The organism is Emticicia sp. 17c (assembly GCF_037153985.1).
Lineage (GTDB): Bacteria > Bacteroidota > Bacteroidia > Cytophagales > Spirosomataceae > Emticicia.
The window spans coordinates 519,042-749,727 of record NZ_JBBAYI010000002.1 but is presented as its reverse complement, the minus strand read 5'-3'; the positions used below and the strand labels follow the sequence as shown (position 1 = coordinate 749,727).

General features: G+C 40.9%; 173 protein-coding genes (1 of these 173 running past the window's edge). 82 read left to right on the top strand and 91 right to left on the bottom strand.

Translation table 11 applies throughout. The features are described from left to right. The first annotated feature begins 354 nt into the window (after positions 1-354). The 5 genes from WAA15_RS07570 (at position 355) to WAA15_RS07550 (ending at position 5,833) form a co-directional block, all read left to right on the top strand. Positions 355-678 carry a hypothetical protein gene (locus WAA15_RS07570; RefSeq protein WP_337042108.1) on the top strand — a complete coding sequence of 108 codons (324 nt, stop codon included), beginning with the start codon at positions 355-357 and terminating at the stop codon, positions 676-678. A 405-nt stretch (positions 679-1,083) separates the two neighbouring features. Beyond that, the gene (locus WAA15_RS07565; RefSeq protein ID WP_337042107.1) at positions 1,084-2,580 is read left to right on the top strand and encodes a phytoene desaturase family protein; all 1,497 of its coding nucleotides are present in this window, start codon (positions 1,084-1,086) and stop codon (positions 2,578-2,580) included. Between the two features lie 37 nt (positions 2,581-2,617). Next, the gene (locus WAA15_RS07560; RefSeq protein ID WP_337042106.1) at positions 2,618-3,454 is read left to right on the top strand and encodes a phytoene/squalene synthase family protein; all 837 of its coding nucleotides are present in this window, start codon (positions 2,618-2,620) and stop codon (positions 3,452-3,454) included. A 185-nt stretch (positions 3,455-3,639) separates the two neighbouring features. Continuing rightward, positions 3,640-4,764: a DNA polymerase III subunit beta gene (dnaN, locus tag WAA15_RS07555; protein ID WP_337042105.1), complete on the top strand. Its 1,125-nt coding sequence runs from the start codon at positions 3,640-3,642 to the stop codon at positions 4,762-4,764. 76 nt (positions 4,765-4,840) lie between these two features. After that, positions 4,841-5,833 carry a bile acid:sodium symporter family protein gene (locus WAA15_RS07550; protein ID WP_337042104.1) on the top strand — a complete coding sequence of 331 codons (993 nt, stop codon included), beginning with the start codon at positions 4,841-4,843 and terminating at the stop codon, positions 5,831-5,833. 77 nt (positions 5,834-5,910) lie between these two features. Here WAA15_RS07550 and WAA15_RS07545 read toward each other — a convergent pair whose 3' ends face one another. Genes WAA15_RS07545 through WAA15_RS07535 form a run of 3 tightly spaced genes read right to left on the bottom strand, consistent with a single transcriptional unit; the run spans position 5,911 to position 9,525 of the window. Continuing rightward, positions 5,911-6,669 carry a succinate dehydrogenase/fumarate reductase iron-sulfur subunit gene (locus tag WAA15_RS07545; RefSeq protein WP_337042170.1) on the bottom strand — a complete coding sequence of 253 codons (759 nt, stop codon included), beginning with the start codon at positions 6,667-6,669 and terminating at the stop codon, positions 5,911-5,913. Positions 6,670-6,725: 56 nt separating this feature from the next. Beyond that, a complete protein-coding gene (locus tag WAA15_RS07540) occupies positions 6,726-8,708 on the bottom strand; it encodes a fumarate reductase/succinate dehydrogenase flavoprotein subunit (RefSeq protein ID WP_337042103.1) in 1,983 nt (660 codons plus the stop codon). A 25-nt stretch (positions 8,709-8,733) separates the two neighbouring features. Further along, positions 8,734-9,525, bottom strand: a complete 792-nt coding sequence (locus WAA15_RS07535) for a succinate dehydrogenase cytochrome b subunit (protein WP_337042102.1) — start codon at positions 9,523-9,525, stop codon at positions 8,734-8,736. 268 nt (positions 9,526-9,793) lie between these two features. Between WAA15_RS07535 and WAA15_RS07530 the strand changes: the two genes are divergently transcribed. From WAA15_RS07530 to WAA15_RS07500, 7 genes are all read left to right on the top strand, one after another. Further along, on the top strand, positions 9,794-12,679 hold the full coding sequence (locus WAA15_RS07530) for a gliding motility-associated C-terminal domain-containing protein (protein WP_337042101.1): 2,886 nt from the start codon (positions 9,794-9,796) through the stop codon (positions 12,677-12,679). 119 nt (positions 12,680-12,798) lie between these two features. Continuing rightward, on the top strand, positions 12,799-13,725 hold the full coding sequence (locus tag WAA15_RS07525) for a LytTR family DNA-binding domain-containing protein (protein WP_337042100.1): 927 nt from the start codon (positions 12,799-12,801) through the stop codon (positions 13,723-13,725). Positions 13,726-13,786: 61 nt separating this feature from the next. Next, a complete protein-coding gene (locus WAA15_RS07520) occupies positions 13,787-14,575 on the top strand; it encodes a helix-turn-helix domain-containing protein (RefSeq protein WP_337042099.1) in 789 nt (262 codons plus the stop codon). Positions 14,576-14,665: 90 nt separating this feature from the next. Then, a complete protein-coding gene (locus tag WAA15_RS07515; protein ID WP_337042098.1) occupies positions 14,666-15,181 on the top strand; it encodes a dihydrofolate reductase family protein in 516 nt (171 codons plus the stop codon). 144 nt (positions 15,182-15,325) lie between these two features. Further along, entirely contained in the window at positions 15,326-15,943 is a 618-nt protein-coding gene (locus tag WAA15_RS07510; protein ID WP_337042097.1) for an HPP family protein, read from the top strand. Positions 15,944-16,118: 175 nt separating this feature from the next. Next, complete coding sequence (locus WAA15_RS07505; RefSeq protein WP_337042096.1) at positions 16,119-17,345, top strand: hypothetical protein; 1,227 nt, start codon at positions 16,119-16,121, stop codon at positions 17,343-17,345. A 31-nt stretch (positions 17,346-17,376) separates the two neighbouring features. Continuing rightward, a complete protein-coding gene (locus WAA15_RS07500) occupies positions 17,377-19,005 on the top strand; it encodes a hypothetical protein (protein ID WP_337042095.1) in 1,629 nt (542 codons plus the stop codon). A 37-nt stretch (positions 19,006-19,042) separates the two neighbouring features. Here WAA15_RS07500 and WAA15_RS07495 read toward each other — a convergent pair whose 3' ends face one another. After that, entirely contained in the window at positions 19,043-19,963 is a 921-nt protein-coding gene (locus WAA15_RS07495) for an alpha/beta fold hydrolase (protein WP_337042094.1), read from the bottom strand. Positions 19,964-20,323: 360 nt separating this feature from the next. On the opposite strand from WAA15_RS07495, the gene WAA15_RS07490 reads away from it, so the two are divergent. Further along, positions 20,324-20,821 (top strand): hypothetical protein, encoded by a 498-nt coding sequence (locus tag WAA15_RS07490; protein WP_337042093.1) that lies wholly within the window; start codon positions 20,324-20,326, stop codon positions 20,819-20,821. 181 nt (positions 20,822-21,002) lie between these two features. On the opposite strand, the gene WAA15_RS07485 is transcribed toward WAA15_RS07490, so the two are convergent. The 5 genes from WAA15_RS07485 to rplK form a co-directional block, all read right to left on the bottom strand. Further along, positions 21,003-22,448, bottom strand: a complete 1,446-nt coding sequence (locus WAA15_RS07485) for a Gfo/Idh/MocA family oxidoreductase (protein WP_337042092.1) — start codon at positions 22,446-22,448, stop codon at positions 21,003-21,005. Positions 22,449-22,691: 243 nt separating this feature from the next. Beyond that, the gene (gene rplL / locus WAA15_RS07480; protein WP_337042169.1) at positions 22,692-23,075 is read right to left on the bottom strand and encodes a 50S ribosomal protein L7/L12; all 384 of its coding nucleotides are present in this window, start codon (positions 23,073-23,075) and stop codon (positions 22,692-22,694) included. 123 nt (positions 23,076-23,198) lie between these two features. Then, complete coding sequence (rplJ, locus tag WAA15_RS07475; protein ID WP_337042091.1) at positions 23,199-23,732, bottom strand: 50S ribosomal protein L10; 534 nt, start codon at positions 23,730-23,732, stop codon at positions 23,199-23,201. A 2-nt stretch (positions 23,733-23,734) separates the two neighbouring features. After that, on the bottom strand, positions 23,735-24,433 hold the full coding sequence (rplA, locus tag WAA15_RS07470; protein ID WP_337042090.1) for a 50S ribosomal protein L1: 699 nt from the start codon (positions 24,431-24,433) through the stop codon (positions 23,735-23,737). Positions 24,434-24,513: 80 nt separating this feature from the next. Further along, entirely contained in the window at positions 24,514-24,951 is a 438-nt protein-coding gene (gene rplK, locus WAA15_RS07465) for a 50S ribosomal protein L11 (protein WP_337042089.1), read from the bottom strand. A gap of 488 nt (positions 24,952-25,439) precedes the next feature. Between rplK and WAA15_RS07460 the strand changes: the two genes are divergently transcribed. Together WAA15_RS07460 and WAA15_RS07455 are read left to right on the top strand one after the other, a co-directional pair. Continuing rightward, a complete protein-coding gene (locus WAA15_RS07460; RefSeq protein ID WP_337042088.1) occupies positions 25,440-26,126 on the top strand; it encodes a response regulator transcription factor in 687 nt (228 codons plus the stop codon). A gap of 74 nt (positions 26,127-26,200) precedes the next feature. After that, entirely contained in the window at positions 26,201-27,250 is a 1,050-nt protein-coding gene (locus WAA15_RS07455) for a sensor histidine kinase (RefSeq protein WP_337042087.1), read from the top strand. Here the strand turns inward: WAA15_RS07455 and WAA15_RS07450 are convergent. After that, positions 27,240-30,029 (bottom strand): response regulator, encoded by a 2,790-nt coding sequence (locus WAA15_RS07450; RefSeq protein WP_337042086.1) that lies wholly within the window; start codon positions 30,027-30,029, stop codon positions 27,240-27,242. The genes WAA15_RS07455 and WAA15_RS07450 overlap by 11 nt on opposite strands. 320 nt (positions 30,030-30,349) lie before the next feature. On the opposite strand from WAA15_RS07450, the gene WAA15_RS07445 reads away from it, so the two are divergent. Continuing rightward, the gene (locus WAA15_RS07445) at positions 30,350-31,126 is read left to right on the top strand and encodes an RluA family pseudouridine synthase (protein ID WP_337042085.1); all 777 of its coding nucleotides are present in this window, start codon (positions 30,350-30,352) and stop codon (positions 31,124-31,126) included. Between the two features lies 1 nt (position 31,127). Here WAA15_RS07445 and WAA15_RS07440 read toward each other — a convergent pair whose 3' ends face one another. The 4 genes from WAA15_RS07440 to gldB all read right to left on the bottom strand — a co-directional run bounded on the left by WAA15_RS07440 (position 31,128) and on the right by gldB (position 35,574). Continuing rightward, the gene (locus WAA15_RS07440; RefSeq protein ID WP_337042084.1) at positions 31,128-32,048 is read right to left on the bottom strand and encodes an EamA family transporter; all 921 of its coding nucleotides are present in this window, start codon (positions 32,046-32,048) and stop codon (positions 31,128-31,130) included. A 48-nt stretch (positions 32,049-32,096) separates the two neighbouring features. Next, the gene (locus tag WAA15_RS07435; RefSeq protein ID WP_337042083.1) at positions 32,097-32,516 is read right to left on the bottom strand and encodes a Fur family transcriptional regulator; all 420 of its coding nucleotides are present in this window, start codon (positions 32,514-32,516) and stop codon (positions 32,097-32,099) included. 73 nt (positions 32,517-32,589) lie between these two features. Next, positions 32,590-34,491 (bottom strand): ABC transporter ATP-binding protein, encoded by a 1,902-nt coding sequence (locus WAA15_RS07430; protein WP_337042082.1) that lies wholly within the window; start codon positions 34,489-34,491, stop codon positions 32,590-32,592. 69 nt (positions 34,492-34,560) lie between these two features. After that, complete coding sequence (gene gldB, locus WAA15_RS07425; RefSeq protein WP_337042081.1) at positions 34,561-35,574, bottom strand: gliding motility lipoprotein GldB; 1,014 nt, start codon at positions 35,572-35,574, stop codon at positions 34,561-34,563. 585 nt (positions 35,575-36,159) lie between these two features. Here gldB and WAA15_RS07420 point away from each other — a divergent pair. The 3 genes from WAA15_RS07420 to WAA15_RS07410 all read left to right on the top strand — a co-directional run bounded on the left by WAA15_RS07420 (position 36,160) and on the right by WAA15_RS07410 (position 41,585). Continuing rightward, positions 36,160-38,301 carry a peptidylprolyl isomerase gene (locus WAA15_RS07420; RefSeq protein WP_337042080.1) on the top strand — a complete coding sequence of 714 codons (2,142 nt, stop codon included), beginning with the start codon at positions 36,160-36,162 and terminating at the stop codon, positions 38,299-38,301. Positions 38,302-38,507: 206 nt separating this feature from the next. Beyond that, positions 38,508-39,101 (top strand): HupE/UreJ family protein, encoded by a 594-nt coding sequence (locus tag WAA15_RS07415; RefSeq protein WP_337042079.1) that lies wholly within the window; start codon positions 38,508-38,510, stop codon positions 39,099-39,101. A 105-nt stretch (positions 39,102-39,206) separates the two neighbouring features. Beyond that, positions 39,207-41,585, top strand: coding sequence for a M1 family metallopeptidase (locus WAA15_RS07410; RefSeq protein ID WP_337042078.1), 2,379 nt, complete (start codon positions 39,207-39,209; stop codon positions 41,583-41,585). A 75-nt stretch (positions 41,586-41,660) separates the two neighbouring features. Here WAA15_RS07410 and WAA15_RS07405 read toward each other — a convergent pair whose 3' ends face one another. The 3 genes from WAA15_RS07405 to WAA15_RS07395 all read right to left on the bottom strand — a co-directional run bounded on the left by WAA15_RS07405 (position 41,661) and on the right by WAA15_RS07395 (position 44,649). Beyond that, positions 41,661-42,593 carry a TIM barrel protein gene (locus WAA15_RS07405; RefSeq protein ID WP_337042077.1) on the bottom strand — a complete coding sequence of 311 codons (933 nt, stop codon included), beginning with the start codon at positions 42,591-42,593 and terminating at the stop codon, positions 41,661-41,663. A gap of 85 nt (positions 42,594-42,678) precedes the next feature. Continuing rightward, a complete protein-coding gene (locus WAA15_RS07400; protein ID WP_337042076.1) occupies positions 42,679-43,404 on the bottom strand; it encodes an RluA family pseudouridine synthase in 726 nt (241 codons plus the stop codon). Between the two features lie 93 nt (positions 43,405-43,497). Next, the gene (locus WAA15_RS07395; RefSeq protein ID WP_337042075.1) at positions 43,498-44,649 is read right to left on the bottom strand and encodes a 1-deoxy-D-xylulose-5-phosphate reductoisomerase; all 1,152 of its coding nucleotides are present in this window, start codon (positions 44,647-44,649) and stop codon (positions 43,498-43,500) included. 344 nt (positions 44,650-44,993) lie between these two features. On the opposite strand from WAA15_RS07395, the gene WAA15_RS07390 reads away from it, so the two are divergent. Then, positions 44,994-45,875, top strand: coding sequence for a fructosamine kinase family protein (locus tag WAA15_RS07390; protein ID WP_337042074.1), 882 nt, complete (start codon positions 44,994-44,996; stop codon positions 45,873-45,875). 6 nt (positions 45,876-45,881) lie between these two features. Here the strand turns inward: WAA15_RS07390 and WAA15_RS07385 are convergent, their stop codons facing one another. Further along, positions 45,882-46,946: an acyl transferase gene (locus tag WAA15_RS07385; protein ID WP_337042073.1), complete on the bottom strand. Its 1,065-nt coding sequence runs from the start codon at positions 46,944-46,946 to the stop codon at positions 45,882-45,884. A 105-nt stretch (positions 46,947-47,051) separates the two neighbouring features. Here WAA15_RS07385 and WAA15_RS07380 point away from each other — a divergent pair, with 105 nt between their 5' ends. Then, the gene (locus WAA15_RS07380) at positions 47,052-47,561 is read left to right on the top strand and encodes a hypothetical protein (protein ID WP_337042072.1); all 510 of its coding nucleotides are present in this window, start codon (positions 47,052-47,054) and stop codon (positions 47,559-47,561) included. A 326-nt stretch (positions 47,562-47,887) separates the two neighbouring features. After that, complete coding sequence (typA, locus tag WAA15_RS07375; protein WP_337042071.1) at positions 47,888-49,708, top strand: translational GTPase TypA; 1,821 nt, start codon at positions 47,888-47,890, stop codon at positions 49,706-49,708. Between the two features lie 131 nt (positions 49,709-49,839). Here the strand turns inward: typA and WAA15_RS07370 are convergent, their stop codons facing one another. The 15 genes from WAA15_RS07370 to rsmH all read right to left on the bottom strand — a co-directional run bounded on the left by WAA15_RS07370 (position 49,840) and on the right by rsmH (position 66,169). Then, positions 49,840-50,646 (bottom strand): crotonase/enoyl-CoA hydratase family protein, encoded by an 807-nt coding sequence (locus WAA15_RS07370; RefSeq protein WP_337042070.1) that lies wholly within the window; start codon positions 50,644-50,646, stop codon positions 49,840-49,842. 87 nt (positions 50,647-50,733) lie between these two features. Then, positions 50,734-50,919, bottom strand: coding sequence for a hypothetical protein (locus WAA15_RS07365; protein WP_337042069.1), 186 nt, complete (start codon positions 50,917-50,919; stop codon positions 50,734-50,736). Positions 50,920-51,055: 136 nt separating this feature from the next. After that, positions 51,056-51,562: a GtrA family protein gene (locus WAA15_RS07360; protein WP_337042068.1), complete on the bottom strand. Its 507-nt coding sequence runs from the start codon at positions 51,560-51,562 to the stop codon at positions 51,056-51,058. 30 nt (positions 51,563-51,592) lie between these two features. Then, a complete protein-coding gene (locus WAA15_RS07355) occupies positions 51,593-52,996 on the bottom strand; it encodes an NADH-quinone oxidoreductase subunit N (RefSeq protein WP_337042067.1) in 1,404 nt (467 codons plus the stop codon). Between the two features lie 64 nt (positions 52,997-53,060). Further along, the gene (locus WAA15_RS07350) at positions 53,061-54,509 is read right to left on the bottom strand and encodes a complex I subunit 4 family protein (protein WP_337042066.1); all 1,449 of its coding nucleotides are present in this window, start codon (positions 54,507-54,509) and stop codon (positions 53,061-53,063) included. A gap of 50 nt (positions 54,510-54,559) precedes the next feature. Continuing rightward, entirely contained in the window at positions 54,560-56,503 is a 1,944-nt protein-coding gene (nuoL, locus tag WAA15_RS07345; RefSeq protein ID WP_337042065.1) for an NADH-quinone oxidoreductase subunit L, read from the bottom strand. Between the two features lie 98 nt (positions 56,504-56,601). Then, positions 56,602-56,934 (bottom strand): NADH-quinone oxidoreductase subunit NuoK, encoded by a 333-nt coding sequence (gene nuoK / locus WAA15_RS07340; RefSeq protein ID WP_337042064.1) that lies wholly within the window; start codon positions 56,932-56,934, stop codon positions 56,602-56,604. A gap of 151 nt (positions 56,935-57,085) precedes the next feature. Continuing rightward, a complete protein-coding gene (locus tag WAA15_RS07335; RefSeq protein ID WP_337042063.1) occupies positions 57,086-57,901 on the bottom strand; it encodes a 3'-5' exonuclease in 816 nt (271 codons plus the stop codon). Between the two features lie 186 nt (positions 57,902-58,087). Further along, positions 58,088-59,032: a glycosyltransferase family 2 protein gene (locus tag WAA15_RS07330; protein ID WP_337042062.1), complete on the bottom strand. Its 945-nt coding sequence runs from the start codon at positions 59,030-59,032 to the stop codon at positions 58,088-58,090. 189 nt (positions 59,033-59,221) lie between these two features. Then, the gene (locus WAA15_RS07325; RefSeq protein ID WP_337042061.1) at positions 59,222-60,565 is read right to left on the bottom strand and encodes an NAD(P)/FAD-dependent oxidoreductase; all 1,344 of its coding nucleotides are present in this window, start codon (positions 60,563-60,565) and stop codon (positions 59,222-59,224) included. Between the two features lie 19 nt (positions 60,566-60,584). After that, on the bottom strand, positions 60,585-62,396 hold the full coding sequence (locus WAA15_RS07320; RefSeq protein WP_337042060.1) for a hypothetical protein: 1,812 nt from the start codon (positions 62,394-62,396) through the stop codon (positions 60,585-60,587). A 42-nt stretch (positions 62,397-62,438) separates the two neighbouring features. Further along, positions 62,439-63,356, bottom strand: a complete 918-nt coding sequence (locus WAA15_RS07315; protein ID WP_337042059.1) for a glycosyltransferase — start codon at positions 63,354-63,356, stop codon at positions 62,439-62,441. Between the two features lie 61 nt (positions 63,357-63,417). Continuing rightward, positions 63,418-64,257: a glycosyltransferase family 2 protein gene (locus WAA15_RS07310; RefSeq protein WP_337042058.1), complete on the bottom strand. Its 840-nt coding sequence runs from the start codon at positions 64,255-64,257 to the stop codon at positions 63,418-63,420. 10 nt (positions 64,258-64,267) lie between these two features. Continuing rightward, positions 64,268-65,251, bottom strand: a complete 984-nt coding sequence (locus WAA15_RS07305; RefSeq protein ID WP_337042057.1) for a glycosyltransferase family 2 protein — start codon at positions 65,249-65,251, stop codon at positions 64,268-64,270. A gap of 9 nt (positions 65,252-65,260) precedes the next feature. Continuing rightward, the gene (gene rsmH, locus WAA15_RS07300) at positions 65,261-66,169 is read right to left on the bottom strand and encodes a 16S rRNA (cytosine(1402)-N(4))-methyltransferase RsmH (protein WP_337042056.1); all 909 of its coding nucleotides are present in this window, start codon (positions 66,167-66,169) and stop codon (positions 65,261-65,263) included. 207 nt (positions 66,170-66,376) lie between these two features. Between rsmH and WAA15_RS07295 the strand changes: the two genes are divergently transcribed. Further along, positions 66,377-67,594, top strand: a complete 1,218-nt coding sequence (locus WAA15_RS07295) for a sensor histidine kinase (RefSeq protein WP_337042055.1) — start codon at positions 66,377-66,379, stop codon at positions 67,592-67,594. A 13-nt stretch (positions 67,595-67,607) separates the two neighbouring features. Here WAA15_RS07295 and WAA15_RS07290 read toward each other — a convergent pair whose 3' ends face one another. Both WAA15_RS07290 and WAA15_RS07285 read right to left on the bottom strand, forming a co-directional pair. Next, positions 67,608-68,405 (bottom strand): alpha/beta fold hydrolase, encoded by a 798-nt coding sequence (locus WAA15_RS07290; protein ID WP_337042054.1) that lies wholly within the window; start codon positions 68,403-68,405, stop codon positions 67,608-67,610. Between the two features lie 18 nt (positions 68,406-68,423). Beyond that, complete coding sequence (locus tag WAA15_RS07285; RefSeq protein WP_337042053.1) at positions 68,424-69,644, bottom strand: acyl-CoA dehydrogenase family protein; 1,221 nt, start codon at positions 69,642-69,644, stop codon at positions 68,424-68,426. A gap of 171 nt (positions 69,645-69,815) precedes the next feature. Here WAA15_RS07285 and WAA15_RS07280 point away from each other — a divergent pair, with 171 nt between their 5' ends. From WAA15_RS07280 to WAA15_RS07245, 8 genes are all read left to right on the top strand, one after another. Next, the gene (locus tag WAA15_RS07280; protein WP_337042052.1) at positions 69,816-71,210 is read left to right on the top strand and encodes a BamA/TamA family outer membrane protein; all 1,395 of its coding nucleotides are present in this window, start codon (positions 69,816-69,818) and stop codon (positions 71,208-71,210) included. A 42-nt stretch (positions 71,211-71,252) separates the two neighbouring features. Further along, a complete protein-coding gene (locus WAA15_RS07275; RefSeq protein ID WP_337042051.1) occupies positions 71,253-71,798 on the top strand; it encodes a hypothetical protein in 546 nt (181 codons plus the stop codon). A 216-nt stretch (positions 71,799-72,014) separates the two neighbouring features. Beyond that, entirely contained in the window at positions 72,015-72,674 is a 660-nt protein-coding gene (locus WAA15_RS07270; RefSeq protein ID WP_337042050.1) for a hypothetical protein, read from the top strand. Between the two features lie 173 nt (positions 72,675-72,847). Further along, the gene (locus WAA15_RS07265; RefSeq protein ID WP_337042049.1) at positions 72,848-73,576 is read left to right on the top strand and encodes an SOS response-associated peptidase; all 729 of its coding nucleotides are present in this window, start codon (positions 72,848-72,850) and stop codon (positions 73,574-73,576) included. A 4-nt stretch (positions 73,577-73,580) separates the two neighbouring features. Next, entirely contained in the window at positions 73,581-74,489 is a 909-nt protein-coding gene (locus WAA15_RS07260; RefSeq protein ID WP_337042048.1) for a tetratricopeptide repeat protein, read from the top strand. A 241-nt stretch (positions 74,490-74,730) separates the two neighbouring features. Beyond that, positions 74,731-75,162, top strand: coding sequence for an Hsp20/alpha crystallin family protein (locus tag WAA15_RS07255; RefSeq protein ID WP_337042047.1), 432 nt, complete (start codon positions 74,731-74,733; stop codon positions 75,160-75,162). A 267-nt stretch (positions 75,163-75,429) separates the two neighbouring features. Further along, on the top strand, positions 75,430-76,965 hold the full coding sequence (locus WAA15_RS07250) for a Do family serine endopeptidase (protein ID WP_337042046.1): 1,536 nt from the start codon (positions 75,430-75,432) through the stop codon (positions 76,963-76,965). Between the two features lie 226 nt (positions 76,966-77,191). Then, entirely contained in the window at positions 77,192-78,478 is a 1,287-nt protein-coding gene (locus WAA15_RS07245; RefSeq protein ID WP_337042045.1) for an aminotransferase class V-fold PLP-dependent enzyme, read from the top strand. 76 nt (positions 78,479-78,554) lie between these two features. Here the strand turns inward: WAA15_RS07245 and ileS are convergent, their stop codons facing one another. Next, positions 78,555-81,995, bottom strand: a complete 3,441-nt coding sequence (gene ileS / locus WAA15_RS07240) for an isoleucine--tRNA ligase (RefSeq protein WP_337042044.1) — start codon at positions 81,993-81,995, stop codon at positions 78,555-78,557. 224 nt (positions 81,996-82,219) lie between these two features. On the opposite strand from ileS, the gene WAA15_RS07235 reads away from it, so the two are divergent. The 5 genes from WAA15_RS07235 (at position 82,220) to WAA15_RS07215 (ending at position 90,056) form a co-directional block, all read left to right on the top strand. After that, positions 82,220-83,656, top strand: a complete 1,437-nt coding sequence (locus WAA15_RS07235; protein WP_337042043.1) for a DUF1800 domain-containing protein — start codon at positions 82,220-82,222, stop codon at positions 83,654-83,656. 37 nt (positions 83,657-83,693) lie between these two features. Then, positions 83,694-84,896 (top strand): DUF1501 domain-containing protein, encoded by a 1,203-nt coding sequence (locus WAA15_RS07230; protein WP_337042042.1) that lies wholly within the window; start codon positions 83,694-83,696, stop codon positions 84,894-84,896. Positions 84,897-85,032: 136 nt separating this feature from the next. Continuing rightward, the gene (locus WAA15_RS07225; protein WP_337042041.1) at positions 85,033-87,060 is read left to right on the top strand and encodes a gliding motility-associated C-terminal domain-containing protein; all 2,028 of its coding nucleotides are present in this window, start codon (positions 85,033-85,035) and stop codon (positions 87,058-87,060) included. An 11-nt stretch (positions 87,061-87,071) separates the two neighbouring features. Then, complete coding sequence (locus WAA15_RS07220; RefSeq protein ID WP_337042040.1) at positions 87,072-88,553, top strand: capsule assembly Wzi family protein; 1,482 nt, start codon at positions 87,072-87,074, stop codon at positions 88,551-88,553. Between the two features lie 27 nt (positions 88,554-88,580). Beyond that, positions 88,581-90,056, top strand: coding sequence for a capsule assembly Wzi family protein (locus tag WAA15_RS07215; RefSeq protein WP_337042039.1), 1,476 nt, complete (start codon positions 88,581-88,583; stop codon positions 90,054-90,056). Here WAA15_RS07215 and WAA15_RS07210 read toward each other — a convergent pair. The 34 genes from WAA15_RS07210 to WAA15_RS07045 form a co-directional block, all read right to left on the bottom strand. Next, positions 90,033-91,979 carry a polysaccharide biosynthesis protein gene (locus WAA15_RS07210; protein ID WP_337042038.1) on the bottom strand — a complete coding sequence of 649 codons (1,947 nt, stop codon included), beginning with the start codon at positions 91,977-91,979 and terminating at the stop codon, positions 90,033-90,035. The genes WAA15_RS07215 and WAA15_RS07210 overlap by 24 nt on opposite strands. Positions 91,980-92,187: 208 nt before the next feature. Further along, complete coding sequence (locus WAA15_RS07205; RefSeq protein WP_337042037.1) at positions 92,188-93,576, bottom strand: hypothetical protein; 1,389 nt, start codon at positions 93,574-93,576, stop codon at positions 92,188-92,190. A gap of 88 nt (positions 93,577-93,664) precedes the next feature. Then, complete coding sequence (locus WAA15_RS07200) at positions 93,665-94,792, bottom strand: DegT/DnrJ/EryC1/StrS family aminotransferase (RefSeq protein WP_337042036.1); 1,128 nt, start codon at positions 94,790-94,792, stop codon at positions 93,665-93,667. A gap of 6 nt (positions 94,793-94,798) precedes the next feature. Beyond that, complete coding sequence (locus WAA15_RS07195; protein ID WP_337042035.1) at positions 94,799-95,389, bottom strand: acetyltransferase; 591 nt, start codon at positions 95,387-95,389, stop codon at positions 94,799-94,801. Then, positions 95,389-95,994, bottom strand: a complete 606-nt coding sequence (locus WAA15_RS07190; RefSeq protein ID WP_337042034.1) for a sugar transferase — start codon at positions 95,992-95,994, stop codon at positions 95,389-95,391. Before WAA15_RS07190 ends, WAA15_RS07195 begins: the two co-directional genes overlap by 1 nt. Continuing rightward, entirely contained in the window at positions 95,987-97,198 is a 1,212-nt protein-coding gene (locus WAA15_RS07185; RefSeq protein ID WP_337042033.1) for a glycosyltransferase family 4 protein, read from the bottom strand. The genes WAA15_RS07190 and WAA15_RS07185 overlap by 8 nt, the downstream gene beginning before the upstream one ends. Positions 97,199-97,200: 2 nt before the next feature. Continuing rightward, positions 97,201-98,337 (bottom strand): non-hydrolyzing UDP-N-acetylglucosamine 2-epimerase, encoded by a 1,137-nt coding sequence (gene wecB, locus WAA15_RS07180; RefSeq protein WP_337042032.1) that lies wholly within the window; start codon positions 98,335-98,337, stop codon positions 97,201-97,203. 127 nt (positions 98,338-98,464) lie between these two features. Then, a complete protein-coding gene (locus WAA15_RS07175) occupies positions 98,465-99,583 on the bottom strand; it encodes a polysaccharide biosynthesis C-terminal domain-containing protein (RefSeq protein WP_337042031.1) in 1,119 nt (372 codons plus the stop codon). Positions 99,584-99,590: 7 nt separating this feature from the next. Then, positions 99,591-100,016 (bottom strand): WxcM-like domain-containing protein, encoded by a 426-nt coding sequence (locus tag WAA15_RS07170; RefSeq protein ID WP_337042030.1) that lies wholly within the window; start codon positions 100,014-100,016, stop codon positions 99,591-99,593. 1 nt (position 100,017) lies between these two features. Beyond that, positions 100,018-101,058, bottom strand: a complete 1,041-nt coding sequence (locus WAA15_RS07165; RefSeq protein WP_337042029.1) for a polysaccharide biosynthesis protein — start codon at positions 101,056-101,058, stop codon at positions 100,018-100,020. A gap of 414 nt (positions 101,059-101,472) precedes the next feature. Further along, complete coding sequence (locus WAA15_RS07160) at positions 101,473-102,459, bottom strand: SDR family oxidoreductase (protein WP_337042028.1); 987 nt, start codon at positions 102,457-102,459, stop codon at positions 101,473-101,475. Beyond that, positions 102,459-103,739: a nucleotide sugar dehydrogenase gene (locus WAA15_RS07155; protein ID WP_337042027.1), complete on the bottom strand. Its 1,281-nt coding sequence runs from the start codon at positions 103,737-103,739 to the stop codon at positions 102,459-102,461. Before WAA15_RS07155 ends, WAA15_RS07160 begins: the two co-directional genes overlap by 1 nt. A gap of 236 nt (positions 103,740-103,975) precedes the next feature. Continuing rightward, complete coding sequence (locus WAA15_RS07150; RefSeq protein ID WP_337042026.1) at positions 103,976-104,533, bottom strand: acyltransferase; 558 nt, start codon at positions 104,531-104,533, stop codon at positions 103,976-103,978. 90 nt (positions 104,534-104,623) lie between these two features. Next, positions 104,624-105,814, bottom strand: coding sequence for a glycosyltransferase family 4 protein (locus WAA15_RS07145; protein WP_337042025.1), 1,191 nt, complete (start codon positions 105,812-105,814; stop codon positions 104,624-104,626). A 5-nt stretch (positions 105,815-105,819) separates the two neighbouring features. Beyond that, on the bottom strand, positions 105,820-106,884 hold the full coding sequence (locus WAA15_RS07140) for a glycosyltransferase (protein WP_337042024.1): 1,065 nt from the start codon (positions 106,882-106,884) through the stop codon (positions 105,820-105,822). Between the two features lie 57 nt (positions 106,885-106,941). Beyond that, a complete protein-coding gene (locus tag WAA15_RS07135; RefSeq protein WP_337042023.1) occupies positions 106,942-108,114 on the bottom strand; it encodes a glycosyltransferase in 1,173 nt (390 codons plus the stop codon). Between the two features lie 56 nt (positions 108,115-108,170). Beyond that, positions 108,171-109,463, bottom strand: a complete 1,293-nt coding sequence (locus WAA15_RS07130) for a glycosyltransferase (RefSeq protein ID WP_337042022.1) — start codon at positions 109,461-109,463, stop codon at positions 108,171-108,173. A 102-nt stretch (positions 109,464-109,565) separates the two neighbouring features. Then, a complete protein-coding gene (locus WAA15_RS07125) occupies positions 109,566-110,486 on the bottom strand; it encodes an O-antigen ligase family protein (protein WP_337042021.1) in 921 nt (306 codons plus the stop codon). 287 nt (positions 110,487-110,773) lie between these two features. Further along, the gene (locus WAA15_RS07120; protein ID WP_337042020.1) at positions 110,774-112,123 is read right to left on the bottom strand and encodes an oligosaccharide flippase family protein; all 1,350 of its coding nucleotides are present in this window, start codon (positions 112,121-112,123) and stop codon (positions 110,774-110,776) included. A 104-nt stretch (positions 112,124-112,227) separates the two neighbouring features. Beyond that, positions 112,228-113,265 (bottom strand): Wzz/FepE/Etk N-terminal domain-containing protein, encoded by a 1,038-nt coding sequence (locus WAA15_RS07115; RefSeq protein ID WP_337042019.1) that lies wholly within the window; start codon positions 113,263-113,265, stop codon positions 112,228-112,230. 178 nt (positions 113,266-113,443) lie between these two features. Then, positions 113,444-113,935 (bottom strand): UpxY family transcription antiterminator, encoded by a 492-nt coding sequence (locus WAA15_RS07110; RefSeq protein WP_337042018.1) that lies wholly within the window; start codon positions 113,933-113,935, stop codon positions 113,444-113,446. A 32-nt stretch (positions 113,936-113,967) separates the two neighbouring features. Next, complete coding sequence (locus WAA15_RS07105) at positions 113,968-116,301, bottom strand: SLBB domain-containing protein (RefSeq protein ID WP_337042017.1); 2,334 nt, start codon at positions 116,299-116,301, stop codon at positions 113,968-113,970. A 124-nt stretch (positions 116,302-116,425) separates the two neighbouring features. Beyond that, positions 116,426-117,283 (bottom strand): glucose-1-phosphate thymidylyltransferase RfbA, encoded by an 858-nt coding sequence (gene rfbA / locus WAA15_RS07100; RefSeq protein ID WP_337042016.1) that lies wholly within the window; start codon positions 117,281-117,283, stop codon positions 116,426-116,428. A gap of 292 nt (positions 117,284-117,575) precedes the next feature. After that, positions 117,576-118,607 carry a pseudaminic acid synthase gene (gene pseI / locus WAA15_RS07095; protein WP_337042015.1) on the bottom strand — a complete coding sequence of 344 codons (1,032 nt, stop codon included), beginning with the start codon at positions 118,605-118,607 and terminating at the stop codon, positions 117,576-117,578. Further along, positions 118,604-119,623, bottom strand: coding sequence for a GNAT family N-acetyltransferase (locus WAA15_RS07090; RefSeq protein ID WP_337042014.1), 1,020 nt, complete (start codon positions 119,621-119,623; stop codon positions 118,604-118,606). Before WAA15_RS07090 ends, pseI begins: the two co-directional genes overlap by 4 nt. Continuing rightward, positions 119,620-120,306, bottom strand: a complete 687-nt coding sequence (gene pseF / locus WAA15_RS07085; protein WP_337042013.1) for a pseudaminic acid cytidylyltransferase — start codon at positions 120,304-120,306, stop codon at positions 119,620-119,622. The genes WAA15_RS07090 and pseF overlap by 4 nt, the downstream gene beginning before the upstream one ends. A 7-nt stretch (positions 120,307-120,313) precedes the next feature. After that, positions 120,314-120,946 (bottom strand): pseudaminic acid biosynthesis-associated methylase, encoded by a 633-nt coding sequence (locus WAA15_RS07080; protein ID WP_337042012.1) that lies wholly within the window; start codon positions 120,944-120,946, stop codon positions 120,314-120,316. Then, complete coding sequence (gene pseC, locus WAA15_RS07075) at positions 120,946-122,127, bottom strand: UDP-4-amino-4,6-dideoxy-N-acetyl-beta-L-altrosamine transaminase (protein ID WP_337042011.1); 1,182 nt, start codon at positions 122,125-122,127, stop codon at positions 120,946-120,948. The genes WAA15_RS07080 and pseC overlap by 1 nt, the downstream gene beginning before the upstream one ends. Before the next feature lie 519 nt (positions 122,128-122,646). After that, positions 122,647-123,273, bottom strand: coding sequence for a superoxide dismutase (locus WAA15_RS07070; protein ID WP_337042010.1), 627 nt, complete (start codon positions 123,271-123,273; stop codon positions 122,647-122,649). A gap of 92 nt (positions 123,274-123,365) precedes the next feature. Further along, complete coding sequence (locus tag WAA15_RS07065; RefSeq protein WP_337042009.1) at positions 123,366-123,824, bottom strand: nucleoside deaminase; 459 nt, start codon at positions 123,822-123,824, stop codon at positions 123,366-123,368. Between the two features lie 93 nt (positions 123,825-123,917). Continuing rightward, entirely contained in the window at positions 123,918-124,877 is a 960-nt protein-coding gene (gene nadA / locus WAA15_RS07060; RefSeq protein WP_337042008.1) for a quinolinate synthase NadA, read from the bottom strand. Between the two features lie 55 nt (positions 124,878-124,932). Beyond that, positions 124,933-125,898 (bottom strand): hypothetical protein, encoded by a 966-nt coding sequence (locus WAA15_RS07055; protein WP_337042007.1) that lies wholly within the window; start codon positions 125,896-125,898, stop codon positions 124,933-124,935. 279 nt (positions 125,899-126,177) lie between these two features. After that, positions 126,178-127,890, bottom strand: a complete 1,713-nt coding sequence (porG, locus tag WAA15_RS07050) for a type IX secretion system protein PorG (RefSeq protein WP_337042006.1) — start codon at positions 127,888-127,890, stop codon at positions 126,178-126,180. 230 nt (positions 127,891-128,120) lie between these two features. Further along, a complete protein-coding gene (locus tag WAA15_RS07045; RefSeq protein WP_337042005.1) occupies positions 128,121-130,208 on the bottom strand; it encodes a S9 family peptidase in 2,088 nt (695 codons plus the stop codon). A gap of 229 nt (positions 130,209-130,437) precedes the next feature. On the opposite strand from WAA15_RS07045, the gene WAA15_RS07040 reads away from it, so the two are divergent. Beyond that, a complete protein-coding gene (locus WAA15_RS07040; protein WP_337042004.1) occupies positions 130,438-131,919 on the top strand; it encodes a M20/M25/M40 family metallo-hydrolase in 1,482 nt (493 codons plus the stop codon). Between the two features lie 35 nt (positions 131,920-131,954). Here the strand turns inward: WAA15_RS07040 and WAA15_RS07035 are convergent, their stop codons facing one another. From WAA15_RS07035 to WAA15_RS07020, 4 genes are read right to left on the bottom strand one after another with little or no spacing between them, the layout of a single operon-like run. Continuing rightward, entirely contained in the window at positions 131,955-132,650 is a 696-nt protein-coding gene (locus WAA15_RS07035; RefSeq protein ID WP_337042003.1) for a hypothetical protein, read from the bottom strand. Beyond that, a complete protein-coding gene (locus tag WAA15_RS07030) occupies positions 132,647-133,042 on the bottom strand; it encodes a GntR family transcriptional regulator (protein WP_337042002.1) in 396 nt (131 codons plus the stop codon). Before WAA15_RS07030 ends, WAA15_RS07035 begins: the two co-directional genes overlap by 4 nt. 4 nt (positions 133,043-133,046) lie before the next feature. Next, the gene (locus tag WAA15_RS07025) at positions 133,047-133,862 is read right to left on the bottom strand and encodes a hypothetical protein (protein WP_337042001.1); all 816 of its coding nucleotides are present in this window, start codon (positions 133,860-133,862) and stop codon (positions 133,047-133,049) included. Between the two features lie 11 nt (positions 133,863-133,873). Further along, complete coding sequence (locus WAA15_RS07020; RefSeq protein ID WP_337042000.1) at positions 133,874-134,734, bottom strand: ABC transporter ATP-binding protein; 861 nt, start codon at positions 134,732-134,734, stop codon at positions 133,874-133,876. A 534-nt stretch (positions 134,735-135,268) separates the two neighbouring features. Here WAA15_RS07020 and WAA15_RS07015 point away from each other — a divergent pair. Both WAA15_RS07015 and WAA15_RS07010 read left to right on the top strand, forming a co-directional pair. After that, on the top strand, positions 135,269-135,928 hold the full coding sequence (locus WAA15_RS07015) for a hypothetical protein (protein ID WP_337041999.1): 660 nt from the start codon (positions 135,269-135,271) through the stop codon (positions 135,926-135,928). Between the two features lie 140 nt (positions 135,929-136,068). Then, positions 136,069-137,109, top strand: coding sequence for a hypothetical protein (locus tag WAA15_RS07010; RefSeq protein WP_337041998.1), 1,041 nt, complete (start codon positions 136,069-136,071; stop codon positions 137,107-137,109). A 117-nt stretch (positions 137,110-137,226) separates the two neighbouring features. Here WAA15_RS07010 and WAA15_RS07005 read toward each other — a convergent pair whose 3' ends face one another. Next, positions 137,227-137,505 (bottom strand): PAAR domain-containing protein, encoded by a 279-nt coding sequence (locus WAA15_RS07005; protein ID WP_337041997.1) that lies wholly within the window; start codon positions 137,503-137,505, stop codon positions 137,227-137,229. Between the two features lie 388 nt (positions 137,506-137,893). Here WAA15_RS07005 and WAA15_RS07000 point away from each other — a divergent pair, with 388 nt between their 5' ends. The 18 genes from WAA15_RS07000 (at position 137,894) to WAA15_RS06915 (ending at position 165,411) form a co-directional block, all read left to right on the top strand. Continuing rightward, positions 137,894-138,511 (top strand): DUF4255 domain-containing protein, encoded by a 618-nt coding sequence (locus WAA15_RS07000; RefSeq protein ID WP_337041996.1) that lies wholly within the window; start codon positions 137,894-137,896, stop codon positions 138,509-138,511. A 34-nt stretch (positions 138,512-138,545) separates the two neighbouring features. Beyond that, a complete protein-coding gene (locus WAA15_RS06995; RefSeq protein ID WP_337041995.1) occupies positions 138,546-139,571 on the top strand; it encodes a hypothetical protein in 1,026 nt (341 codons plus the stop codon). Positions 139,572-139,590: 19 nt separating this feature from the next. After that, positions 139,591-141,669, top strand: a complete 2,079-nt coding sequence (locus WAA15_RS06990) for a phage tail sheath family protein (RefSeq protein ID WP_337041994.1) — start codon at positions 139,591-139,593, stop codon at positions 141,667-141,669. Between the two features lie 89 nt (positions 141,670-141,758). After that, positions 141,759-142,190, top strand: a complete 432-nt coding sequence (locus tag WAA15_RS06985; protein WP_337041993.1) for a phage tail protein — start codon at positions 141,759-141,761, stop codon at positions 142,188-142,190. Between the two features lie 28 nt (positions 142,191-142,218). Next, complete coding sequence (locus WAA15_RS06980; RefSeq protein ID WP_337041992.1) at positions 142,219-142,686, top strand: phage tail protein; 468 nt, start codon at positions 142,219-142,221, stop codon at positions 142,684-142,686. A gap of 76 nt (positions 142,687-142,762) precedes the next feature. Then, positions 142,763-142,942 (top strand): DUF5908 family protein, encoded by a 180-nt coding sequence (locus tag WAA15_RS06975; protein WP_337041991.1) that lies wholly within the window; start codon positions 142,763-142,765, stop codon positions 142,940-142,942. A gap of 4 nt (positions 142,943-142,946) precedes the next feature. Continuing rightward, the gene (locus WAA15_RS06970; protein WP_337041990.1) at positions 142,947-143,639 is read left to right on the top strand and encodes a CIS tube protein; all 693 of its coding nucleotides are present in this window, start codon (positions 142,947-142,949) and stop codon (positions 143,637-143,639) included. 2 nt (positions 143,640-143,641) lie between these two features. Then, on the top strand, positions 143,642-145,369 hold the full coding sequence (gene vgrG / locus WAA15_RS06965) for a type VI secretion system tip protein VgrG (protein ID WP_337041989.1): 1,728 nt from the start codon (positions 143,642-143,644) through the stop codon (positions 145,367-145,369). Between the two features lie 37 nt (positions 145,370-145,406). Beyond that, positions 145,407-145,811, top strand: coding sequence for a GPW/gp25 family protein (locus WAA15_RS06960; RefSeq protein WP_337041988.1), 405 nt, complete (start codon positions 145,407-145,409; stop codon positions 145,809-145,811). A gap of 49 nt (positions 145,812-145,860) precedes the next feature. Further along, a complete protein-coding gene (locus WAA15_RS06955; protein ID WP_337041987.1) occupies positions 145,861-149,586 on the top strand; it encodes a hypothetical protein in 3,726 nt (1,241 codons plus the stop codon). After that, entirely contained in the window at positions 149,573-152,659 is a 3,087-nt protein-coding gene (locus WAA15_RS06950) for a hypothetical protein (RefSeq protein ID WP_337041986.1), read from the top strand. The genes WAA15_RS06955 and WAA15_RS06950 overlap by 14 nt, the downstream gene beginning before the upstream one ends. Positions 152,660-152,685: 26 nt before the next feature. After that, a complete protein-coding gene (locus WAA15_RS06945; RefSeq protein ID WP_337041985.1) occupies positions 152,686-155,997 on the top strand; it encodes a carboxypeptidase-like regulatory domain-containing protein in 3,312 nt (1,103 codons plus the stop codon). A 1-nt stretch (position 155,998) separates the two neighbouring features. Continuing rightward, complete coding sequence (locus WAA15_RS06940) at positions 155,999-157,495, top strand: contractile injection system tape measure protein (RefSeq protein ID WP_337041984.1); 1,497 nt, start codon at positions 155,999-156,001, stop codon at positions 157,493-157,495. Next, positions 157,480-158,841: an ATP-binding protein gene (locus WAA15_RS06935; RefSeq protein ID WP_337041983.1), complete on the top strand. Its 1,362-nt coding sequence runs from the start codon at positions 157,480-157,482 to the stop codon at positions 158,839-158,841. Before WAA15_RS06940 ends, WAA15_RS06935 begins: the two co-directional genes overlap by 16 nt. 119 nt (positions 158,842-158,960) lie before the next feature. After that, positions 158,961-162,806, top strand: coding sequence for an eCIS core domain-containing protein (locus WAA15_RS06930; RefSeq protein ID WP_337041982.1), 3,846 nt, complete (start codon positions 158,961-158,963; stop codon positions 162,804-162,806). 26 nt (positions 162,807-162,832) lie between these two features. Further along, the gene (locus WAA15_RS06925; protein ID WP_337041981.1) at positions 162,833-163,726 is read left to right on the top strand and encodes a tetratricopeptide repeat protein; all 894 of its coding nucleotides are present in this window, start codon (positions 162,833-162,835) and stop codon (positions 163,724-163,726) included. A 161-nt stretch (positions 163,727-163,887) separates the two neighbouring features. Continuing rightward, on the top strand, positions 163,888-164,484 hold the full coding sequence (locus WAA15_RS06920; protein ID WP_337041980.1) for a Crp/Fnr family transcriptional regulator: 597 nt from the start codon (positions 163,888-163,890) through the stop codon (positions 164,482-164,484). A 90-nt stretch (positions 164,485-164,574) separates the two neighbouring features. Next, the gene (locus WAA15_RS06915) at positions 164,575-165,411 is read left to right on the top strand and encodes a DUF2306 domain-containing protein (RefSeq protein ID WP_337041979.1); all 837 of its coding nucleotides are present in this window, start codon (positions 164,575-164,577) and stop codon (positions 165,409-165,411) included. A gap of 124 nt (positions 165,412-165,535) precedes the next feature. Here the strand turns inward: WAA15_RS06915 and WAA15_RS06910 are convergent, their stop codons facing one another. Continuing rightward, positions 165,536-166,063, bottom strand: a complete 528-nt coding sequence (locus WAA15_RS06910; protein WP_337041978.1) for a hypothetical protein — start codon at positions 166,061-166,063, stop codon at positions 165,536-165,538. Positions 166,064-166,333: 270 nt separating this feature from the next. Here WAA15_RS06910 and WAA15_RS06905 point away from each other — a divergent pair, with 270 nt between their 5' ends. After that, complete coding sequence (locus tag WAA15_RS06905; protein WP_337041977.1) at positions 166,334-167,551, top strand: anhydro-N-acetylmuramic acid kinase; 1,218 nt, start codon at positions 166,334-166,336, stop codon at positions 167,549-167,551. 95 nt (positions 167,552-167,646) lie between these two features. After that, the gene (locus WAA15_RS06900; protein WP_337041976.1) at positions 167,647-169,554 is read left to right on the top strand and encodes a 3-coathanger stack domain-containing protein; all 1,908 of its coding nucleotides are present in this window, start codon (positions 167,647-167,649) and stop codon (positions 169,552-169,554) included. 140 nt (positions 169,555-169,694) lie between these two features. Here the strand turns inward: WAA15_RS06900 and WAA15_RS06895 are convergent, their stop codons facing one another. Further along, a complete protein-coding gene (locus tag WAA15_RS06895) occupies positions 169,695-172,250 on the bottom strand; it encodes a phosphoenolpyruvate carboxylase (protein ID WP_337041975.1) in 2,556 nt (851 codons plus the stop codon). Between the two features lie 273 nt (positions 172,251-172,523). Here WAA15_RS06895 and WAA15_RS06890 point away from each other — a divergent pair, with 273 nt between their 5' ends. The 4 genes from WAA15_RS06890 (at position 172,524) to WAA15_RS06875 (ending at position 176,483) form a co-directional block, all read left to right on the top strand. Further along, positions 172,524-173,663, top strand: coding sequence for a cysteine desulfurase family protein (locus WAA15_RS06890; RefSeq protein WP_337042168.1), 1,140 nt, complete (start codon positions 172,524-172,526; stop codon positions 173,661-173,663). 271 nt (positions 173,664-173,934) lie between these two features. Then, positions 173,935-174,414 (top strand): nucleoside deaminase, encoded by a 480-nt coding sequence (locus WAA15_RS06885; protein ID WP_337041974.1) that lies wholly within the window; start codon positions 173,935-173,937, stop codon positions 174,412-174,414. 27 nt (positions 174,415-174,441) lie between these two features. Next, complete coding sequence (locus WAA15_RS06880) at positions 174,442-175,554, top strand: XdhC family protein (RefSeq protein ID WP_337041973.1); 1,113 nt, start codon at positions 174,442-174,444, stop codon at positions 175,552-175,554. Between the two features lie 152 nt (positions 175,555-175,706). Further along, entirely contained in the window at positions 175,707-176,483 is a 777-nt protein-coding gene (locus WAA15_RS06875) for a hypothetical protein (protein ID WP_337041972.1), read from the top strand. A 74-nt stretch (positions 176,484-176,557) separates the two neighbouring features. Here WAA15_RS06875 and ettA read toward each other — a convergent pair whose 3' ends face one another. Further along, entirely contained in the window at positions 176,558-178,222 is a 1,665-nt protein-coding gene (ettA, locus tag WAA15_RS06870) for an energy-dependent translational throttle protein EttA (RefSeq protein ID WP_337041971.1), read from the bottom strand. Positions 178,223-178,423: 201 nt separating this feature from the next. Between ettA and WAA15_RS06865 the strand changes: the two genes are divergently transcribed. Beyond that, entirely contained in the window at positions 178,424-179,698 is a 1,275-nt protein-coding gene (locus WAA15_RS06865) for a DUF349 domain-containing protein (protein WP_337041970.1), read from the top strand. 159 nt (positions 179,699-179,857) lie between these two features. Here WAA15_RS06865 and WAA15_RS06860 read toward each other — a convergent pair whose 3' ends face one another. The 7 genes from WAA15_RS06860 to WAA15_RS06830 all read right to left on the bottom strand — a co-directional run bounded on the left by WAA15_RS06860 (position 179,858) and on the right by WAA15_RS06830 (position 191,197). After that, positions 179,858-180,247, bottom strand: coding sequence for a hypothetical protein (locus tag WAA15_RS06860; RefSeq protein WP_337041969.1), 390 nt, complete (start codon positions 180,245-180,247; stop codon positions 179,858-179,860). A 121-nt stretch (positions 180,248-180,368) separates the two neighbouring features. Continuing rightward, positions 180,369-180,743, bottom strand: a complete 375-nt coding sequence (locus WAA15_RS06855; RefSeq protein WP_337041968.1) for a T9SS type A sorting domain-containing protein — start codon at positions 180,741-180,743, stop codon at positions 180,369-180,371. A gap of 1,280 nt (positions 180,744-182,023) precedes the next feature. Continuing rightward, positions 182,024-185,584, bottom strand: a complete 3,561-nt coding sequence (locus tag WAA15_RS06850) for a hypothetical protein (RefSeq protein WP_337041967.1) — start codon at positions 185,582-185,584, stop codon at positions 182,024-182,026. Between the two features lie 36 nt (positions 185,585-185,620). Then, positions 185,621-187,426 (bottom strand): hypothetical protein, encoded by a 1,806-nt coding sequence (locus tag WAA15_RS06845; RefSeq protein WP_337041966.1) that lies wholly within the window; start codon positions 187,424-187,426, stop codon positions 185,621-185,623. Between the two features lie 469 nt (positions 187,427-187,895). Next, positions 187,896-188,213, bottom strand: a complete 318-nt coding sequence (locus WAA15_RS06840; RefSeq protein WP_337041965.1) for a hypothetical protein — start codon at positions 188,211-188,213, stop codon at positions 187,896-187,898. A 689-nt stretch (positions 188,214-188,902) separates the two neighbouring features. Further along, on the bottom strand, positions 188,903-189,661 hold the full coding sequence (locus WAA15_RS06835; RefSeq protein WP_337041964.1) for a copper chaperone: 759 nt from the start codon (positions 189,659-189,661) through the stop codon (positions 188,903-188,905). A gap of 3 nt (positions 189,662-189,664) precedes the next feature. Further along, the gene (locus tag WAA15_RS06830) at positions 189,665-191,197 is read right to left on the bottom strand and encodes a tyrosinase family protein (RefSeq protein WP_337041963.1); all 1,533 of its coding nucleotides are present in this window, start codon (positions 191,195-191,197) and stop codon (positions 189,665-189,667) included. Between the two features lie 646 nt (positions 191,198-191,843). Here WAA15_RS06830 and WAA15_RS06825 point away from each other — a divergent pair. The 16 genes from WAA15_RS06825 to WAA15_RS06750 all read left to right on the top strand — a co-directional run bounded on the left by WAA15_RS06825 (position 191,844) and on the right by WAA15_RS06750 (position 219,138). Continuing rightward, positions 191,844-193,385, top strand: coding sequence for a YifB family Mg chelatase-like AAA ATPase (locus WAA15_RS06825; protein ID WP_337041962.1), 1,542 nt, complete (start codon positions 191,844-191,846; stop codon positions 193,383-193,385). 423 nt (positions 193,386-193,808) lie between these two features. Next, complete coding sequence (locus WAA15_RS06820) at positions 193,809-194,006, top strand: hypothetical protein (protein WP_337041961.1); 198 nt, start codon at positions 193,809-193,811, stop codon at positions 194,004-194,006. Positions 194,007-194,133: 127 nt separating this feature from the next. Next, positions 194,134-194,676, top strand: coding sequence for a hypothetical protein (locus WAA15_RS06815; protein WP_337041960.1), 543 nt, complete (start codon positions 194,134-194,136; stop codon positions 194,674-194,676). Positions 194,677-195,414: 738 nt separating this feature from the next. After that, positions 195,415-196,029: an RNA polymerase sigma factor gene (locus tag WAA15_RS06810; RefSeq protein ID WP_337041959.1), complete on the top strand. Its 615-nt coding sequence runs from the start codon at positions 195,415-195,417 to the stop codon at positions 196,027-196,029. A gap of 70 nt (positions 196,030-196,099) precedes the next feature. Continuing rightward, the gene (locus tag WAA15_RS06805) at positions 196,100-197,182 is read left to right on the top strand and encodes a FecR family protein (protein WP_337041958.1); all 1,083 of its coding nucleotides are present in this window, start codon (positions 196,100-196,102) and stop codon (positions 197,180-197,182) included. Positions 197,183-197,491: 309 nt separating this feature from the next. After that, positions 197,492-200,797: a TonB-dependent receptor gene (locus WAA15_RS06800; protein WP_337041957.1), complete on the top strand. Its 3,306-nt coding sequence runs from the start codon at positions 197,492-197,494 to the stop codon at positions 200,795-200,797. A 20-nt stretch (positions 200,798-200,817) separates the two neighbouring features. Next, on the top strand, positions 200,818-202,674 hold the full coding sequence (locus WAA15_RS06795) for a RagB/SusD family nutrient uptake outer membrane protein (RefSeq protein WP_337041956.1): 1,857 nt from the start codon (positions 200,818-200,820) through the stop codon (positions 202,672-202,674). 83 nt (positions 202,675-202,757) lie between these two features. Next, positions 202,758-204,128: a 3-keto-disaccharide hydrolase gene (locus WAA15_RS06790; RefSeq protein WP_337041955.1), complete on the top strand. Its 1,371-nt coding sequence runs from the start codon at positions 202,758-202,760 to the stop codon at positions 204,126-204,128. A gap of 50 nt (positions 204,129-204,178) precedes the next feature. Continuing rightward, entirely contained in the window at positions 204,179-205,879 is a 1,701-nt protein-coding gene (locus WAA15_RS06785; protein ID WP_337041954.1) for a hypothetical protein, read from the top strand. 26 nt (positions 205,880-205,905) lie between these two features. Next, positions 205,906-207,906, top strand: a complete 2,001-nt coding sequence (locus WAA15_RS06780) for an NPCBM/NEW2 domain-containing protein (protein WP_337041953.1) — start codon at positions 205,906-205,908, stop codon at positions 207,904-207,906. Positions 207,907-207,921: 15 nt separating this feature from the next. Continuing rightward, positions 207,922-209,940: an NPCBM/NEW2 domain-containing protein gene (locus WAA15_RS06775; RefSeq protein ID WP_337041952.1), complete on the top strand. Its 2,019-nt coding sequence runs from the start codon at positions 207,922-207,924 to the stop codon at positions 209,938-209,940. Positions 209,941-209,970: 30 nt separating this feature from the next. Continuing rightward, positions 209,971-211,524 (top strand): hypothetical protein, encoded by a 1,554-nt coding sequence (locus WAA15_RS06770; RefSeq protein ID WP_337041951.1) that lies wholly within the window; start codon positions 209,971-209,973, stop codon positions 211,522-211,524. Positions 211,525-211,550: 26 nt separating this feature from the next. Then, on the top strand, positions 211,551-212,879 hold the full coding sequence (locus tag WAA15_RS06765) for a Gfo/Idh/MocA family protein (protein WP_337041950.1): 1,329 nt from the start codon (positions 211,551-211,553) through the stop codon (positions 212,877-212,879). Positions 212,880-212,930: 51 nt separating this feature from the next. Then, entirely contained in the window at positions 212,931-215,198 is a 2,268-nt protein-coding gene (locus WAA15_RS06760; RefSeq protein ID WP_337041949.1) for an alpha-L-rhamnosidase-related protein, read from the top strand. A 28-nt stretch (positions 215,199-215,226) separates the two neighbouring features. Continuing rightward, positions 215,227-216,738 carry a sulfatase family protein gene (locus WAA15_RS06755; protein WP_337041948.1) on the top strand — a complete coding sequence of 504 codons (1,512 nt, stop codon included), beginning with the start codon at positions 215,227-215,229 and terminating at the stop codon, positions 216,736-216,738. Positions 216,739-216,765: 27 nt separating this feature from the next. Beyond that, positions 216,766-219,138: a GH92 family glycosyl hydrolase gene (locus WAA15_RS06750; protein ID WP_337041947.1), complete on the top strand. Its 2,373-nt coding sequence runs from the start codon at positions 216,766-216,768 to the stop codon at positions 219,136-219,138. 79 nt (positions 219,139-219,217) lie between these two features. Here the strand turns inward: WAA15_RS06750 and WAA15_RS06745 are convergent, their stop codons facing one another. From WAA15_RS06745 to WAA15_RS06720, 6 genes are all read right to left on the bottom strand, one after another. Continuing rightward, on the bottom strand, positions 219,218-220,750 hold the full coding sequence (locus WAA15_RS06745) for an alpha/beta hydrolase family protein (protein ID WP_337041945.1): 1,533 nt from the start codon (positions 220,748-220,750) through the stop codon (positions 219,218-219,220). A gap of 254 nt (positions 220,751-221,004) precedes the next feature. After that, complete coding sequence (locus WAA15_RS06740; RefSeq protein WP_337041943.1) at positions 221,005-222,348, bottom strand: TolC family protein; 1,344 nt, start codon at positions 222,346-222,348, stop codon at positions 221,005-221,007. Beyond that, positions 222,348-223,436 carry an efflux RND transporter periplasmic adaptor subunit gene (locus tag WAA15_RS06735; protein ID WP_337041941.1) on the bottom strand — a complete coding sequence of 363 codons (1,089 nt, stop codon included), beginning with the start codon at positions 223,434-223,436 and terminating at the stop codon, positions 222,348-222,350. Before WAA15_RS06735 ends, WAA15_RS06740 begins: the two co-directional genes overlap by 1 nt. A gap of 49 nt (positions 223,437-223,485) precedes the next feature. Next, positions 223,486-226,701 (bottom strand): efflux RND transporter permease subunit, encoded by a 3,216-nt coding sequence (locus WAA15_RS06730; protein ID WP_337041939.1) that lies wholly within the window; start codon positions 226,699-226,701, stop codon positions 223,486-223,488. 30 nt (positions 226,702-226,731) lie between these two features. Continuing rightward, complete coding sequence (locus WAA15_RS06725) at positions 226,732-227,571, bottom strand: aldo/keto reductase (RefSeq protein ID WP_337041937.1); 840 nt, start codon at positions 227,569-227,571, stop codon at positions 226,732-226,734. A 186-nt stretch (positions 227,572-227,757) separates the two neighbouring features. Continuing rightward, positions 227,758-228,675 carry a helix-turn-helix domain-containing protein gene (locus tag WAA15_RS06720; RefSeq protein ID WP_337041935.1) on the bottom strand — a complete coding sequence of 306 codons (918 nt, stop codon included), beginning with the start codon at positions 228,673-228,675 and terminating at the stop codon, positions 227,758-227,760. 238 nt (positions 228,676-228,913) lie between these two features. Between WAA15_RS06720 and WAA15_RS06715 the strand changes: the two genes are divergently transcribed. After that, the gene (locus WAA15_RS06715) at positions 228,914-229,249 is read left to right on the top strand and encodes a PadR family transcriptional regulator (RefSeq protein ID WP_337041933.1); all 336 of its coding nucleotides are present in this window, start codon (positions 228,914-228,916) and stop codon (positions 229,247-229,249) included. 78 nt (positions 229,250-229,327) lie between these two features. Continuing rightward, positions 229,328-230,686, top strand: the 5' portion of a protein-coding gene (locus WAA15_RS06710; protein ID WP_337041931.1) for a PspC domain-containing protein. It continues 1,155 nt past the right edge of the window; the window shows 1,359 of its 2,514 coding nt (coding positions 1-1,359); it begins with the start codon at positions 229,328-229,330; its stop codon lies off the right edge, out of view.

Genomic DNA, 230,686 nt, shown 5'->3' with positions numbered 1-230,686 from the left:
AAAACTTCAAAAAACTTAAAGATTATGTAACACTAACCAATTGTGGAAAAGGTAAAATACGAATGTGGATAACTTTGTGAATATGTGGATATGTCTGTCAGAGAAGAAAAAAAGCGTCAGTAAAGAGCTTCATATTTCAGGCTAAACCTGAGTCTGCTATTTATAAAAAGAAAAAGCCCTACAAAAAAATGTTCGGGCTTTTTCTCTATAACTAAATGAAATACAAATACATAACGCCTTGTGTGGCTGAATATTGTTGTAAAGAAAAATTATCCGATAATTTTTCATAAAAAGCGTTTTCTTACGTAAGTTTAAAATCCAAACCCTTTATTTAAGCATAAAATTACGGTTTTCATGAGGCAGTCTATTATTTACGAAGTAACCATTCAGTATGTAGGTGCATTAAACGATTTGCGCAAAAGAGAACCTTTTACGGTGTATTTCTCGAACCTGAAAAGGGCTATTGAATGCGTTCAGACGAATCTGGCAATTAATGGGTGGGAACAGAAAAAAGTGAATTATACGGCGGTGTATCGTGCCTTGAAAATCAGAAATAAGTTTGTCTGTGATTTTGATGCCATGAAAACAAAGTTCTTTCAGGTTATTATTGTTCCACGCACACTTAACCCCAAATTAACCACTTTAGGCATAGACGAGCACCCAACCAGTAAACAATAAGCCCCAAAGTTAGTTTATCTAATAGAAGCAACTTTTATCAGGGCAAACATCTATCTGGTTCAGGAAGCCCTTATTTACCTAAACACAATCAATGCTATGACAACCAATTCATGCCTGAGGGTTACACCCGCTTTGTTATCGTTCGCCATTTTCCCAATTCCTTACAGCCATTTATTGTAGCTGCTATAAAGTAGTTACATGCCAATTCTGCGGTATTTTTATTAAAAGGCCTACTGGATAATAGCTTTCAATAGTTTTTTTATTGTTCGGGCTAGTATTTAAGCCAAATGTTTACTAAATAAATAGGAAGTGTAAAAAAATATCATTAATTTGTTTAACTTTTTTTGAACAATATTAAACAGTCATAGTTTATAAATAAAAATAGCAAGTTACTATCAGTATTATATGAAAAAAGCTATTGTAATAGGGGCAGGTTTTGCGGGTTTATCGGCAGCTACAAAGTTGGCCGATGCTGGCTATGAAGTAACCATTCTGGAAAAAAACAGTATGGCTGGCGGCAGAGCAAGGGTCTTTGAAGAAGAAGGCTTCGTGTTCGATATGGGGCCAAGCTGGTACTGGATGCCCGATGTTTTTGAAAGATACTTTGCTGAGTTTGGCAAGCGGGTGTCAGACTATTACGAGCTTGTAAGGCTTAACCCATCCTACAAAGTTATTTTCAGCAATACAGAAGCCATAGAGCTACCCGCCAGTCTGGAAGGTTTGAAATCGCTCTTTGAAAGTATCGAGGCGGGAAGCAGCAAAAAACTAGAGGCTTTTCTGAAAGAATCGAAATATAAATATGAAGTGGGGGTCGGAGAATTTGTCTGGAAACCTAGTTTATCCATAACCGAGTTTTTCGATTACCGTATATTGTCGAAAGCTATCAGTCTGGATTTATTTGCCTCGTTCGGAAAACATATCCGTAAATTCTTTTCAAACCCTAAACTTATTCAGTTAATGGAGTTCCCGATTTTGTTCTTAGGGGCTACTCCACAGAATACCCCCGCGCTATATAGCCTGATGAACTACGCCGAAATAGCACTAGGCACATGGTACCCGATGGGCGGTATGCACGAAATTGTAAAGGCCATGTGTAGTCTGGCAGAAGAGAAAGGGGTAAGCATCCGGCTGAACGAAAACGTCAGACATATATTAGTCGATAATAAAATAGCCCGAAAAGTTATCACAGAGAACAACGAGTACGAAGCCGATATAATTATTGGCGGAGCCGACTACGAACATATAGAGAGCAAACTTCTGGATAAACCATACAGAAATTATAGCGAAAGCTACTGGCAAAGCCGCACAATGGCGCCATCGTCTTTGTTGTTTTATCTGGGTGTTGACCGCAAGGTAGATAACCTGATACACCATAACCTGTTTTTTGACGAAGATTTCAACAAACACGCCGAAGAAATCTATACACACCCTCAATGGCCTTCAAAACCACTATTTTATGTATCGGCTCCTTCAAAAACTGATGCTAGCGTAGCACCCGAAGGGGCCGAAAACCTTTTCATTCTGATTCCTATTGCCCCTGATTTAGAAGATACAGAGGCCGTCAGAGAAAAATATTATAACATAGTGATGGAGCGGCTCGAAAAATACGTGGGGCATACCATCCGTGACCACGTAGTATATAAAAGAAGTTTTGCCGTAAGTGACTTTAAAAATGATTATAACTCTTTCCGTGGAAATGCGTATGGCTTGGCTAATACGCTTTTACAAACTGCCTTTTTAAAACCCGGACTGAAAAACAAAAAAGTTAAAAACCTGTTTTATACAGGCCAGCTTACAGTACCCGGGCCGGGTGTACCTCCTTCGCTTATTTCAGGACTGGTAGTTGCTGGTCAGGTCGTAAAAGAATACGGAAGTATTGAAAAAGAAGTAACAATTGCGTAGATAAAAATTTGCCCCAACCATTTAAAAACTAAAACGCATGTTTCAATTGTTTGAAAAAACTACGTTCGGTTGTAGTAAACTTATTACAGAATATTACAGCACCTCATTTACGCTAGGCATAAAAACCCTCGACCGTAAGTTTCATGACCCTATTTTTGGAATTTATGGTTTCGTAAGATATGCCGACGAAATTGTGGATACTTTTCATGATTTTGATAAAAAAACTTTGCTTGACCGCTACCGCGAAGAAACTTACAGAGCCATAGAGGAGGGTATCAGCCTGAATCCGGTGTTACATTCATTCCAAAAAATAGTAAGACAATACAAGATAGAAAACGAACTGATAGAGGCTTTTCTGGATAGCATGGAAATGGATTTGTATAACATAGCCTACGACCGCAATGGTTACCACAAATACATTTATGGGTCGGCCGAAGTAGTAGGGCTGATGTGCTTGCGGGTATTTTGTGAGGGCGATGAGCAACTCTATGAAAAACTGAAAGCCGATGCCCAAAGTCTGGGAGCAGCTTTTCAGAAGGTAAACTTTCTGCGTGATATTCAAAGCGATTTCTCGGAGAGAGGAAGGGTTTATTTCCCAAACGTCGATTTCAACGATTTTAGCGTTAGCAGCAAGAAACAAATAGAAGACGATATTCAAAAGGACTTTGACAACGCATACAGAGGAATTATGGGGCTGCCAAGCGGAGCCAGAAAAGGCGTTTATTTGGCCTATTGCTATTATCTGAAACTTTTTGAACGAATCAAAAGGCTTTCGGCCAACCGTATCCAACAGGAACGTATACGTGTACCAGACAGAATTAAACTGGCTTTGCTGGCAAAAACACTCGTACAAAGCAGGCTGAATGTAATCTGAATTTAAGCAGCAAACAACAGCTTACGTAACCCTGCGTATGCGTAAGCTATTTGTTGAAATACCACTTGGGTAGTAAGAGATTTTTCACTATTTTTGCTGACTTATTCTGCACTGTTTGGTTTGGCATGGTTTTGGAGGATAAGACTTTGATAATCAGACAATTAATTGAAAAATCGCATATACTCATGAAGTTTGTTGTTTCGTCATCCGCTCTACTTAAACACCTTTCTACCATTAACGGTGTAATTGCCAGCAACCCGATAGTTCCGATTCTTGAAAACTTTTTATTTCAACTCGACAAAGGTAGCTTAACTGTAACAGCTTCAGATATGCAAACAGTCATGATTACCGAATTTGATGTTGAATCTCGCGATACTGGTGCTTTTGCTGTACCTGCCCGTTTATTGCTCGATACCCTTCGTAGCTTGCCTGAACAGCCAATTCAAATCAATGTTGACGAAGAAACTTTCGGAACGGAACTCGTAACAGCTAATGGCCGTTACAAACTGGCCGGCGAAAATCCAACCGATTTTCCGCGTGTGCCACCTGTGAACCGTAACTTTAGTATCGAAATGGATTCGGATACGCTAGGTTCGGCTATTGCCAATACTATATTTGCTACCAGCACCGACGACTTACGCCCAGCCATGACAGGGGTGTTTGTGCAGGCGTCAGACAAAGCCATTACCTTTGTTGCCACTGATGGCCACCGCCTGATTCGTTATCGCCGTGAAGATGTAAAATCGCCTAGTAGTACCTCAATGATTTTACCTCGTAAGGCTTTGAACTTATTGAAATCATCACTTCCGGGCGAGGTTCTGCCAGTAAAAGCAGAGTTTAGTAATTCAAATGCCTTTTTCAGTTTTGGCCATATCAAAATGATTTGCCGATTGATTGATGAGCGTTTCCCTGATTACGAAAACGTTATTCCACAGAATAACCCGAATAAGCTGAAAATCGAACGTACAGAATTATTAAGCTCTCTGAAACGTATTTCGATTTACTCGAATAAAACCACACACCAGATTCGTCTGAAAATTTCAGCTAATGAACTGGTAATTTCAGCCGAAGACTTAGATTACTCAAACGAAGCTACCGAGAAACTTGTGTGCGAGTATGACGGCGAAGAAATGGAAATCGGCTTTAATGCTAAATTCCTGATTGAAATGCTTAATAACCTGAGTGTGAAAACGGTTTCTCTCGAAATGTCTCAGCCGAACCGTGCAGGCTTAATTATTCCTGTCGAAAAAACAGAAAACGAAGATACCCTCATGCTCGTAATGCCTGTAATGCTTAATACATACGCATAAGCGCGCATTTATATACCTTTAAGCCCTATAAATCAAGCCTGATTTATGGGGCTTTTTATTTCATCTTACAATCAATATGTTAAAAAAGATACAAACTTCTTTGAGCCGGATAGGGCTTGACTGGTTTCTGGGGGCTATTATTCTGATGGTACTGGCTGCATATTATTTTCCTGCGCCCGGTCTGATGCAGGAACCTATTTCGCTGGAAGAATTAGCCAATTATGGTGTTTCGGGGATATTCTTCTTCTATGGGCTTAAACTCAGCACCGATAAGCTAAAACAAGGCTTATCGAACTGGAAAATGCACATTGTCATTCAGGCTACAACCTTTGTGCTTTTTCCGTTGCTGGTGCTGCTGATAAAACCCCTTTTTACAAGTGCCGAAGGGGAGACCTTGTGGTTAGGTATTTTTTATTTAGCTGCCTTGCCTTCAACGGTTTCGTCGTCGGTTGTGATGGTTTCTATGGCTAACGGAAATATACCGGCAGCTATTTTTAACGCAAGTATTTCGAGCTTGATAGGCTTGTTTATGACTCCGCTCTGGGTAGGTTTTTTTATGGTAGCCGACACCGAAAGTTTCGATTCCCTCAGCATCATTATCAAGCTATGTGTTCAGGTGCTACTGCCCCTAGTTTTAGGTATGTTGCTAAACAGGCGGCTGGGCTGGTTTGCCGATAAATATAAAAATGCCTTGAAGATTTTCGACCAGTCGGTCATTCTGGTTATTATTTATACATCATTCTGTAAGTCATTCGCCTTAAATCTGTTCAAGGGTTTATCGTTACAGGAACTTGTGCTGTTAATGGTAGGCTTACTGGCTTTGTTTTTTATTGTAATTGCGCTTACAAATGCCATTGGCAAGCTATTGGGTTTTAATAGGGCCGATAACATTACAGTTATGTTTTGTGGGTCGAAGAAATCGTTGGTGCATGGTACAGTAATGTCGAAGGTATTATTTACACAAAATGCCATGGTTGGCATTATACTACTGCCACTCATGATTTACCACGCCTTACAATTAATAGCTGCCAGTATTATGGCACAAAAATTTGCCAGAAAAACCGATTAGCTCTAAGCTATTTCAATAAAAAACAAAAAGCCTGTTATGGAAACATAACAGGCTTTTGTATATATCTGTTTTACAGATTATGCTTCTATTTCTGTTGAAGTAAGGCTTGCACCCAGATACTCGCGGTTAAGGCGGGCAATGTTTTCTAAAGAAATTTCTTTAGGGCATTCGGCTGCACAAGCACCAGTATTGCTACAAGCACCAAAACCTTCTGAGTCCATCTGCGCAACCATCTTAAGGGCTCTTTCTTGGCGTTCTGGCTGTCCTTGAGGCAATAAAGCCAATTGCGATACCTTCGCCGAAACAAACAGCATAGCAGAGGCGTTTTTACAAGCAGCTACACAAGCACCACAACCAATACAAGCAGCTGCGGCAAATGCTTTGTCGGCATCTTCTTTCGGAATCGGCAGAGCATTACCATCTTGTGCATTACCTGTATTTACTGAAATATAACCACCAGAAGCAATAATACGGTCGAAAGCGGTTCTGTCAACAACAAGGTCTTTAATAACCGGAAACGCCGTTGCTCTCCAGGGTTCAACTACAATGGTATCACCATCTTTGAAGCTACGCATGTGTAGCTGGCAGGTAGTAACACCTTCAAGCGGGCCATGGGGGCGGCCATTAATATACATTGAGCACATACCACAGATACCCTCGCGGCAATCGTGGTCGAAAGCGATAGGTTCCTTTCCTTCTGAAACAAGGCGTTCGTTCAGAACGTCAAACATTTCAAGGAAAGACATATCTTCTGAGATACCATTTACCTGATAGGTTTCAAGGTTACCTTTTGTTTTTTTATTTTTTTGTCTCCACACTTTTAGTGTGAGGTTCATATTACCTTCTGACATAATTGTAAATTTTTATAATTACCCCTGCTGGGGCAAAGGGGTTATTTATAACTACGCTGTGCAATTTTGATATTTTCGTAAACCAAAGGTTCTTTGTTTAAGGCCCATTGGCTTTCGTTTTCATATTCCCATGCTGCTACGTACATGTAGTTTTCGTCGTCACGAAGGGCCTCACCTTCTTCGGTTTGGTATTCTTCGCGGAAGTGTCCACCACACGATTCGTTTCTGTTAAGGGCATCAATACACATTAGTTCTCCGAGTTCAATAAAATCGGCAACACGGCCTGCTTTATCTAGTTCAGGGTTAAATTCATCTGCATCACCCATCACGCGTAGGTCAGACCAGAACTCTTTTTTCAAGGCACGAATTTCTTCGATAGCTTCTTTCAGGCCTTGCTCGTTACGGGCCATACCGCATTTATCCCACATGATTTTACCTAAACGTTTGTGGAACGACTCCGGCGATTGCTCACCCTTGATACTCAATAATTTATTGATTCTTTCTCTAACAGCATTTTCGGCTTCAACAAAGGCAGGGTGGTCGGTAGGAATTGCTTTCGTACGGATTTCGCCCGACAAATAAGAACCAATGGTATACGGAATTACAAAGTAGCCATCGGCCAGCCCTTGCATCAAGGCAGAAGCCCCCAGACGGTTGGCTCCGTGGTCAGAGAAATTAGCTTCTCCTAGTGCATACAAGCCCGGTACGGTAGTCATGAGGTTGTAGTCAACCCATAAACCACCCATTGTATAGTGAACCGCCGGATAAATACGCATAGGTACTTCGTATGGGTCTTCACCGGTAATTTGCTTGTACATATCAAAAAGGTTACCGTATTTTTCTTTCACCACAGCCTTACCCATAGCGGTAATTTCTTCTTTCGATGGGTTGTGCATACCCTTTTTATTGGCTTCAATCTTGCCGTAACGTTCAATAGCCGAAGCGTAGTCAAGATAAACAGCCATTTTAGAAGTTCCTACGCCATAACCTGCATCGCAACGTTCTTTAGCGGCACGAGAAGCAATATCACGCGGAACAAGGTTTCCGAATGCCGGATAACGACGTTCCAGATAATAATCTCTTTCTTCTTCAGGTATATCGTTAGCGGCGCGTTTATCATCTTTACTTTTAGGAACCCAAATACGGCCATCGTTACGTAATGACTCAGACATTAGCGTAAGTTTCGACTGGTGGTCGCCCGATACAGGAATACAAGTCGGGTGAATCTGAGTAAAACAAGGGTTTCCGAAGAAAGCACCTTTTTTATGAGCTTTCCAAGCAGCGGTTACGTTACTACCCATCGCGTTAGTCGATAAGTAAAATACGTTACCATACCCACCTGTACATAATAAAACTGCGTGTCCGAAATGGCGTTCAAGTTCGCCGGTTACCAGATTTTTAGCAATAATACCACGAGCCTTGCCGTCAATTACTACTACGTCGAGCATTTCATGGCGCGAGTACATCGTTACAGTACCGATTCCTATCTGGCGTTCCAGTCCTGAATATGCTCCTAAAAGCAACTGTTGGCCTGTTTGTCCGGCGGCATAAAAAGTACGTTGAACCTGAGTACCACCAAACGAGCGGTTCGATAACAACCCACCATACTCACGGGCAAAAGGTACACCTTGCGCCACACATTGGTCAATAATATTACCAGATACTTCAGCCAGACGGTGTACGTTGGCTTCTCTTGCACGGTAATCGCCACCTTTAATAGTATCATAGAACAAGCGATAAACCGAGTCACCGTCGTTCTGATAGTTTTTTGCTGCATTAATACCTCCTTGAGCGGCAATAGAGTGCGCTCTGCGGGGTGAGTCCTGAAAACAAAAAGCCTTAACTTTATAACCAAGCTCAGCTAGCGTAGCTGCTGCCGATGCTCCGGCCAAGCCAGTACCTACCACAATTATTTCTATACTGCGTTTATTGGCGGGGTTCACCAATGGTACAGTAGAACGATACTTTTTCCATTTTTCCGCTAAAGGGCTTTCAGGAATTTTGGCATCTAATTTTTTAGACATATCTATATATCAGTTAGTCTGAGAATCAATTACCCATTAAATGTTTTACATAAAAGAAAATTGGCATTGCTGCAAAACCAACAGGAATGGCAATAGCAAAAACCCACGTGCTAATAAACTTAACCAGCGGCGTATATTTCGGGTGATTCCAGCCTAAAGTCTGGAAGGCACTCTGAAACCCGTGGTACAAGTGAAACCCAACAGCAAACATACCTATTATGTAAAGAAATACCCATAAAGGATTCTGAAAAACAACCGAAACCTGTTTGTATAAGTCTTTTACAACCACAATGCGCATTCCTGCCTCAGGGCTGGTTATATCAATCTTCTTAACAGTCTGGGTATATTCTTTTGGCATCTGTTCTGATACTACCTGCCCAGTAACTACATTTTCCATGTACTTTACGTAAGGTAGTGGCTCATTATGGTACTTATACCAGAAATCACCCATGTGAACAACAATGTAAACCAGTAGAATTGTTCCTAAAATAGCCATATTACGGCTCGACCAAGAAGAGGCGTTTTTGAAAACTGCGTACCTTACCGAACGTGCTTTGCGGTTCTGATACTCCAGATACAAACCCCAGAAGGCATGAAACAGAATAAAAAAGTAGTTAAAATACGAAATTGCTTTTATGAGAGGAAACGAGGTCATGAAAACCGCATAAGTATTAAATGAATACCCTCCATCATCTTTAAAAAGTTGTAAATTACCCGTAAGATGTACTACTAGAAAAGTACAAAGAAAAAGCCCTGTGAGCGACATCAGAACCTTTTTTCCTATCGAGCTTGATAGTGTTTTTGTAAGCCAAGACATACTTTATTCCAGTTTGAAAACTAAAAATTCAATTATTTGAAAACTAGATAAAAATACTTAGAAAAGTACAATTAGTTTCGCGGGTCAAAAGTAAGCCACAAACTATTTAGAATCAATAAAAATAATGTCCTTTTTTATTAAATAATTATATACTAAAAAAACAAAGGACTTGTTTTGTAAGAATGTTTTCAAATTCTAATCAGAATATACACAACGAAAGCGATTTTTTTTCGTTTATATTTACGGACAATCCTAATTCAAGAAGCTTATGAAGGCGTTGAAATTTACTTTATTTTCCTTTATTTTCAGTTTTTTTGCAATAATACAGGCGCAGGCCACCCACTTGCGTGCCGGTGAAATTACAGCTAAAAGAATTTCATCAGGCAACAATAATGCCCTTACGTATCGTATTACTTTAACTACATATACCGACCAGATTAACGGCGTGCAGGCCAATGAAGGGGCTAACTTTGTAAAATTCTCGTTCGGCATTGCCGGTGCTCCTTTATATGATGTAAAGCGTAAGAAGAAATTCCTGATAAACTCAGGTACTATGTGCAATGTATATGATACTACATTTACATTTCCGGCACAAGGGCGATATACTATTTCCTGTGGTATCTCGAACAGAAACGCCAATACTGTTAACCTGCAAGGGCCTACCGACCAGATTAGCTTTTTTGTAGAAACAACCATTGTTGTAAATGCTGCGCTGGGACTGAACCAAACACCAGTTTTATTGAATATTCCTGTTGATACGGCCGGTGTTGGTAAAAAGTTTATTCATAATCCGGGTGCTTTCGATGCTGACGGCGACAGTCTGGCGTATCGGCTCACGGCTCCCAAGCGAGACTTTGGCGATGGCACAGGCGTAGGAGATTTTGCAGCCGGTTATAAAGACCCCGCTACCTTAGGACAACCCAACCTGAGCGAGACAGGCGGCCCCTCTACCTTTAAAATAGACCCCATAACCGGAGACCTCATCTGGGATGCCCCCGGCAGGTTGTCTGTTAACCAATATCAGGTTAATGTGGCATTTATTGTAGAAGAATGGCGGAAAGGAAGCAATGGCGTGTATACAAAAATTGGGGAGATTACCCGCGATATGCAAATTATTGTGGTTGAGACACCTAATAAACGACCCATTCTGACCGTGCCCTCACCGATATGCGTAGAAGCAGGGCAAAAAATAGAATTTAAAGTAACGGCCGTAGATGCCGATAACAATAATATTAAAATCTCTACCAACAGTGGTGTTTATAACCGTGATGCCAGTGGTGCCGTTGATTTTGTGGCTCCGAAAGAAGCCACGTTTACCCCACTGAATGCTACACAGAAAAGCCCCGCCGAAGGTACTTTCACTTGGGAAACCAACTGTAAACATGTACGGGAGCAACCTTATGATGTTGTATTTAAGGTAGAGGACTTCCCCGGCCGAACGGCCGTGCAGCTTACCGACCTCAAGACGGTCAGGATAAGAGTTATTCCTCCACGACCAAGAGGGTTGGTAGCTAAAAATACCGAAAGAGGTGTTGAACTTAGCTGGCAACAATACCCAAACTGTAATATTCCTGATGAAAACGCCGAAATTGTTATTTACAGAAAACAGGGTTGTTCAAACTATATCCCTGCGCAATGTCAGGTAGGTTTACCCGCTAGTTTAGGCTTTGTTGAGGTAGCCAGAGTTTCGGTAAAAGATACTTTTTTCCTCGATACCAAAGCACAGAATGGGGTTATTTATAGTTATAGTCTGGTGGCAAATCTTGCTATGTCTGACTTCGTTTCGATGCCGAGTGTGCCTTCAAACGAGGCTTGTATCGGCAGCGAGATTCCGCAGAGAGCTCCGGTAATAACCAATGTTACTGTTGACAAAACCGATGCTCAGACCGGACAAATCACTGTAAAATGGACACGTCCTTTAAACTTTGACTCGACCGATACACAAGGGCCTTATGCGTATAAACTTTACAGAGCCACAGGCATAAGCGGCGGAACATTTCAGCTAATAGCTACCATTGCAACAAAAGTAAATAAAGCAGCCGATACCGTTTTTGTAGATACAAACCTGAACACCGTACAAAATGGGTATACCTACAAAGTAGGTTTTGTTTACGCTAATGACAGACCACTGGCCGAAAGCCAAGTGGCTAGTAGCGTAAGGTTAACAACTGCCTCGGATGCCCAAAAAGTACGTTTATCGTGGCAGGCGAATGTGCCGTGGAGCAACGATAACCGCAAACACAGAATTTACAGAGAAGATAAAAACAAACCAGGCACGTTCTATATAATAGCCGAAGTAGCTGTGCAAGCCGTAAATACATTTACTTATGTAGATGACGGCATTGACAGGTTTGCCGACGATGGCATAAATACAATAACGTTAAAAATAGATAGTACTTACTGTTATAAAGTAGAAACCGTTGGTGCGTATGCACGTTTGCCTCAGTTTGGTATACTAATGAATATGTCGCAGGTGGCTTGTGGAGTACCCATTGATAACACACCGCCTTGCCCGCCAGTACTGACAATTGATGACCTGAATTGCGAAACCCTCGACCGTGAAGCTATCTGTGAGTCGAGCAGTTTAAGCAATAAACTTCAATGGACAACGCCTGTGAGTTCGGGTAATGTGGTTTGTCGGAAAGACATAATCAAGTACAATGTTTATTATGCCCGCTATAAAGAAGAAACACCGCGTTTACTGGCAGCCATTGATAAGCCAACGCCACCCGAAACCTCTTTTACTCATAACCGCACCTTGCAGGAAGGCTTTGCCGGATGCTATTATGTAACGGCTGTAAATAGCCTGAACATTGAAAGTGGGCCAAGTAATGTAGTGTGTAAAGATAACTGTGCCACCGTTGTGCTGCCAAACGTATTTACCCCGAACGGCGACGGAAGAAACGATACATTTACGCCAATGACCTGCTCGGCATTTATTCAGCAGATAGATATTGAGATATACAACAGATACGGGCTGAAAGTATACGAAAGCTCAAATACCAATATTTTAAGCTGGGATGGCAAAAGCAACGCGGGCGTTGAGCTTCCTTCGGGTACTTATTTTTATGTGGCGAGGGTAACTTTACAACGCCTTGATAAAAAAGATGAAAACTCAACAACCGTTAAAGGTTGGATTGAACTCATAAGATAAATCCGATATTCTATTTATCTTTGCTATGAAACTTCGTGTTTAATCAAAACGGATGGTATAATTTTTGCCTTTTCATCCTGAAAACCTGATTAAACACGAAGCCAATACTGAATATTGCAATGAATATTTTACGTGTCCTTTCTACTACGAGTAGCCATGTTCTAAATTTTGTCAGAGAACAACTCATTGCCTTGAATGAGGCCTTCAGGTTGCCTATGGCCACTTCAATCCGTACTATGCGCGGCCTGCTCATTTGTTTGTTAGTAGGGCTATTTGTAGCCGTTGTAGCGGTAGGAGTACAGCCCTTTGGCCTTGACCTCTTTAACCATGACCAAAAAACATGGTTTTTACTAGGTTTTGGTGTAGTAGCCACTTTTGCTATGCTGATAGCTAAATTTGTGCTGCCGATTGTGTTTCCGAAGTTCTATAATCAACAACAATGGACAATCGCCAGGCAGTCGCTTCATTTTTTAGTTATTGTGCTACTGCTTACATCTTCTTTAGTAGCCTACGCTAATTTTTTTGAGATTGTATCTTACAAGGTAATTGATATCCTGAAAGTTTTTGTGTTAAGCACTATTCCTGTAATTGTTACAACCTTTATTCAGCAAAGAGTATTTCAAAATAAGTTTATGGCCTGTGCCGAAATCATCAATCAGCATTTGCATAGCCATGCAGATAAAAACACCTCACACACGCCACTGGTTTTGGTATTAGGAAAAAAAGGTGAGCAATTGAGTCTGGTGCCTAACCAACTCATTTATATAGAAAACACAGAGAATACCTCAGATATTTACTGGCAGAACTTCATGGGTGTTGAGAAAACAACCCTTCATACAGCAATTAAAGAAATCGAAAAAGAATTATCGGTTTTTCCACAGTTTGTTAGGCTACATAAAAACTTTATCATCAATATAAAGGGTATTCACCAAGTAGAAGGCGATGCCAGAGGATACCACCTCAGAATAGCCCGCAGCAGTAAAGTAATTCCTGTTTCGTGGAAGTTTCATAAAAAGCTGGAACAACTGGCCCGCCCGAATCAATAAATCATCGGGCGAAAGACTAATTACGCCCAACCAACGTGTAAATACCTCTACCACTCAGGTTATGATACTTCGGCTTTATCCTGTTATGCCAGCCCTCCAACCTTATGTGAAGGTCATTTGCACCATGGAAGGTTCATCGTCCGATAATTCATCTATCAGGGTTTTGCCCGATACCTGTGTCGAATTATTTATAAATTACAGCAGTGCGTCGTTGGCAAAGGTTACAGGCAAAAAGGTTTTTAGCCCTAGCCGTAATTTTATTGTTTCCCGCATGAATAACTTCATGGACGTAGAAATGCCGGGTAATACAGCGTTTATTTCTGTTTGTTTTTATACCGAAACCGCCTGTATGTTTTTTCCGTTACCTATGAACGAAGTGGCTAATACATTAACCAACCTGCATGATTTATGGGGTCAAGAAGCTACCGACATGGAAGAACAGGTAAACACTGTACCTCATAATGACCAGAAAGTGGCCATAGTACAGCAATACCTTCTTAAACAGCTACAAAAAAACAGAGCAGAAGATATAGTGGTAAACTACTGCTTACAGAAAATAAGGCGTGTGAAGTCGGTAAGCGAACTAGCCAATAAGGTAGGCATGAGCCAAAGACAACTAAGCAGGCGTTTCAATAATCGGTTGGGTCTTTCAACCAAAGAGTTTATGGCAGTAAACCGTTTTGTTTATTCGTTAACCCACTTAAAGCAATACCCTGCCATGAGCCTGACCGATATAGCTTATGCCAGCGGTTACTATGACCAAGCTCATTTTATTCATGACTACCATACTTTTGCAGGGCTTAGCCCCAAAGCTATCCTGACAACCCCTAATCTAATTTACTGCGAGTAATTACAGATAACGGGCTTCCGATGTCTGGTTTTTACAATTTTTTATCTTCTGAAATTCTCATTTTTGCTGTATAAAATAAACCAATTCAATATGCGTAAGTTAATATTAGGAGTAGCCGTGAGCCTTGATAGTTATATCGAAGGGCCTAATGGCGAGTATGACTGGTGTTTTACAGACCAAGACTACGGGCTGAACGAGTTCTATACAAGAATCGATACAGTATTTGTTGGCCGTAAAAGCTATGAGATGTCGTTTGGAATAGAAGGCGGTGCAGATGCTTTTCCGAAAATGAAAGAATACGTTTTTTCAAATACCCTGACATCAGTAAAAGAAGGAACTATGCTGATTTCGGGTGACATCAAGACTGCCGTAGAGAAAATAAAGCAAGAAGAAGGTAAAGACATCTGGCTTTTTGGCGGCGCAAGCCTCACCAGCACGCTGATGCAACTACACCTCGTCGACGAACTGTGGTTATCGGTACACCCGATTATTCTGGGGCAAGGCAAACCGCTTTTTCAGGATATCAAAGAAAGAACAAACCTGCAATTAGTAGAGAGTAAGGTTTATGACACGGGGCTGGTGTCGTTAAAGTATATATTTGTTTAGGGTTATAAAAGCAGGGTTTCTTTTCCTGATTGAAACCCTGTTTTTATACTAATATACTAAATCGATAGAAAAACTTTATGTTTCTTTCAGGTGTAAATGATAATGTTGTACCTTTGCCCTATAAATACGGAGTTACAACATTAGATGGTAAAGAATAAAATCAAGCGTGGGCTTAGGGTATCTCGTTATATCATTTATAAAGAGACTCTTGTCGATTTCAGAGAACACTTCTGGTCTTTCATAGGAGCTTTTGTGGGTATCGGCCTGATTGCGTTTTTCCAGAGTAAGCTACTCACACAGTTTGAAAATATATTTCTGATAGGCTCTTTCGGGGCTTCAAGTGTACTCATCTACGGAGCTATTCAAAGCCCGTTGGCTCAACCTCGCAACCTTATTGGTGGCCATGTAATTTCAGCTTTTATTGGGGTGTCTGTTTACCATTTACTGCCCGATATTCTATGGTTGTCGGCACCATTGGCTGTATCCCTTTCTATTGTTATGATGCAAATTACCAAAACCCTGCATCCGCCGGGTGGAGCCACAGCTTTAATTGCCGTGGTAGGCTCCGAAAAAATAAAGGCTTTGGGCTACTTATACGTTGTTTCTCCGGTACTGACAGGCTCACTGATACTGCTGATAGTTGCGCTCGTTTTCAATAACATGACCTCGCATCGAAAATACCCTACAAATCGGAATTTTACCCGTTATTTCATAAAAATGCTAAGAAAAACCCACAAGCGTACCCGACAAGTAGCGCAATAATACTGGTAGGTTTTCTGTATTGTTTTACCAAATATTTTCTTTGCGTGCCCGCTTATTCCGCCTGTGGTAATAGCTGCACTATTTTCAAATATTCTCTCCGCATTAATCTATTTTTTTGCCTAACTTAGGGGAATTATTGAACTTACCTGTCTTTTCTAAAAACACATCTTATTCAATGGAAACAACCGTTAATCGTTCTCTTGCTGACAAGAAAACGCTTTCCTCTACACAAGAATTTCTACTAGGCATTCCGCTTTATGTTTATGTGAGTGTAATTGCCTCCAAAATGGTTATTTTAGGTATCTTATGGGACATCGCCTGGCACATGAGCATCGGGCGAGATGGCCTTTTTTCGGCTCCCCATGTAGTTGTCTATATAGGAGCCGCCACAGCAGGTATTTTCTCTGGCTATCAGGTTCTGAAAACCTCTTTCTGGGGTAAACAGGCCGAAAAAAACAAAATGGTTAATTTCTGGGGAATTTTTTATAGTTCGCTCGGAGGGCTTTTCTGTATCTGGGGCGGCATTGCTGCGCTTACTTCTGCCCCTTTCGACGACTGGTGGCATAGTGCCTATGGGCTTGATGTACAGATTTTTTCTCCACCGCATACAGTGCTTTTATTAGGGCTAATGGGCGTACAGATTGGAGCCATGATGTCGGTGCTGGCTATTCTGAACAGAAAAGAGCAAATAGCCTCTTTCACGGCTGAACAAAACAAGGCAAGAAATAAACGTTTACAATGGATGTTCGTTCTGACGGCCGGATTTTTTATAACTACTATTTTTACTACGCTTTCGGAGTTTCTGGGGCGGTGGGATATGCACAATGTTTCTTTCTATCAGATTGGTAGTGTTGCTTTTCCGTTTTGTTTGTTAGCTACTGCGCGGGGGGCGGGCATGAAGTGGGGCGCTACCTATATTGCTATAACTTTTATGGTGTTTCACTGGGCGGTTAATGCCACGTTACGGTTGTTTCCGGCCGAACCCCTGCTAGGGCCTATCCATAATAAAATTACTACTTACCAAACGCTTGGGTTTCCGTTATTAATGGTTTTTCCGGCTTTTGTTATAGACTGGCTCAGACATAAACTACAAGCCACCAACGACTGGTGGTTGTCGGTAATACTTGGGCTGGCATATCTTCTTACTTTCTTTGCTATTCATTATCCTTTCGGATATTTCATTCTTGAGTCGCCGTTGGCGCGTAACTGGTTCTGGGGAAGCTACTCATGGACCTTTCAGAACGACCCTGATTGGGAGTTCAGGTATAAGTTTGTCGATTGGAACACTACCGTAGGGTTGGCTAACTGGGTTATGGGCTTAGGTATAGCCCTGTTGCTCAGTATATTTTCAACACGGATTGGCCTCGCATGGGGTAAATGGATGAAACAAGTACAACGCTAAACTTATCAATCATACTTTTATTTTGAAACCAATGTTTTTAAGAAAAATAACAGCTTTTCTGCTGCTTACCTGTGGGTTGGTAGGTCAGGCAAAGGCACATATAGGTAGTGCAGGTATCGTACAGGAAGGTAAAGCCGGAAATTATCATATACAAGTATATGTTGAACCCCCTGACGTGATTCCGGGCATTGCCAAAGTTTCGGTTTCGGTTGATGGAACTGATATTGAAAATGTAAGAATCAGCCCGATTTATTACTGGACAGGCGACGAAGGCTCACCCCGATTTGATGAAGCCCTGCCTGTGGCTGGCGAAACAGGCCGCTATGAAGGTCAGATATGGCTCATGGAGAGCGGTGCCGCCAGTGTAAAGGTTATTATTGAAGGAAAACGCGGAACAGGCGAAACCCTGATTCCGATTGCTGCCATTGCAACGGCCAAGCGCGATTTACCACCCTCGCTAGGGTGGATTCTTGCTGGGTTAGCGGTGCTTCTGGTGGGTATCCTGACTACTATTATCGGGGCTAGCACCAGTGATAGCCTCCTGAAACCCGGTGAACAAAGCAATAAAAACTTCAAGCGTCGGCGTGCAGTTGGGTCAACGGTTGGGTTGAGTTTCTGCGGGCTTTTGCTTTTTGTAGGAAATAACTGGTGGAGTAATTTATCGAGAGATTACAAAGATAGTTTCATGTATAAGCCCTATACGGCTACCTCTGCTATAAAAATAGAAAATGCGCAAAGGGTATTAACTTTTAAAATTGATTCAAGTTCTGTTCAGGAGCGGTGGACAAGCTATGTGATTCCTGACCACGGCAAACTTATGCACCTATTTCTGGTAAGGCAAGGCACTATGGATGCTTTCGCCCACTTGCATCCGTCAAGAAAAGATACCCTTACCTTTGAAGCACCTTTGCCCAATTTACCTGCCGGCAAATACCTCGTTTTTGCTGATATTCTACGTTTTCATGGCTTGCAGTACACCATTGCTGACACCGTTGATATTCCGGCCTTAAAAATTACGCAGGAAAGTGCCGAAAAACATACCGGAGATTCGGACGATACGTATATCGTCACTAATCCGATTAACAAAAAGTTGCCAGCCGTACAAGATGCCAGTATTACTATTTGCGGGCAGCCCGGCATAAAAACACCAGTGCAGGATGGTTCGAGTATCATCTGGGAAGAAAAACCAAATCAGGTGCTGAAAGCAGGGCAGGTATATGATTTAAAGTTTTCGGTGATAGCCCCTGACGGAAAACCTGCCGAATTGCAGCCGTATCTAGGTATGATGGGGCACGCAGCCATTTTAAAAGAAGATGGTTCAGTTTACATACATCTGCACCCGAACGGTACGTTCTCGGCTACCTCGCAGCAGGTAATGGAAAAACGTGTAAAGGAAACCGTAAATCCAAGCCGCAGGTTAAGTAACGCTAAAAAATTCAGAGATAGCGTAGACCATGTTTTAGCGCAGTTACAGACCATGACCGAAGAAGAACGCGACAAATGGTTGATGGGCAACATGAAGCATGAATCGGGCGGGCATCATGGTGGAAGCGTAACCCTGCCGTATGTTTTTCCGAGCGCAGGTAATTACCGAATCTGGTTGCAAGTTAAACGAAATGGCAAGATTCTGACAGGAGCCTTTGATGCCAAAGTAATATAAAACTAATAAGGTGGAGCTTAGCTCCACCTTATTAGTTTTATTTAGGTTTGTTTATATTTTTAATAACCTGTGCCAGTAAAGAATTAAACTTATCGGGTTTTTCGAGCATCGGGTAATGGCCTGTTTTACCTACATCCATTAAATAACACCTGATACCATTATTCTTAAAAGCCATGGTGTCGGTTTTATTGGCAGAGCTATTAATTAAGTATAGCGGAATATCAAGCCTTCTGAGTTTAGTATTGATGGGATAATTGCCGTTTTGCTCCAGACAAGTCAACGAAATGGTCGAATCAGCACCGGCAATATCATCCAATACCTTTTTGCGGATTTCTTTTGGTGTTGAAGCCACAAACAAAGCCTGATTGGCAAACGATGTAACCATTTTTTTGTAATGGGCATGGGCAGCCTGAAAAAATGCTTCTGTTTCTTTCTTCGACTCAGGTGTTTCTTCTGCCCCGAAATTGTTAAAATTATCAATACCTACAATACCAATTACACGTGCCGGATTATTCAATGCCGTTTCCAGCACAATAGCCCCACTCATAGAATGGCCTATTAATACAACTCTTTTCAGGTCGAGCGTATTTAGCACCGCCGAAACATCTTTTGCATAGTCTTCTACTGTCCAGCTTGTTCTGTTTTTACCCGACTCGCCAAAACCCGGTAAATCAAGCGCAACAACACGATATTTTTTAGCGAAAAAAGGCGTTTGTTTCTCCCAGTAAGTGCGGTTAATACCCCAGCCATGTACAAAAACCAGCGTAGTGTCTCCTTTTTTGCTGTCGTCGTATTTGATAACGACACCTTTGTTTTCGACCTTGATGTTCTCAAGCACCGTCGTTTTTTTAGTAGTGTCAGTAGAGAATGAGAGTGTGTTAGAACTTGTAGTAGTATTACCACAAGAAAGTTGTAAACCTGCTAAAAGGCCTATAAATATTTTATGGAAGGTCTTCATGCGTGTGTTTAAATAGAAATTAGACAATGTACTTTATGGGTTAGTGTAAAAATTTATGCCATACCGAATGTAGCGCTGCAATGGTTGAGCAATATTACAGTAAGTTTCAAAAAAATAACTGAGTAAATTTCTTGAGGCAAGACCCTTCATCCGATAGGCTGGTTTCAAAGAAACGCTAATTCTGCTGTTTATGTTCAATAAACGTATATAGGTTTATTAAAATTTAAATTATTTTTAATCCTTCTAGGCTCTCGGAGAGTTAAAGCAAGCAAAATGGGCTTCAGAAAAATATAAAGCCATTGTCTATTTATGCGTTGGTGTTTGTTTCAACAAAACAATAATTATTAAATAATAAAAATTATGGGACTAAATGTTCGAGGAGTTGCAACGAGTATTAAAACTGACAACATTATAGAATTAATAACTTTAATGGGGCTTGACACACCCATTAAGGTTGAAACAACCTATTTTGAAAATGCTATTTCAAACGAAATAGAGAGAAATGAGATATTTTTGACTGTTACTAAAAACGGGACAATCTTGCTATTTGGAGATGAAATGTCAACAGAAGAAACCTCACTAGATGCGTTTTCTGAAAACGGAAAAGCATTGAGTTTTATGATTTCTGAAACAGGTATGTTTTTTGGATTCGACTATTATGAAAATGGTGAACTACTGCGAAGCGTCGTAAATTTGGAAGGTGAAAATGTACAAGAAGAAGGAGAATCTTTGGAAATTGAGGAAAATAAAGACGATTATACCGAAATTATTTGTAGTATAATGGAAGATGTTTGTGGTGGAAGTATTTATTCCGTTGAACCTAATCAGAAGGCAGTGAGGTACAAAATAGTCAGATAGATAACAAACTGCTACCGTTTCAACAACAACATTTAGCACTGATAAGCTCTAAAAATAAGCTAAAGGTATAATAAAACAAGGCTTATTACCAGACAAATAAACCCCCTCGTATTGTAACAAACGAGGGGGAATAGTTATAGGCTTTCGTTTTTTTGAAAGCCTTTTTATATAAATGCAAGGCTTATATCCAACCTCCGGCACGATACTCTCTTCTTACAAAAGCATTGGCAGGGTCAAAGTTGGTAATTTTCATATTGGCTCCATCCCACAAGAGTTTTTTACGACCAATAAATTTATTTTTGGCATCACGAAGCAGGAACGAACGAACAGCCAGATTTCCCATCAGAACGGTTTCTGTTAGTGGGCCTGCCTGATCGAACGACGAACTCGTGTAGGTACCATAACCAGCTTTGCAGGCTTTTACCCATTGTTGTTGATGTCCTTCGGTATCACCTTCAACCAAAGGGCGTTTAGGGGCCGGAAGTTTCACGTTCAGGAACTTCGACTCAGGGAAGAATTTAGGGTTATTGCCAAACAATTCAGTTGCCAGAATCCCTTTACTGCCGATAAACAATATTCCACCATCTATGTTGGCAAATACTTTGTCATAATCGCAGCCATCGGGTAATTGTGGACGAATGCCGCCGTCGTACCACGATAAGCTGATTTCTTTAAACTGTTTACCCTTAGGATTCGGGAATTTAAGGTGGATGGAAGCCGACGGAGGGCAAACATCATCATAGAATGCCTCTTTGAAGAAATCGGCATATACCTGCCCAACCGAACACTCTACCGAAGTAGGGTAGCTTAGTTTTAAGGCACGGAAAGGTACATCAATAAAATGGCAACCCATATCGCCTAGCGCACCAGTGCCAAAATCCCAGTATCCACGCCAGCGGAAAGGCATATAGGCTTCGTGGTAGTCACGCATAGGGGCTGTGCCAAGCCATAGATTCCAGTCTACTTCGCTCGGAATCGGCTGTTTTTCGCCTCTGTCTTTAGGCGACTGTACCCCTTGCGGCCATACGGGGCGGTTTGTCCATACTTCTACACTTTGCACGTCTCCAATGAGGCCATCCTGAATAATAGCTTCCGTAATGCGGGTTCCTTTTCCGCTACTGCCCTGATTCCCCATTTGTGTAACCAGTTTATATTTTTTGGCTGCTTCTGTTAACTGGCGTGCCTCCCAGATGTCGTGGGTTAAAGGTTTTTCCACGTACACATGTTTTCCTAGCTGCATGGCTGTCATGGCTACGGGGTAGTGCATGTGGTCGGGAGTACTTACAATAACGGCATCAATGTTTTTGGCCTCTTTTTCAAGCATCTGGCGGTAATCTTTGTAATAAGGTGCATTCGGGAACTGAGCGCGGTATTTTTTCGACATACGGTCATCAACATCGCACAGGGCCACAAAGTTGTCAGTACCATTATTATAAGCGAGGCGAATATTCACATCGGCTTTGCCGCCACAACCTACGGCCGCAATATTCAGTTTATCGCTTGGAGCAATAAAGCCTTTGCCCAGCACGTGGCGTGGTACAATCATAAACCCTGCTGAGGCTAAACTGGCACTTTTAATGAAATTACGCCTTGAGGAAGGGTTTTGTTGTTTTTTTGAGTTTTTCATAGGTAAATAGAGGTTTGAAAGAGGTTTATCTGCTAATACGCCTGAAATGAGAAATCGGGTAGAAAAGTACAAAATATTATTTAAAATCGTAAGCAAAAAGCAGACGTATTTTGGTTGGGTAAGTATCAGAAAACGATTGATGTAGGCAGTAGTTGTAAAGAATGAGTGGGGTGTTTTAGCTTAATAAAAACACAAAAGCCCGAAAGGTTACTTTCGGGCTTTGTTTGGTATGTGTCAGTAAAATTATTTTACTTCTACTTCTGCACCAGCTTCTTCTAGAGATTTTTTCAAACCTTCAGCTTCGTCTTTAGCAACACCTTCTTTCAATGGTTTCGGAGCAGCATCAACTAAATCTTTAGCTTCTTTCAAGCCAAGGCCAGTAAGGTCTTTAACTAATTTCACAACTTGAAGTTTGTTAGGACCAGCAGCTTTCAAGATTACGTCGAAAGATGTTTTTTCAACAGGAGCTTCAGCAGCTTCGCCACCACCAACAGCACCAGCTACCATAACTGGAGCAGCAGCTGCAGGCTCGATACCATACTCATCTTTCAATATTTGTGCTAATTCGTTTACTTCTTTTACAGTCAAATTTACTAATTGTTCTGCAAATGCTTTCAAATCTGCCATTTTTGTATAGAATTTAAAAGTTAATACTTGTTTTTGATAAATGATTTTGAATTTAATATCAGCCAGTATAGCTGATGTGTGTTTACTGTATATAGCCATTGCTGGCTAAAGCCTGTAAACGAATTAGGCTGCTTCTTTCTCTGACAAAGTCTTGAGAATACCAGCCAATTTGTTGCCACCGCTTTGCAAGCCAGAAATAACATTTTTGGCAGGTGATTGCAACAAACCGATAATTTCGCCAATCAATTCTTGCTTTGACTTCAAGTTCAACAACGTATCCAGTTGGTCGTGGCCGATGAACAAAGCTGAATCAACCGATGCACCTTTTAATTTGATGCTATCTTTGTTTGCTTTAAGGAAATCCTTAATCAATTTTGCAGCTACTTTGCCCGACTCATCGTGGAACATTACACCTGAAAAACCTTTAAGAACAGTTCCATCAAACGACGAATAATCGGTATCTGATTTTTCCAGAGCCTTGCTGATAAGTGTATTTTTCACTACACGATACTCAATACCACGCTCGAAACACAAACGACGTAATTCATTGGTTTTAGCAACGTTCAGTCCGCTTGCATCGGTGATATAGAAGTAAGGGGTAGCTGCAAATTTCTCTGCAAGCTCTTCAATTATTGCTCCTTTTTCTTCTTTTGTCATGATTACAATCCATTAATGGTGGTTTTGTCGACTTGAATACCAGGCCCCATTGTGCTTGCAAGAGCTATGCTTTTCACATAAGTTCCTTTAGCAGAAGATGGTTTCAATTTCAACAAAGTTTGAATCAATTCTGTAGCGTTGTCAGCTAATTTCTCAGGTGAGAAAGAAACTTTACCGATGGAAGCGTGAATGATACCAGTTTTATCAACTTTGAAGTCGATTTTACCAGCTTTCACCTCTTTTACTGCAGTTGCTACGTCGAGCGTTACAGTACCAGACTTAGGGTTTGGCATTAATCCGCGAGGACCGAGGATTTTACCTAATTTACCAAGTTTGGCCATAACAGTTGGCATCGTGATAATCACGTCGATGTCAGTCCAGCCTTGTTCGATTTTCTGAATGTACTCGTCTAGACCTACATAGTCAGCTCCGGCAGCTTTTGCGTCAGCTTCTTTATCAGGTGTACACAATACCAATACACGAACAGTTTTACCAGTTCCGTGTGGTAATGCAACTACACCACGCACCATTTGGTCAGCTTTACGAGGGTCAACGCCCAAACGAACGTGAACGTCTACCGAAGAATCGAATTTAGTGTATGAAATTTGCTTCAAGATATCAGCCGCATCTTTAAGAGAGTAGGCTTTTGAAGCATCATACTTCGACATCGCTTCTTTTCTTTTTTTGGTCAGTTTTGCCATTTTTTTGGTTGGTTATAGCGTTATGCCTGTGCATAACTCCCATGAATAAATAATGAATGATATTGTATCATTCGGTTGTTTTAAAACGGTGCGTTGCCTGTAATGGTAATACCCATGTTTTTGGCAGTACCGGCAATCATCTTCATTGCTGACTCAACAGTAAAGCAATTCAGGTCTGGCATTTTGGTTTCGGCAATAGTTTTTACCTGATCCCAAGAAACCGAACCTACTTTTTTACGGTTAGGCTGGTCAGAACCTGTTTTGATTTTAGCTGCTTCTAACAGCATGATAGCAGCGGGTGGAGTTTTGATAGCAAACTCAAACGACTTGTCAGTAAAGTAAGTAATTACTACTGGCAACACCATACCCATTTTGTCTTGAGTACGGGCGTTGAATTGTTTACAAAATTCCATGATGTTCAAGCCTTTAGAACCCAATGCCGGACCAATTGGTGGTGAAGGGTTAGCCTGACCGCCTTTTACCTGAAGTTTCACATATCCTGCGATGTCTTTCGCCATTGTCTTTCAGATTTTAAGGAATTTTACAAAAAGATTTGAGTTGAATCATGAAGAAAGGCTCACATTCCTGCCTCATAATCAATCATTTCAGTTGATTTTGGTTCAGAAACTTCGCCTTTTATCAGGGGAAGCGACACCGTGTGAATAGGTATCAAGATAAAGACTGATTTCTGCCGATAAGATATGTATTAACACACCTTTTGAAAATCGGACTGCAAAATTAGAGGTTTCATTTTTCTTTTACAAAAAAAACAACAAGTATTTTCAAAAAAATGTGCAAATAAACCAATATGGCCTTCCGGCAACAAATACCTTGATAATAAACAGCTTAGCCCCTTGCCAGCCTTTTAATTATACCGCAGGTTTTCGGGTAAAAATGCTATAAAACAGGGCTGTAAGCTACCTTTCAATAAGATTTAACATTGGCTTAACACACCTAACGATTTTTTAATCATAACTTTGCAGCACACTAATTGAAAAACGCCTTTATGAGTTTTGCTCACCGTGTTTTAGTAGTTGATGATGAAGCTGATATTGTGGAGTTATTAAGCTATAACCTTGAAAAAGAAGGTTATAAAGTTGCTACCGCCCCTGACGGCAAAAAAGCTATTGAAGTTGCCCGCGAGTTTCTGCCAGATTTAGTTATTCTTGATATTATGATGCCGTATCTGGATGGTATCGAAGTAGGGCGAACTCTACGCTCAATGCCCGAAATGAAGAATATCTATATTCTTTACCTGACTGCCCGCTCTGAAGAATATTCCGAAATTGCGGCCTTTGAAGTAGGTGCCGACGACTACATTACCAAGCCAATAAAGCCACGTGCTTTAATGAGCCGGATTAACGCTTTCTTCCGCCGCGAAGCACAGAAAACAGACACAAGCGATACCCTCGAAGTAGCAGGGCTGCACATTAACCGCCAGAATTATACAGTTACCAAGTCAGACGGTAGTACGGTTGTACTGCCCAAAAAAGAATTTGAACTGCTTTTCTTCCTTGCGCAATATCCGAACAAAGTATTTAGCCGTGATGAAATCCTTCAGAAAATCTGGGGAGTTGATATTTTCGTGGTTGAACGTACCATTGACGTGCATATCCGTAAAGTACGTGAAAAAGTTGGCGAAAACTATATCAAAACGCTGAAAGGTGTAGGATATATGTTTACAGATGAATAATAAATCTGTGAGATAAGAAATAATTATCGGTTAACTTTGCCAGAAGTAACTGATAATTTAACCATTCATTCAGAATGTCGTTTAGTCCTCGTACGATTGCCTTTTTTCTAGCCGTATTAATTACGACAATCACCGTAGTATTTTTGAGCTTTGTGCCGGGTGTTACTGCCGCCATGTTGTTTGTGGTGGGGGTATCTTGCCTTTTTGGCTCTTTCTTCTTTGTATTTTATACCATTGATATTCTGGTGTTTCGGGAGGTTGAACAGATTTACAAAACCATCCAGAAAATGAAAATACGGGACTTTGACATCTCCCGTAAATCATTAATCAGAAGTGTGAACCCTATTAAAAGGCTTAATTCTGAAATTTCGACCTATGTAACCCGCAAGCAGCAGGAAATTGATGAGCTGAAAAAAATGGAGCAATTCAGAAGGGAGTTTCTGGCCGATGTATCGCACGAGCTTAAGACCCCCATTTTTGCCGCTCAGGGGTTTATCCATACCCTGCTCGACGGAGCCAAAGAAGACCCTAAAGTGCTTGACCGATTTTTGAATAAAGCAGCCAAAAGCCTTGATGGCCTCGATGCGCTGGTGAGAGACCTTGTGACCTTATCGCAGGTAGAAAAAGGAGACCTGAAAATGCACTTTGAAAACATTGACATCAAACATATTACAGAAGATATCTTTGAACAGTTGGAGTCGAAAGCACAAAGCAGGGGTGTAACACTGAAAATTAAGCCGAAAGATATGCAGTCGGCGTGGGTACTGGCCGATAAACAACGGATTTCGCAGGTAATAACGAATCTGGTTGATAACGCCATCAAATACGGTAAAGAAAATGGCAAAATAATAGTAGAAATTGAAGAAGAGAAAAAATACTATCAGATTTCGGTAGAAGACGACGGCCCCGGAATAGCCCCCGAGCATCTGGCGCGTATTTTTGAGCGGTTCTACCGGATTGATAAAAGCCGCTCGCGCGAAACAGGTGGCACAGGGCTTGGGTTAGCTATTGTAAAGCATATACTGAACGCCCACCATTCAAAAATAAGCGTTACCAGTAAAATCGATAAAGGCACAAGATTTACCTTTAAATTGCCTTTTGCCAGTCAGGAGCTTAGTCGTTAACTGCGTATTCGGATGGATTCACACCGAATTCTTCCTGAAAAGTTCTGGTAAAGTAAGATAAACTCTCGAACCCTACCTGATAGGCAATGTCAGACACATTACCTGCTTTTTGTTGAAGCAAGCTGGCGGCTCTCTGCAAACGATACTTCCGAATAAATTCTATTACGTTCTGGTTGGTTAAGGCTTTCAGCTTGCGGCGCAACTGAACCGTACTCATCGACATTGCTTCGGCAAACTGGCTTAAATCAAACTGACTATTCGCCAGATTCTTCTCAATTACAGCTTTGGCATTGATAATAAAAGTTTCGTCGAGCGATTTTACTTTAACTTCGCCGGGTTTTAACTCAACGATTTCTTTTCCGAACGATTTTTTAAGTTTTTCACGAAGTAAAATCAGATTCTTCACCCTGACCGTAATTTCCTCGGCATTGAAGGGTTTAATCAGGTAGTCGTCGGCTCCCAGTTCCAGCCCTTCGAGTTTACTTTCCATATTAGCTTTTGCCGTAAGCATAATAATGGGTATGTGGCTTGTTTTTTCGTCTGATTTTAGTTCTCGGCAAAACTCAAAACCATCCATTTCGGGCATCATCAGGTCGCTGATAATAAGGTTTGGTATTTTTTCGGTTGCCTTACTGATACCATCCTTACCATTAACGGCCTCAACAATCTGGTAGTCTCTCTCAAAAATACTTCTGATATAAGTTCTTATATCTTCGTTATCGTCTACAATTAACAAGATGTTCTCCTGTTCGTTATTGGCTGGGTCGGCTATTGCGTTTTCAACGCTGTTGGTTATCGTCGGAGTAAAGCTGGCAGTTATATCGTTATCAGGCTCTACTATTGAATCCTTCCAAGTAGTTTGGTCAATCGGTAATTCTACTTTAAAAGTTGTACCAACGTTTTCTTCGCTTTCGACCTTAATGGTTCCTTTCAGCGCGCTAACAAGTTCTTTTACTAAGGCCAGGCCAATACCAGTACCTTCAAACCTCCGGTTTTGTGAGCCGTCAACCTGATAAAACCTGTCAAAAATTTTATTGAGTTTATCTTTTTTAATGCCAATTCCTGTATCGCTAACCGTAATAACGATAGATTTATGTTTGTTGGCGTAATTTAGCTGAGCCGTAACTTTACCGTAGGTTTCAGTGAATTTAAAAGCGTTTGAGAGTAAATTAGTAATAATTTTATCCAGTTTGTCTTTGTCTATATACCCCCAGACCTCTTCCTGAGGTATATTAATTTCAAAAGTTATTTTCTGGCTTTCAGCGAGAGAAGTAAACGAGCTTGTAAGCGTTCTGAAATACTTCGAAATATCCTGTTTGCTGGCTTCTACTTTCATTTGTCCGGCTTCAAGTTTGCTTATATCTAGCAACTGATTTATCAGCGTAAGTAACCTTTGCGTATTGCGCTGCATAAGTGGTAACAGGCTTTCGGCAGGATATTTTTTCAGAAGTTCCTGAATAGGCCCCAAAATCAGGGTTAAAGGTGTACGTAGCTCGTGCGAGATATTAGCAAAAAAGCTGGTTTTCAGGTTGTCCAGTTCTTTCAGGCGGGCATTCTGTTCAAGATTAAACGAAAGCTGTTGTTCTGCCAGAATTTTGTTGCGCTCGGCACTTCTGAAAATCTGCCCAAGAAAGAAAATAAACACAAAGTGTTCGGCCACAAAAATCATGGAGGCAATCCCGAACAGCGGCTTGTATTCAATCCAGCCAAGCAAACGCAACCAGATGGCCAGATAGCTAGTCGTACTCAGCGCAAACGGAATGGAATAATACTGATATGTAGGGAATTTTTTAAATGTACTGTAAAAATATAAAGCCAGAAAATAGAGCGATGAAAATATAATCAGATAAGCTCCGGCTTTGAGCCAATACCACTTATAATCAACTAAGGCCATGATATCGACAAGCACCGTAGCGAAGATAAAAAAATAGGTGAGTTTCGGGTGCCATTTCGGGAACTTGCTAGTCGGGAAGGCTATCAGAACAAAAAGCCCGCAAGTAATAGGAACAGAGTTATAGGCAAGAAAATCTATCTTTTTGGCAATATCGGGGTTCGCACTGAGCAGTGGCCCCGGAATATTCATTAGCCCCCAATAAGTGAGTGTCTTCAGAACAATATGTAAGGAGTAAGTTCTGAAAATAGGCATTTTAATAATAAAAATAGCCAGTATGATTACCATCAGAAAACGAAAAACCAATAGCCCATTGGTAAAACTTTGCTCAATGTAGGCATTCAGGGTTTTTTTTGTTATTGATTGGGGCGAGTGAATCATAATAGTGCCATATTGCCCCCTCTGTGACGATACCTTTATGTAAAGAATTTTGGAAGAATTCGGGCCTAATTCAAACCTGAATTCTGGCTCAAATTCGAGTAATTTATGTTCTTTTTTGGTAATAAGGCTGTATTCGGTATGTGTAAAATGGTTTTGTGTGGTGTCGGAAATATAAAAATCGAGCCTTTCTGCCAAAGGGTTAATCCATTGTAAAATCCATTGCGTATTTTTGTTATCGGTATTTTTAAGGTTTATTCTGAACCAGAAAACCGAATTGCTGTAAGGAAGAAGAAAATAGCTCTGAGCCAGTGGTTTAAAAGGTTGCGCTGCAATTTTTGTAAAAGGCACACTGGCTGATGAATCTCTGAAAATTTCGGCAAAGGTAGTTGCGTTAATAGGCGCGCTATTGCTCGAAGAAAAAATTACAGAGTTTTGTGTATATCCATTGGTCAGGCAAACGAACGTAGCTGCAATACTTAGAATAGTAATGAGGGTTCTTCTTTTCATAAAAAAGTTCTACTGAAAATACAATAAGCTTGTTTTTACTTTAGATTATAATAGTTGCATAGGTGGATTCTTTGTCTTGTAGGATAGTTCTGAACTATAACAGCAGAGAAAAGAACAAGTATTTAATGCAAATATATTAAAATAAGATGTGCAAAAACAAATGGCTATAAGCGAGCCATCTAAAATAACAATCTCAAAAAAGCTATTTTGTTATGGTAATATACCCCGAACAGGTAGCTATTATTAGCTTGAACTCATAAATGGCTGATTTTAAAATATAAAAGCCTAACTTTGCAGAAATTTTATACCAGTTTAGTGATATGGATTACGAGTTTGATTTTCAGGAAACACCAAAAATAAAGACTACCCCCAAAAACGTGGTTTTTGAAGATTTGATTATTTTCGAAAACAACGATTATATAGTTATTAACAAGCCTCCGTTTTTGTCAAGTCTTGATGAGCGTACACAAGACAAACACCAGAGTATTTTGCGTTTGGCAAAGCAATATTCGAGCGATGCGCAATTATGCCACCGGCTCGATAAAGAAACATCGGGAGTGCTGGCTATTGCGAAAAATCCGGCCGCTTACCGAAATCTGGCCATGCAGTTTGAAAACCGCGAGGTAACCAAGCGTTACCATGCCGTAGTAAACGGCGTGCATGATTTCGACAGTGTTTCGGTGTTTTTACCTATTGCACAACTGAAAGATGGCACAGCCGTAAGAATTGACCGCGAAAAAGGAAAACTGGCCGAGACCGTCTTCTTCACTTTAAAAGCGTATCGTTACCATACGTTGGTTGAGTGTATTCCGATTACGGGGCGTATGCACCAGATTCGTGTACACTTACAATGCCTGAAAGCACCTATTGTTTGTGACCCTACTTATGGCGGAGACGACATTCTGTTGTCACAGTTGAAAAGCAAAAAATTCAACCTGAAAAAAGGAACAGAAGAACTGCCTTTAATTAAACGTGTGGCATTACATGCCCATTCGCTTACATTCCGCCTGTTAAATGGCGAAGTAGTAAAAATAGAAGCCCCATACCCTAAGGACTTTGATGTGCTAGTAAAACAATTAGATAAGTTTACAGCCTAGCTTATTCGGGGGTTACATTTGCTGAGGTCTTTCTGCGTCGTCCGATGGTCATAAGAATAACACCTGCCAGCACAATAGAAGAAGCAATGAAAGAACGCGTGGTGAGGCGTTCGTTGATAAAAATCCAGCCCAGAAAAATAGCAACTACCGGATTAACGTAGGCATAAGTGGCCGTAAGCTGAGGGGGAGCATTGTTAATCAGCCACAGGTAAGCACTATACCCTATATAAGAACCTACTATGATTAAATAAAGCATAGCCAGATAGGTCTCCTGCGTCATGTTTTGTAAGGCCTGTAAGTGGTTATCCTCAAAAATGATACTCATCAGCAACGAGAAACATCCGCCGGCTATCATCTGAATAGCGGTTGATTGTATAGGTTTTGGTAAAGATAAATAAGGCGATTTTAAAGACCCGAAAGCCCATGCTACTGAACCTGCAAAAACCAGTAGTGCCGGAAAAACAGCTACTTCTCTTTCCTGCGTATTAACCGGATTCATGGGGTCGAGTAGGTAAACCATTCCGAATAAGCCTACTACTAAACCTATTGAGCCAATAAGTGTGGGTTTGGTTTTACTAAAAAGCCAGAAATCGAGCATAATCATCCATGCAGGCAGTGTTGCCACCAACAGTGCCACCAAGCCAGAGGGCATAAAACGAAGGGCATAAGCTACGGCACAATTGCCAACTCCGCTCAGGAGCATACCTACAAAAGCTGCATTACGAATTTTGGTGAAATCGGGTATGCCATAACCTTTCCAGAGGGTAAACAGAAAAAGCAGAATCCCGCCAGTAAGAAACCGCAAACAGGAAACCATCATGGGTGGTAATACCTGAATGGCATATTTCATGCCTAAAAAAGTAGAACCCCAAACCACATAAACCAGCCCAAGTGCTATAATAAGCTTTGTTTTGTAAGACATTTATAAATAATAGTGGAAGGAACCCGTGGCAGGTATTAACAGGGCTAATCAGGCGTTGCAATTAGGGCAAGTACCTTGCATGAGCATATTAATATCGGTCAGTTTATAGCCTTCGGGTAAATTTATTTTCGGAATATGCACACTTTCGATACAGGTTGTATTGCCACAGTTAAGGCACTTGAAATGTACGTGGTCGTGGTGGTGTTCGTCATGTTTACACTCGGTTGCGCGGCAAAGAGCATATTTTGTGCCGCCTTCGTCGTCAAGCACTTTATGAATGATACCCTTTTCGACAAAGGTTTTCAACGTTCGATAAATAGTAACTCTATCGAATCGTTCTCCGAACTGATTTTCCAAATCGCCATGTGAAAGTGCATGGTTGTTGGCTTGGAACGATTGCAGTATGTCTTCCCGACAGCCGGTGTGGCGTAGGTCATATTCTTTCAGTGTATTTCTAGAGAGACTCATAACTATTTGTCTTTAATCAAGTAATGGCCAGAAAGAAACTGCATTTATCAGTATCAGCATAAATGGCAGGTGTCTATTCTACCAGCAAATTTACATTATCAAACTGTAATTTGACCAAATTTGCATAAATTCCTTCTTCTTTCAAAATCAACTCATCGTGTGAGCCTGACTCCGCAATGGCTCCGTCTTTTAATACATAAATGGTATCGACGTGGCGGATAGTTGCCAGCCTGTGGGCAATAATGATGGTTGTACGGTTTTTCATTAGCTCGTCGAGCGCGTCTTGCACCAGTTTTTCCGACTCGGAGTCCAAAGCACTCGTGGCTTCGTCCAGAATCAGAATCGATGGGTCTTTTAAAATGGCCCGTGCAATGGCTACCCGTTGCCTTTGCCCACCTGAGAGTTTAACGCCTCTTTCGCCCACAATTGTTTCAAACTTCTCAGGAAACGAACTGATAAAGTCATAAGCATTTGCCTTACGCGCAGCTTCGGTTACTTCTTCGGCAGTAGCACCGGGCTTGCCGTAGGCTATATTGTCGAATATGGTTCCTCCAAAAAGCATTACTTCTTGTGGCACAATGGCAATATTGCTTCTAAGCTCGGTTACATCCTGTTGGGCTATATCTTTCCCATCAATTAGTATTTTTCCTTTTGAAAGTGGGTAAAGGCGCATCAATAACTGTACGAGTGTCGATTTTCCGGCACCACTTTGCCCTACCAACGCCACTTTTTCGCCAGCCTTTATATGGAGCGATATATCTTTCAATACAGTAATATCTGTTCTTGACGGATACACGAACCCTACGTTTTCAAAAGAAACGTTGCCTTGTGTTTTCTTGAACTCAATCGGTTTTTCCACATTTACTTCTGACTCCTCTTCCAGAATTTCCAGCACTCGCTCGGAAGCTCCGATGGTTTTTTGTATCTGGGCATACATATCACCCAAACCACCAACCGAACCCCCAATAAAACCTGTATAAATTATAAAAGTAAATAGGTTTTTGAAGTCTAGCTCACCGCTTAGTACAAGGTTACCGCCATACCACACAACCCCCACAACACCGCCAAACAAAACAAAAATGATAAAAGAAATAAACCCTCCTCTAAAAGTAGCAGCTTTTAAAGCATAGTTAACCACTTTCTGAATAGAGGTGGTATATCGGCCTACTTCCAGACGCTCGTTTGTAAAGGCTTTTACTACATTAACCGACTGGAGTGTTTCTTCAACAATAATATTGGTTTTGGCCAGTTCGTCCTGTACTTTTTTCGAGTTTCTTCTGATAAACCTTCCGAATACCATTGCTGCTACTACCAGAAAAGGAAAAGTAGAAAGCATAAATAAAGTAAGTTTGCCTGATATAACCGAAATAAGCAGCACTCCGCCCACCAGCGTAAATACCTGACGGAAAAGCTCAGCCAGAGTAATAGAGAGTACATCCTGTAACTGTGAAACGTCGGAGGTAATCCGGCTCATAAGCTCACCAACGCGGCTTTTTTCAAAAAAGGTAATTGGCAAAGTAATTATCTTTGTATAAAGTTCTTTACGCAAGTCACGCATTGATTGCTCCGAAACGCGCGTAAACGTATAAACCCTCAGAAACGAAAAGGCGGCTTGTAATATCAGTAAAAAAACAAAAAGAGCCGTTACTTCATTGAGTGTAAAATTGGGGGATGTATGAAAGATATTCTGCAATTTATCGCCCAGCATATTCATATTGCCCATAGGATTGTTGGCAGCAGGCTGTATCGCCTTGTCTGGCGAAACAATAGCACCAACCATTTGCCCTAACAAGAGCGGGATACTCATGGAAGTTATTTGTGAAAGTACCAGAAAAATGAAGCCTATCGCAAATGTCCACTTATAAGGTAACGTAAATCTGAAAACTTTCAGTGCTTTTTTAAAGCCCTCTTTACTGATTTTTTTCTTGTCTTTTTCTGAAGCCTCTTCGCCAAAGCCTCTGGTTCTTTTTGCCATAATATTTTTAACTCCTCTTGTTTAGGAAAGAGAACATTACAAATGAAACTAAAGTGTGCCGGGCAAGCATTAGTCGTCTTTTTGCCCTTTATATTTTGCCTGCTCAAATATTTCACGAGCATTGGCGTTTTTCATCAATTCTACTAACGTAACAGAAGGGTTTTCGGTTCGATAACGGCTCACTATTCGCCAGCCTAACCATTGGCCAATACGCCCGGGGCAATCTGTACCTATTTCAGTTACGTAGGGTCTTTCTCCGATATACTTATCTTTTATTCTGTCGTTTGTTTCGTACAGTAATTGGTTGTCAATAAAATGTGCCCAAACATAGGCTTGTGCATTCCAGCTTTTTACGAGATTCGAGTCGGCATAAGCAATTACCACCGAGTCGGGCAAATTAGGAATCATGGCTCTTGTAAACTCAAAGCCTTTACCATAAAAAACCATATCGGCTAGCAAAGTGCGGTCGTTTATGTCAATATGGTTATATTTTTTTGATAATAACGTAACTACTGTCGGAACAATGTAGGGTTTATCGTACCGTCGGAGCATATAATTAGGGTGCTGCGGGCGATACTTGGCCTTAGGGCCTATAAACGATTCGAGCGGAATAATCACAAGGCTGTCAGTCACTACCAGTTCGTTATCCAGCCCTGCAAAAGTAGTAATGATTCGAGGTTCCTTAAAGTCGGGATAATAAAATTTAATATGCTTGAAAGCGGTTTCAAATTCCTGTTTTAAGTCTTTCAGGTCGCCGAATTTCTGTTGTGTTTGCTGATACAATTCGTGTATGGCAGGGTGATGAATGAGCATATCGAGCCGTGCAATCAGTGCCGTGTCGTTTACCGGTGTCTGGTAGAATGTTTCAACAAATACCTTATGTCTGGCCAGAAAGTCTTTGAGTTGTGTCGGGTTTTCGAGTTTCATTAAAGAGTCTTCCAACCTTTCGATGTTCACTTTTACCTGAATGCCTGATACATCTACGTCATCAGCTTCATTTCCAGCAGATTCTGAAGCTGAATTCTGACAGGCATAAAAACATGAAGCAACAAGAAAGAAGATACCTAGAATATGATATTTCATAAATTAAAGAGTAGTTTTTCTCAAAAACGCACAAAATTAGCTATTTATTTGTGTCTTGTAGCGTAGTTGGTTAAATTATAAGAAGTTTTTAATATATTGCTCGGCTTAACACTACTTGTACTATGAAAAAGCCTTACGGTTTACTTACATTGCGTATTACCTTTATGGTACTCAACTATTTTGTATAAAGGGTATATGCGCAGCCTTCGGTTTACAGTCAGGATGTGTAGCAGAGAAATTGTACAGCAAATTATCGGGAGTGTGGTAGAAGTATATCGTCACAAAGCCCCAACCAAGTAATGCCTTTAAAAGGTATGGCAAATATTTGACTATAAATGTCTTAAAGCGGGCATATAAGCAGTATTGTTTAGAGAAATAAAAAGAATATTTAGCCAAAAACAGCCATTAAGACACTAAAAAACCATAAAAACCATAAAACTTTTTAAAAAACATATATTCCTAATTGGATTTCTTTGATAATATGTATGAATCTATGTATTTTTGCGGTTCGTTTTTTTAGGGGTTTAATTTATTCAAACACATCTTATAAAATACCGAGTAAAATTTAGTATAAAATAAAAAATAATGGCTTTAATTAACAAAATTCGGGAGCGTTCGGGGATAGCAGTTGCAGTCATAGCAGTTGCCCTTATTCTATTTATCGTTGGAGGAGATTTATTCTACGGAAGTGGTGGTAGAGGAGGTTTATTTAGCGGTAATAAAAATAAAATTGGTGAAATAGCAGGAACCAATATTGATGCTCAGGCATTTCAGGCAAAACTAGATGCTGCCCGCGCCAATTATGAGCAACAAGCAGGGAGGTCTCTGCAAGACCAAGAGTTGCAACAATTGCGCAATCAGGTTTGGGAGCAAATGGTTTTTGACATCGCTTACAAAGAAGAATTTGAAAAATTAGGCTTGAAAGTTTCTAATGAAGAGCTTAGCGAGATGATTCAGGGAACTAAAAACCTTAGCCCGTTAATTAAGCAACAGTTTTCTGACCCACAAACGGGGCAGTATGACCGTAATCGCCACATGGAGTTTATTAATGCCGTAGTTGCTAACCAATTGCCAGAACCACAAAAACTGATGTGGGAGCAAATTAAGTCACAGGTGCTTCAACAACGCATGATAGAAAAATACAATGCTTTGCTTACTTCTTCGACGTATGTAACTACTGCCGAAGCAAAGAAAGACTACGAAGCACAAGTAACAAAAGCAGATGCACACTATTTATATGTGCCTTATTTCAGTATCAACGACAGCACTATTAAAGTAACTGATAGCCAGTTGTCAGACTACCTGAGCAAACACAAAAATGAATATAAAGGTTATGACAGCCGCTCTTTTGACTACGTAGTGTATCAGGTAGTACCAACAAAAGAAGACAGCGCAGCCCTTTATGAAGATATCAAAGCCTTTGCAAAAGGTTTAGGGGCTGCAAAAGACCCACAAGCCTATGCAACAGCTAACTCTGAAATCCGTGCGCCATTTGAACGTATGGCCAGCGATTTGAGCGGTGACTTAAAAGCGGCTATCGGTACGGCTATTCCGGGTGCGGTTATCGGGCCTTTCAAAGACGGAAGCGTGTATTCGGTTCATAAATATGAAGGCACAACCACCGACTCGCTTTATACCGTACGTGCCAGCCATATTCTGATTAGTGCGCCAAAAGCTGCGCCTGACTCAGTAAAAGCAAACGCACGTAAAAAAGCAGAAGAATTACTTGACCAATTACAAAAAGGTGCTGACTTCGCAACGTTAGCCCGTACAAACAGTCAGGATGGTTCGGCACAACAAGGTGGTGACTTGGGTTATTTCAAAAATAACAATACAATGGTAAAACCTTTTCAGGATGCAGCTTTTAGCCTGAGCGGAACAGGTTTAGTGCCAAGGGTCGTAGAAACAGATTTTGGCTACCACATTATTAAAGTTACTGAGGCTAAGTCTAATATTAAATATAAAATTGCCAGCATCAGCCGTGAGTTACAAGCCAGCGAAGCTACACGCAACGCTATGTATCAGAAAGCCGAAACTTTACGTGCAAGCGTAAGCTCAGACAAAGAGTTTGAAGAAGCCGTGAAAAAAGATGGAAAAACAGTAATGCTGAAAGCTGAGAAGGTTCTTCCTGAAGCTACTTCATTCAATACAATCCAGAATGCGCGTGAAGTAGTATTATGGGCCTTTAACGATGATACTAAAGTAGGTGCCGTTACAAGTAAAGTTTTTGAAGTAGGCGATAATTTCATTGTAGCTGCGGTTACAGCCAAAACAGATAAAGATAGCCCTAAAGTTGATGACTTTAGAGACGAACTGACCGTGAAAGTACGTAATGAAATAAAATCTGAACAGATTATTAAAAAACTGTCAGGTGCAACGGGTAGCCTTGAGCAAATTGCTCAGAAATACGGTGCCGGTGCCATTATTGAGTCGGCTAACGGTATAAGTCTTGCTACGGGAATCCTGACAACTCCGGGTGTTGACCCAATTGCAGTTGGTAGAATTTTCAGCTTGCAGGCTGGTAAACGTTCAAAACCATTCGTAGGCGAAAACGGTGTATTTATTGTTGAAACTACCAGCGTAGTAAATGCTCCTGCCATTGCAGACTACACGCAATACAAAACACAGGCATTGCAACGCAGTAATATGTTTGGGGCCTCATATCTGGCTAATCAGGCCATCCGTGAGAACGCCAACATCAAAGATTATCGCGCTAAATTCTTCTGATAAAAAGCCAGTCGAAGAATATAAAAAACAAAAAGCATCTGAAAAGATGCTTTTTGTTTTTTATACAGGTTCTAGCACGAATAATACCCGATTAGGTGTTAATAAACAGTATTTTGAAAAAATAGTAGGGGCTTTACTATCAAGGTTTTACAAAACTTGTATTTTTGTTGCTATTATATCCTGAAACTCACCTACACCCCTAAAACATGACAGAATTTTTTATTTTCTTACAGTTAGGTTATCAGCACATAACCGATCTGAATGGTTACGACCACATCCTTTTTGTTGTTGCGCTTTGTGCTATTTACAGAGTTACCGATTGGAAGAAAATACTGGTTCTGGTTACAGCTTTTACAATTGGCCATTCGGTTACGCTGGCTTTGGCCGCTCTTAGGGTAATTAATTATAGTACCGAGCTTATCGAATTCCTGATTCCGGTTACTATTATTTTTACCTGTATCTCTAATCTGTTTCATAAAAGTAGTGAAAGCGTGCTTGATACTGAATCTTTCTCACCACTCAGATACATACTTGCTTTGGGCTTCGGGCTGATTCACGGCATGGGTTTTTCTAATTATCTGCGTAGTTTATTGGGTAAAGACCAGAACATTATTCCACAATTATTGGCCTTTAATATAGGGCTCGAGTTCGGGCAGTTAATGATAGTAGGCGTTTCTATGGTGTTATCGTTTGTAATACTCGAAGGTTTTCATGTAAAAAAACATACTTGGAACACCATCTTGTCGAGCTTTGTGGCGGGCGTAGCTTTTAAATTAATGACCGAAAAATGGTTTTTCTAAAGATAAATATCCTTCCGAATGGGTGTTCAGGAATAAATAAATTTTTATAAATTCGCATCTGTTATTTCCTTGATTATAAACTATTACATTAATCTTCATCCAAACATGAGAAAATTCTCCATTCTTATTGGGGCAGTTTTGTTTGCAGGCTTGTCGGTAAATGCACAGCAGGCACCTACAACGCAATACAATGCCAATACAAAGTTTGAGCAAATGGGTACGGGCTTGCCTACGCCTAATACCTTCCGTACTGCCGCAGGTGCACCAGGGAGAGACTACTGGCAACAAAAAGCTGACTACGACATTAAGGCCGAATTGGATGACACCAACCAAAGCATTACAGGTACCGAAAAAATTACCTACACAAACAACGCTCCTGAGGAATTACGGTATCTCTGGATGCAACTAGACCAGAACGTATTTTCAAAAAACTCAGATGGTAACATTACCCGCCAGAGCGGTATTAACCCAACTAGTGGGTCTAGCTTTACGGCATTAGGTAACCTTACCGGAGCTAACGATAAAGACTATGGCTATAAGATTATGGCCGTAAAAGATGCCGCAGGTAAAGATTTGAGATACACCATTAACGGAACCATGATGCGCATTGATATGCCGGCTCCGTTGGCAAAAGGTATGTCGTTTGTTTTTCAGGTTGACTGGAAATTCAATATCATTGATTTAAAATCGGTAGGTGGCCGTAGTGGTTATGAGCTTTTTCCTAAAGACGGAAACGTATTATACGAAATAGCGCAGTGGTTTCCACGTATGGCTGTGTATGACGACGTAAACGGCTGGCAGCACAAACAATTTTTGGGTCAGGGTGAGTTTACACTTCCTTTCGGCGATTACAAAGTAGCCCTTACTGTACCTAACGATATGGTACTAGGTGCTACCGGCGAACTTCAAAACCCGAAAGAAGTATTAACCGCTACACAACTGAAACGCCTCGAACAAGCAAAAACTTCAAAAACGCCTGTGGTAATTGTTACACAAGCCGAAGCAGAAGCAGCCGAAAAAGGTAAACCAACCGGCAAGAAAACATGGGTTTACGCAGCTAAAAATGTACGCGATTTTGCCTTTGCTACTTCACGTAAGTTTATCTGGGATGCCATGCAGGTTGATGTAGAAGGCAAAAAGGTCTGGGCTATGTCGCTTTATCCGAAAGAGGCTAATCCACTTTGGGGGCAATACTCTACACGTGTAGTGGCGCATACGCTGGTAAATTACTCGAAACGTACCATTGCATATCCGTATCCGGTGGCTTATTCGGTACATGGTTCAGTAGGAGGAATGGAATACCCGATGATGAGCTTCAATGGTGCGCGTCCTGAAGCAGACGGTACTTATTCAGAAGGGACTAAAAACTTCCTGATTCTCGTAATTATTCATGAAGTTGGTCATAACTTCTTCCCGATGATTGTGAACTCTGACGAACGCCAGTGGTCATGGATGGACGAAGGGCTGAATTCGTTCCTTGAAGGGCTAACCTGCCTCGAGTGGGACAGAAACTTTCCGGCTACGGGTATTGAACCACAATACATAACCAGTTATATGAAGATTGATGCCGATAAGCAGAATCCGATTATGAGTAGCTCAGATAACATTATTCCGAGTACTTTCGGGCCAAATGCCTACTCAAAACCTGCTACCGGCCTTAATATCCTGCGCGAAACCATTATGGGCCGCGAGTTGTTCGACTACGCCTTTAAAGAATATGCACGCCGTTGGGCGTTTAAACACCCTACACCAGCCGATTTCTTCCGTACGATGGAAGATGCCTCAGGCGTTGATTTGGACTGGTTCTGGAAGGGCTGGTTCTATGGTGTAGAACCTGCCGACCAAGCCATTGCTAATGTAGAATGGTATACCATTGACACCCAAGACCCAACCAAAATAAAAGCTCAGGCAAAAACAGAAGCCGACGCCAAAAGAGAAACCTTGAGTAATATCAGAAATAAAACAGATATTAAACAAACAGTAGTAGAAGCTGACTCGACCATGAGAGACTTCTATAACTCTTATGACAAGTTTGCTGTAACCGATGCCGATAAAAAGAAATACGAACAATACCTTTCAACGTTGAGTGCTGATGAGCGTAAAATGGTTGACGAAGGCAAAAACTTTTATGTATTGAGCCTTAAAAACAAAGGCGGTTTGGTAATGCCTGTTATTATAAGAATGGAGTTTGAAGACGGTACTTTTGAAGATGTGAGAATTCCGGTTGAGCTTTGGCGTTTGAACGACAAAGAGGTAAAGAAGACTTTGGTAACTACCAAACGTGTAGCGAAGTTCAAACTAGACCCTTATCATGAAATCCCTGATATTGATACCTCTGACAATACCTTCCCGAAAGAACCTGAAAAACCAACGCGTTTTCAGGCATTCAAACAAAGAGGTTTTGGTGGTGGAGGCTCAAATCCGATGCAGGAAGCCAGAAAAAATCAGCCGTCGGGTATTCAAACCAGCGGAGAAAAGAAATAAGCCTTTAGGCAGAGCAACAAAAAAGGTATCAGCAATGATACCTTTTTTGTTGCTGGAAGTTTATCTCCGAACGGTTCAGAAATTATCTGACCATCTGTATGCTTCTATTAATTTCTTTTCGCCTTCAATGCCTTTATAATAGTTGCCGTGTTCCATACCCAGAATAAACTCCTGATTTTTTTCTTTTGATTTCTCATAGATATGCTTAAACAGGCTTTTGTAGTTTACTTCACCTGTGGTTGGCTCATTACGGCCAGGCTCGTCGCCAATCTGGAAATACGCTATTTCATCCCAGCACCAATCCATATTTTGGGTCATACGGCCTTCGTTGCGTTGCATGTGCCACATATCAAACAATATCTTGCACGACGGGCTGTTAACAGCCTTACAAATCATGTAGGTTTGGTCCGAATTACGCAAAAACAATTCTGGCGTATCGCTTAGTGGCTCAAGTACCATTGTCAGGTTATGTGGCTCCAGAATATCACAGGCGCGTCGTAGCGCATCTATCACATTGGCCGTCTGGATACCGAGAGGTAATCTTCTTTCAAAAAAACCGGGTACTACCGTAGCCCATCTGGCATTTACACGTTTGGCTACTTCAACCGATGCCCGACAGGTTTTCAGGAAATTCTCCAGAAACTCTTTTTTACCAGTAGCTAACGAAACCTTCCAGTTATCTCCTCCATCAATTACAAAAACACCCATTTTCATATTCAGTTTGGCTAAGGTTTCACCAATTTTTTTCTGAACATCCACAGGGCGGCCTAGCATACCGTTATCTTCCAGAGCCATAAAGCCATTATCGGCCATAAATTTTAACTGGTCGATTAGGTCTTTTCCGGCTGAGTTTTCAAACATACCGAAATGAGGCGCATACAGCAGCTTGAACTTCTCGGCTGCGTTGTTTTTCAACTCCGGTGTTGCCGAGGCCAGAGCAGCCCCAACAGGCAAAGCAGAGGCTCCGGCTGCCAAAGCAGTTTTTGAAAGAAAATTTCTACGGTTCATTTTTAATAGATTAAGAGGTTTTTTTGATAAGGTCAAATTCCAAAATTATAGCAAAGTAGTGCGTAGCTCACCTGTCGATTCAAGACTAATAAAGAAAGTCGAGATTTTCGGTTTTAATGTCTTCAGAATCAAGCTCAAGAAACTCTTCCCAGAATGGGTTCTCAGGCAATGGTGCTTTACAGATAATAGGTTCTTTCTTGACAGGGTGTACAAAGTATAAACGGCGAGCATGGAGGTTGATATTCCCCTCTGGATTAGCCCGCGGGTAGCCATATTTTACGTCACCCCTGATAGGGCAACCCATAGATGCTAACTGCACCCTTATCTGATGAGGCCGGCCCGTAATAGGGTTTACTTCCAGTAAATGAAAATGGTTTAATTCACCCATGTACCGATACGTTAGTTCGGCTTTTTGCGAGCCTTTTACTTCGGTATCATAAGCGGTTACAATGTTTTTTTCTTCATTTTTAACCAGCCAGTTGGTAAGTTTTCCAGTTTTCTTTTCTGGTTTTTTACCAACAACGGCCCAATATGTTTTCTGGATGTCGCGCTTACGGAAAAGCTCATTCATGCGTTCAAGGGCCTTAGAAGTACGTGCAAATACAACTAAGCCACTCACGGGGCGGTCAAGCCGATGCACCGTGCCTAAGAATACATCGCCGGGCTTATTATATTTTTTCTTAATATATTCTTTTACGTAGTCTGATAAGGTTTTATCACCGGTGGCATCGCCTTGTACTAAAATACCTGCTGCTTTATTGACAATAATAATGTGATTGTCTTCATAAAGCACATAAAAAGGCTGTTTCATATCTTTATAATTTCTTGCAAAGATACTTAGTTTTTCTAAGTTAAACTATAAAACTGCCTCCGATACCCCATAAGTAGCAATATTATTGCCTTTTCAGAAAGAAAACTCCATAGCTATTCGTCGGGTTTCTTCATCGGTTTTGATGTAGTCTTCCAGTGTTGGGGATTTTATGAAGCTAACCCGATTCATGCAATCTTCGATAAGGTCCGACATCTCCAGAAAACCTATTTCGTCACGCAGAAAGGCCGCCACGGCAACTTCATTGGCAGCATTTACAATGCAAGCCATATTGCCGGCTTTATTAAGTGCCTCAAAAGCGAAGCCCAGATTCCTGAAAGTTTCGTAGTCGGGCTGTTGAAAAGTAAGCGAAGGATATTTGGTAAAGTCAAAACGAGGGAAATCAGATTTCAAACGGTTCGGATACGCCATTGCAAACTGAATCGGAATACGCATATCAGGCAAGCCCATTTGTGCTTTAATGCTGCCGTCTTCAAACTGAACCATTGAGTGAATAATACTTTGCGGGTGTACGACCACCTCTATTTGTTGTGGGGTCAGGTCAAATAACCATTTAGCTTCAATAACCTCAAGCCCTTTGTTCATGAGCGAAGCCGAATCAATGGTAATTTTAGCACCCATACTCCAGTTGGGGTGCTTCAATGCCTGTAATTTTGTAACTGTTTTTAAAAAATCTCTGTCTTTTCCGAGAAAAGGACCTCCTGAGGCTGTCAGAATGATTTTCTCGATTGGGTTATGAAACTCTCCGACCAGACATTGAAAAATAGCCGAATGTTCGGAGTCTACGGGCAGAATATCAACTTTATGTTCCATAGCTAGCTGTGTTACCAGTTCGCCTGCTACTACCAGCGTTTCTTTATTGGCTAGTGCAATGTGTTTGCCTGCTTTAATGGCGGCAATGGTAGGTATCAGGCCCACATAGCCTACTAAAGCTGTTAAAACCATATTTACAGACTCCATCTGCACCACCGAAGACAACGATTTTTCTCCGGCATATACTTTAATATCAAGTGGGTCGAGAGCCGAAAAAACCTTGTCGTATAAATCTTCGTTCGTGATAACCACTACATTCGGCCGAAACTTTGCTGCTTGCTCAATCAGTAAATCAGCATTATTCTGCGCCGTAAGTACTTCTATTTCAAAAATATCAGGATTGGCAGCTACCACTTCTAATGCCTGTGTTCCTATCGAACCTGTTGAGCCAAGAATGGCTAAATTTCTTTTCATGTAATTGCTTAAGAATAAAACTCGTGAGCGCTACGTTATTATTTTCCTTAAATATCAGGCTTTTCATTTTTTATCCCAACAAAAACTACAAATACTGGTTATAAACCTAAAAAGTTTAAATAAACAATAGGGTAAAACTTGTAGTGCAGGTTTTTACCGAATTGGCCCAATCAGCGTTTCCGACAAGATGTTTGAAGGGCCAGAACCCAAATGAAAAACTGATTAATTTCTGCGGTAAAGTTCGGAAAATTTAATGAGAAAGTTTTTATTTTGCCAATCGTATTAATGAAACCGTATGTGAGAGCATCGTTTCAGTTAAAATTTCCTTTGGAGGGCCAGCAATTATGCAAACAGCAGAAGACCAATTTCAATTTTTTGAGGGTGTCTTTTTCGAGACATTAGGGCGTGATGTGCAGGTAAACGAGTATCGGCTGCTACAAGGAGGTAACATTAATATAACTGTACAGGTATTTACCAACGAAGGAAAATATTTTGTCAAATATAACACCCGAAACCATGAGGGGATGTTCGAGGCCGAAGCAAAAGGGCTTGGTTTGCTCCGCGAAGCAGATGTTATCAGGGTACCTGAGGTAATGAACTGGGGGCGGAGAGACGGACAGGATTATCTGGTGCTGGAAAACATTGAGTACTCGAAACCCCGATTTGACTATTGGGAGGTACTAGGGCAGAATCTGGCCGATTTACATAGGCAAAGCAACGATTCTTACGGCTTACAGTTCAATAATTATATTGGGTCGCTTCAGCAGTTTAATGAGCCGAATAGCAAATGGCTCGATTTCTTCATCGAAAAGCGGTTAAATATGCAGGCAGGGCTTGCTTATTACAATGACCTCATAACCAAAGAATTATACGATAAATTTCAGCGATTCTACAAAGTTTTGCCCGAATTGCTGCCTAACGAAGAACCCGCGCTACTGCATGGCGATTTATGGTCGGGAAACGTCATAACTGACGATAGGGGTAATCCTTGCCTGATTGACCCCGCTGTTTATTATGGAAACCGTGAGGTCGAACTGGCATTCACTACGCTTTTCGGCGGATTCGAGAATCGTTTTTATGAGGCTTACCATGAGAGTTTTCCGTTACAGCCTCGTTTCGACCAACGCATAGCCATTTATAATATTTATCCGCTTATGGTTCATGTCAATATTTTTGGCACCAGCTACCTGCCACCAGTATTACGAACACTCAATAAATATCTGTAAGTAGTATTACAATACTAACAGGTTGCAACCTCTGATGTCAGAATTATCAAACCTGCCAATCACGCTAAACTTTTGTCTTTCGGGTTGGTAAGCACCCAAGTCTTGTGTTTCAATGAAACTACAAGAATCTATATTGGCCAAATCAACCACATTAATGCCACCGCGTACGAGCTTTTCGTTAGAGGTGTCAGTACGGAACTGAGACGAGAGTATCTTGAAAGGGTCGTTTATTTCACGTAACAGAATTTTCATGGTATTGGGTAGCTCGAATATCCCCTCACCTTTCGAATACCCCTGCGAGAGCAACTCGGTCATGCCGTATTCTGAATGGATATGATTAACAGGTAAGCGTTCGGTCAGTATTTCGTGTACTTCTTCTCTGAGTAGTTCTTTTCTGCGGCCTTTCATGCCTCCGGTTTCCATTACGATGAATTTCTCTTTGAAGGATTCAATAAACGACAAGTCGGCTTCGTTCTCAACTAAGTCAAGTAAGGCAAAAGTTACGCCTATTAACAAAACTTTTCGGTGTGTTTGTAAGTTTTCTGAAAGATATTGCAGCTTCTGAATGAGTTCCTGCGTATTGTTGAGGTAGAAGCCCGATTCTTTTGAATAGCTGCGATAAATAAAACTTTGCACCATATACACCAACGAAGAGTTATTTCGTTCAAGGTAAGAGGGTAGCAACGCCAGTATATGATAATCGGTAATAGGACCATAAAATTGCTCGAAAATCTTCTGGCTCACGTGTTCATAAAAGGGCAGGTCACTTACATAGTGTTTACTGGTATTTTGCTGTGTTGTGCCGCTACTTTCAAAAACAATTTGTGTAGGAGCGTTGTCGGTTATAACCTTATGATGCTTAAAAAACTGAATAGGTAGAAAAGGAATTTTTTCAAGGCGGTCAATTTTTTGAGGATTTACCCTTAAAAACCCCAGATACTCCTTATAAACGGGGTTGCTTACTGCCTGAAAACGAAAAACTTCTAATGCTAATTCTTCAAAATTATGTCGATTTTGAGAATTATCATTTACTTGCAGAACCGCAGATTTTAGTTCGTCACGAATACCCATGAAAATATTAATTAATAGTTTACCGAGGTATAAATAAAAAATAGCATTTCACCTTCTAAACTATCTTTTTTATACTAATTTAGCTTATAAAATTACAGATAAGAAATGAAAAAGGTTTCAGTATTGATTGTTTTTAGTGTAATGTGTCTGGTAATGGGGTGCTTTAAAGAGATTTCGTTTGATACAAAACCCTTTATTGAGTTTCAGAGCATACGCAAAGAAATCAGGTTAGACCAGTTTGCAGGCACTAAAAAAGATTCTGTTATTATGACTATTCATTTTCAGGATGGCGACGGCGACTTGGGTCTTAATGAAGCAGAAAAGGCTAAAGCCACAGAAACAAATGATTATAATTACATAGTTAGGGTGTTTCGTCAGAAAAAAGGTGTTTTTCAGGAATACATACCACCACTACCTTACTCGGGCTTTTTTCAACGCCTTAAAAGTGATGGTAAAGTAGGCCCGATAGAAGGAACCCTCGATTACTCAATAGATTTTCCGCAGCCTTTTACACTTCCGAAAGACTCGCTCAAGTTTCAGATAACCATCAAAGACCGCGCTGGTAATATCAGTAATACCGTCGAGTCGAAAGTGATTGTACTGAACGAGTTCTAAGGTAATTTTCCTAGAGAAATCTTTCGTTGAAAATCTCTCCTAAATGATGTTCGTGGCTGGCCTCTCCAAGAACCCAACTACGAACATCATTTGATTTTTTGGGCTTTCGTATATTCTTTCCTTGTTATTAACCCTTTCAAAAGTATCGGCATTTTTGTACTATTCTTATTAACAATTTAATAATGATAGGATTATCCAAGAAAAATAAGGTTTTCTCATTGTATTTTTCTAATTTTGCGGTTTATTTTAAAAAGGTGTAGTTCGTTAGTCGTTTATCCGTGATGCGTTGGGGTAAAGATTGACGCATTACGATAACTTTAGACTTCATGCAAAATATTAGAAACATTGCCATTATTGCTCACGTTGACCACGGTAAAACCACTTTGGTTGACAAAATTATTCATGCTTCAAAAATTTTCAGAGAAAATCAGGAATTTGGTGATTTAATTCTTGATAACAATGACCTTGAACGTGAACGCGGAATCACCATTGTATCAAAAAACGTATCTGTACGTTATAATGATGTTAAAATCAATATTATTGATACCCCAGGCCACGCCGATTTCGGAGGTGAGGTAGAACGAGTACTAAAACTTGCCGATGGTGTTATTTTATTGGTTGATGCTTTTGAAGGCCCAATGCCTCAAACCCGTTTCGTATTGAGTAAAGCATTACAATTAGGCTTAAAACCAATTGTAGTTGTAAATAAGGTGGATAAAGAAAACTGCCGCCCTGAAGAGGTACACGAGCAGGTTTTTGACTTGATGTTTAACCTTGATGCTACCGAAGACCAACTCGACTTCCCGTGCTTGTATGGGTCGTCGAAACAAGGTTGGATGAGCACCGACTGGAAAAAACCAACCACAGATATTATTCCGTTGCTTGATGCCATCGTAGAAAACATTCCGGCTTCTCCGGTTGTAGACGGTACGCCTCAAATGCAAATTACCTCTCTTGATTACTCGTCGTTCGTAGGTCGTATTGCTATCGGCCGTGTAGCTCGCGGAACTTTGAAAGAAGGTATGCAGATAGCTCTTTGTAAAGCTGGTGGCGTTATTAAGAAAATGAAAATCAAAGAACTTCATGTTTTTGAAGGCTTAGGCAAATCAAGAGTAGCGGAAGTTTCTTCTGGTGAAATATGTGCCGTAACTGGTATTGAAGACTTTGAAATTGGTGATACCATTGCCGACGTAGAAAACCCCGAACCACTACCACGTATTGCTATTGATGAGCCAACCATGAACATGTTGTTCACCATCAATAACTCGCCATTCTTTGGTAAAGAAGGTAAATTTGTGACCTCGCGCCACCTACGTGACCGCCTCATGAAGGAAACAGAGAAAAACCTTGCCTTACGCGTTGAAACCGGTGACACTGAAGATAAATTTATAGTATATGGCCGTGGGATTCTTCACTTGTCAGTATTGATTGAAACCATGCGTCGTGAAGGATACGAGTTACAGGTAGGGCAGCCACAAGTATTGTACAAAGAAGGAGAAAACGGCGAAAGACTTGAGCCAATTGAAACCCTTGTAGTTGATGTTCCTGACGAAACTTCTGGTAAAGTAATTGAGTTGGTAACCCAACGCAAAGGTGAACTCTTAATTATGGAACCTAAAGGTGATTTACAACACCTTGAATTTAATATTCCTTCACGTGGGTTAATAGGTTTGCGTTCAAACGTATTAACAGCAACCTACGGTGAGGCAATCATGAACCACCGTTTTAAAGCGTATGAGCCATTTAAAGGCGCAATTCCGGGGCGTATCAATGGTTCGTTGATTTCGATGGGTAATGGCCCTGCAACGCCTTATTCAATCGATAAATTGCAAGATAGAGGCGTGTTCTTTATTGACCCTAACGAAGAAATTTATATGGGTATGGTAGTAGGAGAACACAACCGCCAGAACGACCTTGTAATTAACCTGCAAACAGCAAAAAAACTTACCAATATGCGTGCGTCAGGTTCTGACGACAACGTGCGTATTGCACCGAAAATCAATTTCTCTTTAGAGGATGCGATGGAGTATATCCAGAAAGATGAATATTTGGAAATTACACCGAAGTCGATTCGTATGCGTAAAATTTACCTCGACGAAAACGAGCGTAAACGCTACGAAAACAAAGGTGCCTTTGCTATGGCTTAATAATAGCATCGGATATATCAAAGAAAAGTCCCTGTTATTGGTTTAGCAGGGACTTTTCTGTTCTTAGGTAAAATCATCAATCACATAAACCATTATTGCCTTGAGAGGTTGGTTGCATAAAGGCAGAGAAACTAGTCTTCAAAATTAGCGTCACGCTTCTGCATCTTAGCCATAAAGGCTTCCTGTAAATCGTTTGAAAGCAACATGGCGGCGTTCCAAGTAGTCATGTAATTCAGGCCATCAGCCACAGAGTGGTCGCGGGTATGTAGTAAAATATGTTTGGTTCCTCTAATCGAAACAGGCGATTTTGCCGCAATCATAGCTGCCAGTTTCATAACCTCTTCCATCATGGTTTGTTTATCCGTAAAACTGCGGTTTACGATGCCGATTTTTTCAGCCTCTCTGCCATCAACATTTCTGCCAGTGTAGGCCATTTCACGCACCAGCCCATCGCCGATGAGCTTAGGCAGGCGTTGTAAAGTGCCTAAATCGGCCACCATGCCCATATCAATCTCCTTAATGGTAAAATACGCATCCTCGGTGCAATAGCGCATATCACAGGCGCAAATTACATCTACTCCGCCACCTATACAACCGCCATGAACAGCAGCCAGTACGGGTTTGCTACAATTTTCAATGGCATTGATAGGGGCTTGCAGGCGAAGCACATCTTTTCTGATTTTTTCTCTTCTACGGCCTTCGCAGTTGCTGTCAGTTTGCGAAACCGACATCAGTAAACTTAAATCGATACCTGCACAGAAATGCTTGCTCTCGCCGCCTTCCAACACAATTACCCTAACATCGGGGTTGTCGTCCAGATTCTCAAAAACATCCTTTATTTCGTTCCATGCGGCCTCATTCAGGGCATTGGCTTTTTCGGGGCGGTTTAGTACTACACGCGCAATATGATTTTCGATGAAGAGTTTTAAGGTTTGCATAGCAGGAGAAGTTGATGTAATGGAGTAAAATAAAAAAGCCTTATCTATGATTTCACAGATAAGGCCCTTTTAATATCTTACTAGCAATTATTTTTTTGCAGTAGTGTCTTTTTTCGCAGTGTCACCAGCAGCAGTTGCGCTATCAGCTTGAACTGGAGCAGTCATAACTGAATCTTTTGAAGTTGAATCTTCAGATGTAGTTTCAGTTTTAGAAGTACAAGCTGCTAGAGATGCCATACCAGCTACGAATAAAATTGCAAATACTTTTTTCATTTCTTTATGATGTTTTTAAGGTTTGAAACGCAATGCAAATTTAAGGCAATTTTAAGATATGATGCAAGCGTTTCTTAATTTTTTTTTAAAACATCCTTAAATATGGCTTAAAAAATCAAAAACATCTTGATTTCGTTCAATTTTCACGGGTATTACGGGTTTTAATTTTATCATAAATTCCGGTACTTCTGAAAGTAAGAAATTTATGCCCGAAATAATTAGCCAGAAAGCTAAAGCCCATTCCTGTTACGTGTGAACCTTTCTCACGAAGAAAAAGTGAGTACTCTGAAAAGAAAGGATTCGCGATGAAATCGAATGTAAGCGACGAAACCCCAACCTGAATACCCCAAGCCACTAGCGCAATAATTAAAAACTTGACCGATTCGCGGCGGGTATTGCCTGATTCTTTGGCAGAAAAAGCAAAGACTTTTGCCGGTATAAAACTCACAACGGTGGCCGTTAAATAACCAGCAGAAACACTCAGATTAAATGCTGGCTTATCGGCAAAACCCAAATTCAGAAATAAAGTTTTATAGGGAATTTGTGTGATAAAATTAGTGCCTGCACCTAAAATAGCTGTTAAGAAGAAAGAAATAAAACTCTTTAGCTCCTTATTTTTTATTTTATCTAATAGTTTTAACAAGGTTTTATGGATTAACTAATAGAATTACAATCACATTAAGCTACGCACTAAGTCGGGGAAGAGACCCAGAATGATTGACCCAAATGTTGTAATTCCAAGAATTATCTTATAGAAGGGTTTCAGATTGATTCTCTCGCCTTCGCTTTCTTTCATGTAAGCGGCAATAATTGGTTTAAAATAATAATAGATACCAACTGCCGACATTACAATGGCAACAACCAGTAGCCAGATATGCCCACGATAGGCGGCATCTGAAAATACATAGAATTTGCCCCAAAAACCAGCCGTTAAAGGTATTCCGGCTAAAGACAACATCGAAACCGCCAATGTAAAGGCAAGGAACGGATTTCGTTTGGCTAGGCCATTCAATACCGAAATACTTTCGTCAGGTCTGCCGTCAACCAGTTTTTCGCGTGCTACAACCATTAATACTCCAAAGGCACTGATGGTAGCCAGCGAGTAAGCAAGTGAGTAAAATACGATAGAATCGTCTGATTTATTGCTCAGCCCTACTATTGCTAATAACATATAGCCTGCATGTGAAATACTCGAGAAAGCCAGCATACGCTTGAAGCTGCTTTGAGCCACCGCCGTAATATTACTGATTAGCAAGCTCAGAACGGTCATGATAACAAGCATTACCCACCAGAAATGGTAAAGAGGCGAGAACGAAACTTCAAGCACACGATAAATAGCAGCAAAACCAGCCGTTTTTACAATTGTTGACATGAACGTTGTAAAAATGGTTGGAGCTCCCTCGTACACGTCTGGAGTCCAGAAATGGAAAGGGGCCGCCGATACCTTAAACAATAAACCAATTAGTAAGAATGTAATACCAACATATAAATAAACTGGCCCAACCGGATTGGCCGATAATGGCAATTGAGTTAATAATGCCCTTGTGCTACTGATATTGAAAGAGTAGTTAGCACCGTATAACATAGCCATACCGAAGAGCATAATACCCGTAGCAAAGGCTCCCATTAAGAAATATTTAAGGGCGGCTTCGTTTCCTCTCAGGTTGCGTTTATCACTTCCTGTAAGGACGTACATCGACACAGAAAGAATCTCAACCCCAATGAAAAGCATAATCAGGTTCTGAAAGCCAGTCATCATGATAGCACCTACCAACGAAAATTGCAGAATCGCAAAATATTCGGCTGGTTGTGCGTGGTCATCGTCTATAAACCCTCTTGACAAAGCAATAATTAAAAAAGCCGACAAAAGAAGGATAGCCGTGAACATAATAGAGAGGTTATTCACCTGCAACATATTATTGAAATACAAGCCCGAGGCATTCCAGTCGTAGAAATTGGCTGCAAAGGCAATGATAATAAAAAATAAGGTTGCAGGAAGTAATACTTTCTTAGATTTAAGGAAACCTAAGAACAGGGTGATAATTCCGGTAATAGAAAGTACGAGTATTGGATACATAAGGTCTATTTATCATTATCAGTTCAATATACAGTTGGCATAACTGTTAATAACGAACTGTGCATTAAGGATGAATCAGTTGTAATAAACTATTTACCGCAGGTTCTGTAATTTTCAGAAAAATATTCGGGAAAATACCCATCAATAAAACCATTACTGACAGCGGTAATAAAACAGCTACTTCTGTTCCTTTTACATCGCTGAATTTCTCGGTAGTTTTATTGCTTTCTCCAAACATAGCGCGCTGCATCAGACGTAGCATATATACTGCCCCCAGAATAATGGTTAGTCCGGCAATAGCTCCTAACCACGCATTTTTATCAAAAACTCCTTTTAACAATAAAAATTCTCCTACAAAGCCATTGGTTAATGGCAAAGCCACACTGCCTAACATAATAATCATGAAATAGATGCTTAGAGCAGGGGTTTTCTGTGTAATGCCGCCCAACGAGTGTAAATCTCTTGTGTGGGTGCGGTCATAAATAACTTTTACAATGAAGAACAAACCTACGGCATTAATTCCGTGCGCTACCATCTGTAACAAGGCTCCCTGAATACCACTTAAAGTACCCGAAAGCACACCCGCAGCCATAAGCCCCATGTGTGCAAACGATGAGTAAGCAATCAGGCGTTTGATATTGTCTTGCTGAATAGCAATGATTGACCCATAAATAAGCCCGATAACTGATAGAATCATGCCTATTAAACCCCAGTTCGATACCCCAACAGGTGCTAATGGTAACAAAATACGAATTAAACCGTATACTCCCATTTTTGACAGCAGCCCCGACAACAACATGGTTGCTGGTGTTGGTGACTCCGAATAGGTATCGGGTTGCCATGTATGGAACGGTAATACAGGCATTTTAATGGCAAAGGCAATAAAGAAAGCCCAGAACAGAAGATTCTGGCTGGTGGGCGATATAAATTTGGCGGCAGTGTATAGTTCCTGAATGTTGGCTGTTGAGGCTTTTATGTATAAATACACAATAGCTACCAACATAAACAAACTTCCGAAGATAGTGTAAACAAACATCTTGAAAGTGATTCTCGGAGCGTTTTCGCCACCCCAGAGAGCCGCCAGAAAATAAACCGGAATAAGTGCCGCTTCAAAGAAGAAATAAAACAGAAAAATATCTTTTGCCATAAAAACACCCATCAGGGCTGCTTCGGCCAGTAGAATAAGCGCGTAAAACGAAGCGTGTTTTTTATAACTATACTTAAAGGTAGAAAGAACAATTAAAGGAACCAGAAAGCCTGTAAGGGCAATCATTAAAAGACTGATTCCATCAATACCCAAGTGGAAATTGATTTTGAGGTCTTTCATCCAAGCATAATTAACTTCTACGATTGTCTGAGAATCAAAAGAGAAAAAACTATATGCAGCTATAAGAAATTCTGCTAAAGTTGTAAGCAACGCCACATTTTTTGATACTCCAGCATTACTACCTCTTAATGAAAACAGTAAAAGACTGCCAATAAGCGGGATTAGTATAAGGATTAGTGCTAACATCCGTAATTATTTTTAATTTTTAAGTCGTAATGTTCAGTGAGAACGCTATATTATTTTATCCCAACAAATGCTTTAATAGTTTCAAGAACCTGATAGCCCATATTAATAGCTACAATTACAGCAATACTGATAACCATCGCAAACAAATAGAATCCGGCTCCGCCAGCCTGTAATCGGCGGGCAAAGTTACTGAAGCTATTCACAAAATTACCTATACCATTTACGATGCCATCAAAACCTTTAGGTTCAACAATATTTGCGAAAAGGTTAGACAAGTGTTTTACCGGATTCACAAAAATAGCCCAGTAGGTTTCGTCAATATAGTATTTGTTATAAATAACCTTCTGTGCGCCAGTAATTTCGCTGTCTTCAACAGGTACGTTTTTGCTGTTACCAAAGCGGGTGTAAGCTACAAAAATAGAAATGGCTGCCGCTGCTACCGAAATCCCCATTAACATCCATTCGGTTGAGTGGTCCATCGGGTGTGCGCCAAACTCAGGATTCACCGTTCTTGAGCCGTCATAAATCGGATTAAGGAAATCGGCCAAAGCATGAGGGAAATGAAAAATTTCAGGCATACCAATAAAACCACCAATAACTGATAACGCAGCCAGTACCATTAACGGTACGGTCATGCTGGCTGGCGACTCATGTAAATGATGCTCCTGCTCATGTGTACCTCTGAAAGCCCCCGTGAATGTCAGGAAGAACAAACGGAACATATAGAAGGCGGTCATCATTGAGCCTAAAACAGCCAATACCCACATAATTTTGTTATGCTCGTATACATGAGCCAGAATTTCGTCTTTTGAGAAGAAACCTGCAAATGGCGGAATCCCCGAAATGGCAATAGTACCTATCAGGAAGGTGATAGCCGTAATTTTGATTTTACTCCATAAGCCACCCATACGGCGGATGTCCTGCTCGCCACTCATGGCATGGATAACACTACCAGCACCCAAGAACAACAAGGCTTTGAAGAAAGCATGGGTAATTACGTGGAAAAAGCCTGATGTATAGGCCATTACACCTAAAGCCATGAACATGTATCCTAACTGACTCACGGTTGAGTAAGCCAGCACTTTTTTAATATCGTTCTGGAAAATACCAATTGTTGCCGCTAAAACAGCCGTAGCTACGCCAATCCATGCTACAAACTCGAGTGTTTGCGGAGAAAGCGTGTACAGTATATTTGAACGGACAATCATATAAATACCTGACGTTACCATCGTTGCAGCGTGTATCAGGGCTGACACCGGAGTAGGGCCGGCCATGGCATCGGGTAGCCATGTATATAACGGAATCTGTGCCGATTTACCCATTGCCCCTATAAACAGAAAGAACGTAATAAGCATAACTGTGTTATCACCTACGGTTAACGCCTTGGCTTTGTCAAAAACCTGTGCGTATTCGACAGTACCAAAGTTGGCAATTATCAGGAAAATACCAATCAGAAAGCCCAAGTCACCGATACGGTTCATGATAAAGGCTTTTCGGGCGGCATTGCCATATTCGGTGTTTTTATTCCAGAAACCAATAAGCAGGTAAGAGCATAAACCAACGCCTTCCCAACCTATAAACATAATAATGTAGTTTGAACCCATCACGAGCAGTAGCATCGAAAAAAGGAACAGGTTTAGGAATGCCATAAACTTACCATAGCCTTCGTCGTCGTGCATATAACCCATCGAATACATGTGAATGAGTGTTCCTACGCCCGTAATAACGAATAGCATAATGATAGATAGCTGGTCTATCTGGAATGAGAAATTAATTTGTAATGTACCGACGGTAATCCAGTCGAAAACATTAATGTTGATTAGGCCATTATTCGCCTGAAGTTGCGAATAAGCCACCACAGTGCCAACAAATGATAGCAAAGCAGCACCAACACCCACAGGCCCGGCTATACTCTTAGGAATTTTACGAAAGCCAAGACCGTTGATTAAAAAACCAATGAGCGGAAATAAAGGTATTAGAGTAATGATTGACATATATTAATAGCCTTAGCCTCAAAGGCATGTTAAATAAGGTTAAAAATCTGTTATATCTTTTGTATTTCCTAGATTATTGAGGCCAGGAAATGAAGAATTTACCACTTCAATTTATCTAGTAAACCAACGTCGATAGAGCGGATGTTTCTGTAAATCATAACGATGATTGCCAGACCAACGGCTACTTCTGCTGCTGCTACTGCCATAATAAAAAATACAAAAACCTGCCCCGAGGGGTCAGCCCTGTAAGAAGAAAATGCTATCAGTAAAAGGTTAACAGCATTGAGCATTAATTCAATCGACATGAATATAATGATTGCATTACGGCGTATTAGCACGCCTACAATACCAATGATGAATAAAATACTTGCCAATAAGACATAATTTATCAAAGGAACTTTCTGGATAATGTCTGGTATTTGACTTTGCATTTGCAGATTTTTGATTGTTTCTGAAAAGATTTTCGCAAAAATAGTGAACAATTGTCAATAAACAATTATCAATTTGAATTTTAACTTTGTACTAATTTTTAATAAAACGCTGGCGTTTTCAGAAAGAAATTTGCCTTTGCTGTTCAAAAAATTATTTTTCGAGCATCATTTTTAGTTTTATCTCGGTTAGTTTTCTTTTTGTATCAAGCGGGAAGTCACCATTAATAATCCAGTCATAATACTGTGGTTCTTGTTTTAACACATATTTAACAGGCTTGCCGTTGTGTTTTCCGAAATTAAATAATACTTCACCTTTGTTGTTGAGTGTCATGCGTTGGGCAAAATCAACAATGTTGGCAGATGTAAGCTGGTGCAACACATCCATATCATTTTTTACTGGTTCGTATTCTATGCCCTGGTCGTTTTTTACTTTTACACCGTCATATTTTTCTACCTGCGAGCAAAGCACCTCAAGAGTGGCTAGTGTATCTACTTCGGCACTATGAGCGCCGTCGAGTTGTTTATGGCAATAAAACTTATAAGCAGCCGAAAGCGTGCGCGGCTCCATTAAATGGAATATTCGTTGGGCATCAATCAGTTTACGGTTTTTGGTATCAAAATCTACGTCTATCCGTAAAAACTCTTCTACCAGCATAGGCACATCGAAACGGTTGCTATTGAAACCGGCTAAATCGCAGCCTTCAAGGAATTGTGCCAATGACCTGCCGATTTGCTTAAAAGAAGGGGCATCCTTTACATCTTCATCATAAATTCCGTGAATCATACTTGTTTCAACCGGAATCGGTATACCAGGATTAATCAATTTAGTTTTTACCTCAACAGTTCCGTCAACTTTTGCTTTGGCAATACACAATTCTACAATTCTGTCTTTGGTAATATTAACTCCGGTCGTTTCGAGGTCAATTACTGCAAGGGGTTTGCGGAGTTTTAGGGAATGAGTGAGCATTATTGGTTATTTAAATCAAAGATACAAAGTTAGGAAATAATCATACGGATTGAATATTTTGGAATTAAATTATATTCATTTTGAGTATATAAGGCATTAAAAGTGTTACTTGAATTGGTTCTTATAAAACAAAATATGCCATATCGTATAACGTATGGCATAGCAAAAGGTTGTATAGAAAAATCTTTATTTCTTTTCAATGATTTCGTCAATAACAAAGAATGGGCGTTTTTTTACTTCGATGTAAATCCGGCCTATGTATTCGCCTAAAATACCCAGAATAATCAGAATTACGCCACCCAGAAAATATAAACCTACGGCCAGCGAGGCTGTTCCGGGGGTTTCTTCGGGGGCATGGCCAAATACCTTGAAGCCTATTACGCGATGTAACACAAAAAATATGCCCAGAAAAAACGAAGGAATCGAAATCAGAAAGCCCATATAAGTAGCCAGCCGCAACGGAAAACTAGAAAACCCAAAAAGACCATCAAGTGCCAGTTGAAGCAGTTTCTTGAATGTATACTTTACTTCTCCGGCAGCTCGTTCGGCTCGTTCGTAAGTAATACCTACCTGACTGAAACCCGCATAGGCGCGCATACCGCGCACAAAGCGAATCTGCTCCGGCATTTCGTGTACCAGTACGTTTACTACTTTTCTGTCCATCACACAAAAATCGCCCGAATCAAGCGGAATCTCAATGTCTGAAATCCAAGCCAATAACCTGTAAAAAGTTGAATAGGCCATTTTCTTGAAAAAGTTCTCTTTCCGTTTGGTTCTGATGGCATAGACTACGTCGTAGCCTTCGCGCCATTTGCTCAGAAACCGATGCAGTTCTTCGGGTGGGTCTTGCAGGTCACCGTCCATGATTACTATGGCATCTCCTTTGGCCGATTTTATCCCTGCCGAGATAGCGGGCTGATGGCCGAAATTCCGAGAAAGTTTTACAACCCTGACGTGGCTATCTTTTTCTGCCATTACGCGCATCATGGTCAGAGAGCGGTCGCGGGAGCCATCATCTACCAGTACAATTTCGTAGTCTTCGCCCCACGAAGGAGCCGCAGCGGTTAGTCTATTATAAAGATTGGGGAGGTTTTCTTCTTCGTTAAAAATAGGAATTACAATAGAAATCATTAGAACAAGAGCTTAGTGCGAATGTTTGAAGCGCAAAGATAGCTTATTTGCTGAACAAAAGATAAAGAAGAAACAGATACAAATAAAAAAGTCCTGCTTTTTTTTGAAGCAGGACTCTCTCTGAAAAACGTGTATGATGTATAAACGCCAACAGATATAAAAAAGTTTTATGGTTGAAAAATTATCGTATTATTTTTCAAATTTGTTTTTAAATCCAATCTTTCCTGACAGAGAGGCACCATAAGGCACAAAATCAGCTTTAATATCCATCACCTCGCAAGCCTCGGCCGCTACCCTGATTGAGTTATTGGTGCTTCGTTCGTCGGGGTAAATATGCGCCATATTGGCAATATAAAGATTTTGGGTTGAGGTCTGGCAGGCAGGTACTTTGTCTGAAAAATTCAAATCACAAACCGTTGCAGCCGTGTTTGTCTTGAAAATATAAACCTTCTTAATCCAGTCTTCCGAAAACTCAGGGTTAATTCGTTTCAATGGCGGAATCATCACGGCTTTTATTTCTTCTTCGCTCATGTTGGCCAGTGGCTCACTCATGGCAAAATAGCGCGACAAATACACAATGTGCGAATTGTTATATTGTTCTTTCGGAATAAAGTTGGTGTGTTCAATAACACCGCCAAACGGGAAACCCTCATCGGCTACGTTCATCCAGTAAATATGACTGAACGACCTCTTCATTTCAAGAATAGTACAAACTGCCCCGAAGTATTCAATACCATTGGCATCGAGCGGAGAGTTTTTGATTTTATCGAAGTAGATAGACGGTATCGTTAGCAGAAACTTATCGCCATCAATACTCAGATTTTTGGTTTTTATGGCTTTTATCTGATTATTGTTAATAACAAACTCTTCTACCGGCTCATTTTTAATGAGTTCAACACCCATTTCTTCAAGTTTTTTTACGAGGGCATCGAGCAGGGTTTTCCAGCTACCCTGAATATACCCCAGACTTTCGTCGCCATCATTACGGGAGTTCAGGCGTTGTGCCATGCGCCCAATCATCCACGACAAAGGCACCTGACTGGCATACGGCCCAAACTTGATATTGAGCATAGGTTTCCAGAGGGCATCTGTTATACCTTTACCGGCCCATTTATAAAACCAATTCAGGGTCGAAATCCCCTCGTTTTTGGTCCAGTTAGCAAATTTGCCAAGAAAAATACTAGTTAGCCCGAACCTTACTTTGCCAATTAAGCCTACGGGTTTAAACTTTAGTAAATCTATGGGCGAGTTGAAATTATATATTTTACCATTTCGGAAAACACCCATACTGGTTTTCTTGTAAAAGGCTTTGTCGGCAATGCCGAGGTCGTTCAATAACCAACGGAGTTCGGCATCTTGCGTAAAAAAGTGGTGGTAATAATGCTCCAGTTGGTTACCGCCTATTTCAAAAGTATTAAGTAAGCCCCCGAACTTGTCGCTACCTTCTACTACGGTTACTTTAATACCTTGTTTAGCGGCAATATAAGCAGCCGCCAGCCCGGTCATTCCTCCGCCTATTATAGTTAATTTCATGTCAGAAAGCTTTGTCTGTTTATGGAATGGTAATAGTTTGTTCTTGAATAATTCTGAAGCGGCCGTTATCGAGTTTGCCAATTTTCATGGCAAATTGCCCGCTTGGTAAATCTGGTTTTGCTACGATGGCATCAATATGGTTATTATAAAACCTTTGTGAACTCAGGAAATGTGTAAACTTATTGGCCTGAGTTTCGAGCGGAAAAGCCAGTTTGTTTTTCTCGTTTGTAAAAATGGCATAGTAGCCATCATATCTGGTTCCGAAAGGCACAAAGGCATTGGCTATTTCAATATGAACCGTATTTGAGCCGTCGGTAAGTTTTGCAATTTCTTCGCCCGTTTGTGTTACCTGATTTTGGTATAAAGCCTTGTTAAGGGTATCAATTTCGGCTGGAGGCGTATAATTTTTGAAGTGTACGCGGCTAATCCAGAGAATATCATTTACGTATTTCATAACACCTGGCACAAAGCCTGCATAGTTATAGGGCGGAATTGGCAGGCGTTGGTATTGAGTTATAGGGGCGTGGTCGTCGGGTGTTCGTGAGTTTTCAAAGGCATAGTAATAATAACGCCCGTTATTTTTCCAGTTCAGAATGGTTGTTCCGAAAAAACGTCGTCGGTTCTCAACGTCGTCCCAACTTTCGTAGTACGAAAACAAATTAAACAATAAACCTAGCACAATAGATACCTTAAGGTATTTTTTCCATTGGCTGGCAGGTAAAATATTAAAAGAACTCAAGTAGAGAATAATAAACAAAATAAGCGAAACTGTTTTATAGCGGCTTGCAAAGGCTTGTTCAAGCCCCTGACTAGCCCTTGACACCGAAAACGCCGCCCCGCTTAGCCCTACAAACAACAGTGCCGCCAGCAGGTAAAGATTAAATTTAGGAAACTGTACAAGGCGTGTATATAGCCTGAAAAACCAGTTATTGGTTTGTTTGTTGGCTTTGGGGTAAAAACGATAAAATAAAAAAGTAAATAGAATTACAGCCAGCCAGCCCAACATGGCTATACCTGCTATAATTGCTACTACATATTTAACGCTGATGTTATAGAACTGAACGGTACTGTCGATGGGTGAACCAAAAAACGCAAAAAAATCGCCCAGAATAATATGTGGATACTGGGTAATATTAACCATGACGTCGGGGCGGATACCCGGTTTTTTAAAATCATGGAAATACAGCCAGAAACTAAACACCAGAATAACAAAATACTGAATTTTTTGGCTTTTGCTACGGGCATACAGCACCAGCGGAATGGCTGCCAGAAAAGAGAACATTCCGTTTCCGTTGGTGAACATAGCCAGAAAAAACAATACATTGGCCAGATAAAAAGCCCACGGTTTCGGATAAAACAGTAATAAGCCAAAGCCCCATAACCCAAAAATGATAACGGTGTTGGGCTGGAGAGAGGTAATGGCCCAGAAAATGTTCTCGATAGGCTGTGTATTAAAAATAATGAAAATAATAGGCACCAGATAAGCCAGCCCAAGATTGATTTCGCGCAGGAGGCGGTAAAATACAAACGGCAGAATGAGCAGGTAAGACACCCCCATAAGCATGAGTATCTTATAATTTACCTCACCAAACAAATGGTAACACAACAAAGTGCTTAGGCGTACATAAACAATGCGGTGTTCGCACATTTGCGAGAACAGCAGCGATATTTTTTCGCCAAAAGTGTTTTGTTGCATCCAGCTTGCCAGAAAACCCTCTATCCCGTGCCAGTCGTCGTTCCAGCCAATGTTAAATGCGTTTTTATAAACAAAAACATAAAAAGCAATAATAGGGGCCAGAATCAGAAAATAGATACCTGCTTTATTTTTCATTCAAAAGAATCATGATTTGTGGTAATATCCTGCTTTGCAGCGTTAAAATTTCTCAACAGACTCTACGTAGTCCTGAAAGTGCGCTGCCGGAAGAAAATTAAAATTTACCCGATAGGAAAGTACCGTAAACACTAAAATTAAGGAACTTAAAAAGGCTTGCATGAGTATTCCGAAGAATAACAGCACAGCCCACAAAGGAAAATGAGTGGTATAAAAAAATACCAGAATGCTACCCAGCACAGCCGTTAAAACAAGGGCTGAGATGGCTACCAGTAGCCTCACAGAAACGGTGTCGATATAAACAGCTACGGCACTTAACCCGTGAATAACCAGCGAGGTATAATTCATTTTTGATTTGCCTGTGTAACGCTCGCCTCGTTCCAGACCTACCGATTTATATAACAGCCTTGAACGGATAATACCGCCCGGGTAATGATTCCAGATGTCCGAAACGTGTGTAACTTTATCGAGCAGTTTTTTGGGTATAACCGAAAAATTACCAAAGTTGATTACTTTGCCGGTTAGGCCAATAAATATGTATTTATAAACCTTGTAAAAAATCTTGAAGAAGAAACTTTCTTTGCGTTTGGTACGGCGAGCAAAAACAATTTCTTTCTGAGACCCTTTCGATACCTCATCAAGTAAAATAGGCAGGTGTTCGGGTTTGTCTTCACCGTCTACGTCCATCACCACAAACAAATCATCTTCCGAGTGTACATTCAGGTACGAAAGCCCTATGGCAATGGCTTTCTGATGACCCAGATTTTTATTGAGGTGCAAAACCTCAACCGGATGCCCCGCTAATTTGGTTTTATCTACCTCCAGACTTGAGCAGTCGTCTACCACTAAAACCTTATAGTTATGGTATTGGGTAGGGGTTAGTACCACTCGAATCTCTTCAATAAGCTGATATAAACAGTCCCAGTCGTTAAAAAGTGGAGTAATGATAGTTATTTTCATAAAGATAAACCTCTGTTACTTTAAGAGGTGACCAAATTATAAATCGGGTAGTGTCACAAAATTAGAAAAAATTACCTTCGTATGCTTGAATTTGTTCGTCGTATCTCTTTAAAGTTTGCTGAACAGTAGCATCATATTTAAAATCAAGCCATTTATTCACATCGGCAAACATCTGTTTGCGGTTCTTCAGAAACCCAACGTTTGTGGTCGACTGCACATTGCTTAATCCGCCACGGTGTTTTCTGTAAACGCCCATAGTTTCAGGAATATAATGAATATGGCCACGTGCTGCGAGTTGAATCACCAAAGCCCAGTCGCCAGCGGCTGCGCGGCTATGCCATTCGGCAAAATCATGGTTCAGGAAATAATTCCGGTAAAATGTACTGGCTGTGGCAATAAACCAGCGGTCTTCCAGAATATCGTTAATTGTCGAATGTGTTTTCTGGTCAGGGATATTAAAAAAATGCTCGGGCGAGTTATCTTCATAAATCACTTTCATGTTATGGTGGCAAATCATGTAATCGGGGTTGGCCTCCATAAAATCAAATTGTTTTTGTAGTTTCAAAGGGTCTGTCCAGTAGTCGTCGCCTTCACATAGTGCTACGTAGTCGCCCTTGCAAGCCTTCAGAAGCATAAGCACGTTATTGCGCCCGGCAAACTCTTTTGGCTCTTTCGGCCCCTGATTCTGTTGATGCAAAAAAGCCCTGAAAAGGTCAGGATGTTGCTTTTCGTATGCCGCAATAATCTGCGGGGCATTGTCGGTTGAGGCATCGTCACCAATCACAATTTCAATATCAAAGTTGGTTTTCTGCATCAGTACTCCGTCGAGGGTCTGGCCGATAAACTTTTCGTGGTTGTAGGTGGGTATACAAACACTCACTTTGGGGCGGTTGGTTTTCATACGTGTGGCGTTAGCTATTATTTTTTAAACGATGAGGTAGCAGCGCAAAAAAGCTGTATGTTTTGCTTAGCCACTTCGGAAGAATATATTCACGGATAATCTCTTTAGAAACCGCACGAGGTGGCTGTCCCAGACGCAAGTACTGAATGGCTGCAAAAACTTTGCGGAAGTATTTGTCTGCATATTGTTTGCTGTCGAGCATCATGCGATAATAGCGTGCAATGTTTCGGTTGAGGGTTTTATGAAACCGGTAGTCGAGTTCCTTGTCAATGCCCTGATACATTCCTATGCGGTTCTGTAAAAAATCAATATCGTTATAGCCGTCGGTGAAACTCATGCCTGTATGCCTGTTTTTTCTATAAACCGACATCACCTCGTTTATGTACTTGAATTTACCGCCATTTTTGCCCAACAGGATATACCGCGGAATATCGCCACTTTTTGAGTCATGAAACCATTGCGGATATTCTTTAATAATGCCGTGCCTGAAAACAATAGCAGATGTTGCAATAAACCAGACTTCGTCTTCACCAATAAAATCTTCGATGGTAACAATCTCTTTCTGGTCGGGTGGATTTACAAACTGATTCGGGTGAGAATCATCATCAAAAATAATTTCAGCGTTATGAAAACAGGCTACGTAGTCGGGGTGAGTATCCAGAAAATCGACCATCTTTTGTAGTTTATGCTCGTTGGTCCAGTAATCATCTCCATCCATTGGTGCAATATATTGCCCTCTGGCTACTGCTAAAGCTGCCAGTGTATTGTTTTTGCCAAAACCACCGAGGTTTTTTTCATGAAGCAACGGAACAATCACATCGGGGTATTTTTCATGATACTCTTTAATGATAGCGGCCGTGCTGTCGGGTGAGGCATCGTCTCCTACCAGTATTTCAAAGGGAAAATTTACTTGCTGGCTAAGAATGGAATCTAACGTTTTACGAATAAAGTTTTCGTGTTTGTAAGTCAGAACCATTACACTTACTTTTATCATCTGGCTGGCTTATTTTAAACTTTCGGCTATTCTTAACTTGGCACTTCTGGCTCTTGGGTTTTGTTGCACTTCTGCTTCGCTGGCCTCTATGGCTTTTCTGTTAACGGCTTCGAGTGGTTTTAAGTCGTTTCCGAATAAATCTTTCTCTACTTCGCCACTGAATTTCCCGCTTCGGATAAAGTTTTTTACCAGACGGTCTTCGAGCGAGTGATACGACATCACCACCAAACGGCCACCATGAGCCAGCACTTCGGGCGTTTGTTGCAAAAATTCTTCCAGCACTGCCATTTCTTCATTTACTTCAATTCTGAGTGCCTGAAAAACCTGTGCAAAATATTTGTTTTCTTTGCCCCGCGGCGCAAATTTCTGTAAAACTGTTTTCAGGTCATTAATGGTATCAATACTTTTATTGAGGCGGGCTGTATAAATAGCTTGTGCGGCCGTGCGGGCATTCTGGATTTCGCCGTACATACCCAGTATTTTATGCAGTTGGTCAACCGAATACTCATTTACGATGTCTCGGGCACTTACCTGCGCCGACTGATTCATGCGCATATCCAGCTCGGCATCGAAACGGGTCGAGAAACCGCGTTCGGGTGTATCAATCTGATGCGACGAAATACCGAGGTCGGCCAGAATACCATCAACTTTTTTTACTCCGAACAAACGTAAGTATTGCTTGATGTTTCGGAAGTTGGCATCAATAAAGGTAAAATTCTTAGAATCTATCAGTTTTGATTCGGCTTTGGCATCGGCATCTTGGTCAAAACCATATAACTTTCCGGTGCTTAGTCGTTCAAGAATGGCTCTCGAATGCCCGCCACCGCCAAAAGTTACATCTACATATATGCCATCGGGCTTTATATTCAGGCCGTCGAGGCATTCTTTGAGCATAACAGGAACGTGATACGCAGACATAAAAAGTGCTTTAATTATCAATAATAGTTGCAAAAATAGTGAAAAATGAAACACTATGTGTAAGCGAATGTTTTATCTGTTGGCTTGGCTTGGCAAAAAGCAAAAACTAAAGTCATATAGTTTTTCGTTGAAATATGTGGCAGGTGATGGCTATATTCAAAAATAAATGACACCTTTACCCTAAAACAAGTCAAATTTTTCTTTTTCATGGCAAGACGAGAGGTTTTTGTTAATATTTATGAACAGATTACAGGTTGGCGATTTGTTCTTATTTTTCTTTTATTAATAATCGGAGCAGCAGTATTATATTATTTTAATCAGCTAGGGCAACAGGTTGAAGAGCGCGAAAAAAAATATGCAGCCTTATATGCCTCAGGTATTAGCTTTACAATTGAGCAGTATGGAAAAGACTGTGAGTATACCTACGTACAGGAAATGCTGGAAGCCAACCAGACCGTGCCGATGATTATCGTCATGAATGGTATTCCGTCCGATTATTCGCAGAATATACCGGAATTAGAAGACAAGAAAAGAAAATGGACACCCAAAGAAAAACTGGATTTTAAATATAATGTAGTAGCCGAAATGGCTCAGGAGCATCCACCAATTGAATTTGTAGTAGGCAAAGACAAAGGCTATGTATATTACAGCAATTCTGTGGTAGTAAAACAACTCAGGTATTTTCCGTATATTTTACTTGGCACATTTCTGATTTTTGGAATACTGGCTTACATCGCGTATAGTTCGTCACGCAAGGCAGAACAAAACAGGGTATGGGTAGGTTTGGCTAAAGAAACAGCTCACCAGTTAGGTACGCCAATTTCGGCATTAATGGCTTGGGTGGAAGTGCTACGGGCAAACCCTGATTTTGATGCAACCATCGGCGACGAAATGGAAAAAGATGTAAAACGGCTTGAAACCATCACCACGCGTTTCTCGAATATAGGCTCTATTCCACAAATGAGTCAGGAAAAGGTATCAGAAATGGTTGAACAGACCCTTAAATATCTCGAAAGACGCATTTCGACCAAAGTAAAGGTACATTTTGCAAGCCAGATACCCGCCGACGTAACAGTAGAAGTAAACCGCCATTTGTTTGAATGGGTAGTTGAAAACCTCTGCAAAAACGCCGTTGATGCCATGAGCGGTAAAGGCGAACTGTCGGTGAATTTGCTTCCCCTCTCGAAAAACCGTATCGCCATTGATGTAACAGATACAGGCAAAGGTATTTCTCCGGCCAACTTGCGTAAAATATTCAAGCCGGGTTTTAGTACCAAAAAGCGCGGCTGGGGTTTAGGCTTAACACTTGCCAAACGTATTATTGAAAACTACCATGACGGTAAGCTATTTGTGAAGGAAACCCAACTGGATAAAGGAACTACTTTCAGAATTATACTCGATATAGCCGAAAATACAGCAGCCTAAAAAAATATCAGTATTATTGTTCTTTCAGAAAAGCTACTATGGCTTTGGCAAAGGCTTCTGACTGAGAGGTATTGCCATGATTCCCCGGAACGGTTTTCAGGGTTGATTTGGGTATTAATTTGGCTAAAGCCGGAACATCTCCGTTGTCGCTGTCTTGGTCGCCCGAAATTACCAGCACAGGTTTCTTTACTTTTTTTAGTTCAGCCGGAAGCGTGGTAGGCTGAACTTTCTGTAAATAACCCATCACCAGCGTATCTACGCCATTTCTTCTGGCACTCTCAATGGCTCCTTTGGTTTCAGGATAAAGATGTGCTTTACCAGAAAACGCCTCGGCAAACATTTTGCGCCTTTCCCAGTTAGGGTTGGTGAAGTCAACACCCGCACCACCAATAACGGCTTTCATGAGGTGCTTATCAAAAGTGAGTTGCTTGGCTACCAGAATAGCCCCTCTCGAATACCCTACCACATGGTATTTCTTAAAACCCAAGTATTTCATTAAAGCCATAATATCTTTTATTTCGGCGTTGTTTTGGTAGGCTTCCAACTTATGAGGCTTGTCCGAAAGGCCATTTCCTCTTAAATCGAGATTAATAACCTTGAAACCAGCATTGTTTAATTCCTGAATCAGCACCCCTCTTTTCCATGATTTACTGTTGCTCATAAAGCCATGCACCAGTACTACGGGCGTGCCTTCGCCACTTACTTCGTAGTGGATTTTTGTGCCGTCGGAGGCGGTAAAAAGAGGTTCCCTGTCGTTTTGTGCAAACGTTACAGCCGAACAAAGAAGAAACAAGAATAACAGAGGTTTCATAGGTATAGACATAAAGTATCAGGCTTTATTTTTTCGGACATCGAGGCCATAGCCTTTCAGAATACTACGCGACAACGCCGTTTTATGCACTTCGTCGGCACCATCATAAATACGGGCAGCACGTTCGTGCGAGTACCAGTGGGCCAACAGAATATCGTTGGTCATGCCTAGAGCACCATGCGTCTGAATGGCGCGGTCAATTACTCTTAGCATCATGTTTGCCGTAAAGAACTTAATCATTGATATTTCGTCGCGTACGGCTGCGGCTCCTTGCTCGTCAATGTTTTTGGCTGTTCGTAAAACCAAAAGCCTTGCTGCATCAATTTCTGCCCTGCTTTCGGCAATAAAACCCTGAATAAACTGTTTCTCGCCTAGCATTACGCCTTCTTCTATTTCTCTTGTGGCAGCATACTGGCACATTAATTCAAAGCTACGCTCGGCAATGCCAATAAAGCGCATACAATGATGAATCCGGCCAGGCCCGAGGCGTTCTTGCGCCAGTAAAAAACCGGCTCCTTCGGGGCCAATCAAATTGGCTTGGGGTACTCTCACGTTTTCATAAGTTACTTCGGCATGGCTTGCCCAGCTATCGCCTGCATGGCCCATAACCGGAATATTCCTGACCAGTTTAAAGCCCGGTGCATCGGTCGGAACCAATATCTGGCTGGCTCTTTTGTGTGGAGCCGCTTGTGGGTCGGTTACGGCCATTACTACCGCAAAGGCCGCGCCGTCGGCCGACGAAGTAAACCATTTATGCCCGTTTATTACGTAATCGTCTCCATCTTTTATAGCAGTTGTACCCATGCGTGTAGGGTTTGACCCCGCAAATTCAGGTTCGGTCATCGAAAAACAACTTCTTATAGCACCATCCATCAAAGGTTTCAGGTATTTTTCTTTCAGGTGTGCCGGCGCATATTTGTGCATTAGCTCGGTATTGCCTATATCGGGGGCTTGTGTGTTAAAAACAAAATGCCCGAATGGTGTCATGGCCAATATTTCGCTTATCTGCCCAAACTCGCACAGCGTTAATGCAAGCCCTCCGTCTTGTTCGGGTAGGTGCAGGCCCCACAGTCCGGCTTTTTTTACTAAAGCTCTTTTTTGTTGAAGAACAGGCTCAATCTGAGAGAAATTATGAGTAAGGTTTTCGGTGGTTTCAAGTGGGTATAATTCGTTAACAACGAAGTCTTTGATTTTAGGCAATAAGCCACTGATTTTCTCAGTTATAAACAAACGCTCCATAACTCTGGTTTTTAGGTTGAATACGTAAATATGAGAATAATTTATATTTCCTGTATTGATTTCTGAAATTTTAAGTTTTTTCGCAGAAAAGCCTTAATTTTGAGTTTTCAAGCACGAGTAACCTTTCACCTTTTGGTTTCGGCAATAAAACTTTCCTATTTACTCCCCTGAATGAAAAAACTCCTATTTTTTTCAATAATTTGTTTGTTACAGGTTTGTTCATGGCAGGCTATGGCCAACGATTCCTTGTTTGTGGGGCATATTTACATTAAAGGTAATTACCGTACAAAAAATAAAATTATTTTAAGGGAAGTAGGCGTGAAAGAAGGCGATAGCCTAAATAAAGCCACGCTTCGGGAGGTATTGGAAACCGACCGCAGAAAAATTGTTAACACCAATTTGTTTATTACCGTAAGCATAAGCCCCATAAATATTTCGGAAACCGTGATTGACATCGAAATCGAAGTAAAAGAAAGGCTGTATATGGTTGGGTTTCCGGTTTTTTATCTGGCCGACCGTAACTTTAACGAATGGTGGTATGAACGAAAACGAGATTTGACACGAACCATTTATGGCGTTTATGCCCGACACGCCAACCTGACGGGTAATAACGACCAGCTAAAGCTCAGGGCCGAGTTTGGGTTTGTGCCTAATTTTGAAATAGCTTACTCAACGCCCTATCTGGATAAGGATTTACGGAAAAGAATTTCGCTCGGGGTGTTGTATGTCATGAATAAAACAATGGCTTACCGAACATGGCATGATAAATTGCAGTTTCTGGAAAGTGAAAAAAAACAACGCGAAAGGCTCTATATATATTCGGTATTTAGCCACCGCACAGGCTTTTATCAGAACCAGTTATTTGAATTAAGTTACACAAAAACCCAGATAGCAGACACCATTGCTGTACTAAACCCTTATTATTTTCTGAAAGGGCAGCAAGAACAAAAGTATTTTCTGGCTAGTTATGCTTATGTATACGATAAACGCGATAACCGGCAATATGCCCTTGATGGGCATTATGTGAGTTTTCAGGCAACAAAATATGGACTATTGCCCAGCGACAACGTGAACGTATTCAGTCTGACGGCGGGCTATACACAGTATTTTCCCTTAGGGAAGAAATTCTATGCCAATTATAGCCTGCGGGCCAGAGCGTCGTTCCCGAAAAGACAGCCGTTTTTCCAGACAATAGGGCTAGGGTACAGAAATGACCTTGTGCGGGGCTATGAACTTTATGTGATTGATGGGCAGTACTATGGCCTCCTGAAAACAAACCTGAAATACCAGCTTTTTAACCGCACATTCGACCTGAAAAAATACTTGAAAATAAGGCAGTTTAATACTTTTCCGATAGCGGCATACTTAAATTCATTTATTGACGTTGGGTACGTGAAGAATTACTATCAGGAGTTAAATAACAGCCGTCTGGCCAATAAACCAATAGTCGGTGCAGGGCTTGGGCTTGATGTAGTAACGTGGTATAACATTGTGGGAAGAATAAATTACTCAGTAAACAGGTTAAAAGAAGGTAGAGTGTTTTTTGCAGTAACCAGAGATTTCTAAATTAAATATATATTAAATACAGACACAATTCGTCCGAAAATCATGAAAATCTACATTTTTATTTTAATTTTGTTTGTCTTTGCTTGTAGTAACCCAAAAGAAAGCCCCAAAGTGGAAGTAAGTGTCCCTGCCCCCCAAAAAGCTGTTGCTTCTAGCAATGTGCAAACGCTTTTCCGTTCCATTATGGGTAACGGAGAAGGACTGTTAAGAGGTGTGAAGTTCGGTGACTCCATAGAAGAAGTTAAAAAAGTGGAAACAAGCGACCTCTTTGAAGAAGAAGACTCGCACGTGGGTTATTCTTTTGATACCGAAAACCTTGAAACAGTTGATATTCTTTACCAGAGAAACAGCCAGAACCGCGTTACAGGTATTGAACTGGATATTTATATGAATACCGACGAAACGAACGACGGTTTAAAACAAGAATTAATTCAGTTATTCAATGTGCGTTACGGAAAACCTGTTTCTGAAAACCCGCTACTGGTCTGGAAAATTAAGCCAAACGGGCAGGTAAGTATGAAAGTAATCAAGAATAAACTCGATAGAGGGCTGGAGGTGAAGTTTTCTCAGCAGCCGCCAGCTATGTAAGATAAACCAACAAAACCCTCCCAGAATCACAATCTTGGAGGGTTTTTTATTGGTTGGTTTCAATTAATTTATGTTCCTCTTTGGTTTTGTTTGCTTAACATAAACAATACCAGATTATCATACATAAAGAAACCACATAAACAAAACCCCGAATAATATCGGCTGAAATTCAGTAACACTAAAAACCAGCTTATAACTGACTTACACAGTATGAACATGAAAACAAAACTACTACCATGTATAATTATCAGCCTTTTTGTGGTTATAGCCTGTGAAGGTCCGCAAGGACCCGACGGAGCCGTTGGCCCACAAGGAGCCAAAGGAGTAACAGGTGCCACCGGCCCAACCGGAGCAACGGGCGCTACGGGCATAACAGGCGCAACTGGTGCTAAAGGAGACAAAGGTGACCCGGGTGCTGCCGGCGCGAATGGTACAAATGGTAGCCAAGGGGCTAAAGGAGACAAAGGCGATACTGGTACGGCAAATGTGATTTACTCAGATTGGGTTATTCCGACCTCGAGCAACTGGCAAAAGGTTTCTGACATTAACTATACTTATACCATAGCCGAGTCCAGAATAACTCAGGATATGGTCGATACGGGCGTTGTATTGGCCTACGTGCGGCAGAACAGTGCCAGTCCAGCCTATTTGTTACCTTTTAGTTTAACTACACCCACAAGCATTAGCAACTATAACGTGGGTATGTATATGGGCAATATTGTTATAAATTTCCTTGAATTGTTAGAGCCATCGGGCAAACCAGCCAATAATTTGCAGTTTCGTTACGTTATTATACCCGGAGGCGTTAAAGCAAGGGTAAATATAGATTATACTAATTTTGATACTGTTGCAACTGCTTTCGGAATCCCGAAATGAGTTTGGAAAATTTGTCAGGATAATGGGATGGTAAAGACACTCTTCGGGGTGTCTTTGCTTTTTACAGGCTTTCCGAACAAACACCCCGTAAATAGGGTTTTACTATAAAATTCTTGTTGTTTAGGCTATAAATACGTATATTTAAGTATAATTCCACCAGATACTTGCCAGAAATGTGTTACCATAATTCTCAGAAAGCCAAAACCGAACAGCTAGCCGAACGCTATAAGGTTAAGAAAATAAAAGACCCCGAAAAAATTAAACCAGTCTACCATGCCAATGCGTTTGGTTTCAGGCCGTGGCCTGTTATTACAGATGCCGAACCTGATACGCTTCAGGCCATGCAATGGGGGCTGATACCCGCTTGGGCGCGCAGCCATGAAGAAGCAATGAAACTACGTACCAATACGCTCAATGCACGCATAGAAACTATTTTTGAGAAACCATCTTTCAGAGAAGCCAGCCAGACAAGGCATTGCCTTGTGCCATCGACTGGTTTTTTTGAGTGGCAAACCCTGAATGGTAAAAAGTATCCGTACTTTATTTATCTAAAAAATGAAGAGATTTTCAGTATGGCTGGTATCTGGGAAACATGGACAGACAAACAAAGTGGCGAACCACAGCATACATTCTCTATCCTGACAACAGAAGCAAACCCATTAATGGCACGCATACACAATTCAAAGCAGCGTATGCCCGTTATATTACCTAAAGAAGCCGAGTCAGAATGGCTACATAAAGGTTTTTCAGAAACTACTATTGATGCCTTTACCAAGCCTTTCGATGAGAAAAAAATGGTAGCTTATACCGTAAGCCGCCTAATTTCTGAAAAAAATTCGGATACACCTGAGGTGCAGAAACCTTATAATTACCCTGAGTTTATGCAAACCAGTCTTTTTTAATTGTATGATTAAACAAGTATGTAATATTTCGTTCCGAAAGAAATTCCTCTCTTTCGGGTTTTTGTCGTTAACCGCTATTCCGCTAGCAGGCTTTAGCCAGAAGTGCAACCATTCAAGCGAGGTGCAGGCCCTTTTTACTCATTTAAAAAATAATGGCTTTGATGAGTCAAAACCCGTCGACTACCATTATTTCTTTATTGATACCGACCCTAAGGATATTGTACAACTGAAAGATGCCCTCGTAAAACAAGATTACCAATATGTAGGTATCGCTAAATTAGGTGGCAGGTATCAGTTAGAGGTAAGTAAAAAAGAGGCACATACAGCCGATTCGGCTATTCAGAAAGGTAAAGAACTGAAAGAGTTGGCTAATAGCAATAATGTAGAAATTTTTGACGGTTTCGAGTTGAAAATCGATACTGGTGAAGAAAAACCGACCGATGTCAGACAAGCAATCTATAAAATTCCGAATAACCAGTTGTTCAGGAAAGCCATGGAGTTTTATAACAGAAATGAAACCGAAAAAGCCCTGATTGCTTTTGACCGCTGCATTAGTCTGGGTATTAATCTTGAAGCCAGTTACTATAAACGCGGCAATTGTAAAACAAGCCTCGGTAAAGTAAATGAGGCAATAGCCGACCTCGAAGATGTAGTGCGCCTGAACCCCAAGCACTATGAGGCCAATTTTAATCTGGGAGGGTTGTATCTGGACAAAGAAAACTACGACCGAGCCATTAGTTACTACCAGACAGCCGTAACTGTAAACCCCAAAAGCGACAACGGTTTGTACAGGCTGGCGGAGGCTTATCAGAAAAAAGGCATGAAAGAAATGGCCTTACGGTACTGTGAAAAATCGTTGGAGGTAAATCCTGATAATGCTTATGCACAAAAATTACGTGAGAAACTGAATTAATTCTGATATAACCCCAACAGAGGGAGTTGGCCTTGTGCTGATTCCCTCTGTTTTTGTATGACTATTTTGCGGTGGGTAAAAATATGAAAATGACAATTTGTCATTTTGTTTTTATCGAATAAAACATTTTAATGTCATTTTGTCTTGTTTTTTGAGGTGGTATACAAATTGATAACTAAGAGGTGTCGCCACAACGACGTGGCAAATCAAAAGTTAAAAACATTAAAATCGATAAATAACCATGGCAACATTAGTAAGAAGTTTCGCTCCATCATTCCCTTCATTATTAGAAAACTTTTTTAACGATTTCGAGCGTGTAGCACCTGCACATCAACATTCTTTTCCGGCTGTAAATATTCTTGAAGATGAAAACGCCTATAAACTTGAGTTAGCTGCTCCGGGCTTGAAAAAAGAAGATTTTAAAATTAATGTTCATGACAATGTGCTTACTGTTTCGGCCGAACAAAAAACCGAAACCGAAGAAACCAAACAAAACGGTAAGTACACACGCAAAGAATTTAACTATTCTTCTTTCAAACGTTCGTTTACTTTACCTAAAACCGTCGATAGCGATAAAATTCTGGCATCTTACAACGATGGTGTTTTAGGTTTGGAATTACCTAAAAAAGAAGAAGCAAAACCAAGAGAACCACGTCTGATCGAAATTGCATAAGCAAAACATATATTCCTCAGAGGCAAGATTCCGAAAGGTTTCTTGCCTTTTGTTTGAAGCCCAGAAGCACCCTAGTTAAAATTTGTTAAAAATCCACAAACACCCGAATTTTCATAAATACTTTTGCGTTAAATTTGTAACAAACAACAAGGTACTATTTTTTGTTACCCTAAAAGAGAAACTTGCATTTGAGAATACTTTACTAATGATTGGGTTTTCCAGTCAGTGTAATCAGAATAATTCAGTTTTAAATCAGCAGTAAGAACTATGAACAGCACATTAAAAACAATCGGTATTGCTATTGCCAGCAGTATTGTAACAATAGGTGGTTATCGTATGCTGGGTATTGAAGGAAAAGACGTAATCTTTAGTGAAGCCTCAAGCCCGTCGCTCAATCGTTTAGCTAACTATACAGGTGGCGGAGCAGTGCCAGGTGACTTCACTTATGCCGCCGAACTATCAACCCCCTCGGTAGTGCATATCAAAGCCAAATCATCTCGCATGGTGCGCCAGCAACGCTCTATTTTTGATGATTTCTTTGGTGACGACTCACCTTTTGGCTCACCCCGTAACCAGCAACAGGAATCATCAGGCTCTGGGGTAATTATCTCAAACGATGGTTACATAGCCACTAACAATCACGTGGTAGAAGGTGCCGACGAGCTCGAAGTAGTTACGTCTGACCACAAATCTTATAAAGCCAAAGTATTAGGAACCGACCCTTCGACCGACATCGCTGTTGTTAAAATCGAAGGAAGCAGTTTCCCTGCCATGACCTTCGCTAACTCGGACAACGTAAAAGTAGGTGAGTGGGTGTTGGCCGTAGGTAACCCTTTCAACCTTGAGTCGACTGTTACTGCGGGTATTGTAAGTGCCAAAGGCCGTAGCATTGGTATTCTGGCAGAAAAACAACAACAACAAATGTTCAGACGCTACGGCGAAAACAGCCGCGAAGCCAGAACAAGCGATGCCATTGAGTCGTTTATTCAGACTGATGCAGCCGTAAATCCGGGTAATAGTGGTGGTGCTTTAGTAAATCTTAAAGGCGAATTAATTGGTATTAACACAGCAATTGCAAGCCCTAATGGTGCCTATGCCGGATATGCCTTTGCAGTGCCATCGAGCATTGTTAAAAAAGTTACAGCCGATATTATCAAATATGGTAACGTACAACGTGGTTATTTGGGAATCAATCTGGTAGAACTGGATGGCAAAAAAGCTGAAGAACTTGGTTCAAAAGTGTCAGAAGGTATTTATGTAGCAGACGTAATTGAAAACGGTGCCGCTAAAGCAGCAGGTATTCAGAAAGGCGACGTAATTGTAAAAGTAGATGGCGTTGAAACAAAAAGCGGCCCAAGATTACAGGAATTAATTGGCCGTAAACGTCCGGGCGAGTCAGCTATTGTTACAGTAACACGTGACGGCAAATTAAAAGATTTTGATGTAACACTTCGTAATCGTGATGGTGGTAAAGATATTGTAAAGAAAGAAGTGGAAAACACCAACAAAACCTTTGAAAAACTAGGTGTTGAATTAGGCGAGTTATCATCGTCAGACAAACAAAAACTAGGTATTTCGGGTGGTGTAGTTGTAAAGAAAATCTATGATGGTGACATTGCAGATTATACCCAAATGCGCGAAGGCTTTGTAGTAATGAAAGTAGGTGAAAGAAAAATAAATTCTGTAAACGATTTCAAAGCTGCTATTAAAGAAGCCAAAGAAAACGGAGACGATGGTGTAATGATTTGCGGTACTTATCAGAGTGCGTCTCGTACGACATGTTATGGTTTGAGTTTGGAATAGTGGCGCAGTGTAGCGTAGACAAGAATCCCAGCCAAGTGGTTGGGATTTTTTGTTGATAAGTATTCGTGAAAACCCATAATTTGACTGTTTTGATAGGATTTAACAAAGGTTTTACTAGATATTCGGCAGATTGTTGCCAGTCAAAACAAGAAATGTAGTGTGGGCATTTGTATCGGGCTGGCTTTTCGTTATATTCGCGAACACTCATTAACCTACACTCAAACTAATGAACTCTCGCCGACACTTTATTCAGAAATTATCTGCCTTTACGGGTGCGTCACTTATTCCGTCGTTAAAAGCCATTTCAGCCGACGACCTGCTGAGTATCAGCACACTAAAGCCTGAAAAAACACCGGAACAACTAGCCACCGACGAAGATTTCTGGTATCAGATTCAACAAGCCTATACGGTTTCACCACAGATTATCAACCTCAATAACGGCGGGGTAAGCCCTGCGCCACTGGTTGTACAAAATGCGGTTGAGCGTTATGGCAAATTTGCCAACGAAGCCCCAAGCTATTTTATGTGGCGTATATTAGACCAGGGACGCGAACCACTCAGAGAGAATCTGGCTAAATTTGCTGGGGTGTCAGCAGAAGAAATAGCTATTAACCGAAATGCCACCGAAGCCCTCGACACTGTGATTCTGGGTTTGCCTTTACAGAAAGGTGACGAAATAGTGATGACCCGCTACGATTACCCCAATATGTTACACGCATGGCGGCAACGTGAACTTCGGGATGGATTGAAGATTAATTATGTAGACTTGGAACTACCTGCGGAAGATAACGACTTGATAGTGAAAAAATTTGTGGAGCAAATGACACCCCGCACCAAAGTAGTACATATTACACATATTATTAACTGGAATGGACAGATTTTACCCTCGAAGCGCATAGCCGATGAGGCCCATAAAAGAGGAATTGAAGTACTGATTGACGGAGCCCACTCTTTTGCGCATCTGGAATACAAAATTCCTGATTTGGGAGGAGATTATTTCGGAACCAGCCTGCATAAATGGCTTTCGGCACCGATAGGTTCTGGAATGCTCTGGATTAAAAAGGAAAAAATAAGTAAGGTATTCCCGCTGATTCCGAACGATAAGCCTAATTCTGATAATATCAGAAAATTTGAGAACCTCGGCACGCGCCCATTCATGATTGAGCAGGCTATTGGGCAGGCACTTAATTTTCAGTTAGCCATTGGCAATGCACGTAAAGAGGCACGTTTAAGGTATTTAAAAAATTACTGGGCGCAAGAGGCCATTAAACTGCCTAAAGTGAAAATGAATACTTCCTTGAAAAAAGAATTTTCGGGAGCGTTGGCACATTTTGGAGTTGAAGGCATGGAAGGCGGTAAAATAGAAGGCGAATTGCTAGGCAAATATAAAATACATACATCGCCCGTTAAATGGGAAAAACTCGATGGCGTGCGTGTAACCCCTCATGTATACACCACCCTGAACGACCTCGACAGGCTCATAGATGCCATCAATCATATTGCAAAAGCATAAGGTAAGGCGTAGGCTACACTTAATATAAAAATAGGCTGCCTTTTTGAGACAGCCTATTTTTTATGATTGAAAACTTTTATTTAGCAACGTCAACTTTTACTACAAGCATAAACTCATCCATCTCTATTTGCGCGGCACCTTCTGGCGATTCCGCTACAATAGTAAGCGAAAGAGCTTGTACCTCTTGGCAAATATATTCCTTATTGGCCTGAATAGCTTTTACAAGTGTCTCGTCGTTGTTTTGCAGCGTAATATTAATTTTGTCGGTTACATCAAAGCCATTGTCTTTTCTGAAATTCTGAATCCGGTTAACAAAATCACGGGCAATACCTTCCTGACGCAACTCTTCCGAGATGCTCATGTCAAGAGCTACCGTAATACCTGCTTCACTAGCCACTAACCAGCCGGGTACGTCTTCGGTCAGGATTTCTACATCTTCCAGTTTTAGAGAAATAAACGTAGCTAGCGCAGAATTTGTGGCAATTTCGCCGTTCTTTTCCAGTTCTTTTAATTGCTCGACCGAAAGCCCATTAATAAAGTTTCCTACTTCTTTCATGTCTTTGCCGTATTTTGGCCCCAGAACCTTGAAATTAGGCTTAACTTTTTTCTTCAAAATGCCCGAATCATCGTCAAGATATTCAACTGCTTTGATATTTACTTCTGACTTGATGATTTCTTCTACATGGCGAATTTTCTCGCGGGTGCTTTCAGAAAGTACCGGAATCAGGATTCTTTGCAGCGGTTGGCGTACTTTAATTTTATGTATTTTACGCAACGAGTGTACTAGCGAAGAAATTCTCTGTGCCAAATCCATCGACTCTTCCAACGTAGCATCAACCCAGTTTTCGTTGTAGGTTGTCCAGTCTGTAAAGTGTACCGACTCATAACGAAGCGCAGAGTTATTTTCTTTGGCTTCGTCACGTACCGAGTTAGTCATGTTTCTGTATAGCCACTCACCGTAGAAAGGGGCAATCGGTGACATCAACTGCGACACCACCACCAAGCATTGATGAAGTGTTTCGTAAGCAGCCTTTTTGTTTTCTGTGATTTCGCCTTGCCAGAAACGGCGGCGGCACAAGCGCACATACCAGTTCGATAACTGGTCGCAAACAAAATCCTGAACCAGACGACCCGCCTTCGTTGGGTTATAGGTTTCGTATTGTTCGGCAACCTCTTTTACCAAAGTGTTCAGTTTCGATAAAATCCAGCGGTCCATTTCAGGCAGGCGGTCATAAGGCACACGCCCTGCCTCCGTAACCTTGAAGTTGTCGAGGTTGGCATATAAGGCAAAGAAATTATACGTATTGGTGAGTGTACCAAAAAACTTACGTTGCACTTCTGTAATGCCATCAAGGTTAAACTTGAGGTTATCCCACGGCTCGGCGTTGGTAATCATATACCAGCGGGTAGGGTCGGCTCCATATTGGCTTAAGGTCTCGAACGGGTTAATGGCATTGCCCAAACGTTTCGACATCTTGTTGCCGTTTTTATCAAGCACAAGCCCCGTAGAAACCACGTTTTTGAAAGCGATGGAATCGTACAACATACCCGAAATGGCATGTAGTGTAAAGAACCACCCACGGGTTTGGTCTACCCCTTCCGAAATGAAGTCGGCCGGATAGCTATTATCAAAAATATCTTTATTCTCGAACGGATAATGCCATTGTGCAAAAGGCATGGCTCCCGAATCGAACCATACGTCTATCAGGTCAGACTCGCGTTGCATTACCTTCCCACTCGTCGAAACCAGGTATACCTCATCTACAAACGGGCGGTGTAAATCTTCCTTGTTTTCTGCTAAAAGCGTAAGGAAATAGTCATTTTTTTGTTTTTGTTCAGCACTAAGTGCATCGTCTTTCTGGGCGTGCAGAATACCGTTTTTCAGTTCTTCCAACGACCCTATACAAACTTCTTCTCCATCTTCGCTTCTCCAGATAGGTAGTGGAGTACCCCAGTAACGGCTACGCGACAAGTTCCAGTCAACGGCGTTTTCAAGCCAGTTGCCAAAACGTCCGGTGCCTGTGCTTTCGGGTTGCCAGTTAATGGTTTTGTTCAAGGCCACGAGGCGGTCTTTCATGGCCGTAGTACGAATAAACCAGCTATCCAGCGGATAATACAAAACAGGTTTATCTGTACGCCAGCAATGCGGGTACGGGTGGTCGAATTTCTGTACATTAAAAGCCTTATTTTCGGTTTTCAGCTTGATACCGATGCGCTCATCAACCGACAGGTATTTATCACGCCCTTGTTTCAGGCGTTCTGTTTCTTTTTCTTGCTCGGTCAGGTAAGCCTCTTTTACATATTCTAGCGCAAAGTCTGTAATTTCTTTAACAAAGCGGCCGCGTTTATCAACAATTGGTACATCTTTGCCTGTTTCATCTTTTACCATGATGGGCGGGATACCGTTTTGCTGAGCCACACGGAAGTCGTCGGCACCAAAAGTTGGTGATGTATGCACAACCCCTGTGCCATCTTCGGTCGTAACAAAATCTCCGATAATTACCCTGAAAGCCGCTACTTCGGGCTGTACATAAGGTAGGAGTTGTTCGTATTCGATACCTTCGAGTTCAGCACCTTTAAACTCGGTCAGGATGCTCCACGGAATTATTTTTTTGTCTGACGTCTCAAAGCCTTCAAAATCACCGTCGTGTCCTTTTTCTGAAAAATACTTGTTTACCAGAACCTTCGCCAACACCACATTTACAGGCAGGTAAGTATAAGGGTTAAAAGTTTTAACCAGTACGTAATCAATGTTTTTACCTACCGTAAGCGCAGAGTTAGCCGGCAATGTCCACGGGGTGGTTGTCCAAGCCAATATATATACGCCGTCAGTTTGGGCGGCCTTAAATAAAAACGCCGATTTTTCTGACTCCTTCACCTTAAACTGGGCTGTTAGTGAAGTATCCTTCACTTCTTTGTAGGTTCCGGGCATATTCAGTTCATGCGACGAAAGCCCTGTTCCGGCAGCCGGCGAATAAGGCTGAATAGTATAGCCTTTATAGAGTAAGCCTTTGTTGTAAAATTCTTTCAGCAAGAACCAGATACTCTCGATATACTCGTTTTTATAAGTAATATAAGGGTCGTCAAGGTCTACCCAGTAACCCATTTTCTCGGTCAGGTCATTCCATTGGTCGGTAAAGCGCATAACTGTTTCACGACACTTCTGGTTATAATCTTCTACCGAAATCTTAACACCAATATCTTCTTTGGTAATACCTAGCTCCTTTTCAACCTGTAATTCAACGGGTAGGCCGTGGGTATCCCAGCCCCCTTTACGTTTAACCTGATAGCCACGAAGGGTTTTATAACGACAGAAAATATCTTTAATCGTACGAGCCATTACGTGATGAATCCCCGGAGTACCATTAGCCGAGGGTGGTCCTTCATAGAAAGTAAAAGTAGGAGAACCCTCTCTTACTTCGACTGATTGCTCGAATATTTTATTCTCTTTCCAGAACTGAAGAATCTCGTCGGCAATCGCTGCGTAGTTAATCGATTTATACTCTTTGTAATTCATAATGATAAGCGGATGCGGGTGGCATTCGGAGCCATTCCCGAAATAGTTTGCAAAGATAAGGATTTTTAGCCCATAGAAATAATTGATTACAGAGATTTAGCAAATTGTAGCAGCTAACTTGCCCCGAAACCCCCACAGATTAAATCTCTGGCAACAAGTAAGTTACCGTTAAACCCTAACGAGGTTTCAGACATCTAAGCTACTGTACTTTAAAATTAGATGCCATGTTACAAAAGCATATCCAGCATTTATGCTGGCGAGCCGGTTTTGGCGAACCTATTGCCCTTGTAAAAGAACATGAAAAACACAACGCCAGACAATTGTTCAGGAAGATGCGTGAGGCATCGGAAACATTTGTGCCGATTGATGTAGTAGAAGCGGCTGATTTAGCTGGCGATTTCAGGAAATTACGCGAAATGCGTATCGAGAAACAAGAAAACGGCACAGCCTTTGACCGCAACAAACTGAAAGATTTACAAAAAGAACGGCGCGAAGAACAAGCCAGACTCAATACTGCATGGCTCGATAAAATGAGCAAAGATGCTGGCGCATTGCGCGAAAAAATGGCCTTTTTCTGGCATGGACATCTGGTTTCCCGTAGTATCAATGCCGCCTTTTCGCAAAGCTATGTAAATACCCTGAGAAAGTACGCGCTCGGTAAGTTCGGCGATTTGTTGCTGGCCGTTTCCAAAGAGCCTTCAATGTTACAGTTTTTAAATAATAAGCAAAACCGAAAACGAAACCCCAACGAGAATTTTGCCCGTGAGCTAATGGAGTTATTTACATTGGGGCGGGGCTTTTATACAGAAAAAGATATTAAAGAAGTAGCTAGGGCTTTTACAGGTTGGGATTTTGATTTGCACGGAAACTTTGTTTTCAGGGAACGGCAACATGATGAAGGAGAAAAAACAATTTTTGGTAAAAGTGGCTATTTCAAAGGCGAAGATGTCATTCGGATGATTCTGGAAAACAAGCAAACGGCTCTGTTTATTACCACAAAAATCTATCAGAATTTTGTCAATGAAAATACAAATGATGTGTGGCATCAGGAAAAAATAGCTTTTCTGGCAAAGAAATTCTATCAAACAGATTATGACATAAGCCATTTGCTCGAGCATATTTATACTTCTGATTGGTTTTACGACCCGCGCAATATAGGCACACACATAAAATCGCCTATTGAATTGCTGGTAGGTATAAAACGAACTTTAAATCTTGACTTTGCCGAAGACCAAACCAGCTTGTTTGTGCAGCGGGTTCTGGGGCAGGTGCTTTTATACCCGCCTAACGTAGCAGGATGGCCAGGCGATAAAAACTGGATAGATAGCTCAAGTCTGTTGTTCCGAATGCAGTTGCCTGCCCTGATTTTTACAGATAAAACGCCAGAAATTGCCGCCAAAAGTGATGGCGACATTAACACGGAATACCAAACCCAGAAACGGAGCTTCAAGGCAATTATTGACTGGAATAAATTTGCGGCCGGTTTCTCTGATAACGAACAACAACTAGTAACAGAGCTAAGTAACTTTCTTTTGCAACTTCCGGTGCAACAAGAGGTAATACAGGGCCTCAGAAATCAGCTAAAAGAAACCGATAAGCCCGAAACAGTTAAAAAACTAACGGGAGCTTTATTGATGCTACCCGAATATCAGCTTTGTTGATAGATTTTATATTACCGCCCAATTAATACTTACGATTATGGCATCACGCAGAGAATTTATTAAACAATCGGCTTTGGCAACTGTTGGGGGTATGCTTGTACCCAATTTTTTAAAAGCCTACGAACGTGAAACCGCGGGCTTCGGCCAGTTTACTGATAAAAAACTAGTAATAGTACAGCTATCGGGTGGCAACGATGGGCTTAATACCGTAGTTCCGTACAGAAATGACCTTTATTATCAGGCACGCCCGACTATTAGCATTGCTCCTGATAAAGTGCTGAAACTCAACGATGAGTTAGGTTTGAATCCGGCTCTCGACGGGCTGCGTCGCTTATACGACGATGGCCTCGTGAGTATTATCAATAATGTGGGGTACCCTAACCCCGACCGCTCGCATTTCCGTTCGATGGATATCTGGCAAACAGCGAGCGAGTCGACCGAGTACCTGAAAACTGGCTGGATAGGGCGTTATCTTGATGCCAACTGCCAAGGCGAATGCGTGCCTTATCGTGCTTTGGAAATAGACGATACCCTGAGCCTTTCGATGAAAGGCGAAAAAGTAAAGGCTTTAGCCGTAAAAGACCCCGAAAAACTATATAAACAGGTAAGCCGCGAATTTGTCAAGAAGATTTCAGCGGTTACACCGCCTGCTCAGAACGAAAATCTGGCATATATGTATAAGACATTAGCCGAAACGTCGTCGTCGGCCGAGTTCTTACATGCCAAATCGAAGACCTACAAAAGCCAGAGCCAGTATCCGGCGGGTGAACTGGGGCAGAGACTAAAAACTATTGCCGAACTGATAATCTCTGAAATGCCTACAAACGTATACTATGTGAGTATTTCAGGTTTTGATACACATTTTAATCAGGTAAACCAGCAGGAAAGACTGTTAAAAAACTACGCCGATTCGATAAACGTATTTGTAGATGATTTGAAAAAGAATAACAAAATGAACGAGGTTGTGGTAATGACTTTTTCGGAGTTTGGCCGTAGGGTAAAGCAGAATGCCAGCGCAGGAACTGACCACGGAACAGCCAATAACGTTTTTCTGATAGGCGGTAACCTGAAACGCCCGAAAGTGCTGAACGAAGCCCCGAATCTGACAGATTTAGACGAGGGTGATTTGAAGTTTTCGGTCGATTTTCGGCAAATTTATGCCTCTTTATTACAGGATTGGCTCGGAGTGTCCGAAAAAACAATACTTGGTAAACCTTTTGAAACCCTGAAACTGGTATAAAAATACTCAAATGCACACACCAGAAAATAATTGACCACTAAATAAAAAACAGTAGAAAAACAGAATTATTGTTCCAAAAATACGTTATTAATTAGCAACTTTGTGGGTTGTTCTTGGTTAATTCTTGTACTATTCAATGAGAAAATTCTTGAAAATAATTCTACTTTTTTTTATTTCAATATCTGTCTTTTCGCAAGGTGTTTGTGACTTAACAGCTGGGGTTGAAAAGGGTGGTTTTGACTTTGATGGACCCTCAGCAGTATGTATTGGCGAGAAGGTAAAAATAAAAAATACCTCAGGAGTAACCGATGTAAAGTATATTTATGGCTACAAAGGAGAGGCGGCTTCGCGCTTGCCTTCTATTCCTGCAACTACTGACACCGAATGGCCTTTTCTGGCTGCCGGCGAATACCTCATTCTTCAATACGGTAAGAAAAACGGCAAGGATATGTACTTTTGTAGGGTTGCCACTGTCAGAAAAAACACCGAACCCGTTTTTAGTTACAGCGACTGCAACAATAACCAGATAGAAATAGCTATTTCGAATGTTCCGGCTAATAACTTTGATTATTATACCATTGACTGGGGCGATGGCAGTGCGCTTGAAAAAGTAAATCCAACGCAATTGCCCTACAAAAAAACCAAAGGCTTAACTACACCACGAACCATTACAGTTAATGGGGTTTTTGCAACGGCAAGTAGTTGCCAGAGTAGTTCTTCCAAAACAATTCCTTATCGTGACCCTCGCGTGCCTGGTTTTACGGGTTATGATACGCCAAATGCCCCTAATATTAAACAGGTAATTTTAAAAGAAGCCGACGAAGCCATTTTAACCATTAACGGAAGCTATGACCCTGCTGGTTACAACCTCTTCATGACCGAGCGTGGTACGCCTTACAGTAAGGTTCCTACCAAAAGAAATGTGTTACCGGGCGATATTTCCATTCCGATACCAGATACCACTAAATCATATTGTTTTTATTTAACCAGAAACAATACTTGCGGATACGAGGAGTCGGCCGAGATATGTACAGTTATATTGTCAGACGTACAACCCTCTGATAGTTACTCACAGAAAATTATATGGGAAGAATACCCCAAAGAGATGTCGCACGAGACTGCCAGCCCTAACTATGGTTTGTTCATGAATAGTACCACTAAACTCATGAAAGAAGAGGACGACGTACCGGCTGCCGAAAAGGTCATTTCTGGAGGGGTATACGTAGATAATGTCAATTGTAGAAATAAATATTGTTACCGAATCAAGACCGAGACTTCGGGGCAAATGTACTACTACAAGTTTTCAGGTACTAGCATTTCAAAACAAATGTGCCTCGATAGAGAGGATTTTCATCCGCCAGCCATTACTGATGCCCTCGTAAGTGTAAATGCCGCAAATGCTTCTGAAATAACCTTTACTGATAATAGTTCGTGGCAACTAAAAAAAGACAAGTTCATTCTTTACAGAAATAACGGCACTGCGTTTACCGAAGTAAAAACCAGTCCTACAATAAGTACAATTACCGATACAGGCGTTGATAATTCTCAGCAATCGAACTGTTATAAAATTGCTTACCTTGACGAATGCGGGAGTACTTCGGCTTTATCTCCTCCATTTTGTACAGTTTTACTTACTGAAGGTAATAAAAATGAATTAGTCTGGACGGCCCCTTCGCCCTTTGCCGATACAGGTGTGCAAGTGTATGAAGTTGAAAGCCTTGACGAAAATACAGGTGCTCCGTCAAGGGAAGTATCCCTGTCAGGTACACAGTTAAACTACTCGCCAGACTTGAGTAAGTTTCAAGAAGAAGCCAGATACAGAATAAAAATTATTGCTCCTGATAAAAACGAGAGCTACTCAAATATTTATGTGATTCCGTTAAGCATAAAAATATTACTTCCTGATATTTTCACACCTAATAACGATAATTTTAATGATAATCTGGAAGTAAAAGGAACTTTCAGACGTATTGCTAATTTTGAACTGCAAATATATAACAGATGGGGAAATCCGGTATTTACTTCTGATGACCCTCTGAAAACATGGGATGGTAACTTTCAGGGTAGCAACGCACCCGTAGATACCTACACCTATAAGATTTATGCTAAATTAACAGATGGTACAGAAGTCAACAAAACTGGTAAGTTCTTGTTAATGCGCTAACACAATCTTTTATGATAAAAATTCTCCACATTACTATCTTCATAGTATGTTCTGGCGGTATTGGCTTTAGTGCCTATGCTCAGAGTATATTATCTGGCATTAGGTATCAGGTTGGTGCTGGTGCCTATGTGTCTGACAAAACACCTTTCTGGCTGCGCGCTAATCAATATGGGCTTGTTCCGCTAAACGGCCCTTTCCTAACCTTGCAAGGGGCAGCGTATAAAGATTACGATTCAACCATGACGGCTCAGGGAAGAAAAAAAATGTTTGATATAGGCTATGGTGCCCAGGCTGTAATTAATATGGGCAAGCAAGCACAATTCTTATTGCCGGAAGCCTACCTCAAAATGCGTTATGGTGCGTTTGAATTCTACGCAGGCCGACGAAAAGAAATAATAGGGTTAATAGATACAACGCTAAGCGCAGGCTCTTATATATGGTCAGGTAATGCCCTGCCTATTCCTAAAATTCAGTTGGCTATTCCTAACTATGTTTCTATTTTGGGTAAAGGCCTGATTTCCATTAAAGGTGCTTTTAGTCATGGCTGGTTTGGAAAACAACCTTACACCGAAGGCTATTATTTACATCAGAAATGGCTATATGGCAAAATAGGTCGGGATTCATGGATGTTTAATTTTTATGGTGGCATAAACCATCAGGTTCAATGGGGTGGATACTCAGAAAGCTTTAAAAATAATGATATTCTCACTAAAAACGGCTTCTTTTCTGCCGACCCTTTTGTTTTCCTTAATGTAGTGGTACCTGTGTACTGGAAAATACCCGCCAGTAAAGAGTATACCCAATATGAAACCCTGAACAGATTTGGTAATCACTTAGGTAGTATTGATATTGGTTTCAGTATCAAGACAAAATTTGCTGATATTTACTTTTATCGCCAAAGCCCTTATGAAGATGGGCAAATGCCTGAGGTAATTTTGTCGATGGATGGTAATTATTCGTTAAGCCTTGATTTGAAGAATAAGCGGTATATCAGTAAAATTAATTTTGGGTATCTGGATACCCGTCGGCAGGCAGGCGAACTTACACAATTTGCAAAATGGCTGGGTAAAAAAGAAACTCATTACGGAGAGGTACAAAATTATCTGAATCATGGGCAATATTCGGAAGGCTGGAGCTATCAGAACAATGGTATTGGTACACCACTTATTATAGCAAATCAGGATTTAACAAAAGATGTGCAGGCAAGCGATAGCCAGATTTTTACTATCGATAATTTTGTGCAGGCTTATTATGCAGCCGCTACCGGAAAAATAGGAAAATATAATTATCTTCTGAAATCTTCTTTCACCTCGAGTACCGGTATTTTTTATTTGCCTAGAGCCAGCAGGTTGAGCCAGTTTTCGAGCCAGTTTTCTTTGGGTATACCTTTTGCCAAATACAATATTGAATCAAAAGCTAATATAGGTTTCGACTCCGGTAATCTCTATGGCAATAATATAGGCATTAGTTTTTTTATTCTTAAAAAATGGTAGTAATTTGCACAAAAACGCCACCTGTCTATGCAGTTTCTCTATAAAACAACCCTTCTACTAGTTTGTGCGGTCTCTTGTACTTTTGGGCAAGGTGTATTCAAAGATATAAAGTATAGGGTTGAGGGTGGAGCATACCTGTCAAACTCAGGCCAGACACCATTCCTGATTCGTTCAAACCAGTATGGAACAGTGCCTTTAGACAATCCCATTTTTAGTGTAAAAGCAGGTCTCTACAAAGAATATGATTCGACATATAACAAACAGAAACTTTTAAATAAATTCGGGATTGGGTATGGTATAAATGCAGTAGTAAATGCTGGTAAAACCAATCAGGTACTTTTACCCGAAGGGTATTTCAAAGTCCGTTATGGTGCTTTTGAGTTTTATGCGGGCCGTAGAAGAGAGGTTGTAGGTATAGTAGATTCGACACTTACTTCGGGGTCATATATATGGTCGGGAAATGCTCTTCCAATCCCTAAAATTCAGATTTCAATTCCTAATTTTACGTCTATTCTTGGCAAAGGGCTTTTGTCAATTAAAGGGGCTTATAGCCACGGCTGGTTTGATAATGGCTTGGTAGAAAACTTTTACCTGCATCAAAAATACCTATATGCCCGTATTGGAAGGCCAAATTGGAAGGTTAAAATAATGGCTGGGTTTAATCATCAGGTGCAATGGGGAGGTAAGCCTGTTAAGCCTTACACGGATTTAACAACCGGTATGGTTATTTCTCATTTTCTTTCAGATTTTTCTACTTATTTAAAAGTGGTATCGGGGGTGAGTCTGAATGTAACCGATGATGGTTCTCAAATTCTGAACCCGGGTAACGAAGCCATGAACAGGGCAGGGAACCATTTGGGTACAATTGATATTGCTACTGAAATAAATTTTAAAAAGTTCAACCTTTTAATATACCGCCAAAGTATTTACGATGATGGCTCGTTGTATTATATGAATAATATTACTGATGGCCTGTTTGGTGTGTCTGTAAAACGAAAAGCAGTAAAAGATGGTATAACAGGTATTTGCTTTGAATATCTTGACACAAGAAGCCAAGGCGGGGCTACCGGAAGTGAAAACACCATTCCACAATTAAGGGGGCAAGACAATTATTTTAATAATGAAGTATATGCCGATAGCTGGACATATAAGGGGGTAGTAATAGGAACACCATTTTTTTTGCAGAGAAATGTAATAGATAGCCGTCTTATTAAAAGAAATCTGGAGAAATTCTCGCCTAATTATATAATTAATAACAGGGTTCAGGCATTTCTGATTGCCTTGGAAGGAAAAACTAAAAATGTAGAATTTGCTACAAAATTAGTTTATTCCCATAATCTCGGCTCATTTGTAGTACCTTTCGATGCCATGCAATTTTCTTTTCTTTCCAGAATCAAATACAATCTTCCTAAGTTTTCTTTAGTATCGAATATCTCTTTCGATGAAGGCAAGGTGCTGCAAACTACTTTGGGGGCTTACTTAGGGGTTCAGAAAACCTTCTAGTTCGTTTTCCAAGTCTAGTTCTTCATAAATAGAATTGTTACTTATATATTCTGGAATTAATTTTTTTAGTTCTGAAACAATTCCGTTGCTATCCATTTTGTTCAGATTTACTTCCATGTGTTTGATTGCTAAATTGAGTAAATCATAGTCTTCAGGCACAACCCTTGCAATCATTATTTTATGATGATGCGTAGGTTGGGTGTTTTCATTGCTAGTCAGCAATTCTTCATATAGTTTCTCGCCGGGTCTCAGACCAGTAAATTTAATAGAAATATCTTTGTCCAGTTCCAAGCCGGAAAGTAGTATCATTTTCTTGGCTAAATCGACAATCTTCACAGGATTCCCCATATCAAATACGTATACTTCACCCCCTTTACCCATTGTTCCTGCTTCCAGCACTAACTGGCAGGCTTCAGGAATAGTCATGAAATATCTGATAATATTAGGGTGTGTTACTGTAATAGGCCCACCACTCTCTATCTGTTTTTTAAATAACGGTATAACAGAGCCATTTGAGCCTAAAACATTACCGAAGCGCGTAATAATAAACCTTGTGCTGTTGTCATGGTGGCTATCAAGTCCTTGTACATACATTTCGGCCAGTCTCTTAGAAGCACCCATTACGTTTGTAGGGTTTACTGCTTTGTCGGTCGAAATCATTACAAACTTTTCAATTCCGTATTTCGATGCCAGATTAGCTACAATTTTGGTTCCTAAAACATTTACTTTCACAGCCTGATAAGGATTTTTTTCCATTAAAGGCACATGTTTATAAGCTGCGGCATGAAAAATTATTTGAGGGAGTTCTTCTTGAAAAAGATTTTCCATCAACTTTTCATTGGTTACATCGTATACTTCAACTCTTATATTAGGTAGGGTGTTTTTCCCTGATGCAGATGTACGCAATAGCTCACTCTCTAGATCGTATAACGCCGACTCGGCCTGATCAATCAGAATAATTTTGTTTGGTGAGAATTTTATTAATTGTCTTACCAGCTCACTTCCGATTGAGCCTGCTGCGCCCGTTACCAGAATTTTCTTGTTATTAATAAAACGTTCAACAAGGCGATTATTAATGGAAATAGGGTCTCTTTCCAACAAATCATTAATTTCAATTCTCTGAATTTGCTTGGTAGTAAGCTCTCCTTTTATCCATTTATTAACAGGTGGAATCGATTTCAGAATAATACCTTTTGAAAGAAAGTATTCAGCAATTTTAGCTTTCGATAAAGGGCTTATATTCTGTATGGCAAAGATAACCTCAACGTCATCTTCCTTATTGGCGTTAATAATATATTTATTGATAGCTTCATCGCGTGATAAGACTCTTATACCTTCTACTGTTTTGTGAATTTTTTGCGGGTTATCATCAATAAAGCATAAAACTTTGTAGGTTTTCACTTTATCGTTTATAAGGCTGTTTTTGGTAATTAGACCCATATAACCTGCGCCATAAATAATTACAGAGTTTGCAGATTTTATATTTCTGAAGAATGAATCGTATAGACCTTTTACCAGAAAACGGCTAAAAATTAATGCAAAAAGGGTAATAAAATAACTTATAATAGTGATTCTGGAAGGAATACACACATATTTTATATGATGATAGCAACCAAGATTAGAAAGTAAAAAAATAAAAACGCTACTGATGGTTATTACTTTAAACAACAGTGTGGCATCTTCCATGCTGGTGTGCCTTACAATGCCTTCATAAGATTTAAAAGTTATAAAAAAAGTAGCTCTTACTGAAAGAATAAACAGGAGATGATACTTGAAAAGATATGGTTCAACGTATGTTAATTCAAAGTTAAAGTGGACGAATACGGCAAGAGTAAACGTAATGGAGCAAATAAGTAAATCAACAAAAAGTATCAGCCATTTGGAGGCGAACTTTTCAGTGTATCTGCGTAAAAAATCGGCCATGATAGCTGTTGTGTTTTATGGATGGCTAAATTTAAAACAAATATAAACACTCTTTATTTAGCAGCAAGTTTTTGAGATGAGATGGCAGAATAAATTTATTAATCGGCAAAATGATGCGAATAAATTTTATATATATAGTTTTAGCTTACTAAAAGAACCTTTGGCTCACTTAACCAAAGGTTCTTTTAGTTAATATTATCAGGCCTGATTATTTCTTTTCAATTTCTTTTTTCAGGTTAGCATTTTCAGCTTTTAGAGCCTTGATTTCTTTATTCATTTCAATCATATAAAGAGTTAGCTCTTCAATTTTCTCCATTAATTTAGCACTTGTCTGAGTTACATCTAAACCATTTTTTGACATTTCTTCCGCAGAAGGAACGTTTGGTAAGTGTTTGTTTTCTTTTACGAAAGACTCAACTTTTTCAAGTGGTAATAGTTGGTAAGATGGCTCAAAAACGTAGTCAGCCCAATCAGCAGTACCTTTTAAAGCAACTTTTACTTTTTCAGTAATGATACCATCCTGTACAATTAAACGATAGGCATTGTTAGTTGGCATGGCAAATGATGCATCGAAGTTACCAACTGCCAAGAAACCAACAGTAGTTGATTTTGTAGCACCTAAGTTAATTTTAAGGTTTTTATTGTCAAACTCTCCTTTAATTAGCGGGTTAGCAGTATTAGAGTTAGCAATATAAAGCTTATTTGAAGTTGTTTCAAGCTGACCAGACTGGTATCCTAGGAATATATTACCACTGCCTGTAGTATTCAAACCAGCTTGATAACCAAGAGCTGTATTATTATTTCCACCTGTTAGTAGTACCAGTGAAGAAGCACCAATAGCAGTATTACCTGTACCATTGCTGTTATATAAGGCATCTTTACCAATTGCAATGTTATTTCCACCAGTAGTATTGGTAAATAAAGTAGCGTGACCTAAACCTACGTTACCAGTACCAGTTGTATTTGCTGTTAATGAAGAACCACCAATAGCCAAGTTGAACTGGCCAGTGGTTGTTTTTGATATTGCTGAATAACCAATCGCTGTATTAGCAGAACCAGTAGTTAAAGACTTAAGGGTCATATAGCCAACACCTAAATTAGTAGTACCAGTGCCCCCTCCAGTATTACCTGCTTGGTAACCAAGAAAGAAGTTAGATGTATTTGAGATTTTACCTGCAGTAACACCACCTAATTTAAAGTTAATTGGAATATCTGTTGAAGTTCCAATGGGTGTTCCTATGAAACTGTCGCTAGTAGCGTTAGAGTTACCATTTAACGACCAGTCGTTAGGGTCACCAGCAATAGCATTGTCTTTGGTATTAGTCAGTGGCTTCCAGTCATTGCCATCATAAAAATAGAATCCTGAAAGAAAATCTGTTTGATAAACAATCAGACCTTTTGCAGGGCTTTGAATAGCATTACGTTGTTGTAGACTCATGCGGGGCATCAATAAACCCTTTGATGAAGAGTTAAGATCTAGAATCGCAGATTGGTCAGGCTTAGTAGTACCAATACCCACGTTGTCTTTTTGTGCAAAGGCAGATATACTCATTCCCAACCCAAGAGTAATTGCCATTAAACGTACATTGTTTTTCATTTCTTATCTAGAATTTTATAATTTCTTATTTTGCGATATAAAAGTATAACAACTATACTGTAAATTCAAAAGAAAATTATATATTTTATTAAATGGTTAAGTGTTCTTTTAAAATATCTGTGACTTTTTGCAAATCAGTTTCTTCTAGATTTGAGCCTGAAGGTAAACACAAACCGCGTTCAAATAGTGTTTCGGATACGTCAGTACCATAGAAGGGAGCTTCTTGAAAAATTGGCTGGAGGTGCATAGGTTTCCATAACGGACGTGACTCTATATTTCTTTTTTCAAGGGCAAGTCTTATTCTTTCGCGTTCGTGATAATTTTTTAAAAGAATACAGCTAAGCCATCTGTTTGAGAAGTAGTCGGCCGAAGGTTCCGGCAGAAAACTAACATTTGTGTTGTTTTCTAAGGAAGTTACATAATGATGATAATTTGCTCTTCTTTGTTTTATGCGTTTATCCAGAACCATCATTTGCCCTCTGCCGATACCTGCCGATATATTACTCATTCGGTAATTATATCCAATTGCCGAATGCTGATAGTGCGGAGCGGCATCTCTTGCCTGAGTGGCCAGAAAGCGCGTTCTGTCAATTAAGGCTTTTTCAGCCGAAACCAATGCCCCTCCGCCTGAAGTAGTAATAATTTTATTGCCATTAAATGAATATATACCGAATTTACCAAATACCCCCAAACTTTTTCCCCGATAGGTTGAGCCTAAGGCTTCTGCAGCGTCTTCAATAAGCGGAATGTCATAATTATTAGCAATAGTTATTATTTTATCCAATTGAGCAGGCATCCCGTAAAGATGTACCAGTATAATAGCTTTAGGCTTTTTTCCTTTTAAAAGCCGATCTTTAATGGCGGCTTCCAGCACATCGGGGTTCATATTCCAGGTTTTTTCTTCCGAATCAATAAACACTGGTGTTGCTCCCTGATACACAATAGGATTACAGGTAGCCGAAAACGTGAAACTTGAGCAAAGTACTTCGTCTCCTGCCTGTACATTTAGCAGTATCAGAGCTAAATGAATAGCAGCAGTACCTGAGCTTAAAGCGGCAGTATATGGCGCACCTGTGTAGTTGCAAATGTCTTGTTCAAAACCATCTACATTGGGGCCGAGCGGAGCTATCCAGTTTGTGTCGAAAGCTTCCTTTACAAATTCAAACTCCTGGCTACCCATGTGTGGTGATGAAAGCCATATTTTTTTTTCGTTCATAGTTTTTTATTTTATTTTTTTTGCGGGATTCCCAACAAAAGTTGAATGATCGGGGATATCTCTTATTACGACTGAACCTGCTCCAATAATAGCTCCTTTTCCTATACGGATTCCTTGAATGATTACTGCTCCTGCACCTATATGTGTGCCTTCGCCTACACTTACATTGCCACAAAGAGTGGCATTTGGAGAAATATGTGCAAAATCTTCTAGTATGCAATCGTGGTCAATGGTCGCACCTGTGTTAATAATTACATGCCTACCTATTTTTGAACCACGTTGAATAATAGCCCCATGAAAAATTACTGTACCTTCTCCAACACTTACTCGGCTGTCTAGTACAACTGACGGGTGTATAACACTACCAATTTGATGAGAAATGGATTCGCTTATACGTTTTCGTATGTTATTATTACCAATAGAGATGATAAGAGGATTATCTGAATAAAGTTCTGGCTTATACTTTCCCAGAACTGGATATCCGTCTAATGTTAATAAGTCAGGGTTATCGTCAAATAATCCGTTAACTATCTGGCCATTAGCTTCCAGACAGCTACAAATGACTTTTGCATGCCCGCTTGCTCCGTATAATAGCATTAGTTATGACCGTTAAATTTTTCCATTGTAACTGATGTGGCCGACGAGATACCTTCAGATTTTAAAACCTTTTTTATAGTTAATAAAATTATCTTTATATCTAATGCTAAAGATATGTTGTCGATATACCAGACATCATATTCAAGTTTTTGTTTCCAAGCTATGGCATTTCGCCCGTTTATTTGCGCCCAGCCGGTAATACCCGGGCGTACCTCATGGCGTCTCTTTTGAATATTATCGTAAAGAGGTAAATACTCGACCAGTAAAGGTCTGGGGCCTATCAGGCTCATATCTCCCTTTATTACGTTAATTAATTGCGGTATCTCGTCTAACGATGTTTTCCTCACAAATTTACCTACACTCGTTAAGCGTTCAGCATCTGATAGTAGGCTTCCTTGCTTATCACGCTTATCATTCATGGTTTTAAACTTAATTACCTTGAAGATACGTTCGTTCTTACCGGGGCGTTCCTGTAGGAAGAAAGGCTTTCCCTGATTAAAAAAAGTTAATAAAGCGGTAATTATTATAAATACCGGAAGCAATACTACAAAGCCTATAAAAGCGATTATGAAATCGAGAAAACGTTTGAAAAAATTACTATACATTTTTGAAGTGGCTCATAATAATTTCATAGGATTTATTAACATGGAAATGCGAAAGCATATAGCTGTACCCCCTTTCACCATAATTGTTTCTGGTCGCCGAATCACAGAAGAAATCTATACATTCTTGCATTTTTTGTATATCTCCGCTTTTACTCCATTTGCCTATATGGTTGGTTTCAAGTATCGGGCCTAGGTCAGTATGGACATCAGTAGCCGCAATTACAGGCATCCTGTTTTCCAGATAAGACAAAAGTCTTGATGGGAAATTGGGAATAGTAAACCGGGGATCTAGAAAGATTAATCCTACATCACCAATCAAAATAAGCTCGTCATATTCTTGCTTTGGTAGTTCTTTCTCCAGAATAGCATTGGCAGGATTATTTTGTTCAAACCATTCGGCTAGTTTGCTGTATTCAGTACCATTACCAATAATTAGAAAAAAAACACGTTTATTGTTTATGTTTTTTCTGAGTACGTCCAGTAAAAAGCCAATCCCCTGTGGTTTCCCCAGATTACCACCGTATAAAAATACAGTTGCGTCGGCCGAAATATTATATTTCTTTTTAATGCTACCTTTTTTTGCTATATCGGGTGCTGGTTTGTTTACAGGCTCAATGCTATTAGGATTTACTTCTAACTTATGGTCGGGCACCGTTTTATTATGAGTTTTAATATACTCAACATTGGCCTCTGACATACAACCAATATGGTCTGAAAACTGATATAACTGTTGCTCTTTCCTTTTAAAGTATTTATATATCAAGCTATTTTTCTTGAAAAAACCTAAATCTACGGCATTTTGTGGGAAAATATCTTTTAACAATAAATATGACTTAGCACTATTGGTTTTTTTTATGAAACGAATAATGCTGGTAAAAGTAATGGGTGGTGTAGAGTAAAGAACAAGGTCAAACTTTATATGTCCAAAATTTTTTTTAATAGCCAACATATATTGTTTTTCAATCATGAGTGTTCCCAGACCCTTTTCAACAAGATTGGTTTTTTGCAGGTTAAGTGTTTTTACTTTAAGTATATGGCTTTTGTTTTCGGTGGTTAGATTCGTCTTTTGTCCGTATCGTCGCTCATTTGGAGTCACTACATAAACATTATGACCTTTTTGACAGAACTTTCTTAATAAATCATTGTATATTCCTCTTTCGGAAATAGTGTTGATACGAACAATTGTCAAAAAAAGTATATTCATAATTATCTCTCGCTCCAGACAACACGCTTGATATAATCTACATAAGAAATAATGATTCTTACTACTTTTTCAGAAACATTTGGCATTGAATAGTCAGATACGGGTCTGAAATTACGGTCGCTGCCTAGTTTCTGGTACTGCAACTGGGTTAGACCCTGTAAAATGCGTTCTGAGTTCATGCCCACCATCATTACCGAGGCTTCTTCCATTGCTTCGGGGCGTTCGTGCGCGTCACGGATGTTTAAGGCACGGAAATTCAGAATTGATGATTCTTCCGAAATAGTACCGCTGTCTGAAAGTACGGCATACGATTTCATTTGCAAGGCATTGTAATCGTTAAAACCGAGTGGTTTTAAGAACTGTACTTCTGGTCTTACCTCTACGCCTTTGGCCTGAATCATGTTGCGTGTGCGTGGGTGAGTACTTACAATGATAGGATACCCGAATTTTTCGGCTATCAGGTTCAGGCTGTCAATCAAGCCTTTAAAGTTTTTCTCACTATTGATGTTCTCTTCGCGGTGCGACGATACCACAAAGTATTTTCCTTCTTCCAGATTAAGGCGGGTGAGTACATCTGACTGCCGGATACTTGGTAAATAATGATTCAGAACCTCGAACATTGGCGAGCCTGTCTTGATAATTCTATCGGCAGGTAGCCCTTCTCTTAACAAATACTCACGGGCTATGTCGCTATAAGTCAGGTTAATGTCTGATATATGGTCAACTATTTTTCTGTTGGTTTCTTCTGGTACGCGTTGGTCGAAACAACGGTTACCTGCTTCCATGTGAAAAATAGGAATATGGCGTTTTTTGGCAGGAATAGCGCAAAGACAACTGTTTGTGTCTCCTAAAACCAGAAAGGCTTCCGGTTTTATTTCCTCCAGTAGCGAATCGATTTTAATTAAAATATTACCGACAGTCTCGGTAGCGGTTTTACCAGCAGCATCCAGAAAGTGGTCTGGTTTACGTATACCTAAATCATCAAAGAAAATCTGATTTAATTCGTAATCATAATTTTGTCCGGTATGAACCAGAATATGGTCGATGGTTTCAGAGTTGTCTAATGCCGCCATTACTCTGGATAAACGGATGATTTCTGGCCGAGTACCAACTACGGTCATTACTTTCAGTTTTTTCATTTATGTAATCGTATTGTTTTATGGAGATAAAAACTTTGGCTTGTACCCCATATTAATTTGCCAGAAAGCAAGCCAGCGTTTTTGCCCTTTTTGAGATAAAATATAAATAGATAGATATTTTTTCAGACTATACATTTTCGAAATAGGTATCGGGGTCTTCAGGATTATAAAATTCATTAATCCAGAAAACTGTATACAGTTCTGTATCGCCAATGTTTTTGATATTGTGCGTATACCAGATAGGCATATCTACATAGGCAGGTTCCTCGCCTGACAAATAAAAATCAAGTACCTTGTCGGTGCCAATTCGTCTTAACTGAATAAGGGCTTCGCCTTTAATGACCGAAAAGCGTTCGATTTTGCGTGTATGAAAATGATTACCACGGGTAATATCACAGGCAGTGGTAGAGAAAGATACCTGCCCGCCACTTTCCAGACGAATAACCTCAACAAAATTGCCTCTATTGTCGCTATGCTTTACATATTTCACGGGGAAGTGTTGAGGAATATCCATGTAGCAACGAAAAGTATTAAACAGATTTACCTCAAAGCGTGATTTAAGCGTAGGTATTATACCAGCCTTAAAGTATTTTGCTTTAAAGTCTTCGAGTAAAGCTAATACCTCAGTTACTTTGTACTCGTCGGTATGCGGAATCTGAAACAGGTAATTACTGGCTTTGTTTTCAATCTGTTCAATGATAATTTTTACTAAATCACCTACGTAGATTAACTTAACCGAGCCATCCACCTCAACCGTTGGTTGCTCACCGTGGGTGAGTTTATGGCTAAAAGTGGCAATAAAAGAATTATAATTTGGGTGGCCAAATGGCCCGAAAACGTTGGGAATAACCAAACCCGTAAACTTACCGCCCGAGCGTTCGGCCCAATTGCTTAATAGCTGGCGGCCTTCTTTTTTGCTTCTGCCATACAGGTTATCTCTTTCTTCCTGCGATGAAGACGAAAACAGCACGTGCGCTTGTGAATTGGTTTTCTCTAGAGCCTTAATAAGTTTTGAAACTAACTCAATATTGGTTTTATAAAGTACTTCAGGGTCGTTGTGTCTGTTCATAGCTGCCAGATGGACAATTACGTCACATTGGCTAACGAAGTTTTCCAGTTTGGAGTCATCCTGAAAAAAGTCGATATGATAGGGGACACGCTCAAATTTTTCAGGATACAAGCCTAAGGTATTGTATAAATGCTGGCCTATGAATCCTTCTTTCCCTGTGATGCCTACTTTTAACATAGCTTATTTAAAGTATAAAATAGTCTGTTGGATATAGATAATTATCATTATTTGCATGGTCAATGCCAAAATCGGCAAATACCAGAAGTCTGGACCCTTCTTCGAGTGCTTTAAGGCAAGTAGCATAGCCTGCCGGAATATGTAATACTTCTTTGGTAGCTTCAGTTAATATCTGCTCCTTTAAGGGCAGGTTCCTACTTGGAGAGTTCCAGTTATCGATTTTAACCAGTTGTACCCGAAAGCCCCCGTTCAGTACATAAAACCAGCGTTGTTCAATGCGATGAGCCCGCCAGCCACGTAAGGTTTCAACATCGTTGTGCTTTATTATATAGAAGCGTTTCACCTGAGCCATGTCAAATTCGTTTACAAACTCGATGGCACCTCTGGTGTCATGGTGGATTCCGCCTGCAATAAGGTTGATTGTGTCTGTCATCTTAAGCCGGATATTCTACGGCGTCTAAATCACCGAAGAGTTCTCTTTTTACCAATGGTAGTTTTGATAAAAGGCGTTTCATGCCTTCAACACCTTGCTGTTGTGTATTATGTGAGTTGTAGTCTTCAATTTTGGCAATGTCGGTTTCTCCTTCAAAAAAATACTGGTTGTAATTCAGGTTTCTGTTATCGGCCGGAATTCTGTAAAACTCGCCCATATCTTCGGCTTTTATCATTTCTTCACGCGTGCAAAGCGTTTCGTAGAGTTTCTCACCGTGGCGTGTACCAATAATTTTAACGGGGTTGTCGGCATTGGCCAATTCTTTCAGAGCCTGAGCCAAGTCGCCGATAGTACCTGCCGGAGCTTTATTTACGAATAGGTCTCCCTGATTCCCATGTTCAAAAGCAAAGAGTACTAATTCAACGGCTTCTTCAAGCGACATCAGAAAACGAGTCATTGCGGGGTCTGTGATGGTGAGGTTTTCGCCTGCTTTAATTTGTTTCAGGAATAAAGGAATAACCGACCCACGCGAGCCCATCACGTTTCCGTAGCGTGTGAGGCACACAGTTGTTTTATTATCAGGAATATTTCTTGAAGCAGCTATGGCTACTTTTTCCATTAATGCTTTTGAAATACCCATGGCATTGATTGGATAAGCAGCTTTGTCGGTACTGAGGCAGATAATTTTTTTAACGCCGTTTTTTACGGCAGCATCAATGGTATTCTGTGTACCGAAAACATTGGTTTTGGTGGCTTCCAAAGGGAAAAACTCACAAGAGGGTACTTGTTTTAATGCAGCTGCATGAAAAATGTAGTCTACGCCTCTGGTAGCGTGTTCGATACTATTGTAGTCACGAACGTCACCGATATAGAATTTAAGTTTTTCATTTTTAAGTTTATTCCGCATATCATCCTGTTTTTTCTCATCGCGAGAAAAAATACGGATTTCCTTAAAATGGTCGGTATGTAAAAAGCGGTGTAGAACGGCATTCCCGAAGGAGCCGGTACCTCCAGTAATCAGAAGGGTTTTATCGTGAAGCATATTTTAAAATCTATTATTTAATGAAAATAATACTTTATGTTTATGAATAGTTTTTATGGTTTATAGGTATACTATTTGGGAGTTTCGGTTTTTTTGTGCAAAACTATGGCTTTTTTTTGTAATGAGCTATCAAAGTTTTTAATCTTCCGGTAATTAGCTAATATTCTGTTTATCAATCAATAAGCTAACAGATAGTTTGCATTAGTTGCAAGCAGCAGGGTTTTGTTTTATACAGCAGTTTGAGGCAGATAACTTGGGAGGCTCTCCAGCGTATTGTTATAACAGAGAGCAGCATACATTTGCTCCGCTATTATTCAGTAAGCTCATGGTTGCAGGCTGATTGTTTGGCCACAACCATGAGTTGGGCCAATACCACAGAAACCAAGCCAATAGCTAAAGATGTAAGGCCATTAACTATTGATTACTTCTGTACCAGTCGTAAGTAATTTTAATGCCGTCAAAAACCGAAAAGAGAGGTTTGTAACCAATTAGCTCATTAGCTTTACCAATATTAGCCAGACTATGTTTAATATCACCTACTCTTTCGTGCTGATAATTAGGTTTAATCTCTATTTGAGCTACATTGGTAATGTATTCCCAGAGCATATTCAGGGTTGTACGTTCGCCAAAAGCAATATTGCAAACTTCATGTTTTTCAATTTTAGGAGCTAACATGGCTTTGATATTGGCTTGAACGGCGTTTTCGATAAAGGTAAAATCACGGCTTGTTTCTCCGTCACCATTAATGGTCGGAGCATTATTTTTCAAGGCCGACTCAATAAACAAAGGGATTACGGCGGCATAAGGCCCTTTGACATTCTGGCGAGGCCCGAAAACATTAAAATATCTTAGTCCGATAATTTCCATGCCGTAGGTTTTACTGAAAACATCGGCATATAATTCGTTTACGTACTTTGTAACAGCATAAGGCGATAATGGCCTGCCAATACGTTCTTCTACTTTTGGAAGTTCTTTACTATCACCGTAGGTTGACGAAGAAGCCGCATATACCATGCGTTTTACAGAAGAACTGTTTTTAACAGCCATGAGCATATTAAGAAAACCTGTGATATTTACATCGTTCGAGGTAATGGGGTCAAGTATTGAGCGGGGCACAGAGCCTAATGCTGCCTGATGAAGCACAAAGTCGATGCCTTCACAGGCTTGTTCGCATATTTTTAGGTCACGGATGTCGCCCTGAATAAATTCTACATTCGGAAGGCTCAGGTATTTTTCTATATTGGCCAAGTAGCCAGTAGACAGGTTATCCAGAATTCTAACTTTCCCGATACCATATTTTATGAGGTATTCAACAATATTAGAGCCGATGAATCCGGCTCCGCCTGTAACCAGTACAGATAAACCACTTAAATCTTCGTTGTGATATTTAGCTTCGTACATTATAATCTTTTTGATATGAGGTTTGTGCCGAGTTGACCTTTTACGTCAAATACTATGCCTTTGAATGTAGCCAGAGAATCAATAAAGAAAGATTCAGAGAACTGGTGGTGATTAACTGCCATAACAACCCCTACGTAGTCATCAAAATTGATGCTTTCTTTGGTTTCAATTCCGTACTCTTCTTTTACTTCTTCTGCTGATGCCCAGGGGTCAAAAACATCAACCGCAATGCCATAATCTTGTAGCTCGCAAATAATGTCAATAACCCGTGAATTCCTGATGTCGGGGCAGTTTTCTTTGAATGTAATACCCAGCACCAGAATACGGGCATTGCTTACAATTATGTTGTTTTTTATTAATAACTTCACTGTTTCAACGGCTACGTGTTTGCCCATGTTGTCGTTGATTCGTCGGCCGGCAAGTATTACCTGCGGGTGATACCCCAACGATTCTGCCTTGTAAGTAAGGTAGTAGGGGTCAACACCTATGCAATGCCCACCTACCAGACCGGGCCTGAACGGCAGGAAATTCCACTTTGTTCCGGCTGCTTCCAGTACCGATAGAGTATCGATACCCATACGGTCGAATATAAGAGCCAGTTCGTTAACAAAAGCAATGTTAATGTCACGCTGGCAGTTTTCAATTACTTTGGCTGCTTCGGCAACTTTAATAGACGAGGCTTTAAAAGTGCCGGCTTCAATAATTGAAGCATACAGGGTATTAATGAAATCGGCTATGTCTTCGGTACTGCCCGAGGTTACCTTTTTTATTTTTGTAACAGTGTGTAGTTTATCGCCGGGATTGATGCGCTCTGGCGAATAACCGCAGTAAAAATCAATATTAAACTTCAGGCTACTATATTGCTCTAGTACCGGAACACAATCTTCTTCGGTACAGCCGGGGTAGACTGTACTTTCATAAATAACAATATCACCTTTTTTCAGTACTTGCCCGACCGACTTAGAGGCAGATAACAAAGGTTTTAAATCGGGTTTTTTGAATTGGTCGATTGGTGTAGGAACCGTTACGATATAAATATTTGTCTGACCCGACGTTGTTGAATCAGAAGCAAGTTTGGTTGTAAAAGTGAGTTGAGTGGCTTCTCTTAGCTTTTCCTGTGTGAGTTCTCGGGTTCTGTCGTATCCTTCCTTTAGCTCATCAATGCGATGTTGATTAATATCAAAACCGATAGTAGGATATTTTTTGCCAAACTCTACGGCAAGTGGTAGCCCAACGTATCCAAGCCCGATGATAGTAATTTGTATATTGTTTAAAGTCATTATTGTTAGATTAATATGAGTTCAGGATTACTTTTTAATAAAAATAGTCAGATTTGATTTTATATAAGTAAAAACTGCTTTTGATAAAGTTATTCTGGCTCTATCTCAATTTCTAATTTTATACGAAAGAAGTCGGAATATTTTATAAAACTTTTTCGTTCTACCTCATAATTAAACCAATCAGGAAAAGTGTGTTAAAAAGTAAGGCTATTATTTTATAAGCATTATTGCTAATTTTATAATGCAGCCCTTTTTTCTATAAGGCTGATGTGCTGCGCAAGTTCTTCTTTATTGAATCTGTGCTTTATAACCTTTGCAGGAACTCCTCCTACAATTGTATAAGGTGGTACATCTTTTGTTACAACAGCACCAGCGGCAATTATTGCACCAGTACCTACACGTACACCTTTTAATATTATTGCACCAGTGCCTACCCATACATCATCTTCTATTATTACTGGTTCATCATCTTCAGGTAACTTATCTGCGTCAGTATAATCAAATAAATATTTCCCAATAATATGCGAAGCATGGTTTCCCCCTCTTATGGTAACATTAGGCCCAAACATAACCTTATTACCAATTGAAATATAAGTCCTTGTAGCTATAAAGGAAGCTCCCGGACCTATAAAAACGTCATTTCCTGCGGAGATTGTTTTATAATAAATATCTGATTTTGAGTGAGAAAATCTGACGTTTCTTCCACAACTCTTGAAAGCATGTTTAAATATGAGCATCATAACTTTATTATGTGCTCTATTCCACGTCTCAATTAAGTAAATTAATAATTTCATAGTCTGAAAATTATAAATAATTCTGAAAGCAATTTAGGTGTGAATATAGTATTTACATTAACTATTAGGCATTTTGCTTACTAAGCAAGATTATTGATTTAATAAATGATAGATTTTCTGACCCTGTATTGTACAGTTCTTGCTCGACTTTACAAATTCATACGCTTTCTGGCCTATCTGTTTTAGTTCTTCGTCTGGCATATTACACACCTCCTGCATTTTGGCCGCTAGTAATTCATGCGAGTTCCCGTCAATTACAAAACAATAATTGTAATATTCATTGGGTATTCCATCCAGTTTATTAATAATGCAAGGTGTACCAGAAGCAAAATACTCCATAATTTTTGATGGAAAAGAGTACTTTGTATATTCACCATCGTTCGACCTCGGATTAACTAAAACTTTTGCCTCAGTTTGGAGTTCGAGTACTTTATTACGAGGTAGTTTGCCTTTATAAATAATGCGCTTGTCGTGCTGGCATATCTCTTCTATTGCTTCGCGTGAGTCGCCATCGCCACATATCCATAATTCATAATCTTTTTGCTTAATTAGGCCAAAGGCATGTACTAGGTCCATAACCCCATATCTTTTATCAAGCGTACCACTGTATAATATGGCTTTCTTTTTCTTTTTTTCTACTACTGGGAAGTGAGAAAAACTCTGGTCGAAAATACTTTCAATGACCAGATTGTTTTTCTTTTCCAGATGCAACGCTTCAATCATGTATTCGGTAAGAACAATGCTTGAATCAATCTGTTGTAAATATTTTTTTATCAGCGTAAAGCTACGATTTTTCAGAAACCGATAAATAGCATTTGTTTTTCCGCTCATATATTGAGGCAGGTCTGGTATTACCACGCATACTTTAATGCTAGGGTCGGCCGCCTTTGCTTCAATGGCTGCTTTTAAATGAGGTATTATGAGAGAGTAAACAATTATATATTTTTCTCCACTTTCTTTGGCAGCCCATCGGGTAATAAATTTTTTCGATTGAATGTATCGGCTAATAAAGTTTATACCTACTATGTTGTTAAAGCCAACAACATAGTGGTTTGGCTCAATTTGCTGTGAGCTAATAATGGCTTTGGTGTATCTGAATGGGTAGTTCCCGACAAAGGGGAGAGAAACGATGGAGATTTCCTGAAAATATAAGCGTAAAGATTTAATAATAGATTTTTGTAAAACATCGGCTGCTGCCTGAATATACCTTTTACTATTAGGTATTATCTGCTCAATCATTTCATCAGGGAAATGTCCGCCTAGAAATAAAATCTTGGTCATGGGATTTAAATAGAATCGTAAAATTTTTCTAATGCCTGCATAATTTTTTGCTTAGAGAAATTTTCTTTAATATAAGACTGAGCATTTGTTGCGAAGGCCTTTCGTTTTTGTTCTGAGTCAATCAAATTCTGCAATTTATTAACCAAGTCTTGCTTATTGTTTGATTCAAAGAGGTAACCTGTTTGCTCATTAATAATTACTTCAGGATTACCCCCTACGTTTGAAGCAACACAAGCTAGCCCCGAAGCACAGGCTTCTAGTAATGCATTAGATAAGTTTTCATGCTGTGTTGGAAATACAAATATATCGGAGGCAAATAAAACAGGAAATACATCTTTTGTATCGCCCAGACAAATAACCTGTTTTGAATCAATTTCATTTTTTAGCTCCTGTTGTAAAGAGTCAAGATAAGGCCCGCCGCCCGCTATTACAAATCGAACATCTCGGTTAATATTCTTAATTGCTTGTGCCAATAGAGGAAAGCCTTTATCGACTGTTACTCTTGACACCGCACATATAACAACTTCGTGGTCTGCAATATTAAATTTTTTCCGAAAACTATCACGGTAAGATTGCTTAACGCTGAGGTCAACATCAGGGGCTGCATTATGTATATAGCCACGTAGGTTTTTGGCGTTTCTCTGAATAATAGGGCGTTTAGTGGCGTACTCGCACACACAGTAAATACCCGAGGCCATTCTTAAAGTAAGTGGCTCAATTATATACCTGAATACCCATTTCTTTGAATTAGACAGGCCAATAACGTCACTATAAAAGCCATGAACACTCAAGGCTATTTTTTTACAACCGGCTAATCTTCCGGCCAATACCCCATAAAAACCTTCAGACTGAAGCCCTCTGATATGAAGAATATCAGGTTTGGTAGCTTTAATTTGTTTATACAGGCTCCAAAGTAATTTAAAATTTATTCCATTCGCAGCAATTCTTTGTTCTAATGCAACAAAATCGAATTTATCTTTCAGCGTAGACTGCATCAGTAGCCTGAACCCTGTAACGGGTCCTCCAACTCCTGTTACATTTACCACGTGTTGCATAATTACTTTTTTCATTCAGAATAAAATTAATAATAAATTGGATTGATGAACTATGAGTATTGATGTTTAAGTTTAAAGCGATAGAAAAAACGTCTTAACAGGTTCAATAAAGATTCTATAATCGAAAGATTGTTCTGCTACGTTTCTTGCGTGTACTCTCATTTGTTTTTTTTCGTCTTCCGATAACTGGCTTGCTTTTTTTACACAAGCAATAAAGCTTTCGGCTGAGGTATCGGCCATGATAAACCCGTTTTCTCCGTTCTTCACATACATTCCTAGGTCGCTTGTCAGGTTGCAGATAATTGGTAAACCGGCATTCATACTTTCAACAAACTTAGTCGGAAAACCAGCATGAGCATACCGCATATCTGGGCGTATAAGGAACGAAAAGTCTGCACTGGCTAGCAAATCAGGTACTTTATCCTGAGCTACTTTACCGTGAAGAACAATAGCATCTTGTAATTTATCTAGCAGATAGCCTTTATCTCCAAGAATTTTGGTTAAAGATTGTTTAGAAGGCCCAACCAGATGTACTTTAACCTTTATTCCTTCATTTATGAGGGAGTCAAGCCCAGCTATTACTACGTCTATTATATCTTTTCGGCCGGGGTCCCCGGCATAAATTAGATGTAAATAGTTGGGATCAAAGGTTTTTTTGGGTTGTGTCTGGTTATTACTCTCTTCTTTATTAATTAAAATCGGGATACGTATAACTTTTTTGTTCGCATTTGAATAATATCTTTCAAGAAAAGAGCTTATTGTAATAACACCGTCACTTTTTTTTATTAGCTTGGTTAAAGCCAGATGCGTATCTAAAGCCAGAGGCCCAAATTTACCACCCGGCAAATGCGAGTAATCATACCATTCCCAGATATCAACAATGAGCCTTATATTATGTTTGCGTGTGTATCTAAGTAAAGGTATGAGGTATCTGGAGTATCCTCCTCCTAAAATAATATAATCTGGTTTTAAAGATTCAAATAACTTTATAGACCGGAATCCTCCTGATACAAGATCGTATAAAGTTGCCATGATATCCCCGCTTTTGAGAACAAGATTAGAATAATAAAAATTTTCAAACATCCCACTGGCCTGTCCTGATTGCTCTATATCAGAAACTACTCCATGAAAAGAAACATCATAGCCACAATCGGCAAGTATTCGTCCTATGCCTAATACTCTTATGCTAGAGGCCGCTCCTTTTGGAAATCTGAAGTCTCCGACGTAAGCAATTTTTTTCGACATTTATTCAATAGTTATTTATAGGTCAATACTTGTTTGGAATGCCTAAGTTATAAGAATTAATGGCTATTAGCATACTCCTGAGCAACCTTTTGAAGCGTTTTAAGTGTCTTTGATTGCGAGTGATTTGCTTTGGCAAACTGATAACCATTGTTAGCACAGCTAAAACGTAATTCTGGATTTGCTGACAGAGTTAATATTTTCTTTTTTAGCTCAGCTTTATCTTTCGAAGTTACGGCATAACCCGCATGAGCATTTACTACATGCTGAACAGACGCAAGCTCACCCGGGCCGTAGGCTAGTATTGGCTTACCCGCAGCCATATATTGAGGTATTTTGGTAGATATTGAATATTTGGTAAATAATACTACGTTTTCTTCAAAAGACTCTACATGAATCAGCACTGAGGCTTGGCTTAGAACTTCTGGCACTTGTGTACTTGAAACCGACCCCTTGAAAGACACAGATTTATTATTATTGAATTTATCGGCAAATTGATTTCGGTCTTTTTCAGGGCAATAAATGTGTAATTGTACTTGCTGCCCTTCTTGGTTAATTTCATCAATTGCTTCGGCTATTTCAAGGAGTGACATCCACCTGTTCAGGTGCAAGCCACCAACATATAGAAAAACAGTAGGTTGTTTGGCTGATGTACGCTCTTCTGGCTGAATAAAAAATTCTTCTTCAACACAGTTCAGGATAGTAGCAAACGGAATTTTATAACGTTTAATGTACTCTTCTGTCATTTGGTCAGAGATACATAAACCGCCTTTAGAGTAAGCAATTACTTGTTTAAACATTTTATCGAACATTTTTCTGGCGTATCCACCCCATTCGTTCTGGATATAAATGCACTCTGGCCAATCGTCCATGAAGTGTGGTAATACAGGTTTCTTGGTTCGTGCAGCAATAGAGTTGCTAAACTTTATCATACGTCCGTTGCCAAGCATAGAATAAATAATATCAGGGTCATATTCTTGTACCCATTTCCAGAAACTTTTCGAAACGAACATAGGACTGAGGTCGAAACCTGCTTTGAAATTAAGAAACATTATATTTTTAAATGTTCTCTCAGATTTTTTCAGAGGTACTGTGGTTTGAACAATTTTGACTTTTCTTAACTGGAAAAGAACCATTAACCATTTAAGACAGTAATTGAAGAAAAAAGCCCATTTGCTTAATCGATAGTATTTATCACATACTTCGTCTGAACGAGGTACATCATGAATATACACGTTAGCAATACGGTCTTTATCCCAACCTTTAAATATATTAGAAATAGTGATTCCGGTACCACTGGTTCTATTGAAGGGGTCTGCGCTTACTACTAATATTTTCGGGAAACCAGCCATTAAATTTTAGCTTGTGAGGGAATTAGTTTATATAATATTATTGATGTGTAAAATTAGTTGAGTCAGGAGTTATACTTTGATTAGAAAAATCAGAACAAAAAGTTATTGATTTTGCTCTTTTAGCTTTAGTTTTAATTTTTCTCGTTCGAAATCTCCGATTGATAAACCAAAAAACAGAAGAACTGTCGAAAAATAAATAGGGGTAGTAATAAAACAGTTCAGTAATCCTAAAAATAAAAAAGCAACCAAGCCTGCTATAAATACTGATAAATTAGTATCAACCAAGTTTCGGTATTGATATATTTTTCGGGTGTATCCTAACAGTCGAAAGAAGAACACCACGTAGGCTATCAAAGCTATCAAACCAAAGTCGAATATTATTTCCAGAAAATCATTATGAGCGAGTATTTCCAGTTCAGTATATTTAGCAGTAGCCAAATAACCGTGTCCGAAAAGCATTTCTCCAATGTTTGATGCCGCAAAACTTTGCAAAAGTTCAATGTATATATCAACCCTCTTGCTTCCACGGTCTTCCTGAATACTACTTAATCTTGAAAGAATATAACCTCCTGATTCTTGTTCAATAAAATTAAAGGCCCTATATAATACAATGCCCCCAATAATTAATAAAAGGGAAAAAACTACTTTTTGCCAACGCAAAAACTTGGTTTTAGTAAGTATACTGTAATAATAAATAGAAGCCATCATAACTACCCCCAGAATAATGGTTCGTTTAAAGGATAACATGGCAATTAATCCGATAAAACTAATGGCCAGAATTTTTAGGGCTTCGTTTTTAAGCCTGAGTGTAAGCGGAAAAATAGCTAATAAAATTAAGGCCACATCGGCCGTTTTGATGTTAGCTACTAATAAATTGACTGATAGGTAGAGATAAATGGAATAACCAATCATTGGTAGCGCAAAAAGCAATAACAGATTGTTTAATAATAAACCATTTTCTTTTTTGCTGTAAGCCACCACATAACCTATCATGAAGCAGTAAATCCACATCCAGATATCCATTATTGTTTTGATAAGCTCAAGCAATAATCCATTATGATAAAAAACTACTGGAAAAAAAATTATAAATCCGAAGATGAATGCGTTTCTGAATATTTTCGGAGATTTTAAACATATTTTATAATGACTTAATATGAAAAAAAAGCAACAGAACATAAACAATAATTGTATGTAGAAGTTAGCACTGCCAGCAGTACCATTACCAGTAAGGTTTATAGAAATCATGTTTTGCACAAAAGATACAATCATGAAACTCAGGAAACCAACAATAAATAAAATATAGCCTTTCATTATTTATTCCAAATTCCTTTGGCACTTTTTGTTATAATTAAGCGAAATTGTATAGGTTCCCATATTATATTCATAATTGCCCATAGAAGCATTACAGCAATGATACCGTAAATTCCCCAGATTTTTCCCATATAGTAAGCTAAAGGAATATGCAAAAATGACTGAATAGTGGATACATAAAACTGAAGTGTTATTTTTCCAACCCCGTTCATGAAACTTCTATAAATTAATGTGCGGCACAGGCAAACAGTGTATAGCAGTAATAGCCATAACAAAATCATGTTAGGCCTTACAATACTTTTGAACCATATCTGATAGATAAAAGAAGATGTCAGTATTAAGAAAATTCCTGTGGCAATAAAAATCAACAATAAATAATTTAACTGTTTTATACTTTTCTTTATCCAGTCTATTTCATTTTTTACATAAGCCTCTGTTGAGGCAGACCACAAAGGAGTTACACTTGCACTAAAAACAATATATATCATATTGATATATTTATAGGCAATGTTAAATTCGGCAACTTCGTTTAAGCCACAGGTATGTGCAATAATAAAATTATTAGTCTGGAATAATATCATTGCTGTGAGTTGTATAAAAAAGAAACGAAGCCCTAATGAAAAAATACTTTTGATGTGGTGTCTGGAAAAGTATTTCAGACTGGGTAGTATTGGTTTATAACGGGTGCCAAAGTAATAAAAAAATGCAATAACTAATGGGAATATCTGTGAGACCGTTAGCGCAATACCAATGTACAAAAGCGAAGGGGGGAGAAAAACTGTAATTAAATATATTGAGCAGGCGGCTAACAAACCTCCATAAAAACCAATAAGTGCAGGTATGGCAGGTTCTTGGTCTGCGGTAAGAAGCACACAAACAATATTAACTATAAGTTTTAAACAAAATGACCCGATAACAAATAGTGCCAGAACTGTTAAGTCGGACTTTAGCCTTTGTGGAGCATTTAACACAACGGCCCAATCCATAAAAAAGGAGGCAATTAAAAAAAACAGAAAGATAGAAGAGCTAATAATTACTAAGCCTATAAATGCAGTACTTACATATTGCCTTACGTCGGTAGTATCTCCTTGCGCTTTAGCTACTGCGTATTTATTTCGCAGGCCATTTCCTAAGCCAAAATCAAAGAAAGAAAACCAGCTTACAATTCCTGTAAGGGTAATCCAGACGCCGTATTCTTCAAGTCCGAGTCGTGTCAGGCTTAAAGGAATTAATAGCAGGCTAAGCAAAACATTCAATAATGGAATGATAGCAAGCAGAATTACATTCTTTTTATATTTAGAACTTCTCGTGTCGTTATTGAAAAAACTTTTTATTGTTTTTACTATCATGGTTTGTTTTACTCTTATATAGAATTTTGAAGCATACACCAGCTTTCGGATTCTATTTTAATAGGTTTGAAGGCTATAATAATGCCTGCTTTCACATTGCAGACCTAACTTTGAATAACTTTTTTATAATTATTATTTTTAAACATAACAATTATAAGTGCAAGTGTACCGCCTAATATGAGAGCTATCAATAAAATAAGTGATCTGAAAGGTTCACTTTTTTGAGTAGGTACTATTGGTGGTTCAAGCACTTGAAAAACAGGCGTGTCTTGCTGTACTTTTATTTTAGCTTCTTCATATTTTTTCAGAAGTTCGTTATAAAAAGTAGATGATATTCTATAATCGGCCTCAATTCTTTCTCTTTGTACGTCGGCCGATTGTAGCCTTATCGTAGGTAGCTGAAACTGGTCGCTGTACTGAGCCCTTTTCTCCTGATTAGAATAAAACTTCCCTTTTGCTGCATTAACTTTTTCAGCCAGAAAGTCCATATCTCTTTTGGCTTTATCGATTCTGTATCTGGTAACATAGTCGGTGAGGTATACCATCGAGAATCGAGCCACCTGCGCAGCTACAACGGGGTCTGGCATTTTGACTGTGATAGTAATAATTCCACTTTTTTTATCAATATCAACCAGAATGCGCAGTTTAAGATTTTTGATTCTTTTTTCGTACTGGTGGCTAATAAGCAAGAAGCCATTTTCCTTAACCGGAAATAACTTGGTATCTTTCTCAGGAAGTGGGGCGCCACCTTCTACGTTCTGGTGGTAGAAATCTTCAAAAGAAACAGTTTTGTTATCTCGGGTAGTAAATTTCTCTTTGAATAGCTGCATGAAAAAAGGGGTGCTTCTGAGAATATCAGGGTAGAGGTCTGGTCTGATAGCTTCGGAAGATTCGAGGTTGGAGAGGTCAACCCCCGCAAGATTGGCCAAGCCGGCTAAGCCTCCGATTTTAGTAGATTTTCCTTGCAGTTCGGGCAGAATTTTACCCTGAGACGTAAATTGTTCTTTGCTCGTTGCTCCATACCAGAAGCCGAGGCCCCCAGCAATAATAACCATAGCCAGAATTAAAAATTTTTCTTTCCAGATAATCTGGAAGAAGGCTTTAACATTAATGCTTGTACTGTCTTTTTTTATTTCGTCCATGTTAATAAGTAAACTCTTGTATTAACAACTCATCTTAATGAAAAATGAATAAGAATGTGTTTTAATTAGTCAAAATTTTAAGTTCTGGTACGGCTTCGCCCTCCTCAGTCCCATTTTAAGGTACTAGGTACTATAACTTAATTTCAATGAGCCCATCGTTTTATAAAATCCATGATTCTTAACAGATGGTCTGCATCAATATATCTGTTTGTGAAATAGAAAGGGTAAACCCGAGGTTTTCTAATTGTAAAATCAATTGATTTCTGTTTTGCCTTAGAACAACCGCTTTTTTATCAATCAAAATCCCTGATTTTATAATTAGATGGTCGTTATGATGAAAAACTCGAGTTTCAATCAAGTCATGGTCATAATCATTAAGCCATCGCTTAATTTCTTCTATTTCTTCTTTTCTTACAACAGCAGGTTTTTTTAACCAGAATAAGTATTTTACTACGCCTGATACCTGAAAAACTTTATTTCGCTCCTGTTCTTCTATATTGACGAAACAGTATGAGGTAAATAGAGGAACTTCGATTTTCTTCTTTCTGTCAGACCATTGCCTTTCTGTTATTTTGGTTGGGCAGTAAGCCTCTATCCCAATTTTTTGCAGTTCATTGGCAACTTTTTTTTCTTGTCTCGGTTTTGTATAAACCACAAACCAGTTTTTCATAGGTCCTTGTATCTTTTAAGAAGAAAATGACACTAGAGCAGCCTAATAAGCGTCAGTAAAACGGCAGATAAAGAAACAAAACCTGTACTGAGTGCAATTCTTTCTGCTGGGCTCATGCGTATTCTGTTTCTTGGCGGAACATGGATTGTCATACCGGGTTGAATTTTAGGGAAGATTTTTATTCCTAAAAAACTACGGGTTCTGTCTGTACTACCATTGGCATATTGCACAAAAGTTTTCTTGACAAAAGCACTATCAGTAAATCCACCTGCCTGAGCAATATATTCGTTAAACGAGAAGCTAGGCTGGTAAGCAACACTAGTAGGGTTAAGTACTTGCCCTGTAACTGTAACGGTTTGTCGTTCTTTAGGTATTTCTATCCGGTCGCCGTTTTCAAGCAGTAGGTTCGAAGGTGTGTTTTTATTTTTAAGAGCTTTATCGAAATCAACAAAAACAATATGGTTGTTTCGGTATAATTTAGCTCCGCCAATGAAGGCTTCTTTCCGAAGCCCGCCGGCTCTGTCTATAAGGTCAGATAACCTCTCGCCTTTATTTTCGATAGCATACTGGCCCGGGTAGTTCACTTCACCAACAATCTGCACTAATTGCTGCACATCATAGTTAGGTAGGTTACGGATAAAAACCCTGTCAAAGGCCTTTAACTTTGGAATATTCTCGGTCGGGTTTAAATCTTTATTAATGTTGAGGATTATTATTTCGGTCGATTTATCGTTCGATTCATCGTTATAGAGTCTTCTGGCAATTTCTACCCTTTTTGAAGTAGCACCATCCGTAAAACCACCTGCTAACAGAATCAGGTCACGCACGCCCATATTTTCGGCAAAGGCAAAAGTGCCAGGGTTATTAACGGCTCCTTCAATATCTACTTTGCGCTCCTGACGTACTTCAGTAATAGACTTTACAACTAGTTGGTCTTCTCTCTGAAGCTCTATGTCTGCTATTTCGCCTTTCATTAACTTACCTAAGTCAATCGAAATATAAGAATCATCAAGGTTTTCATGTTTTCTTATCAATATTCCTCGGTTAAGGTAAGCATCTTCTCTAAGGCCGTCGGCGTGTTGTATTAATTGTTTAATGGTTTGTATATTTTCTCCTAGTGCAAACTCTCCCGGGCGAAACACCGCTCCCATAACCTCAACTTTGTTTTCAAAACGGTCTAAGATGGTTCCAACAAAAAAGTGGTCGCCATTCTGGACCTGAAAATTAGGGTTAATTTCGGGCTTAAAAGTTATAATTTTACGCTCTTTAGTAGTATTTCTGTTTACATTAATGCTAGCCGTATAGGCTTGTTCGGTGTAACCACCTGCATATTTTAATAAGTCTCCAAAAGTATCTTTGTCTTTTAATTCGAATATCCCTTTTCTTTTAACTTCACCGTCAATTTCAACTTTTCTGGTAAAAACAGGAACCAGTATTACGTCTTGGTCGTTCAGGATAATGTTATCAACGAGTGTTCCTTTCAGAAGAAAGTCATATACATCGATGGTTTTTATGAGGGTATTATTGCGTAAAACCTGAATATTTCTGAAAGAACCATTCGTACTGGGGCCGCCAGAGAGGTACAGGGCATTAAACGCACTGGATAGTGAGGAAACACTGTATGTACCGGGGTTTACAACTTCGCCAACAATGGTTACTTTAATGCTTCTTACATCGCCTAGTGTTACGTCTGCATTCAGGGTTCCGTTTTTTAAGCCTACAAAAAGTGTTTTCAGTCTTTCTATGATTTTTGTTTTTGCCTGCTCAATGGTGTTACCATTGACGTAAATAGGGGCAAGGCTTTCGATTTTTATGGTTCCTTCCGGCGAAACTCTTGTGTCATAATGTTGATACGCATACCCTGTTATATCAATCTTGAGTTCGTCGTCGGGGCCTAACAAATAATTTTTAGGTGTAGGCAGGCGTAAATTAGGTTCAAAAGTGAGGTTTTTATTATTAAATACCTTACTACCAAAAGTTTCAAGTTTTTTTCCGACTTCCTGTTTATCTGATACCGCAATGCTGGTTCGCTCTGCAACCTCGCCAATCTGCTCACGAGCTACTTTGTCAGGTGCGGTCGAATTAGGTACATTAGCTGAACCCGATTTTATTTCGGCCGTGTTGGTTTTTAATCGATTAATTCTTTCTCTTATTTTAGCAATATCAGTTGATGAATAACCATTAGCTAACGCTGCCGCTTCCATTTGAGCTTCTGAAAAACCTTTCGATTGAGCCTCTTTTAAAAAGGCTTCTATCTGTTTATCGGTAATGGTGTCAACGTTGGGTCGAATTTGCGAATAAGATACCTGAACAATGCCAAAGATTAAAATAAGAGAAAGTATGTAGATATATTTTGAGGAAATCATGACTTGGTTTTGAATACTCGCTACATTGATAAATAGCTGCAAATTTAAAGAAATATGAATAAAGAGACAAACGCTAATACTAAAACGTATTTTTTGTTCTTTGGCTTGGTATTAAAAGGTATATTTAAACAAGATTCAACAGGTATTGCCCATAACCGCTTTTTACTAGAGGTTCGGCTATTTTTCGGAGTTGAGCTTCGTCTATAAAGCCCATGCGGAATGCTACTTCTTCAATACAACCTATTTTAAGACCTTGTCTTTCCTCTATTACCTGCACAAATTGCGCTGCCTGCATCAAAGAAGCAAAGGTTCCGGTATCTAACCAAGCTGTACCTCTGTTCATAATACCAACGCTTAGTTTCCCATCTTCAAGGTATTTACGGTTAATATCGGTTATCTCTAATTCGCCACGGGGCGACGGTTTAATGTTCTTTGCAATTTCAACGACATTATTGTCATAAAAGTATAAACCCGGAACCGCAAAGTTTGATTTTGGCTTTTCTGGCTTCTCTTCAATTGAAATTGCTTTGCGGTTTTCGTCAAATTCAATAACACCGTATCGCTCAGGGTCATGAACCTGATACGCAAATACAACCCCACCTTCTGGATTTGTACTGCTTTGAAGTAATTTACTTAAACCACTACCGTAAAATATGTTGTCGCCAAGTACAAGTGCAACGCTATCGTTGCCAATGAAGTCGGCACCTATGATAAACGCCTGTGCTAGTCCGTCAGGGCTAGGTTGTTCGGCATAGCTAAAGTTACATCCTATTCTGCTGCCATCTCCTAACAGTTTTTTAAAATGAGGTAGGTCATGAGGGGTTGAAATAATCAGAATTTCTCTGATACCAGCTAACATTAATATTGAAAGCGGATAATAAATCATGGGTTTGTCATACACTGGCATTAATTGTTTACTAACGGCAAGCGTAAGTGGATGTAAACGAGTACCAGAACCCCCAGCAAGAATAATTCCTTTCATTAGATTAAACGGAAAACGAAGTAAATAAATAGTTAAAATCAATAATAAACTAATCTACACGGAATATATAACAATTAGTTTATTTTCTTTATATAAGAAAATTTTAAGCAAAAGGGTAGTTTTTTATGCAAGTTATATCATTTACAGCTAATGTTATAGCAAATGATAATAAAATTTACAATTATTTATTTACGGGTAAATTGTATTATTCCAATAATACCTTAAGTTTTTAAGCATCATAGAGTAGCTTTTGAGTCTATTCCATGATGCCTGTTTAACTTTATATTAGCTGCTAAAGATTTAACGGTGTTCCTTTTTTAAAGTCTGAGTGGGCTTGTTTACCCAGTAAGGTTTCATAGTATTTTGGGTGCATACCGTCTCCAGGGCGTATTACACGCAGGTTTGTTTCAGAAAAAACATCGCCAGCTTTGATATCTTCTACTACATAGATAGACCGCTTGAATAAAAGGCTTTTTTTCTCAGATTCCTGTACGCCGTATTGTATTCCTCCTAATGATTGCCACGCTCTTTCGGTTTCAATAACCAGCATTTTAAGTTCGTCCGGCTCAAGCGAAAAGGCCGAGTCAACACCGCCCTCTGCCCGGCTCAGGCAAAAATGTTTTTCTACCACAGTAGCCCCCAGCGTAACGGCTGCGCAAGGTACGCCAATGCCCATGGTGTGGTCGCTTAGGCCGACTTCACATTGAAATAAATCACGCAGGTGAGGAATTGTGCGCACGTTGGAGTTTTCGGGGCTTGCCGGATAATTGCTTGTACATTTCAACAGTACCAAATCTTTACAGCCATTGGCGCGTAGTACTGCTACGGCTTCGTCCAGATTGGCTAATGTACTTGCGCCCGTCGACATAATAACTGGTTTGCCTGTGCGGGCTACCTTTTTTAATAGAGGGTAATGATTGTTTTCAAACGACGCTATTTTATGAGCAGGCGTGCCGAGGTTTTCGAGAAAATCAACGGCGGTATCATCGAACGGCGTAGAAAAACAGAGAATGTTGTTATCGGCTGCACACTTAAACATGGCTTCGTGCCATTCCCACGGGGTGTGTGCCTCCTGATACAATTCGTAAAGATTTCTGTTTTTCCATAACGAAGTATCATCTTTAATATCAAAAAGCCCACCTGTCTGGTTAATCGTAATGGTGTCAGCCGTATAGGTCTGGAGTTTAATGGCATCGGCTCCACATTTGGCTGCAGTTTCGATAATCTTTAAAGCTCTTTCTAATGAATGATTGTGGTTTCCACTCATTTCGGCAATAATAAAAGGTTTATGATTTGCTCCTATGGGGTAGTTTCCTATGTTCATGGGTTATTTTTTGTATATAATACTGTTTCGGTGCCTTCGTACATTAAATGTTTACTAAATGTAAACCCCGTCTTACTAAAGGCATTTATTGAACCTTTGTTGGTTGTTTTGATATAAGCGTGTAGTGTATAAGTGGGGTTTTCCCTGAAAAAATAGCGAGTAGCCATTTCCAGTATTCGGGCGGCAAGTTTTTTGCCACGCTGCTGCTGGTCGAGCGATACGCCTACAGTGCTTATAGCTTGTGCTGGGTCTTTTTCGAACCGAACTTGCCCAATGGGTAGTTGCGCGGCATCTTCAAAAACAAGCATCAGGCAGTTTGCATCTGCTATTTTTTTGTAAAACCATTTTTGATGGTTTTCAAAAGGAATAACCGCCGTATTGAACGATTGGTTTCTTACTTCGTTATCGTTAGCCCAATCGAAATAAAGCATAAGGTCGTGCTCGTTAGCTAACCTGATATTAACAGGATTAAACTTTGAATGAATGAGTACATCAATAAACTTACCCTGAAACAGGCAATGCCCTGAAAGCCTTGCTTCTAACTGATAATTGTTTTTCTCGATAGCAGTATATAGATGTGGCCTCAGGTTAAAGGCATAAGTATATATTTTATGAAAATTCAGTTCTTCAAAAGCCACTTGTTCAATAAGTGAGAGGTATGTGCGCCAATGAAACTCGAAGAAATCATGCTCAAGCGCAGTATTCATAATGAACGAAATCTCGGCGTGTTTGTCAATCCAGTTAATGTGTACCAGCCCTCCGTAACCAATGCACCTGCCATTTTCCAGATACGAAAAAAGTAGTTGTTTAGGATATTGTTCGTCGAACAGCTTGGCAACAACATGACTAAAATAAGACTCCTGTTGGTCGGTGGTAAGAGGTGCTGCCTGCCTTAAGTGATAAATCTGTTCGTTTCGCCATTGCATAATATCATATTTGTCTTCGTCTCTGATAGGAACGATGGCATAATGGCCCGAACTATATATTTGCTTACTTAAACAAAGGTAGTTTCTCATGGATTCATTAATCTAAATTTCATTTCGGCCAGCTTCCAGTCTGTTTCATTGTCAATATCCTGTGCTTCCAGTTCATTTACTTCGATGGCCCCTGAGTTAGCAGTAATAAGTTGTTTGCTGGTCAGGAAATTACCTGCATTGAAGAAGTAAAATTGCCCTACATCATGAAACGTCTTGGGTAAATCCTGTGACCTCGTCAGGGCATATTCGGGTGCAACCCATTTAACGGTATCTTGTTCTTTGTAAAAAGCCCGTTGAATCGGAAAAGAAAAAGGCTGAATGGTTAAAACAGAATCGAAGTTTCGGTTTTTTAATAACGCATAAGCATCTTTCAGTTTTTGTGCCGTTACAAAAGGGGCTGTGGGGTAAATGCAGCAGGCATATTGGTAGGTTTTGCCCGCAGCACTATAATTTTCGAGTACTTCGGTTAATACCGCGGCTGTTGTGGCAAAATCGTTTGCGTTTTCGGCCGAGCGTAAAAAAGGCACGGTGGCTCCATACTGAACGCTTATTGCTGCAATTTCGGGGTCGTCGGTTGACACCATTATATCGTCAAAAATCCCACTGGCAATAGCTGCTTTAATTGAATAGGCAATAATTGGTTGCCCGCAAAAATCTTTAATGTTTTTTCGGGGTATTCGTTTACTGCCTCCACGCGCCGGAATAATAGCTAAATTGCCCATGAGTTAATTATCCGATTTTTTGCATCAGAAACCACGTAATGTCGTCCTGTGGGAATGCTGGGTCTCTTTTATAAACAAAGCCGTAGTCAACCAGTTTCAGGTCGGTATATTTTTCGAGCATTTCGCCGGCAAAATCACGTTTAAACAGGCGGTCGCTGTGGCCGCGGTAGCTAATTGTTACCGGAGCCGGATTATAGTATTCACAAACAAGAATATATTTGTTTGAGGCTTCGTAAAGTTTTTGATAAATAACAGGAAGCATATCGGGGTTGATATGAATCAGCACCCCTTTAATTAAGGATACCTCAAATTGTGCTGTAACGTTGTAGTCGAAAATAGAGCCATGAAATACATTTTCAGCATCTATTACGTAGGCTAATTCTTTGGCGGCTTCTTCATTGATTTCGATACCTCCTAGTTTAATACCCGGATACAAGGCTTTAATGGCTTTCAGGTTCATGCCGATATTAGCACCAAACTCGATTAATGATTGCGGCCTGCCTGCCTGATGTAACGCTTTTACAAAAAAATTCAGGTTAGAAGCAAGGTATTCGGCACTTTGGTTACGGTTAATGTATTCGTTGCCGAAACTACCCGCCCAAAACTCTTCCTGAGGGGTTATATATTTTTTCTCTCCCATTATTTATTCAAAAAATTAAGTATTGAGTTAATAACAAATTCCTGTTCGTCGGCTGTTAAAGTAGGGTAAACAGGCAAGCTGATACAGCGTTTATAGTACTGCTCGGCCAAAGGTCTGTCGCCGGGTTTCCAGCCGAGGTCACGGTAATAAGGCATAATATGGGCAGGTATGTAATGAATCTGAGCCAGAATCTTGAGCGATTGCAGGTAATTATAAAGCCCAAGCCTGTCGTCAACTTCAATTACATATAAATGGTAGGCGTGCCCTTCCACAATGCCCGACTGCCCCTTAATGGCTGCTATATCTTTAAATACTTCATAGTAACGTGCCGCAATTTCTTTTCTGCGGGTCAGGTTTTCATCTATTCTTTTCAGTTGGCTATTGCCTAAAGCTGCCTGAATGTCAGTAATTCTGTAATTATACCCCAGCATCTGCATTTCCATATACCAACCAGGGTAGGCGTCTAGGCCGCCAGCTAGTTCTATGCTGTTTTTATAGAGTTCGTCTACTTTTACAATGCCGTGGGTTCGTAGGCGCATTAGCCGATAATACATGGCTTCATCGTTGGTGGTTATCATGCCACCTTCGCCGCAGGCAATGTGTTTAACCGGATGAAACGAAAAAATAGCTAAATCAGCAAACTGATTATTACCACAGTTCTGGCGGTTGCCTGCCGAGTCAATGAAGTATCCACCGGGGGCATGGCAGGCATCTTCAATAATCCAGAGGTTGTACTCATTGGCTAATTGCCTGAACTCTTCCAGATTAACGGCTCTTCCGGCAAAATCGACCGGAATAATGCCTTTGTATGTGCCTTTTGGAGCTTCTTCGAGCAGTTTTCTTACAGAGTTAATGTCGAGCAGATATGTTTCGGGGTCAATTTCACCAAAAACTACTTCACCGCCACAATAGCGTACACAATTGGCCGATGCCACAAAAGTAATTGGGGTGGTAATTACTTTGTCGCCTTTTTGTACACCTAAAGCCAATGCACATAAATGCAAAGCGGCCGTACCGTTAGCTACTGCAACGGCATATTTAGCCCCGATATAACGCGCAAAGTTATCTTCAAATTCTTTGATTTTGGGGCCTTGTGTTAAGTTCGGACTTTTAAGGGTTTCTATAATAGCCGCTATGTCATCCTCAGTAATGTTATGTTTTCCGTATGGAATGGCGTTCATTTAATTGAGCTTTAAAGTTTTTATTAATACACTGGCAGGCAATAAAAGCCTGATAGTCATGATAATTAGTTGTGTGTCTGGCAGATTTGTCAAGAACCTCTGATTCAGAAGCTAAAATTGGTCGATTTTTTATTTAAATCATAATTTATTTAAGGAGCCCTTTTCTTATGAACACAAATAGTATGTACGTATCAGCGAAGCTTAAAATTGTTGTATCGGCAAATAAGTTGGTTTAAATGAAAACCAGCCCAACGCTGTTTTTAGCTTGATGATGCCTGTTTGGTTTTACTTGAATGGCTAATTTAGCATTAACGATAAAATACCCAAAGTCTGATAAATGCTGAGCTAAAATTCATTCAAATTAGTTTTGGGTGGGCAAATTTAGATATAGCAATGAGTTTTTTATTCATTTAATTCCTGAAATTTATTTCAACAGGTATAGGTAGGCTTTGTATAGAGGCAGAAATAAAAAAGAGGAACCGCTATGATTCCTCTTTTAGATAAAAGCCAATATGATTATTATTCGTTAGGAATAACTCTTTTTGCATTAGAATAACGTTTTTGTACGGCATCCCAGTCAACAACGTTCCAGAAAGTATCAATGTAGTCGGGGCGTTTGTTTTGGAACTTCAGATAATAAGCGTGTTCCCAAACGTCAAGACCTAGAACCGGAATACCTTTTTTGTCGGCTACATCCATCAATGGGTTATCCTGATTAGGAGTAGAGGTGATGAAAAGTTTTTCTTGGTCATCAACACATAACCAAGCCCATCCTGAACCAAAACGACCAATGGCAGCCTTTTTGAACTCATCTTTGAAGGCATCGAAAGAACCCCAGGTTTCGTCAATTGCTTTACCTAAAGTGCTTGAAGGAGTACCACCACCATTTGGTGAAAGAATGTTCCAGAATAAATCGTGGTTAAAATGCCCGCCGCCGTTGTTTCTTACTGGTGCAGGGTATTTGCTGATATTTGCCAGAAGGTCTTTCAACGCCAAACCTTCCATTTCTGTTCCTGCAATAGCATTATTGAGGTTAGTTACATAAGCTTGGTGATGACGGTCATGGTGGATTTCCATCGTTGCTTTGTCAAAATGAGGCTCCAGTGCGTCACTTGCGTAAGGGAGCGGATCGAGTGTGTATGCCATATCTTAAAGTAAGTTTTAATTGTTGAATGTCAAGATGGATTCGCGGTGAATCTCACACTAATAGTATAAAGGCTTAACGCGAACAAGAAAAATTATGTTCGCAAATTCCTGAAAAAATTCTTTAAAATAATTTCACAGTCTTTTTCCAAAATGCCTTTTACGAGCGTTGTCTTCGGATGAAGAACGTTTGGTGTTACCCTTGAGAAACCTCGTTTGGGGTCAGAGGCCCCGTAAACAATCCGGTCAATCTGTGACCAGTTTAAGGCACCAGCGCACATAATGCAGGGTTCGAGGGTAACATACAAAGTGCAGTCTTTCAGGTATTTAGCACCCAAAAACTGCGCTGCTGCCGTAATAGCAATAATTTCGGCATGGGCTGTTACGTCGTTTAGCTGTTCGGTCTGGTTGGTGCCTTTGCCAATAATTTTGCTACCACCCGCTACTACAAGCGCACCTACCGGAATTTCTCCGGCTTCGCCCGATTGTACGGCTAGCTCGAGTGCTTTTGACATAAAATACTCATGCGAGTAAAGAGGATAACTAAGGCTCAAAGTATAATAAATAGTAAAAAGTAAAGAATAAAACTTACAAGAAAGGTTCGCTTTTGGGCGAACCTTACAAAGTTATTAAAGAAGCTAGTTTGTTTATAAACCAAACTTCGCCGATAATTCGAGCATTCTTTCAATGGGTTTTCTGGCTGCTTCTATTACATCCATCGGAAGGGTTATCTCGGGTGTTTCGTCTCTTAAACACAAGTAGAGTTTTTCCATGGTGTTGAGTTTCATGTGAGGGCAGTCAGAACAAGCTTGGCAAGCGTGGCCATTTTTTGAAGTAGGGGCCACAATGAATTTCTTATCTGGGGCTGCTTTCCGCATCTGGTGTAGAATGCCTGATTCGGTAGCCACAATAAATTCAGTATCGGAGCTACTGATTACGTGTTTCAATAGGCCCGTAGTAGAGCCAATGTAGTCGGCTAAAGCCAGAACGGGCTGTTCGCTTTCGGGGTGTGCTACTACTTTGGCATTGGGGTGTTTGGCTTTCAGGTCTTCAATCATTTTGCCTGAGAAAGTCTCATGCACCATACAGGCACCATCCCAAAGTACCATGTTGCGGCCAGTTACACGATTAATATAACTACCCAGATTTTTATCGGGAGCAAAAATAATTTTCTGTTCTTTCGGGAAACTCTCTACAATTTTTACAGCATTGCTACTGGTACAAACCACATCGGTTAAGGTTTTTAATGCGGCCGAGCAGTTTACGTAAGAAATAACGATGTGGTCGGGGTATTGGGCTTTAAACGCAGCGAACTCTGGTGCCGGAGCCGATTCTTCCAGCGAGCAGCCGGCGTTAATATCGGGTAATACCACTTTCTTTTGCGGCGATAATATTTTGGCTGTTTCGGCCATAAATTTTACACCTGCAAAAACAATCATGTCGGCATCTGTTTTGGCTGCCTGTTGAGAAAGCCCTAGGCTATCGCCAATATAATCGGCAATATCCTGAATTTCGGCAATCTGGTAGTAGTGCGCCAGAATAACAGCGTTTTTTTCTTTTTTTAATCGGGCAATTTCTGCTACAAAATCAATATTTTCTTTTACCATCTCGGTTAATTTTCTAATATAACTGTCATAAAAAACTGTAATCGATGCAAATATATCATTTACAAAGATATTCCCATTGTTTTACTGTTTTTACAAGTCCCTTTGTGTCTTCGTAAGTTTCTTTCGTGGTATTTCCTTTTGGGTCATAGTCAAAATACCTTACACTTTGTATCTGGTTGTTGTAAAAGTAATTTTCTTTGGCTAGCAACCCCTTATTGTTGTATTCATAAGTAAAGAAATAATCTACTTTATTGTTCCCGTTCAGGCGGGTTTTTTTCTCGAGTTGCCCTTGTGCGTTGTAAGTATTAAGGGTTTCTGCAAAAAGTACATCGTTCCGTAAGGTGGTTTCTTTGGTCAGATTATCTTTTGCGTCATATTCGTAATTGGTTGTAACGGTAACTTTATCAACAGCATCAAAATGAACAAAGCGGTTTACATAGCCCGAAGAAGTATAAGTATATTTATCTGAAAAGGCTAGTTTGCCGGCCGCAGAAAAAACCTCTTTGGTAATTATTTTCCCTGTTAAGTCGAAGGTGGTTTTTTCTTTAACAGATTCCGTCTGACCATCGCTATTGAAAAATATGTCTTCGGTGCTACCGTTAGCAAACAGCGATTTCTTGATAGGGGTGGTTCCGTTCGCTGATACGGTTTCCTGCAATAGTGTCCCGTTGGCGTTGTAGGCTCGCTGAGTTACTTTTTTTACAGCATTGTTATGGCTGTAAGTAATTTTGGTGTTGTTGCCTTGTGCATCATATTCATAAACGAACTCTTCTGAGTAATTGCCTGTGAAATTACTTGTGAATGTTTTTGTCTGTTTCTGAATCAGACCTTTGTTATCAAATGTATTTACAAATAACTGCTCTACTTTTCCTTGTCTGCTGAACGAATACTGGGTTTCAAGACAGTTGTTTTGATTAGGCGTAATGTTAATCTGAGCAACTGAGGAAAAAGAAGCGAGTAAGAGCGTACCCAGAATACTACGGTTAATGTAATTCTTGCTATGTTGAAGATTTAGTTTCATTCTATTTTTTAAATCAATGTTATACATATTTATTGGGTTACGAATGCAGTAATTTCGTAGCATAAAGGTACGACTTTTCTATAAAATGCTGCACCTGATTTTATTTAATGGCGAATTTTGTTCTGAATATGATTTTTATAAGTGTATGTATATCAGTAGTTTGTAAAACCGAAGCCTGATTTTATGTCTGCTTAAAAACGTTTAACAGCAGGGCATAAGTATAAAAAAAGAGAGCAGAATTTAAGGTTCTGCTCTCTTGCTATATTCAGATAAGAGTTATTATCTCAACTGGAACTCAACACGGGTGTTGGTTTTCTTGCCATCTGGTGTTGTGTAAGGGGTCGATGGGTCTTCATCTCCTTTACCTTCGTAGCTCATACGGGCTTTGCTGATACATTTTTTCTTCAAGAAATAAGCGTAAATAGCGCAGGCACGTAATTTGGCCGAACGTAGATTTGAAGCATTGTTTGAGCCATCATTGTAAGCAACGATATTCAGAATGCTATCTGGGCATCTTTGTAACAATGAACAAACGCGGTCAAGTTTTTTGTATGAACTTGGTTTCAATTTGTTGGTTCCGTTATAGAACTCAATTCCTTGTGCAGCAAAGCTTAGTTCGTCAAGCTCTGCTTTAGAAATCATACAACCGCTTAGTGTTCTGTATCCTGGAGCCACACCGTTTACATATCCTTCAGGGCAACCATCGTTGGTTTGTAAACCCGGTAAGTCAGGGCATTTATCTTTATCGTCAGCTACACCATCACCATCTTTGTCAGGGCAACCTTTTGCCGATGCCACACCTGCTACTTTCGGACAAGCGTCGTCTTTGTCAGCAATACCATCACCGTCAGAGTCAGGGCAACCGTTTAATGACGCTGGGCCAGGCTCGTTCGGACAAGCATCTTCTTTATCTGTGATACCATCACCGTCAGTATCAGGGCAACCTTTCAATGCTTTTAGACCCGGAACATCAGGGCAGGCATCTTCTTTGTCAGGTACACCGTCTTTGTCTTTATCAGGGCAACCTTTCAATGAGGCAGGGCCAACCACCGTAGGGCAGTCGTCATCTTTATCAGCAACGCCGTCGCCGTCAGTATCAGGGCAACCTTGTAATGCCATTGGGCCAGCTTGTGTTGGGCAGGCATCATCTTTATCAGGGATACCGTCACCGTCGGTATCAGGGCATCCTTGGAATTTGCGTAGACCTTTTTCGTTGATACAAGCATCGCAACGGTCAACTACACCATCTTTGTCGGTGTCTTTGTCACCAAATCGATAAGAACCTAACAAGTTAACAACAGCGTAACCGTCTCTTTTTGGTACGTTTGTTACAAGGCTTGTTGTTGATAGGCTGGTACCATCCAAGTAGTCAGAGAAAGCATAGCGGTAGCCAGCTTCAAGGCCGATAGTCCATCTTTCAGCAACATTGTATTTTAAACCTAAACCGAAAGGCAACACAAAAGCAGCTTTTTTCAGGCTATTTCTATCGTCATCTAATAATCTTTGTAATGGAGGGAAGGCACCACCGGGCTGAACGGTAACTGTCGGGTTGGTAAATACGGCACCGATACCGCCATAAATGTAAGGGGTTAAGTTTCGTTTGAAAGTACCATCACAGAAATATTTTCTTTCCCCAAACGGATAATATTCACCTAATAAGGCTACTTCTGTTAGCGGCGAGGTAAACTTCAAGCGGCGGTAATCCCATCTTCCTTCTGGTTGGTCCAAATCGTTTCCTGCTAAGCCACCAACTAAAACTTGGCCTCTTAGTGCAAAATAGTTACCGAAGTGTCTGCGTACAAATGCTCCGAACATTGGACGATTCTGAGAAAGATATGCTTTACTACAATGCATATCTCCGAAATATTGATTAGCACCTAGTAGGAGACCAATCTCCCACTTATAGGGTTTACAAACTTTACAGGTGTCTTGGGCTTGCGTCGCCAGCGATACTGTTAGTAACGTCGCAAATAGTAGTATTGCCTTCTTCATGTTGGGGAATTTTTATGTTATATCAAAATAAAAAATGTAAAAATTGGACTAAATAAAATATTATGGGTCACAATCTGTTCGGAATATTTGGCAAAGAAAAAACAAAATGTTATAAATTTCTAAAAAAAAGCCTACATTTTTTTGCGAAACTGATTATTCGGCAAAATTGTAACCTTAACAGTGTGATTTTAATAGCCAAAGATATTAACTATAAAAAGCTCATAAATGTTTTAATAAAAAATATCGGCTAAAGCCATAATAAAGGCATATTCTTTTGCAATTAATTTCAGCGATGCAAAACGCCCCGATGCTCCTCCATGCCCTGCCTCCATATTTATGTACATTAGCAATAAATTGTTATCGGTTTTCAGCGTACGTAACTTGGCAACCCACTTGGCGGGTTCAAAATACTGCACTTGTGAGTCGTGTAAGCCAGTAGTTACCAGCATATTAGGATAGGCCTGTTGTGTAACGTTATCGTATGGCGAATACGAAAGCATGTATTCGTAGGAATCTTTATTTTTAGGATTCCCCCATTCTTCAAATTCTCCGGTAGTGAGCGGAATGCTCTCATCGAGCATCGTAGTAACTACGTCAACAAAAGGTACTGCTGCCACCACGCCTCTGTACAGGTCGGGGCGCATATTTGCAATGGCTCCCATGAGTAGCCCACCGGCGCTTCCACCCATAGCGAATAGTTTATCGGCACTGCAATATTTATGGGCAATCAGAAAATCAGAACAATCTATGAAATCGGTAAAGGTATTTTTTTTCTTAAACATTTTGCCGTTGTCGTACCACTCACGGCCCATCTCCTGCCCGCCTCTGATATGTGCTATGGCGTAGACAAAACCCCTGTCGAGCAGGCTTAAACGCACCGAGCTAAAGGTGGCATCGGTCGAATACCCATAAGAACCATACGCATATTGCAGCAACGGTGCTTGTCCGTCGAGTAGAGTGCCTTTGCGGTAAACAAGTGATATTGGTACTTTTACGCCGTCTTGTGCAGTGGCAAAAACTCTTTCAGAAATGTAATTATTTTTATCAAAGTCACCCAATACAGCCTGTTGCTTTTTCAGTTCTTTTGTTTGGGTATTCATGTCATAATCAAAAACCGAACTCGGCGTGGTGAGCGAGGTATAAACATACCTGAGGTTATCGGTATTAAAGTCGGGGTTGGCACCAATATAAGCCGTATAGGTTGGCTCCCCAAAATCGACGTAATGCTCTTGCTGGGTGGTTTGGTTAATGATTCTTAGCTGGATTAAACCCTCGTTTCTTTCTTGCAAAACCAGATAGTTTCTGAAAACCTCCATCGATTCAAAGAACACGTCTTTTCTGTGTGCTATTACTTCTTTCCATTGGGTTTTATCGGCTACCTGTGTTTCTTTTACTTCCATTAATTTAAAATTAGTGGCGTTGTGGTGGTTGGTTCTGATATAGAATTTATCCTGAAGGTGTTCGATGCCGTATTCATGCCCGCGTTCCCGTTCAGCAAAGACCTTAAATTCGCCCAATGGTTTAGAGGCATCCAGTAAGCGATACTCCGTCGAAACGCCGTTGTGGTCACAAGCAATGGCAATATATTTTTTGGATTTCATGCGGTAAAGCCCCATATAGAACTGGTTGTCTTTTTCTTCGTATACCAGTACGTCGTCTTTCACATCGGTTCCTAAGCTATGCCTCCAGACCTGAAACCCCAGTAAGGTCTGCTGGTCGCGACGTATATAAAAGAAAGTCTTGTTGTCGTTTGCCCACGCATAACTGCCCCCTTCGGTATTTTTTATTTGCTCTTTGTACAGTTGGCCTGTTTTCAGGTTCTTGAAACGTACGGTATAATTCCGGCGGCTAATGGTGTCAATCCCATAAGCCATTATTTCTTCGTTGTCGGTAATTTCATAGCCTCCAATACTGAAGTAAGGTTTCCCTTTGCCTAGTTTGTTGCCATCAAGTAATATCTCTTCTGGTGCATTCAGGTTGCCTTGCTTGCGGCAGTAAATGGCGTATTCGCCTCCTTCAATAAAGCGGTTATAGTAATAATAGTCGCCATCTTTTACCGGAACCGATTCGTCTTGCTCCTTAATACGGCTTTTCATTTCCTGAAAAAGTTTTTCTTCCAATGGCTTTATAGGGGCCATTACTTTATCTAGGTAATCGTTTTCGGCGTTCAGGTAAGCTAATACTTCGGGGTCTTCGGGGTTGTTCAGCCAGTAGTAGTTATCAATTCTTGTGTGTCCATGAATCGACATGGGCTTGGGTTGTGTTTTAGCAACAGGTGCAGTTATGCCCGTGTTTTTCATTGTTTGTCCGGTACTCATAGATGAAATAGTTAAGAAAGCCAAAGCAAGTAATTTTTATACAAACTACTTGCTTAACAGGCAGTAAGTAAACAAATAAAATACATTTCTGACAATATATACAGATTTCATAAAGATTTATATCTTTGAGGGGAAAGAGTGTTTTTATTGAAAATAAAAAAAAATAACGATTTTTAAGTAATATTACAGCACAAACTAAATTGACCAAATTATATAATTACAGCGTAGGATGAGAAAAAGAGTTTTATTTCTGACAGTAGGCATAAGTATAGGGTTGTTTTCGGCTTTTACCATAAAAAAAGATGAACTCGACGATACCTTTGTGAAAATCAACCAGAATGTTCTGGAAAATGGCCGGGCTTATGAAACCCTGGGCGAAGCTACGTCTTCTATCGGTCATAGGCTTACAGGTAGCCCTAATGGTAAAAAAGCAGAAGATTTTGCCTATAAATTACTGAAAGAATATGGCTTTACGGATGTAAAGTATATGCCTTTTGAGGTGGAGTCGTGGGCGCGAGATACCGTGAGCCTTGCCATTGTGCCACGAGGCAGCGATAATTTTCGCGATGTAGAAGTGGTTGCGCTGGCGCATTCGCCGGTGTCGTCTCACCTGAAAGCCCCCATTGTTGATTGTGGTGATGGGATAGAAGCCGATTTTGAAAAAGTAAAAGAGCAGGTTAAGGGCAAAATAGCTTTGTTCAATATTAACCTGCAAGCACCAGAAAATAAAGGCAAAAAGAACCTGCACCGCTCAGAAAAAACGGCTCTGGCCATTAAATACGGAGCCACAGGGGTAATTATTGCTAACGCCGTAGAAGGGGGTGTGCTGCTTACCGGAACCGCTTCCGTTACAGGAGCTTTAATTCCGATTCCGGCGGTATGTATTTCGGTTGAAAGCGGAAAGAATATCCGTAAATGGCTGAAAGACGAGCCTAACCTATTGGCCGTAATTGATATGCAGAATTTTAGCCGCCCTATCAGAGCCAGAAACGTGATAGCAACCTTGCCGGGTAGTTCAAAAAAATATAAAAACGATAAAATTGTTATAGGTGGGCATCTGGACTCGTGGGATTTGGCTACCGGAGCCATGGATAACGGCATTGGCTCTTTTACCGTAATGGATGTAGCAAGGGTTTTTCAGGCATTAAACCTGCGCCCTAAACGCACCATTGAGTTTGTGCTTTTTATGGGCGAAGAGCAAGGCTTGTTAGGCTCAAAAGCCTTGGTTAAAAAGTATAAAGATGAAGGCAAGCTCGACCAGATACAACTCATGATGAACCTCGACATGGTAAATAATGCCAAAGGCTTTAATGCGATGGGTCGGCCTGAGTTGCGTGCATTTTTTGATGAAATAGGCAAGAAAATCAAGAGTATTGATTCTACTTTCTCGAACACTAACCCTAATTCGGCAGGTTTGCATTCTGACCACCAGCCATTCATGATTCAGGGTGTGCCGGTTTGCTCTCCGTCGGGAAGTTTCCCTGTGAAAGCCTATAACTGTTATCATGCAAACTGTGACCGATTCGATTTGATAGACAAAAAACAAATCAACAATAACGTTCGGTTTACAGCCATGATGTTATACGCTTTGGCTAATGCCGAAGCACTACCAGTTAAGAAAATGAACGACGAACAAACCAAAGAGTTTTTGATTAAACAGAACCTGAAAAATGAACTGATAATCGGAAAAGATTGGCGTTGGGAACAATAAGATTTTAAGCCCTCACAACCGTGAGGGCTTTTTTATTACAATGCTACGGATTTTTGTAGCAGAAACAGGTTCGCTTTGGTGGCTGTTATCTTGGCCGAGTCGCTCATTTGTAACGAAACTTTAGCCAGCTTTACAAGCCCGAGGTTAAGCTCCGACTGTTGTTGAAGCGTAAGAGAAAGGTCGTTTACCGCGGTGTTTTTGTTGATAGATAATTGGGCCTTACCAGATAGCTTTGCTATTATTTGGCTGAGCTGTGTCTGAGAGATAGATACCATGGCCCGTTGCTCAAGGTTAAGTTGCATATCTGTCAGTTTCAGGCTATCTATGTTAATTCTGGCGCAGTTGGCCTTTATCACCTGCGGAAACACTCCCAACAGAAAAATATCTAGGTCATAAGGGTAAGGCAATGTACTATGAATAAGCAGGGTATCACCCCGATAAACGTATGAAATATGCTTCCTGAAAAAATCGTTTTTGGGTAAAAGCAAAGCCTTTTCATTAGCGACAATACATTTAATACTAAAATCATCAGCATCGCCATAATCTTCGTTATTAACAGGGCCTTCTATTGCCAGAAACTTCACAGAACTGAGGGCAATGCGGTCATAGTTACGGTATTTATCGTTGAGGTTAATTTTTTTGTATTCGGCTTTTAACTGAAAGGCTATAAAAACCATTATGCCAATAATAGTAGCCAGAAAGCCCAGTAAAAGTTTATTGCTTGTTTTCATATTTTTGTATTAGCGGAAAAGGTTTCGGTTTTCTCTTTTTTAAAATTCTCAAATCGGTGTTTTAACTCATCGAAGTCGATATTCAGCAGGTCAATATTCTGAAAAAACAAGGGCAAATCGTTTTTAAGGAAATCTTCTTTTCTGAAAGCCATCGCTTTACTTTTGCCATCTTCCGTAACAAAATAACCCATGCCACGCTTGGTAAAAATAATTTCCTTCTGTGTCAGGAACTCATAAGTGCGGGCAACTGTGTTGGGGTTTACTTCTATGGTTACGGCAAGCTCCCGAACGGACGGAATCTTTTCGCCTTCACCCCAGCGATTCAATAATATATTTTCGCAAACCATTTCGGCAATCTGCAAGTAAATGGCCTGATTATTCCTGAATTCCATGAATTTAAATTTCTTTTTCTTTGAGTTTTAAAAAAGTAACAAGCATAAAAAAAAGCGTAACCCCCAGCGTCATGAACAGATTCAGATACAGACTAACAGGAGCCGGAATCCTGATGGTATCAGAAAAATATTCTTCAGGCGTATTTACATTTATTTCGGTAGGAGTAAACAAACTGCCGCTCAACTGCCGCTCGCCGAGGGCATCTTTCAGAATAATATGTTTAACGGTGCCAAAAACATAAATAATCAGAATGAGAAAGCCAACCAAAAGTAATGCTGTTTTAACATAAGAAAACTTCTCAAACAACAGGCTGCTCATCAAGGCAATAGGCTGTATTATCAGACACAGGAGTGTTGTGGGTAGCACAATCGAATTAGTGTCGCTCAGGCTTAGGGGGCGTAAATCCCACGCATCTATATCAACCGTAGTAATTGACTTGATGGTTTCGATATACAGAAAATCTAAGATAAAGAAACAACTTATATAAACCGCCGGAAAAAAGATAACAGCATAAAACATACCTGCCAGTAGTTTTTCGAAAGGTGTAGCTGGCAGTAACAGAAAATTGATACTCTGGTTTTTATTGGATAAATCGCGCCAAAGAAAATTGGCAAAGATAGTACCAGAGATAATAAGCCCGATGCTGTATATCAATTGCCGTGGATAAAAAGCAATGATGTGAGTTCTGTTGGTAGTCAGGAAATGAAAAACTACGTATAAAGCCACCAGTACAGCTAGCGACATACCCCAGATTCTGTAATTCTCGACCCAGATTTTTTTAATTAATAGCGCAAGTCTTTTGAGGCTGAAATTTTGCATAATGTTTACAATTAGGCGTGAAGTTTATAACTTGGTTCTGAACTGAATAAAGTATGTAATGATTCTTTTTTATAAACAGCGGCGTTAAAAAGTAGCTCCAAATCTACTTTTGTATATTCATGCCCGTGGTTAGGCATTACAGCCATGAGGCCTCGCAAGGTTTGTTCGGTGTAAATTGCTTCCTGTACATTTTCGAGGGTTGATAATAATTTAAAACTCAGCCGTTCGCTTATTTCTTCGAGAGAATTATGTAACAGAATGGTGTTGTCTTCCAGAATAATAATGTTGTCAATGAGGCCGTCGAGGTCCCGCACCTGATGCGTAGAAATAATAATACTCTGATTGGCTGAAAGCCCCGAAGCAATAAGTTTACGAAACTGGCTTTTCGATGGGATATCCAGCCCATTGGTGGGTTCATCAAGAATCAATAACTGCACATTTGTAGCTAACCCAAAACCAATAAGCACCTTTTTCTTCTGCCCATACGAAAGTTTTGAAAGTTTATCGGACTTCGATAACTGAAATTCATCCATATAATTATCGAACTGTGTATGGTTAAAAGTAGGATAAAAAGGGCTATTCACTGCCACAAATTCCTGAATACTAATGGCAGGCGTATGAAATTCTTCGGGCAAGAAATAAAGATTTTCAAGTATAGCTATGTCTCGGGTTCGGGTTTCTATGCCATTAAACTGGCAGGTACCCTGCTGCGGAAACAGCAACCCGCCTATGAGCCTTAGCAAAGACGATTTACCTGCGCCGTTTTTGCCTAGCAACCCATAAACACTTCCGGGTTTGAGGTCTAGTGAAAGATTCTCGAAAATTAATTTTTTTCTATCATAGCCAAAGCTAAGATTTCGGATGGTAAGCATATATATAACGTTGTTTTGAGTGTTTCTATAAACATTATTTAAGGCTACTTACAACTTGTTGTATCAGGCAATATGCCAGCTATGAACAAGCAGCATAACTCCAAGCCATAACTGAATGTAAATGGCTGCAAGCAATATTATTGTTGGCGCATATAATATCATAGTGTATTAGTTAAATAGTACACTACAAAATAGGTGATTATAAAAATAACAAACAAGTTTTTCCAGATATTTTTTAATAGAAGGTCTGCCTACTCAATTTTTAGGTCTATAAGTGTTTCCAAAACCGGATAAAACCTGTAACGGTACCGTGTAATAATAATCCCGTACGCATAAATACTTGTTTTGTAAACCACGTATATATACCCTGTTAATGAAGGATTAATAGTGTTTACTTTATGGGACAAAAGCTTTTGTAAAGTTGGAGGCAGTAACCACACAAAAAAACAGCCTGTTCCGCAGCAGGATTCACTGTAGAGGCGGTAATCCGAAAAGCCTTATGAGTAGGAGCAACCTAATTTAACTTAATTACTAATGGAAAATGCACAAAATGAGAGGATAACAGCAGGTGGTTACACATTTACTACTCCAGGAGCCCATGTATTACATGTATCTGGAAGCTCAGAGACCTCGTACTCGATTGAAGTTTCTGGAACAGGCTCACTTACAGGTTTAGGTTACACCGTTCCGGCACATGCTACTGGAAGCGTTTCTGCCAAACTGAACCTTCTTGCTTTAACCAGCGAAGACGTAAAAAACCTGAATGAACTAGCCATGAGTATGTTAAATGCCAGTGCTAGGGAAGAAATCAGAGAATACGAAAAAACGCACGCTAGTGCCAATTTGAGTATCTGGACTTGGTTCTTTGGCGGCGGTGGTGCTTCTGCAAGCTATGAAAAAACAAAAGAAACCATGAAATCAAAAGGCCTGAACGAAGAGCAGATTAGTAAACTAATGGATGCTTTTCTGGATATTGCCAGAAGTATGTCTTACGTAACAATTGATTTTAATATAGATAATAGCAAAAACGACTACTCGGTGTCGGGTAATCTATACCTTTATACCGTAAGTGGTAAAATAACCACAAGCAATGGTACAAGAGAATATCGTATGCTAGCCGATAAAGGTAGTGCCGGTTACTTGCCTTCACAAGGAGGTGCACCTTCGGAAGGGGTTATTGTGCCACTGAATTAATACTAAGCTCTATTATTAAAGGGACTGCCTGAGCGGATAGGTAATAAGACCTTGCATGGCTAATGCTACAAGGTAAACAAAACCGCATCAGGCAGCCCTTTTGCTATTTAAAACTCTCTCTAAACTTAATAAATACTATTATGGCACTTAGCAGCAAAGAGTTAGCACACCACGATAAAATGGTGGCCATGCTACCCAAACTAGAGCATGAATATTTTAAACGGCCAGAGATTACGTCACTAGCAGTAGCTATCAAAATAATAAATGGCAAACCTACTGATAAACTCAGCTTTACGTTTGGAGTAAACAAAAAACTTCCGTTGAATGAAGTAAAGAACCCTATTCCGGCTACCATTGCGGGGTATCCGACCGATGTAGAAGAGTTTGAACTGATAAAGTTTGACAAACAAGTACTGGTGGCTTCGCGCGATGAAAAAACAGACCCCCTTATAGGTGGTATCAGTATTTCGGCCAACGGAACCATCAGGCAGGGAGGTAAAGATATAGCAGGCAACGGAACACTAGGCGCAATGGTGCGCAATGGGTCTGACGACCGACCTTTCATGATTACAAACGCACACGTGCTGGCAGGTGTAGGTACAAAGCCGGGGGGCGATGTATGCCAGCAGTCAAAATGGCAAACTACTCTTGAATATTGTCATGACTGTGCCACTCTTACAGAGTTTTACCATGAAAACGTAAGTTTCAGAAGAGGTGGTGCTAGTATAGAAGCCTATCTGGATTGCGCCATAGCCAGAAAAGGCTGGTTCAGAAATGCAGATATTGGCAAAATATATGACGTTTCGTCGTTAGTATCGGGGTTTGCGGCTATCACGGCGGGGCTTTTGGGGAAAGAAGTGAGTAAAAGTGGTATTAAAACCGGTGTTACCAAAGGTACAATAACAAGTATAGCCAAAGATGTTAAAATTGATGACTTTGACGGCAAGAGTATCATTGCAAAAAACACAATTGCAGTTAGTGGTACAGGTAAACTCTTCAGCGATACCGGAGACTCAGGGTCTGTTACATTTCTGACAAGTACCATGGAAATGGTGGGTCTGGTATTTGCGGGTATTGCCAGCGGTACTTCCAGCTTAATTACACCATCAGATGCCATTCTTAGCAAATGGCCTAACCTGAGTTTTTCTCCTATTGTAAAGAACGCCGAGGTTGAGTCATAGCAAAAATCATTAGTAAAACCACAACAAACAACAAAACCAGATGTAAAGCGGTATTCTGCTGTGCCGCTTTTTTATGTTTTATAATGGCTTTTTATGCCATACCTGCCGAGCCAAACTTTACCCAACCTGAACCGTAGGGCAGCCCACAACGGCGCTTGCTCCACACCCGCAGGCATCGCCTACACGTATGGCTGGTATCCCTCCAATTTTTACTGTAATACTTCCGGCAATAAAAGGGCTGGCTGTTGGCTGATGCCCCGTCGGGGGCAATGCACAAGTGTGCATGTCTGTCATGACGGCGGCAGGCATACCTCCAATCAAGACATTGGCTGTGCCCGGCCCAACTACTGTGCCGCCATGATTTGTTACATCTCCTACTCTTGCTGCTGCTGGCATATTTTAACAGAGGCTTTAGTTTTTACTGCATCAAAGGTAGCGTATAATCACTGTATCGGAGCTAAGTATTTTTACGTGATTTGCTGCGGGAAACTACTGATTTTTAGCCAAAAACCCCTAAAACGGCCCTGTGCGCTTTTTTGGATAAAAAAACTAATTATACATTTGTTCAAAGCAATAGCCGAAAACTAATTAAAATTTTTCAATCGTCAGATTGAGTTTGTTGTGATAAAACCTATTTCATTTAATCGTCTGAGTTTTGTTGAGTTCTGGTCTGAACTTTAGTTTCAGAAAGCACCAGTTTCGTTTTTTCCAAATCAAAAACTGTACAATTTTTTTCAATCTTGGCTATTTGGGTTAGTAAGTTGTTACTTAGATTTTACCAGATATGTTGAAAGCAGCACTGTCATTTTTGAGAGATAGGCTCAATGAGTATATCCTATCAAAAGGTATCATTACAGATGCTACAAAGGCCCCAGCTACCTTGATGAATCTGGTAGATGCCAAAGGCGATTTCTTGTTTGATAAACTCGATAAGCCTGCTGTAATCATGATTACCCTTGTAAATCTGGAAGAAGAAACCGTGGGCAAATCACAACTTCCTTATTTCAGAACACCCAACGATAACATTCGGATTCAGAACCCCGATTTGAAGTTTAATCAATACGTCTTGTTTTCGACTTACGCCAAAAGTGCAGCCAACACAAGCCTTGAAGATACCTATGCTTTAAGCCTTGATATGCTCGATAACGTAATTCTGTATTTTCAGTTTCGTCATTCATTTAGCCATGACAAATACCCGAATCTGGATGCGTCCATAGAGAAAATGATTGTAGAACCAGTAAGCCTTACCCTCGAGCAGATGAATCACCTCTGGGCTACGCTTGGGTGCAAACACCTGCCATCAATTGTATATAAAGTAAGATTACTGACATACCTCGAAAACGCCGAATCCGATGGCGGAAGGCTGGTTGAAAAGTTTGTTATCGAAGACCGTTTGCAATAGTTGCTAAAACAAGCAGATTTTAATAAACAAGGTCATGAAAATCGAATTCAAAAAGTTATTTACAATCAACCTCAGCAGTAATTTTTATGCTGACAATAATTCTTTTGATGATGTAGTGATTGAACCCACCAGCGCATGTGCAGACCTCTTTCGGAAATATAGACTGGAATTCAGGAATACCCCTCAAGGAGCCTTTTTATTCTATGAAGGGCGTGAGAAAACTCCGCCAACCGTCAGCCCTGTGATTGAGATAAAAAACGAAGTAACATTTATATTCCGGTTGAAAATCAAAAACCCTGTTTTTTACGATTACGCCAATGCCAGCGACTGGCAAGGTGGTAAAATTTATTTTTTCAAAAACACCAGTTATAATACTACTGGTAACATAGCCATAAATGCAGATTTAACCAGCCCGTTACTGAACCGGCCTGAAAAGTTCAAGTTTGAAATTGAACGTAAAGACACCGACTCTCTAGTAACAATTACCGATGCCGCAGGCGGGTTCATCGAAAACATAGTGGTACTCAAAAAGCAGAATCCGGCAGACTCAGGTAAAGATTTTATTGATATCGATTTAAGCAAAAGACCTGATGGCGAATACAAAATCAGCCATATAGGTACTACCAACGAACTAAAATGTTATAAGGCAAGCCAGTTTGAACCCCAGACTTTTGCTTACCTGCACATTACCTATAAACATGGCGCCTGGACAACCGACCTTAATCTGCAAGTTTTTGAACTCAATTTTAAAACAAAAGCATTGGTCTGGAAATACGAAATACACCAATGGGCAGGCAAAAAAGCTGCGTCAGTAATAGCGGCCAACACAGTTGAAATCAAAGACAAGGCGGCGGCTCCGGTCATCTTTGCTCCTGAAGGAATTCTGGACTTCCCGCTTACAATTAAATCTAACGCCGCAATTGAATTAAAAAATAACCCCAAAAGAATACAATTAGTAAGTGGCACAAAGGTTCTGATTGACTCGTTGCCAAACCCGACAACGAATAATTTCCAAAAAACGGTTGGCGGAATAATCGCTCTCATGAAAATAACAATTTAACATTAAATCATAGCAGTCTATGAAATTTACTAATCTTGCTGGTCTGAAGACCCCCGGAGTATATGTTAGGGAGGTTTCGATTTTTCCGCCTTCCATCGCACAAGTGCCAACAGCGATTCCTGCCTTTATAGGCTATACCGAAAAAGCCGAGGAATTAAATAAGGATAGCCTCTTGAATAAACCATGGCGGATTTCCTCAATGAAAGAATACAATCAGTTTTTCGGAGGTAGTCCTAGGCTTAAAATTAACAGAGTAGATGTAGGCAGTGAGTTTCAGGTAATAAAATCAAAAATCGATCAGGACTTCCTGCTGTACGATTCCCTGCAATTGTATTTTGCCAATGGCGGCGGAGACTGCTACATAGTTTCGGTTGGAGATTTTAAATCTGTTAAAGTAAAAAGTGCCTTTGAAAAAGGAATTGAGGTTTTATACGAGGCCGATGAGCCTACCATGCTAGTATTTCCTGATGCTGCCAATATGGATAACGATGACCTCTATGACATTCAGAAACTGGCCTTGCAACAATGTGATGAAATGATGGATAGGGTCGTTATCTGCGACTTGAAATTGTTTGAAGATAAAGTCAAAATGAATGCCGTAAAAGAGGAGTTCAGAAACAAAATCGGAATGGCAAGCCTCAAATATGGCGCGGCATATAGTCCGTGGCTTAAATCAAATATCAAGAAAGACGTAAAGTTCAGAGACATAAATGGCAAGGTGTATAAATCTGGGGCTGATGCTGCTATTGATTTTAAAACCTTAACTTCCGAACCTGCTGTTATGGCTATTATTGATGAGTTAACGCAAATTATTAAAGATTCTGACGACATAAGAACAGACCTTGATGCCTACCTAAACGATGCCTCTCTGGTATTAGGCTCCCCTGCCAACCCCGTGAAAGACATAAGAGATGGATTCGACAGAGTAGCCGCAACCTTACGCGGAAGAATTGCCGCCGGAACAATTGCAAGTTCACAAACCGAGTACGAAAGGCTTTTCAAGCAACTTTATAAATTGCTTAACATTCTGGATAATTACACCAAAACTGCTGAAACCACCAACGTGCAGTTAAGAGGTGTAATTACTACGTTAATGGGACAATTAAAACCCCAAATAGAAAAACTACTGAAGTTAGACAACACAACAGCCGCCGACGGCACGGCAGCAACCTCTACCAGTATTGATAAGCCAATTGGCACTGTTGCATCGTTCCCTATAAAAGCAATGCTAGCAAGCCTGAACGCCGGTGGCGTATTAGAAACAGCCGTTACTGCCGCAGTGAAGACGGTTGTAGATACCGGTTTTTATCCGACAAATAAACCTACCAATGATGCTTTTCGGATAGCTAATATGAGTGCAGGGCTAAATATACTGAGCGAAATTTTTTCCAACATCGCTTCGGTATATGACGAGATAGCCTCTACAATTAACGACATCGAAACAGCCAAAGAGGCGTCGTTACTACAACAGTTGCCCCCATTCAAAACCATTGTTAATTCCCTTAATAAAACCCTTACAAACTTGCCGCCAAGCGCAGCAATGGCTGGTGTTTATGCCCGCGTAGACAACGAACTTGGCGTCTGGAATGCCCCAGCTAATGTTAGCCTTAATGAGGTTGCAGGGCTTACTTATAACATGACAGACAAAGACCAGGCCGATTTTAATATTGACGTTAATGCGGGTAAATCAATCAATGCTATAAGGGCTTTTACAGGTATGGGTATTATGGTGTGGGGAGCCAGAACATTGGCCGGAAACGACAACGAGTGGCGATATATACCCGTAAGAAGATTCTTTAACATGGTAGAAGAGTCTGTGATGAAATCAACCAAGTGGGCAGTATTTAAGTCGAACGATGCCAACTTATGGATGAAAGTAAAAGGAATGATTGATAACTACCTGACGCTGCTCTGGAGACAAGGTGCTTTGGCAGGGGCAAAACCTGACGATGCCTTCTTTTGCAGGGTAGGGCTTAACCAGACAATGACCTCGGTTGATATACTCGAAGGAAGAATGATTGTACAGATAGGAATGGCTGTTGTGCGCCCTGCTGAATTTATCATTCTTGAGTTTTCGCACAAGCTACAAACCTCATAGGCAGGTAGGGTTTCTGATATATTTTTAAAACTAGCAATATAAATGAGGAGTAAACGCCCTCGCTTCAAAACATAAAAACATAAAAAATAATGGCATCATATCCATTACCAGTCTTTCACTTCATAGTTGAATGGGGAGGCAGCAAAGTCGGATTTACAGAGGTTTCAGGATTAACCTACGAAATACAGGCAATCGAGTACCGCGACGGCGCAAGCCCTGAGTTTCATGTAACCAAAATGCCCGGCTTGCAGAAGTTTAATAATATTACGCTCAAAAGAGGTATTTTTTCAGGAGATAACGAGTTTTTTGAGTGGGTTAATACCATTAGTATGAATAACGTTCAACGACGTGACCTGACCATAAAACTTCTGAACGATGAACACATGCCCGTAATGACATGGAATGTAAAGCAGGCGTTTCCTGTCAAGATGGAAGGCCCAAGCCTGAAAGCCAGTGGCAATGAAGTAGCCATCGAGTCTATCGAACTGGCACATGAAGGTTTCAATATTGTGGCAAGTTAGTTAGCATTCAGAAAGCCTCACGAAAGCCATGGCAAAGCAGAATCAGGAAACCAAAAGTAATTACCCGCCCGTTGGATTCCACTTCAAGGTTGAGTTTAATCTACCCAATGGATTAAGCGGCGACATTCATTTTCAGGAAGTTAGCGGGCTGAACAAAGAAATGACAACCGAAGAGTTTACCGAAGGCGGAGAAAATCGGTTTTTATACCATTTTCCTAAAGGTACAAAGTACCCTAATCTGGTACTTAAACGCGGCATGAAGCCAGAGTCAGACGTAATACAATGGGTAAAAGATGCCATCGATAACTTTGATTTTAAGCCTGCTACGGTTTCGGTTATTTTATTAAACGATGCCCACAAGCCACTGGTAAAATGGGAGTTTTTGAAGGCGTTTCCGGTTAAATGGGCTAGTTCAGACCTGAAAGCTCAGGAGAACGCAATAGTCATAGAAACGCTCGAGCTTAATTATCAGTACTATAATCAGGTTACTGTCTGACTCGTCAGCCATACGTACAGGGTTCTTAAATAGTTACTAAAAAGAAGGGCTTGGCCTTAAAACCAGTTTCCGAAAAATGCCGATCGAAATTAGAGAAATAGTCATCAAAGCTACCATTGCGAATCCTAATCAGGGAGGCGAAAACACCGCCGATTCTGGCGAGGACACCGCTGGCGGGCTTCCATCAAAAGATGAGATTGTAAACGAAGCGGTAACGCAAATGATGCAAATGCTGAGAGATAAAAAAGAAAGATAAAGCCATGTCTGCCAATGCTACAAACGGGAAATTAGAAAAGTTACTCATCGAGGTGTTTGATGATGAAAAATTTGCTAAACAAAATAAAGGCCTCAGTTTCAAGGCTATGTTTAACCCGAATAAATACAATCTCAAATACGAAATCGAATACGACAAAAAACAAGCGTCGGGTTCGTCGCCATCTGCTCCGAAGTTTTCGAACATGAAACAACAGGAGTTGTCGCTGGAGTTTTTTCTGGATGGCACAGGGGTTGAAGACGACGGCAAAAAGTTTGTCGACGAGCGCGTAGACGAATTTCTGAAAGTGGCTTATAACTACGACGGCAAAAAGCACAAAAACAATTATCTGCGCATTTCGTGGTCGTATCTGATATTTGATTGTGTACTGAAAGACGCCGACATCTCTTTTACCTTATTCAGAAGTGACGGCCGCCCCCTCAGAGCCAAAATAACAGCCAAGTTTCTAGGCTTTGTGAACGAAGAGTTAAGAAAGAAAAAAGAAAAGAAACAATCGCCCGATATTACGCATGCCCGCATTATCAAAGATGCCGAAAACCTGCCGCTTCTGGCATTCGACATTTACGAAAACAATCAATACTATATTGATGTGGCCAAAGCGAACGGTCTGGTTAATTTCAGAAAACTCAGCACAGGCCAGAGTCTGGTTTTTCCACCACTTATTCAAGAGAGCAATTAAAAATGGCAGATTCGTCGTCACCATCATTTAAAGTAAAAGCCAACGGAGAAGTGGTTTCGCACCCTATTCTTTCGGTAATAGTTAACAAAACTATTAACCAGTTGGCCTATGCACGTATACTGATAGCAGATGGTGAGTCGTCACAGGCAAAGTTCGAAATCAGTAACACTGCCGATTTCGAGCCGGGTAGTAAAATCGAGATTCTGGCAGGAAATGGAGGCAACGACCAGACAATTTTTAAGGGCATTGTAGTAAAACACTCGGTAAAACTTACCAAAACCCAAACGACGCTTCTGTTTGTAGAGTGCAAAGACGAAGCCGTTAAAATGACAAAAGTACGGCAGTCGAAATATTTTAAAGATGTAAAAGACAGCGACGTAATCGAAGAAATAATTGGCCCGTATAACCTGCAAAAAGAGGTTTCGGCTACCAACGTTACACACAAAGAGTTGTTCCAGTACCAGATAACCGACTGGGACTTTATGGTTTGCAGGGCCGAAGCTAATGGTTTTCTGATTGCAACAGATGACGCAAAGGTGATAATGAAAAAGCCTGATTTCAGCCCCGAACCGGCTTTAACTTTAACCTTCGGAGACAACCTGAAAGAGTTTGACGCTGAACTCAATGCACACCATCAGTTTGAGACCGTAAAGGCCGAATCATGGAACGAATCAGACCAGAAACTGGAAGAAGTAGAAGCTGGGGTGCCGTCGTCGGTTGTGCAAATCGGAAACCTTACAACGGCTACTCTTGCCGACAAAACCGGAAAAAATACCGATACCATCAGGCATTCGGGTAATCTTAAAAGCGAGGTGTTACAAGCATGGGCCGATGCCCAGCAATTAAAAAATACTTTATCTAAAATACAAGGAACAGCCAAAGCAAACGGAAATGCTTTACTGAAACCTTTTGCTATTGTCAGGTTTGAAGGGCTGAGCAACAGATTTAACGGCAAAGCCTTTGTGTCGGGTATCCGGCACGAGTTGAGTCAGGGCAATTGGTCAACCGATATACAATTCGGGCTTCCGGCCGAATGGTTTGCCGCCGAAAAAGACATTAACCCATTGCCTGCATCGGGGCTTTTTTCGGCCATTCAGGGCTTGCAGATTGGTGTTGTGGTTGATATTGAAGAAGACAGCAATAACCCTGAAAGTAAAAACAGGGTGTTGGTTAAGCTACCCGTGGCCGATAATCAGGCACAGGGCATCTGGGCAAGGCAATCAATGTTAGATGCCGGTAATAAAAGAGGGAGTTTTTTCAGACCCTATAAAGACGATGAGGTGATTTTAGGGTTTATCAACAACGACCCCAACGAAGCTGTAATTCTAGGAATGCTGCATTCCAATAAAAATGTACCTCCGCACAAGCCAGACAAAGATAATTACCAGCGAGGCTTCGTTACCAAAGAAGAAACAAAGATTTGGTTCGATGATGAAAAAAAAGAACTCGAAATATTAACCAAAGCGGGCAATTCTGTCAAGCTCAGCGAAGATAAAAAGGGGATTACGCTCAAAGACCAGAACGGAAATGAAATAGTGATGGATGATAGCGGAATCAAAATAAAAAGTATCAAAGATATTACCATAGAAGCCTCAAACAGTTTAACCGGAAAAGGCAATACCGTTGAAGTAAACGGCCAGAGTAGCCTGACGGCTAAAGGGGGGAGTTCGGCAGAGTTTTCGTCAGGAGGTAATACAACGCTGAAAGGAAGTATGGTAATGATTAATTAAAGTAGAAAGGATTAAGGTAAATCATCAATCAGATAAAATGAACGATTTAGATGTAATTATTGGAACAGGCTGGGGTTTCCCGCCTACGTTTTTAAAAAACGGCGACTTGGTAATGACTACCGGTGCCGACGATATTAACGCCAGTTTGCACATTTTGCTTTCGACCACCATCGGCGAGCGCATCATGCAGCCACAATATGGCTGTAATCTGAAATCGTTTTTGTTTGACCCCATGAACGTAACAATGGAAGCCTATATTAAAAAAATAGTAGGCGATGCCATTATTTATTTTGAACCGAGAATTTCGCTCGAAAAACTCACCGTGAACTTTGTGCAGCCAGAAGGCCGTATGGAGATTCTGATTGATTACCTCATTGATTCGACCAACTCAAGAGCCAACTACGTTTATCCTTTCTATATCGTAGAAGGTACTGAGATTTAACAGTCACAAAAGCATAAGTAGTCCATAGAAATTAGCCTTACAATTTGATATGAACCCTTGTTTTAAAAAAAATCCTTTAATTCATTCAGGGCAAACGCAGGAACAGCGGCAAAAAACGACGCTTTCGCCTTCTTATGTGCAGGTAGATGAGCGTTCGACCGAAGATTTACTGGTTTTTTTAAAACAATATGCCCCCTTAGTAAAGTACTACAACGAACTTGATGTAGTAGAGGGCGATTTCTCAAAAATACTGGCTTCGGACACTGTTTACTTACTGGCCGAAATATCCTTAACGAATCTGAATGCTATTAGCAAGACATTTTCGGAGTTAATACAAGGATACGAAAAAAGTAGCAAAGCTGACAAACGTAAGGAGTTTTATGCAGCCCTTTACGACCTCCTGTATTCGGTTCTTGACGACATCAACCACTTGTATAAAGCAATGCCGGAAAGAGACTCATTCAAAAATGAAATATATTTTGAAATTGACAAATATCTGGCAACTGAATTTAATTTACTGGTAGAAGCCTTCAGGTTTGGTACCAATGCCCCCAATAACATTTTTGTTGCCAACAGTAATCTGGGCATTGAAAATAATGATTATAGTTACAAGTTTCGTTTTGCAGCACCTGTTCTTTCAAGTGATGCCCTAATTAACGCTACTTTCAGTGAAGTAATGTTGGGTAAAATGGCAGATGGTTTTAATCAAAAGTTTTTTGGTATTCCTTTATTGACCAATAAATTCGACCAGCTCGATTACTCGGTGGTATCAATAAAACAGCTTTTTCGCAGAATTTTTGATACCTACAACCGTATTATTGAAAAAACAAAAGCATCGTTTAAAAAACAACTTACCGAAAACTCGGCCCATCAGGGGCATCATGGCTTGATTTTGACCTTTCTTGAATTATTTAGAATTTATCAGAATGAAATTAATCAGTTTACAGGTAAGCATTTTGATTTTTATCTGAAAGAGGCTCTTCAACTTAACCAGATTGCTGGCTCTCCCGACCAAGTACACGTTTTGTTTGAGCCAACGGCCAACGTAAACGGTTATAAAATAGCAGCCAAAACTCCTCTTAAAGCAGGTAAAGACGACATCGGTAAAGATTTGGTTTATACAACCAACGAAGATTTAATTCTGAATCAGGCTAAGGTTGACGAAATAAAAACAGTTTTTGTTGAAGCAAATAAAAAAATATATGCCTTGCCCGTAGCGAATTCGGCAGATGGGCTGGGCAAAGATTTAACTCCTGCCGAACCTTCATGGGCAGGTTTTGGCTTAGATGAAAAGCTGGATAAAAACAAGAAAAACACGGCTGCCATTGGCTTTGCTGTGGCCTCGCCCGTGTTGCTCTTGCAAGAGGGTACTCGCACCCTTACGCTCAATTTTACAGCCACCGGAATGCCTGCAAGCTGTAATAATTTAGCCGAATTTAAAAAATACTTTCAGGTTTATCTTAGTACCTCAAAAGGGTGGGCTGAGGCTCCTCTGGCCGATGCCGCAGATACCTTTAGCTCAAGCAGTAGCAGTTTTATTCTCAAATTTAAAATCATTCCTGAGTTTCCGTCCATTATTCCGTACGATTCCAAAACAATGGAAGGGGGCTTTGCTACACAATATCCGGTTATCCGGTTTATGCTGAAACAGGATATTGACGGCACCTATGATAAGTTCAGGAACCTGAGCCTGACACAAATCGATATATATGCTTCGGTAGAAGACGTGAAGAACCTGTCGCTTCAAAACGACTTGGGTAATATGGATAACACCAAACCATTTATGCCATTTGGTGCAGTGCCTAAAAAGGGTTCAACTTTTTATGTAGGAAATCAGGAAGTATTCAGAAAGAACCTCAAAAAACTAGTCTTTAAACTGCAATGGCTAGGTTTACCAACAAATCTGGTAGCACATTACGAATATCAGAACAATTCAGCTTCGGCAAATGTCAATTATTTAGAATTAAAAGATTTAAGCGATTTTCAAGTTGAGGTCTCTTTTTTAGATAAAAAAAACTGGAAAAATGCAGGTAAAGCGTTGCTATTTCCGACCGACAGTAACATTACTATTGTTGATGGTAAAATAGACTCCGCCGATACCCCCGGTGCTAATCAGGTTAGTTTTCAGTTTGGCGAATATGCCAGTTGGGATGTTGTGTGGCTCAACGGAAAACTGGTTTGGAAAACACCCCACAATACCCAAACAGCTCAGCCACTTAGTGCCGATACAGAAAAAGGGTTTGCTAAATTTGAATTAATTAACCCCGATAAGGGTTTTGGGCATGAGGTGTATCCCATTATAATGGCGCAACAGGCCGTTAAGCTAGCGTCTGACTCCGCCAAATACTCCTTGCCCAATCCGCCACATACCCCCACATTAAAAGCTCTTACACTTGATTATGACGCTTATGAAGAAATAAAACTAGGCAAAGACGAACAATTGCTTAAAGGGCAGTTTTATGTGATTCATCCGTTTGGGTTCGACGAGCAACAGCAAGCCGGAGCTAAAATGCTGGTGCAATATGAACATCAGTCCAAAGCCGAAACCAATGAGCCATTTGAGTCGGCTCTTTACCTCGGTATTACAGATATTGATGTTTTACAAACCCTGACCTTGTTTTTTCAGGTAGCCGAAGGTACAGAAAATATTGAAAAAGACCCTGCTGATTTACGCTGGAGTTACCTCAGTAACACAGGCTGGAAGAACCTCAATACATACCTTATCGGAGATTCAACGCAATCTTTGCTTCAATCGGGTATTGTAAAAATAAATCTACCTGCCGATGCCTCCAGAACAAGCCCATTGTTTGCGTCAAAAAAATACTGGCTGAGGGCTTCTGTTAAAGACAATTCGCTGGCTCAGCCCAGATTACTGCTGGTAAAAACGCAGGCTGTGCGAGCTACCTTTCAGAATCAGCAAAATTCGCCCAATCATCTTACTCGGCCTCTTGCTGGCGGTGTTATTTCAAAACTGATTAATTCTGACTCTTCAATAAAATCTGTTTCACAGCCTTTTGCTTCTTTTGGTGGCAGAATGATTGAAGACAACACTGTTTTTCATACCCGAATCAGCGAACGCCTACGCCATAAAAACAGAGCCATCACCATCTGGGACTACGAGCATTTAATCTTGCAGCGTTTTCCGCTCATACATAAAGTGAAATGTCTGAATCATACCGGATACAAAGAAAAAATTGACCCGATTACACTTCAGCCTGTAAAAAAATATAGTGAAAGTCTGGCTGGTTCGGTTATGCTGGTGGTGATTCCTGACATCCGTACCCGCACGGGCGGAAACGCATTTATGCCAAAAGTCAGCAAAAACACATTGGCTACTATTAAACAATATATTCAGGGCATGGCTACCAAGCCATGCCAGCCTGTAAAAACGGCAATGAATTGCGGGTTTGCCGATTTACTGGTCGAGAACCCATGCTACGAACGCATTAAAGTAAGCGGTAAAGTGAAATTTATGGATTGTCTGGATACCAAGTTTTATATAAACCAGCTTTTAAAAGACCTGAACGAGTATCTGGCTCCGTGGACCTCCGAAAAAAACAGAACCATGAATTTTGGCGGAACGCTCCATAAATCGGTCATTCTGAATTTTATCGAAAACCTTAATTATGTTGATTACATTACTGATTTTGGCATAGCATTACTCTCAGAAAACGGAGACCTATTAAATGCAGCTAATCCTGATGAAGCCATTACCAAGAGTTCACGCTCCATTTTAACAACAGCCGAAAACCATAACATTGATGTCGTTAACTGAAAAAACATATATCGTCCGTAATCGTATTTTGCCCGATAGCCAGAACTTTGAGTTCTTGAGAAAACTGGGCTTAAAATACATCGAGAAGTTTTCGAGCAAGATTTGGACAGACTACAACATACATGACCCCGGTATTAATACGCTGGAAGTACTGAGCTATGCCCTTACTGACTTGGGGTATCGCACGGGTTTTGATATTAAAGATATACTGACACGCCCTGCCAGTGAGACAAACGTAGATTTTTTTAAAGCACAGGAGATTTTTGCCTGTAATCCGGTTTCGTTTGACGATTACCGTAAATGGCTCATTGGTATCAACGGTATCGAAAACGCATGGTTAAAAAAATATGAAGGCAATTATTTTACCGCAAGGTGCGAACCCGCCCTTAATAAAGCCACTATTAACCCCATAGCACCTCTGGCTACCGACGAAGGCCGAAAAATTAACGGCTTATACGAAATCAGGCTTCAACTGGAAGAAGACAGTATTTTAGGTGATTTAAACCTTACCGAAGTAGACTTCGAGGTAAGAGACACGCTATCGCAGGCGCGTCTGGCTATTGTAAAGTTTATTTTTCCGTTAGAAATCAAGAAAACTTATCCTGAAGTTCAGGCAGAAAAAATAACGCAGTTGCAGCATATAACCCAGATTGATGATTTCACAATTAACTCAATTGTAGACAATACTTTCGACATCACATTCACAGCCAATGCATCAAACATTACAATAGCAGGTTGTAAATTATATTTTCAACTGATGAGTTCAGCCGTAACTCTGGCAGACATCCGTGATAAAGTAATTAATGACTTAAAAGGGAATGCAGCTACCAAAGAAACATACAAATTGAATGTTTTTGAGACTTACCGTCAGAAAGTAATCAAATCGCTTAGCCTGATTGACAAAGCCTATAAAACAATGCAGCAGTATCGTAACCTCTGCGAAGACGTTTACAGCATCAGTCTGGTACAAACCCAGCAGTTGGCCGTGTGTGCAGACATTGATGTTGAAGCGGGGGTTGACCTGGAAGAAATCAGAGGGAAAATACTTTATGAAATTGACACTTTTTTATCGCCTCCCGTAAGGTTTTATTCGCTCAGGGAAATGTACGAGCAGGGGCTTTCGACGGAAGATATTTTTGAAGGCAAAAGCTACGAGCTTAACAACGGTAGCATGAACATGAAGAATGGCTTCATTAAGGATTCGGAACTACTGGCATCTGACCTGAAAACCGAGGTCAGGCTTTCGGATATTTACAGAATCATTATGGGCATAAGCGGTGTAAAGGCTGTTACAAAGCTGCAAATAACCAATTATCTTAACGGGAATGCCATTGAAACTATCGGCGAAAACGGTAAATGGGTTTTAAAACTATCGGGTAGTTTTCATCTTAATTTAGACCGCTTACGCTCAAAAATTCTTTTCTATCGTGATAACCTGCCTCTTTTTGCTGATAAACAGGTAGCACAGCAGATTTATGATGACTTGAAGATGCTAAATAAAAAGAATCGTTTTGGCGATGAAATAATCGACATGAAGATTCCTAAAGGCAGATACCTGACTCTGGAAGATTATTATTCAATCCAGAACGATTTTCCTTCGGTTTACGGCATAGGCCGTGATGCGCTGGCAGACTCAGAAACACCCTTACGAAAAGCACAGGCAAAACAATTTAAGGCTTATTTGTTGTTCTTCGACCAGCTTCTGGCAAATTATCTTTCGCAGTTAGCAAATGTAAAAGAATTGTTTTCAGTCAATCCTGCCAAAAACCAGTCATATTTTGCACAGAAGGTATACGAGGCAGATGTGGCTAACCCCAATTTTCCGAATACACTTGACCTGCTCAATAAAGCCGAGTATGATGCCAAGTTCGATAAAATCATAGAAACGCCCGAATTAGCACTTGAACGTAAAAATCGTTTTCTCGACCACCTGCTGGCACGTTTTGCTGAACAGTTTTCGGAGTATGCCTTCGTAATGTATCAGTTAACAGGCAATATGTCGGAAAAAGACAAAAAACCAACAGCGCAGACACTGCTAAACGATAAACAAGCGTTTCTAAAAATTTATGACACAATAAGCCGAGACAGGGGCAAGGCTATTCAATACAAAGCAAATTCAGACCTGCCGGCAGATAAACTACCCGCATACAATACCAGTAATGTGGCAGGTTTGCAGTTGAGGGCATCTAAGCTATTGGGTTTTGATGAATCAAAAAATATCAGATTCTTTAACCCTGCTAACCTTACGGTCAATGAGGCATCGCCGGGTAAGTGGCAATACAGTTATCAGGGAGCCACCATGAGCCAGCCATTGGTATCTGAAAAAAAAGATTATCTCAGCAAAGACAAGGCTTGGGAGGCATTCGAAAACATGGTGATGCTCATAGACCTCTACCAACCCGACACTGACAGAGCATTCATCCGTATTTCTTTAACTTTTGAAATCACGATTATCGATAACGAAGCTAATCTACTAGCCAAAACCACCCCTTTTGCAGATACAGCCGCTGCCGAAACTGAAAGAGGTAAAATTCTGGCTGATATTCAAAAAGAATTCATGAATGAGGGAATGCACATTTTTGAGCATTTGTTGCTTCGGCCATTGCCTGTTCAGAAAGTGGTTGAGTACCCTTTGGTGCAAGACGGCTACTATCCTGTTTGTTCGCATCAAAGCCCTGATTGCAACGATTGTTTCGACAGCGATTATTATTCGTTCCGCATTTCGGTGGTTCTTCCGTACTGGTGTAGCCGTTTCAGAAACATGAATTTCAGAAAGTTTGCCGAAAACCTTATTCATCAGGAAACCCCCGCGCATATTCTGCCAAAATTTTGCTGGATAAGCATGAAACAAATGTATGACCTCGAAAATGCCTATCAGCAATGGTTTGATTTGAATCAGAAATTACTCCCTGATTTCAATATGCTGGATAAAAAACTAACAACATTGATACAAAAACTCAATAAACTTACCAATATCTATCCGGTCGGGTTTCTGCATTCCTGTTCAAATTCGGGCGATAGAAATTCGGTGATTTTAGGTCAGACTTCCCTAGGGAGTTTTGAAGAAAGTTGATTTCATTATAAATAATTAAAAAAGCAATGAAACCCCAGAAGGCGATAAGTAAATACCCGGCGTTTCAGCCCAATCAGGTGCTGACAGCAGATGCCCTCAATAGTGCTGTTGGATATTTGTTGCAACAAGAGCTACACACCCGAAACAAACTCATCGGGATAGGCATTGTTTGCGGAATGACACTCGAAAAGGTGAACTCACCTCTGGGGCTAATCATTCATGATGGTTGTGGCATTAGCTCCATGGGGGCATTGGGCTTACACATTCAGCCACGGGATATTAATAACTCCGCAGTTATTGTGCCTTATACGCACGCGCGCCAGTTTAAAACCAACGATAATAAGTTTATTATAGGCGAAGACGACAACGAGTTTAAAGGCTTGGCTAATCTGGGTAATGATGCTCAGAAAGCCCAGATACGGGAGCTTGTAACCACGTCTGAGTTTACGGCTAACCAAGGCACCAAAGGTGGAGCAGCCTTAACCGCAGCCGATTTGGCTGATAACGTGGTAATACTCTATTTTGATGATTTTCTGGCTAAAACAGGGGGGTGTTTAAACGAAAATTGCGACGAAAAAGGCATGGTGCATGAGTTGGCATTAAAGCCATTGCTGGTTCCGAAAGCTGTTATGGATGCGTATCTGGCCGATGGTGCAACGCAGAAGTCGGCCGATAGGTTACGCTACGCCGAATTTCAGAATGATAAATACAACCTTAATTATATTAGAGCTAATCAGTTATCTTTTAATGAAGCTGGTCGGGTTCAGCTTAAAAATGTAAAAACAGTAGCTGATTTACAACTTTTGTTTGAAGATGCCATTAAAGGCAAAAGCGCAACTGATACCTCTTTAACCCAGATAGGACAAGCCATTTATAAACTGAGAAACGAGTTTTCATGGTTATTTGATAACCAACTGCGCTTGCCTGTTTCTTCTTATTTCTCAGATGCTACGGGTAATATATTTGCTAATAATATCCTGAATGCCATTGCCGCCGGAGCCAATCGCGCACAAATACAGTATGCGTATGATTTTGTAAGAGATGTGGTTGAAGCGCATAATGATTTATACGAAAAAATCTGTGACCTACTGGCAATCTGCTGCCCTGATGAGTGGATGTTCCCGACACACCTGATGCTTGGGCTGGTTGAAAGCCCGGCTGCAATAAAACAGTTCGATGCCACAAAAATTACTAACCCAACCTCAAAATATCGTCATGGATTTTCGCCTGCTTTTACCGATATGCTACAAAGAGACTTGCGGGAGGAAATCTATTTTAAAATAGAAAGATTAAATATTCTGCTCAATAGCTTTGACCTGAACGCCATCAAAAATAAGGTTAGCCCACGTATTCTGCCAAGTTTTGATTATGACAAGCACCTTTCAGACAGAGTAATTCCGGCTTATTATTCAAATCCGACCATGTCGGGCCTTAAACTCTACTGGAATTTTGAAAATACCCGACGCAACAAGTCTTCCAGAAGTTTGTTCTATGATATGTTTGCTAATGATACAGAGCCTTTCAGGTTCGACTGGGTACGTAACGATTTCTTCCGTATTGAGGGCCATATTGGTAAGCCTTTTGCCGCAACAAACGCCCTGATTGATAGCATCCGTAAGAATAATAATTTACCTTTCGAGCTTAAAACAGTTGCACTTAATGCTGGCAGTAACTCTTCTGACTGTGCTATGCCCGATTTGCAGGAAGAATATGATTTTCAGCGCAGAAGGCTTTTGGCTATTCTGAAAAGATTTATCAAGAAACTGGGTGAATTAAAGCAGGAAAACGAAGAAAATATTGATAACCTTGCTCCTGACGATAAGCTAAGAGAACAGAAATTGAAGTCTTTCGGACTTTTGAAAAAACTTCTGGATGAATTAACAAAGCTCCTCAACAAAATCATTGAATTATTAAAAGAACCTTGCGTAAGCAATTTTAATTATATTGATGTTAAAAAAATATACGAGCAAATTTGGTTCCTGATTATTGATTACGCCTACAAACAAGATGAAATAACTACACAAGACAAGGCCGAGAGCAAAGAAGCCGTTAATATGGCCATTACTGCCGCAAACCTGTTTTTGTTTGCCCCTTTATACAAAATTTACATAGCTCTTCAACACCGAAAGGCATTAATGCAGGGTAATTCGGTAGATTCGCTAGAACAATTGGCTACTAAATTTAGCGGTCTGGAACACTTGGCAGGCGTTAGGCGTGGCCAGACCTTTGTGGTAGTGCATGACGGAACCAACATTGTTGCGGATTTTAATCTGCCTTATCATGTACCCTGTGAGTGTGGGTGTATAGAAGAAACCTGCGCAAACAAAAAAATGTCGTTCGCAAATCCGGTTGCTACGCCAATGATATTATTTGTAAATATACCTGAGATTCGGAAAAGCGGGAAAACGTATCATTCTATCAGTTTTTTTGAAGAAGACTTATTAATGGGCGATGATAAAATCAAAGATTTTAGGTTTGATAAAAGTGACCCTAAACTAGCCTCTGTCACGAACAAACTGTTAGTGAAAAAAACGGACACAGAATTTGAGATTGCTTATGTACCAGATTTTGACAAAGACCCCAACGGATGGTATCAGATAAAATACATTATTGAAACCCAGACTGGTCAAGTAGCCGAGGGGATACTGTTTTTGGGCATAGTAGGGGGCCGAGCCGCATTTGATGTCAAGAATCTTGTCATAACGGCTACCATCGGTCAAACAGCCTTTACACCAGTAACACCACTTACCAAAGCACAATTTACTGCTCCGCCTGTCATGGAATTTAAGAGCGGTGGCAAAATTAGTAAGCAAACCATAGGTGGCGTAGCCAATGTTTCGGTTTTAGAAACCTCTGCTGGCCACGCGCTCATGATAAGCCGCGATGCACAGAACTATCCGCAATTTCAGGTTCTCAAACTGAACCAGAAGCCAAGTGTCGAAGATTTTGCGTTTGAAGTAACCTATAATGGGCAAACAATTGCCGCTACTGGCACTCTCAATGTAACGCCTGTTACAGCCGGACCTCCTTCTTCGGGCTTCTTTAAGGGTGTTCTGGTAGATAACGCAGGAGTACCAATTGCTAAGGCAAGGGTATTTAACACCGTGAAAAATATAGAGGTATTTACAAACGACAAAGGCGAGTACGAAATTCCATCGGATAAAGCTGGAGAGCTACTTTTAGTTCAGAAAGACGGTTTCGACGAGCTGAAAGTGCAGGTAGGAACCGAATCAAAACTGACCTTGAATAAGAATCTTGCCAAAACCGGATTGCTGGATAATATCAGTAATAAAAATCTGATAAATATAATAGGGGCTAAAAACCTGAGAATCAAGTAATATGCTAAAGGAGCAGACACATAATATTCAAAGCATTGTTTTTGATGTGACCTTACCCAGACGTGATGACGTTGATGACTTTGCCGATGCCGTAAAGTCAATAGACGTTGCAGGTATTTTCAATACTGGTCTGGCTCCTTTTAATTTCATACCAGACAGGCTTCTGATTGATAACCTGACCCTCGACTTAGGCACAATAACATATAACGATTTAGAGGCAAAGTTAAGGGAAGTTCTGTCAGAGAGGATTAGCCATCTAATAGCTAAAAAACCTGCTTACTACCACTTTTATGAGTTGGCTAAGCCTCAAGAACTTGAACTCGATGCTCTCATAAATTTTCTAAAAACAGGCACTTTGCACTGGGCTTTTAAAGAAAATCATTCATTTGACCTCGAAACAATTATTACCAGTCTGATAAGCAGACAAAGGGCAGTTCTCAAACAAAAACTCTTAGGAATATTACCTTACAGGGTGGTACAGGAACGGCTGATTCGTTCGGTATCAGAGAATGTTTTCAAACAGATTTATGAATTATTTTACCCAACGCCCGAACTAGCCCTGTTTGCCGAACTCATCGAAGCGTGTATCCGGCATTTTGCAGTTAGTTCATTAGATTATGTGCAGAAAAAAAATGAAATATTACTCCAGAATATCGTATCAGCTAGTAATAATGGGCATAAGTTTTCAGCAGTCTTAGTTCAACAGTTGATTCAGCGGCTTAAGGACATAAAAACCATCAATGCCGCAAAACGTGATGCAATTCGGCTAAATTTAAGAAAGTTACAGCAGAAGTATTCTAACGAAACATTCCTTTTGGCTGAAATACAAGCATTAGCAGTGCAACTGCCTCTGATTTTTAACGAAAACGCAACGTCGGCATTAGCGTTTGAAGAAAAAAATACTAAACAGCAAAAACATAAAGATACTTCGCTACCTGTTAGCGGCATTGGCGAAGGGCTGGAACTTGACCCCGACGACCTCCCACCTGCTTATTTTATCGAAAACGCCGGACTGGTTATTGTATGGTATCACCTTCGCCTGCTTTTTGAGAATCTGGGTATAGTCAAGAATAAAAAATTTATAAGCCCCGAGGCCCAAACGAAGGCGTTATTGGTATTAGACTTTATTGTTTTTGGCAAGCACGAAGTCAGAGAACATGGCTTGGCACTTAACAAAATTCTTGTAGGAATGGAAGTAGAAGAAAGCATTGAATTGACTCAGCAATTAACTGATAATGACATATTCATTATTGAAGAATTTTTGCAGAAAGCCGTAATTGAACAATGGAAAATCCTGAAAAACTCGTCAGTGTCTTGGTTAAGGCAGGTGTTTTTGCAGCGTAAAGGCAAACTTGACAGAACCAACGATGGGTGGTTTTTACAAGTTGAACCTAAAGGGGGTGTCGATACCCTGCTGAACAGTTTACCGTGGCACCTGAAATTTGTCGAATTTGGCTGGATGCCCCAAAAACTAATAATCGAATGGAAAAGAGTGTAATCGATAACAGAATACAACACAATGCAAACCATCTGGGCGAAGAACTCCAATGGTTTACACAAGTATTCGAGAATCGCCTCAATGCGCTTGTTAATTCAGAAGCACAGGGCGATTTTACTGCTATTCCGTGTGTAACGCTTAATCATCACCCATCTGTTTATCAGGAATTTGTCAATCAATACAAACTCGAACCCGCCGAACGCCTATTGCTTATATTGGCGTTAATTCCGCATATTCAGCCACAGCTCATCGATAAACTTTTTATAAAATATAACCTCGACCGCAGAAAATTCGTAGAACTTGGCGGGCTAAATGGCACGCACCACGGCGGGTTTATCCCAACAGGCGAAACAGCAGTTTTTTTACTGGCAGGAAACAACCTCGCCCAGCGGTTTAAATATAGTGCGTTGTTTTCGGCACAGAGTCGGCTCATAAAAGCCAATATCATCAAACTGGCTTCGCCTCTGGCTGGTGAACCCGATTTGAGCAGCCCCATTGAGGTCTCAAAAGAACTTCTTTCGTTGCTAACAGTGGGCCAACCATACGAGCCAGTTTTCAATACAAGTTTTCCGGCCAGACAAATCACTACCAGTTATCAGTTTGAAGAGGTAGTGCTGGCACCCGAAACCGAAAAAGAAATAAAAGATATTCAGCTATGGCTCGACCACCACACCGTATTGCTCAACGACTGGGGCTTTAATAAACATACAAATACAGGATTTAAATGCCTTTTTTATGGCCCCCCGGGTACTGGCAAGTCGCTTACGGCTGCCGCTTTAGGAAAAAAATATAAACTGCCCGTCTACCGCATTGAACTACCAATGGTAATTTCAAAATACATAGGTGAAACCGAGAAAAACTTCTCTGCTATTTTTGATATGGCACAGAATAAAAACTGGATATTGTTTTTTGACGAAGCAGATTCGTTGTTTGGCAAACGTACTCAAATCAATGATTCAAGAGACAGGTTTGCCAATCAGGAGGTTTCTTACCTACTCATGCGGATGGAAGAATACAACGGGCTTGCCATATTGGCAACCAATCTTAAAAGCAATATTGATGATGCTTTTGCAAGGCGTTTTCAGAGTGCAGTACATTTTCCTATGCCTAATTATGTCGAACGGATACACCTCTGGAAAAACAATCTTGCAGGCAAAGGTATTCTGGATGAAAATATCATTATCGAAGAACTAGCCCGAAATTATACGCTTTCAGGAGCTAATATCCAGAATGTGGTTCGTTATGCGGCATTAATGGCAATCAGCCATCAATCGAAAATTATTAAAATCGAGTACCTTTTTGAAGGTATCAGAAAAGAATATACAAAAGAGGGGAAAATAATTTGACCTGAAAAGCCTGCGCAGGTATTAAAGCCTTAATAAAGAAAAAGCCTTAATAAAGAAATGGTTTTTCAGCATTTAATCAGGTATATCCGCTGGTTTATAAAGTCATAAATTCAAACGTTATGGGTTTTCTAACATCAAAATCAAGCAGCTCGGCTTCCAACTTGCAGTCGTTTACCAATGGTAAAGACGCTACGATGCCTATCCAGACCAAATTGTCAGTAGGTAGCCCCGGCGACCCTGCCGAAAAAGAAGCCGATGCCGTCGCGCGTAAAGTGGTCGAAAACGATGCCATGAAAGATAAAGTACAACCTAAAGCCGACGAGAAGAAAGACGATAAGCTAGCCAAGAAAGAAGAGAAAAAAGACGATATCAAGAAGAAAGCCGACGACAAGAAAGACGATAAGCTAGCCAAGAAAGAAGAGAAAAAAGACGACATCAAGAAAAAAGCCGACGACAAGAAAGACGATAAACTAGCCAAGAAAGAAGAGAAAAAAGACGACATCAAGAAAAAGGCCGACGACAAAAAAGACGATAAACTAGCCAAGAAGGAAGAGAAAAAAGATGACATCAAGAAGAAAGCCGACGAGAAGAAAGACGATAAGCTAGCTAAGAAAGAAGAGAAAAAAGACGACATCAAGAAAAAGGCCGACGACAAAAAAGACGATAAGCTAGCTAAGAAAGAAGACAAAAAAGACGACATCAAGAAAAAAGCCGACGACAAGAAAGACGATAAACTAGCCAAGAAAGAAGAAGAAAAACCAGCCATAGCGAGGTCTATACAGGCAAAGCCAAACGTAAAAGATAAAAAAGCGGGAGATGGCTCTAACGACATGGATGCTATCGAGCAAAGGCTCAATGCTACAAAAGGTAATGGGAGGCCGCTCGAAACAGGCACTAAAGAGGCAATGGAAAGTAGTTTCGAGCATGATTTCTCGGATGTCAGAATCCATACTGACAATGAAGCCATTGAGCTTTGTCAGGCCCTTAATGCGCAGGCTTTTACACATGGTCATGATATTTACTTTAATTCGGGTAAATATGACCCTCAGCAAACCACAGGCAAGGAATTACTAGCACACGAACTCACGCACGTAGTGCAGCAGCAAAGGCATATTCATAGAATGGTGCAACGCAACCCCACAACTACTCCGGCTGGTGGTGGCAAAACCGGAGCAGACAGAATTTCAGGTGACAATATGAGCGTTCGCCCGGTGCAATTACCTAGATCAAAAGGTATCCATAGCGGTGGAAAATATGCAGGCATAGTAAAACGGAGAAAAAATTATAGCCGTGATGAAGTGAGCGAGTCAACCTCAAGTGGTTCAGCAAGTCAAACCACTCTCTGGAAACAAAATGTAAGAGAAGGAGTAAGTACACAAATTCAAAATCTAATAGCGCAACAACCCGGAGCAGGCCAACCCATTGAAGGCACTGAAGGGACCGAAGGAGAAGCAGACGGAGGGGCAGAAGCAGCACAACCAGTAGCCACAACCCCCGCCTCAAAACAGGTTTATTATTTCAAAAACAGGCGTAATCCACAGGTAAAACTCATCGGTCGAGAATCGGTTATTCGTAATGCTGCCCTCATTCCTACTTGGAATAAGGCAGGGCAAGCTACTGCTTTTGATGTTGACCACATAAAAGAGCTACAATTTGAAGGCGGAACCAACACAGTTGATAATCTTGAACTACTTAATTTTTCGGCCAATCGTAGTTCTGGCTCATCTATTATGCACCAGATTCGTGGTACTGTAGCCGATACTATTGATCAGGAAGATATAAAAGACCCACAAGATACCAACCAAAAACTAGCTACTGATGCGGCTTTAGAGAGATACGCAATCGAATTTGATGATAAGCATTTTAACGATGGCGAAGCTGTGAGTGCTAATGAAAGATGGTCGTTAGATGAAATAAAAGGTACTGCCGGTGATGCTCTCCTGAAAGATTTTGTTCCTATGACGGCCGCCGAAATTGCAGAAGCAAAAGGTACAGAAGCAGAACCCGTGGTTTTTACCAGCCCTGCCGGAGGTAGAATGATGAAAAAGAATGATATTACTGCATTAAATGGCAAAGGGTTATCAGGGGCAGCACTAAATATGGCGGATGCCGGAACTCAGACAGGCACAATCGTAGGTACTGTTGATATTACCCATTTTGATCAGGAACCGCTGAATATCCCCGTCCATCGTATGACAAACGTTAATCATGGGGGGTATATCAAGCGGGGTGGTGCAGGTGGCGGTTTAGAGACTATCCTAAGCAGGCTCAAATTTAAGGGTTTAAGTCCTATTGTTATTAATTCAGCCGATTTAGTACCCGGCGTAGGAATTGTAGCAAGAGGTAAAATCAGGCCATCGGTTAAGCTGTTTAAAAATGTAGAAGTCGATTTAAGCATAGAAGGCAAAAACGTAGAAATCAGCAAGACATTCTCATCGGGCGAAATTGCCGTTCCGCCACCATTCAAGATTCATGATTGTAGCCTTTCGCTGTTTGCAGGTACAAGAGGTGTAGGCGCAAGAGGAAAAATAGATTTCGCCATTAATAAAGTAGGTGAGGGCAGTATAAGTGCAAGGGCTGGCGTAGGTAGTGGTTTTGAACTGGAAGGGAATTTTGAATTTGACAAACAGGTTTTTAATAATGCAAGCGTAAGAGTAAGGTATGTTCACCCCGAGGAGGGGGATGATTCGCTGACGGTAAGTGGCGTAATAAATATTCCGAAAGGAAAAATTAACGGCGTAAAAAGTGCTACAATCAATGTGACTTATACAGATGGCAGCCTGACCGCAACTGGCGATGCAGAACTGGATGTGCCGGGTGTAAAGAGTGCGCATCTGGAAGTTAATTTTAGTGGCGAGCAGTTTCGCATTGCCGGCACTGCCGACTTGCAGCACCGCCTCATTGAAAGTGGCAGGCTGGAGGCTGAAATCATTAAAAGAGGCGAGGAATACACCGTTAATATGTCTGGCACGGCACGCCCCCGAATACCCGGCATTAGTAGCCAGTTGACAGTAAGTTATCAGAATGGTATCATTAATATTTCGGCACAAGCAGGCTACACCCGCGGAATGTTGTCGGGTACGTTATCACTTGGATTTACAAATCAGGCAGTTGGCGCAGACGGAAAACCTACCGGAACCCAAACCGAACAACTAACTTTTTATGGAAGCGGGCAGCTAACCCTGAAACTAACCCCATGGCTTCAGGCCACCGCTGGAGTTAAGTTTTTACCCAATGGCGAAATAGAAATATTAGGCCGAATAGCCCTGCCAAGTGCGGTTGATGTATTTCCACGCAAAGAAATAAGCAAAGATTTATTCCGGTTCCCGACTATCGAAATACCCATTTTTGCCATACCACTTGGGTCGCGTAGTATAGGGCTTGTGGGTACTATTGGCGGGGGGCTGCAAGGTTTTGCAGGCATTGGCCCCGGGCAGCTTCGCGACACTTTTCTGGAAGTTAAATATAACCCCGACCATGAAGACCAGACAACCGTAACAGGTAATGCCCGTTTTGTAGTACCTGCCAATGCTGGCCTGCGCATTTATGCCCGCGCTGGTATTGGGGCAAGTGTGGCTATTGCAAGGGTTTCAGGTGGGCTCGAACTAGGAGGAAGCCTTGCCATAGAGGGCGAAGCAAGTGCCGCTGTAAACGTAAACTGGACCCCGCAAACGGGCTTGCAACTCAATGCTGAGGCTAATATTTCGGTACAACCAAAATTCAAGTTTGATGTAAGTGCTTATGTAGAAGCCTCGCTCGATTTGCTGGTAACAGAACTTTCAGAAGAAAAACGATGGACACTCGCACAGTTTGAATATGGCTCGGCATTAACCGTAGGACTTAAATTTCCGATACATTATCAGGAAGGGCAACCCTTCGATGTATCGCTTAATGATGTGGAGTTTACCTATCCAGATATCAATCTGGGTGAGTTTGCCAAAGGAATTGCAAGTAAGTTTATGTAAGAATTAAAAAGATTTTCATTAAAAATATGGATGTTTCTCGTCTTTCACCCGCCGACCTCAATAATCAGGCAGCCTTGCTGGTTTTAGAAGGAAAATTCGAGGAGGCTGAGCAGTATTTTAGCCTTTCGCTCGCAGCCGAACCTGCCAACGCTTCGGCACTTAATAACTATGGTTTATTGCTTCAGCAGCTTGGACAATTAGATAAAGCCGAAGAATTATTGCAAAAATCGGTCAGCCATAACCCGAATAGTTCGAGCGCGAACCTGAATTTAGGTAATGTTCTGTTTCAGAAAAACAGACAGCAGGAAGGGCTTGATTATATTGTGAATGCCATAAAACTAGACCAAACCAATGCCATGGCTTGGGAAAGTCTGGCTAAAATCATGATGAACGACGGAGACATGGCTGCGGCAGATAAATACTGGCAAAAAGCAATTGAGCATAATCCTGAAAATATCACAAGCCGCATTCAGGCAGGCATAGTAAAGGCCGGATTGAAACAGTTTCAGGAGGCAATCGACTATTTTGAAGAAGTAATAAATATAGAGCCTGAAAATGCTTTTGTCTGGGGGCAAATCGGCTTGGTTGAGTTAATGCAGAATAATATCGGATACGCTCAGAAAGCCTTTAAAAAAGCACTTGGTCTTGAACCCGAAAATGAGTCGGCACGTTACCATCTTTCGCTCACATATTTTCTGACAAACGATTTACCCAACGCCGAAATTGAGTTGAAACGAGTTATTGCTCTCTACCCGAATCATCAGAAGGCTTACACCGACTTGGGGGTTCTGTACATGGCTACCGGTAATGAGGCAGAAGCGCAAAAGTATATAGCCCATGCCCTGAAAATTAATCCTGCCGACCAAAGAGCTTTACAAATTCAGGAAAGTTTTTCGGTGCAAATGGTGGCTAGCCATTAGCTGCAAGGTGGTAGTGTTTTCGCAGAATAGCTTAATTTTTGAAGTAGAATAATAATTTTTATTACGAATATGACAGGCATTGAGTAAAGATTTGTATTATTGCTAATGCACAAGAGCGTTTCGTATTAAAAAGACTTCTTTCTTATTGCTGCTTCATTAATATGCAACATTACTACACTACATTGTTTGATTATATCGAACAGATTCTTGCCTTGCCGGAAGCTGATAAAGAATCGATTCAACAGACTTTTAAACCGGTTTTTGCACCAAAAGATACCATCATTGAAGCCGCTGGCCAGATTCCACATTACCACAACTTCATTGTGTCGGGGTATATGCGCAATTTTCATCTGGATAAAAATGACAATGAAATTACTACCGATATTAATGATGGCCCCCGTTTTTTTACGTCTTACTATCATTTTATGAACCAGACGGAATCTAATGAAAACATTCATTGTATTACCGACTGCGAATTACTCAGAATCAGTCGGGAAGATGTTGAAAAAAGTGCAAAAACCAGTAGTACGCTCAAAGACTACACCATTCAGATTCTTCAAAAACACCTCGAAGAAGACAAAACCCGCATTAATGATATGATAAACCTGACGGCAGAAGAACGCTACGAGAAACTGTTGCGCTTAAAACCAAACCTTGCGCGCCATGTTCCGTTGCGTTATATTGCGTCATATCTGGGTATTACACAAAGGCACCTGAGCCGCCTCCGAAAGCCTTTTTCTTCGGGCCATTTAAAATGAAATAAAACCGCCTGTACCTATTAGACATTTGTCTACAAAGCTGCAAAAGAGCTTGTCTTAAGTTTGCATAAAACTTAACGCTTTGTTCGTATGCAAACCAATGTAACTACCTTTCCTGTTCAATCAGCAAGGCACGCACTTGCTGCCAAATTTCTTACCTATTCGGCTGCAGTCTGGCTTGTGGTGGCAAGTATCGGGCAATGGCTATTTGGTATTTATATCTTTCTTTTTTATGGCAAAACAGCCGTTGAAGGCAATTTTGAACGCTGGAATAAAGTATTGCCCCACGGCTATGTTGCCGGAGACTGGAAAGGAAACCTTGTAGTAGGAGCCCACGTTTTGCTAGCCATTATTATTGTTTTTGGTGGACCATTACAGCTTATTCCGGCGGTACGCCAACGCTTTCCGGTTTTTCATCGCTGGCTTGGACGTTTGTATGTTGTTATAGCTTTTCTGGTAAGTCTGGCAGGAGTAATAATGATTTGGACACGCGGCGGCGTGGGAGATATGCTACAACACGTCTCAATCAGTATTCAGGGTGTTTACATTATGGTATTTGCTTTCCTGACTTTTCAATATGCGAAAAAGCGTCAGTTTGCGCTTCATCGGGCATGGGCATTAAGGCTCTTCATGGTGGTTAATGGAGTTTGGTTTTTCAGGGTGGGGCTTATGTCATGGCTAGTAATTAACGGTGGCCCTGCGGGCTTCGACCCCGAAACTTTTACGGGGCCTTTTCTTACGGCCTTGTCGGTCTTTACTTATGTTGTTCCGCTTTCATTACTTGTACTGGAATTATATTTCTACGCACAACGAAAACAACAAAGTATCCTGAGTTTTTTCGCTTCAGGAGTTATTGTGCTGTTTACAGTTATTATGGGTATCGGAATAATCGGCGCAACTATGGGTATGTGGCTACCACGGTTGTAGAATACAGCCTTTTTATTGGGGTATTAATTTGTGAGGGGTAGGGGCCTTGCTCTTTACCCCTTCATATTTTTAATATTGATGAATTTTTGGTGTCCTGTTTTACTGATACAGTTATGCAAAATTATCATTCTGGTAATAGAATTTCTTTTTCTATCCTTTCGAATTCATTTGTGGCTTCGTTATAATAAACAGCAACAAGCCTGAAACCTGTTTTTTCGTAAAGCATAGAATCTTTATAGCCTATCAAAAGATAAAAAACGTCTCTTATCAGTAATTTCCCATTTTTTATATACTGCTTTTGTTTAATACTTTTTCCTGTTTCTGAAAAAATTATCTTATTTGGAATCCAGCGTTCATCTCTTAAACTTTCAACCGATTGATTTAAAGAGGTAGGTCTTTGCTTTTCTTCAATTAAAATTTCTATTCTCTCATTTGTTGATAGTTCAAGTCCATCAAGTGTCAAAACTATATCAAATTTTTCGGGCTTTGACCACGGCTCTTCACCAATTTGAGTAAATTCTCTATAAGTATCTTTCCCTCTTTCAGTTTGGGTGTCGTGATAAAACATCTTTATTTCTTTTATTTTTTTAGGAGAAAAGCTAAAAGAACAGGTTATAATTAGTAAATGAAAATAAATAATTACTTTTTTCATGGTTGTATATGGAAGGTTTTCTATGAAAAATGGTTTCTATCGGTTGAATGATTATTGTGGGCAAAACGCCTTTATAATCTGCAATATAATAAAATTAAAACCTGTCATAAGTGGTTATACAATACCTTTTAAAGTAGCTGGTTTTGAGTACTGGACCCAATTTTCAAAAGAACTATATTTAAAATAATAGGGTCTGCCTACTTAATAGTTATTTTTGTTGTAAAAAATAAACCATAACCCTGTTTAAGTCCGGTTCGGGCAGGCACTTGTATGAATCAGAACATAGAAAAACTTTATGCCATTGCACAGCGTGAAGAACGAATAATTATAGGTTTGATGTCGGGTACGTCAATGGATGGCCTTGATGTAGCCTTATGCAGATTTGTAGGTAGTGGAGGCGACACAAACGTGAAAGTAGAATATTTTGAGACAGTACCTTTTACAGAAGATATTAAAGACGAAATAAGAAAGGTTTTTGCCAAAAAACAGATCGATTTTCAGCAATTATGTTTGCTTAACCCGTGGATTGGTAATTTGCACGGACAAATTGTAAACGATTGCCTGAAAAAATGGGGAGTTGCAGCAACCGAAGTAGATGTAATAGCCAGCCACGGGCAGACGGTTTTTCATGCACCTAAAATTCTGCATGGGCTTGAGAAATTCCCGAATGCTACCTTACAGATTGGCGATGGAGACCACCTGTCTATGACAACGGGCATTATCACGCTTTCTGATTTCCGTCAGAAACATTGTGCCGCAGGCGGCGAAGGCGCTCCGCTGGCTGTATACGGCGACTACCTTATTTTTTCAAAAAGGGGCGAAAATCGCCTGCTGCTAAATATGGGGGGCATTGCTAATTTTACCTATCTGGCTGCTAATCTGGATGCCAACGAAGTATTTGCTACCGATACTGGCCCGGGTAATACCCTCATAGATGCCTACATGAAAAAGCATTTCGATCTCCCTTACGATGCCGATGCGCGCATGGCCCAGCAGGGTACTGTAAACGAGGTTTTACTGGCAGCTCTGAAAGAAGATATTTTCTTTAGCAAGCCTTTCCCAAAAACCACAGGGCCTGAATTGTTTAATCTGGCATATTTGGCACAGGCACAGGAGAAAACCCATACACAAAGCCTGCCCCATACCGATGTACTGGCTACTTTGTGCCGTTTTTCGGCTGAAACCATAGCCGAAGCCATTCAGAAATTGCTCGACTCCCTGCCTGACTACGAAGACAACCCGCGTTCGTTTACCATATTTGGCAGCGGAGGTGGTGTGCATAACCCCTTACTTATGGGCTGGCTCGAAGAACTACTGCCGTGGTTACGTTTCAGAAAAACCGATGATTGTAACATTCCGGGCGATGCCAAAGAAGCAGTACTATTTGCCACGCTTGCCAACGAAGCATTGGCCGGAGGCCGTACTGACTTCGGCTCAAGGAAAGGCGTACCTAGCGTATCTATGGGGAAAATTTCATTTCCTGCCTGAAATTTGCCTACATTTGTATAGGCTTACAACTTTATGCAGGTTAAAACTGTCAGGTAAGTAAAATTAAGGAATTGCGTTAATGCCCCGTTACTATTATGAATTTTAATCGGATTTTGATTAGTTGTTTTGTGTTACTTACTTTGTTTGGTTATGAGGGTATGGCACAGATTGCGCTGTCGCACCCAATGAATCGGATGGTGTTTCAGCGTAATAATTCGCATCAGGGAACCATACTTATTGCAGGTACGTATCTGTCAGAAGTAGACCGCATTGAGGCCAGAGTTGTGCCTAAACAACTCAACTGGGGTACTTCTACCAACTGGGTGGTTATTCAGACCAATCCTACCAATGGGTATTTTTCGGGAAGCCTTACTGTGCAGGAAGGCTGGTATCAGCTAGAGGTAAATGCCTATAAAAATAATAATCTGGTCGATGGCAAAATTGTTGAGCGTGTGGGTGTAGGAGAGGTTTTTGCCATTGCGGGGCAGTCGAACGCACAAGGAGGCGCAGGAGTGAGTACTTCCGCCGAAGATGACCGTGTAAATGCTATTGATTATAATAACGCGTATTCGGACTATAACAAACTGCCCATTGGTTTTTCGAAACTTACCGGAGATTCGACCGGAATAGGCCCTTTTCATTATGTGCCGTGGGCATGGGGTAGGCTTGGCGATTTGCTCGCTGCCCGCCTGAATGTGCCAATTCTGTTTTATGGAGCCGGACACGGCGGAACTTCAAGCGAAAACTGGGGTAAATCGGCCTTAGGGCAACCTTTCGATGGGCCTTTCTTTGTAAGGCAAGAATATGGCGCACCTTACCGCGCCCTTGAGAACTCGGTGGCTGTATATGCCAGCCTGACAGGGCTTAGGGCGGTATTATGGCATCAGGGCGAAAGTGACCCTGATACGTTCTTTGAAACATATTATAATAATGTCAAGAATGTAATTGAGAAGTCGAGAGAAAATGCCGAGCATAGTTCGCTGGCTTGGGTAGTGGCGCGTGCTTCTCGCAATCCGGGCGAACACCTGAATGTAATTATCGGGCAGAATACCCTTATCGATGGCTTCTATTATAACGGGTATAATGTTCCGCCTGTTCCGAATGTTTTTGCAGGCCCTGAAACAGATAATATCTATGGCGGGCAGAACCGCACCGACGGCATTCATTTTGATACATACGCCGGACAAGCCGAATTTGCTAACCTGTGGAATGCCAGCCTGACTGATAATTTCTTTAGCCAGTCTACACCTATGATGGCTGCACCATTATTGCCGCTTACACTGGCGTGTGCGCCGAATAACCCGTCAACACCAATTACGCTTTCGGTAAGTGGTTCTTATAATGAATATTACTGGTCGAATCGGGATAACACCGATGCCGAAGCCAGAGGGGGTAACTCGAGCGGTTGTTGTAATTTTACGTATTATCCACCTGCGGGGTATGAAAGACTTAACTGGACCACCCTGCCTCATACCAGTTCTATTACAGTAGCACCGGCACGGCTGGCGGCATCGGTGCGCAATAGTAGTAAAAAGACTTTCTTTAGTCCGATTGTTGATTTATCGGTATTCTTGTTACCCACTACTCCTGCCATAACGCCTTCGGCGGCACAGATTCGCCCGGGCGATAGCGTTACGCTTACAGGTAGTAACTGTAATGCCAGCTATGCGTGGTCTACGGGCAGTGTTGTCAACCCATTAGTGGTAAGTCCGGCGGTTACTACGGCTTATACCGTCGATTGTAAAACCTTGCATTGTAAGGTTACATCGGCTACACAGTCAATCAAGGTTTCTTCTTGTTTTCCTACCAGTTTATCGTTAAATGGCTCGGTTAGCGACAGCCAGTCGCCGTATCAGAGCAAACAATCGATTCAGAGTGTACAGAAAATCGAACTTAGCGGAAAAATTAATTATAGTGCTGCTGCAAAGGTCGAGCTACTGCCCGGCTTCGAATCAAAAGTAGGGTCAGTCTTTAAAGTTTCTATTGAAGATTGTAACGACTAAAACACAAAAAAGAGATATTTCAGAGAGAAAAAACAAGCAGAGGTCTACAAATACTAAGAGCCGTACACAATACGGCTCTTAGTATTTGTAAATGGGTGTTGCTTATAACTTTAGCCTGAAACAGGAGCTTAATAAACACCTTAGGCTGAATTTCGGCTGGCGTTAATGTTGCCAAACAACGAGCGGGTAACCATTTTTTCGTATACCAGTCTTAATTGCTCGTCGGTTGTTTCTTCTATTTTCTGCAAGGCATATTGCTGAATAGTCAGCAATGGCAATACGATATGCTCGCGGTATTCAATCGAAAGTTTGCTGAGTTTTTCATTTTCCATGAGGCTTTTTTGCCCTGAAATAAGCAGCATATTGTCTACGGTGAGTTGGTATTCTTTGTAGAGAATCTCCCAGAACTGCCCATACTCAGGGTCTTTTCTCATATAGTAGGTCAGCGGGAAATACGTTTTTGTAAGAGCCATCATGCTGTTTTCCATTAATGTTTTGAAATACAGCGAGTTTTCATACAACGATTTCAACTCTTCAAGTCGGCCTTCGTTTACGGCTTTTTGCAGGGCTGACCCAAATCCGAAATAACCCGGCACATTTTGTTTAAGCTGGCTCCAAGAACCTACAAACGGAATAGCGCGGAGGTCAGAAAGGCTCAGTTTCTTGCCCGAACTGCGTTTGCTTGGGCGGCTGCCAATATTGGTTAGCCCATAATATTTAAGGGTACTTTTGTTTTCTAGGTATGGTACAAATAGCGGGTGTTCTTTTAACTCGAAATATTTTTTTACACCCTCTTCGGCTAGTTCATCAATCAGGTTACGTTCGTTGCTGTTAATAACTGATTTATCGTCCTGAAAAACATCATTAATAATACCCGCCGATAACAACTGCTCAAAGTTGTACATGGCTTGTGAGCGTGACCCGTACATCGACGTAATGGTTTGCCCCTGAATAGTTATCTGGATTTCGTTATTAGCAATGGTTGGGCCTTGCGAAGCATAAAACTGGTGCGTTTTGCCACCTCCACGTGCTGGTGGGCCACCACGGCCATCGAAGAAAATAACTTCTACCTGATTTTGTTTTGACACCTCTGTGAGCTTCTCCTTAGCCTGATAAATTTCCCAGTTGGCTTTTACATATCCGCCATCTTTGGTGCCGTCAGAGAAACCGAGCATGATGGTCTGGTGATTATTGCGGCGTTCGAGATGGTTTTTATAGAATTCTAGCTGATACAGGGCTGTCATGGTAGCCTGCGAGCCATCTAGCCCTTCGATAGTCTCAAATAGCGGCATTACATCTACCTTTACATCTGTTTCTTTGTATCCGCAGAACCGGAACAGAGCCAGCACTTCAAGTACCGAGAAAATCGAGGTTGAGTTACTGATAATATACCGATGGCAGGCTTTTTCGCCATTCATCGTTTGAATCTCTTTAATGATTCTTACAGTTCTGAAAGTATCCTGCGTGAGGGGGTCTTCAAAGTCATCTTCATTAACTAAGAGTTCCTGTTCGGTCAGGAAACGAAGTTTTTCGTCGTAGCTCCAGTCAGCATATTTTTTGTCAGAGATTTTATAACGCTGGTTAATCTGCTCCATTACACTCTCATGAATGCTGCTGTCCTGACGTATGTCTAGGCTGGCAAAGTGTAGGCCAAACAGTTTTACCTGACGGATGAACTTATCGAGCAAATCAAGAAAAATACTATTATGGCGGGTAATAAGTATCTGGCGCACCTCGTCGAGTGAGGTCAGGAGTTCTTCCAGCGTCAGGTCATGTTTTAGCCCGTTCATGTTTGTATATATGCGATTGCTGATGGCCGTCAGCAAAGGCATTACGCCTTTAAAAGTCAGGCGGCGGCAAATAATCTTGAAATCGTTATAATAGCATTTCAGAATACTGGTTCTGAGTTCAATAGAAACTTTCTTTGAAATTTCGGCCGTTACAAAAGGGTTGCCGTCACGGTCACCACCGGGCCAGAAACCCAGTTCAAGCACGGGGTTAAAGCTCCGGCTTCCGTTCTGGAAGTAAGTATAAAGTTTATCATGTACTTCGCCAATTACCTGATAGTATACATGGCGCAGGTAAAAAATAATACTTTGGGCTTCCTCTAGTGGAGTTGGTTTCTGCTCGTTAATAAATGGTGTTTTACCCAACTGTTGTAACAGCGAATCAATCCCATTAATATCATTTTTCGGAATTAGCTGCTCTAAATCCTGAATAATACGCAATACGCTACTCGGATAAAACTGTGTAGGATGAGCCGTAAAGACTATCCGAACTTTAAAGTTTTTGAGTTTTTCCTGTACTTCGGCTAGCTTATCGTGTTGCAGTGCTAAATCGAGCGTGCCTTGTAGGGTTCCTTTACCATTGAGCGGGTATAACTTGTCGAAGGCCGAGTCTTCCACGCTATCAAAAAGTACCACTTGTCGTTCAATATAAGTAATAAACCTGAACAACAGGTCGATTTTTTCTTTTTCTTCCCTGATAGAAGTGTACTGATTGAAAAACGTATCAATGATTTCCTTTGGTTCTTTTTCCTGATTGAAACCAGCTTCTGACAAATCATGCAAAAAAGGCATTAACTGGCCTATCTTGGTCATTTTGTCGTACGGAAGCCTTGAAAAAAGCGTATTGAATACAAGATATTTGTTGTGAATTTCCTGTGTAAAAATCGAATCAATAGAATTTCCCAGCATTTTTTTACAAGTATTAATGGTATGACAGAACAAACTACGTAAAAATGTATGGCATTTTGATTATTTTACCGAATAAAGTTTGGGGATTCTTGAAAAAGTTAAAATCTTTCAAAAGATATAACAATTCTATGAGAATGGGTTTCTCTTCAATTAAGACTTGTAATTTTACATAATGAAACCACAAGCCGCCTAAAAAACGCTTTGGCAGTAAAGTGTCGGAACAATACCCATATCCGAACTTGTTTCAGAAAAGAAGCCGAAAACAATCTGTTCATGAAATACCCGATTTACCTCGATTACAACGCTACCACGCCTATCGATAAAGCTGTGCTGGAAGCCATGATGCCTTACCTCACCGAACACTTCGGCAATGCTGCCAGCCGTTTTCATGCGTATGGGTGGCAGGCGGCTGAGGCTGTAAGTATGGCGCGGCAACAGGTAGCAACATTGTTAGGGGCCAGCGAAAAAGAAATTATTTTTACAAGCGGTGCCACTGAGTCGGTGAATCTGGCTATTAAAGGCATTTTTGAAGCCCTTAACCATAAAGGTAAACATATTATTACTGTTGCAACCGAGCATAAAGCTGTGTTGGATACCTGCCTGCATCTGGAAAAACTGGGGGCTGAGGTAACTTACCTGAAAGTAGATACAGAAGGGAATATTGCGCTGGAAGCCCTCGAAGATAGTATCCGCCCCGATACCCTCCTGATTTCGGTGATGGCGGCTAATAACGAAATCGGTACTACGTATCCGTTGCGTGCATTGGCGCAACTGGCGCACAAGCATGGGGTGTTGTTGCATACCGATGCCACACAGGCTATTGGCAAACTGCCTGTTGATGTAGTAGCCGACGACATTGACTTACTGAGTTTATCGGCCCATAAAATTTATGGCCCTAAAGGTGTAGGAGCTTTGTATGTCAGAAAAAAACTCAACCTTGTAGCTCAGCAAGATGGCGGCAAGCACGAACGTGGCTTGCGCTCAGGTACTTTAAATGTGGCTGGTGTTGTGGGGTTAGGCAAAGCCTGCGAGCTTTGCCAGCAGATGCTCGTAGAAGAAAGTGCACGGGTGGCTGCCCTGCGCGACCAACTGGAAGCGGGTATTCTGGCGGCTTTGCCTCAGGCACAAGTGAATGGAAGCCGCATAAACCGCTTAACCAATATAACAAACATAAGTTTTGGGCAAATGGATGGCGAACAGCTACTCATGAGCCTGAATGGCATAGCTGTATCGAACGGCTCGGCGTGTAATTCGGCTACTACCGAACCTTCGTATGTATTAAAAGCCCTCGGACTGGACGACACCCAAGCATACAGTTCTGTACGTTTTAGCTTGGGCCGCTATACCACTGCCGAAGATATTACGCTGGCTATCGAGCATGTGGTTCAGGTAGTGAAACGGATGCGCTTGTAGGAAAAATTTCTCCCAAACAAAGGGCTGTTTTCAGGTAGAGGTGGCTTTTGCCCGAGGTTTCGGTTTATCGTAGTATGTTGTTTTTTTGGTAAATTGCCATTGCTTTGGTTTTCGGGTAGGTAAGCCATTATTGCCTGTTCTGGTTAAATGCACTAGCATTTAAGAGGTTTTAAGCCAATTTATAACGACAATGCACCCTTGTGAGAGTGAAACTATTTGACAAGTCTGTTTTAATTCGATAGATTTAATTTTACAACAATGTACGACTGATATGCAAGCGCAAAAAAAGATATTTATGCAAAAAGCCATTGAGCTATCAATGATAGGAAGCAAAGAAGGTGTAGGGCAGGGGCCTTTTGGGGCGGTAATAGTGAAAGATGGCAAAATAGTTGGGCAAGGGCACAATCAGGTAGTAGCTTTGAACGACCCAACCGCTCATGCAGAGGTAATGGCTATCAGAGATGCGTGTAAAAATCTGGGTACGTTTCAGTTAAACGATTGTGAGATTTATACTTCTTGCGAGCCATGCCCCATGTGCCTGAGTGCCATTTACTGGGCCAGACTCGGAAAAATCTACTACGGAAACACCCGTGACGATGCCGCCGCCATAGGCTTCGATGATGCTTTTCTGTATCAGGAAATTCCGTTGCCGCATACAGAGCGGCAAATAAGTATTGAACCTCTAAGCCGTGAAGAAGCCCACGAAGCGTTTGTTTTATGGGCAAAAAAAGAGAACAAAACAGACTATTAACCAATTATGCCCTTTTTTCGGATATACATGAAAGAGATTAAGCAAATTGTTGAAGCCTATCAGAAAATTGATTTTAGTAAGAACAGAGCAGCTTTGGCAACTGTGGTGCGGGTTGAGGGGTCGTCGTACAGGCGAACGGGCGCGAGAATGTTGGTGATGGAGTCTGGCGAATGGATTGGTGGCATAAGTGGCGGATGTCTGGAGGGCGATGCACTAAAAAAGGCACGCTTAGCCATGTTACAGAACAAGGCTACACTGGTAACATACGATACCTCTGACGATGACCCTTACCAGATAGGCGTTGGATTGGGTTGTAATGGCATCATTGATGTGCTAGTTACGCCTCTCGACCCTAAAAATGAGCATAATGCTGTGCGCCAGATTAGCCATTGCCTCAACCACCGAAGCCCCGATGTACTGGTAACTGTTACAGGGTTAAGCAGGGCTCATGATGCTATTGCGTTAGGAGAGGTTTTCAGGTTTGATACGCCTGCGCATTTTGCAGAAGTGTTTCCGCTGGATGAGATACAGGGGCAGGTTTCTGACGAAATAATAACGGTTTTACACACTTTGAAATCGGTTTCACAAACGTATATTATTAACGGTGAAACAAAAATCAGCCTTTTTATTGAGGTGATTCCCCCTCCGGTACAGCTTTACGTTTTTGGTAGTAATTATGATGTTTACCCGATGGTAAGGTTGGCTAAAGAATTGGGCTGGCGGGTGGTGGTGGTGTGTAATCCGGCTAAAATGCACCCTTCGCTTTTTACGATGGCCGATGCAGTCGTGCCTAAAGACTACATACCTGAAGTTGACCCTTATACGGCAGCTATCTCGATGTGCCATGATTATGAAACCGATTACCGTAATTTATTAACCCTGCTACGAACCGACATCCGTTATATTGGTTTGCTGGGGCCTAAAAAGCGCACTATGAAGATGTACACGCGTATGGAGGAAGAAGGAATGGCACTTGCTGAGGCCGACGAAAACCGTATTTATAGCCCCGTAGGGCTTGATATTGGTGCCAACACTCCTGAAGAAATTGCACTGGCAATATGTGCCGAAATCCGTACAAATTTCTCAGGAAGAGACGCCGGAAAATTAAAATTCAGAAAAAAACCGATTTATGACGCATAAAATTTGGATTTTTCTTAGAAGTAAAATATAATTGCTGTACTATTCAGACCAAACCTCTTATAAGCCAGCAAATGGCAAATATTTTAGTGTTTATCAAAAACTGATAAACTGCTGTTAGTGGATTATGCTTTAACTTTTGTAAACGTACCGGAATGTCCCTCAAGTTTATATCCTTGTATGGGTTAGTTGTCATGCTAACTGTGCTGTTTTTTCAGTTTATCCCCTCACCTGAAATGCTTTCATGGGAAGAAGTGCTACTGTCAAAACTGCTTAATCAAATGCCTGCCCTGCTTTGTGTAGTGTATATGATTTTTCAACGTCGGCGAATCAAAAACGCTACGTTATACTACCTGCTGTTAGGGTTCCTTCTGATAAATATCATTTCTGAAATTTATTTCTATTTGATGCCTGAAAAAAATCAGCTTATTGCTAATGTGCTGAACAACGGCTTTATGTATATAGCTTTAATATTGCTTTACTCACAGATGCAAAGCCAGCGAGTTGAACGTGTAGCCAACCGTAAAACCCTGCTTTATGCTACGGGGGCAGGTGTGGTGTTCGGGCTGGGTTTTCTGTGGTCGGCTATGCGCCTTTTGCAGGAGCATTTCCAGACCAACCAACCATTGGTAGTAGTAGTATTATTTACTATGCTTACAACAATTATGGCTGTGTGTTCAAGTTTTTTTGTTGATAAACTTCAGTCAAGAAACTGGTACAGGGTAATTGCAGGAACCATAGCCCTGACAATAACCGATATTTATGTGTATGTAAGTATCTTTATTCTGAAAGTTTTTCCGGTGTATTCTTACACCATTGGCAAAGTGTTCTTTTCTATTGGCCTGATGCTTATAGTTGACCGCCTCATGAGAAAATGCCTACATAAAGAAACCTATGCCTTACGCTACGGCAAAGTTTCCAAGCCTGTATAAACGCCTGTAAAATCAAAACCATCTGCAAAGACAATGATTTACAGATGGTTCGGTATGTTTTTAATAATGAACTACTATTGAAGTTTTTTGTACTTGATACGTTTAGGTGTTACATCTGTACCTAAACGTTTGCGGCGGTTCTCTTCATACTCAGAGAAATTACCTTCAAACCAATATACCTGCGAGTTGCCTTCAAATGCCAGAATATGTGTTGCAATTCGGTCAAGGAACCAACGGTCGTGAGAAATAACTACGGCACAACCCGCAAAATTCTCTAGCCCTTCCTCCAAAGCACGAAGCGTGTTCACGTCCAAGTCATTGGTAGGCTCATCTAACAGCAACAGGTTACCGCCTTCTTTTAGCATCATGGCCAGATGCACACGGTTTCTTTCTCCGCCCGACAGGTTAGCAATTTTTTTCTCTTGGTCGGCTCCCTGAAAATTAAAACGGCTCACATAGCCCCGTGCATTTACCTGACGGTTGCCAAGCATTACCCAGTCGTTGCCGCCCGAAATCATTTCATAAACCGATTTGCTTCCGTCTAGTTGGTTATGTTCTTGGTCTACGTAAGATAATTTCACGGTTTCGCCTACTTCAAAGCTGCCATCAAGAGGTTTTAGTTGCCCTGTAATAAGTTTGAACAAAGTGGTTTTACCTGCGCCATTGGGCCCGATAATACCCACAATACCATTTTGTGGCAGGCTGAAATTAAGGTCTTCGTACAGAAGCCTGTCGCCAAAGCCCATTTTTACGTTGTGTGCTTCAATTACTTTATTACCCAAGCGTGGCCCTGGCGGAATAAACAACTCCAGTTTTTCTTCACGTTCTTTGCTATCTTCACTCACCATGCGGTCGTAGGCGGCCAAACGGGCTTTTGATTTTGCCTGACGCGCCTTCGGTGCCATTCTTACCCATTCTAATTCACGTTGCAGGGTTTTCTGGCGTTTTGATTCTGACTTCTCTTCTTTTTCCAGTCGGTTTTGTTTTTGTTCTAGCCATGACGAATAGTTACCCTTCCACGGAATACCCTCGCCGCGGTCAAGTTCCAGAATCCAGCCAGCTACATTATCAAGGAAGTAACGGTCGTGGGTAACGGCAATTACAGTTCCTTTGTATTGGCGCAGGTGTTCTTCGAGCCATAGTACCGACTCGGCGTCTAGGTGGTTGGTAGGCTCATCAAGCAAAAGCACGTCTGGCTGTTTAAGCAACAGGCGGCAAAGTGCTACACGGCGTTTTTCACCACCCGAAAGAGTTTCAATTTTGGCATCTTCAGGTGGGCAGCGCAAGGCATCCATGGCGCGCTCGAGGCGGGTATCGAGTTCCCAAGCATCAAGCTGGTCAAGTTTTTCCTGCACTTCTCCTTGGCGGGCCAGTAGTTTATCAAAATCGGCATCAGGGTCAGCAAAAGCATTGTTAATATCGTCAAATTCTTTTAGTAAATCTACGATTTCCTGCACACCTTCTTCTACTACTTCTCTTACGGTCTTGGTGGGGTCAAGCTGTGGCTCTTGTTCAAGCAGCCCAACGGTATAACCCGGAGAAAAAACTACTTCGCCATTGATGTTTTTATCAATACCAGCAATTACGCGGAGCAGAGTAGACTTACCGGATCCGTTCAGACCTAATACCCCGATTTTTGCCCCATAAAAAAACGACAGGTAAATATTTTTGAGAATCTGGCGGTTAGGCGGAATGATTTTACTCACCCGCTCCATAGAAAAAATAATTTGCTCACTCATGGTCTAAAGGAGGTTTCTTAGAGAGTTTTTTGTATTTTAGTGTTAAATTTTAGGAAATATGAAAAATTTTTAGTTTTTTTTACCCTTAAAATAAAATTTTGTGTCAAATATCGGCATTCAAGTTTGCATTATACAAAAAAACTACGAATTTTACCTTTTCAAACCACAACCCTTGACTCACAAGCCATGTGATTTTTAATTATGGACGGCGTAACATTAGAAAACGAATATGCTTACATCAAAGACGGTAAGGTATTCTTAAAGGGCTACTTAGATATGCCCGACCGACAAATCGGCGAAGTAAAACGCACTGAAGAAGAAGCTTTCCAGTATTTCATTAACCGTTACCAGATTGCGGTAAATAAGGTTAATCAACTTGAAACAGAAATCACTGAAGCCCAGAATAAGGGCTCCTTCTTAACAAAACTCACGCAACTTCGCAAACGACTGCTGAACTTCGACGGTATCGGCGATTTTATTCCATTGCTCAAAAAATTAGATGAGCAAGAAGAATATCTCCGTAGCCTGATTGTTGGTAACCAAGCTAATAACTATACTATCAAGAAAGCCTTGATTGATGAAGCTAAGGAAGCCAAAGAAGATGTTGACTGGAATGTCGTAGCTGACAAACTGCAAGACATCAAAACCCGTTGGATTAGGACAGGCCCTGTTGACAAACCTTATCAGGAGGATGTCGAAACAGAGTTTCGCGAGGTACTCGATGATTTCTATCAACGTAGAAAAGCTTTCTACGAAGAGCAGAACAGAATCATTGCACAACGCATGGAAAAATATACGGAGTTAGTAAAAGGTGCCGAACAATTGTTCCGTATGGGCAACTGGGAATTATCTTTTGCAGAGTTAAAACGACTGCAACACGAGTGGAAAAACGTGGGCGATGTGCCACCTAAGCGTTTGAAGTTCGAGTTCCGCCGTTTCAAGAAACTGACAACTCTTTACTACGAAAAATATTGTAACGCTAAGGGTATCCAAGTTAAAGTCAGGGTTGACCCTCGCGTAGAGGCACAGCAAAAAATGATGGAAGAAGCCGAAAGACTGGCAGAAGCCAAAGATATTTTTGCATCGGCCGAAAGAGCAAAGGTAATGCTCAACGACTGGAAGAACATTAAAGTGCCTGCTAACTTGGCAGTACGTAATGTTGCCGAAAGATTCAGAGCTGCCTGCGACAAGATTTTTGAGTTGAGTTATCTGATGAAAGTAATTACGCGTAAACTACCTAATTATAATTACCTGAGCGAAAGACAGCAAACACTGACGAAATACCGCGAGATGGAAAGCATTGTAACGCGTGCGCGCGGTGAGTTGAAACAACTCATTGACAGTTACGATGGGGTAGCCCGTAATCCTGACATGGATAAAATCATGAACTCGAATATTCAGACGCAACGCCGCAAGTTGCTTATGAAAGAAGTAATTCTGGAAGAATTAAGACGCGCCGCACAAAATGTGCAATAACCAGTAGCGTTTAAGTATATTTAAAGCCCTGTTTGCCCTGCAAGCAGGGCTTTTTTTGGTTGTGTACTTTGGTGGCTACACGAATGGCACAAAAAAACAGCGTTGCGGAAAAAAACCACAACGCTGTCTGATTACCCTAAACTAAATACTAATGATATATTATTTTACTTCTACAGTTCTGTAATCAGCTGGGCGTGGAGAGTTCGTTAATAAACTTACCTCTTTCACGATTGTTTCTTTGCCATTGCTTATCTCAAAACGGTATTTACCGTCTTCCAAACCCTGCAAATCAAATTTCTTGGCAAACTGCGTAGTTTTTCTGTTCACTACTTCAACATAGATAGTTTCGTTTTTCTCGTTTTTCAAACGGATTTCGACCCAGTTACCTTGTTCTTTGGCAATCATCACGTTAATCTTCATGGTGTTGTTTACGCGATACATGCCCACATCAAATGTTTTTCCTTCGGCTAATTCAGTAGCTAATACTGATGAGAATGTGAATAAACCTGCTACAAGAGCTAATGCTGAATTTCTTACTAACTTTTTCATAATCATAATTTTTTTAAAATGTTAAATAATGAGCTTTTTCAATTAAATAGATGAGTTATACGAGCTGTGTGTTTCAGATTTTACGTTAATCGGTTGTATGGCTTGATGAGTGGTAAAAACCTTAGTAACTCAAAGTGTGGTCGCCTTTTACAACTGTTTTTGTAATGATACGTTCGCCGTTTTTAACTTCTACATAATATTTACCAGCTTTCAGGCTGCTCATGTCGAAACACAATTTATAAGCGGTTAATTTTTTGCCTAAAACTTCTTCGTGTAAAAGGTTTCCGTCTGCATCCATTAATTTTACTGTGGCTGCAACTCCTTTATCTTTGGTCAGGTTCATGCTCAATTTCATTGAGTTGGTATAACCTGCTTCGTACATACCTATGTTAAGGTTGCTACTTTTGTATTCTATTTTTTTGTCGTCTGCATTGGCGTTGAATGCTACTGAACTTGCTAATAAAGCGATTGCGATGGCTGATGTTAACTTTTTCATAATTTTATTATTTTAAAATTTTAATTAATGTTTGATGGTTTAAAATTAGCTCGGCTTTCGGGGTCTGTGTCAGATTTGTGATGAAACCTAATTACTTTGTGATAAACTTCATCTGTGCCTCTGTTACTGTTTCTGCTTTGCTGGTACGCTGTTTTTGTTTTTGTTGATTCAAAGATATATGCTTTACTTGGTACTGTGTAATACAAACTACTTGAATGGTTATTTTAAAGTGACAAACGGTAGTTATATTTGATAGCCTTGTAATTCATTTTCTTTAAAATTTTATTTTGTTTAAAACTGTTATTTTTCAAATTTAAAGAGATTGTCGGAATAAAATTTTGCAAAAGTTAAAATTTGTTAATTTATATTCTTTTTGCTCTTAGTTTTTTTCTTGTTTCCGTTTCTGCTTTGACGATTCAAAATTATGGGCTTCTTTTTTATCAGATAACTTGTAATTTATGAGCGGTCACTGCTATGTTATGAACGGTTGTAGCGGTCTATCATTTTGGCTAGCAAATAGCTTTTTACGAAATTTTATTTTTTGTTATATATACTTCGCTTTTAAAAAAAGGTTACAAACAAAATAATATTTTGTAAAATCCTCATTTTCGCCTTTCTGCTTCATCCGTACATTATATATATATGACAAACTCGTGCCAGAAAATTTTAAAATTTGTTAAAATATTTATAAGTCACTGATAGTGAGTATTTTATAAAAAATTAAGTGTGCCAAAAAAAATTTAAAACCCTTGAAATTTGTCCGTTTTCGTACGTTTTTATTCCGTTTTCGTACACTCGGGCATGAATCGTACATAAGTTTGGCACGGATAAAAAGCCCAAAAATTTTGGCATGAGGTATTTTGGAGTATATTTTTTTGAGATTTAGCCATTTTTTGCTGTTGTGTTCAATTTTTTTCTGTGGGTAAATTAAAATTGAGCCTAAGAACAAAAAAATTTCGGCCCCTGTATGAAATTTTTTAATCGTTAGTTATCGTAGAAACAGATTTTGGGTGATGGCTGCGAAAAATAGTATCGTCAAAGAGTTTGATTTTGCTTAAACCACCAATACCATTTTTAAATGAAGAGTGAAAACGTACAGAAAACTAATATCAAGAAATGATAATATAACACTGAGTAAGGCAGAAAAGAGAGAACGAAGTGTAAAAGCTAACCAAAAACTTTTGATTGATGCTTAGCTTTAGCAGCATTATCAAAAAACCTCAGAGTCTCTTTTCAAACCTTTAGCAAGCCTAAAAAGAAACCCTGAGGATAAAAGCAATCTACCAATTAGAATCTTGGTCGTCAACAATACTTTCGGCAATTTGTAAACCACCATTTAAGAGTGATATGGCCGAGCTAACTCCGGCAGTAACAATGCTGGTAGCTGGCTCTGGGTCAAATTTGGCAATATCGGCACAGATACTCGACAGATAATTACAAATGCGGGCTGTTTCGTCAATGATTGCCAGTGTACGCATATTGTTTGAGTCGGTCTCTGCTAACTCTACGAAATGATAGGCAACAGGTGCAATAGCCGTTAAATTAATGGCAATATCAACTCCGGCCCCTATTTCAGCAATAGTAGATTTGGTAACTTCTGACTTTGTTAGTTTAGGAGCAATTCCGAAAATAACACCAGATAAAACGCCGATGACTGTAATGGCCGTAGATAGATTCGATACCGCAGAATTTTGTATCGGATACGGCTTGGCAAACACACTTGAAGCTGTATAGGCAAGAGACTGCACCGTTGACGACAATGATTTTGCCTGACTTACATACGGCACCCACGGAATTTGTGCAATATCTTCTATAATAACCAGTACACCATAAACCAGTGCGGCCGAACCTGACAGGGTATGAGCAGTTTCAAAAATGATATTTTTGGCACTTTCGGGTAAAAAGAAAGCACTGGAGAATTCTTGTGAATAATCTACCGGAGTATCTTCAGCATTTCCAAAAGCTGCTACGAGTTGCTGATAGTCCTGAGCATTCATGATTTGTGTACTAAAACCATCGTCGGCCGTAAACGGTGCTTTATTGTTCATCAACTTGTAAATGATGGTTGACGGTACAGCCCCAATCAGACAGATGATGTCAAGCAACGAAAACTGAAATTCATAGCCAAATATTTCTTCTAAAATATTTGATAAAACAGGTATCCAGATAGGCTCTGAAAGATTCTGGATGATTGTTTCAAAAACGGTGACTATTAAATCAATAACTGCATCAACCAAAACGCCAACGGTATCAAGAACCAAATCGGCAATAATGGCAGTACAGGTTTTGATAATATCCATCAATGACATTGTTTTGTATTTGTCATCATCGAAAAGAAGCGTCTGGAATTGCTTGCTAGCATCCTTAATGGCATCTTCTTCATTATTTAAGGCAGTTTTTAAATCGTCAATACATTTCTTTACCAAATCTGTCAGGTCGCCTATATGCCCATCGCTTGTAGAACTGGCATTGGAGATATTATTAGTGAAATGGTCTTGCAGATAAGTATTAGGAGTGGTATAAACGTCGTTGTAGTTCGTCTGAGACTGTACATAGCTCATTGGCTGGTCGGCGTTTGTGAGGTTATCGGCAGCTGGCGGTAAACCTGCCCACTTATTGATAGAATCTTTTAATGAAAGGATTTCATCATTTACATCATCCTTAACACTCAATAGTTTGCCCACACCATAATTCATATACAGCATCAGCATATTTTTCATTACATCTTTGGTGCGAGTGATGTCGTCCCAAGAGAACAGGAATTTCAGGAACTGTACTAAATCTTTAATGATGGTCATTAAAGCAGAGAAAATAGCTTCAAGGGCATCAATTACTTTTTCTACGCAATCAATAACAAAGGTATATAACTGGCCTGCAACGTTGGCAACAAAAGACCATACTTTCTGAGCCGTATCTTCAATAATCTGCACCACATACTCGGTTGCGTTTTTCAGCCAACTGCATAAATCGCCGGCGGCTACTTCTATGGCATTGCCAATATCAGACAAAGTATCCCCAACATCGCTAATAACATTTAGCTGCATGGTGGTAACGCCGGGGCTTACCCTTAGCGTATAAACCCTTGTTGAAGGGCTAAACGCAAAACTATTGGCTGATACTGCCGCTTTAGGGCTTGGGCTTGAAGTAGCAGGGTTATAGTTATTGTAAGCATCAGATAAAGACTGTATCGAGCTTGCGGCCGCGGTCAGGTCGTCAGAACTTGTATCAGGGCTTACCAAAGGCTTAACAGGGTTTCCTTTGTCGTCGGTTACTGTGGCAGCACTCAGAGCGTCAGGCGTATTCAATGTAGCTACTTTTGTAGCTGCGTTGTCCATCGGATTAATCTGTAATACTGGCCCGCCATTGGCACTTTGTACTTGCAGGCAAGCCCCTTGCAGGCCATCAACTCTTTGTACAACTTTAATACCTCCGGTTGAGTCTGTCTGGAGCACAATTGGCGCAGTATCCAGCACATAGTAATGGTTGTTAATATATACAGGCACCCGATAGGCACTCGCTATATTAACATTGGCCCCAACTACTGGCGAGTTGGTGTCGTCCAGAACAGTTATGCGTGTCATGTAGCAATCAAACTTTGTGGCATTGACCGAAGGGTCGGTTGCCAAGAGAATATCCTGCGAGGTCCAGCAGGTAGTAACAGGGTCCTGAAAAACTTTCTTGAACGTATTAGTACCTGTATGGGCAAAAAATGTGTTTCCGCCATTTACTCGGTTAATATAGGGCGAAATTTGTTCTACTCCTGCGCCAATAGGGACCGGATACGACCACGCCGAAGGTGTTTTTACATTGGCAATACTACATTGGGTATAAAAAACCTGCTGATTTCTGTTAAGCCCCCATACCACTACTTTTGTGTCGGTTGTGTAAGCATAAAGCGTATCAATGTTTTTAAATAAAGGGTTATTCATGATGAATACTCCAGTCGACCTGTTTGCCTGATTGTTGGCAGCAAAAAAGTACAAATCACCCTCTTGTGAGCTTACGTAGAGGTCGGTATAAGTAATGGTTGAGGTACTCTTGGTAATGGCCGAAGGAGTACTCGCCATAGCCGCCGGAGTTGCACCAGAAGGCAGAAATAGTTGTGAGGTAGCTCCGGCCATACTCGGATTGAAAGGGTTATAAACCTCCTGATAAAAAACGGACCATACCCCAGCCACTTGCCCTAATGAATAAATACCATCGACAGACTCGCCAGCTTTACGACCTCCACAGGTACTGGCCGAGGTAGCATCCATATTTATGGGCAATGTATATAAGTTCCAGTAGGTAGAAGATACATGCTTCGTGCTATCAATGTAGTACCTTTCAATGCTGTTGGTGCTTTGTTGTACTGTGTCAACAACAATAAGCGGCAGGCTTGCTGTCTGAATAATTGAGATATTGGAAATATTAAGACCACTAGCCGATTGCCCGACGGCATCGAATGGCATCGGAACCCAGTTTAAAGTAATATAATTATTGATATCGCGGGTGTAAGCGGTAGCAATATATAAATAGTCGGTATTGCTAACGGTTACGACCAACACTACCGAAAACTTGTTGTTTGAACTGTTTTGTGCAGTAGCGAATGTTTTAACTACCATGCTCGACCCCGCCGGAAAGTTACTAGCTAAAGGTGCACTAAGGTTGTTTTGTTGCCAGCCAGTAGATAAAGTGGGCATTTCTTCGGTAAGATAAAATGCACGGTCAGTACCGATTGAAAACAACAACGAATGTCCGTTGGGGCTTTGTAGGGCCTCAAACTTACTATCAGGCGAAACGGTTTCGCTTTGCATATAGTTACTCATCAGTTCAGATGAGTAGGAGATATTAACTGCCATTTTTTAATGAGTTGAAAGGTGAAAATTTAACCGATTTTATTGCAATGTTACCTGAACAGTCAGGTCGAGGTAGTTTGAAAACTGCGGGTTTGAAAAATAGTATGTTCCAGCCCCTGGGAAGGTCCACCCCAAGCAATTTGTACAGATATTAGTGATTTCACCTTCAAAGCCATTCATCAGGTTATTCATGATATTAGTGAAACCATTGAGTGTATCCAGATAATCATTAATAGCCCCCCATGTAATACCTTCTGCCCATAAGCTTGGGTCATCGATATTGCCGCCATAATAGGCACCATCTTTATCGGTGTTTTGCACAAGGTCTGTATTAACCGCAGACGCAGTTATTGACAAGATACCAGCATTGTTTTGGCCAGCACCCACGCCATTCATGGTGAAGGTTGTTACGTTCTGAGTAGCCAGCGCATAGCCTTTTGTATTAGCCAGCATGGTATAAATATCGGCATAGACCGACATAACAGTAGTAACAACAATAGTATTGCCATTAAATGTAACATTTGAAGTTACGTCTAATCTTACACTGGCACTATATAAGGCACCCATTAGACCTGCTTTGTCGCTGCCTTCCTGACTAAAGCTGATGCTTAGCACCGGATTGGTCGTATGTGAAGTATATACAGGTGTGGTGCTTGGGCTCTTAAGGCTTAATACAAATCGGCCGTCCATATCTACATCTACCACAGGCACAAGGCAAATCTCCGATAATGCTGGCGATAACGCCGAGTTAAGGTAGCTGATGAAGAGGTCTCGCCTTGCCGACATAATGCCCTGTACGCTATCGCTGTTTACCCAGTCCCAGCTAAAAGGCTGAATAGTACTTGGCAAACTTCTGTTGTTAGACATCACCAGATAGTCGAGGGTGCTCAAGCCTTGTACACCGCCAGAATAAGGCGATACCACAAAGTTAAGGGCAGTAGGCACAATAGAAGAAGGCGGGTAGTCTTGTGGCTGAGCAGGTCTGATAGCAGTATTGAAAACTACCCCGCCGTTATTTTTAAGAATTTCCCAGTAATTACTAATATACTCATTTAGTGAGGCATAAATAGGGTCTACTGAAGGAAAATTGAAAACCTCTGCCGTTGCTCCTTGTATTAATCTTGGAGAGTTTAAATCCAGAAACAGTTGCTGCATACTAAACATAAGATTCGGGTTTATTGATGCGCTTCTTAAGTTTTCTTGTACCTGAGGCGGTAAATTATCAAACGCCACACTATCAGCTGCCGATAAATTCATGTTTACTTCCCACTCAAATGTCCACGGGTCCAGATCCGGCACGCCGTCCGAGTTACTATCTTCACCATAAGTATTTTGATAAGTCTGTGAAACCGTAGCCAGATTCCACCCATAAGCTAATTCCATTATCTGGAAAGACTGGTAATACGTGTAATAGGTAACAACCTGTGGATTGTTGGCATTAGAACTCTTTGATGAGCTAGGCCCCAGCAAAATCATGTCAGGGAGTTGTGAAGGGGCAACCTCAGGAGGTACACCTATGGCAGCCTGAAAAGCATAAGCAAATCCGGCGTTTGCCAAATTCATGATGGCACTGGCATAAGTAGGGTTATTCTGATTCGATGCTCCGTCAGGAATAGAAAAAACATCTACACCGTTTGTCATTGCTGTTACTTCGTCAGGTGTCATCAGGGTTGTACCTGAGGTATGGCTGGGGTCGTTAAATTTATAGTAGGCCGTAATTGGAGGAATCCCTCTACCGCCCAATGACATCAAAAGGGCTTTCAGGTTAGCATTTAAAGCATCTTGCGATAGTGCCGAAACCAAATCGTAGTTTGCGGCTGTTAAGTTTGAATTTAATGCACTCATTAGTTAAAAAGTTTAAAGATTAATAAAAATTAAGGTAATGGTACTTGTATGCAGGGAGTAAAAACTACTTGTTTCTGAGGGTAAACGGGTGCTGTGGCTGCTTTATAAAATATTTATTTTGCAGCAAATCGGGCGTTTTAGGTATATGTATAGCAAGCAGGAATTACCCCTGCAAACCGATTTTATACGGGTTACATCCGAAGTAAAAAATAGCATAAGGAATGGGGGTTCTTCTGGCTAAGGCCAGAAGAGCGCACATTAACCAATTATTGGCTGGCCTGTTCTGCTAGGAAAGGTAGTGCCAACAATAGTTCAGGGAGTACCAACTTCAGGTAATTGCCTGATGTCGGGTATTTACACCATTAGAAACTGACAGGCGAATCGGATAATAAAAAGATTCTGCTGAAAAATTAAGAATTCTTAATTTCTTTTTGGGTCATAAATGGCTGTAAAACTGGATAGCTGTAAATTAAAAGTAGCTGCTTAACCGTGTATTAATAGCGTTTTGTGAGGTTTTTGCAGGTTCTTGGGCAGAGTAGGGTATATTTTCGGTCGAGATTAGTATAGTCTCATGCTGAATTGGATATACGCCCGTAAAAGCGGCGGTACGGTTGTATGAGCTAGTGTGGCTCGTACAAAATAAATTAGCAAAAGTAGCTTTCTTTTTTTTCAGACGGAGTGGTGTTACACAAGGTTCCCCTTTCCGGTTTTTCGGTAATTGTAAATACTCACTTTTGGGTTCCGTCATCAATAGCAGCAAGTTAAGTTGTTTGGGGAGTGTTCCCATGGGCTTAAGAGTTTTAAATTAAAAAATGATTTCGATGGTTATAAGGTCTTAAAGGGTTTGGAGAATGTATTTGAAAATGATGTGCCAAAACTATCAGAAAAAACACTTCCCCTGTTAACTCAAAAATGACTTTCTTTTGCTTGTTTTTTACATTGAGCAAAAAAAAACAGTTTTTTGATGGATTTATGACAATAAAAAGCAGAAACAAAAGCACTTCTACGAAGATTTTGTGAATTTGCCTGTATCAAAAAAGTAGAAATAATTACCACATTAGTACGGCGAAATGTTTTCTGATTAATATGACTTCGGAAAAATCAGAATTAACTCAAAAGTAGCTGTAAAATTTCAGAGGTATTCTTCTCAGGAATCTGGAATAATGAATGGGTGTGGAACATATATTTCAGGTATTACTAAAGATTCCGAATATCTGCTAAAGATCGATTTTTGTTATGGATTGGCACTACTTCTAGCAAGTATTGCCATTGGAATGGTTGCCACAGGATAATTCATAACAGAAGGTTTAAGCCTGCCAGAGCGGCTGTTATTTAATTGTAGAAAACTATCAGAAGTAAATAAAATATAAAGCAAGAAGCCGTAATAATCAAGAGATTACTACGGCCTCTGTTTTATAGGCTTTCCGCCCTGAAATTGATTGCATTACAACCTGTTTCAAGACAAAAAGCCTTCGCTCACAAAGCCTGACGGAACTTGATTTTTGTTTGGGCTATTAAATAACGGAATAGCCTGAGACGAAAATCTACATGCCAACGAGGTACTTGCGGATGCTCAAGGTGTTCGCTGAGCATAATAAAAGTAACCAGTATCATGGCAAGGTTATGCCCCACCGGTAAAAGCATAGGTAGGAGCATTAATGCCCAACCTGCACCTACACACCAAACACCGTGCATGATACCGAACAGGATAGCATCCCGACAGGCGGGCCATCCAAATGCGGCTAAAGTCCAGTGGTCATGCCCACGGTTAAGGCATTGCTGTTTTACAGGAGAAAATTGCCAGATGATAGCTATAACGCCTAACACAATTGCCGGAATATATGAACCGGGCATATAGAGGTGTATACCAAGTATAATAGCAACCATAAAGGCTCCTACCAGCATCCAAACCCCGATGTAACCAGAAACAAAAAGAATTGTCGACAAAAAACGCTGCCGTTTAAAACTACTTGCATAAATCTGCTGAATCGGGATAATCAGTTTTGGAAGCATCATGGCTACTACCATTAGCCCCCAGCCCGTCATAAGAGACGAGAATGGGTTCATTTGGAGTAACATACGCAACGATGCTGCCGATGGCCCTGAGTCTGAAATATGGCAGTGTTGCACGGTCATGATATGACCGGGGTTAAACAATAACAAAATCCAGACAAGGATGCTGATGCCAAAAATGACAAGGCTGATTAACGTACGTTTTTTCTCTGGTAAATTCATAATTTAGCCTTGTTCTTCTCTGTAAATACTTACTCTGTCTATTGTTAGCTCATTGCCATCAGCAATAACATTTACTGGCTGAATATGCACTTCAAGCGAGTTAATGTCGAGAGCATTGCTAAGTTCGAGCTTGTCAACAATCGAACTGATATCGAATCTAATGGTAAGGCCAGACCCCCCGTGCGGACCATCTTTCTGAGAGGCATTTTTAAGACCAAAAAGAGAAAGATGCCCTGCGTATTGATTATTAACAGTAACTGAGCAAACAACCGAGTCTTCCTTTCCTTTAATACCTTCAAGTTGAAGATATACCTGATCCGGTAATTTATTTTCGCTAAGTCTTTGGGCCATAGTAGTAGTCTTGAGGCTTTTAGCCACGTTATTCCACCCGCTGGAATCAAGCTGAACATTCGTTTGGGCACCCTTAGCGTCTACCTTAAGAGGGGCACTGTTAGCACCTACCAGTTCCGAATCATTATTTTCGTCCATTTTAGCATTAAGTAGTTTAGAATCATCAACTGATAAACCAAAGTTACGTAATCTTAAGGCATTTTGGCTAACTAAGGTAGGTGTTATTCCTAGCGTGAGGTTATCGTAGGTATAATTAAGTTGGCTTATATCGTTAACCATAGCAGGTGTAAACAACCAAGGAGTACCAGCAGGTGTTGGCATATAAAACTGGCGGTTTCCAGAAGCGTTAGGGCCATTAAGCCAGTTAGGGTCAGTCGGGTTGCTGTTTCCTGCGGCATTCCATGAGGCCCACATGCGGTCAATGTTGCAATGGTGCAGGTAAAAAATAGGGTCAAGTCCTGCTGTATCGGGGTCGCCCATTAGCCCCCCTTGGCCAGTAGTTGGGTCTTGGCCGCCTACTGCTACGTGAACAGGGTTATGCGGATTTCCCTCAAGTGAGCCGGTACCACTAGCAAAATGAGCAAAACCAGTTGTATTACCGCCATAGAAAGCAGGTTGGCGACCTGTGTAAACGGTGTTGCTCTGACAGTTCTGATTAATACCCCACGAAAACGGAACAAAAATATTTCCATCGTTATTCGGGCCATATCTGGCATTAACGAAAAGAGGGTTCGCACTGCCATCAGGTAGGGTTTTCTGAGCAAATGCAGGAGGCATTTGGTATTGGTTTCCTGGTCCGAAATAGTTCCAGTAAGGTAACGCCCAATCTGAAGGGCCGCCGAGTTGTGCAACTATTCCTCGAAGGATGTTCTCAATTGCATACAGGTAGCCACGATGCCACGGAGGGAAAAACCAGCCACCATGCTGGCATTGGTCCCAGTATTGGCTTATTAAGCTACTAGATGGTAACGGTGTTGTAGGTACGTTAGGCGGCGGCGGGATTGTTCCCCAGCCTGGGTTGTCAGAGATACTCTGCCCGTGAATGGCAGCATAAAACCACCAGCTTGTAGGGTCATTTAAAGGACGAGTTTGCATTACGCCCACAGCTTTGGCGTACCATAACAGGTCAGGATTACTAAATGTCCCGTTGTTGTTCCAGGCATTTTTTCTTGTAAGTACAGGCATAGATTTATAGATTTAGTTGTTATTAATGCTATTAATGGTTTTGAACGGGCATACATTGCCAACCTCATACGCAAGCCTGAGTAAGGCATTGAATATGCTGTATTTGTTTTGGAGCAGTCTGAATGTTATTTCTGAGAGTTTGGGTGCTTATAAAGAACGAAAGCCTAAGCAACGATTAATGAGCGTAAATGTATATAATAAAAAATTTATAAATCGGGATTTTTTGTTATTTTTATTGTGCGGTATCATTTCATGCAAAGTTCGGAGATTAAAAATAATTTTAACAGGTATAAATACCTGTTTTAGAATTTAAAGCATAATTATTTATTTAGCCTGACAGAAACTATCCAATATCAACAGCTACTGTAACTAACAGGTAATTGAATAAATTAAAGGAAAAGCCAGACAGCCCGATTTGTAAAACCTATATGCTTATTTAGCTAATAGTGACAACTACAATTAAGGCTGGCTTATGTATTATAAAAATAATAAATAACGTGTTGGTCAGGCATCTAAGGCCGAGTGTGTTCTAACAATATATATAATGCTCAACTATACGTTTTAGAAAAATAGATATAGCCGCAATTTGAATGAAAAATAAATTTTACCTTTGGTAAAGAATCATCTAATAGATATATATAAATATATGCTTGCAAAATGTTTTGGTGCTGCTGTGTATGGCGTAAATGCTACGCTGATAACCGTTGAAGTGAGTGTAGTACAAGGAATTGGGATGTCGATTGTAGGTTTACCCGATGGTGCTGTGAAAGAGAGTCAACAAAGAATAGATGCTGCCCTGAAAAATTGTAATTACCAGATTTCCCGTCAGAAAACGGTCATTAATCTGGCTCCAGCCGATATCCGTAAAGAAGGTTCATCTTATGATTTACCTATGGCATTAGGTCTGCTGGCTGTTTCGGAGCAGATAAAACCCGTTAAAAATCTGGAAGAATACGTTATTTTAGGAGAGCTATCGCTAGACGGAACACTACGCCCGATTAAAGGAGTTTTACCTATTGCCATAGAAGCCCGTCGGCAGAAACTCAAAGGATTTATACTGCCAGCCGAGAATGCCATGGAGGCATCTATCGTGAATAATCTGGATGTTATTGGCGTATCAACCTTAACAGAAGCCATAGATTTTCTGACGGGTGTAAAAGATATTGAACCACTCGTAACAGATACCAGAGATTTATTTTTTAACAGTATAAACGAATATGAGGCGGATTTCTCTCATGTGCAAGGCCAAGAGAACATTAAAAGAGCAATGGAAATTGCTGCCGCCGGTGGCCATAATGTAATCATGATTGGCCCACCGGGTGCAGGTAAAACCATGTTGGCTAAACGTTTACCGTCAATTCTGCCTCCTTTAACTTTGCATGAAGCACTTGAAACAACCAAGATTCATTCAGTAGCGGGCAAGTTAGGTTTAAAAGCCTCCCTGATTTCACGCCGACCGTTTCGTTCGCCGCATCATACTATTTCAGATGCTGCGCTAGTAGGTGGAGGAGGTTTTCCTCAGCCCGGAGAAATATCGTTGGCCCATAATGGAGTACTATTCCTAGACGAACTCCCGGAGTTCAAACGTACAGTTCTTGAAGTGATGCGCCAGCCTTTGGAAGAAAGAAAAGTGGTGATTTCCCGCACCAGACAGGCGGTTGAGTTTCCGGCTAATTTTATGTTAGTAGCCAGCATGAATCCTTGCCCATGCGGCTATTACAACCACCCTGAAAAAGAATGTACTTGTCCACCCGGCACTGTGGGCAAATACCTGAATAAAATATCTGGGCCTTTATTAGATAGAATCGATTTACACGTAGAAGTTACCCCCGTCAGCTTCGACCAGATTGCCTCTACCAGAAAAAGCGAATCATCAGCTACCATCAGAGAGAGGGTAGTTAAAGCCCGTGAGTTACAAACCAAACGCTTTGAGGATTTTCAGGATATTCATTGCAATGCCATGATGCCCCCTGAAATGGTAAAAGAAATCTGTGATATTGGTGAAGGCGGCAAGGCCTTATTGAAAAAAGCGATGGAACGCTTGGGGCTATCTGCCAGAGCTTATGACAGAATACTGAAGGTATCGCGCACGATAGCTGATTTGGCAGAATCGGAGGAAATACGTATTGAGCATCTGGCAGAAGCAATTCAATTCAGGAGTCTGGACAGAGAGAATTGGGCCGGGTGATGTGCTATACTTATTTTTCTTCTAATGACGCATAGACTTACGGATACTTCACGAGAGTTTGAAGTGAGATGGTGCAGTAAATAGTTACACATTTTTGCATAAAAAAGCAAAATGGTAACAGAACAAAAAAACGTCAGCAATATGCGACATATGGAATTGGAGAGAATGTTCTCTACAATTAGAAATCAAAAATGAAAGTTAAAAACAAAATAAGTGAAGAGCAAAGCAACTTTAGCTTGGGGTTAATCTCTGAAAACGAGAGGTTAAAAAAGTTTTAAAAGCGGGTGCTGGCGCAGTTACAGGAGTTCCATTTGGGAGAACAAAGGCACCAGATAATGCAAATATAAAAGCTTTTTCTTTGAAGATAGAAAATTACAAGGCCATCCAAATTATGAATATACGGACTTAGTTATTACATTGATAATGGTTCATGAAGGTATACATCAAAAGCTTGCCTTAGGAGCCAAAGATGAAGATAGCAATCATAATTTATATAATACTGAAATAAAAACCTTAGAAGCTGTTATTAGTAAGTATAGTACTGATAATAATTTAAACTTCTCTCCAGAAGCAATTACAGCTTTAGCGTTTTCAGGGCAACAACTTTCGAAAAGATTTTAAAATTATATTGACGAGAAAGCTAAAGCAAATGGTAGAGTATATGAGCAAGAAAAGCCCAAATACGACTCTCTAATCTCCTCATTACTCTATAAAAAAAGTCAAGATACGAATAATAAAGAAACTAAGGATGAAGAGCATTAAACTCATAGTTATTTATTTAACAGTCAGCATATATTCACATGGTCAGCAAATAAAACTTAATTATATTTTAAATGAGAATATTGGCTTAAAAACTGATAGTTTATTCTTAGGAATGGATCAAGAGTTTAGCTCTATTAGATATTATTATAGCTCAAATACCTTTTCAGAAACAAGAATATTTTCTGGAGATACTCGTAAGGCAATTTTATTTAAAATAGAAAACCATACTTGGTATTATAAATCATCACTTAGATGGAAGTTATTTTATGACTACGATAGAAAAGCTGGGGGGAGTATTAATTTGTCAAAAGTAAAATATAAAATTATTTTTAAAAATGAGGTATCGGTAAATGGCACAATCTTGCAAAAGATTGTGCTGGAGCCACTAAAAATAAGGCAATCTCATCAAATATTTTATTACTTTAATGCAAAGGAAGGTGTAACAATTATTAAAACAGCGAATGCGGTATTGCTACGTGATGATATTTTTAATACCCAATTAAATCAAAAAAAAATAGATGCTTTATAAAGGGTGGTTTAATTTTTTTCATTTCTCAACATCTCCTATATGGACGTTAATGGAAGTTGTAGAGCAACAAAAGCATATCTTGCTTTAAGATGAATTTATACAAAACGACTATTCTCTTTAATTTCGACAAATGAAGGAATGCATTCTTCTAATTTTAATACTCTTGAAGAACGGAACCATTTTTTTGAAATAGGTAGGTTTACAAGAAAATGAAAGCGTTTACTAATAAAAGAATTCTTTATAGTGGGGTCATACAAAAGAAAAATTATTGTTTTTGTTATTATCTCAATAACATTTAATGCAAAGGCATTTTCTCAAGGTAATTGAGATATTGAATACTTCCCTATTGACGCCCTAAATCTTTCATTTATTGGAAAGGAGATTAGAGTTGATTTTAAGCCCTATAATAATGATACTATTTCTGGTAATGTAGGGAGATAGATTAATAAGAAATAAAACTCTTTTTTATTTCTTATCCTATCTGCAATTATTAAGCAAAAGCGATAAACCCCTGAAACACAAAAATATAGCTCTTATATGATAAGAAGTATATAGGCCATAATTCATCCTTAGCGATGCAATATATACTCACGCTTACTGAGTGTTTTTACTTAATTCATGCTTTGGGCCTCTTTTTTAATCTGCTAAGTGATATTTTACCGGACTGATAGATAATTATTCTAAAAACATCTTTTATTTTGTAACACTGAAGTGGATACAACTTAATGTAAGGCTTACATGAACTCCCAAGGATTACACGCGAATACTCAGACCGATTCTCAACTCTGGCAACAGATGAAAAACGGCAGCGAACTAGCTTTGGGTAAACTCATAAAAAAATACTTTAATCTTCTGCAAAACTATGGTTACAAGTTCATTAAGAAAGAAGATTTCGTGAAAGACTGTGTGCAGGAAGTTTTTGTCGAAATCTGGAGCCGTCGGAATACAGTTGCGCAACCCGAAAGTGTAAGAGCTTACTTGTTGAGTTGTGTCCGAAAAAAAATTCTTCGTGAAAGTGTTCGGCAGAAAGTAAATCATGAAGAAGAGGTAATTGATATCGAAAACGACCTGAACTTTGTAGAATTCTCGCCTGAGTTACAAATAATCGAACAGGAAAATATTCAGGAAAATACTCAGAAAATTGCTAATCTGCTCAATCTTCTGCCCAAAAGACAGCGCGAAGTAGTATACCTGAGGTACTATCAGAATCTGGAACGTGACGAAATAGCCCAGATAATGGGTATTAACTCCCAGTCTGTATCTAACCTTTTGCAGGTGGCATTCAAGACCATCCGTGAAAACTGGTCGGGCTTTATGATATACTATGTATTACTGTTGAATACCATGTTGTAAAAAAAATATGACCAGCAAACAGTATTTTGAACCAAAGATTGGCATCCTATAAACATTACTCACTTATCAGATGAACTTAGATTATCATAATTATAATTTTGAAGACTTTAGTCGGGATGAATCGTTTCGGCAATGGGTCTTTAATCCAGACAACAAAAACGAAACATTTTGGAAAAATTGGATGGCTCAACATCCCGAATCTGTTGAGCACATCAATCTTGCCAAAGCATTTTTATTAACGCTGCATGAAAAAGACATTGATTTAGACGATGCACAACTAGCCAGTATTACCGAAAAAATAGTTGAAGAAACCATAATTGTTAAGCCTCCTTTCTGGAAAACTCAGGTATTCAGAATTGCCGCTTCAATAGCTATCCTTTTAGGAATTGGCTTTCTGGGAATGAAATACTATACCGAAAAGCAGAAAATGGCATTTTTGTCGAAAATCAATCCGAATCTGCTAGTAAACTATATTGAAACCGAAAATCAGGAAGAAACCAGTAAAAAAATAACACTTGCCGACGGCAGCGTTATAACGTTGTATCCGAAAAGCAAAGTGCGCTATCCCAAACAATTTTCCCCCCAAGCGCGTGAAGTGTATCTGGTAGGGCAGGCATTCTTTGATATTACCAAGAATCCTAAACAGCCTTTCTGGGTTTATACCAATTACATTTCTACGCAGGTGTTAGGCACTAGCTTTATGGTGAAAGCCTTTGAAAATGAAAAAAACGTAAAAGTTGAAGTTCGCTCTGGAAAAGTATCGGTTTACAGCCGCGAAGATTTGGAAAAAGCCAAGCGGCAGAAAAAGAACGAGCTAGGAGGTATTATCCTGACCCCGAATCAGGCCATCGAATACTCGATAGCCGATGCCCGATTATTAAAATCAATCAGCAAACAACCTGAAATACTCGTCGGAGAATCACACACCAATTTTGTATTTGATGAAGCACCCATTGCTACCGTTTTTGCACAGCTTGAAAAAGCCTATGGTATTCATATTATCTACGACGAAAAAACCATGGAGAACTGCTACCTGACAGCCTCTTTTTCGGACGAATCACTTTATGAGAAATTAAATTTGATTTGTAAAATTACGCATGCTAATTACGAAATCGTTGATGCTCAGATAGTTATATACAGCAATGGCTGTTGAAATTAATTTTTTGTATTATTTCAAAAAAAAATTCGATAAAAACAAGTATCTGCAACACCACTGTGCCATCCATAAGTAAAACCACAATTTTATATGGATGCAACCTTTTACCCTATTTTAAACAAAAACATTGACTGCCTGTTGCCGTACCTTTCATCACCGGGAATCCTGAGTGGGTGATACGCCTTTGTTTTTTCTAATGGAAAAATAAAATATTCCTACTTATTCTTTGATAAAAAATATATTAACCCTAAATTTTATCTGATTCTGATGAAAGAGTATTTCTCCCCCCTATTAATAAAGAAACTTATGAGGGTTTCACTTGTACAACTATTATTAAGTATAATCGGACTTGGCATTTCTTATGCCCATTCAGCAGCAGGCCAGGAAGTTCTTGAGCAAAGAATAAGTATCAGGGCAGCAAACGAGAACCTGAAATCAACGCTCAATGTAATCGAACATAACATAAGTGTAAGATTTGTTTATAATCCCAGAGAGATAAACATCAGCCAACGGGTATCCTTTGAAGCCAAAAATGAAACCCTGAAAAACGTACTGGAAAGAATTTTCAGACCCTTGCAAATTTCGTATGAGGTGAACGGTAAGCAAATTTTGCTTTTTAAAGAAAACGCCAGCGTTATAAAGGAAGCCCAACTGGTATTACCTATGGCACCCATTGAAGAAGCCAAACCACTAAAAGCAATTACAGGTAAGGTAACCGACGAAAAGGGCGAAGGTATTCCGGGGGTAAGTATCCTTATTAAAGGAACCAACAAAGGAGCTACCACCGATATTGAGGGAATGTACCGCCTTGAGGTGGCAAACGAGTCGGCTATTCTGGTTTTTAGTTACGTGGGGTATCTTACACAGGAAATTCCGGCAGGGAATAAATCTATAATTGATGTAAAGTTAATGCCAGACGATAAAACCCTCGACGAAGTAGTAGTAGTAGGGTACGGCGAGCAAAAGAAAAGCGACCTTACTGGTGCGGTGGCTTCGATGCAGTCGAGAGACATTGTAAGAGCAAACCCTGTACTGGCATCGAAAGCACTACAAGGGCAAGTTGCAGGTGCAACCGTTACAAAAGCAGATAACAGACCCGGTAGTTCTTATAACATTACAATCAGAGGTGAAAACACCATCAATAACTCAACGGCCCCTCTGGTTGTAATTGACGGCCTTATGGGTGGAGACATAAACAACCTGAACCCGAACGATATTCAGTCGATGGATGTCTTGAAAGATGCTTCCTCAACGGCTATTTACGGAGCCAGAGGCGCAAATGGGGTAATTATTATCACTACCAAAAAAGGGTTGTCGGGTAAGCCAAGAGTTAGTTATGACAGCTACGTAGGTATAAAAACACCTGCTCACCTGCCAAAACTCATGAATAGCCAGCAATTCTATAAAGCAACTTATACCGATAGAATTCTGGAGGGTGCCGCAGAAGCCAAGTTTACCTCTATTGAGTTAGACAACATTAATAACGGACGCAGTACCGACTGGGTTGACCTCGTAACAGACCCGGGTGTACAAACAAACCAGACTTTGAGCATATCGGGTGGTACCGAAAAAACAACGTATCGTTTTTCGGGTGGGTTTCTTAATGAAGACGGAAACGTACTTAGCACCAATTTTAAAAGATATAACCTCAATGCTGGCCTTGACAGCAAACTAGGCGACCACTTTAAAGTAGGTTTTACGTCTTATGCTACCTATTCGATTCAGAACTTGGGTTCGCAGGAATCATTAAGAGGGGCCTACCGTGCCAGACCTACCGGCGTACCTTATTACAGCGACTTAACTAACCCTTCTGAAAATCAGGACATTAATGTGAACGGACTGGCTTTCTGGATGGGAATTAACGATAAACAAGTGCCGAATCCGTTGAGCGACGTTGATCCTAACCAATCGAAACTTCAGACAACGGTTTCTAACATTATGGCTAATGCGTACGTAGAGTACTCTCCAATTAAAGGGCTGAGCATCCGCTCTTCGTTGTCATCTACATATAGCACAACCAAAGTGGGCGATTTCAGAGGAACATGGTCTAAATCTCAGACTGGAAGCAAACCCAGAACACAAATAGATAACCGTATTCTGGGCAGTTATACCCTCGATAACATCATTACTTATAACCTTGAGCTAGGTCGCCACAAAATTAACCTGACGGGGCTGCAAAGTGCATTCTATCAGCGTAACGAAACCTCATCAATTGCAGTAAAAGACTTACCTTATGATTCAGACTGGTACGCCATCAATACCGGAACCGTTACGGCATATAACAGTTCTTTAATTGAGCGTTCGTTGTCGTCATATATGGGTCGTATCAATTATACGTTCAGAGATAAATACCTTTTAACGCTTACAGGCCGTTCCGACGGAGCTTCTCAGTTAGCACCGGGTAATAAGTGGGCGTTTTTCCCTTCGGTTGCTTTAGCATGGAGATTAATCGATGAATCGTTTATTCAAAACATAAAAGTACTTTCAAACCTGAAACTAAGAGTAAGTTATGGTGAAGTAGGTAACTCAACGGTTAACCCATATAGCACACAGGCAGGTCTTTTAAATACAGGCTACGACTTTGACGGAACCGCTGCTTATGGTTTTGCCCCTGCAAACCTCGGCAACAAAGACCTACGCTGGGAAAGAAGTAAAGAACTTAATCTGGGTTTGGATTTCGGGTTTTTCAGAAACCGTATTTCAGGAACGTTAGAGTTATATGACAGAAAAACACAAGATTTGATTCTGAATCAGAAAATACCAACTACCTCTGGTTTCTCGCAGGTAACCTCAAACGTAGGTAAAATCCAGAATAAAGGAATCGAAATCTTGTTAAATACGGTCAATATAGCCACACAGGATTTCACTTGGAACACTACACTTACCTTTACCAAAAATAATAACAAGTTGCTTGAACTGTATGGCAACGGGCAAATGGCCGACAAAGGAAATAACTTGTTTGTAGGGTACCCTATCAGAGCCAACTACGATTACAAATTTGCAGGTATCTGGCAGTTAGCCGATAAAGATTTAGCAGCAAAATACAATCAGGTGCCAGGCTCGGTAAGGGTAGTAGACCAAAACAACGATGGTATTATTTCGTCGGCAGAAGGTAAAGACGACAGAGTCTATCTGGGTTCTGAACTACCTAACTTCCTGATGGGTATGACCAACCGTTTCAGATACAAAAACTTCGACTTCTCGTTCTTTGCTTACTACCGTAACGGAACCTTATATAACAACAAAACCCTTTCAGGAACTTTTGGTGAAATAAACGCGCAACGTTACAATAAATTGGCAAATCTGGATTACTGGACAAGCGAGAACCCATCAAATACTTACTTTGGTGTAGCAGCGGCTAACCCTTACCGTAGTGCTATTAACTATCAGGATGCCAGCTTCCTCAGAATCTCGGATATTACTTTGGGGTATAATATTCCTAAAGGCTTGATGGATAAATGGAAACTTTATAACGCACGAGTATACACGCAGGTAATTAATCCAATTATTGTTTCAAAATTTATTGGATTTGACCCTGAATTCAATTCAGCGATTTATCAGGATGATGTTCCGTCTGTTACTGTCAGCTTGGGAGTTAACCTTAGTTTCTAATTCTATTTAATCGAAAGACAATGAAATCTATATATTCAAAAACTAAATTTTTACTTGTCGCTGGTTTATTACTTGTTTCGATGAGTTGTAAAGATAAATTCTTGGAAGAAAATCCTAAAACTACCCTAACTACCGATGTTTATTACAAAACTGAGGCTGGTTTTGAGGATTTGGTAAGAGCCTGTTACCCATTACTAAGAAATATTCACCAGAACAGAATGTTGGTCTTAAATGGTACAGACATTTTCTCTTCTCTAGGAACATGGAACCCCACGGCAACGGGTAAAGAAACCCCGCCAAGCCTGTTCGATGTGTACGATACCCGTTTTAATGCAACCGTACCCGAAATACAAAGCCTTTGGCAACTATTGTATACCGAAATTGCCCGTACCAATACCGTTATCAGCCGTGCCGACGGAATCACTACTATGGCGGCAGCCCTGAAAGATGCCAGAGTATCAGAAGCTAAATTTTTAAGAGCCCTATGTTTGTTTTATGCTGTTCAGCAATGGGGTGATATTCCAATGCCTTTGTCCGAAATAACCACACCTAAGAAAGATTTCCCTCGAGTACCAGCAGCCGAAGTTTACAAACAGATTATCAGCGATTTACTTGAGTGCGAAACAAAATTACCAGCAACAGCCTCAAACTACGGGCGTATCAATAAAGGTACAGCGCAATTTCTGTTAGCACGTGTATACCTTACCAGAGGCTGGAACTTCAATAACTCGTTGGGAGGCTCAAACGCTGACTTTGATTTAGCCCTTCAGTATGCCGACAAAATCATAGATGCCTACCCACTGGCAGCTAATTACAAAGACTTGTTCCCGAAAAGGTCTGATAACCCCCTGACACAATATACAGGCGCACAAAACGATAAAAACGCAGAGATTGTATTTGCTGTTCAATACAACTCAGATGTATTAACCAACAAAACCGACGCCGCCTTTACACAGGATGCCGCCGGAGGTAACGACCTGCACTCGCGCTTTGGCCCAAGTGGTGAGGGTTTCATCGGTAGTAAAGGCCGTACGTCTGACTACAACCGTAGTTTAGGCATTCACCAGATAAACACAGCCACATACCGTTTATTTGACCCTGATATCGACACGCGTTATGCACATAATTTTGTAAGCGTAGGCTATGCGCTTTCGGCTGTAAAAGATTATAAGCCGCTACCATTAAGTAACCCTAATTTAAAAGTAAGTTTCGCAGTGGGCGACACCGTTCTTGTTTGTCGCCCCTGGAACAAACCCACTACTACGCTAGCCGAAAGAGGCATTGATTTAGGAGGAACTAAAAATTATGCCGTCGTAAATACGTATGAATACGGTGGAGGGTATCCGATAGATAACTCAGGTTTTAATATTCAGGCACCATTAATGTGGAAATTCTGGCAACCGGGTATTCCTTATGGCGATGCCTACGGAACTTTCAACGAATGTGTTTTCAGAGCCGCCGAAGCCTATCTTATAGCTGCCGAAGCAATCGTAAAAGGAGCAAAAGGTGGCAAACTGGGCGGGGCAGAAGTCTATTATAACAAAGTGCTTGACCGCGCCTTAGGAACCAAAAAAGGCTCAGACCCTAAATGCGCCGCTGCGCCTGAAAACCAGAAATCTCTCGATGCTGTTTCGTACAGAGCTACCGCTGCCAATATTAGCATTGACCTCATTCTGGACGAAAGAGCCCGTGAATTAATGGGTGAATACAACCGTTGGTTTGATTTGAAAAGAACCGGAAAACTGGTTGAACGCGTGAAAAAATATAACCCCTGGACCAAAGGGCAATCAATTACCGACAAGCACTATTTAAGACCTGTGCCACAGTCTGAAATAGACCTTTCTTTCCCTAAGATGTCACAAAATCCGGGCTACTAATCCTAGTTTGCCTATCTATAAAAGAGAGAAGAAGCCAATGTTTCTTCTCTCTTTAAAACAGCCATCTATTCAACCTGAACACTATGAAAAATATAAGTAAGCTAGCATTTTACGGAATGTTATTGCTGAGTTTTGCCTCAAAAGCACAATGGAAAGACCTTTTCAATGGCTCAGACCTGAAAGGTTGGGTTAAGCGCAACGGCAATGCCGAGTACAAAATTGAAAACAAAACCATTATAGGGGTGTCTCACCTCAATACACCTAATACGTTTCTTTGTACAGAAAACCTCTACGGCGATTTTGTGCTGGAAGTAGACGTAAAAGTAGAGGTAGGTCTAAACTCAGGGATTCAGATTAGGAGTATCAGCGACCCCGCCGTTATGAATGGAAGGGTACATGGGTATCAGGTAGAAATTGACCCCGCTTTGCGTGCGTGGAGTGGCGGCATTTATGATGAAGCCCGAAACGGCTGGTTGTATCCGCTATCGGTTAACCCGCAAGGCCAGAAGGCTTTTCGAAATGGGCAGTGGAACAAATACCACATTGAAGCCATCGGTAATAGCATTAAAACATGGATAAACGGTATTCCGTGCGCTAATCTGCTCGACTCCCAAACAGCCAAAGGACTGATAGCATTACAAGTGCATCAGATTAAAAGACCAGAGCAGGAAGGTTTAACCGTGCAATGGCGCAATATCAGAATTGCTACTGAAAACCTGCAAGATGTTGTATGGAAAGGGGGAGAAGAAGCCCCTGAGGTTAGTTATCTTCCGAATCAACTATCTGAAAACGAAATCAGAAAAGGCTGGCGTTTACTGTGGGATGGCAAAACAACAGCAGGCTGGAAACTAGCCAATGGTAGCTCGTTTCCGAAAGTAGGCTGGGAAATACAAGATGGCGTTCTGAAAGTTACAGGCTCAAAAAAAGATAGCTTGCGTAAGGGCGGAGACATTGAAACAGAAAAAGAGTTTTCAAACTTTGAGCTTGAACTGGACTTTAAACTTACCACAGGTGCCAACAGCGGCCTGAAATATTTTGTGGTAGATGACCCCAAACGGAAAGAAGGCACGGGCTTAGGTCCTGAGTTTCAGCTACTGGATGATAACGTACACCCCGACGCCAAAGCGGGTGTAAATGGCAACCGTACAACGGCCTCGTTATATGACCTTATCACTGCCGAAAATCTGTCAGAAGGCAACAAAGAGAAACGAATGAACCCACCGGGTAAGTGGAATAAGCTAAGAATTGTATCGAAAGACGGGCATGTGGAACATTGGCTGAATAACCTGAAAATGGTTGAGTATGACCGCCACTCGCAGATATTCCAGAATCTGGTAGCCAAGAGCAAATACAATACTTATGCCAATTTTGCACAGGCATACGCAGGGCATATTCTACTTCAGGACCACGGCGATGAAGTACATTTCAGAAGTATTAAAATCAGAGAATTTTGAAAGGGAACAATTCGCTTCATCAACAGACTTCCTCAAAATTAAAAGCAGTTATGAATAGAAGAGCATTCGTAAATACAGGCATACTTTCGGTTTGTGCGGTTCCTTTTGTTAACCTTCGTGCATTTAGCAACTACGCTAAGCCCAGTTGGCTGCTAGAATGGATTAAACTACACGACCAGCAACTGCCAAAGTTTAAAACCCTGAAAGTAAACGACCCTAAGAATAAATACGTCGGCGGATATGCTGATGATGTAGAAATACCCAACCCGCATACAACAAGTAGTTTTGTAATTAAAGCCTGTATGCTGATGTCTTGCCCCGAATCAGCCTATTATCAATCAAAAGAGATACTGCAAGAAGTAGAAGCCGCTGCCAATGCCATGCTTAAATTTCAGCATACCGATGGCACCATCGATTTACTGGCTACTAATTTCCATTCAACCCCCGACACCGCCTTTATTCTGGAAAACATGGTTCCGGCCTATAAATTCCTGAAACAGTCGCAGGTAAAGGGTGCTGACAAAACAATGGGTTTATTACAGACTTTTCTTAAAAATGCTGGCGAAGGGCTCATAGTAGGGGGTATTCATACGCCTAACCACCGTTGGGTGGTTTCGGCTGCTTTAACAAAACTGAATGAGTTATTTCCTGACAAACGTTATACGAATCGTATAGACCAATGGCTGGCTGAACATATAGATATTGACCCTGACGGACAATACACCGAAAAAAGCACCAATAGTTATTCTCCAATCGTTAATCGCTCGTTGATAATCATGGCGCGAGGTCTTGGTAAACCCGAACTGCTGGAGCCCGTTTTAAGAAATCTTGAAATGACGCTCTATTATGTTCATCCTAACGGAGAGGTAGTTACCGAGGCCTCGAATCGTCAGGACAAAGGTAGTATCGGTAATATGTATAAATACTACTATTGTTACCGCTTTATGGCCCTGCAAAAAAACAACGGCCAAATGGCAGCTATGTGCCGGCAAATTGAACGAACCAGTACAAAAGAACAATTGGCGGCTTACCTCGATTATTTTCTGGAAGACCCATCTTTATGGCAGGAATTACCGGCCGACCAACCCCTGCCTACCAGTTATGCTAAAGCCTTCCCGTATTCGGGGGTAGTCAGAATCAGGCGTGGGGAGTGGGATACAACCCTGTTGTCGAACAATGCCGGATGGCTCACTTTTCATAAAGGTAATGCCGTTCTGCAAGCCATGCGTGTAGCGGCATCTTTTTTCGGAAAGGGACAATTCCAGTCTGAAAAAATTGTGCAGGAAGGTAACGCATGGGTGCTGAAAAAACACCTTGAAGGCCCTTATTACCAACCACTTGATAAAGATAAAATTTCGCCAGACGGCGACTTGGACAAAATGCCCCGAACGCTTCGTAAACAAAGCGAAGTGCAGCAACTTGATACCGTGGTGAAAATTCAGGAAGTTAACAACGGAATAGAAGTAGAAATAAACATGACCGGAACCGATGGGGTTCCGGTTTCACTTGAACTGATTTTCAGGGCAGGGGGTACATTTACAGGGGTTACGGGTTATCCGAATAATGCCAAAGCCTATCTGTTCTCTGCTCAGGCGGGTTCTTACTCTGTTGGCAACGATACAATCCATTTTTCGCCGGGCAGAATTGAGCATAAAGGCATTCAGCTACGAGGGGCATTGCCAGCGTTAGATACCCCCACCGTGTACCTCACAGGCTTTACGCCTTTCAGGCATACCATCCGATTATCCTAGAATCTGTTCCAATATTTAACCCTTATATGAATAAAAAAATAATAATGGTCTGGGTGCTGGCTTTGCTAAGCACAGGGCTTGCCGCACAAAAAACAAAGAGTATCTGGCTGGACGACCTGCCAATTAAATCATTTTCGGAGGGTATTCCGGCAGTATTGCCTAAAACAAATGCAGCCGGCGACTCCATGAAAATAAAAAGTGTGTACTATACGCATGGGGTTGGGGTTAACTCAACAAGTGTGCTGTCTTTCTACCTGAATGGCAACGCAACCGAGTTTTCGGCTTCGGTAGGGGTCGATGATAAAGGTGTAAAAAACCTCCCTCATCGGTTTTATGTTATTGGCGATAAAAAAATATTGTTTGATAGCGGAGAAATGAAATTAGGCGATGCCGCCAGAGCAATTAAAGTAAGTACAGAGGGTATTAAGCAACTTGGGTTGCTGGTGCTGGTCGATATGGAAATAAACAGAACTTATGCAAACTGGGCAGATGCAAAATTCATTATGAAAGAAAATGCCATTCCACAAACGCTTCCCAATAACGACGAAAAATATATACTGACACCCTTACCCGATAAAAAGCCTAAAATCAATTCGGCCAGAATATTCGGTGCAAGGCCTGGTAATCCGTTTTTATATACAGTTGCCACCACTGGCGAGCAGCCCATTAGCTACACTGCCCAGAACTTACCTGCGGGGCTTTCAATTAACAAAAAAACAGGAGTTATTTCTGGTAAAATCGCCCAGCGGGGTACTTATAAAACAATACTGAAAGCCCAGAATGCGTGGGGCGAAGCACAGAAAGAACTCAGTATTGTAATTGGTGATACCATTGCGTTAACTCCGCCCATAGGTTGGAATGGCTGGAACTCATGGGCTAAAAACATTGACCAAGAAAAAGTAATAGCCTCGGCCGATGCCATGGTTAAAATGGGGCTAAGCCAGCATGGCTGGACGTACATCAACATTGACGATGCGTGGCAGGGACAACGCGGGGGTGCATTTAATGCTATTCAGCCTAACGAAAAGTTTCCCCGTTTCAAAGAAATGATTGACTACATTCATGGGCTTGGCCTGAAAGTCGGCGTTTATTCAACACCCATGATTACAAGTTATGCGGGTTATATTGGTGGGTCTTCTGATAATGAAGACGGTAAAATTACAGAGGCCATCAAAGAAAACAAAAGGGCTTTCCGCTATGTCGGGAAATACAGATTTGAACAGAACGATGCCCGCCAGATGGCTGCGTGGGGTATTGATTACCTGAAATATGACTGGCGGATTGAAGTAGGCTCGGCACAGCGGATGTCGGAGGCCCTCAAAGTTTCGGGCAGAGACATTGTTTATAGTATTTCAAATTCTGCCCCTTTTGCCAATGCGCAAGATTGGGCAAGACTAACCAATACATTCAGAACTGGCCCCGATATCCGTGATAGTTGGTTGAGCCTCTATCATTCAGCTTTTACGCTCGATAAATGGGCACCCTTTGGTGGGCGTGGGCATTGGCTTGACCCTGACATGATGATTCTGGGAAATGTGACTACGGGGTCGGCGTTGCATCCTACCCGCCTCACACCCGACGAGCAATATAGTCACGTAAGTCTTTTCAGTTTATTGTCGGCACCATTACTCATTGGTTGCCCCATTGAGCAGCTCGATGCCTTTACACTTAATTTACTTACCAACGATGAGGTTATCGAAATTAATCAGGATGTACTGGGAAAACCCGCTCGCCTCATAAGTCAGGAAAACGGAGTACAGGTGTGGCTGAAACCCTTAGAAGATGGCTCCTATGCTGTTGGGCTTTTCAATATTGCTCATTTTGGAGAAACACCCCAGTCTTATTTCCGTTGGGGCGATGAACCCACCATTAATTATCAGTTCGATTTCAGCAAAGTTGGGTTGTCGGGTAGTTTCAAGCTACGGGATGTATGGAGACAAAAAGACTTGGGTCTTTTCAGCCAGTCGTTCAAAACTAATATCAGGCACCACGGAGTTACCATGCTACGCATGATTCCAGTAAAATAATTAAGTTATCTGACCATGTTACAATTTAAAAAGCACTTAACCACTATTTTTATAATTTTATCACTAGCTGCCTCTGCCCAACATACAAAGGTGGTGTGGCTAGATGATTTACAAATTCAGTCGTACTCAGAGGGGCTACGTCCCGTTCAGGCCAAAAGAAACTACTCAAACGATACGTTGCGTATGAGCGGTAAAAAGTATGAACGAGGCTTAGGGGCGCAGTCTCCCTGTGTACTGGCTTTTGCATTGAACCAGAAAGCTAAACGGTTTTCGGCATTGGTAGGGGTCGACGACTTAGGAAATAAGGATATTCCGCTGACCTTTTATGTACTCGGCGACGGCAAGATACTTTTTGAAAGCAAGGAAATGTCGATAGGAGATGCCCCTGTTAAAGTAGACGTAAATCTGACGGGTATTAAACAACTGGGTTTATTAGTAACCGATAAAGTGGGTGGAATAAACAATAAAAGAACCTATTGTAACTGGATAGACGCACAACTTGAAATGCTCGGCAATAATATGCCCGAACACGTAATTAATCCGGGCGAAAAATATATTTTAACCCCTCAGCCTTCGGCTAAGCCCAGAATAAATTCGGCAAAATTATTTGGTGCCACACCCCAGAATCCCTTTCTCTATACCATTGTAGCCACAGGGCAGAAACCAATCAGTTTTTCAGCTATAAATTTGCCCAAAGGTTTGGTATTAGACACAAAAACCGGAATTATTACCGGAAGTATCAGCGAAAAAGGGACTTATACAACCACCCTGAAAGCTAAAAATGTACTCGGAGAAGCAACCAAAGTGCTAACCATACAAATAGGAGATACAATTGCTTTAACGCCCCCCATCGGCTGGAATGGCTGGAACTCATGGGAAGCCAGAATTGATAGAGAAAAAGTAATTGCTTCGGCAGAAGCAATGGTAAAAACAGGCTTAAAAGACCACGGCTGGAGCTACATAAATATTGACGATGCTTGGCAAGGAAAACGCGGCGGCCCCGATTTTGCGCTTCAACCTAACGAAAAATTCCCCGATATTAAAGGTATGTTTGACTACATCCACTCGCTTGGTTTAAAAGTGGGCTTGTATTCTACACCTTATATTTCGAGTTATGGCGGGTACCCGGGGGCATCGTCAGACTTTAAAGAAGGAGGCGAAACGCATGAGTCTATTATGGTGGATAGGCGCGCTTTTAACCACATTGCCAAATACAGATTTGAAGAAGTAGATGCCCGCCAAATGGCCGAATGGGGAACCGATTTTCTGAAATATGACTGGCGGATTGATGTTAACTCAACCGAACGTATGCGCAATGCCTTGAAACTGTCGGGGCGTGATATCGTCTTTAGCTTATCAAATAATGCCCCTTTCGATAAAGTAGCCGACTGGGTGCGTACCTCAAATATGTATCGTACAGGGCCTGACATTAAAGATAGCTGGACGAGCCTCTACCTTACTTCTTTTACGCTCGACAAGTGGTCGCCCTACACAGGGCATGGGCATTGGGCTGACCCCGACATGATGATTGTCGGAAAAGTTGCGATTGGCTCCGAAATGCACGATACCCGCCTTACACCCGACGAGCAGTATAGCCATGTAAGTATGTTTAGTTTACTGGCGGCTCCCCTACTGATAGGCTGTCCCATTGAAAAACTGGATGCCTTTACGCTAAGCCTGCTGTCGAATGATGAAGTTATTGAAATTAATCAGGACCCACTTGGTAAAGGTGGAAGGCTGGTTTTGAATGAGAACGGCGTTGAGGTTTGGCAAAAACCATTAGAAGATGGCTCGTATGCCATTGGTCTTTTTAACACCGCCGATTTTGGAAAAACACCACAGTCTTATTTTCACTGGGGTAACGAAAAAACCAAAACCTTTACGCTGGATTTAACTAAACTCGGGCTAAAAGGAAAATACAACATACGGGATGTTTGGCGGCAGAAAGACTTAGGTACTTTTAGCCAATTGTTTAAATCCGAAATACGCCACCACGGAGTTGTTTTGGTACGGGTATTTCCGGTGAAAAATTAATAATAGAGAATGATTTAAAACGAAGAAGATATGCAAAAGATTCTTATTGCCGGAACGCTTTTCTTAGGCGCAATACTCACTTTTTTTCGGGCAGAAGCCCAGAAAAAGGACGAGCTATACACAAAAAAATATAGCTATCAGCACTTGTCAGCATATCAGAAAAAACTATTCAATACTTTTATAGAAAACGAAGTTCCTCAGAATAAAGGAGTTGAAGCAGCCCTGACAGATAACATAAGCCTACGGTCGATGACACGCGTAGCCCAGTCCTTATTGTTCAGAAACGCCAACGGAGATAAAGAAAACGCCGTGGTAATTCTGGAATGGATTCTGAAAAACCAGTATCAGGACGAAACCTCAAAACTTTATGGTATCTGGAAAACCTCCGTTGCTAATGACAGATTTGACCAGAACTGGCGTGAGTTTATAGGCTGCGATTTAATAATTATCCGTGAGCGGTTTCGTCATCTGTTGCCTTCATCTCTTGTTAAAAACATCGATGCAGGGCTGATTCATGCAGCCAAAGGGGCATTGGCCAGAAATGTAGGGGCAGATTATACCAATATTTCTATCATGAGCGCATTTCTGATGGAATATGTCGGCACAACATTTGGGCTGGAGTCACTCAAAAAAGCAGGTATTGCCAAAGCGCACGAGATATTCAATTTATATAAAAGCCATAAGACGTTCAGCGAGTATAATTCACCTACTTACTATGGCGTAACCCTTATCGGGCTGGCTTTATGGCGCGAACTGGCCCCCTCAAAAGAAATACAAACCATTGGGGGAAACCTCGAAAAAGAATTCTGGCATGAAATAGCCAACTTATATAATCCTGACCTGAAGAATATTCCGGGGCCACATTTTAGAGGATATGGTATGGACATGACCAGATATTTTGCTATTACAGGCATCTGGATTGCGTTGGCCTTAGACGATGAGCACCTCAGCCCTTTACCACCTGCAAACGCCCCTAAATATGGCGAAGTAAGTAACCTTTCTACCATCCTGAATCTGGGGCTTTCTATTCCGAAAGACGACTTAAAAGCCTTGAAATCTTTCTCAAAACCTCATAGCATTATTCGCAATGTACCTAACAAATATAAAGGCGATAGCATTAAGCTAGCCACCACGGTAATTAATAAAGATTGGATGATGGGTGGCTTGTGGGGGAATAAGCGTGTATGGGAACAGATAAAAGCCGGAACTATTCATTGGAAAGCAACCAATGGTGAAGTTGCATGGCTGGCTATACTGGGCGACGGAAACACGAATGTTAAAGTGAGCCAGCAAGCAATGTTTATCTATACCAGTAGTGCCGTTGCCTATCAGCTCGAAATTCTGGTTTATTCTCCTGAAACAGACGAAAAAGTATTTGCCAAGCAGGATTGGACTTTGTCGGGCATGAAACTACACACCAGAACAACACTTAAATTGATAAAAACCGAAAAAATAAACCATCAAGACGCTGATAAAAAATACGCTATTGCCGACGATATTCCTTTCTTCTATAAGGTAGTATATGAGGTTCCGGCCAACTGGAACCTCAATCAGCCCTTACTGGAAATCACACCCGAAAAATAATTTATTCAACCCTATAATTTACAGTTATGAATTCTCGTAGAAATTTTATTAAAAATACCGCTTCTGCCATCGGAGGGCTAGGGCTAATGGAGCTATTGCCTTTAGAAACACTTGCCTCTATCCGAAAAAAAGTTGCCCCAAGCGATAGAATTAATGTTGGGCTGATTGGGGTTAAAAATCAGGGTTTTAATAATATTCGGGCTTTTCTGAAAATAAATGAAGTAAACCTTGTGGCTATCTGTGATGTAGACGATGAGCAACTAGCCAAACGCAAGGAGGACCTCAGCAAGGCGGGTTTTCCAAACCTTACCATTTATAAAGACTACCGGAAAATGCTCGAAGATAAAAACATTGATGCAGTACTGGTTGCTACCCCCGACCACTGGCATTGTTTGCAAATGGTTGATTCGCTATCGGCCGGAAAGCACGTGTATGTCGAAAAACCAGTAGCTAATTCTATTGCCGAGGCCAAAGCCATGGTGCGCGCAGTAGAAGCATCGGGCAAAGTAGTACAGGTAAATCAATGGCAAAGAAGCCAAAAGCATTTCAAAGATGCCGTTGCTTTTGTAAAATCGGGTAAGTTAGGCACTATTATTAATACTAAAACCTGGATGTACCGCGGTACACAGCCTTTGCCTGTGTTGCCAGACACAACCGCTCCGGCAGGGGTTGACTATAACTTGTGGCTAGGGCCAGCCGCTAAACGCCCGTTTAATGCCAACCGATTTCATTATGAGTTCCGTTGGTTCTGGGATTACGCCGGTGGCCTGATGTGCGACTGGGGTGTGCATCTGCTCGATATTATGCTTTGGGGTATGGGTGTCAGCGAACCTCTTTCGGTTTCGTCAGTTGGTGGTAAACGCCTTTTCCCGACCGATGCCCGCGAAACCCCCGATTATATTCATGTAACGTACGATTTTGGTAGTTTTTCAAACACATGGGAACACTACATGGGCATTGGGGCCGGACAATACGGCAAAGGCCACGGCATTGCTTTTATTGGCACCAAAGGCACACTGGTTGTAACCCGTAATGGATGGGAGGTAATACCCGAAAGAGAAGGACAACAGGGTTTTAGAATGGAAGCCGTGCCGCTCATCGAAAAGTCTGACAATGGGCTTGAACTACACGCCAGAAACTTTATTGAAGTAATGAAAAACGGAAAGCTAGACCAATTGGCTTGCCCTATTCATGCCGGAGCAACCGTAGCTATTAATGCCCACATGGGTAATATTTCGTTGCGTAGCGGAGATAAAATATACTGGGATGCCGCCAAAGGCAAGTTCGACAATAAAACGGCTAATACTTTAATAAAACCAACGTATCATAACGGATTTGTTTTTCCAAAGGTATAAATTAGGGCATCAATGCTTGGCCATTTATTTACAACCAGTTTTTCAAAGTGCATGAATAAAATTATTTCAGGAATACTTTTTAGCTTATGGATATTTGCTGCACAAAGCCAGCCACCTTTCCGGCTGCGTTGCGATTTGCTGCTCAATACCAGTAATGTATATCAGGAGGGTATTTTGGCCAAACAGACTCTTGCAATAGCCAGTCAGCAAAAACAATTGTTTCAGTTTGCGTACATTAGTAACAAGCAACCACATTTCAGTTGGGAGGTAGCCACTTCGCAAAGTAAAATAACAGCCTGCCAGATTCTGGTTGCGTCTGACACCCAACTGTTGGCGCAAAACAAAGCTGATTACTGGGATTCCCATAAAGTTAACACTGGTAAAAACAGGCTTACTTATAGCGGCAAACCTCTGGACACCGGAAAAGTATATTACTGGAAAGTGCAAACATGGGGTGCAGGTGGCAAAGCCTCAGGTTTTTCAGAGGTGGCAGCATTTTACCTTGATGCCCCCGACAAGGCCGAACCATTTGCACATCATCCTTTGGTTGCCGACATTCAGGAGCCGGTTCAGCTTGTAAAAACAGGCGCAGATGCCTATTTTCTTGATTTTGGTAAAGATGCACTCGGGCAACTGACTTTCAATTTAACAAGTCCTAAGACTGATTCTATCTGGATTGAAGTAGGCGAAGCACTCCAACAACCGACAGTTATTCATAAAAACCCGGGGCGTAATATCCGTTACTTGAAAATACCTTTACTAATAAAAGCAGGTACGCACGAATATTCGATTGTTTGGCAAACTAACGAAAAACGCAATGCCCGCAACCCGATTTTAATGCCTGATTATATAGGTGAGGTATATCCGTTCAGGTATGTAAGTATTCAGAATTTCACAGGAAGTCTTACAAAAGAAGCTATCAAAAGAAAAATAGTACATTACCCCTTCGATGAGCGTGCGTCCAGCTTTATTTCAAGCGATACCGTTCTGAATCAGGTATGGGACTTGTGCAAATACTCTATGAAAGCCACAAGTTTTACTGGCTATTATGTTGACGGAGACCGCGAAAGGATTCCCTACGAAGCCGATGCACTTATTAACCAGTTGTCGCATTATGCGGTTGATGCCGAATATAGTATCGGGCGGCGTTCAATGAATTACCTGATTTTTCATCCGACATGGCCTACCGAATGGAGTTTGCAGAATGTTCTCATTGCTTGGAATGACTATATGTATACCGGCGATACCTCGTTATTAAAAAACTATTATACCGACCTGCAAAACAAAATGTTAATGCCATTGGCAGGTAATAATGGCTTAATAAGTACACGTACTAATAAACAGACAGATGAGTTTCTGAAAACCATTCATATAACCAAAACCTTCGATAACAGGCGTGGCCTGCACGATAACGTAGACTGGCCTCAGACCGGAGATTACATTGGAAATGAAAAAGAATATAAGGGCGAAACCGACGGCTTTGTGTTCAATACTTACAATGCCGTTATTAACGCCTATTATTACCGGAATCTGGTTCTGATGGAGAAAATAGCTAATCTGTTAGGAAAACCGACCGACGCACAACAATATCAGAACAAAGCAAGGCAAGTGTATACTTCTTATCTTAAAACTTTTCAGGAAGCCAAAACGGGTTTAATCAAAGATGGCGACAGCACAAACCATACCTCTTTACATGCCAATATGTTTGCATTAGCCTTTGGGTTAGTGCCTCAGAAAGATGTAAAAAAGGTAGTTGATTTTATCAAAAGTAGAAAAATGGCTTGTAGTGTATATGGCTCCCAGTTTTTGATGGAAGCTCTATACGAAGCCAGAGAAGCCGACTACGCCCTTCAGCTACTTTCATCAACAGCACACAGAAGCTGGTATAACATGATTCGGGTTGGTTCAACCATTACGCTCGAAGCATGGGATAAAGCCTATAAGCCTAATCTGGACTGGAACCACGCTTGGGGTGCGGCCCCTGCCAATATTATTGTGCGGAAACTGATGGGAGTAGAGCCTCTCACTCCTGCCTTCGACACTTTCCAGATAAAACCCCAAACAGGTAGCTTAACGTTTGCCAGCCTTAAAACACCAACCATTAAAGGCATGGTTGAAGTTAGCTTCAAAAAAGCTGATGCCTCTACAACAATGGAGGTAGTTGTACCCGGCGGCACAAGCGCAGACATCTACATACCTGCCGATGCGCACAAAAAACACCTCCGTATTAATGGGCAACAGCAAAGCCTGACAGTACAAAATGGGTATTACCTATTACCAATGGCAAAATCAGGAAGGTATAAATTTGAATTGAATTAGTAAAAGCAGATTATAAAATGAATTAAATATGAAAAGGAAATTCATCATAACTATTATTCTTTGCCTGAATATACTCGCATCGGGGTTTGCACAGAAACCCAATATAGTGTATATACTGGCCGATGATTTAGGTATTGGCGATGTATCGTCGTACAACCCGAACGGGAAAATAAAGACTGACAATATTGATAAACTGGCACAATGCGGTGTTCGGTTTACCGATGCCCACACTACTTCTGCCGTTTGTACGCCTACCCGTTATGGAATCCTGACGGGGCGATATAACTGGCGTACAACCCTTAAAAAAGGGGTATTACATGGCTACGATACTCCCCTGATTGACCCTCAACGCGAAACCGTAGCGTCGTTTTTGCAAAAGCAGGGTTATAAGACGGGTATTGTAGGTAAATGGCATCTCGGCTGGACATGGGGTAATATTGAAGCTGGCGAAAAAAAGGTTGACTTTGCCAAACAAATCAGGAATAGCCCCAATAGCAATGGCTTCGATTATTCGTTCTGTATTCCGGCTTCGTTGGATATGCCGCCGTATGCCTACGTCGAAAACGGCTTTTGTACGGCTATTCCTAAAGATACCTGCGAAGGCCGCAAAGGTATTGAGCTATTCAGGGCAGGTATTAGCGCGCCAGATTTCAAACCGGAAGATGTAATCGGGAAATTCACCGAAAAAGCCCTGAGTTTCATTAATCAGAATGCAAACAAAGAAAAACCGTTTTTCTTATATTTTCCGCTAGCGGCTCCGCATACCCCTGTGTTACCAATTGGCGATTTTGTAGGTAAAAGTAAGGTCTCTCCTTATGGAGACTTTGTGTTGATGGTTGATGACGTAGTGAAGCAAATTGTAGCTACATTGAAAAAAAACGGAATCTACGACAACACCATAATAGTATTCACGTCAGATAACGGCTTTGCTAACTCGGCCAATTTACAGGCACAACTCGCAAAAGGACACAACCCGTCGGCCGATTATCGGGGTTTAAAAACCGATATTTTTGAGGGAGGCCACAGAGTGCCATTTATTGTTAGCTGGGGTAAGGCAATTAAAAAAGGCAAGGTGTCAGACAAGCTCATTTGTAGTACCGATTTTTTCAGAACTGTTGCCGAACTTAACAAGGCTCAGCTAGCCGATAATATAGCCGAAGATAGTTTCAGTTTTTTAGGTGAAATAACCAATAAAAAATCTGGATTTGAGCAAAGAACTTCAGCTATTCATCATTCATCAAATGGCTACTTTGCTATTCGCAAAGGGCAATGGAAACTCATTATGTGTTCGCATTCGGGCGGCAATGGTAAGCCTAAAGAAGATAGCGAAGAAGCAAAAAAACTGCCACCTATTCAGCTTTACGACCTTCAGACAGACATGGCGGAAAACAAAAATGTTTATGCCGAACACCCTGAAATTGTGAAAGAACTAACAACGTTGCTTACCCGATATGTAAAAGACGGAAGAAGTACGAAAGGCACAATACAGACCAACGATGGCCCTGCTTACTGGAGCCAGTTAACATGGCTTGATAAATAATTTATGTTTAAAAAATAACCTGATGGCATGAGCAAACTCACCACTATTATTACTTATCTGATTAGTTTTTTTATAATTAACACCGCTTTTTCTCAAAAAACTCGGCCTGTTGACCTTGTTAATCCGTGGGTTGATACGGCCAATTCGAGGTGGTTCTTTTTCAATTCGGCTTGTCGTCCGTTCGGAATGGTAAACCTAAGCCCCGATAACGGCGTAAATTCTGACTGGGGGTCGGGGTACCGTTATCATTCAGACAGTATCAAGTGTTTTAGCCATATTCATGGCTGGCAGTTATCGGGTGTTCCTGTAATGCCCACTACGGGTATTTTTAAGGGGCATCTGGGTAGCCAACAATATGGTTCTTCGTTTTCGCATAGCAAAGAAATAGTCAAGGCGGGGTATCATAAGGTTGTGCTAGATGCCTATAATATTACTGCCGAGCTTACTTCTACCACAAGGGTGGGCTTTCATAAATATACTTTCCCGAAGGCCGAACAAAGCCATATCTTGTTTGATTTCTCAACTTTTCTGGGGCCATCTGATACACAAAAGGGCTATGTCAGGAAAGTAAGCAATCAGGAAATAGAAGGGTATGCCATTATGGCTCCAACCACGCGCAGGCCCAAAACCCTGACGGTCTTTTTTGTGGCTGTTTTTGATAAACCCTTCGATAGTTTCAAGGGCTGGAGAAAAGGGCAGTTGGAAGATATAAAAGATTCGATTGAAGGTGAAAAAACGGGTGCTTATGTGAGTTTCAGAACCAGTCAGGGAGAAGTGCGGCAAATGAAAGTAGCCATTTCGTATGTGAGTGAAGCACAGGCCAGATTAAATCTCCAAACTGAGCTACCGCACTGGAATTTTAACAGAATAGTAACAGAAAGCCAGACCGACTGGAACAACTGGCTAAGCCGGATAGAAATTCAGGGCGGAACGCAGCTTGAACAAAGCCGATTTTACACAGATTTGTGGCATGCACTATTAGGCCGCAGAATTATTTCGGATGTAAACGGCAAATACTCGGACATGACCGGACCAGAGCGGAGAATCGGGCAGATTCCTCTAAACGCAGACGGAAAGCCTAAGTTTAATCATCATAACTTTGATGCCTTGTGGGGGGCGCAATGGTCGTTAAATACACTCTGGCATCTGGTGTATCCAGAAGTAACCGAGTCTTTTATTAATTCTATGTTGCTGATGTATAACGATGGCGGTCTTATTCCGCGAGGGCCAGCAGGAGGAAACTATACTTTTGTAATGTCGGGTGCGCCATCAACACCTTTTATCGTGAGTGCGTATCTGAAAGGAATCAGAGGTTTTGATATTGATAAAGCATACGAGGGTATGCGTAAAAACCATTTTCCCGGAGGCTTAATGAGCAAAGCAGGCTACGAGCATAAAACCCTGAAAGGTGGCGGCTTGGAGTATTATCTTGAACGAGGGTATGTGCCACACCCATTAACCAACATTAAATACGGATTCCATCAGGATGGCTCAACTCAGACGCTTGAATATGCCTATCAGGATTATACGTTGGCACAAATGGCCAAAACACTCGGAAAAACAGACGATTATAGCCTTTTTATGAAACGTGCAGAGAATTATAAAAATATCTGGAATCCTGAAATTGGCTGGATGTGGAACAGAACACTTGAAGGCAAATGGGGCGAGCCTGTCGATATTCTACGGTATGACAACGGTTGGGAAGAAGGTAACGCTGCACAATATACTTGGTTTGTGCCACACGATGTTCAGGGCCTGATTAACCTGATGGGTGGCAGAGAGGCATTTACAACCAAACTGAATTCATCGTTTGAAAAAGCCCAGAAACATGATTTTGTATCGGGCAAATCGCACGATAAAGAAACGCTTGAAGAATACCGACGAGTATATATCAATTACGGAAACCAGCCTTGTATGCAAACACCGTTTTTGTTTAATTTTTCGGGTGCGCCATGGTTAACCCAATACTGGACCCGCCAGATTATCAGTAAGGTATATAGTGGTATTTCTCCTGATTTCGGATACAGTGGCGATGAAGATCAGGGCTTAATGGGAAGTTTGGCCGTTTTATTAAAAACAGGTATATTCTCGACAAGCGGAGGCACAACACCCAAACCATATTATGAAATCAGTAGCCCGATTTTTAACAAAATTACTTTTCACCTCAATACTGATTATTATAAGGGCAAGCAATTTGTGATTGAAGCCCGTAATAATTCGTCAGGTAACTTGTATATTCAATCAGCGCAGTTGAACGGACAAGCACTGAATCAGCCGTGGATATGGCACGATACTTTGGTAAATGGTGGCAAACTTGTGCTTGAAATGGGGCAGAAGCCTAATAAAAACTGGGGCAGTAAACCCGAAGCTGCGCCAGTGTCGATGTCATCAAAGCCTTAATTATGCAAAAAGGTCTGGGTATATAAAACTTCCCAGACCTTTTACAAATAGGCTGTAATGAACAGTAAATCAATGATTATTATTGTTTTTCATATTTTAGCACCCGATTCGCCCACGGAATAAAGTGCTTCATATTAGGCCAGTCGGTATGTCCGCCATCATGTTGCCGCCAAGCTAGTTGTCCGTCTAGCATATCAGTATTAACAGGGGGCATTTTCTCACTTTTATAATCGTTAGAAACGCCAATATCTTTCGCTCCCAATAATTTAAAAACCGAACCTGCCGCTACCGTTGCCATGTAACTCCCTTGTTGGTCAAGCCAGCGGGCATCACCCTTTTCAGGAATCCCATAGCTGATAAAAGTAGGTCTCGGAGCGCAAAGAGCAATTAGCTCATGAGAGTCAACGGGTAGGTCGCATCCGGTTTTAGTGCCAAAACTTGCTTCTTCTGCTCCATATTTCATATAATTACCTGCCATCCAGTAATATTCACCTCCTGTAAGGCTTTCTACGGCTTCGCCAAATACCCTACGGTGCAGGGTAGCTCCTCCTTTACCCGAAGAGCCAATCAACCCTATGGCAAAACGTGGTTCAAAAGCAAGTGCCACCAAAGCGGCTTTGCCATAACGTGATACCCCCTCTATGCCTACGCGTTTCGGGTCTACGGCAGCGTCAGTTTCTAGGTAATCAAGCCCTCGGGCGGCTCCCCATGCCCATGCACGTAAGGCCCCCCAGTCGTCAGGTTTTCGGGGCTGTCCTTTGTTAACCAAGCCAATAATGCCACGAGTAATACCTGCGCCGTTGTCGGCCTGAATACTAGCGGGGTCAATAGTTGCATAACCCCAACCTGCTGCCAGCAATTGCTCTGTCGAAGGGGATTCTCCATTGGGTGGAGGGGCAAAAAAATTAGGTCCGGGTAGGCGGGTAATTGGGTTATAAGCAGGGTATTGCTCAAAAATAGCCTTTAAAGAAGGGTCATGTTTTATCATCATGTCTTTAAAAGCGGTGTTAATTTTTTCCATGTGTTCGGGGCTTGGCTGTGCCGGAGCCGGAAACGACGGCCTTCCAAACATCATTAATACCGGTACAGGCCCTTTTACATTGGCTGGTACTACCAGCATCATGTTTATATCAACCGTAATAAGTGGGTATTCAGCGTTATCTACATGGCCTATCAGTTGCTTGGCTACCACCGGAATACGGCCCACAAATTCCTTGTCAGTAATCTTGACCGTCCATGTTACCGATGGTATCTTCTGCGGAAGCCTGCCATATACTTCCCTTTCGATATCCTCCACCAGTTCGGGGCGGCGTTTATTCCACCAGTCGTCGGCGGTTGTTACTTTCTTGCCATTTTTTAAGGTAAGCGCCTCTGGCAGTTCGGGGCAGGGGTTTGCCGTAGCTTCATCGTAGTTTGCATGGTTAGGAGCCGACTCATTACCGCTTGGGCCGGGTCTCAGGCGTTTAATACCCAATTGCTGCATCATGTTATCGTGGTCTTGTTGGTCGGTAAAAGTTACTAATGGCGGTAACCCATTGCCAGACGATGCTGTGTTTTGCGCCAAAGCTCCTGCCGCCGACAACAACCAAACGAAAACTATCTTTTTCATCATGATAAAAATTAAGGTTGAATGTTTGCCTGAAAATATGGTAGGGAAAGCCTGACAGTAATAAGGCATTAATTTTCAGGAACTTAAAGCTAAGAGCTATTGCAGAAACTTCAAAAGAAATAACCGATTTTCAGAAAAATAATATCTGGGCTTTAATAGCATATACGAAAAAACTAGTAGTTACAAAAGGATTATAACTCAGCCAAGCTGGTAGTAAGTGCATAAAAAAAGGAGGCCGTGCCTCCTTCTCAATATTGTTATTCTTGTATGTCTCCGGTGTAGAACTGTATCAGTTTTTGCTGGTAACGTACCTGAATGCCCGCACGGGCTACATTTATTTTGGCAGAAGCCATTGCACTCTGGGCCACGAATAAATCGACTAATGGAGCAAGGCCATTCTGGAAACGGCCTTGTTGTAATTCAAATGCCGCCTGTGCCGCCGATAACTGCGCTTGTGCCGTAGTAAACTGTTGCTGAGCTGTTTCGTAATCGGTCAGGGCCTGATTTATTTCGGCCCGTATCTGGTCTTGTCTGTCCAGTATATCTAACTCACGGTTTGCTTCCTCTATACGGTTTTTGGCTACCGCAGTTTTTGTTTGATTTCGGTCGAAAATATTCCACACTAAGCTCAGGCCAGCATATACGTTAACCTGATTGCCTAATTGCCTGATAATATTTCGTTGTTCAATGGTTTTCAAGGCATCAGTTCCGTTAATGTTCTGCTGAAACAGGTGTCGTCCGGCAGTTGTAAGCCCTCCAGAAGCTACTAACTGAGGTTTTAAATTTGCCTGAATAATGGGTGTTCTTAGGGCAATGGCTTCTCGTTGTTGTTTCAGCGTGAGTAAGTCATAACGTTTGGTATAAGCTGAATTAACCAGACTTTGGGGCGAAAAACTAGCCACACCTTCTTCGGGTAGTTCCTGAAAGTCGTATTCGCCTGCTGGTAGATTTAAACGACGAATCAGAAAAATTTTATGGTTTTGAAGAACATTTCTGGCCGCTATTACCTGCTGCTCGTCTAGACGGGTCTGTGCTTGTTGCTGATATAACTCGTTCGGGAGCCGTAAGCCAGCCTTTACGAGGCCAGTCAGGATAGTATCTCTTTCTTGTGAAAGCTGCCAGTTTTGTGTGGTAATCTCAATCAGCCTGCGGTCGAGCGATAACTGTAAGAAAGCCAGACTTAAATCATTTATTATTTGCTGACGGGTAAAAATAAGCTGTGAATTGGCTACTTCTTCGGTTTTTTGTGAAACCAGTACTTGCGATTTGCGCGCACCTCCGTCGGCTAACACGTAATTACTATTGGCCTGAAAGTTCAGTCCTGTATAGGTACTGGCAACCAGCGAGGGAGTAGCAACAGTGAGCAGGTTGCTTCCTGACTGAAAGTTAAACGCTCCGTTAAAAGTAGCGTTGGGTAAAAACAGATTTTTGCTTCCGTAAACATCCCATTTAGCTGCTTCAACATTATTTTGTGCTTTTTTAATACCTACATTCTGCTGAATTGCCATTTGTAGGGCTTCCTGAAAACTCAATACTTTGGTTTGCGCCAGCAGGGTAGTGGCACAACACCAGATACTTAAAAACAATATACCTTTTTTCATTATTTTTTTTCTGGTTTATTGACCACCTTTACCAATGTGCTGTCGATTAATGAATTGCCAACGTTCAGTGCCACTACATCTCCTTCTTTTAAGCCTGCGTACACACGGTATTGTAGCCCATCGCCTGCACCAATTTTAATAGGGCGGTAAAAAATACGGTTATCTTTTATAATGGGAGCAAAATATTTATCTCCCTTTACTACTAATGCCTGAGCCGGAATACTCAGAAATTCCTGCGCAGGTAGGTGTATCAGCACTTTCAGAAAACTACCTGCCAATACTTTGTTACCGGCATTATTGTATTCTATTTCGGCAAGCATCATTCTGGTACGCATATCCAGCTCGCCCGTCAGGCGGGTAATATTGGCATGAAGCGTATCTGACGAGCCCGGCACAAGAATATCCACAGGTGTACCCGGGCGCACAGTGGCGGCATCGGCCTGTTCAATAAAAATGGTAATCCTTAAACGGTTCACCTGCGAAACCGTAACCACAGGCAAAGCACTGGTTTGTGAAGATGTAGCTGCCTGTAATAAAGCCCCTACATCGGCATAACGCGCCGACACATTGCCCGCAAAAGGAGCTTTTATGGTGGTGTAAGATAACTTCTCTTTCTGAGCATCGAGCCTTGCCTGTGCCATTTCTACATCGGCACGGGCTTTGTCGGCTTCTTGTTCAGTTACATACTTTTTGCTTAGTAACGATTCTACCCTACGCAAATAGCTTTGTTTCTGCTTTAAGTCGGCTTCTAAAGCTAGCTTTTCCTGCTCCAAATCGGGCGATTCGATAATGGCAATAGTTTGGCCTGCTTTTACATCCTGCCCTTTATCTACATAGAGTTTTTGTAAATAACCGCTTATTTTGGCATAGAGGGTTACCGACTGATAAGGACGAGCCTCGGCTGAAAGCATGAGGGTTCTGCCTGATTTTTGCTGAGTAATGGTTGTTGTACTTACGCTTGTAGCATCAGACTTGGCCGCTGGTGGCTCAGCAGAATCTGCCCGGCTTATCACAAAAATCCCGACCCCTACGATAACCAGAATTATGGCTAATAACCCGATTCGGCGAAGATTTTGTTGATTTTTCATAGTATTTATCTGTTTTTGAATGTCTGTTATATTTCTTTGAGTTGGTTCATCAGGCTACTACCTGCGTAGTTTCTTCTTGGTCTTCTAATAAGCTTACTTTTGCTTTGGCTTTGCCTCTATATAAGCCTGCGTAAACGGCGGGTACTACAAAAAGCGTAAAGAGTGTAGCAATTACCAGCCCGCCAATTACGGCTCGGGCTAGTGGTGCATTTTGCTCAGAGCCTTCGCCTAGCCCGATTGCCATCGGAATCATACCTAAAATCATAGCAAGGGCTGTCATCAGGATAGGGCGCAGACGGGTTTTTCCGGCTTCGGTAACAGCTTTCAGTACTGAATACCCCTCAAGACGGAGGTCGTTCGCATAGCTTACCAGTAGCGTAGCATTAGAAGCTGCAATACCCACGGCCATAATAGACCCCATCAACGATACTACGTTGATAGTAGTGCCTGTGGCATAGAGCAGCAAAATAATGCCCGTTAAGGCTCCCGGAATAGCCGCCAGCACAATAAGAGGGTCTTTTACAGACTGAAACAACACTACCATTAGCACATATACCAGCAAAATAGCTAGTACCAAGCCCTGTGCCATATTCGTGAACGAATCGTTCATTACCTGCCCTTGTCCGCGTACTGTAATATTAAAGCCTTTAGGTAGTTGGCCTATGTTTTTAATGATGCGCTGAATATCGGCCGAAACAGAACCCAAGTCTCTGTCTTCGACGTTGGCAGATACATTCAGTACCCGTTGAATATTCTCATGGTTAATCTGGCTTGGCATTACAGCCGGCTTAATATCTGAAACATTCCTTACCGTTTGGGCAATTTGACGGGGTACATCGGTTGGCTGCACGCTTGTGTTACTATTTAATGCTCCTGCCGCAGCACTGGTGGTTAAAGGTAGATTCATTAAATCGCTGACCGATTGTATTTTGCTCATAGGCGATTTTACAACCACCGTATAGTTTACGTTATTAGCAGGATTCAGGAAGTAAGACGGTGCAAATAAACCACTCGACGACAAGTTTACCAGTAAGTTACTGGCTACGTCACGTTGGCTTAGGCCCACTTGTGCGGCCCTTATGCGGTCAACGTCTACTTTCAGGGTAGGGTAGTCGAGCACCTGTTTAATGGTTACGTCTTTTAGCCCTTCTACTTTTTTGAGCGAGTCTCTCAGTACTTTGGCTAGTTCGTAGCCTTTATTATAATTGGTTACTTCAACCTGTAAGTCAACAGGCGAACTCAACCCAAAGTTCAATACTTGTCCTACCATGTCGGCCGTCTGGAAATAAGATTGTGTCCCCGGGAAATCGTTATTAAGTACCTCTCTGATTTTATTCCGGTAGATTTCGGTAGGCTTATGGCCTTTCTTGAGGGCAATCATGATTTCGGCATCCATACCGTTAACGTTATCCGACTGCACATAAGCCAGATTGAAGAAAATCGGTATACCAATATTAGCACTGATGGTACTGAGTTCTTCAGGCGGAACTATTTTTCTTACGGCTTGTTCAATGCGTTCTACATATTTTTCTGTTTCTTCAATACGTGTCCCAAATGGAGCCCTGAAATGGAGTTTCATAAAACCAGTATCAGTAGTAGGAAAGAAGTCAGTACCTACTCTTGGCGTAACAATCACAACAGTAAGAATAACCAGCACCAGCGAGCCAATTAATAACCAGCCTTTATACTTAAGGGTTTTGCGTAGCCTGCTAGCGTAAGTATCTTGCAAGCGTTCAAACTGGCGGTCTCTCCAGCGGTCAAATCTAGTCGAATGGCTATCATGCGAACCAGCAGAAAGCATCAGGCGCGAAAGTAGTGGCACCAGTGTTCTGGACAATACATAAGACGTAAGCATGGCTACTACCACCGATAACGCCATCGGAATAAATAAATACCCTGCCGGACCCGTAATAAACAATACCGGAATAAAAACGATACAGATCGATAACGTAGCTACCAGCGCAGGGGTAGCAATATCATGCGAGCCATCCAGCACGGCTCTGACCAGCGACTTACCCATACTTAGGTGTCGGTGAATATTTTCAATAGCTACCGTTGCGTCATCTACTAGCATCCCAACTGCCAGCGATAAGCCACCAAGAGTCATGATATTTAATGAGTTACCTGTGAGGTCAAGCACGATGATTGCCGTCAGAATAGCCAACGGAATAGACGTTACTACAATAAACACGTTTCTCCAGTTGCCCAGAAAACCAAAAATCATTAAACCTACCAGCACAATAGCCAGAATCATTTCATGCAAAACGTTGTCGATGGCGGCACGAACAAAAATACTCTGGTCAAAATCTGTGGTAATCTCCAGCCCTTCGGGGGCTACTTCCTTGATTTTCGGAATCATGTTTTTTGATGCCTCTACGATAGTCAGCGTAGAAGCACTTGATTTCCGAAGAATACTCAAATAACTGGCGTGTTTGCCATTAATACGAACAATATTGGTAGGGTCGGCAAAGGAGTCTGATATTTTACCGATGTCTTCAATTTTAATAGTTTGTCCATTAATAACTTTTACCGGAATATCATAAAACTGGTCTACTGTGCTTGGGCTGGCATTCAGGGCAATGTTATACTCTGTTTGCCCCATTCTGGCCGTACCTGCTGGCAGAATAACGTTTGAGCTTTGCAGGGCCGCAATTACATCGGCTGCCGACAGCCCTTTGGCAGTTAGCTGGGCAGGGTCAATGTCTATATTAATCTGGCGTTGTTTGCCACCATAAACACCGGGAGTTTGCAGGCCCGGAATAGTAAAGAGGCGTAAACGTAAAAAATTATTGGTGTAGTCGGCTACGGCATCTTCGCCCATTGTTTCACTCGAAATAATCATGTGTAACACGGGCAGGTTTGAGGCATTATAAGGCAGTAACACGGGCGGTTGCATACCCGGAGGCATCTGCCGCAAGGCCGTAGACGAAACCGCCGAAATCTGGGCCAATGCCTGCCCCAAGTCGGTGCCAGCCTGAAAATATACACGTAACAAGCCTACTCCTGGAATAGAACTTGATTCGATACGCGAAACCCCCTGTACCTGCGAGGAAATCCCGCGTTCGTTATTAATTACTACCCGACGTTCCATGTCTTCGGCTGATAAGCCGGGATACGCCCAGACGATATTTACAACAGGTATGTCAATTTTCGGGAAAATATCCGTTTGCATCGAACGGATTGCCATAACACCTCCGAGCATCATCAAAAAAGCCATGACTGCAATGGTATAAGGGCGATTGAGTGCTAATCGAACAATCCACATAAGAGAGATTCAGTTTTATAGTATACTATTTTATTTTAAAGTTGCCTGATTCATGAATGAGGGTATCATTTCCCACACGGCTAGGTTTTCTTGTAAATGTTTTTCTGAAGAAGTGCCCGGAATCGGAATAATATTAGGTGATTTCTTCAGGAGCCAGAACAACGACAATTGTGGTAGCGTAATGCCCATTTCGGAGGCTTTTTGCTGATACGTAGCCGATTTTTCTCCGTCGAACATCCCCGTAGGGCAGTAGGCTATAAAGGCAATGTTATCAGTAGCACATATTTGGGCTAGTTTCAGGTGTGTCTGGTTAGCGATACTCAACGAGTTCTGAACAGATGCAATGCGGGTAATACCTTGTGCTAAACGTAGTTGGTCTGGCTTAATGTTCGACAAGCCGATTTCACGAATTTTGCCTTGCTTTTTTAAACAGGCAAGCATCCAGACCGACTCCTCAATCGGAACTTCGGGGTCAACGTGGTCAAGCTGGTACAAATCAATGGTTTCAATGTTCAGGCGGCGTAAGCTGGCTTCAACCGTAGTTTTCAGGTAGCCGGGTTTGCCGCTGGCAAACATCTTGCCCGGAGCATATTTAACCGAACCTCCTTTTGTACCTACTATTACCTGCTTTTTAAAAGGCTCAATAGCTTCGGCCAGAATTAACTCTGAACAACCAGGGCCGTAGGCATCGGCAGTATCAAAAAAGTTTACTCCTAGTTCATAAGCCTTTCTGATAAGTTTAATAACAGCCTGCCTGTCGGCGGGTTCTCCCCACGAGCCTGCGCCTGTGGTAGCACGCATAGTGCCTAAACCAATCCGGTTCACTTCTAAGGTATCTCCAATAGTAAATGTCTTACTTAGCGTTTCCATGAAGATTTTTCTGGTAAAATATTTTGCAAAGATGAACCCCAGCCAATGCTAATACACGGTAAGTTTTACAGGAAGAATGGTAAAAATCGAAGATACAGCAATTGAAAAGACGTGAATTATAGGATTATAGTAAGATTTTTTAGAAACTACGGTTTATATGCAACCTGAATGGTAAAAACCAAAGCATTACACAGCCTGCATTCGATACTCCCTCGGCAACATTCCGGTTGCTTTTTTAAAGAATTTGGTAAAGTTGGTGGGTTCGTCGAATCGTAAACGATACGCAATTTCTGTTACCGAAAGTTCGGTAGTATGTAATAAAGATTTTGCCTCAAAAACCAGTCTTTCGTTAATTAGTTGCTTGGCCGACTTCCCCAACTCTTGCCGGAGCATACTGCTTAAATGATTCGGATGCACATTGAGTTGTGCTGCAAATTCATTGACCGAAAAAACTTTTCCTGTCCGGCCTTTTGAAAGTAACAGGAAGTGTTCTTCCAGCAGCCGCTCAAAAGCTCTGGTAAGCCTGATGTTCTTGGCGGCGTCTGTAACAGTATCACAGTTTTTTTCGTAAATTTCTTGTGCTTTTATAAAAAAGATATGTAACAAATGCCGCATGGTTTCCCAGCGGGAGGCTGGCGTGCAGTTTACCTCTTTCAGCATCCATTCAAATAAATCTATAAAAGGTTGTTGCTCATCTGGCGTTAAATCACATACGGCCCTGCCTTCGAGCTGAAACATCGGTAACTCTCGTATGGTTTGTAAACCTTCGGGTGTAGAAGCAAAAAAATTCTCGTTAAAGAAACAGATGTAGCCCGTCAGGTCTTCGAGGCGATGATACTGTTGCAAGTGCCACGGGCTAAGAAAATACAGCGTTCCGGCCTGCATCAGAAAGTCAGAGATACCCACTTTAAAGGCTAGCTTACCACTTGTAACCAAAGCAAAAATGTAAGTATCACTCCGGTAAACAGGGCTCATGGCAGGTCTGGTTCGCATGGATTCTTCAAATCTGTATAATTGAAAATCAGGCGAATGGGGGTCGGGTAGGCCCAGCGCTTGCATCAGTTTGCTGATACCGATAAAAACTTCAAAGTCAGGCGTTTTCACAAAAAAGCTATACTTTGCCCAAAAATACAAAATATTATGTTTCGGCTGAGGGTATTCATCATAAATAAGAATTAAAAAAAGCTAAATTCATCCCTGAAAATCAGGTTTTATTCATGGAATTTTACCGCTTGTCCTAAATAGAATATTTTTTTTGCCAAGTATCTTGCATTGCATAGTACCTTTTATTAACTTTGTATCATTAATTTCAGCAGAAAATGCTTTAAACGATATAGATAACATGGATTTAGAAAACGCCCAAGTGCAGATGCGGAAAGGGATATTGGAGTACTGCATCTTACACATAATTTCGAGGGGCGAAATTTATGCCTCCGAAATTCTAGACGAGCTCATTAACGCCAAGATTATGGTTGTTGAGGGAACACTCTACCCGCTGTTGACCCGCCTGAAAAACTCTGGTCTTTTAGATTACAAGTGGGTTGAATCCACTTCTGGGCCGCCAAGAAAATACTACGTTTTAACAGACACAGGACAATTGTTTTTAGATAACCTTAATGGTACATGGAATGAGCTTTCAGATTCGGTAACTACCATTATCAGTAAAAAAAGCAAATAGCATCAGAAAATTGAAGACTTAACTCTCATTCATTTAGCCACTGCGGCAGTTCCCTGTGGTATTTATAGTTACAAAGCAATGAAAAAGACAATACAAATCAATATAGCTGGCGTTGTTTTTAATATAGAAGAAGACGCCTACGATAAATTAAACAGTTACCTGCGTTCTATTCAGCAATACTTCTCGTCTTACGAGGGAAGTCAGGAAATTGTTTCAGATATTGAAGCCCGGATTGCTGAGAAATTCTGGACTAAAGACAAAACAGATGCTTCGTCGCAGGTGATTACGCTTGAAAGGGTAAACGACCTTATTAAATCAATGGGTAGTGTGGCCGATTTTGAGGCCATTCAGGAAGAAGAAGACCTCAAAAGCACTACACACGCCAAAACCGAAAGCAAAGCCTCCACACAGCCTGGCACAGCAGCAGAAGAAAACAAAACAACTACTACACCACCAATCAGCGAGCCAGCAGGCCCTAAACGCTTGTATCGTGACGTAAAACGCAAAGCTCTGGGTGGAGTATTGGCAGGTTTAGCCCACTATTTTAACATTGATGTAGTGTGGCTGCGTATATTATTCCTTTTCTTCTTTCTGGGTATTCCGCCTTTGATTGAAGACCTTGCGCCGGCTTCGGGATTTGTGCTGATAGCTTATTTTGTTTGCTGGATTGTATTCCCGCCTAATTCGACACTGGTTGAGGATGAAAAAATCAAGAAATTTTACCGTGATAACGACAGTAAAGTGCTAGGAGGGGTTTGTAGCGGGTTAGCAGCCTATTTCGGAACCGATGTAACAGTTATCAGGCTTTTATTTGTACTTACTGTACCTGTTTTTGCACTAGGCTTTATTACCTATACCATTTTGTGGATAGTAGCACCTAAAGCCCAGACATTGACCCAGAAAATGGAAATGAAAGGCGAGCCCGTAACTTTGTCGAATATTGAAACGAATATCAAAGAAAGTTTAAAAGTAGAGAAAAACGCACCAGAGAATACACTTACAAAAATTCTTTTGTTCCCTTTCCGCTTGATAGCCATAGTAATCAAAGGAATTGGCGATATACTCAAAAATCTGGGGCCAGTAGCCAGAATACTAGCCGGAATTGTGTTGATGGGTTTCTCGTTATTTGTGGTAGTTATAATAGCTATTTCAGTAGCTGCTTTCTTTGGGGTCATGACAGGCTTTGAAGGTGTCGGTTTCCTTGACGATAGCCCGTTTAAAAGTATTGCGGCCGATGTGCAGCCTATTACAGGTTTATTTGCTTTCCTTGCTTTCTTTACCCCGTTTTTAGCCCTGTTGTTAGTCGGATTAATCCTGATAAGCAACCGCCGCATAGGTACTCGTAACTTCTGGATTTCATTGCTGGGCTTATGGCTGGCTGGGTTAATGGGTGTAGGTATTTTAGGCGCAAAATTTGCCCTTAACTTTAAAAACAGA

Excerpts from the sequence above, each read along its gene's own strand:
- WAA15_RS07570 (WP_337042108.1), top strand. The coding sequence starts at position 355 with ATGAGGCAGTCTATTATTTACGAAGTAACCATTCAGTATGTAGGTGCA.
- WAA15_RS07565 (WP_337042107.1), top strand. The coding sequence starts at position 1,084 with ATGAAAAAAGCTATTGTAATAGGGGCAGGTTTTGCGGGTTTATCGGCA.
- WAA15_RS07560 (WP_337042106.1), top strand. The coding sequence starts at position 2,618 with ATGTTTCAATTGTTTGAAAAAACTACGTTCGGTTGTAGTAAACTTATT.
- dnaN (WP_337042105.1), top strand. The coding sequence starts at position 3,640 with ATGAAGTTTGTTGTTTCGTCATCCGCTCTACTTAAACACCTTTCTACC.
- WAA15_RS07550 (WP_337042104.1), top strand. The coding sequence starts at position 4,841 with ATGTTAAAAAAGATACAAACTTCTTTGAGCCGGATAGGGCTTGACTGG.
- WAA15_RS07545 (WP_337042170.1), bottom strand. The coding sequence starts at position 6,669 with ATGAACCTCACACTAAAAGTGTGGAGACAAAAAAATAAAAAAACAAAA.
- WAA15_RS07540 (WP_337042103.1), bottom strand. The coding sequence starts at position 8,708 with ATGTCTAAAAAATTAGATGCCAAAATTCCTGAAAGCCCTTTAGCGGAA.
- WAA15_RS07535 (WP_337042102.1), bottom strand. The coding sequence starts at position 9,525 with ATGTCTTGGCTTACAAAAACACTATCAAGCTCGATAGGAAAAAAGGTT.
- WAA15_RS07530 (WP_337042101.1), top strand. The coding sequence starts at position 9,794 with ATGAAGGCGTTGAAATTTACTTTATTTTCCTTTATTTTCAGTTTTTTT.
- WAA15_RS07525 (WP_337042100.1), top strand. The coding sequence starts at position 12,799 with ATGAATATTTTACGTGTCCTTTCTACTACGAGTAGCCATGTTCTAAAT.
- WAA15_RS07520 (WP_337042099.1), top strand. The coding sequence starts at position 13,787 with ATGATACTTCGGCTTTATCCTGTTATGCCAGCCCTCCAACCTTATGTG.
- WAA15_RS07515 (WP_337042098.1), top strand. The coding sequence starts at position 14,666 with ATGCGTAAGTTAATATTAGGAGTAGCCGTGAGCCTTGATAGTTATATC.
- WAA15_RS07510 (WP_337042097.1), top strand. The coding sequence starts at position 15,326 with ATGGTAAAGAATAAAATCAAGCGTGGGCTTAGGGTATCTCGTTATATC.
- WAA15_RS07505 (WP_337042096.1), top strand. The coding sequence starts at position 16,119 with ATGGAAACAACCGTTAATCGTTCTCTTGCTGACAAGAAAACGCTTTCC.
- WAA15_RS07500 (WP_337042095.1), top strand. The coding sequence starts at position 17,377 with ATGTTTTTAAGAAAAATAACAGCTTTTCTGCTGCTTACCTGTGGGTTG.
- WAA15_RS07495 (WP_337042094.1), bottom strand. The coding sequence starts at position 19,963 with ATGAAGACCTTCCATAAAATATTTATAGGCCTTTTAGCAGGTTTACAA.
- WAA15_RS07490 (WP_337042093.1), top strand. The coding sequence starts at position 20,324 with ATGGGACTAAATGTTCGAGGAGTTGCAACGAGTATTAAAACTGACAAC.
- WAA15_RS07485 (WP_337042092.1), bottom strand. The coding sequence starts at position 22,448 with ATGAAAAACTCAAAAAAACAACAAAACCCTTCCTCAAGGCGTAATTTC.
- rplL (WP_337042169.1), bottom strand. The coding sequence starts at position 23,075 with ATGGCAGATTTGAAAGCATTTGCAGAACAATTAGTAAATTTGACTGTA.
- rplJ (WP_337042091.1), bottom strand. The coding sequence starts at position 23,732 with ATGACAAAAGAAGAAAAAGGAGCAATAATTGAAGAGCTTGCAGAGAAA.
- rplA (WP_337042090.1), bottom strand. The coding sequence starts at position 24,433 with ATGGCAAAACTGACCAAAAAAAGAAAAGAAGCGATGTCGAAGTATGAT.
- rplK (WP_337042089.1), bottom strand. The coding sequence starts at position 24,951 with ATGGCGAAAGACATCGCAGGATATGTGAAACTTCAGGTAAAAGGCGGT.
- WAA15_RS07460 (WP_337042088.1), top strand. The coding sequence starts at position 25,440 with ATGAGTTTTGCTCACCGTGTTTTAGTAGTTGATGATGAAGCTGATATT.
- WAA15_RS07455 (WP_337042087.1), top strand. The coding sequence starts at position 26,201 with ATGTCGTTTAGTCCTCGTACGATTGCCTTTTTTCTAGCCGTATTAATT.
- WAA15_RS07450 (WP_337042086.1), bottom strand. The coding sequence starts at position 30,029 with ATGAAAAGAAGAACCCTCATTACTATTCTAAGTATTGCAGCTACGTTC.
- WAA15_RS07445 (WP_337042085.1), top strand. The coding sequence starts at position 30,350 with ATGGATTACGAGTTTGATTTTCAGGAAACACCAAAAATAAAGACTACC.
- WAA15_RS07440 (WP_337042084.1), bottom strand. The coding sequence starts at position 32,048 with ATGTCTTACAAAACAAAGCTTATTATAGCACTTGGGCTGGTTTATGTG.
- WAA15_RS07435 (WP_337042083.1), bottom strand. The coding sequence starts at position 32,516 with ATGAGTCTCTCTAGAAATACACTGAAAGAATATGACCTACGCCACACC.
- WAA15_RS07430 (WP_337042082.1), bottom strand. The coding sequence starts at position 34,491 with ATGGCAAAAAGAACCAGAGGCTTTGGCGAAGAGGCTTCAGAAAAAGAC.
- gldB (WP_337042081.1), bottom strand. The coding sequence starts at position 35,574 with ATGAAATATCATATTCTAGGTATCTTCTTTCTTGTTGCTTCATGTTTT.
- WAA15_RS07420 (WP_337042080.1), top strand. The coding sequence starts at position 36,160 with ATGGCTTTAATTAACAAAATTCGGGAGCGTTCGGGGATAGCAGTTGCA.
- WAA15_RS07415 (WP_337042079.1), top strand. The coding sequence starts at position 38,508 with ATGACAGAATTTTTTATTTTCTTACAGTTAGGTTATCAGCACATAACC.
- WAA15_RS07410 (WP_337042078.1), top strand. The coding sequence starts at position 39,207 with ATGAGAAAATTCTCCATTCTTATTGGGGCAGTTTTGTTTGCAGGCTTG.
- WAA15_RS07405 (WP_337042077.1), bottom strand. The coding sequence starts at position 42,593 with ATGAACCGTAGAAATTTTCTTTCAAAAACTGCTTTGGCAGCCGGAGCC.
- WAA15_RS07400 (WP_337042076.1), bottom strand. The coding sequence starts at position 43,404 with ATGAAACAGCCTTTTTATGTGCTTTATGAAGACAATCACATTATTATT.
- WAA15_RS07395 (WP_337042075.1), bottom strand. The coding sequence starts at position 44,649 with ATGAAAAGAAATTTAGCCATTCTTGGCTCAACAGGTTCGATAGGAACA.
- WAA15_RS07390 (WP_337042074.1), top strand. The coding sequence starts at position 44,994 with ATGCAAACAGCAGAAGACCAATTTCAATTTTTTGAGGGTGTCTTTTTC.
- WAA15_RS07385 (WP_337042073.1), bottom strand. The coding sequence starts at position 46,946 with ATGGGTATTCGTGACGAACTAAAATCTGCGGTTCTGCAAGTAAATGAT.
- WAA15_RS07380 (WP_337042072.1), top strand. The coding sequence starts at position 47,052 with ATGAAAAAGGTTTCAGTATTGATTGTTTTTAGTGTAATGTGTCTGGTA.
- typA (WP_337042071.1), top strand. The coding sequence starts at position 47,888 with ATGCAAAATATTAGAAACATTGCCATTATTGCTCACGTTGACCACGGT.
- WAA15_RS07370 (WP_337042070.1), bottom strand. The coding sequence starts at position 50,646 with ATGCAAACCTTAAAACTCTTCATCGAAAATCATATTGCGCGTGTAGTA.
- WAA15_RS07365 (WP_337042069.1), bottom strand. The coding sequence starts at position 50,919 with ATGAAAAAAGTATTTGCAATTTTATTCGTAGCTGGTATGGCATCTCTA.
- WAA15_RS07355 (WP_337042067.1), bottom strand. The coding sequence starts at position 52,996 with ATGTATCCAATACTCGTACTTTCTATTACCGGAATTATCACCCTGTTC.
- WAA15_RS07350 (WP_337042066.1), bottom strand. The coding sequence starts at position 54,509 with ATGTTAGCACTAATCCTTATACTAATCCCGCTTATTGGCAGTCTTTTA.
- nuoL (WP_337042065.1), bottom strand. The coding sequence starts at position 56,503 with ATGTCAATCATTACTCTAATACCTTTATTTCCGCTCATTGGTTTTTTA.
- nuoK (WP_337042064.1), bottom strand. The coding sequence starts at position 56,934 with ATGCAAAGTCAAATACCAGACATTATCCAGAAAGTTCCTTTGATAAAT.
- WAA15_RS07335 (WP_337042063.1), bottom strand. The coding sequence starts at position 57,901 with ATGCTCACTCATTCCCTAAAACTCCGCAAACCCCTTGCAGTAATTGAC.
- WAA15_RS07330 (WP_337042062.1), bottom strand. The coding sequence starts at position 59,032 with ATGATTTCTATTGTAATTCCTATTTTTAACGAAGAAGAAAACCTCCCC.
- WAA15_RS07325 (WP_337042061.1), bottom strand. The coding sequence starts at position 60,565 with ATGAAATTAACTATAATAGGCGGAGGAATGACCGGGCTGGCGGCTGCT.
- WAA15_RS07320 (WP_337042060.1), bottom strand. The coding sequence starts at position 62,396 with ATGAAAAATAAAGCAGGTATCTATTTTCTGATTCTGGCCCCTATTATT.
- WAA15_RS07315 (WP_337042059.1), bottom strand. The coding sequence starts at position 63,356 with ATGAAAATAACTATCATTACTCCACTTTTTAACGACTGGGACTGTTTA.
- WAA15_RS07310 (WP_337042058.1), bottom strand. The coding sequence starts at position 64,257 with ATGAAAACCAACCGCCCCAAAGTGAGTGTTTGTATACCCACCTACAAC.
- WAA15_RS07305 (WP_337042057.1), bottom strand. The coding sequence starts at position 65,251 with ATGATAAAAGTAAGTGTAATGGTTCTGACTTACAAACACGAAAACTTT.
- rsmH (WP_337042056.1), bottom strand. The coding sequence starts at position 66,169 with ATGTCTGCGTATCACGTTCCTGTTATGCTCAAAGAATGCCTCGACGGC.
- WAA15_RS07295 (WP_337042055.1), top strand. The coding sequence starts at position 66,377 with ATGGCAAGACGAGAGGTTTTTGTTAATATTTATGAACAGATTACAGGT.
- WAA15_RS07290 (WP_337042054.1), bottom strand. The coding sequence starts at position 68,405 with ATGAAACCTCTGTTATTCTTGTTTCTTCTTTGTTCGGCTGTAACGTTT.
- WAA15_RS07285 (WP_337042053.1), bottom strand. The coding sequence starts at position 69,644 with ATGGAGCGTTTGTTTATAACTGAGAAAATCAGTGGCTTATTGCCTAAA.
- WAA15_RS07280 (WP_337042052.1), top strand. The coding sequence starts at position 69,816 with ATGAAAAAACTCCTATTTTTTTCAATAATTTGTTTGTTACAGGTTTGT.
- WAA15_RS07275 (WP_337042051.1), top strand. The coding sequence starts at position 71,253 with ATGAAAATCTACATTTTTATTTTAATTTTGTTTGTCTTTGCTTGTAGT.
- WAA15_RS07270 (WP_337042050.1), top strand. The coding sequence starts at position 72,015 with ATGAAAACAAAACTACTACCATGTATAATTATCAGCCTTTTTGTGGTT.
- WAA15_RS07265 (WP_337042049.1), top strand. The coding sequence starts at position 72,848 with ATGTGTTACCATAATTCTCAGAAAGCCAAAACCGAACAGCTAGCCGAA.
- WAA15_RS07260 (WP_337042048.1), top strand. The coding sequence starts at position 73,581 with ATGATTAAACAAGTATGTAATATTTCGTTCCGAAAGAAATTCCTCTCT.
- WAA15_RS07255 (WP_337042047.1), top strand. The coding sequence starts at position 74,731 with ATGGCAACATTAGTAAGAAGTTTCGCTCCATCATTCCCTTCATTATTA.
- WAA15_RS07250 (WP_337042046.1), top strand. The coding sequence starts at position 75,430 with ATGAACAGCACATTAAAAACAATCGGTATTGCTATTGCCAGCAGTATT.
- WAA15_RS07245 (WP_337042045.1), top strand. The coding sequence starts at position 77,192 with ATGAACTCTCGCCGACACTTTATTCAGAAATTATCTGCCTTTACGGGT.
- ileS (WP_337042044.1), bottom strand. The coding sequence starts at position 81,995 with ATGAATTACAAAGAGTATAAATCGATTAACTACGCAGCGATTGCCGAC.
- WAA15_RS07235 (WP_337042043.1), top strand. The coding sequence starts at position 82,220 with ATGTTACAAAAGCATATCCAGCATTTATGCTGGCGAGCCGGTTTTGGC.
- WAA15_RS07230 (WP_337042042.1), top strand. The coding sequence starts at position 83,694 with ATGGCATCACGCAGAGAATTTATTAAACAATCGGCTTTGGCAACTGTT.
- WAA15_RS07225 (WP_337042041.1), top strand. The coding sequence starts at position 85,033 with ATGAGAAAATTCTTGAAAATAATTCTACTTTTTTTTATTTCAATATCT.
- WAA15_RS07220 (WP_337042040.1), top strand. The coding sequence starts at position 87,072 with ATGATAAAAATTCTCCACATTACTATCTTCATAGTATGTTCTGGCGGT.
- WAA15_RS07215 (WP_337042039.1), top strand. The coding sequence starts at position 88,581 with ATGCAGTTTCTCTATAAAACAACCCTTCTACTAGTTTGTGCGGTCTCT.
- WAA15_RS07210 (WP_337042038.1), bottom strand. The coding sequence starts at position 91,979 with ATGGCCGATTTTTTACGCAGATACACTGAAAAGTTCGCCTCCAAATGG.
- WAA15_RS07205 (WP_337042037.1), bottom strand. The coding sequence starts at position 93,576 with ATGAAAAACAATGTACGTTTAATGGCAATTACTCTTGGGTTGGGAATG.
- WAA15_RS07200 (WP_337042036.1), bottom strand. The coding sequence starts at position 94,792 with ATGAACGAAAAAAAAATATGGCTTTCATCACCACACATGGGTAGCCAG.
- WAA15_RS07195 (WP_337042035.1), bottom strand. The coding sequence starts at position 95,389 with ATGCTATTATACGGAGCAAGCGGGCATGCAAAAGTCATTTGTAGCTGT.
- WAA15_RS07190 (WP_337042034.1), bottom strand. The coding sequence starts at position 95,994 with ATGTATAGTAATTTTTTCAAACGTTTTCTCGATTTCATAATCGCTTTT.
- WAA15_RS07185 (WP_337042033.1), bottom strand. The coding sequence starts at position 97,198 with ATGAATATACTTTTTTTGACAATTGTTCGTATCAACACTATTTCCGAA.
- wecB (WP_337042032.1), bottom strand. The coding sequence starts at position 98,337 with ATGAAAAAACTGAAAGTAATGACCGTAGTTGGTACTCGGCCAGAAATC.
- WAA15_RS07175 (WP_337042031.1), bottom strand. The coding sequence starts at position 99,583 with ATGTTAAAAGTAGGCATCACAGGGAAAGAAGGATTCATAGGCCAGCAT.
- WAA15_RS07170 (WP_337042030.1), bottom strand. The coding sequence starts at position 100,016 with ATGACAGACACAATCAACCTTATTGCAGGCGGAATCCACCATGACACC.
- WAA15_RS07165 (WP_337042029.1), bottom strand. The coding sequence starts at position 101,058 with ATGCTTCACGATAAAACCCTTCTGATTACTGGAGGTACCGGCTCCTTC.
- WAA15_RS07160 (WP_337042028.1), bottom strand. The coding sequence starts at position 102,459 with ATGTACGAAGCTAAATATCACAACGAAGATTTAAGTGGTTTATCTGTA.
- WAA15_RS07155 (WP_337042027.1), bottom strand. The coding sequence starts at position 103,739 with ATGACTTTAAACAATATACAAATTACTATCATCGGGCTTGGATACGTT.
- WAA15_RS07150 (WP_337042026.1), bottom strand. The coding sequence starts at position 104,533 with ATGAAATTATTAATTTACTTAATTGAGACGTGGAATAGAGCACATAAT.
- WAA15_RS07145 (WP_337042025.1), bottom strand. The coding sequence starts at position 105,814 with ATGACCAAGATTTTATTTCTAGGCGGACATTTCCCTGATGAAATGATT.
- WAA15_RS07140 (WP_337042024.1), bottom strand. The coding sequence starts at position 106,884 with ATGAAAAAAGTAATTATGCAACACGTGGTAAATGTAACAGGAGTTGGA.
- WAA15_RS07135 (WP_337042023.1), bottom strand. The coding sequence starts at position 108,114 with ATGTCGAAAAAAATTGCTTACGTCGGAGACTTCAGATTTCCAAAAGGA.
- WAA15_RS07130 (WP_337042022.1), bottom strand. The coding sequence starts at position 109,463 with ATGGCTGGTTTCCCGAAAATATTAGTAGTAAGCGCAGACCCCTTCAAT.
- WAA15_RS07125 (WP_337042021.1), bottom strand. The coding sequence starts at position 110,486 with ATGGATATCTGGATGTGGATTTACTGCTTCATGATAGGTTATGTGGTG.
- WAA15_RS07120 (WP_337042020.1), bottom strand. The coding sequence starts at position 112,123 with ATGATAGTAAAAACAATAAAAAGTTTTTTCAATAACGACACGAGAAGT.
- WAA15_RS07115 (WP_337042019.1), bottom strand. The coding sequence starts at position 113,265 with ATGGACGAAATAAAAAAAGACAGTACAAGCATTAATGTTAAAGCCTTC.
- WAA15_RS07110 (WP_337042018.1), bottom strand. The coding sequence starts at position 113,935 with ATGAAAAACTGGTTTGTGGTTTATACAAAACCGAGACAAGAAAAAAAA.
- WAA15_RS07105 (WP_337042017.1), bottom strand. The coding sequence starts at position 116,301 with ATGATTTCCTCAAAATATATCTACATACTTTCTCTTATTTTAATCTTT.
- rfbA (WP_337042016.1), bottom strand. The coding sequence starts at position 117,283 with ATGAAAGGAATTATTCTTGCTGGGGGTTCTGGTACTCGTTTACATCCA.
- pseI (WP_337042015.1), bottom strand. The coding sequence starts at position 118,607 with ATGAACATAGGAAACTACCCCATAGGAGCAAATCATAAACCTTTTATT.
- WAA15_RS07090 (WP_337042014.1), bottom strand. The coding sequence starts at position 119,623 with ATGAGAAACTACCTTTGTTTAAGTAAGCAAATATATAGTTCGGGCCAT.
- pseF (WP_337042013.1), bottom strand. The coding sequence starts at position 120,306 with ATGGGCAATTTAGCTATTATTCCGGCGCGTGGAGGCAGTAAACGAATA.
- WAA15_RS07080 (WP_337042012.1), bottom strand. The coding sequence starts at position 120,946 with ATGGGAGAGAAAAAATATATAACCCCTCAGGAAGAGTTTTGGGCGGGT.
- pseC (WP_337042011.1), bottom strand. The coding sequence starts at position 122,127 with ATGAACGCCATTCCATACGGAAAACATAACATTACTGAGGATGACATA.
- WAA15_RS07070 (WP_337042010.1), bottom strand. The coding sequence starts at position 123,273 with ATGGCATACACACTCGATCCGCTCCCTTACGCAAGTGACGCACTGGAG.
- nadA (WP_337042008.1), bottom strand. The coding sequence starts at position 124,877 with ATGGTAAAAGAAAATATTGATTTTGTAGCAGAAATTGCCCGATTAAAA.
- WAA15_RS07055 (WP_337042007.1), bottom strand. The coding sequence starts at position 125,898 with ATGAAACTAAATCTTCAACATAGCAAGAATTACATTAACCGTAGTATT.
- porG (WP_337042006.1), bottom strand. The coding sequence starts at position 127,890 with ATGAAGAAGGCAATACTACTATTTGCGACGTTACTAACAGTATCGCTG.
- WAA15_RS07045 (WP_337042005.1), bottom strand. The coding sequence starts at position 130,208 with ATGAGTACCGGACAAACAATGAAAAACACGGGCATAACTGCACCTGTT.
- WAA15_RS07040 (WP_337042004.1), top strand. The coding sequence starts at position 130,438 with ATGAGAAAAAGAGTTTTATTTCTGACAGTAGGCATAAGTATAGGGTTG.
- WAA15_RS07035 (WP_337042003.1), bottom strand. The coding sequence starts at position 132,650 with ATGAAAACAAGCAATAAACTTTTACTGGGCTTTCTGGCTACTATTATT.
- WAA15_RS07030 (WP_337042002.1), bottom strand. The coding sequence starts at position 133,042 with ATGGAATTCAGGAATAATCAGGCCATTTACTTGCAGATTGCCGAAATG.
- WAA15_RS07025 (WP_337042001.1), bottom strand. The coding sequence starts at position 133,862 with ATGCAAAATTTCAGCCTCAAAAGACTTGCGCTATTAATTAAAAAAATC.
- WAA15_RS07020 (WP_337042000.1), bottom strand. The coding sequence starts at position 134,734 with ATGCTTACCATCCGAAATCTTAGCTTTGGCTATGATAGAAAAAAATTA.
- WAA15_RS07015 (WP_337041999.1), top strand. The coding sequence starts at position 135,269 with ATGGAAAATGCACAAAATGAGAGGATAACAGCAGGTGGTTACACATTT.
- WAA15_RS07010 (WP_337041998.1), top strand. The coding sequence starts at position 136,069 with ATGGCACTTAGCAGCAAAGAGTTAGCACACCACGATAAAATGGTGGCC.
- WAA15_RS07005 (WP_337041997.1), bottom strand. The coding sequence starts at position 137,505 with ATGCCAGCAGCAGCAAGAGTAGGAGATGTAACAAATCATGGCGGCACA.
- WAA15_RS07000 (WP_337041996.1), top strand. The coding sequence starts at position 137,894 with ATGTTGAAAGCAGCACTGTCATTTTTGAGAGATAGGCTCAATGAGTAT.
- WAA15_RS06995 (WP_337041995.1), top strand. The coding sequence starts at position 138,546 with ATGAAAATCGAATTCAAAAAGTTATTTACAATCAACCTCAGCAGTAAT.
- WAA15_RS06990 (WP_337041994.1), top strand. The coding sequence starts at position 139,591 with ATGAAATTTACTAATCTTGCTGGTCTGAAGACCCCCGGAGTATATGTT.
- WAA15_RS06985 (WP_337041993.1), top strand. The coding sequence starts at position 141,759 with ATGGCATCATATCCATTACCAGTCTTTCACTTCATAGTTGAATGGGGA.
- WAA15_RS06980 (WP_337041992.1), top strand. The coding sequence starts at position 142,219 with ATGGCAAAGCAGAATCAGGAAACCAAAAGTAATTACCCGCCCGTTGGA.
- WAA15_RS06975 (WP_337041991.1), top strand. The coding sequence starts at position 142,763 with ATGCCGATCGAAATTAGAGAAATAGTCATCAAAGCTACCATTGCGAAT.
- WAA15_RS06970 (WP_337041990.1), top strand. The coding sequence starts at position 142,947 with ATGTCTGCCAATGCTACAAACGGGAAATTAGAAAAGTTACTCATCGAG.
- vgrG (WP_337041989.1), top strand. The coding sequence starts at position 143,642 with ATGGCAGATTCGTCGTCACCATCATTTAAAGTAAAAGCCAACGGAGAA.
- WAA15_RS06960 (WP_337041988.1), top strand. The coding sequence starts at position 145,407 with ATGAACGATTTAGATGTAATTATTGGAACAGGCTGGGGTTTCCCGCCT.
- WAA15_RS06955 (WP_337041987.1), top strand. The coding sequence starts at position 145,861 with ATGAACCCTTGTTTTAAAAAAAATCCTTTAATTCATTCAGGGCAAACG.
- WAA15_RS06950 (WP_337041986.1), top strand. The coding sequence starts at position 149,573 with ATGTCGTTAACTGAAAAAACATATATCGTCCGTAATCGTATTTTGCCC.
- WAA15_RS06945 (WP_337041985.1), top strand. The coding sequence starts at position 152,686 with ATGAAACCCCAGAAGGCGATAAGTAAATACCCGGCGTTTCAGCCCAAT.
- WAA15_RS06940 (WP_337041984.1), top strand. The coding sequence starts at position 155,999 with ATGCTAAAGGAGCAGACACATAATATTCAAAGCATTGTTTTTGATGTG.
- WAA15_RS06935 (WP_337041983.1), top strand. The coding sequence starts at position 157,480 with ATGGAAAAGAGTGTAATCGATAACAGAATACAACACAATGCAAACCAT.
- WAA15_RS06930 (WP_337041982.1), top strand. The coding sequence starts at position 158,961 with ATGGGTTTTCTAACATCAAAATCAAGCAGCTCGGCTTCCAACTTGCAG.
- WAA15_RS06925 (WP_337041981.1), top strand. The coding sequence starts at position 162,833 with ATGGATGTTTCTCGTCTTTCACCCGCCGACCTCAATAATCAGGCAGCC.
- WAA15_RS06920 (WP_337041980.1), top strand. The coding sequence starts at position 163,888 with ATGCAACATTACTACACTACATTGTTTGATTATATCGAACAGATTCTT.
- WAA15_RS06915 (WP_337041979.1), top strand. The coding sequence starts at position 164,575 with ATGCAAACCAATGTAACTACCTTTCCTGTTCAATCAGCAAGGCACGCA.
- WAA15_RS06910 (WP_337041978.1), bottom strand. The coding sequence starts at position 166,063 with ATGAAAAAAGTAATTATTTATTTTCATTTACTAATTATAACCTGTTCT.
- WAA15_RS06905 (WP_337041977.1), top strand. The coding sequence starts at position 166,334 with ATGAATCAGAACATAGAAAAACTTTATGCCATTGCACAGCGTGAAGAA.
- WAA15_RS06900 (WP_337041976.1), top strand. The coding sequence starts at position 167,647 with ATGAATTTTAATCGGATTTTGATTAGTTGTTTTGTGTTACTTACTTTG.
- WAA15_RS06895 (WP_337041975.1), bottom strand. The coding sequence starts at position 172,250 with ATGCTGGGAAATTCTATTGATTCGATTTTTACACAGGAAATTCACAAC.
- WAA15_RS06890 (WP_337042168.1), top strand. The coding sequence starts at position 172,524 with ATGAAATACCCGATTTACCTCGATTACAACGCTACCACGCCTATCGAT.
- WAA15_RS06885 (WP_337041974.1), top strand. The coding sequence starts at position 173,935 with ATGCAAGCGCAAAAAAAGATATTTATGCAAAAAGCCATTGAGCTATCA.
- WAA15_RS06880 (WP_337041973.1), top strand. The coding sequence starts at position 174,442 with ATGAAAGAGATTAAGCAAATTGTTGAAGCCTATCAGAAAATTGATTTT.
- WAA15_RS06875 (WP_337041972.1), top strand. The coding sequence starts at position 175,707 with ATGTCCCTCAAGTTTATATCCTTGTATGGGTTAGTTGTCATGCTAACT.
- ettA (WP_337041971.1), bottom strand. The coding sequence starts at position 178,222 with ATGAGTGAGCAAATTATTTTTTCTATGGAGCGGGTGAGTAAAATCATT.
- WAA15_RS06865 (WP_337041970.1), top strand. The coding sequence starts at position 178,424 with ATGGACGGCGTAACATTAGAAAACGAATATGCTTACATCAAAGACGGT.
- WAA15_RS06860 (WP_337041969.1), bottom strand. The coding sequence starts at position 180,247 with ATGAAAAAGTTAGTAAGAAATTCAGCATTAGCTCTTGTAGCAGGTTTA.
- WAA15_RS06855 (WP_337041968.1), bottom strand. The coding sequence starts at position 180,743 with ATGAAAAAGTTAACATCAGCCATCGCAATCGCTTTATTAGCAAGTTCA.
- WAA15_RS06850 (WP_337041967.1), bottom strand. The coding sequence starts at position 185,584 with ATGGCAGTTAATATCTCCTACTCATCTGAACTGATGAGTAACTATATG.
- WAA15_RS06845 (WP_337041966.1), bottom strand. The coding sequence starts at position 187,426 with ATGAGTGCATTAAATTCAAACTTAACAGCCGCAAACTACGATTTGGTT.
- WAA15_RS06840 (WP_337041965.1), bottom strand. The coding sequence starts at position 188,213 with ATGGGAACACTCCCCAAACAACTTAACTTGCTGCTATTGATGACGGAA.
- WAA15_RS06835 (WP_337041964.1), bottom strand. The coding sequence starts at position 189,661 with ATGAATTTACCAGAGAAAAAACGTACGTTAATCAGCCTTGTCATTTTT.
- WAA15_RS06830 (WP_337041963.1), bottom strand. The coding sequence starts at position 191,197 with ATGCCTGTACTTACAAGAAAAAATGCCTGGAACAACAACGGGACATTT.
- WAA15_RS06825 (WP_337041962.1), top strand. The coding sequence starts at position 191,844 with ATGCTTGCAAAATGTTTTGGTGCTGCTGTGTATGGCGTAAATGCTACG.
- WAA15_RS06820 (WP_337041961.1), top strand. The coding sequence starts at position 193,809 with ATGGTTCATGAAGGTATACATCAAAAGCTTGCCTTAGGAGCCAAAGAT.
- WAA15_RS06815 (WP_337041960.1), top strand. The coding sequence starts at position 194,134 with ATGAAGAGCATTAAACTCATAGTTATTTATTTAACAGTCAGCATATAT.
- WAA15_RS06810 (WP_337041959.1), top strand. The coding sequence starts at position 195,415 with ATGAACTCCCAAGGATTACACGCGAATACTCAGACCGATTCTCAACTC.
- WAA15_RS06805 (WP_337041958.1), top strand. The coding sequence starts at position 196,100 with ATGAACTTAGATTATCATAATTATAATTTTGAAGACTTTAGTCGGGAT.
- WAA15_RS06800 (WP_337041957.1), top strand. The coding sequence starts at position 197,492 with ATGAGGGTTTCACTTGTACAACTATTATTAAGTATAATCGGACTTGGC.
- WAA15_RS06795 (WP_337041956.1), top strand. The coding sequence starts at position 200,818 with ATGAAATCTATATATTCAAAAACTAAATTTTTACTTGTCGCTGGTTTA.
- WAA15_RS06790 (WP_337041955.1), top strand. The coding sequence starts at position 202,758 with ATGAAAAATATAAGTAAGCTAGCATTTTACGGAATGTTATTGCTGAGT.
- WAA15_RS06785 (WP_337041954.1), top strand. The coding sequence starts at position 204,179 with ATGAATAGAAGAGCATTCGTAAATACAGGCATACTTTCGGTTTGTGCG.
- WAA15_RS06780 (WP_337041953.1), top strand. The coding sequence starts at position 205,906 with ATGAATAAAAAAATAATAATGGTCTGGGTGCTGGCTTTGCTAAGCACA.
- WAA15_RS06775 (WP_337041952.1), top strand. The coding sequence starts at position 207,922 with ATGTTACAATTTAAAAAGCACTTAACCACTATTTTTATAATTTTATCA.
- WAA15_RS06770 (WP_337041951.1), top strand. The coding sequence starts at position 209,971 with ATGCAAAAGATTCTTATTGCCGGAACGCTTTTCTTAGGCGCAATACTC.
- WAA15_RS06765 (WP_337041950.1), top strand. The coding sequence starts at position 211,551 with ATGAATTCTCGTAGAAATTTTATTAAAAATACCGCTTCTGCCATCGGA.
- WAA15_RS06760 (WP_337041949.1), top strand. The coding sequence starts at position 212,931 with ATGAATAAAATTATTTCAGGAATACTTTTTAGCTTATGGATATTTGCT.
- WAA15_RS06755 (WP_337041948.1), top strand. The coding sequence starts at position 215,227 with ATGAAAAGGAAATTCATCATAACTATTATTCTTTGCCTGAATATACTC.
- WAA15_RS06750 (WP_337041947.1), top strand. The coding sequence starts at position 216,766 with ATGAGCAAACTCACCACTATTATTACTTATCTGATTAGTTTTTTTATA.
- WAA15_RS06745 (WP_337041945.1), bottom strand. The coding sequence starts at position 220,750 with ATGATGAAAAAGATAGTTTTCGTTTGGTTGTTGTCGGCGGCAGGAGCT.
- WAA15_RS06740 (WP_337041943.1), bottom strand. The coding sequence starts at position 222,348 with ATGAAAAAAGGTATATTGTTTTTAAGTATCTGGTGTTGTGCCACTACC.
- WAA15_RS06735 (WP_337041941.1), bottom strand. The coding sequence starts at position 223,436 with ATGAAAAATCAACAAAATCTTCGCCGAATCGGGTTATTAGCCATAATT.
- WAA15_RS06730 (WP_337041939.1), bottom strand. The coding sequence starts at position 226,701 with ATGTGGATTGTTCGATTAGCACTCAATCGCCCTTATACCATTGCAGTC.
- WAA15_RS06725 (WP_337041937.1), bottom strand. The coding sequence starts at position 227,571 with ATGGAAACGCTAAGTAAGACATTTACTATTGGAGATACCTTAGAAGTG.
- WAA15_RS06715 (WP_337041933.1), top strand. The coding sequence starts at position 228,914 with ATGGATTTAGAAAACGCCCAAGTGCAGATGCGGAAAGGGATATTGGAG.